Below are 226442 nucleotides of genomic sequence, written 5' to 3' on the forward strand. Positions count from 1 at the left end.
CACCCGAGCGGCGCGTCGCCATGCAGTGGGCCGCGCGCGCCAACGAAGCCTACCGCCAGCTGCGCGACCCGCTGCTGCGCGCCCGCTATCTTTGCGAACAGGCCGGCATCGACCTGCAGACCGAGAGCAATACCGCCATGGACGCCGCATTTCTGATGCAGCAGATGGAGTGGCGCGAGATGCTCGACGATGCGCGTCACGATCCCAAGGTCGCGGCGGCGCTCGAAGCCGAACTGAGCGAGGCCCGCGCGCAGATGCGCGCCACGCTCACCGACCTGCTCGACGAGAAGCGCGACTACGCGGCTGCCGGTGTGCGGGTGCGTGAATGGATGTTCATCGAGAAAATCGCCCAGGAGCTGGCTGCCGCGCGCCCGCTCGCTTGAGGCACGTGCCCGTCCGGATGCGTGCCGCCAGCGCGGCGGCCGATCCGGGCCGGCCTCAACCTTTTGCACAGAACCATGGCTTTATTGCAGATTTCAGAACCGGGTGAGTCGCCCGCGCCGCATCAGCGCAAGCTGGCGGTGGGCATCGACCTGGGTACGACCAATTCGCTCGTGGCGTCGGTGCGCAGCAGCGTGGCCGAAGTGCTCCTGGACGAAGCCGGCCACGCGCTGCTGCCGTCCGCCGTGCACTACCGCGAGGATGGCGGTGCGACGACCGGCCGCGCCGCGTTGCCGCAACAAACTCAGGATCCGCAGAACACGATCGTCTCGGTCAAGCGCTTCATGGGCCGCTCGGCGGCCGACGCGCGCGCCAGCGGCGCGCCGTACGAGTTTGTCGACGCGCCGGGCATGGTGCGCCTGCGGACGCGCCAGGGCGACCTGAGCCCGGTGGAAGTGTCGGCACAGATTCTGGCGGTGCTGCGTCAGCGCGCCGAAGACGTGCTGGGCGATGACCTCGTGGGCGCCGTGATCACGGTGCCAGCCTATTTCGACGATGCCCAGCGGCAGGCCACGCGCGACGCCGCGCGGCTGGCCGGTCTGAACGTGCTGCGCCTGCTCAACGAACCCACGGCGGCCGCGATCGCCTACGGCCTGGATCAGGCGGCCGAGGGTGTCTACGCCGTTTACGATCTTGGCGGTGGCACGTTCGACATTTCGATTCTGCGTCTCACCAAGGGCGTGTTCGAGGTGATCGCCACCGGCGGTGACACGGCGCTGGGCGGGGACGATTTCGATTCGCTGATCGCGGCGCAGGTGGTCCAGACGCAATCGCTGGGCGAGCTGTCGCTGGGTGAGCGCCGCGCGCTGCTCGTGGCGGCACGCCAGGCCCGCGAAGCCCTGACCGACAGCGAGGAGGCCACGCTCGCGTTCAACCGCGCGGATGGCACCTCCGTCACGCAGGTTCTGTCGCGCGGGCAGTTCGACGCCTGGGCGCAGCCCCTGGTTGCCCGCACGCTCGACGCCGCGCGCCGCGCGCTGCGCGATGCGAATCTCTCGGTGAGCGATGTGCAGGGCGTGGTCATGGTGGGCGGCGCGACGCGCATGCCCGTGATCCGTCAGGCTGTCGGTGCGTTGTTCGGCACCCAACCGCTCGTCAACCTGGATCCCGATCAGGTCGTGGCGCTGGGCGCCGCGCTGCAGGCCAACCTTCTGGCGGGCAACCGCGCGCCCGGCGAAGACTGGCTGCTGCTTGACGTGACGCCGCTGTCGCTGGGTCTCGAGACCATGGGCGGGCTGGTGGAGCGGGTGATCCCGCGCAACAGCACGATCCCGGTGGCACGCGCGCAGGAGTTCACGACGTTCAAGGACGGCCAGAGCGCGATGAGCGTGCACGTGGTGCAGGGCGAGCGCGACCTGGTGTCCGATTGCCGTTCGCTGGCGCGCTTCGAACTGCGCGGCATTCCGCCGATGGTGGCGGGCGCGGCGCGTATCCGTGTGACCTTCCAGGTGGATGCCGACGGGTTGCTGAGCGTCACCGCTCGCGAGCAGAGCACGGGTATCGAGGCCGCCGTGACGGTGAAGCCCTCTTATGGTCTCTCGGATGACGAGATCACCCGCATGCTGTCCGAAGGCGTGTCGCAGGCGGACGCCGATGCGCGCGCACGCATGCTGCGCGAACAGCAGGTCGAAGCCCGCCAGCTGGTCGAGTCCGTTGGCGCGGCGCTGGCCGCCGACGGCGATCTGCTGGACGCCGACGAACGTGCGCGGGTGGACGCCGCCCTCGCCGACGCCGCCGCCGCGCGCGATGCCCCCGACGTGGACGCCGTGCGCGCCGCGGTACAAGCCCTTTCCGATGCGACCGAGGATTTCGCCGCCCGCCGTATGGATCGCAGCATCCGTAACGCGCTCGCCGGCCGCAAACTCGACGAACTCGCCTGATATCCGTTATGCCTAAACTGACCGTATTGCCCCATCCCGAGATTTGCCCCGCAGGCGCCGTCATCGATGACGCGCCGGTGGGCGCGTCGATCTGTCGCGTGCTGCTGGATCACGATATCGACATCGATCACGCGTGCGAGCTCTCTTGTGCCTGCACCACGTGTCACGTCATCGTGCGCCAGGGCTTCAGCTCGCTCGAAGACGCGACCGATTCCGAAGAGGATCTGCTGGACAAGGCCTGGGGCCTGACCTCGACCTCGCGTCTGTCGTGCCAGGCCCTCATCGCCGATGCCGATCTGACCGTGGAGATCCCGAAGTACACGATCAATCACGCCAAGGAAGATCACTGACATGAAGTGGGTCGACACTTACGAGATTGCCACGGCGCTGGCCGATACCTATCCCGACGTGGATCCCACGACGGTGCGCTTCACGCAGCTGCGCGCGTGGGTGCTCGAGCTGCCGGGTTTCGACGATGATCCCGCCCACAGCGGCGAGAAGATCCTCGAAGCCATTCAGCAGGCCTGGATCGACGAAGCCGACTGAGTGCAGGCTGTTTGACCCCGAACCCCGCTACATGCGGGGTTTCTTGTATGCGACGCGTGCGTGCGGGCTGCGCCTTCCCGCATTGCGGGAGCGGCGCGCCTGCGCACACTGTCATCGGCCAAGCGGTATCATCGGCAGGCACGCAATCGCGCGTGCAACCGTGCGGCCCGGCGCTGGCCCCTTGATATCGTGCACTGTCCATGACCGCTCCCCGACTGCGCTTTGGCCTCGCGGCCAACCGACTCCACCATGAAACGCCCGACGCGGCGCTTTTCACCTGGCTGCGCGCGTCTTCGGCCACCATCCGCGAAATGGGCATCCAGCTCCACACGGTCGGCCGCACGCACGATGCCATCGTGCGCGAGGGCATGCTGCAGGGTTACAACGGCCTGATCCGTTACCCCTACGGCCGCGAGGGCGGACTGATGAAGCTGGTGGCCCGCGTGACCGAAGGGCGCGACGGCGAAGCGCCCTTCGACGGTGCGATCTATCTGATCGACCCGGTCGACCCGTCGTCGATCTTTCCCGAGGCGCTTGCGCTCAAGCGCCAGTGCATCACGCATGGTCGTCCGTTCATCTCGACACTGGCCGGCGCCATCGAATGGATCGAGGTCGAGCGCGTGCTCGCGGGGCTCGCGCCGGATCCGGCCTTGTCACGCAATTTCGATTTCACCGGCCAGACGCTCGCGCTGATCGCGCACGATGCGCTCAAAGACGAGATGGTTGCGTTCGCGGACGAGTACTTCGACGTGCTGTCGCAGTTCTCGCGGCGTGTGGCGACCGGCACGACGGGCGGCCGATTGAACGAGCTGGCGTGGTCGCGCGGCTGGCCGCAGGACAAGCCCTGGGTGCACCGCTACCTGAGCGGCCCGCTGGGCGGGGATGCGCAGATTGCCGAGCTCGTGCTCGAACACCAGTGCCAGCGCGTGATCTTTTTCGAGGATCCGCACGTGGCGCGTCAGCACGAAGCGGACATCCAGCTGCTGGAGCGTGCGGTGCGCGTGGTGACGGGCTCCGCCGCGTGCGCCACCTCGCCTACGGTGGCGCGCCGCTGGGCCGGCGCCGTGCGCGCCCGCGCGGCGGCCTGATGCCTCGCTTGCGCGGCCTGCCGGCCGCGCGCGCCTTTACTGCCCCGTAAAACGCGCGGGCCTTTTTTCGCGGAACGCACGCACGCCTTCCGCGAAGTCCGCGCTGCCCGCATTGGCCAGAAAGCATGCCGATTCATCGCCGAGCTGGGTTTCGAGCGGCGTGAGCGCGGCCTGACGCAATAGGCGCTTGAGCCCGGCGATGCTGGCCGGCGCGTGCAATGCCAGCGTGCGGGCGTAGTCGCCCACGGGATCGCCGTCGGTGGCATCGTAGACCTGGTTGATCAGCCCGGATTGCAGGGCGCGACTGGCGTCGATCGGTTCGGTGCGCAGCAACAACTCCATCGCGCGCCGCCGGCCGACCAGGCGTACCAGCGCGTGCGTCATGCCGGCGTCGGGCGTGGCGCCGAGTTTCAGATAGGCGGTCGCGAAGCGCGCATCTTCGGTGGCCCACGCGAGATCGCAGCCCAGCGCGAGCGACAGCCCCGCGCCCGCGGCCACGCCATGCACGTCGGCCAGCCAGATCTTGTCCATGCGCGCGATGTGGGCGACGAAATCATTGAGCGGAACGAATAACGCCTGCAGCGTGGCGCGGATGCGTGCTGCGTCGCCCTCGAACATGCCGATGTCGCCACCGGCGCAGAACACCTTGCCCGCGCCGCGCAGGATCACGACGCGGATGCGAGGCTGCGCGGCGATCTGATCCGCGGCGCGCTGCAGCTCGCGGCCCATTTCGACGTCGATGGCGTTGAGCGCGGCGGCCCGGTCGAGCGTGAGCGTGGCGCACGCGTCGTCGGTATCGAGCCGCAGGGTCTGGAACTGCGTATCAGCATGGTCCATGAAGGTCTCCGTTTCGGGTAAGTACCTACTGTTCGAGCCAAAAACCGGAATGCTATGTTCGCAACCAAGCGCTTGCTCGGTCCTACGCCGGGTTAGCGTACCGCATCCCCGCTCGTCGCGGACAGGCGCAGCGACATCGCCGCGCAGGTCTCAGGGGGATTCGCCACGCAGCACTTCGCAGTACCGCAGTCGCAGTACATAAAAAAGCGAGGAGACAGCAGGTGGATCGTATCGAGCCAGACCCGTTGCTGCGGGTCGAAGGGGTGACGCTCGCCTTCGGCGGCGTGAAGGCACTGTCCGGCGTGGGCTTCGACGTGCGGGCGGGCACCATCACCACGGTCATCGGGCCCAATGGCGCGGGCAAGACCTCGCTGTTCAACACCATTTCCGGCTTCTATCGCCCGAGCGTCGGGCGCATTCACTTCGCTGGACAGGACATCTCCCGTGTGAGCGCGCCGGTGCGCGCACGCCTGGGTCTGGCGCGCACGTTCCAGAACATCGCGTTGTTCCGCGGCATGACGGTGCTGGACAACATCAAGCTCGGCCGTCATGCGCACCTGCGCACCAATGTGCTCGATGCCCTGATCTATGCCGGACGCGCGCGCCGCGAAGAGCTGGCGCTGCGGGCCGAGATCGAGTCGCGCATCATCGACTTTCTGGAGATCGACCACATCCGCAATCTCCCGGTGGCGTCGCTTCCCTATGGCCTGCAAAAGCGCGTGGAGCTGGCGCGGGCCCTGGCCATGCAGCCGCGCATCCTGATGCTGGACGAGCCGGTGGCCGGCATGAATCGCGAAGAGACCGAGGACATGGCGCGCTTCATTCTCGACGCGCGCGCCGAGTGGGGGCTGACGGTGCTCATGGTCGAGCACGACATGGGCATGGTCATGGACCTCTCGGACCACGTGGTGGTGCTCAACTTCGGCCAGGTGATCGCGAGCGGTGCGCCGCAGGCCGTGCAGGCCGATCCGGACGTGATCAAGGCGTATCTCGGCACCGGCGACGTTGGCGACCTGCGTGCCCGGTTGCGCGCGGAGGCGGCCTGATGGATGCGCTGTTTCTCTTAGAGGTGAGTCTTGCCGGTCTGGGCGCAGGCGGCCTGTACGCGCTGGCCGGCCTCGCATTCGTGATCGTCTACAAGGCGACGCGGGTGGTGAACATCGCGATCGGCGAGTTCCTCATGATGGGCGCGTATCTCTTCTACGCCTTCGCGGCCGATCTGCAATGGCCCATCTGGGCGGCGGTGACCGCGGCCTTGCTGGCTTCCGGCCTGCTGGGTGCGCTGGTCGAGCGCGTCGCGATCCGGCCGATGCTGGGCGAGTCGCCGATCTCGATCTTCATGATCACGGTGGGGCTGGCGTCGATCCTGGTGGGCGTGGTGGAGCTGGTCTGGACAGCGGATCAGCGCCGGCTGCCGGAGTTCATGCCGCGCGCGCCCGTGATGATCGGTGAAGCCTTCGTGGCGTCCAAGGTGTTCTACGGCTTCCTGGTCGCGGTGGTGCTGTCGGCGCTGGCCCTGGCCGTGTTCCGCTACTGGCGCGGGGGCGTGGCGCTGCGCGCGACCGCCTCGGATCAGGGGGCGGCGTATGCGATGGGCATCAACGTGCCGCGCGTCTTTTCCCTGGCGTGGGCGGCGGCGGGTGTGCTGGCCGCCGTGGCCGGGATCGTGGTGGGCGCCATCGGTGGTATCTCTTCCTCGATGGGCACGTTCGGGCTGTCGGTGCTCGTCGTGGTGATCGTGGGCGGGCTGGACAGCGTGGCCGGGGCGCTGCTGGCCGGAGTGTTCGTCGGCCTGCTCGAATCCTGGGCAGGCGCCTACCTCGGCGGCGAGTACAAGCTGCTCGCGACCTTTGTCGTGCTCGTGGTGGCGCTGATGATCCGGCCATACGGGCTGTTCGGCACCCGCGACATCGAGAGGCTCTAGCATGCGCATCGCCACGGCCAAGACCAGCTACGCCGCCGACCAGGCGCTCTTCGACAGCCGCACGCAGCACGTCTGGCTGTGTCTGCTCGCGCTCGCCCTGATCGGCTTTCCGTTCTTCGCCAATGCCTATTGGCTCTATCTGGCCTGCCTGGTCGCGATCCACATCATCAGCGCGATGGGCCTGAACCTGTTGACGGGCTACACCGGCCTGGTGAGTCTGGGGCAGGCGGCGTTCATGGGCCTGGGCGCCTACACCGTCGCCGTGTTGCAGACTCGGTTCGGACTGCCATTCTGGATCACGCTGCCCGCGGCCGGCGTGGTGGCCATGCTGGGCGGCGTGCTGGTCGGCATTCCCTCGCTGCGGGTCAAGGGCCTGTATCTCGCCATCGTGACCATCGCGGCGTCCTTCATCGCGCACTTTTTGTTCGCCAACCTGAGTTTCACGGGCGGGACGGCCGGCCTGCAGGTCGCGCCGGCGCGTGCGCTGGGCATCGATCTGGACACCTCGTTTCGCATCTATTGGCTCATCGTGCCGATCATGGTGCTGATGCTGCTGGGCGCCGCGAATCTGTTCCGCACGCGCATCGGCCGTGCGTTCATCGCGATCCGCGACCGCGACATTTCGGCCGAGGTGCTGGGCATCGACCTGCTGCGCTACAAGCTGCTGTCTTTCGGGCTGTCCTCGTTCTACGCCGGCGTGGCGGGCGGGCTGTGGGCGTACTTCTTTCGCGTGGTCACGCCGGAGAGCTTTCCGCTCATCCTGTCGATCTTCTACCTGGCGGCGATCATCGTCGGCGGCATGGGCTCGGTGCTCGGAACCATCCTGGGCGCGGCCTTCATGGCCATGGTGCCCGAAGTGCTCAAGCTGATCGTGGGCTGGCTGCCGTTGGGCGGCGATGCGCTGAGCCTGCTGTCGCCGGTGCGCACCATCGTGTTCGGTGCCCTCATCGTCGGCTTCCTGATTTTCGAACCGCACGGGCTCGCCGAGATGTGGCGGCGCGTACGGCGCTTCTTCCATTTGTGGCCGTTCAGGACCTGAGCCGGCGCCAAGCCGGCCAGATGACAACACCCAAGAGGAGACACACCATGAAGCACGGGATGATGCAGGGATGGCGACGCTGGCTGGCGCCGCTGGCCATGGCCGCCGCGCTGGGCCCGGCGGGCGCGGCGCATGCCGCCGAGGACATCGTGATCGGCGGCTCGATCCCGCTGAGCGGGGTGTTCGCGTTCGCGGGGCAGGGCATTCACGCGGGCATCGGCGACTACGTGAAGATGATCAACGAGCAGGGCGGGGTGAAGGGCCGCAAGGTGGTCTATGTGCCCGAGGACACGGCGTACAAGGTCGATGCCTCGGTGGCCGCGTTCAAGAAGATCACCAGTCAGAACAAGGTGAACTTCTACTACGGTGACTCGACCGGCTTCTCGAAGACGATCAACGCCGAGCTGGATCGCGCCGGCACGATGATCATGAGTGGCGCCTCGTTCGCGACCGAATTGAACGATCCGAAGAAGTATCCCAATCAGTTCATGCTGGGCCCGGACTACACCGAAATGTTCGGCATCCTGCTGCGCTACATCGCCAAGGAAAAGCCCGGCGCCAAGGTGGCGTTCGTGTACTCGGATACCGAGTTCGGCCGCGATCCGATCGCCAGTTCGCGCGGCGTGGCCGAAAAGCTCGGGCTCAAGGTGGCCACCGAGATCATGACGCCGCCGGGCAGCGTGGATGTGTCGACCGAGGTGATCAAGCTGCGACGCGCCGACCCCGACTTCACGATCTTTCATGGCTACGTGCTGGCGCCGATTCCCGAGTTCGTGGGGCAAGGCAAGCGCATGGGCCTGAAGACGCGCTACATGGGCACGTTCTGGACCATGGACAACTCCACCGTGATGCAGATGGGCGAGGACGCGGAGGGATTCATGGGCGTGATGCCTTACCGCTACTACTACGATGACTCGGAGAAGGCGCCGATGCTCGAGAAGATCCGCGCCATGCGGCCGCAGTATCAGAGCACCGGCTATATGCAGGGCTTCCTGGCTGCGATGCTGTTCACCGAGACGGCCAAGCGCACGCTGGACGCGGGCAAGGACCTGACCGCCGCCAACATGAAAGCCACGCTCGACGGCATCAAGGACTTCGACACCGGCGGCATCATCGGCGTGCCCATCACCATCAAGGGCAACTCGATCCCCGTCGGGCGCATCTATCGTGCCGATACCAAGCAGAAGAAGATGGTGCCGGCCTCCGACTGGATCGTGTTGAACTGAAGGCCGGCCATGTCTGAAACCGTGCTCGAGGTGCGCAACGTCGAAGTGGTCTACAACAAGGCCGTGCAGGTGTTGCGCGGCCTTTCGCTGGCGGTGCCGCGCGGCCAGATCGTGGCGCTGCTGGGCAGCAATGGCGCGGGCAAGTCGACCACGCTGAAGGCGGTGTCCGGTCTGCTGGCGCTCGAAGACGGTGAGCGCGTGCAGGGCGAGATCCGCTTTCTGGGGCAGGAGACCGCGCGGCTGGCGCCACAGTCGCTGGTGCGCGCGGGTCTGGCGCATGTGATGGAGGGGCGCCGGGTGTTCGAAGACCTCACGGTCGAGGAGAACCTCGTCGCGGCGACCTACGCGCTGACGGGCCGGGGGCAGCGCCCCGACTTCGACCTCGTGTACGGCTACTTCCCGCGGCTGCACGAGCGCCGGCGCGGACTGGCCGGTTATTTGTCCGGCGGCGAGCAGCAGATGCTCGCCATCGGCAGGGCGCTCCTGGCCAAGCCGTCGCTGATGCTGCTGGACGAGCCCTCGCTGGGTCTGTCGCCGATGTTGGTGGAGAGCCTTTTCGGCATCATCGCGCGCATTAACGCGGAGCAGGGCGTGTCGATGTTGCTGGTGGAACAGAACGCCTCGGTCGCGCTGGCGGTCGCCCATTACGGCTACATCATGGAGACCGGCAAGATCGTGATCGACGGCAGCGCCGAGCGTCTCGCCGGCGACGCCGATGTGCGGGAGTTCTATCTGGGTGTGGGCGGGGGCGGGGAGCGCCGCGGCTTTCGCGATCTGAAGCACTACAAGCGCCGCAAGCGCTGGTTGTCGTGAAGGAGCTGGCCGTGGCCGATACACCGACGCCTCTCACCCTGCCCGCCCTGACCCTGCCGCAGATGCTGCGCGAGCAGGCCCGCGCCATGCCGCAGCGCGTGGCGTTGCGCCAGAAGGAGTTCGGCATCTGGTGGCCCCTCACCTGGCGCGCCTACTGGGAAGCCAGCGTCGAGGTCGCGCTGGGATTGCAATCGCTGGGACTGGGGCCGGGCGCCCACGTCGCCGTGATGTCGGAAAACCGCCAGGAGTGGTTGCTGGCGCAACTGGGCGCGGGTGTCCTCGGCGCCGTGACCGTGGGCGTGTACGCGACGAGCCCGGCCGCGGAAGTGGGGTTCGTGCTGGAGCACGCGGATGTCGATCTGGTCGTCTGCGAGGATCAGGAGCAGGTCGACAAGGTGCTCGAGGTGCGGGCCCGGCTGCCGCGCCTGCGCGCGATCATCATGATCGAGACCAAGGGTCTGGGCAGCTATCCCGACGAGGTCCGCGCCGGCATCGTGCCCTTTACGGAGCTGCGGGCGCGCGGCGCTCAGGCCGCGCCCCAGGCCCGCATCGATCTGGAGGCGGCGCTCGAACGGCAGTCGCTCGAAGACGTGGGGCTGATGATCTACACCTCGGGCTCCACCGGCAAACCCAAGGGCGCGATGATCCGCTACGCCAATATGCGCGGCGTGGCGCCGGGCATCGCGGAGCGCCTCGGCATGAGTGCCGCGAGCGTGCATCTTTCGTATCTGCCCCTGTGCCACGTGGCCGAGCAGATGCTCTCGAGCTTCGTGCCCATCTACCTGGGCTCGCAGGTGAACTTCGGCGAGTCGATCCGTACGGTGCAGGAGGACCTGCGCGAGGTCGCGCCCACGGTGTTTCTGGGCGTGCCACGGATCTGGGAGAAGCTCCATGCCGCGATCAGCATCAAGACCCAGGAATCGGGCCGGCTGCGGCGGGCGCTCTTGCGTCATGCGCTCGCGGCCTGCATGCCGTTTCATGAGAAGGCCGCGCATCAGCGCAGCCTGCGCGAGCGTCTGGTGCACGGATTCTGGTACTGGCTCGTGCTGCGTGCCCTGCAGAACTTCATCGGGCTTCGGCGGGTGCGCGTCGCGCTGACGGGCGCGGCGCCGATCTCGCCGCAGGTCGTGCGGTTTTTCCGGGCCCTGGGCGTGCCGCTCATCGAGGTCTACGGCCTGACCGAATCCACCGGCATGGTCCTGGGCCAGCGGCCCGACGCGGTGCGCGTGGGCACCGTCGGCGAGGCCACGCAGGGCGTGCGATGGCGGCTGGGCGAGCACGACGAGCTGCAGCTGCACGGCGAGATGGTGTTCGCGGGCTACTACCGCAATCCCGAGGCCACGGCGCAGACGCTGCGCGAGGGCTGGCTGCATACCGGCGACGTGGCGCGAGTGGACGGCGACCAACTGCGTATCGTCGATCGCCTGAAGGACATCATGATCACCGCGGGCGGGAAGAATCTCACGCCGACGGAGATCGAGGGCGCGGTCAAGGGCAGCCCGTATGTGAAAGAGTGCATCGCGATCGGCGACGGGCGGCGTTATGTGTGCGCACTGATCCAGATCGAGTTCGACACCGTGGCGAAATGGGCCGAATTGCGGGGGCTGTCGTTCACGCATTTCCGCTCGCTGGCCGAGCATCCGGAGGTCCGGCGCATGGTGCAGCAGGAGATCGATGCGGCCAACGAGGGGCTGGCGCCCGTGGCGCAGATCAAGCGCTTTCATCTGCTGGTGAAAGAACTCGATCATGACGACGACGAAGTGACGGCCACCATGAAGGTGCGCCGCGCCAATATTCACCGCGCCTACGCCAGCGAGATCGAGGCGCTCTATCGTGAGCAGGAGGCGGCATGATGACCGAACCGGTGATCCTGGAGGCCTTGCGTACGCCATTCGGGCGGCCGGCCGGGCAGTGGGCGCAGCACCGCCCCGATGCGCTGCTGGCCGGCGTGCTGCGCGACGTGACGGCCAGCGCGGGCGTGCCCACGGAGGCGATCGACGACGTCATCTGCGGTTGCGTCAGCCAGGCCGGCGAGCAAGGCGCGAACATCGCGCGGCAGGCCGCGCTGCTCGCGGGCCTGCCCGAGTCGGTGCCCGGCGTGACGCTCAACCGCATGTGCGGATCGAGCCAGCAGGCGCTGCATTTCGCGGCGCAGGCGGTGGCGGCGGGCGATGCCCGTTATGTGCTGGCCTGCGGGGTGGAGAGCATGACGCGCGTGCCCATGTTCCTCGACGTGACGCTGGGCGCGCGGCCTTTTACCGGCTTCGACGGTCTGCATCCCGATCTGCTCGTCCGCTACCCGATTCCGCATCAGATCGAGAGCGCGGAGCGCATCGCGGCGCAATGGCAGCTATCCCGCGAGGCGCTGGATGCGTGGTCGGCACAGAGCCATGCGCGGGCCTGGCACGCGAGCGCTCAGGGTTGGCACGATGAGCTGACGGCGGGCGCCTCAGGCGAGCGCACGCCGCGAGACGAAGGCATACGCGAGCACGTCGACCCTGCCCGGATGGCGGCCATGCGTCCCGTGCTGGATCCCGCGGGCCCCGGGCGGGTCACGGCGGCCAATGCGAGCCAGCTCGCGGACGGCGCGGCCGCCATTCTCGTCGGAGACCGGCAGCAGGCATTGGCCGACGGCATCCGGCCACGGGCACGCTTCCTGGCGCGCGTCGTGGTGGGCTCCGATCCGCTGCTGCAACTCACCGGTGTGATTCCGGCGACCGAGCGCGCGCTGCGTCAGGCGGGCCTGGCGCTGGCCGATCTGGACTGGATCGAGATCAACGAAGCGTTCGCGTCGGTGGTGCTGGCGTGGCTGCGCGAGTTCGATGCCGATCCGCGCCGCGTGAATCCCTGGGGTGGGGCGATCGCGCACGGGCATCCGCTCGGCGCGACCGGCGCCGGTCTGATGGCCAAGATGCTGAGCGGACTCGAGCGCACGGACGGTACTCTCGGCCTTCAGGTGATGTGCATCGGGCATGGAATGGCCACCGCGACGGTGGTGGAGCGCCTGTGAACACGCCGACGGCCGGCGACGCGGCGCCAGCGCAGGCGGACACGACCCGCCGTCAGGAGCTGATCCGCGCGGCGGGCCGGCTGTTCCGCCAGCAGGGCTACGAGCGCACGACCGTGCGCGATCTGGGACGCGCCGTGGGCTTGCAGTCCGGCAGCCTGTTTCATCATTTCCGCAGCAAGGAAGAGATCCTGGTGGCGGTGATGTGCAATGGCATCCAGGAAGTGATCGACGGTGGCCGCGCGGCGATGGCCCGGTTCGAGGCGCCCGGCGATCGGCTTGCCGCGCTGTTCCGCGTGCACATGTGGAGCATGTTGCGCGGTGACGGCGGCGACGCGATGAATGCGCTGGTGTACGAGTGGCGCAGTCTGTCGGCGGAGAACAAGGCGGGTGTGAAGCGCCTGAGCGACGCGTACGAAGCGATCTGGCAGCACGCGGTCGAGGCGGCCGTGGCGGACGGCACGCTGCGCGGCGATCCCGCGATCATCAAGCGCAGCATCCTGGGCGCGATGAATCTCACGGTGCAGTGGTATCGCCCGCAAGGCCGGCTGGCGCCGGCGGAGTTCGTGGATGCCTTGCTGGTGGCGACCCTGCCGACCCTGCGGGCCGGAGCGGGCAATCCGCACTAGGAATTGCCGGACCACGGCGCTCGGCGACCGTCCGAAGGCGGTGGCCGGGGCGCGCGTGGCACGCCGCAGGTGTTATTTCACGCGCTTCATCATGGCGCCGACCGCGCAGCCCAGGCTGATCACCAGCAGCAGGCCGGAGAGGCCGAGCAGCGCGTCGCCACCGCCGCCGTGGCTGTCGGTCGGGCCGGCATTGGTGCCGAGCCACAGCACCAGCGTGATCAGCGAGCCGGTGAGGGCGCCGACGCTGCCGGCGCATAGCGCGATGAAGAGGCGCCGCGCCCGATCGACGGGCTGGTTGGCGCCGCGCCGCGGCAGGACCACGTACATGACCAGCACCAGGAACGCGATGATGAGCAGGAATTTGACGATCATGCGCGGTCCTGGTGAGGGTCAGTCTTCACGGCGCAGGTGCGGGAAGAGGATGACGTCGCGGATGCTGGGGCTATCGGTGAGCAGCATGACGAGACGGTCGATGCCGATGCCGCAGCCGCCCGTGGGAGGCATGCCGTATTCGAGCGCGCGGATGTAGTCGGCGTCGAAATACATGGCTTCTTCGTCGCCCGCATCCTTGGCCTCGACCTGCGAGCGGAAACGCTCGGCCTGGTCTTCGGGATCGTTGAGCTCGGAGAAGCCGTTGGCGATCTCGCGGCCGGTGATGAACAGCTCGAAGCGTTCGGTGATGCCTTCACGCGTGTCGGAGGCGCGGGCGAGCGGCGAAACCTCGATCGGGTAGTCGATGATGTAGGTCGGGTTCCAGAGCTGCGATTCGGCCGTTTCTTCGAACAGGGCGAGTTGCAGCGCGCCCAGACCGGCGCGCGACAGCACGGGGCCCTTGACGTCGGCGCCGAACTTCTTGAGCTCGCCTCGCACGAACTCGATGTCATCGAGCTGGTCCTGGGTGTATTGCGGCGCGTACTTCAGGATGGCTTCGCAGATCGTGAGGCGGTCGAACGGCTTGGCCAGGTCGAGTTCGCGCTCGCCATACGTGAGCACGGCGCTGCCGGTGGCGTCGATGGCCGCCTGACGGATCAGGTTTTCGGTGTAGTCCATGAGCCAGCGGTAATCCGCGTAGGCCGCATAGAACTCCATCATGGTGAACTCGGGGTTGTGGCGCGGGCTCACCCCTTCGTTGCGGAAGTTGCGGTTGATCTCGAACACGCGATCGAAGCCGCCGACCACCAGACGCTTGAGATAGAGCTCCGGCGCAATGCGCAGGTACATCTCCATGTCGAGGGCGTTGTGGTGGGTGACGAACGGCTTGGCCGCCGCGCCGCCGGGAATCGGGTGCAGCATCGGCGTTTCGACTTCGAGGAAGCCGGCGTCCTGCATCAGGCGGCGAATGCTGCCGACGGCCTTGCTGCGCGCTTCGAAGGTCTTGCGCGTGGCATCGGTCATGATGAGGTCGACGTAGCGCTGGCGGTAGCGCAGCTCCTGGTCGGACACGCCGTGGAACTTGTCGGGCAGCGGACGCAGCGACTTGGACAGCAGGCGCGCGCTGGTGGCATGCACCGAGAGCTCGCCCTTGTTCGTCTTGAACATCGTGCCTTCGATCGCGATGATGTCGCCGATGTCCCATTGCTTGAACGAAGCGTAGACCTCTTCGCCCAGCGTGCCGCGCTCGAGGTAGAGCTGGATGCGGCCGGTGCCGTCCTGGAGCGTGGCGAAGCTGGCTTTGCCCATCACACGCTTGAGCATCATGCGCCCGGCCACCTTGACGTGCACGGCGGCGTCGACCAGGGACTGTTGCTCCTGGTCGTCGTATTTGGCGTGCAGCTGCGCGGCCTGCGCGTCCGGCACGAAATCGTTGGGGAACGCGACGCCGCTTTCGCGCAGCTTGGCCAGCTTGGCGCGCCGCTCGGCGATCAAGCGGTTTTCATCCTGGGCGACGGGCGCGGGCGAGTGATCAGTCATGGTGGGTCAGTTGTAATTGCGGATGTCGTCGATTTCGGTCTTGCCGAAATCGTCGCGATCGAGATAAGCGAGGATGCGCGCGGCCACGTCGGCGGGCGCCGACAGCTTGCCGGTGGCGTGGAATTCCTGGAAGCGCGCGAGCGCCGGAAAACTGGCTTCGTCGCTGGAACGGATGGTGGCCTGCATGTCGGTGTCGACGATGCCGGGGGCGAGCGAGACGGCGCGCACGCCTTGCGCGGCGTGTTCGGCGTTGAGCACGCGGGTGTACATGTCGAGCGCCGCCTTGGTGGCGCAATACACACCCCAGCCGGCGTTGGGATTGCGGCCCGCGCCCGACGAGATGTTGATGATGCGCACGTCGGCGCCCTGGCCGCGCAGGGCCGACAGGAACCGCGCGGTCAGCAGCATGACGGCCGTGACGTTGAGGTTGAAGGCCGACGCGATGGCGCTGGCGTCGGTGAGCTCGGCGGTATTGGCCACCGGATTGACCGTGCCGGCGTTGTTGATGAGCACATAACGGCGGGCCTGCGGCAGCGCCGCAGCCAGCCGCTCGGCCGTGGCGCCGGCCACGGCCAGATCCGACAGATCGACAGGCAGCTGCTCGAGCTCGACGCCCTCGGCGTTGGCCTGGGCGGCGAGGTCGGGATCGGTACGGCGCGCCAGCGTGACGAGGCGGGTACCGGGTTTGAGCAGGCCCCGCGCCAGGGCAGCGCCCAGGCCGCGCGAGGCGCCGGTCAGGATGGCAAGCGTGTCGATCATGTCGGATGGCTCCGGAGAGGTTGCGGTCAGACGCCTTGCTTCAGGCTGGCCTGGATGAAGGGATCCAGGTCGCCGTCCAGCACTTTCTGGGTGTTGGAGATTTCAACGTTGGTGCGCAGATCCTTGATGCGGCTCTGGTCGAGCACGTACGAACGGATCTGATGGCCCCAACCCACGTCGGTCTTGGAGTCTTCGAGCTTCTGCTGCTCGGCCATGCGCTTGCGCATCTCGAGCTCGTACAGCTTGGACTTCAGCATCTGCATCGCTTCGGCGCGGTTGCGGTGCTGCGACCGGTCGTTTTGGCACTGGACCACGATGCCGCTGGGCATGTGCGTGATCCGGACGGCGGAGTCGGTCTTGTTGATGTGCTGACCGCCCGCGCCGCTGGCCCGGTAGGTGTCGACACGCAGATCGGCCGGATTGACCTCGACCTCGAAGGACTCGTCGACCTCGGGGTAGACGAATACGCTGGCGAACGAGGTGTGGCGGCCACCGGAGGAGTCGAACGGGCTCTTGCGCACGAGGCGGTGCACGCCGGTTTCGGTGCGCAGGTAGCCGAAGGCATATTCGCCTTCCATCTTGATGGTGGCGGACTTGATGCCGGCGACTTCGCCTTCGGACTCTTCGAGCACTTCGACCTTGAAGCCCTTGCGTTCGGCGTACTTCAGGTACTGGCGCAGCAGCATGGAGGCCCAGTCTTGGGCCTCGGTGCCGCCCGCGCCGGCCTGGATGTCGACGAAGCAGTTGAGCGGGTCGGCCGCGTTCGAGAACATGCGGCGGAATTCCAGCGTCTCGAGCTTTTCCTGGAAGCCGTTGGCATCGACCTCGATGGCTTCGAGCGTGGCGTCGTCTTCGTCGGCGGCGGCCAGTTCGAACAGCTCACGTGCGTCGGCCAGCCCCGAGCCGAGCTCGGTGAGCGTGCCCACGACGTCTTCGAGGGATTTCTTCTCACGGCCCAGGTCCTGGGCGTGCTTGGGGTCGTTCCAGACCGAGGCGTCTTCGAGCTCGGCGTTTACGACATGCAGGCGTTCGGATTTGGCATCGTAGTCAAAGATACCTCCGTAGAGCCTGTTCGCGCTCCGCGTAGTCGGCAAGGCGGGCGGCGATCTGGTTCTGACGTTCGGCTTCCATGATTGATCCTGGTGACTTTTATGCGAAACCTGGCATTTTAGCGTGCCTGAGCCCGTCTTGCTGCGGCAGGCGCCCGGTGCCCCCGCGGCCGGTGCTGCGCCGGCCGGTGCAGCGGCGGCCGATGCCGCGGCGGCCGATGCCGCGCCGGCGCTGGCCGGACTGTCCCGCTGGCCGGCGTCAACCGGCGTGTTCGATCACCAGCTGCACGGAGACCATGCCGTTCCAGACGTTCTGCTCCAGGCGGTAGGCCGCCTGGATCTGGGCGGGCAGGGATTGGTCGTGGCCGAACCAGATGGCGTCGAAGCGCTGCGCACCGCGCTCGAGTGAGAGCTTGAGGTGCTTTTCGCCGACCAGCCGCTGGCTGCGCACGGTGAATTCGTCGAGGAACAGCGGTGCCGCGAAACCCGCGCCCCAGACCTGTTGCTGCAGCAGGCCCGCGACTTCGGCATTGGCATAGCCCGTCTCGAGCGACCCGTCGGTTTCGATGAGGGGCTCGAACTGGTCGCGTCCGGTGAGTTCGCGCACGGCGGCCTCGAAGGCCGGCGCGAACTGCGCGAAACCGTCGCGTCCGAGCGTGAGGCCGGCCGCCATGGCGTGGCCGCCGAACTTGCGGATGAGCCCGGGGTGGCGCTTGGACACGAGGTCGAGCACGTCGCGCAGGTGCACGTCCGGAATCGAGCGGCCCGAGCCGCGGATTTCGTCGTCGCCGGCGGGCGCGAAGGCCAGCGTGGGCCGCCAGAATTTTTCTTTCAGGCGCGAGGCGACCAGTCCCACCACGCCCTGGTGCCAGCCCGGATCGTAGACGCAGACGGTGGCGCCGGCCGTGGCCTGGGGCGCTTCCATCGCCGCCATGGCCTGCTCGCGCATTTCGGCTTCGATCGTGCGGCGCTCGCGGTTGATGTTGTCGAGCTCGCGCGCCATGTTGAGCGCCTGGGCCTCATCGTCGGTGGTGAGGCAGGCGATGCCCAGGCTCATGTCGGCCAGGCGGCCGGCGGCGTTGATGCGCGGGCCGAGCGCGAAGCCCAGGTCGAAGCTGTTGGCATTGCGCGGCTCGCGGCCGGCCACGGCAAACAGCGCCCGCAGGCCCGGCTGCATACGGCCCGAGCGCATGCGCGCGAGGCCCTGTGTGACGAGCAGGCGGTTGTTGGCGTCCAGCCGCACGACGTCGGCGACCGTGCCGAGCGCCACCAGATCGGCCAGCGCATCGAGGCGGGGCCCGCCGTCGGCGGCGTACACCCCACGGCGGCGCAGCTCGGCGCGCAGCGCCAGCATCATGTAGAAGATCACGCCCACACCGGCGAGGTTCTTCGATGGGAAGCCGCAGCCCGGCTGATTGGGATTGACGATGGCCAGCGCCGCCGGCAGCGTGTCGCCCGGCAGGTGATGGTCGGTCACGACCACGCCGATGCCGGCGGCATTCGCCGCGTCCACGCCCTCGACGCTGGCGATGCCGTTGTCCACCGTGATGATGATGTCGGGCTTGCCGTTGCGATGACGGCAGGCGAGTTCGATGACGGCGGGCGAGAGGCCATAGCCGGTCTCGAAGCGATTGGGCACCAGGAAATCGACATCGGCGCCCATGGCCGACAGCGCGCGCAGGCCGACCGCGCAGGCCGTGGCGCCGTCGCAGTCGTAGTCGGCCACGATCAACAGGCGCTTGTTGGCCTGGATCGCGTCCGCCAGCACGGATGCCGCGTGAGCGGAGTGCGTGAGGTGGGCCGGCGGCAGCAGCGCGGGCCAATTGAGACGGGTCTGGTCCGGGTGCGTGACGCCGCGGGCGGCCCACAGGCGCGCCAGCAAAGGATGGATGCCGGCGGCTTCGAGCGTTTGGCACGCGTCGAAGGCGGCGGAGCGGACGGTTAGACGGGGTGTGACCACCAGGCGTTCCAGTTGTGCTTGGGCGCGGGCAGCCATTTGGCCAGGCCCGAGCGCGGTTTGAGGGTGAGGCGGGCGCGGCGGTCGGCGCCCAGCAGCAGCAAGGTCAGCGGCTGGCGCGGCGCGTGACGCGCGTCGGCCAGCGGCGCGAGATGCTCGGCATCCAGGCGGGCCAGCGCCTCGAGCCAGCGGCCCCAGTCGCCTTCGCGATGCGAGCGCTCGAGCTCGGACAGGACCTGGGCCGGTTCGCCGGGCGTGAGCGTCCAGGGCAGGGCGCCGCCATAAAGCCAGAGACCATTGATGGGGGCGACGCCGCGCGCGGCGCGAGCCTCATTGACGGGCTGCTCGTGCCAGGCCATCTGAATCTCGTTGAGCAGACGCCGCCACGGCCGCGTGGCGGCGTCGTGCTGCCACCAGGCGTCGAGCCGCTGGCCGGCCACGGCCGCGGGACTGGCGCTCCGCGGCGCGAGGCCGTCGGGCAGCCGCACGCGCCATCGGCCCGGGGCGAGACGCTCCACGCCGAAGCCCTGTTCGCTGAATAGGGGCGCGGCCAGCGCGTAGAGCGCGGCGTCTTCGTCCGCCCGCAGATCGAGTTGATCGGGCGGCATCAGCGTGGCCTGGTCGGTGCCGAGCGCAAGGTGGACCAGCTCGGCAAGCCAGACGGGCTCGCCGGGCCTGGCCTCGGGGGCGCGCAGCGGTCCGAGGCCGGCGCCGAGCGCCTGATCCGGGCCGGGCGCGAACCCGGCCTGGCCGAGCTGCCACGCCTCGAACGGCGTGCAGCCCTGGGCGCGCACATCGAACGATTCGGACTCGGCACGGCCGGCCTGCAACCAGGCATGCAGTACCGGCGCGCGTTGCGGCAGGTGCCGGGCGAGTTCGCCGGCCACGGAGAGGTCGGGCAGGGCGCCCGGGATCACGATCAGCATGGCGGCATTGTAGTGCCGCCGCCGGACCGGCCGCCGGGCGGAACAAATCGGCCCTGCCACGCTCTGATGGAACAGGTAGCGACGGGTGCCGGGGCGGCACGCCGGGCGACTGCCGTTAATGCCATAATGCGCTGTGCTGAAAATACCTTACGAACTCTGGATTGGCGCCCGCTACGCGGGCATGGCGCGCCTCGGTCGGCGCAGCGGTCGCCGTGACCGCTTCATTTCCTTTATTGCCGCCACGTCGATGGCCGGGATCGGGCTGGGCGTTGCCGCCCTGATCGTGGTCCTGTCGGTGATGAACGGCTTCCAGAAGGAAGTGCGCGACCGCATGCTCTCGGTGCTGCCCCACATCGAACTCTACGTCCCGGGGGCCTTGCCGGACCGGGTGCTGGCGCAATGGGACCAGTTCGGCTCCGCGGCCAAACAGAATCCCGAGGTCCGGGGCGAGGCGCCCTTCGTCGCCGCCCAGGGCATGCTCGTGCGCGGCCAGGCGCTGCGCGGCGTGCAGGTGCGGGGCATCGATCCCGAGCGCGAGGGCAATGTCTCCGATCTGCCCAAGCAGATGGTGACCGGCAAACTCACCGACCTGAAGCCGGGCGGCTTCGGCGCCGTGCTCGGCAGCGACCTCGCCACCGACATGGACGTGAAGGTGGGCGACACCGTGATGATGCTCGCGCCGCAGGGGTCCATCAGCCCCGCCGGCTTCGCGCCCCGCATGCGCCAGTTCACGGTGGTGGGCATTTTCTCGTCCGGCCATTATGAGTACGACTCGTCGCTCGTGTTCGTGGACGACGACGATGCCGCCCGCGTGTTCCGCGACAGCGGCACCGCCGGCGTGCGTCTGCGCATCGCCGACATGCAGCGCGCACCGCAGGTGGCCACCGAGCTGGCCAAGGTGCTGCCGCCCTACGTGATGGCATCGGATTGGTCGCGCAACAACCGCACCTGGTTCGCGGCCGTGCAAACCGAAAAGCGCATGATGTTCCTGATCCTCGCGCTGATCGTGGCGGTGGCGGCGTTCAACCTGCTGTCGTCGCTCGTCATGGCCGTCAAAGACAAGCAGTCCGACATCGCGATCCTGCGCACCCTGGGCGCAGGCCCGGGCGAAGTCGCGCGGATATTCCTCGTGCAGGGCGCCCTGATCGGCGTGGTGGGCACCATCGCGGGCGTGGCCGGCGGCATGCTGATCGCGTACAACGTCGACGTGATCGTGCCTTTCATCGAAGGCCTGTTCGGCGTGCATTTCCTGCCGCGCGAGATCTATTTCATCAGCGCGCTGCCCTCAGATCCGCAAGTCAACGACATCGCCATCATCGGCGTGACCTCGCTGGTGCTGTCGCTGCTGGCCACCCTTTACCCCAGCTGGCGCGCGTCGCGCCTGCAACCGGCACAGGTGCTGCGCCATGACTGATACTTCCCGCGAACTGACGCCGCCGCCGGCGCTGCTGGCCGAGCACCTGACCAAGGTCTACGACGAAGGCCCCGAGCGCATCCTGGTGCTCGACGATGTGTCGCTCGCCGTCGAGCGCGGCGAGATGGTGGCCATCGTCGGCGCCTCCGGCTCCGGCAAGAGCACGCTGCTGCACATCCTGGGCCTGCTCGACGTGCCGTCCGAAGGTACGGTGCATGTCGACGGCGTGGATTCCCATGGTCTGTCGGAGGCGCGCAAGAGCGCGCTGCGCAACCGCAGCCTCGGCTTTGTCTATCAGTTCCACCATCTGCTGCCGGAGTTCTCGGCGCTGGATAACGTCGCGATGCCGCTGATCGTGCGCCGGGTCGATCGCGAGACGGCGCGCAAAGAGGCGCGCGAGGTCATCAAGCTGGTCGGTCTGGCGGCGCGCGAGGGGCATTTCCCCGGGCAGTTATCGGGCGGCGAGCGGCAGCGCGTGGCCCTGGCGCGCGCGCTCGTGACGCGGCCGGCCTGCGTGCTGGCCGACGAGCCCACCGGTAACCTCGATCGCCACACCGCGCAGGCCATGTTCGAGCTGCTCACCCGCGTCAATCAGGAATCGGGTACGGCCTTTGCTATCGTGACCCATGACCCGGAGCTGGCGGCGCGTGCCGATCGCCAGCTGCACATGGAAAACGGGCGCCTGCTGGCCGGTTGAACCGGGCAGGCGTCCTGCCAGCGGAGCCGTGCGTGTTCATCGATACCCATTGCCATCTCGACGCCGCCGAGTTCGATCCGGACCGGCTGGACGTCGCGCACGCCGCACAGGATGCGGGGGTGGGCGCGATCGTGATTCCGGCCATCGAGGCGGCCAACTTCGAGACCGTGGCCACGCTGGCCGGCCAGTTCGAAGGCGGGACCTACGCACTCGGTATCCATCCGCTGTATGTGGCCCGGGCCCACGACGCCGACCTGGACGTGCTCCGGCGCGCCATCGAGGCGGCCTTGCCCGATCCGCGCTTTGTCGCGATCGGCGAGATCGGCCTGGACTTCTTCGTCAAGGACATCGCCAGCGGCGCGCCGCGCGAACGCCAGGAGCGTTTCTACGCCGCCCAGCTCGGGCTGGCCGCCGAGTACGGCCTGCCCGTGCTGCTGCATGTGCGCCGCTCGCAGGACATTCTGCTCAAGTATCTGCGCCGCCAGCGTGATCTGGTGGGCGGCATCGCCCATGCCTTCAATGGCAGCGCCCAGCAGGCGCAGGCCTTCGTCGAACACGGCTTCGCGTTGGGCATGGGCGGCGCGATGACGTTCGAGCGCGCGCTGCAGATCCGCCGGCACGCGACGGACATCCCGCTCGAGCATCTCGTGCTCGAAACCGATTCGCCCGATATCCCGCCCGCCTGGCTGCACGAGCCGGATCGGCGCAACACGCCCGCGCATCTGCCGCGCATCGGCGCGGTGCTGGCCGAACTGCGTGGCGCCGATGTGGCCGAGATCGAGGCAGGCACGACCGCGGCCGCGCGCCGCGTGCTGCCCCGGCTGGACGCCTGGCTGGCCGGGCGCGACGCGCACTGACCGATGTGCATGGGGCTTCCGTCCCCGCGCGCGGACGGCGATAATCCTGCGTATTGCCGCCGCATGCCGGCCCTTGACCTCCAGGAGATGTTGTCATGAAGAAGCTCAGCACCGAAGATCTGCAGGCCGCTGTTGAGATCCTGCGCCGGGTGCAGCAGCGTCTGGCGCGCGCGGGCGAGTTGCCGCTCGAGCCGACGCTGTATCAATGCGCCAAGGGCTACAAACGGTCGCTGGCCAAGTATCTCTGGACCTGGCTCTCGGGGCTGCTCGCGCCGCAAAAGAGCCTGGCGCTCTGGCTCGACGTGCACCAGACCGGCTGGCGCCAGGGCAAGACGCCCGCGGCCGCGGTCTATGCGCGTGCCGAACATCAATGGTTCGAATGGTTGATCGCCGAGCTCCAGCGCGAGATCGACGATCCGCACGAGCGCGCGCGCCGCGCCTGAACCCTTGCGGGCTGACCGGCCAGCGGGGCCTGGATTGTCGTCATGAATACGCGTTTCGTCGAAGCTTTTTTGTGGTCCGCGCGGCTGGGCAGTTTCCGCGCGGCCAGTGATCGCCTGCACATCACGCAGGCCGCGGTGGCCAACCGCATTGCCTCACTCGAAGAAGACATCGGCGCACGGCTGTTCGACCGGGACGCCAAGGAGCTGCGCCTGACCGCGGTGGGCACGCGCCTGCTCGACTACGGCGAGCGGCTGCTCGAGTTGCGCCAGCAGATCCTGTCGCTGGGCCGCAGCGCCGACGAGGTTTCGGGCCTGGTGCGTATCGGCGTGATCGAGACGGTGGTGCATACCTGGCTCATCGGTTTTCTCACGAACCTGCGCTCCACCTATCCGGGCATCGAGGTGCAGCTGACTTCGGAGACCACCCGCGCGCTGCATCGCGGCCTGCGCGAGGGCTCGCTGGATATCGCGCTGCAGACCGATGCGGTCACCGAGGCGGGCATCGTGAATGTGCCGTGCCTGCCCATGGAGATGGGGTGGGTCGGTCCGGCGGGCAGCGACGAGAGCGTTCGTGTCGAAGACCTGCTGCGCGAGCCGGTGCTGACCATGAGCCCGGGATCGCAGCCGCACGAAGCACTGAAGGCCTTGTATCGCGACGCCGGCATCCCGTTGGGCAAGGTGCATTGCGTGAGCTCGATCGCGGCGCTCGCCAAACTGGTGCGCAGCCATTTCGGCCGGGCGCTGGTGCCGCTGCCGCCGATCTATGAGTATGTGGGCCGCGGCGAGGTGCAGATCCTGCGCACCGATCTGCCGGTGCCGCCGCAGCGGCTGGTGGTGAGCTACCTCGAGGGCGCGGCCTCCGATGCCATCCGGCTGGTCGCCGAGCTGGCCTGCCTGGCCTCGGATCAGTTCACCACCTCGGTGAAGGCCCCGCGTTTGGGTAGCACGCAATAGGGCTTACCCTGAGTTCGCGCGTATAAATTTTATTGCGCGCTCAACAAAATAACTCGTTTGTCCGGGTCGGGGCCCCGGCGGGAAGATAACGGCTTCCGTCATCAAGGAAGGCGTTACCTGCCATGAACTCCAAGTCCGAACTCTCTCCCCCGAACGGCATGCTCTTCGTCGCCACCGACGTGGACGCCGCCGAGGAACTCGATTTCAACCGCTGGTACGACCGTGAACACGTCGAAGAGCGGGTGCGTATTCCCGGCTTCGTGTCCGGTGCGCGTTACTCGAGCGTGGAGGGCGGCCGCAAGTATCTGGGCCTGTACCGCACCGAATCGCTCGGCGCGTTTACCACCGACGCCTATCGCGCGGCCTTTGGCCAGCAGACGCCCTGGTCGGTGACCAACCTGGATCGCATGCGCAATCCGATGCGCCGCGTGTGCGCCGTCGAGGGCGCCGTGGGCTTTGGCAGCGGCGCACACATCGTGGTGCTGCCGCTGGATGGCGCGGTGCAGGCCGAGTCCGCCGCGCGCCTGGGCGAAACGCTCGCCGGGCAGGACGGCTTCGTGCACTCGTACCTGCTGACGCCCGACACCACGCTGAGCTCGCCGCTGCCGCGCGAGTCGACCGAGAACCGTCAGCTGTTGCCGATCTTCTTGGTGGAGGCCAGCACGGCCGTGGCCGCGCGTGCGTTGCGCGAGCAGGCCGCCAAGGCCCTCGGGGTGCCGGCCGCACAGGGTTGGCTGCTCGAACTCGGCTGGAAACTCACGACCGCCGACCTGGGCTGAGCACCGAAGAACTCTCGACCGCGCCATCTGTGAGCGCGCGCGCAACATGCAAGGGACACTGCCATGGCAGAACACACACTGAACGCACCGGCTGAACACGCCGAAGGCGACAAGCACAAGATGCGTCGACTGGCGCTGGCCAGCTCGGTGGGCACCACGCTCGAATGGTATGACTTCACCGTCTACAACCTGATGGCCGCGCTGGTATTCAACGCGATCTTCTTCCCGTCGTTCGATCCGCTCACGGGCACCATCCTGGCCTTCTCGACCTACGCGGTGGGCTATATCTCGCGGCCGCTGGGCGGTTTCGTGTTCGGTCACCTGGGCGACCGTCTGGGCCGCAAGTTCGTGCTGGTGGCCACGCTCGTCATCATGGGCGTGTCGACCGGCCTGATGGGCCTGTTGCCCACTTACGCCACCTGGGGCCTGTGGGCGCCGGTGGCGCTGGTGGCGCTGCGTTTCGTGCAGGGCGTCGCGCTGGGTGGTGAATGGGCCGGCGCGGTGCTGCTGTCGATGGAGCATGGCAAGCCGAATCAACGTGGCCGCAACGCCTCGTTCACCCAGGTGGGTCCGTCGTGCGGCACGCTGATCGGCACCGGTTTCATCGCCGTGATCTCGGCCCTGCTGTCGCCGGAAGAGTTCCAGGCCTGGGGCTGGCGCATTCCGTTCATCTCGAGCGTGGCGCTGGTGCTGTTCGGCCTGTGGCTGCGCCGCGGCGTGGAAGAAACGCCGGTGTTCCGCGAGATGGAAGAGAAGCGCGAGACCGCCAAGACGCCGATCAAGGAGGTGCTGGTCACGTACTGGCGCCAGTTGCTGATCGCGGGTGGCTCGCGCATCGGCAGCGACGTGCTGTACGCGCTGGTCGTGGTGTTCACGCTGACCTACGTGACGACGGTGCTGAACCTGTCGCGTCCGCTGGCCCTGACGGCCACGATGATCGGCGCGGGCGTCAATGCCGTGACCGTGCCGCTCTTCGGTGCGCTGTCCGACAAGATCGGCCGTCGTCCGGTGTACCTGGCCGGTGCCGTGCTGGGCATGGCCTGGGCGTTCGTGTTCTTCTTCCTGATGGACCAGGCCAGCCCGTTTCTGATCTGCATCGCCGTGGTCGGCGGGCTGCTGATCCACGCCATGATGTACGGCCCGCAAGCCGCGTTCGTGACCGAGCAGTTCCCGGGACGCGTGCGCTATGCCGGTTCGTCGCTGGCTTACACGCTGGCCGGTATCGTCGGCGGCGGCTTTGCTCCGCTGATCATCGCGAGCCTGTTCAAGTCGTGGGGATCGACCCTGGCCGTGTCGCTGTACGTCGTGTTCGCGCTGGCGCTGACCGCCGTGTCGCTGCTCGCGGCGCGCGAGACCGCCAAGCGGCCGCTGCAGCAGTAAGGCAGCAGGTCGGCATGAACGCCCGCCGGATCGAGAGGTCCGGCGGGCGTTGTCCATTCTGAGTCGTGTGGGACTCGATCTCCGGCAGGCCGATCAAGCCAGCAGTCCTTTCGCGATGGTGTTGCGCTGGATCTCGCTGGTACCGGTGACGATGCGGTAGAGCCGCAGCCGCCGGAAGATGAACTCGACGGGGTGGTTCTTGGTGACGCCGACGTTGCCGTGGATCTGCATGGCCTTGTCTGCGATCTCGAAGCAGCGCTCCGAGACGAACAGTTTGCACATGGCGGCGAGCTCCCTGACGTCCTCGCCCGCGTCCGCGCGCTCGGCCGCTGCCAGGACCATCTGCTCGCAGGCATACAGCGCCGTCGCCATGTCGGCCAGCATGTGCTGGATGGCCTGGAACCGACTGATGGGCCCGCCGAACTGCTGGCGTGTCTTGGCGTAGTCCAGGGCCATGCGAAACGCCTGGCGCGCCAGGCCGATCATCGTGGGGCAGTGCAGCAGCCGATTCACACTGATACGGTTCATGGCGATGCGAAAGCCCCCACCGGCCGTGCCGATCAGGTTCTTCCTGGGCACCCGCACCTGGTCGAGCACAATGTCGGCATCGACATACTGGCCGGTCATCGGGACGCAGTCGAAGGTTAGCCGCACGCCGGGTGCGTCGAGATCGATCAGCAGGGCCGAGATGCCATCGACGCCTTTGTCCGGGTCTGTCACGCACAGGGTGACGGCGAAATCAGCGAAGGTCGATGCGGAGATGTAGTGTTTGACGCCCGTGACGATGTAGTCGTCGCCGTCTTCCACAGCCAGCGTGTGCAGATTGGTGGCGTCCGATCCGGACTGCGGCTCCGTCATGGCAAAGCACGCACCACGTTCGGCGCGGATCACCGGCATGATGTATCGCTCGAGCTGGTAGGGCGTGGCGTGGGCGACGAGATTGCCGATCCGCGACGGCCCGCCCCAGTCGCCCAGCACATGGGGAAACAGGATGGCGCCGGACGCCGCGACATCGTCTTTCAGCACGCACAGATCGCGGTAGGGCAGGTCCTGACCGCCCAGATCGCGGGGCAACTGCAGGCCATACAGATCCAGTTCGCGGGAGCGCCGCCAAACGGACCTGACCAGTTCGCGGGAGAATTTATCCTCATAGCCAAGCCCGAGCGAGCGTTCGAGGGGGATCAGCTCGTCGTGCAGGTAGTGATGCAGGCGCTCACGTAGCGCGGCAAGGGGCGGGGCAGGCTGGATCATCATGTCTCCTTGGGATAGTGCCAGCTTGACAGCGTTCCTAGCGTTCGCAATTATCGTCTTCTGTTTCTTGATAACCAGGCGGAATCATGCGGCTCGAGGATCTGGACTACTTTCTGGCGGTCGCGCGGGCGGGCCATGTGGGACGCGCCGCCGATGGCATGGGTATCAGTCAGCCCGCGCTGACCAAGGGCATACGTCGCCTGGAAGAGGCGCTGCAACTGCAGCTGTTCGTGCGCACGCCCAAGGGGATGGAGCTCACCATGCCGGGCAAGGTGTTCTATCAGCGCAGCCTGCAGGCGCGCCGCGATCTGGACGACGCGCTGCGGGAGGCGGGCGATCTGCATCGCGGCAGCATCGGGCTCGTCAGGGTGGGCGTGACGCCCTTGCTGGTCGACCCCGTCTTTAATGGCGCCTGCGTGGATCTGATGGCACAACGGCCAGCGGCCAAGATCAATGTGACAGTCTCGCTCAACGACGCGCTGATCCCCGCGCTGCGGCAGGGGCAGCTCGACTTCTCGATCAGCTCGCTACACGATTCCGCGGCGCCCGCGGAGTTCGATCGAATTCCCCTGTTTCGCGACAGCCTGTTCGTTGCCGCGCGGGCGGGGCATCCGCTGTTCGACCGAGCAAAGATTCGTTTCGATCATCTGATCGGGTTTGGCTGGATGTTGCCTGGCCTGCAGGTGGCTTCGCGGCGCTGGCTCGAAACGCGTTTCGAGCAGCGGGGAGCCGCGCCTCCCGAGATCGTGATCGAGTCGAATTCGTCGGTATCGAGCCTGGTGAGTGTGCTGCACGGCACGGATCTGCTGACCGTGATCAGCGAGATTACGCTGCGCTCCGAGGCAGGCAAGGGACTCTCGGCGGTACCGCTGGAGGATGTGACCTGGCATCGCGAGATCGGCATCATGACGCGACGCGGCGGTTATCTGTCGCCGCTGGCGCAACGGTTCATCGAAATTCTGCGCGAGCGCGCGGCAAAGCGCGCCGCGCGCTGACGCGGCCGCTCAGTTTGCCTGCAGCCCCAGCTTCTGGATCAACGGGCCGTATCGGTTCGACTCGTCGGCGATCATTTTGCGAAAGTCGTCCGGCGTGCCCGCGATGGGCGTGAACGACTGAGATTGCAGGGCCTCCTTGATGGCCTCCTGAGCCACCGCATTGTTCAGCGCAAGATTGAGTCGATCGATGATGGCCTGGGGCGTTCCCTTGGGAACGGCGATGCCGCCCCAACTGCCGCTCTCGAAGCCTGCATAGCCCGCCTCCGCGACCGTGGGCACCTTGGGCAGGGAAATGGCCCGCTGCGCGCTCGTCACCGCGATAGGCCGCACCTTGTCGCCCTGGATGAAGGGCAGGGCAGGCGCAACCGCGATGATGCCCACGCCGACCTGCCCGCCCACCAGGTCATTGAGCATGTTGCTGCCGCCCCGGTACGGCACATGCACGGCGTCGATGCCGAAGTGCTGCTTCACCGCTTCGAAGGTGAGATGCATCGACGAGCCGACGCCGGGACTGCCGTAGCTGAGCTTGCCCGGGTTCGCCTTGGCATACGCGGCGAGTTCGGCCAGGTTGTGAATCGGCAGGCTGCTGTTGACCAGGATCACGTGCGGCGACACGCTGATGCCGCCGACGGGGACGAGGTCGGTAATCGGGTCGAACGGCAACTTGGGGCTCAAGTGCTTGGCGATCGCGAAGTTGCCGCCGTATTCCAGTAGCGTGTAGCCGTCGGGCGCCGCGCTGGCGGCCTTGGCGCCGCCGATGTTGCCCCCGCCTCCACCCACGTTTTCCACGATGATGTTTTGACCGAGCTCGCGGCCGAGCGGCTCGGCGACCAGCCGGGCGATGTAGTCGAACTGGCCGCCGGCGGTGAATGGAACGATCAGCCGGATGGGCCGGCTGGGGTAGTCCGCCGCACGCGCCAGCGCGGGCTGCAAGAGGGTCAGCGCCGCGGCGAACATGACGAGGATCGCGCGCAGCAGGGGCCTCGGACGGGAGTCGGGTAGGTACACAGTTGTCTCCTGATTTGGAATGTCACGCCAGGCTGTCGTATGCGCCTGTTGCCACCTATTTGACGCGCCCGATTCCGCCTCGCGATGCCGCAATGGCTGATTTCGATAATCAGCGGGCATCGAGTCGGCCGATAACGCTGCGGTATCGGAAACGCATGCGGCGTTATGCCATGGCCCGACCGCTTGCCTCACGATGCCGCTACACATCGACGGAGGCTTTCCATGAATCAAGGACGATATACCACCCGCAACGCGGCGTACTGGCGCGACCGTCCCGCCATCATCCACGGTGATCGGACGGTGAGTTTCGGCCAGTTGGAAACCCGCTCCAATCGCCTGGCCAACTCCCTGTTGGGCCTGGGTCTGGTCAAGGGGGACCGCGTGGCCATTCAGGCCTGGAACTGCGCGGAAATCATCGAGCTCGAGTGCGCGCTGTACAAGGCCGGATTGGTGAAAGTGGCGCTGAACGCACGGCTCTCTCTGCGCGAGGTCGTCGAGACAGTGAACAATGCGCAGGCTGGCGTATTCATCGTCGACCCTGCACACGGGGATGGCGTGGCCGAGATCGCGGGCGAGTTGACGGCGGTCCGGCACATGATCGTGACTGGGGGCGCATCGATGCACGGATGGACGTCGTACGAATCGTTCATCGAAGCCGGTGCCGATCGCAACCCGGATGTCGACATGGCGGCCGACGATCTGGCGGTACTGCACTTTACGTCCGGCTCCACCGGCAAGCTCAAGGCGGCCATGCAGACCGTGGGCAACCGTATGGCATCGCTGCGCAAGGTGGTGATGGGTCGCATGCGGGCCAACCCCGGCGAGGTGCTGGCGCTTGCGGGACCGATCACACATGCAAGCGGCATGTTCATGCAGCCGTTTCTATTCCAGGGCGGCACGATCCTGCTGCACGACCGATTCGATCCCGAGACATTCCTGGCGTCGGCGGCGCGGCATCGCGCTGCCTTCAGTTTCATGGTGCCCACCATGGTCAACATGCTGATCGCCGAACCCAGTCTGCACCGGCACGATCTGAGCGCGTTGCGGCAGATTTCATATGGCGGCGCGCCCATGGCGCCGGCGCGCATCCGCGAGGCCTGGGACGCGCTGGGGCCGAAGCTCAGCCAGGGCTACGGCACCGGTGAAACCACCGGCGGCCTGGCGCTGTTGAGCACGCTCGACCATGCGCATGCGCTCGCGTCATGCCCGGAGCGGCTGTCGTCTTGCGGCCGCCTTTTTGGCGAGGGGGAGCTTGTGCTGGCGGGCGAGGCGGGCAGGCCGGTGGCACAGGGCGAGGTGGGCGAAATCACCGTGCGCGGCCCGGACGTGTTCGCGGGGTATTGGGGCGAGCCGGAACTGTCTGCCCAGGCGCTGCGCGACGGCTGGCTGCACACGGGCGACCTCGCCCGAATGGACGATGAAGGATTCGTCTACATCGTGGATCGCAAGAAAGACATGATCATCACCGGCGGGTTCAACGTGTATCCCACCGAAGTGGAGCAGGTGCTGTATCAGCATCCCGATGTGTACGAGGCCTGCGTGTTCGGCATCCCGGATGATAAGTGGGGCGAGGCGATCAAGGCGGTGCTCGTGCTCAAGCCCGGTGCACGAACCGGCGAGGCCGAGCTGATGGCGCACTGCCGCGCGCATCTGGCGGATTTCAAGAAACCGCGCAGTATCGACATCGTGGCAGAGCTGCCCAAGAACGCGAACGGCAAGCTCGCGCGCAAGCCGTTGCGCGACGCCTACTGGGAGGGGCAGGAACGCAAGGTGGGGTGAAATGGCTGTCGTGTGAACCGCAGGCCGCCTGTGCGGCCGGGTCCGCTCCGGCGCCGGAACACGCGGTCATAGATGCCGATGACTGCATCCCATCGGCACACCCAGCATCTCGCCGATCGCGTGCGCCAGGTTTCTCGCGCTGGCTTCGTCCAGTCCGTCGGTGCGGATCATGCGGTAGCCGAACGCGAAGCTGTATTGCCAGTCGAGCTCGAGGATGGTGTACGCGCGGCCGTCGGGGGCGTGCCACTGGACGGTCGGGTCGGCGTAGGCCGCGCCGATGAAGTCGAGATAGCTGCCGTAGGGCGGCAAGTCGTCGAGGGGCTCGGTGCTGCCGGGCAGCGTGGGTACGCTGAGGTTCTCACCCACGTGGACCGCGGGATCGGGGCCCTCATAGGCGAGCAGCAGCAGCCCGAACTGGCGCGGGTCCGCGTCGTAGGCCTGCGCGGCATCCGGGCTCATGAGGGCGCGGGCGGCGGGGCCCATGCGGTAGTACGGGCTGCGCCAATCGCTGCCTTCGTTGTCGGCGAAGGTATTGTCGAAGGCGATGCCGCGGGAGATGAGCAGCGCCAGCGTGTCGGCCATGCCCGCGTTGGCATGCAGCGGCAGATCCGCGGGCAGGGCGCCCGCGCGCATGTAGAGCGCCAGCACGTCGGCCGGCGTGCGCGTGCGGGCGTCGTATTGGTAGTCACAATCGAGCGCGCGGGAGAGCCGCAAGCTCAGGTTGTCCAATTCCCGCGGCGGAACACCGTCTCCTTCGGGCTTGAGCACATAACCCTGTTCGCGCAGGCGCGCCTCGAGGGCGCGCCAGTCGGGGGCCGGCAGGTGCGGATGCAACGGGAAGAGAAACTGATGGTGTTCGGACATCGCGGCGTCGGCCTCCTCGTGAGGGCCTCATCGTAAACGAAGTGCGCGTGCGCGCTGCGCGTTCAGAGCGTCATCACCATCTCGTGCCACGCCATGCCGCCGTGGTCGGAGGCCGACGGCCGCACATAGGTATAGCCGAGCTTCTCGTACAGCGGCACGTGGCGGTCTTTGCACATGAGGTGGATGGTGGCCTTGCCCATCGCGCGATTGCGGGCGATGAACTCTTGCATCAGGCGCGCGGCGTGGCCCTTGCCCTGTTCGGCGGGATCGACCACGACCGACATGATGACGACGTTGGGCGCGGCCGGATCGTGGCCGACCAGTTCCTTGAACGCCTCGTCGGACATCACCACCTCGGGCGCGCAGCCCGAGTTGATGAAGCCGATGACGCGGCCGTCCTGCTCCAGGATCAGGAAACCTTCGGGATACTGGGCGATGCGGGTGACGATCTTGGCGTGCGTGGCGGCTTCGTCGCCTTCGTAGGCGGAGATTTCGATGTCGTAGCAGCGGTCGGCGTCGGCGGGGCGGGCGGGGCGAAAAAGCAGGTTGCTCATGATGCGGGCGTGATTTGAATGGCGGCGGACATGGTACAGCGGCGCGCGTATCCCAAAGAAAAACGGGCCTTGCCCGAAGGCAAGACCCGTCAGTGTCGAGCAGCGGCCTGAGCGATCAGACGCCAACCACCGACACCGCCTTGGTGACGAGGTAGGGCTCGAGGGCTTCGAAACCGCCTTCGGTGCCGTAACCGGAGTCTTTCACGCCGCCGAACGGCAGTTCGGCCGAGGGCGTGGCGGGCTGGTTGATCCAGACCATGCCGACTTCCAGGCGACGCGACAGTTCGGTGACGTTCTTGAACGACTTGGTGAACGCGTAAGCGGCCAGGCCGAACGGCAGGCGGTTGGCTTCGTTGATGGCCTCGTCGAGCGACTCGAAGCTGCGCACGGCGGCGACCGGGCCGAAGGGCTCTTCATTGAAGATGTCGGCGTCCAGGGGCACGTCGGTCAGGACGGTGGGCGCGAAGAAGTTGCCGGCGGTGCCGATGCGTTGGCCACCGGTGGCTACGCGGGCGCCCTTTTCGGCGGCGTTTTTCACGATCTTGTCCATGGCGGCCAGACGGCGGTCGTTGGCCAGGGGGCCGAGCGTCGTGCCGTCAGCCAGGCCGTCGCCGAGCTTGAGCTTCTCGGCCTGGGCGATGAAGGCCTGCTCGAAGGCGGACTTCACGTCTTTGTGGACGAGGAAGCGAGTGGGCGAAATGCAGACCTGGCCGGCGTTGCGGAACTTGGCGCCACCGGCTGCCTTGACGGCGAGCTCGACGTCGGCGTCTTGAGCCACGATCACCGGCGCGTGACCGCCCAGCTCCATCGTGACGCGCTTCATGTGCTGGCCGGCCAGGGCGGCGAGCTGCTTGCCGACCGGGGTCGAGCCCGTGAAGGTGATCTTGCGGATGACCGGGTGAGCGATCAGGTAGCTCGAGATCTCGGCGGGCGAGCCGAACACCAGGCCCACGACACCCTTGGGGATGCCGGCATCGACGAAGCACTGCAGCAGGGCGGCAGGCGAGGCGGGGGTTTCTTCAGGGGCCTTGACCAGGAACGAGCAGCCCGAGGCCAGCGCGGCGCCGATCTTGCGCACGATCTGGTTGACCGGGAAGTTCCAGGGGGTGAAGGCGGCGACGGGGCCCACGGGCTCCTTCAGCACCATCTGCGTGGCGGCGGCGTTGCGCGCCGGAACCAGGCGGCCGTAGATGCGCAGCGCTTCGTTGGCGAACCAGTCGATGATCTCGACGCCGGCCAGGATTTCACCGCGGGCTTCGACCAGCGGCTTGCCTTGTTCTTGCGTGAGCAGGCGGGCGATGTCGTCGGCGCGTTCGCGCAGCAGCACGGCGGCCTTGCGCATGATGGCGCAACGCTCGTGGGCCGACATGGCGCGCCAGGTTTCAAACCCGCGCTGCGTGGCTTCGACAGCCAGGTCCAGATCTTCGCGGCTGGCGCTGGCGACCTGACCGATCTTGCCACCCGTGGCAGGGTTGACGACGTCGATGCGCTTGTTGCCCTTGGCTTCGCGCCACTCGTTGTCGATCAACAAGAGGGTGTCGGGGTAACTGCTCATGGGTGCTCCTAAGTTGAATGGGGAACTACGGTGCAGGTCGTCGGGCAATGCGCAGCACTGCGGCGGCCACAAACGTCTAGTGTAAACAGGGCAGGGGCCTGGAGGCGAGGGGCAGCGCGATTGGCCCCGGAGACCATGGAGCCAAGGTCATGAGGCGGCGGTGCCCGCAGGACGCGCTAAGTCTTGGAAAACGTTGGATTTTGTCGCGTTGCGGCGAGTCGATGGGGGCGGATCACGCCGCGGGGCGGCGTGCCGCGAGACTTCATATTCTGTTACGGGGGGCGGGAAAACTGGCCCAGGAGCCGGGCCGGCGGCGCGCTCAGGGCGATCCCGCGGGTCTGGTCACGCCACGCGCCAGCGGCAGCCCGGCATGCGGCGCCTGGGCGGTCAGGATCGCGCCAGTCGTGGAGTCGGTGCAGTACACCGTGCGGCCGTCGGCGCCGCCGAACGCGAGGTTGGTGGTGGACTGGCCCGCCGGGCTGCGCCAGATGATGCGCGGCTCGGCGCGGTGGTCGAGCAGCCACACGTAGCCCAGTCCCGGGTTGCAGACCAGCAGGTTGCCCTCGGTGTCCACGGCCAGTCCGTCGGGCCCGCTCGGGCCGTGCGAAGTGAAGAACTGGCTCACCTTGCTCACGCTGCCGTCCGGCAGCAGCGGCACGCGCCAGACGCAATTGCCGCGCGTGACGGCAAGATAGAGCACGCGGCCGTCGGGCGAGAGCGCCACGCCGTTGGGGCTGGGCACGTTCGCAAGCAGCAGGTCGAGCTGGCCATCGGGGCGCAGCCGGTAGAGGCGGCCGCTGGGATCGTGCAGCCCGCTCTGGCCCTGGTCCGTGAAGTACAGATTGCCCTGCGCGTCGAAGATCAGATCGTTCACGCCCTTGAAGCGCTCGCTGTTGCGCCGCTGCAGGAACGGCGTGACCTCGCCGGTGCGGACATCCAGCTTCATCAGGCCGTTTTTGTAGTCGGTGATGAGCAGGTGCGTGTCGTCGATGAACTTCATGCCGTTGGGCTCGCCGTCGTACTCGGCGACGACCGACCATTCACCCGCGGGAGAGACGCGGAAGACGCGGCCCCACGGGATGTCGGTTACGTAGAGATTGCCGGCGCGATCGAACACCGGGCCTTCGAGAAACGAGTCCGCGGGCACGCCGCCGCGATTGGCGTCGGCCCAGTCGCTGCGGCGCGCGCGGCGCAGCGACTCGGGAAGCGAGGTCCAGATCTCGAACTCGATGAGTTCGGGAGGGTTCAGATAGAACATGCGGTTTCCTTGGGCGGTGGGCGATCGCGCGGGATCACTTGGCGTCGAAGCCGATGGTGCGGGCGACGTTGCCCCACATCGTATTGCTGTCGGCCAGGATGCGGGTGAACTCGGTGGTGTCGGCCGCGCGCGGCTCGGCGCCCATCTTGGTGGCGAACGCCTTCATCTCGGGCGACGCCATGGCTTTGGCCACTTCGCGCTGCAGCCGGGCGGACACTTCGGCGGGCGTGCCCTTCGGCACCCAGAGTCCGGTCCAGTTCACCACGCCGAAATCCTTGACGCCGGCCTCGGCGAAGGTGGGGACGCCGGGCAGCACGGCCAGGCGCTTGTCGCCGCTGACGGCCAGCAGCCGGAGCTGTCCGCCCTGCACCGGGCCCATGATGCCGGTGGTGGAGGCGAACTGGAAATCGATGGTCTTGCCCATCACCGCCTGCGTGGCCTCGGCGGCGCCCTTGAAGGGTACGTGCATGAACTTCGCGCCGGTCGCCGCGGCCAGCCCTTCGGCGGCGAAGTGCGGCGTGGTGCCCGGTCCGCCCGAACCATAGGTGACGAGGCCGGGCTTGGCCTTGCCCTGCGCGATCAGGTCGCCCAGCGTGCGATAAGGGCTGTCGGCGGAGACGGCCAGACCCATGGGTGCGAATACGAACGCCGAGACGGGTTGCAGGTCCTGCGCCGGATCGAACGGCAGCTTCTTGAAGATATGCGGCAGCAGCGAATAGGTGGTGTCGTTGGCCACCAGCGTGTAGCCGTCGGGCGTGGCGCGGGCCACCTGGCTGACGCCGATGGTGCCGGTGGCGCCGGGCTTGTTCTCGACGACGAAGGTCTGGCCGGTCTGCGTGGACAGCATCTGCGCCATCTTGCGCGTGGCGACATCGACCGCGCCGCCGGGACCGTAGGGCACGACGATACGCACGGGACGCTCAGGCCAGGTGTCGGCGGCCTGCGCGGCCGGCAGCCACGGCGCGGTGAAGGGAAGGACGGCGAGCGCCAAGACGGCGCCGGTGCGGGAAAAGCGGATCATGGTTGTCATCCTCGCTATTCGTGGCTCAGTCGGCTTTCAGGCCGAGCTCGTTCGCCAGCTTTTGGTAAGTATCGATCTCTTGCGACAGCTGTGTGGTGAATGCGTCGCCGCAGGTCTGACGCGGCTGCACGCCGAGCGCATCGAGGCTTGCCCGCGTGGCAGGCGCCTGGGCGAAGTCCCGCGCGACCTTTTCAAGCGTGGCGCGCACGTCCTGCGGCAGGCCGGCGGGGGCGAGCACGCCGTACCAGGCGTCGGCCGAGTAGCCCGGCACGCCGGCCTCGGCGAAGGTCGGCACCTGCGGCAGTTGAGGCAGACGCTGCGGCGCGGCGACGGCCAGGGCGGTGAGCTTGCCGGCCGTCACCTGCGGCAGCACCGAGCCCAGCGTCGCGAACGAGCTGTCGACCTGGCCGCCCATCAGGTCCGAGATCGCCTGCGCGGCACCCTTGTAGGGGATGTGGTTCATCTGCGTCTGGGTCAGGCGCTGAAACTGTTCGGTGGCGAAATGGCCAGAGCTGCCGGTGCCGGGCGTGGCGTAGGTAATGCGGCCCGGCGCCTCGCGCACCTTGGCCAGAAACGCATCGAGTGAGTTCACGCCCATCGCGGGGCTGGTGACCAGCACGGTGGGGCTCACGGCAAAGGCGCAGAGCGGCGTGAAGGATTTGAGCGCGTCGAACTTTACCCGGTTGCTGTAGAGCGCCGGAATCATGGTGTGATTGGTCGCGCCGACCAGCAGCGTGTAGCCGTCGGGCGCGGCCTTCGACACCGCCTCGGCGGCCAGGATCGTGTTGGCGCCGGGTTTATTCTCGACGACGAAGGTCTGGCCGAGCGCCTGGCCGGCGTACGACGCGAACGCGCGCGCCACCACGTCGGTCGGGCCACCGGGCGAGAAGCCGACCACGACGCGCACGGGGCGCTCGGGATAGGCCGCATGCGCGGTCGCGCCGCAGGTGGCGGCAATGGCCAGGCTCAGCGCGAGCAGGGGTTTGTTCATGTTTGTCTCCTGATGCGGATGGATCGCATGAGGCGGCTCGCGCCGCGTCATTCTTTGGTGATGCCGGCGCGTGCCAGGATGCCGGCCGAGCGCTGCATCTGGTCGTCGATAAAGGCCTTGAATTCGGTGGCGCTGGAGCCGACCGGCTCGGCGCCGAGATCCTGCAGGCTCTTGCGCACGGCCGGGTCCCGCAGCACGGCGCGCAGCTCGGTCTCGATGCGTGACGCCACGTCGGCGGGCAGGCCCGCGGGAGCAAGCACGCCATTCCACTCGTACACCGCGTAGTCGGGCACGCCGCTCTCGGCGACCGTGGGCACGTCGGGCAGCGCCTCGACCCGTTTGGGCGAGCTCACGGCCAGCGCGCGCAGCTTGCCGCTTTTCACCAGCGGATACGACGCGGCCATGTTGCTGAACATCATGTCGGTCTGGCCGCCCATCAGATCGGTGAGCGCGGGCGCGCCGCCCTTGTAGGGAATGTGCGTGAGCGCGATGCGGTTGCCCTGCGCGAACCAGGCGGCAGCGATGTGCTGCGCGGTGCCCTGGCCCGGCGTGGCGAAGGTGAGGTGGCCGGCCCTGGCCGCCGCCGTCAGGTCCGCCACCTTCTGGTACGGCGCTTTAGCGGCGACGACGAGCAGGTTGGGCGTGAGGCTGACGAGCGAGATCGGCTGGAAATCCCGCTTGCTGTCGTAGCTGAGCGACTTGTACAGCGAGGGATTGATGGCGAACGCGGTGGCATCGTAGAGCAGCGTGTAGCCGTCGGCCGCGGCGTGCGCCACATTGGCGGCGCCGATGGTGCCGCTTGCGCCGGGACGGTTTTCGACCACGACGGTCTGTTGCAGGCGGGTGCCCAGGGCCATGGCGACCAGGCGGGCCTGGGCGTCGGCCGCGCCACCGGCCGAGTAGGGCACTACCAGCTTGATGGGGCGCTCGGGATACTGCGCCAGGGCGCCGCCGGCGGACAGGGCCAGCACCGCTGCCAGGAAAGGACGGATAAAAGACATGGTGTCTCCTCGTGAGAGGGCGGTCGCGCGGCCTGTGCCGGCCGCTGCGCCGCGGGGCGTAAGGTTTCGGGTTGGCGGACTCAGACGGTGGCGATAGGCGTGGCCGGGGAGCCGATGGCGCCGGGCAGGCGCAGCGGCGGTGCGGTCAACAGAAAGCGATGGCGGCCATGTTCGCGCAGCCAGCGGGCCAGCGGCGTGAGCCACCACAGTTCGCCCAGGTGGATACCGTTCTTGAACAGGCAGTGTTCGTGCAGCGGCAGGCGCGGCCGGCGCAGCGGCGAGCCCCCTCCTGCGAGATTGAGCGGCTGCGGCAGCTCGACCGCCGGGTTGTCCGCGATCAGGCAGGCCAGGCGCACGTCCACGATCCACCGCAGCAGACGCGCGTCATTGCCGTCGAGGCCACTGCCGGTCGCGTGCAGGTGCGCGACATCGGGCTGGCGGTTCATCGACATCAAGGTCTCGCCGAAGCCGGTGTGCAGGCACACCATGTCGCCGGACTCGATCTCGACGCCGTCGGCTTCGAGGATGCGCATGAGCGCGTCGTAGCCCACGGCGGTACGCGTGCGGCCCACGTGCGCTTCCAGGTCGATCATCACCGCGCGACCCTGCGCGCCGTGCTCGGCCAGGTGCTCGATGCCGAGCGCATCGGCGCGCGGACCCGGGAAGCGGGCCCAGTCGGCGGGTGCCCGCGGATCTTCGGTGGCCGCGTGCACGTGTTCGCCGGCGCGGTAGCCGTTGTAGAACACGGCTTCGTCATGGCCATCGCCGTCGGCATCGAAGCGGCTGCCCATGTGGGCGAGGCTGTCCCACTGTGTGGAGTACTGCGTGTTCATGAGCAGCACGTCGTCGCAGACCACATCGGTGAGCTGCGGATCTTCGGACGCATACGACCAGCAGTAGCCCTGCACGCCGGCGCTCTTGCCGTCGCGCAGCGTGGCATAGCGTTGCGGCGGCAGACGCCGGGGGTTGAGCGCCATGCCGCCCGGCACGTCGAGCGGGAGTGACAGGCAGAACGTCAGCCCCTCCCGCGCCTCGGCGATGCCTTGCAGCACCTTGGCGCGGTCCACCAGATTCATGCGGCCGCGCTGATCATCGGGGCCGAATTCGCCCCAATGACTGTCGGGCGGCGCGTGTTTCCAACGTTGCGACATGGCGCTTTCCTTTATGCGTGCGTGGGCTGGCGGGCCAGCACCTCGAGGGCGTTGCGGGCCGCCGCGACGCCCATGTTCACGTAGGCCGCGCTGGTGACGCCACCGATGTGCGGGCTCAGCAGGATGCGGGCCTCCTGCTGGAACGGATGGCCGGCGGCCATGGGCTCGGTGGCGAAGCTGTCCAGCCCCGCGCCGTGCACGTGACCCGAGCGCACGGCGGCCAGGAGCGCGTCTTCGTCGATCAGGCCGCCACGGGCGGTGTTCACCACGATCACGCCGGGGTGGCAGGCCGCCAGCGTGGCGGCGTTGAGCATGCCGCGGTTGTCATCGGTGAGCGGGCAATGGAACGAGACGGCATGCGATTCGCGCCAGATGGCGTCGAGCGCCACGGGCTCGATGTAGGCGGGCAGGTTTTTGGCGTAGGGGTCGTAGCCGATCACGCGCATGCCGAGGCTCTGGCCCATGGCGGCCATGCGCATGCCGATCGCGCCCAGGCCCACCAGCCCCAGCGTCTTGCCGTCGAGCTCGATGCTCTTGTGGGTGGCCTTGTCCCAGTGACCGCCGCGCATGCGGGCGTCCAGCGTCACCACCGATTTGGCGCAGGCCATCAGCAGGGCCAGCGCCTGCTCGGCGACGGCCGCGGCGTTCACGCCGATCGCGGCGACGACCTCGATGCCGCGCGCCTTCGCGGCCACTTTGTCGATGGTGTCGGTGCCGCTGCCGTGCTTGGAAATCACGCGCAGCGCGGGGGCCGCGTCCATCGCGGGCGCGCCGACCTTGCTGTAGCGCACGATGATGGCCACCGGGTTGTGCTGACGGCACAGGGCGACGATGTCGTCCTCGGACGGCGTCTTGCCGGCGAACACGACCTGGAAATCGTCGAGCAGCGCGAGAGCCTCGGGCGCCAGGTCGGCCGCCGTCACGAGAAGCGCGGGCTTTGCGACGGCATTCACAGCGATTCTCCTTCTTTGAGGACGCCGGCCGCGCGCAGGGCGGCATTGAGCCACTTGGCCTCAGTGTCGCCGCCCTGAATGGCGGCGATGCGGGCGGCTTCGTCGCGCACCTTCTTTTCGGCGGCGGGCAGCAGGCCTTCGAGCTTTTCGCGTTCGACCACGACCACGCCGTCGGCGTCGCCGATCACGAAGTCACCCGGGTGCACCGTCACGCCACCCAGCGAAATCGGATGGCCGATGCGGCCCGGGACGTTCTTGGTCGGGCCGTTGGGATTCGTGCCGGCAGCAAACACCGGGTAGTCCATTTCGATGATCTCGGTGGCGTCGCGGGCGGCGCCGTCCATCACCACGCCGGCGATGCCGAGCTGGCGGCAGGCGTTCATCATGATGGTGCCCATGAGCGCCGCGCTCAGGTCGCCCTTGCCGTCGATCACGAGCACGTCGCCCGGCTTGGCCAGCGAGAGGGCGGCGTGGATCATCAGGTTGTCGCCGGGACGCACCTCGACGGTGAACGCCGTGCCGGCGAGCTTCATGCCCGGGTGCAGCGGCCGGATGCGGCCGTGCAGCGCGCCACGGCGGCCGGCCACGTCGGCCAGGATGGCGGGTTGCAGATCCGCGGCACGGCGCACGAGGTCGGCGCTGACGCGGGGGAAGTCTTTAATGATGTCCGGGTTTGCCATGAGAAATTCCAGGGTAGAGAAAGGTAGGGGCGGCCAGCGGCCGGCGCCACGCGCGGGCGCCGACTGCAAATCGAAGGGAAGGTGGGGGATTACTCGACGCGGGCGCCCGAGTCCTTGACGATCTTTCCCCAGCGGATGCGGTCGTCATGGATGAGTCGGGCGAACTCCTCGGGCGTGCTGGTCAGCACGCGCGCGCCTTGCTCCTGATACTTTTTGGCCAGATCCGGCGTCTTCAGCGCCTTGTTGAACTCAGCGTTCAGGCGCTTCACGATCTCCGGCGGCACGCCGTCCGGCGCGGCGAGGCCGAACCAGGTGACGGCCTCGAAGCCCGGATAGCCGCGCTCGGCGATGGTGGGCACGTCGGGCATGTCGGGCACGCGCTGCGCGGAGGTCACCGCGAGCGCACGCATCTTGCCGTTGCGCACATGGCCGATCAGCGTGGGCACCGAAGACAGGTACATGTCGATCTGCCCGCCGATCAGATCGTTGGATGCCTGGGCCGCGCCTTTGTACGGCACGTGCATGAGCTTGATGCCGGCGGCGTTCTGCAGCTGCACGGCAGCCAGATGCGAGACGGTGCCGTTGCCGGAGCTGGCGTAGCTCAGCATGTCGGGCTTGGCCTTGGCGGCCGCGATCATGTCGTCGAGCGACTTGAGCGGCGAGTTGGCCGGCACGACGATGACGAGCGGCGCGTCGGCGATCAGGCCGATCGCGGTGAGGTCCTTTTCCGGGTCGTACGGCAGCTTGGGATACAGCGTGGGATTGATGGCCAGGTTGCTGGTCTGGCCGAGCACCAGGGTGTAGCCGTCCGGGTCGGCCTTCGCCACGGCGTCCACGCCGATGTTGCCGCCGGAGCCGGGGCGGTTCTCGGCCACGATGTTCCAGCCCGTGTTGCGTGCCACACCGAGCGCGGCCTCGCGGGCCAGCACGTCGGTGCCGCCGCCCGGCGGGAACGGAACGATCAGGCGGATGGGCTTGTTCGGAAAGTCCTGCGCCAGGCTGAGCCCGGTGGCGCAGAGCAAGGTGAGGCCCGACAACAGGCGCACGATCCTCTTCATGATTTGTCTCCGATGAATTTGTTTTTGGTGAAAGGGATTGTGGTCGCGTGTTCCACCCAATACAATCCATGTTCGTATAGCGAAACATGTCTCGTACAATGAACACTGATCCAAGCCAAGATCCGGATGCCGATCCGGCCGAAGAGGGCGTGGTCGCGGTGCGCCGCGCCATGCGCATCCTCGAAGCTTTCGGCGTCGAAGACACGCATCTGTCGCTGGCCGAGCTGAGCCGCCGCACCCAATGCCACCGATCCACGGTGCTGCGCCTGGCGCGCACGCTGGCGCTCGACGATTACCTGGCGCAGCGTGCCGACGGCACGTGGCGTCTGGGCCGCGCGGCGGGCTGGCTGGGCGCCTGTTATCAGGCCACGTTCAATGTGGTCGATGTCGTGCAGCCGGTATTGCGCGAGCTGTCGGCGGCCACGGGCGAGAGCGCCACGTTCTATGTGCGCGAAGGCAATCAGCGCATCTGCATGGCGCGGGTGGAAGGGCCACGGTCCATCCGGCATCACGTGCGCGTCGGCGCCGCGCTGCCGCTGGTCCAGGGGAGCCCCGGACGAGTGCTGCTGGCGTTCGCGGGCGAGGCCGGCGAGCCCTACGAATCGATTCGACGCGCGGGCTACATGATTTCGCTGGGCGAGCGCGACGCCGAGGTGTCGAGCATCTCGGCGCCGGTGTACGGCATCAACTGGACGCTGCTGGGCGCGATCTGCATTTCCGGGCCGCTCTCCCGCCTGACCGAATCCGTGCTGCTCGAGCACAAGGAGTCGATCCTCGGCGCTGCCAGCCAGTTATCGCGTTCGATGATGGGCGTGCGGCAGGGCGAGGGCCGGTAGGCGCGGGTCGCCCAGGCTCGCGCTGCCGCGGTTCCACCGCTGCCGTGCCGCCGGCGGCCGAACAGGCGTCGGGTACACTTGCGCAGGCTTTTTTTCTCTTCCGAAGGTCGCATGCCCCTCATCGAATTTACGCTTGCCGAAGGCAGCCCCTACATCGAAGTCAACCAGCTGCTCAAGGCCACTGGCGTGTGCGATAGCGGTGGCGCGGGCAAGGCGCTCGTGGCCGAGGGCTACGTCAGCGTGGGCGGCGTGATCGAGACCCGCAAGACCGCCAAGATCCGCGACGGCCAGATCGTCGACTGCGGCGATGTGCGCATCGTGGTGCGGGCGGCATCATGAAATTGAAGATGGCGAAAAACTCCATCTTTGCGGTGCTGCTGCGCTCATCGTGGTGGATGAGCGCGGGGGTGGCTCTGCTGCTCTGCGTTGGTGGTTTCGCCGTATTGCCGCGCGATTTCGCGGCCATGGGCGTGTTTGCCGCCGTGCCGTTCGCCGTGATCGCGATCATCGCGGGCTACAAGCAGGCGAAGCGTCCGTCCGAGGCACGCATCGAGGTGGTGGTCAAAGCGGTGGCGACCCTGCACTGGGACCGGTTCCGCCCGCTGGTCGAGGCCGGGTTCATGCGCGACGGCTGCGAGGTGCGGCATCTCACTACCCCCGGCGCCGACTTCGCCCTCACCAAGGACGGCAACGTCGCGCTGGTCAGCGCCAGGCGCTGGAAAATCGCACGCGTGGGCGTGGAGCATCTGCGCGAGCTGCAGGCGCTACGCGAACAGCAGGGTGCGCGCGAAGCGATCTTCATCACGCTGGGCGATGTTTCCGATAATGCCTGGCAATACGCGAGGCAGCACGACGTGGCAATCATGCGGGCGCCCGAGCTGGCCCAGCTGCTGCGCCACCACAAGTTCTAGCCTCCAGGGCCCCCGGGCCGCCGGTATTCCTGAGGCCCCGGCGCCTGACGCCACCGGTATTTCTTCCTGCACGCCCGCGCCCGCCGCGGGCGTTTGCCTTCCGGGCCGGGCCTGGCCTGTCGTTAACGATCTGTTAAATGTCGCTTCGTATAGTGCCGCCGGTCGGCGCGTGCTGAGCGTGCGCCGACCCCGCAAATCGGCCGGCACGAGCGGCGCGGATCGCAGCATGCGCGCATTGCCGGGCATCCAGACAGACAGGCTAAATATGAATCTTGCAGCGATGAAAGTGAGGTCGCGCCTCGCATTGGGTTTCCTGACGTTGGTCATGGCATTGACGTTCCTCGGCGTGTTGTCGATCTACGCCCTGCGTACGCTGGACGCCGCCATTCACGAGATCGCTTTCGTGAACAACCAGCAGATGAAGCTGGCGCTGACCATGACGGATCGGATTCAGGATCGCGCCATCGCGGTGCGTAACGTGGTGCTGTCGACCGACGCGCAGGTGGTGGATCGCGAGGCCAAGCGCGCGGCCACCGCTGCCAGCGCCTACAACGAGGCCAGCGATCGGCTGGCGCAGCTGTTCGCGGCAGATAGCGGCACCACCGAGGAGGAGCATCGCCTGTTCCGCGCCGTGCGGCAGGCGCAGCAGGAAGCGTTGCCGATCTTCAATCGGGCGATGGATGCCGGCATCCGCAACGACGCCGCCGAGGCCGCGCGCATCCTGCGCGATGAGCTCCGCGCCAAGCAGGATGCGTGGCTGGGGCACCTGAACGCGTTGAGCGAGCTCGAAACCAAGCTGAGCGACGAGGCCGCCAATCTTGCGGCAGGCACGGTGACGACCTTGCAGTCGACCATCGTCGTCACCATGGTGATCGCGCTATTGCTGGGCGTGGCGGCCGCCATGCTGATCACGCGCAGCATTCTCAAGCAGCTGGGCGGCGAGCCCGCCGACGCGCAGCGCCTGGCCGGTGCCATCGCCGCGGGCGATCTCACCACCTCGCTGCAGCTGGACCCCAAAGACCGCAGCAGCCTGATGCATTCGCTCGAGGCGATGCGCGGTCAACTGGCGCAAACCGTGGGCACCATCGTGGTCGCCGCCGAGGCGATCTCGACCGCGTCGGCGCAGATCGCGGAAGGCAACGCCGACCTGTCGCAGCGCACCGAAGAGCAGGCCGCCTCTCTTGAAGAAACCGCCGCCAGCATCGAAGAGCTCACCTCGACGGTCCGCATGAACCAGGACAACGCGGTCAGCGGCAGCAGCCTGGCGCTGGACTGCACCAGCCTGACCGAGGCCGCCGGCCAGGTGGTCCAGGAGGTGGTCGCCTCGATGGGCGCCATTTCGGGTGATGCCGAACGCGTGGGCGAGATCGTCGCGGTGATCGACAGCATCGCGTTCCAGACCAACATCCTGGCGCTGAACGCCGCGGTCGAGGCGGCCCGCGCGGGCGAGCAGGGCCGCGGGTTCGCGGTCGTGGCCACCGAAGTGCGCGCCCTGGCGCAGCGCAGTGCCACGGCGGCGAAGGAGATCAAGGTTCTGATCGAGAACTCCAAGCAGGCCGTGAACAGCGGCGCCGGCCTGGCCGGGCGTGCGGGTGACCAGATGGAAAAGGTGCTCACCGCCGTCGCGGGGCTGAAGGAAGTGACGGCGGAAATCGCGACCGCCTCGACCGAACAGACGGGCGGGATCGAGCAGGTCAATGTGGCGGTGGCGCAGATGGACGCCATGACGCAGCAGAACGCGGCCCTGGTCGAAGAGTCCGCCGCGGCGGCGAGCGCGATGGCCACGCAGGCGCGCGAGCTCCTGAACGCGGTGGCCCGCTTCAAGACGCACGCACAGGCGGGGCGCATGCAGCCGCCTCGCGCCGCCGCAAGCGGTGCCACGGCCCGCCTCGCGCTCGCGCATTCCGCGCTTTAAGCGCGATGACGCCACGGCCGGCGCGGGATGCGTCCGCCGTGGCAGGAACACCCGCCGCGCCCCGGCGGGCGCGGCGCGGCTATGATGCCGGCACAATAAAAGGAGAAAGGAATTGATGCGAGTCCTGCTGGTCGAGGACGACGCCATGCTTGCCGATGCGTTGACACTGGCCCTGGAAGAACAGGGCTTTGTCGCGACCATCGTGCAGGACGTGCAGGCCGCCAAGGTGATGCTGCTCGCGCACGACTTCGTCGTGGTGTTGCTGGACATCGCGTTGGTGCGCGGCTCGGGGCTGGACGTGCTGCGGTTCGTGCGAAACCGCGGCGACTGTGTACCGGTGATCCTGATCACGGCCCGCGACGCGCTGAGCGATCGCATCAAGGGCCTGGACCTGGGCGCCGATGATTACCTGACCAAGCCGTTCGAGCCCTCCGAACTGTTCGCGCGGATGCGGGCGCTGCTGCGCCGGAGCAACACGGGATCGGATCAGGTGCTGGTGTGGCAGCACCTGCGGCTCGATCTCGCCCGCCATTGCCTGCATGTCGATGGCATCGAGCTGCGCCTCTCCGAGCAGGAGTACCGCACGCTGGCGGTGTTGCTGCGCAATCCGAACCGGCTGGTGCCCAAAGAAGAACTGGAGGCGGGCATCTATGGGCAGGAGTACACGGGCGCGAGCAACACGGTCGCGGTCTTCATCCATGCCTTGCGGCGCAAACTCGGCAACGACCTGATCGAGACCGTCCACGGTCAGGGCTATCGCATGCGCAGGGGTATGTGATGAGGATCGCGGTGCAGCGCTCGCTGCGCGTGCAGGTGCTGGTGGGCATCCTCGGCGCGATGCTGGTGTCATGGCTGGTGCAGTTCGGTTTTTACTGGAGCAGCCATACGCGCGAGCAATCCGGCGTCCGAGACCACGAGCTGCGCACCGCGGCGCGCAGCATCGGGTTTCTGCTTGCCACGGTGCCGCCGGGGCAGGCGCTTCAATGGGGCACGCCCGCGCCCGGCCGCCATCCCTTGCAGAGCATCGGGCCGGCCGAGTTCCAGATCTGGGATCTGGTGGCGGACAAGCTCGTCCTGTCGTCGCAGCGCGCGCCCGCCGTGCGGATGGCACCGGAGCAATCGGGGGGCTTCGTCACCCATGACGTGGCGGGTGAGTCCTGGCGCGTCTACACCTCGCTCGACGCATCCGCGCGCTACGAGATCATGGCAGGCGCGCCGACCCGACGGTTCTACGAACAGCTGGTCTCGCGGTTCTGGCTGGGCTCGTTCGTGACGCTGGTGATGTTTCTTGCGATCGGCAGCATCGCGGTGCTGATCGTGTGGCGCTCGCTGCGCGAGTTGAACCGCGTGGGCGCCGACCTGAGCGCGCGCGACCCGGCCGATGGCATCGAGCTCGACGAGCGCGCGGTACCGACCGAGACCCGCCCGCTGATCCGTGCAATCAATCAGCGGCAGCGCCGGGTGCTCGAGCTGATCGCCAACGAGCGCCGCTTCATCGGCGACGCCGCGCACGAGCTCCGCACGCCGCTGGCCGTACTGGCCGTCTACGCCGACACCGCGTATCGCACGGGCGATCCCGAGAAGGCAAAGCTCCTGATGCAGAAGATCTCGGACACGACGCGGCGCAGCACGCGCATCGTGGAACAGCTGCTGGATATGGCGCGCATGGACTCGCAGGGCAGCACGATGCGCTTCGAGGCGGTCGACCTGGCGGAAGTCGCTCGCCTGGTGATATCCGACATGCAATCGGCGATCGACGAGCGCGAGCAGACGCTGCGCCCGGAGCTGCCGTCGCTGCGGGTGTGGGGGCAGGTCGACGCGTTGGGCACCCTGATGCGCAATCTGCTGGACAATGCCAGCCGCTACAGCGGCGAGGGCAGCGAGCTGGGTCTGTGCATCCGGCAGGAAGGCGACGAGACTCTGCTGGTCGTGTGCGACACCGGCCCGGGCATCCCCGCGGCGGAGCGCACGCGTGTCTTCAACCCGTTCTACCGCCTGCCGGGCGCACCCAGCCATGGCAGCGGCATCGGCCTCGCGCTGGTGGCCCGCATCGCGGCGTTGCACCGGGCGACGGTGACCGTGACGGACACGCGCGACGGTCGCGGGGCGTGCTTTGTCGTGCGGTTTCCGGTATTGCCCTGAGCCGGGGCCGCGCCGACGACCGCTGTCGTCAGGCCGCTGATCGGGGACCCCAATGGCCGTTGCCCGCCTTGCGCTCCACGGTGTAGCGCAGCCAGACAATGCCGCCGCGTCGCACCTCCGAGTCGGTCAGTCTGAGCCGGCGGCCAAGGGCGGGCAGCAAGCCGGGCTGCGTGGCAGGACACTCGAACACGCTGGGTACGCCGGATAGTCCATCGATGCCCGGAAAGACCAGCAGGCTGATGGCATCGATCAGATCGTGCTGCAGAAAGATGCCGTTGGTGATGCCCCCGCCCTGCAGCATGAGCGAGTCGGCATTGAAGTCGCGCCGCAGCGAGAGCAGGGCGGCGTGCATATCGTGGCCATCGCCGCCGGCGAATACGTAGGAGATGCCGCGCTCGCGCAGGCGCAGCAGATAGCGGTCGTCGATCCGTTCGGCGAGCACGACGACCAGGTGCTCTTCACCGATTCGAGGCGAAGGGTAATCCAGCTTGCCCGCCGGATCGAGCACGATGGCCAGTTTGCGCATGCCTCTTTCGCCAACATGCGCGCGGCGTGGCAGCGCGCGGATGTCCGGCGCATCGGGCCGTGTCATTGCCGCGGACGCGTCGTCTCGGCCGGGAGGCAGCAGATCGGCCATGGTGGCGCGTCCCACGATCCAGCCATCGCCGCCGATGGAAGCGGCGGTCTCGTCATAAACCGAGAGGATGAGGTTCGGTTCGCCGCTCTCGGCCGCGGGGGTCCAACGGTCCGGCAGCAGGCGGCCGTCGATGGACGAGATCATGTGGCAGGTGAGGGTGGGGCGCATGGCGATCCTTGGCTGATAATGGGTATGGGTTCAGGGCTTGGCCGAAGGGCGTAAGGCGAACCCGGCGATCGCGGCCGAGCACAGGGTGCAGATCGCGCTCACGAGAAAGACCTGGCGCAGGCTGGTCCAGCCTGCGAACAGACCGAGGATCGGCGTCGCAATCCCCAGCGCCAGATCCAGAAAGGCAGTGTAGGCGCCCATTGCCATGCCCCGGCTCTGGCTGGGTACACGGGCCACGGCTACGATGCCGAGGCCGGGGTATACGAGCGAGTAGCCGAGGCCGGTAAGTACGGCGCCGCTGAGGGCCATGCCAGGCCCGTTCGCCAGCCACAGCAGCAGTTGCCCCGCCCCTTCGACCAGGACGAAGTAAAACGCCACGCGTGCGCCGCCCAGGCGGTCGGGCAGATGCCCGAGTAACACGCGTGCGGCGATGAAGGCGCACGCGAAGGCGGTGAACGCGAGCCAGACGGGTGTCCACCCCTGCGTGGAGAAGTGCAGGGCGATGAATGCGGTGATCGCGCCGAAGCCGATGCTGCTGAACGCCAGCCCCACGCCGGGCAGCCATACCCCGCGCAGCACCGGCGCGGCGCGCGGCTGGCCCGCGCTCGCCGCAACGGAAACGCCGGGACGCCGTGCGACGAGCGCGAGGGCCAACAGCGGCACCACGGTGGTGGCGATGCCGATCGACACGAAGCCGAGCGCGCCGAAGAGCGCGGAGCCCACTGGCGCACCCGCGGCGAACGCCGCATACATGGCGGTGCCGATCCAGGAAATCACCTTGCCGGAATGCGTGCTGTGCACCGCGGCGAGACCCCAACTCAGCGCGCCCGTGATGATGAAACTCTCCGCGGCACCCAGCACGCCGCGCCCGCCGAGCAGCACGGCCAGGGACAGCATCGGCGCGTCGGTGCACGCCAGCGAGACCAGGTACAACACGCCCGAGCTCGACGCCATCACGAAGCCGATCTGCATCGCTGTCTTAGCGCCGCGAGTATCGGAGAGGCGGCCGGCGGCCACGCGCGAAAGCAGCGAGGCCGCGAACTGGGCGCCGGTGACCAGGCCGACGAAGAAGGTGCCGAGGCCGAGATCATCGTGCACATGCAATGGCAGCACGGGCAGGGCCAGGCCGATGACGCTGAAGGCGAGGAAGACGGCCGTCATCAGTGGCAGCAGGTCGACAAACAGGGATTCCGAGACCGCGGTCGTGGACGAGGGGCGTGGCATGGTCAGGAGCGGGTGTAAGCGTTGATTCGGTGGGGCATTTTGCGTATTGTCCTCACACAGGCACTGTTCGATAAGACGGTGTATTCCGAAAGCACGCATGAGATGAATTCATCAATGGCCCGAGACAACAACTACACCGGATTGCTGGCCTTCGTGGCCGTGGTGCGCGAGGGCAGCTTTACGCGGGCGGCCGCGGGGATGGGGGTGTCGCAGTCGGCCCTCAGCCACACGATCCGCACGCTCGAGACGCGGCTCGGCGTGCGCCTCCTGACCCGCACCACGCGCAATGTGTCGCCCACCGAGGCGGGCCAGGCACTGTACGAGAGCGTGGCCGGCCCGCTCGATCACATCGACGAACAGGTCGAAACGCTCAGCCGGTTTCGCGACAAGCCCGCCGGTACCATCCGGATCACGGCCACCGATTACGCGATCCGATCCATTCTGTGGCCCAAGCTCACGCCTTTCCTCAGCAAGTATCCGGACATCAAGGTCGAGATCGTCTGTGACTACGGCCTAGCCGATATTGCCGCGCAGCGCTACGACGCCGGCGTGCGCTTCGGCGAACAACTGGCGCAGGACATGATCGCGGTGCGCATCGGACCCGACGAGCGCTTTGCGCTGGTCGGCACAAAAGGCTATTTCGCCAGGCACCCCGCACCTCGCACGCCCGCTGACCTGGTCGATCACCGCTGCATCAATCTGAGGCTGCCGACGCACGGCGGGCTATACGCCTGGGAGTTCGCCAAGAAAGGTGGCCGCGAGGTGAACGTGCGGGTGGATGGCCAACTCACATTCAATGGCATCTACGAGGTGCTCGAGGCATCGCTCGCCGGCTTCGGACTTTGCTATGTGCCCGAAGCCATGGTGGCGGGCCACCTCGCTCGCGGCAAACTCGTGCGCGTGATGGAAGACTGGTGCCCGCGCTGGTCGGGCTACCACCTTTACTATCCGAGCCGCCGCCAGCCTTCGCATGCGATGAGCCTGCTGATCGAAACGCTGCGCTATCCGGCTTGACGCTCGGAAGCGCGACCGATCAACGCGGGCCGTACTGCGCGTCCGAGACGGGATCCAGCCAGGTCACATTCTTGCCGTCCTGCACAGGGGTGATGGCGATATGGCTCATCGAGGTTTTGTCGGTGGCACCGTGCCAGTATTTGACGTTTGCGGGGATCCAGACGGCGTCGCCCGGCTTTATCTCACGCGCGGCACGGCCCTCCTCCTGCACCCAGCCCTTGCCGCTCGTCACGAAGAACCACTGACCGGCGGGATGCGTGTGCCAGGCCGTGCGTGCCCCCGGCGCGAAGGTGACGATGCCGGATCCCGCGAACTTGGCGCTGTCGGCGGTGGTGAGTCCGTCGATCAGCACTTGGCCAGTGAACTGCTCCGCATTGCCCGCACGCGTGGGTGTCGCCCCGTTCGGTGCGATCTGGATGGTATCCGAGGCGGCGAGCGACGGGCCGGCAACGGCCAGGGCAAGGGTGGCGACGAAGGTCTTCATGATTGGACTCCTTGTGAGCAAGCTGCCGCGCATGGCGAAGCTTGTGGGGGGGTGAAGCGGGTCTGTTGGAATGCCGGACCCGGAGATCGAGGGTGGACGCGCTGGTTGGACGGGGCGGAGCGGAACGCGGGTGACACGACTTCAGTAAGCCAGGAATCGGCCGGCGAAGACCACGCCTGTCCAACACGCCATCGAGAGCAGACCAGCCAGGCGGGCTCGTGCGGGCGTCGGGACGCCGATGTCCCATCGCTCGACATGCCGGTAAATGCCGCGATGAAACACTGCGATGTTCAAGCCCGCGAGGACGATCAGCCCGAGCTTCCAGGGGGCTGCCGCGCTGGCGCCGACGGCCGCGGCAATGGCGATGAACATCGTGGCTCCGGTGCACGCGACAAGAACAAAGCCGATATGCGCGAGAGGAAGCAGGTGGCGCGTCGCCGTGCTCACACGCACCGCATCGCGGGCAACGCCGAGCAGACGCAGGTCGACGGCGACCGTCGGCCCGAGCAGCAGGGCAATGCCGAGCACGTGCAGGCTCATGAGAATCGGATAGAGGAAGGGCGTGCCGCGGACGAGTTCGGCGAGGCCCGTGCGCTCCAGCGCCAGCAGGGCAGTGTGCAGGGTGTCGTAGGCGGAGGTCATGGGCGAAGCGATGAGGGCAGACAGACGCGCGGTCCCGACGATGGGGCCGCCCGGCAAGTATCAGCGCGTTGCGGGCGCGGGCTCAGGCTGTCGGGGCAGCGAGGTCAACTGCTGCCAGACGCCCTGACCGTTGGCGAGCCAGAACATCATCGGGCGCAGTTCGACGTCTTCCTCGGAATTGAGATAGCCGACCACTTCGATCTTCTCGCCGACCTCGAGCGGGCGTTCGAGACCCCAACGGCTCATCCAGCTGGGCCCGGCCAGGACGATGCGCAGTTCCTTTTGTTCGCCAGCGTAAGCGCGGGCGGACGCAAGGGTGGCTTTGCCGCTGTCTTCATTGGCGCCCGGGGGCAACGGCCGGCTACGAAAGCCGGCGGGCAAAGCGGTGCTGTCGATCCGCAGCCGGACCTCGCTGTGCGGATTGCCCCAGCGAACCTGTGTGATGGTTCCGGACACGAAGTAGGCGTGACGCGTGTCGAACGAGCTCCAGCCGTGATGAGCGTGGGCCGTGCCGGTGAGGAAAAGGCCGATTAAGCCGGGCAAGGTCGCGGCGAGCGCCAACCAGGCGCGGGCGCGGGCGCGCCAGGTGAAAGTAAAGTGCATGGTGTGCTCCGTTCAAGGTCTCGCGTTCGGCCCGAGGCTCGCGCCCCGGTTACGCTGACAGGGACCTTAAGGGAAGCCGCGCGCGGTGAGTACCCGGCACAATCGGATAGCACACATGAATTGAACTCATGAGTCGGCGGCGATGCAGCGCAGCTCGCGCGGCCCCGCGGTGCCGGCCGATCAATAGCGCCAGCGGACGTTCACCGGACGCCATGTCCGCCGTGGTACCTTTTCCCTGCATCGATTTCAGTGGAGAGGGAACATGGCGTGGCGTGGGCTGTTGGCAATCGGAACCGCACTCGGACTGGCCTGCGGCGGCCCGGCAGCGGCGGCGCCCGCAGGCGTGCCCGCCTGGGAGGTGACCGCGCCTTCGGGCGCCACCAGCATCGTGCTGGGTGGCCTGCAACGTCCGGCCGCCGGGCTGCTGATGCCGGCGCCCGCCGTGGTCCAGGGCAAGTCGCGCCTGGTGTTGATGCTCGACAGGGCCGCCGAAGCGGAGCCCTTCGAGCCGGGGCCCGCGTTTGTCGACCCGGCGGCGATGGCGGAGACCGGCCGCACCGGCGGGTTGGGCCGGGCGCCCTGGGCCAGCAAGCTGACGGATGCACAGATCGACCAGATGCGCACCAACGCGCGCTGCTTCATGCGGCAAGCCGCCGAGGAGGAGGGCGAGCCCGTCGATCCCGCGCTGGACGCGAGCGATGCCGAGTACTGGCTGCGCATCGCGGTGGGTGGGCGTGATCCATATTTCGCGCTGGCGCTGGCCGCCGCGCACTGCATGCCGCCGGGCACGCATTCGCGCGAGTCCGTTCTGCGTGAGGCGGCCGCCGCGGCGGACGTGCCGGTGGTGGCGGTGGACAGCACCACGCAGCTCTATGCCCGCTACTGGTCCACGCCGGTTGCGCTGCTCCGGACCCTGCTTTATCAAAACGCCCTGACACCGCTGGCGCGCCAGGATCTGCAGCGCCTCGTCGACGCGCTCAATGCCGGCGATCTGGATGCGCTGGCGCAAGCCTCGAAGCCGAGCGGACTGTCAGCGTCCGAGCAGAAGCGGTTCGATCGGCTGATGGTGTTCGATGCGGTGGACGCGATACTGCCCAAGCTCGAGGTTCATCTCGGTCAGGGCAACGCGCTGGTGGTGTTCGATGCCGGCAAGCTGAGCGGCGAGTATGGCCTGCTGCCGAAGCTCACGCAGGCGGGCTACACGGTCAAGCCCATCGCGCTGCCGGCGGACGGGGCGCCCGTGCCGCCGCGCCAGGGCGGGTGAGGCAGGGAAGGGTAGCTGCTACGCGGCCAGGGTGGCCTGCGCGGTCTATGCGGCCCGGCGCGCCCCGCCCCTCTCGCGAGGGGTTAAGTCAGCGCAGCGGCTGGCGCTCGGGCCAATGGATCGCGGGCACGCGGTTGAGCGCGGGGCGGGCGAACAGATATCCCTGGAATCGCTCCACGCCCGCCGCCTGAAGCCAGCACCACTCCTCGACCTCTTCCACGCCTTCGGCCACCGGGGTGATGCCCATCGCGGCGCAGGCCTGCAGAATGGCGCGCACGATGGCCTGACGCGGTCCGTCGGTGTGGATGCCCTGGATCAGCTTGCGGTCGATCTTGAGCTTGTCGGGCTGGAATTCGGCCAGGAGCGACAGCCCTGCGAAACCCGCGCCGAAATCGTCGATGGCGACGCCGATGCCCGCCTTGCGCAGTTGCATGATGGAAGCGCCGAACGTGCTCAGGCAGGAGATGGCCTCCTGCTCCGTCACTTCCACGATGACCTGTCGCGGCGACAATCCGCTCTCCGCGATCTGTGCCAGCAGACAGTCCACCGCATCGGGCACGGTGATCAACGACATGGGAAACAGATTGACCGAGATTTTGGTGCTCTGGATGCCCAGCTGCTTTGCCGCGTCGAAGGCCACGCCCTTGGACTGCAGGTCGGCCATGTAGCGCGCTTCGTGCGGAACCGACGCGAAATACTCGTCCGGCGAGCCGCCCGTGTCGCTGCGGATCAATAGCTCGTAAGAAGTGACCTTGCGTCGCAGCGGTTCGACGATGGGCTGCAGCGCGAATTGGCAGGGCTGGCCGGGCAGAAGTCGTCCGGGCCCCGACGCGGGCTGACCCGCCGTGGTGAACTGCCACTCGCGCGCATCGTCGCCTTCGACGATGTGATCGGTCCAGCGTGCCTTGGCATAGACGTGCAGGATATTGACCACGCGGTCATCGCGGCTCGGGCTCTTGGTCATCTTGTCGAGCACGGCGGACAGCACGTCGTCGGGACGGCTGTCGCGCAGGTCGAGCATCGCCATCTCATCGCCGTCGAAGCGCCGCGTCGGCGCATTGTCGCGCAGCAGCTGCACCACGTTGCAATGCCGATCATCGCGCTTGATCGAGTCGTACAACGACGTCACCGCGGCTTCCGGCCCCTCGAGCAGCTGCACGAAATGCACGCCATCGAAGAGCAGGATGCCGGTGACACCCAGCGCCGCATTGCGCTGCCGGGCCGCATCGAGCAGCCGATCGAACTCTTCCAGCGGCAGTGGCGCGCTGAGGCGACTGCGGTAGATCAACGTGCAAAGCATGGCATCCTCTGTGAGTGCGCTGCAGGCGGAGAGGTCGCCGGGGTACGGGACTAGCATATCAGCAGGATGGCATCCGATATGCATGAAATGAGGGGGAGATACGGGGCACTTCATGAATTGCAGGGCTTTATGCGAACGTTTTCTGCATACTTCATGCAAAATACTTGCCTGTCTTCTTTTTTGTTCCGGTTTATTGCGGAACGTGTCGTCCAGGAGTGTGTGTTGAAGCCGATTTACTACCTTGCGGGCATCGTGCCCGCCGTGATCGTCGTGGGTGTACTGCTGGCCGTGAAGCCCGATGCACTGACGCTGCCGATCTATATCGGAATCGGCGTCGGCGCGGGTGCCATCGTTGCGATCGTGTCGCAGATCTACGGCAAGAAAGACTGAGCCATGCAGGATCTTGCTTTGCCACAGCGCCTGTTTCTCACGGGCGGCAGCGGCTATGTCGGCCGCAATCTGATCCGGCATTTCGTCGCGCTCGGTGTCGAAGTGGTTGCGCTCGCACGCAACGATCGCGCCTGCGAAACGGTCGAAGCGCTCGGCGCCCAAGCCGTGCAGGGCGATCTGCTTGCCGAAGGAATGAGCGAGGCAATGCAAGGCTGCCAGGCCTTGATCCATGCCGCGGCGCATACGGGCCATGGTCTGCCCACGCCCGCGCAACGACGTGTCAATGTCGAAGGCACTCAGCACATCCTCGCCGCCGCGCGCGAGGCCGGCATCCGACGCGTGGTGCATCTCAGCACCGAGTCGGTCCTGCTCGACGGCCGGCCTTTGATCCGCGCCAACGAATCGCAGCCCTATCCGCGCCGGCCCGCCGGCGGATACTCGGTCACGAAAGCCGAGGCCGAGCGCATCGCGCTGGCCCACAACGATGCGCGGATGGAAGTCATCGTGCTGCGACCGCGTTTCGTGTGGGGCCGCGACGACACCACGGCCTTGCCGCAGTTGCTCAAGGCGGTCGAGAAAAAGAGATTCGCCTGGGTCGATGGCGGGCGTTATCTGACGTCCACCACGCACATCGGCAATCTGATGCACGGGGTGGAGCGCGCGCTGCGGGCGGGCAAAGCGGGCGAGGTCTACTTCATCACGGATGGCGAGCCCGTCGAGTTTCGCGGTTTCATCACCGCGCTGCTGGCCACGCAGGGGCACACGGCGCCGGACAAGAGCGTGCCGCGCTGGTTGCTGCGTGCGATCGCCACCTTGAGTACCTGGGCCGCCACCACCAGCCGGGGCAATCGTCCGCCGCCCGTCACGTTGCAGCAGTTCGCGACGTCGGCGGTCGAAGTCACGCTCGATATTTCCAAGGCGCGGCGCGAGCTGGATTACGCGCCGCCCATCGATCGCGAGCAGGGCCTGCAGGAATTGCGCGATCGACGGCAGGCGGACACCGGCGTGCCGGCATCCGCGGGCTAAGGTAAGGTCCTTCTCATCCGGCGTCGCGGCACCGGCGTATGCCGCGCCGCTCGACGCCGGATGCTCTCGCCGTACTCAGTGGACCTGCCGACGGCGGCTGGCAGCGGGAGCGCTGTTGGACGCACTGCGATGGCGCGGCCGCCTTCTTCGGCCACGCCGGTCATGATGAGCTCGTGGCGCTCGGCCCTCATTTTGCCGCCGCGGGCGTCACCCGCAGCAGCCGCGCATCCACGCCGTCGGTCAGCACATAGATCGCGCCGTCGGGTGCCACCTTGACGTCACGCATGCGCTCGCCGAGCTCCGATAGCAGCAATTGCTCGCCCGTGATGCGCTGACCGTCGCGCATCACGCGGCGTACCGCGCGTTCCTTCAACGCTGGGACCAGCAGATCGCCGCGCCATGCGGGGAACAGCGCGCCGCGGTAGATCGCCAGCCCGGCCGGCGCGATCGAGGGCGTCCAGTCGAGGATCGGGTCTTCGTAACCGGCCAGCGTCTGGAATGGCGTGATCCGGGCAAACGGGTAGTCGATCCCGCCGGTGATCAGCGGCCAGCCGTAGTTGCCGCCCGCGACCACGCGATTGACCTCGTCGCCGCCGCGCGCACCGTGTTCGGTCACGAGCAGTTCGCCGTTTTCGGGGTCAACGGCGATGCCTTGCGCGTTGCGATGGCCGAGGCTGTAGATCTCGCGCGCGGCGCCGGCTCGTTGTGCGTAGGGATTGTCGTGAGGCACCTGTCCGTAATGCGTCAGCCGCACGACGGTACCGAGATGGTTGGCCCGGTTCTGCGCTTCTTCGCGCTGCGCATTGCCGTCGCCCACCGTGAGCACGAGCGTGCCGTCGCCGAGAAACGCCAGCCGGCCGCCGTTGTTGCCCGCCGTGGATTTCGAGGTGGCGCTGAACAGCACGCGCACGTCCTCGAGCCGGTCGTGCACGAGTCGCGCACTGACCAGACGCGTGCCATTGGCCCGCGGCTCGCCGTAGCCCATCGTGAGATAGATGCGGGCATTGCTGGCGAAGTCGGGGTCGAGCGCCACCTCCATCAGGCCGCTCACGCCGCCCTGATGAAAAATCGGCGGCAATCCGGTGAGCGCGATGTCGCCGGTCGAGCCGTCGCGCGCGATCGTGCGCAGCCGTCCCGCCATCTCGGTGACGAGCACGCGGCCGTCAGGCAGGAACGCCACCGACCAAGGGCGATTCAGTCCGCTCGCCACCGTCTGCACCGCATAGCTCGCCGGATCCACGGGCTCGGGCTTCGCCCCCGCGCGAGGGGCCGCGATCGCAAAGAGCGCTGCAGGTATGAGCGCCAGCACGCCCGCTGCCGCGCCTTCGCGCCACGCCGACAGTCCGCGCTGCGCGCGGGCGGCGAGCCGCACGGGCGAGGTCATCTGGGCATACAGCAAGCCCGCCGGCAGCGCGCAGAGCGACATCAGCGCGTAGCCGGGCATCCCCCGCGTACCGGGAAGCGCGGGCATCGGAATCACCCAGCGCATCAAGGCGAATGCCGTTGCCAGGCCGGCCACGGCCGCCAGACTCAACAACGCGGTGCGGGCCTGGATCCGCGTGAGGCGCAAGAGCAGGTGCGCCACGGTAAACGCGAGCAGCAGCGCCACCAGGGCGATGCCCGTCATCACGGGCCCGAAGGTCGCCACGTCCTGCAGCGTGGTGATCAGCCAGAGCGGCGTCGTCAGCGGCGCGCCGAGCGCAAGCAGGGCGCTCAGGCTCACCTGCGTCTGCACGGCACTGGCGAGAGCGCCTGTCAGAAGGGCGGCGGCGAGGAGGGCGGTGAGGTGGCGGAGTTTGGTGACCATTGCAGGGCGTGGGCAAATGCGGGAATAGGGGCGTGGCGGGTCAATCGTGCGCGCAGGGCCGGACTCGCATCCGCACACGTGCGACACCGTGCACGCGGGCGGACGAGCCCGCGCGTACGCCTGGCGCCTCGGCGCGACACGACGGGGATCTCGGCATCGGCGTCTTTCACCGGCGCTTTCGCGACGACTGCGAGCCCGTATTCTTGCGCCGCCGGCCGTAGGCTACCCGCAGTGTGCCTGGAGCCTGCCACCGCCGGTGGGGATCTCTGTACCGTAGCAGCCCGCTCGAGCTACGGCCGGCCCTTCCCCGCAGGGATGGTTAAAGAAGTATAAATAGCCCTAGTGCGCCATTAATGATGCATTGTGGGGAAGCGGCAGCGGCGGGGATGAAGGTCGGTGCGGCGAGCGTGGGGCCCACATTGCCCCCTCGTAACCTCGGGGTGCGACCGGCGAGACAAGCCACATTTGCCACCATTTGGCCTGTTAATTGTTCATTAAGTTGATTTATGTGCTATTAATGAGTCATGAAAAAGAAGCTCAAGCCATCTTTCGCCACCGAGCTCACGCTTCAGCAGATCGGGCAGAACATCCGCACGGCGCGTCTGCGCCGCGGCGAGACGGAATCCGCGCTGGCCGACAGCCTGGGTGTGGCACGCGCGACGATCGCGCGGCTCGAGCGCGGCGACGGCGGCGTCTCGGCCGCGCTCTTGCTCGAAGCCCTGGGCCATTACGGCTTCGGTGCGCAGACCGAGGGGCTCGGTGATCCCGACACCGACGGCGTCGGCAAACGGCTCGAAGCGCAGCGCCGCCCCGAGCGCGGTTCGCGCCGCGCGGCGGGCACGCGCCAGCCCGTCGATCCGCGGCTGCTGTAGGCGGCACCCATGGCAAGCCGCAAGGACAAGCCCGTCGAGAGTCCGCTCTTCGTCTACGTGGATATCGCGGGCGAGGCAGTGCTTGCCGGAGTCCTGAGCCTCGATGATTCCGACGAGGAGAGCTTCTACGCGGAGTTCACCTATGTCGAATCCTATGTGCGAGACCCGCGCGGCTTTTCGCTCGACCCCATCAATCTGCCGCTCGCCGACTCGCGCACCACGTTTCGCACCACCAGCCGCTACGAGATCCTGGGCGCGATCTTCGACGCCGCGCCCGACGCCTGGGGGCGCAACGTCATGGCGGTCGACACGGGCGCGCGCGTGTCCGAGGATCAGGTGCTGCTGAAGGGGCGGGGCATGGGCGTGGGCGCGCTGTTCTTCAGCGCGGTCCAGCTCACACCCAACATGCGCAAGACCTACCGCCTGCCCGAAATGACCGAGCTCGAGACGCTTGGCAGCCTGCTGGCCGATGTCGATCAGGGCATCAAGCCCAAGAAGCTGTATCGCGATCTGCTCGGCAGCTCGTGGGATATCGGCGGCGCGCGGCCCAAGACCATCGTGCGCGACGCGGAGGGCGAGATGTGGATCGCCAAGTTTCCGCGCCGCGGCGACAGCTACGACCGGCAGCGGGTGGAGTTCGCCAACCTCCGGATGGCGAGCGCGATCGGTCTCACGGTGCCTGAAATCAGGCTCGAAGAAACGCCTTTGGGCGCCGTGCTGCTGACGCACCGGTTCGACCGCTACCGCGTGCGACCCGACGTGGCGGGCGCGCCGGTCGTGGCACGGCGGCACTTCCTGAGCGGCGCGTCGCTCATCAGTCCGTCGGTCTCGATCGGCAAGCGCGAACTCGACGGCACTCGCGGACGCGCCACCTTCTCGTATGGCCGCCTGGCCGATGTCGTGCGCCGCATCTCCTCGAATCCGGTCCGCGACCTCAAGGAGCTGTATGCGCGCATGGCGCTCAACGTGGCCGTCCACAACACCGACGACCATCTGAAGAACTTCGGCTTCGTCAAAGACGACGGCGCGGAAACCTACCGACTCTCGCCGCTCTTCGACGTCGTCACGCAGGAGGGCTCGGCAAAGCACTACCTGCACGTGGGCACGCTGGGACGCGAGAGCACCTTCGATAACGTGCTGAGCGACTACCGCCGCTTCGGCCTGCGCTCGGAGGCGGCCGCGGCCTCGATCGTGGACCGCGTGCGCGCCGTGGTGGCCGAGCGCCGCACGTATTACGAGGCGGCGGGCCTATCGCCGATCGAGATCGAGCGCCTGGAAGCAACGCTGACCGCCTGGCATTGAAACTGATGCAGCCCCACATGGAAGGTGGCCGCTTCGTACCGTCGTCGGTCGGCGGCCGCCCAGCCCGACGCCTTACGCGTGCGCCGGCACGATCGTGGCCTGCGAGCTCAGGATCCCGAGGAACCGATCGAGGATCAGCGCGTGATCCTCGAACAGCTGGTCGACCATGCCGGGCAGTTCCGATACCGGCACCCAGCGCGCCTCCTTCGCGTCGTCCGCGCCCTTCACCTCGGGCAGGCGCTCGCTCTTCAACGCAAAGTAAAACGCCTGCGTGATGAGGCGGCCGCGCGGACTGCGGCCGGGGTTGTCGAAGATCGCCTGGTCCTTGAGCGCGTGCTCCATCACGGACGAGGGCAGCTCAAAAAGGGTTTCTTCGCCGAGCTCGCGCACCGCGCCGTCGAACCAGCGCTCGTCCTTGTCCAGAAAGCCGCCGGGCAGGGCCCACTGGCCGCGGCCGATGATGTTGGCCCGTTTGATGAGCAGCACGTGGTCGGCGGCCCGCACCACCGCGTCCGCCGTGAGGTACACGGGGGCGGTGTACCTCAGGCGGTAGGCCTTCACGGCCAGATGCTCGTCGCGGCAGGCGGCATAGACGGGCAGCTCGGCCCAGGCACGCAGGTAGTCGAGCACGCCTTCGTGCAGATAGGGGCGCAACACATCCAGCGATGCCGCCACAGACGCGTCGCTGAAGTACACGTCGCGCAGACCGGTCGCGTCCACGTCGCGCGTGCTGCCCGCGTCCACGAAGGTCCAAGACTTGAACTGCGGCAGAGTCAGGTAATAGCTGGAAGGGTCCTTCTGGTAGCCGACCAGGCAGACCGGCGTCTGGCCATGGATCTCGATGACGGCGGCCTGCACCGCATCGGCCCAGCGCTTGTCATTGCCGTAGTCCTGCACCATCACGAAGCTCACGCGCTGGCGCTGCTCGGTGCTCAGCATGCTTTCCAGCATGGCCTGGCGCTCGCCTTCGGTGAACGGATTCTTGGGATTGCGCGAGCGGTGCGCGGAGCCGATCACGATGCTCACGCGTTGCGCCACCGCCAGCGCGCGCTGGATCAGGTCGAAATGCGCCAGGTGGGGAAGCTGCCAACGGCCGATCACGACGGCGGCGGCGTACTGCGGGGTGTCGGGGGTCATTCGGATCTCCGTGGATTCAGTATTGCCGCGCGGTAATCGGCACTTGCCGGCCGGTGCCGAAGGCGCGAGCGCGCACGCGGATGATGGGCGGGGCCTGGCGCCGCTTGTATTCGCTGCGAGCGATCAGATGCTTGACCCTGGCGATCGTCGCGCGGCCCTCGGCAGTCCCGCCGAGCGCCTGCACGACGGCATGGGCGTGATCGTGCTCGTCGGCCTCGAGCAGGGAGCCTTCGATGAGCACCTTGAGGATCTCATCGAGCACCTCGTACGGCGGCAACGAGTCAGAGTCTTTCTGGTCGGGCGCCAGCTCGGCCGAGGGCGCCTTGTCGATGATGGCCTGCGGGATCAGTTCACGACCCGCGGTGCTGTTGATGTGGCGCGACAGGGCGAAGACCTCGGTCTTGTACAGATCGCCCAGCAAGCCCAGACCGCCGTTCGTGTCGCCATAGAGCGTGCAGTAGCCCACCGACAGCTCCGACTTGTTGCCGGTCGTGAGCACCAGCGGACCGAATTGGTTGGAGTAGGTCATGAGCAGCGTGCCGCGCACCCGCGCCTGCAGGTTTTCCAGTGCCAGCCCGGCGGGCTCGGCGCCGACGCTGCTTTGCCCCAGCGTGCCTGCGAACGCCGATACGATGGATTTGATGGCGACCTCGTGCAGCGTGACGCCGAGGTTGCGGCACAACGCCACCGAGTCGGCCACGCTACCCGCGCTGGAATAGACCGACGGCATGGTGATCGCGGTCACGTTGGCCGGACCGAGCGCCTCGGCGGCCAGCGCCAGCGTCAGGGCGGAGTCGATCCCGCCCGACGAGCCGACCACCACCTGCGTGAAGCCGCAGCGGCGGGCGTAATCGCGCAGGCCCAGCACGATCTGTTGGCGATAGAACTCCATGTCCGTCAGCCCTGCGGCGGGCACCCCGCTCAATGCTGCGCCGCGTGCATTGCGAAAGCTGCGCGAGCCCCGGTCGAAGATCAGCGTGCTCGTGTCTTCGGCGAAGCGCTTGCCCTCGAACACGATGGCGCCCGTGGCATCGGCCGCAAACGAAGCGCCATCGAACACGAGCTGATCCTGCCCGCCGACCTGCGCCACATACAGCAGCGGCAGCGCGTGGCGCGCGCAGGCCTTGGCCATGACGTCGTGGCGCCGCCGGCGCTTCCCTTTGTCGCTCGGGCTGGCGTTGATCGAGATCACCAGATCGGGGGCGGCGTCGGCCAGACGCTGAAACGGATTTACCGGGTAGTCCTGCCCGTCGTCGTTCCAGGCGTCTTCGCAGATCAGGAACCCGACCGACACCCCCTGCACCCGCAGCACCCTGGCCGTGTCGGCGCCGGGTTCGAAGTGGCGGTGTTCGTTGAACACGCCATAGGTGGGCAGCAACTGCTTGTGATAGGTAAGCAGCGCCTCGCCGTTGCGCAACACCTGCAGCGCGTTGAAGTAGCGTCGCTCGCTGGCGGGCAGCGGCAGGCCGACCACCCAGTGCAGGCCGGGCGTCTGGCGGCTGGCGGCGATGAGCGTACCGTGCGCGGTGCGCAGGCGCTCCTGGAAGGCGGGGTCGTCGAGCAGATCGCCGGGCGAGTAGCCCGTCAGCGAGAGCTCCGGAAATACGACCAGGTGCGCGCTGGCGGCCTCGGCCTTGCGGGCGGCCGCCAGCATCAGGGCGATGTTGCCATCGAGATCCCCGGCGGTAGGATTGATCTGGCCTAACGTGACGGTGAGAGAGTTCTGCATACAACGGCTCTGCTGAAAAGGGGCTCAGTCTTCGGTGCGGTTGAAGACACTGCGCAGGTACGCCAGGAAGGTCGGGTCGTCGCACAGCGTCTTGCCCGGTGTGTCGGCAAGCTTCGCCACCGGCTGGTCATTGCAGCGCACCAGCTTCATCACGATGTTCAGCGGCTTCGGGCCCACATCGTTGGTCAGGTTGGTGCCGATGCCGAAACCCAGCTGCACGCGGTCGCCAAACTGCCGATAGAGTTCCAGCGCCTTCGGGATGTCCAGACCATCGGAGAAGGTGAGGCGCTTGTTGTGCGCATCGATGCGCAGCTTGGCGTAGTGCGCCAGGGCCTTTTCGCCCCAGACTCCGGGGTCGCCGGAATCGTGGCGCAGGCCATCGAACAGCTTGGCGAAGTACAGGTCGAAATCCGCCAGAAATGCGTCCATGCCGACCACGTCGGTGAGGGCGGTGCCCAGATCGCCGCGGTACTCCTGCACCCAGGCCTCGAGCGCGGCCTTCTGCGACAGCTTGAGTTGCACGCCCACGGCCTGGAAGGTCTGCAGGTATTCGTGCGCCATGGTGCCGATCGGCACGAGACCGTACTTCTTGGCCAGGTAGACATTCGAGGTGCCCTTGAAGAACTGCGGCACGCGCGCCTTCAACGTGGACACCACCTCGTCGTGCCAGGCGCCGCTGTAGCGGCGGCGCACGCCGAAGTCGAAGAACTCGAAGGGGTGCCGCAGCGCCGGCTGGCACGAGGCGTCGACGAGCATGCCGATCTTCGCCTCGAGCCGCGCCCGGCCCTCGGCGAGATCGACCTCGCCCAGCGTGCGGAAATACAGCTCGTTGACGATCGCCAGCACGTAGATCTCGAACGGCATCACGTGAATCTGCGGCCCCTCCGCCTCGATGACGAGCTCGTCGCCCTCGGCGCGCGCCGAGATGAAGCCGCGGTTGAGCTGGAAGATGCGCAGAAACTGGATGAAATCCGGCTTGATGAAGCGCAGGCTGCCCACGTAGTCGAGCTCATCGGGCGAGAAGCGCAGGTTGCACAGCCAGTCGAGCTGGCGATTCACCTCGTCGGCCAGGGTGGCGAGCGGGTAGGCCGTTACGCTGCGGCAGACGAACCGGTACCTGGCCGTGTTCGTCGGAAAGCGGTGCAGCAGCGCCTGCCACATCGTGAATTTGTACAGATCGGTCTCGAGCAGCGAGTTGATGATGGGACGAAAGGTGGTCATGGTCGGCACTCCCGATTCAGTTGGCGCGCAGGCGTTGCAAGGCTTGCGCGGCGGTGAGCGTTTCGCAGCCGGCGGCGCGCGCACGGGCCAGGAACGCATCGGCCTGCGCGCCGAAGCCGGCGACCGGGCTCATGCAGTCGGTGATGAGCACGATGCCCTTGCCGGAATTGCGATAGCGGATGAGCTGATCGACGCTGGCCGAGACGCAGTGGCTCGAGGCTTCGCCGGCCACGTAGAGTGTGTCCACGCCCTCGGTCAGGCCCTGCGCCAGCGCCGTATCGAACTGCGTCGACGGCACTTCGTCCAGCGGCGTTTCGGCTTCGAACGCGCCGTAGTGCTCGGTAAGGAAGTACTCGCCCTTGTGCGCCTTGATGACGGGCGCGTCGGCGCCGCGTTCCCATTGGGCCAGCGCGTCGGCCACCGAACGGTGAATGTTGGCGCCCCAGGTGCCGGCCACGCAGTGCACCGGCCAGACCATCAGCGTGTAGCGGCCCGCCGCTTCGAGCCGGCCAAGCAGCTCGATCACGCGCGCCGACAGCGGCTTGCCGCTCAGGGGCTCGATCCGTTCGCCATTGACGGGCAGGTACTTGCCGGCCGCCACGTCGGCCGCGGTGATCGGGGTGAACGGCGCCACCTCCTTGCCCGCGGCGTCTTGCCAGAAGGTGGTGCGCTCGATGGCGACGAAGGGGTGCCAGTCGAGGGTGACGGTGATGCCGGCCAGCGCGCGGCCCGCCTGCGTAATGAAATCCGCCGTGCGCAGCATATCGGCGTGGGCGCCGCTCACGGGCAGCGCCGGCGTCTCGGTGACCTCGCCGGCCTGACCGCCCAGGGTGGGCAGCAGCTCCGCGGGAATATCGCAGAAGTCGTTCTGCGGGTCGATGACGAGGAGTTTGGCGGTGCGGGTCATGATGCGGTCTCCGATATGTTGCGTGCTGGTTCCCACTATACGCCGGCTTAAGGCAAAAACGCCGTAAGTAATTGATGCTGGATGTTGCCGGAACCGCTGAAGACATTGGCAGGCGGGGAGATACTTACGGCGATTTCGCTATAATGGCGCATGGCCCATGAAAACCCCCGCCCGCTTCTGATGGTCGACGTGGTCCTCCTGACGCTGCTCGAGGAGGCGCTGCATGTCGGCCTGGTGCGGCGCACGCAAGAGAGCGAACCTTACTTCGGGGCGTGGGGATTGCCGGGCGGGTTCATCCGTGCGGAGCAGGATCTCGACGCGATGGACACCGCCCGCCGCGTGCTCGCCACCAAGGCGGCGGTAAAGAGCCCGTATCTCGAGCAGCTGGCCACCTTCACCGGCGCGTCGCGCGATCCGCGCGGCTGGTCGGCGTCGATCGCCTACTACGCGCTGGTGCCGTCGCACGTCGCGCCCGACAACAACGCGCATTTCGCCTGGACGCGCGTGGATGAGGCGCTGTCGCGCACCTTGCCGTTCGACCACACCACGATTCTGCGCGCCGCGGTCGAACGCGTGCGCTCCAAGACCAGCTACTCCGCGCTGCCGGTGCACCTGATGCCGGATACCTTCACGATGTCGGAGCTGCGGGCGGTCTACGAGCAGCTGTTGGGCGGCCGTCTGGAGCCCCGCGGCTTCATTCGCCGCATCGACGAGCTCGACATCCTCGAAGAAACCGGCGACACCAAGACCGAAGGCCATCGGCCCGCCCGGGTATACCGCGTGCGCTCCGGCAAGGAAGCGGTTCAGCTCGAGCCGTCGCTGGCACCTCGGCCCAAACGCTAGGGCGCTACCCCGGCAGGTGCCGCCGCGCCGCGTGCCGCATTCACTCGGATGAGCCGCGCCGCCGCGGGCGCGTCACGCGACGCCACACGGCGCGTGCCGCGCACCGCAACACCACCGCCGCCAGCGCAATGGGCACCACCATGTCCAGTTGCGCGAGGAGCAATTCCCGCGTCGCTTCGCCCGGCGCCCAGGTATTGCCGAACACCTGGGGCGAGGGTGGTGCGAGATACAGCGCGAGCAGCGCCGCGATGAAAAACGCCGCGGCACGCAGCGATTCGGATGCGCGCACCCGTGCTAACCGCTCCAACGCCAGCAGCGCCAACAGGCCGCCCGTGCCCGCGAGTGCCGCGTCCGCATAGAAGTCGCTGGCCTCGTACATATACGGCGCGACGGGGACGGCCCAGCCGTAGGCACCGGTCGTCAGCACGGACGTCAGGCAGGCGCCGAACAGCGCCGCCGACGCGGCGAGGATGAGAAGGTCGAGGATGCGGGCGAGCAGCACGGGCATGGGTCGGTCGGCGTAGGGCTGGCGGCGAAGCATGCCACATGCGCTCGATCTTGGCTGTTGCGGGTGCCGAGGGCGGCGGGGCTTGCCCGCAGCCGGTCGCCCGCCGCCGGTCGCCCGCAGCCGGTCGCCCGCAGCCGGTCGCCCGCAGCCGGTCTCGCCCGCCGCCGGTCGCCCGCCGCCAGCCGCTGCCCCCGCGCGCGATGTGCGGGGGGCGCTGCGCTGGCGCGCGCACATCCGTGCGCGCCGCGCCTCTTATTTCACGAACGGTTCCGGACGCGGCGTGTCGTCTTCCGACGGCGGCAGCACCGGATACTGGATAACGGGTTGATCGCCCGTGAGGGTTTTCAGGAACGCCACGATCTGCCCGTTTTCTTCGTCGGTGAACGTGCGCCCCAATTGCAGGCGTCCCATCACGTCGACGGCCTGCGTGAGCGTGGCTGCCTCGCCGTCATGGAAGTACGGGTAGGTCAGGGCTACGTTGCGCAGTGTCGGCACCTTGAAGTTGAAGCGGTCGGCGTCCTGACCCGTCACGCCGGCTCGACCCTCCGCCTTGTTGTCGGTGACATACGGCGAAACCAGGCCCATTTTCTGGAACGAGTTGCCGCCGACCGCGGCACCGTTGTGACAGGCCACGCAACCGCTGTTCTTGAACAGCTGATAGCCGGCGAGCTCGCGCACGGTAAGCGCGTTCTTGTCACCCTTGAGCCACTTGTCGAAGCGGGAGTTCGGCGTGACCAGCGTTTCCTCGAACGCGGCCAACGCGCTGGTCACCTCGTCGATCGTGATGCCATCCTTGCCGAACACGCGCTTGAACTCCGACCGGTAGCCCGGTATGGAGTTGAGCACCTGCACCGCCACCTCATGAGAGGAGGCCATCTCCGCCGGATTCGCGATCGGGCCGCCGGCTTGCTCGCGCAGATCCTTGGCGCGCCCATCCCAGAACTGCGCGATGTTCATGCTCGAGTTGAGCACGGTGGGTGAATTGATGCCGCCCATCTGCCACTGGTGGCCGATCGACGCCTTGAGGTTATCGGAGCCGCCCATGGCCAGGTTGTGGCAGGAATTACAGGAGATCGCGCCGGACCGCGACAGACGGGGATCGAAGAACAGCATTTTGCCCAGCTCGACCTTCTCGGGCTCTTTGATCACGACGGGCTCGATCGGCTGGATGGGCTCCTGCGATGCGCTCATGGCCTGACCCGCCCACAAGGCCAATACGATGCCCACACCCCACGACACACTGTGCTTTCTCATCGACTTCTCCTCTGAATACCTTGACGGCACAGGGTCATTACAGCGAGTGCGGCGCGCCGACCGCTTGCGCCGCATCAAGGCATTCGAGTCCAGGACGCACGCGCGAGCGGATCCTTGACGATGCGCAAAGGGGAGGGCAGATCGCCTCGTACAGGGCCACTATCGGACGAGTGCGTTCCGGCGGCGCGGGCGGTCGGCAGCGTGCCGCGGCGTTCGTCGCCAAGCCGTCTTCATGGCCTCACTACAATCACGGGCGCCTGCACGGCAAAGCGCGAGCCGGATCATCCGGCCGAACCCTGTCAGGCCGCCGTTGAAACGCAAGACCCGACGCCCGTGGCGTTCGCAACACCAAGGAAAAAAATGGGCAATCGCGCCTGGCTGTATCTGCAATCCGACTCGACCGAGGACACGCCGCCCACGGAAGTCGCCAGCGCGAACGGGAACCTGCCCACGCTCTGGCAGGTCCTGCTGGCGAGCGGTGCTGAGGCCGTGCCTGTCGATGCCCAGGACATCATGGACGAGGGCGGCGCGGCCGGTGTCGCCAGCGATGCGCGCGCCGCGTACGATCGCCTGGGCGAGCTGGCCGCGTTTCTGTCGCGGCACGCGGGCCGCGAGGACGCGCCGCTGTGCTTGCAACTCGACGCCGCCGTCCGGTATCTGGCGGGTTTGATCGACGAGCACGACGAGACCGAGGCGCTGCGGTTCAGCGCAAACCTGAACGAGCTCTCATGGCTGCATGGCGATGGCGCCCACGCCTATGCGGCGCATGTAAACCGCACGAGCAATGCGCTCTGGGCTGCCTTGCAGCGGGGGATGGGTGCAGACGACGTGGCCGGCGTGTGCGCGTTGCTGTGCGTCCAGGATGCCGACGACGACGCGGGCTGGGCCTGGACCTTCGGCTTCGGCGGACTCTCGCATCCTTACTTTCACGAGCAGGAGCCGGTGCGTAGCGTCAGCTTCGAGGACTTCGACGCGGAGGACGGGCAGGAAGAGGGCGAGTGGCTGGGCGGCGGGCGCTACACCTTTTGCGTGGACGGGCGCTGGGGGCTGCGCGCGCTCGACGACGACGCCGATGCCGAATCCGAGGACGAATGCTGGCGCATCCTGATGCAACCGGAATGGGACGCCATCTGGTCCGGTGACGCGACGGATAAAGGTGTGCTGTGGATGCGCCGCGAGGGGCTGATCGGGCTGCTGCACGCCGACGACCAGCGCGGGCGCGTGCTCATCGAGCCGCGTTTCGACGCCGTGTGGGATTTCTCGGAAGACATCGCGAGCGTCGAGTCCGGCGGCAAGGTCGGGCTGGTCGCGGCGGATGGCCGGGTGGTGATGGAGCCCGTGTTGGACGAGGCCTGGCGCTGCGCCCAGGGTCTCGTGATCGCGCTCGTCGGCGACCTGATGGGCTATGTCGGCAAGGACGGACAATGGGCCATCACGCCGCGCTTCGAGGACGTGGGGTCGTTCCAGCCCGGCGGACTGGCGCCCGCTTACGAGAACGAGGCGTGGGGGCTCATCGATCGCCAGGGCGCGTGGGTGGTCGCGCCCACCTGGCAAGAGATCTTCTGGGAAGAAGAGCTGCACGCGTATGTGGTGCAACGCGACGCGCTGAACGGCGTGGTCGACGCGGCGGGACGCCTGGTGCTCGACGCCTGCCACGTCGGTGTGTCGGCCCTGGACACCGAGACCGATCTGGCCGAACAATGGGATCGTGGCGTGATGCGGATCAACGTGCTGACCACCGACGAGCGCCGCGGCGTCGTCGATGGCGCGGGCAAGGTGTTGGTACCCCTGGTATACGCCGACGTCGGCGAGGTGACCTGGTTGCCCTCTCGTCTGCCCGGCGTTCCCGAGCCCGCGCCGTCGGGCCAGGCGGCCCGCTACGTGCGCGTGCTCGCCGCCGCCGCAGGCGACGACATGGCCGGGTCCGAGGGCGTCTACGACTGCACGCAGGGCCGCGAAGTGCTGCCCTGCGCGTACGTCCTTACGTTCGGGCTGGCCTGGAACGACGGCTACGGCTGGCTCGTGCTTCAGGCGCCCGACGACGCATGCGCGCACAGCGAGGACGGCCTGCTGGTCGGTCTCGCGCATCCGGACGGCACGTGGCTGCACGCGCCGGTCTATGCCTGGATCGGCGCGCCCGCATCGCTGCAGACGGCCGCGGGGATCTACAACGGCCCGCCCGCGCTGGTGCGGCGTTGGAACGAAGGCCTGCCGGTCGCCGCCGTGCGCGGCGACACGGGCGAGCAGGTGCTGCTGCATCCGGACGGCCGGGAGACGGCTGCCTGAAGACGTGTGGCCCAACGTCTGGCGCCAGGCCTGGCGCCTATTCGAGCACCTGCCCTGGCGCGTGCAGCCTCCGTGGCCCGCGTCGGGCCGGGCCCGTGGCGCGACCAGAGTAAAATCCGCTCCCCATGCGCTTCTCCGATCTCGACCAACGCCTCACCGCCCTCGGCGCCCGGCCCGTTCATCGCGGCCGGGTCGTGCGCGTCTGGCTGAACGGTCAGGCGCTCGACACGGGCACCCGGCGCAGACATTCCGATGATTTCCTCCCGCTCTCGCTGCGTGAGGGCCTGCCCGGCGTGACCGCCGAACTCGACGGCCTGGCCCGCATCCGCTCCGAACACGCCGGCGACGACGGCTCGCGCCTGCTGGTGGAGCTGGCCGACGGCCAGATGGTGGAAAGCGTGCTGCTGCCGCGCGACGGCCTCTGTGTGTCGACCCAGGTCGGCTGTGCGGTCGGCTGTCGTTTCTGCATGACCGGCAAGAGCGGCCTGCTGCGTCAGGTGTCGAGCATGGAGATCCTGGCGCAGGTGGTGCTCGCGCGCCGCCAGCGCGCCGTGAAGAAGGTCGTCTTCATGGGCATGGGCGAGCCCGCGCACAACCTGGAAAACGTGCTCGAGGCCATCGATCTGCTCGGCACCGAGGGCGGCATCGGCCACAAGAACCTCGTGTTCTCCACCGTGGGCGATCACCGCGTGTTCGATGCCCTGCCGCAGCAGCGCATCAAGCCCGCGCTCGCGCTCTCGCTGCACACGACCAAGGCCGAGCTGCGCGAACACCTGCTCCCGCGCGCACCCCGGATCCCGCCCGACGAGCTCATCGCGCTCGGCGAGAAGTACGCGCGCGACACCGGCTACCCGATCCAGTATCAGTGGACGCTGCTCAAGGGCATCAACGACGGCAACGACGAGCTCGACGCCGTCCTGCGCCTGCTCAAGGGCAAGTACGGCGTGCTCAACGTCATCCCGTTCAACAGCCTCGAGGGCGACGACTACCAGCGCCCCGATCCCGAACGCATCCGCGAAATCGTGCGATACCTGCACCAGGGCGGCGTGTTGGCCAAGGTGCGAAACAGCGCGGGCCAGGACGTGGATGCCGGCTGTGGTCAGCTGCGCGCGCGCGCGGTCGGGGCGGAGCAGGTAGTCGCGGTGCGCCGTCAGCGCACCGTGCGCGTGAACGCGGCGTAAGCCGGCTTTCTACCGTATCGATGGCGCATGCCGGCCGGCACGCGACGGCTGATCGGCGCGCATCAACAGGGCGACGTTAGGTTATAAAATGACGACCGGAATTGATCCGGGGGCCTGTGCCGCCATGTCCAAAGTCAACCACACCGATACCGTCAGGGAAACGCTGATCGCCAAACTCACGTATGGCGAGTACATGCCTGGCCACACGTTCAAGCTGCGCGAGCTGCTCGAAGACCCGGCGTTCCAGGGCATGAGCCAAACCCCGATCCGCGAGGCGCTGCTGCAGCTGGTGGCCAAGGATATCCTGATCGGTCAACGCGGCTTCAGCGTGCGCGTCCCGATTCCGTCCGTCGAGCACCTGACCGAAGTACGTGCGATCCGCACCAAGCTGGAAGTGATGGCGGCGCTGCAGACGCTCGACGCCTGGACGCCCCGGCAGATCGCGCAGCTCGAGAGCCTGCACGTGGCGCTGGTAAAGGCCAAGGCGCGCGGCGATGCGCGGAGCCAGCTCAAGCAGAATGCCCTGTTCCATATGGCCTTGTGCCGTGTGGAAGAGAAGTCGTACCTCAAGACCATGATCCAGACGCTCTGGGCCATCACGGGGCCGAGCGTGGGGTTTCTCTACGAGAAGGGCTCGCCGGCCATCTTCAGCGGCACGCATCCGCACGAGGATATGCTCGAGGCCCTGCGAACCCGCGACGCGGCGCTGCTCGAGAGCGCGCTGATCCGGGACCTGTCCGGATCGGGCACGAAGATCATCGAGGTACTGCACCAGAAGCTCAGCCCCGAGGCGCTGACGGTGCAGCCTTTCAAGAAGATGGAGCTGGTGCGTGCGCGCCAGCGCGCCGGGCGTCAGTTGCAGCAACTGGGCTAGCCCGGCCTGACGCCGGCGGCAGGGTTCAGAGGTTGGTGGGAATGTTGGCGGCCTTGATCGCCTGGCCCATGAACTCGCGGCCGTCGACCAGCATCTTGTGATACTCGGCGCCATCGACGGCCACGGGCTCCATGCCGCCCAGCACAAAGACCTTCGTGGTTTCCGGCGACTTCAGCGCCTGGATGGCGACGCGCTCGAGCTTGTCGCGCACGGCCGGATCCACGCCTTTGGGAAAGGCCAGGCCCAGCCACGAGTCCACCTCGACGTCATAGCCCTGTTCCTTCATCGTCGGGATATCGGGCAGCTCGGTCCAGCGCATCGGGCTCGCGCTCGCCAGCATACGCATCTTGCCTGCATTGACGTGCGGCATGATGTCGGAGGGGTTCTGCACGATGACATCGACCTGGCGGCTCAGCAGCGCGGACACCGTTTCGGCACCCGACTTGTAGCTGACCTGTTCGAAAGTGCCGCCCGTTTTACGACCTAGCTCGTACATCGCGATGTTGTTCGGCGCCGACGGAGCGCCGAAGAAGACGCCTTTGCCTTTCTTGCTGGCCTCGACCAGATCGTCCAGGGTCTTGTACGGCGAATCGGCGAGCACCGCCACGCCATACTTGAATCGCCCGACCCCCGCCACGAAGTCGAAGCTGTCGGCCGTGTAGTCGACCTTCATCAGATGCGGCGTGATGGAAATGGTCGAGTACGTCACGATGCCGAACGTGTAGCCATCGGGCTTTTGCCGCGCCAGCTGCGATACGCCCAGCGTGCCCTGTGCGCCGGCGCGATTCTGGATCACGACCGGCTTGTCCAGGATGGCCTCCATGCCCCGGGCCAGCCCGCGGGCGGCGACGTCGGTGTTGCCGCCCGCGCCGTAGTTCACGTACATGTTCAGCTCACGGGCGGGGTAGTTGGCGGCTTGCTGGGCGCCGGCCGCGAACGATGCCAGCGTGGCGCCGATCGCGGTCGCCAACGCCACGATGATTCTTTTTGTCGTCATGATTGTCTCCTTGGTGGGTGGTGGCGTCAGGACATGAAGACGCCACCGTTGATGTCCAGGCATGCGCCGGTCGTGAAGGCCGCGGCCTCGGCGCACAGCATGGCAACCGCGTAGGCAACCTCTTCAGGTTGTCCGATGCGGCCGACAGGGATGGCGCTGGCGAGGCGCGCGTTGAGCTCCGCGCCGCCCTGCATCGCCATGTCGGTCTGCACGCGGCCGGGTGCGATCGCGTTGCAGGTGATGCCGTAGGGCGCCATCTCGAGCGCGACAGCACGGGTCCAGGCAAGCAGCGCCGCCTTGCTCATCATGTAGGTCGGACCCGAGACCGCGCTTTTGCTGCGTCCGGCCAGCGAGGCGATGTTGACGATGCGGCCCCAGCGACGCTCCCGCATGCGAGGCAGAACGTGTTGCGCGAGCAACATGGGCGCCAGTGCATTGACACGCATGGTGTCGTCGAACTCGGCGGCCGTCGCCGTCAGCACGCCGTTGGAGAGGCCGCGCGCGTTCTTCAGGCTGACGCCGGCGTTGTTCACCAGGATGTCGATATCGCCGAGATCGCTGGCCAGCTTGTTTACGAAGGGGCCGAACGTATCGGGTTGCGTCATGTCGAGCGACATCACATGAGCCCGGCTCGACAGGGCCTCGGGGATGTCGCCATGCACGCGGCCGGAGCGGCCGGTCAGCACGACGGTATGACCCTGGCGCAGCAGTTCGATGCCGCTGGCCAGCCCGATGCCGCGGGTGCCGCCGGTGATGAGCGCCAGCTTGCCTGAGGAATGCATGTTGCGTGTCTCCGCGGTGAAGTAGGGTGCGGCGGCAGGCTTGCCGCCGCTGGCTGCCGTGACGCCGGTTCAGTTCAGCATCGGGATGTTCATTTCCTTGATGAACACGCCCATGTTCACGTAACCGTCGCGCAGCTTCTGCGCGAAGGCCGGGCCGTCGACCTGATTGACGTACATGTGCTGGGTTTTCATGAACTCCACGTATTGCGGATTGGCCAGGATCTTCAGCGTGGCGGCCTGCAGCTTTCTGCCGACGTCCGCCGGAATTCCTTTGGGCGCTGCGAGGCCCAGGCTGCTGTAGACCTGCACGTCATAGCCCTGTTCGCGCGCCGTAGGCACGCTCTCCTGGCCTGCGATGCGCTGTTCTGTCATGGAGGCGATCAGGCGCAACTGGCCGGACTGCACCAGCGGCAGAAGGTCTTGCGGGTTTTGCAGCGCGGACTCCACATGGCCGCCCGCGGCCGCCGTCGCGGCCTCGAGGCCGGACTTGTAGTTCACCTCCTCGAAGGTGCCGCCGGTGGTCCTTTTCAGCGTGGCATACGGGATGTTGTTCGGCGCACCCGTCACGCCATAGGTGATGCCCTTCGGCTTCTTGCTGGCGGCGATGTAGTCGTCCATGTTCTTGATGGGCGAGGAGCTGGGCACCACCAGCCCATAGGAAAACGTGCCGATCTCGCCGAAGTAGGTGAAGTCGTCCACCGTAAAGGGAGGCTTGGACATGCGCTGCGCGGTATAGGTCAGGGCGTTGTAGCCGGCTACACCGAGCGAGTAGCCATCGGGTTTGGCCTTGGCCAGGTGGCTCATTTGCAGCGTGCCCTGCGCGCCGGGGCGGTTGACCACCACAATGGGCTGACCCAGCTCTTTTTCGAGAAAGGTCGCGAACTTGCGTGCCATGACGTCGGTGGCGCCGCCCGCGCCATACGGCACGCTGAGTTCGATGGAGCGGATGGGATACGCGGTTTGCGCCTGCGCCGACACGCTGAAGCCGCCAAGGATGGCGATCGCTGCGATCGGGCCGATGGCTTTGTGTTTCATGTTTGTCTCCTTTTTTATGGTGCTGCGGGTGGTACCGCCCTGTGCTACTGCATGAACAAACCTCCATTGACGTCGAGTACGGCGCCGGAGATGAAATCACCCGACGGCGCGCAGAAGAAGGCAATGGCTTTGGCGACCTCTTCGGGTGTGCCCATGCGGCGCAGCGGTGTGCTGCTGTTCAGGCGTGCCGTGACTTCCGCGCCCGCGGAGGCCGTCATGGGCGAGGCGATGCGGCCCGGCGTCACCGCGTTGCACGTGATGCCATAGGGGCCGAGCTCTTCGGCGGCGTAGCGCGTCAGGCCGAGCACGGCGGTCTTGGTGCAGACGTACGCCACGCCAGGCACGGTTGAGCGGGTGCGCGCGGCCTGCGAAGACAGATTGACGATCCTGCCCCATTCCTGGCCCATCATGTCCGGGGCGGTCTTCTGGATCAGCGTGAGCAGCGACGTGAGGTTGATGTCCACCACGCTTTTCCACTCCTGCGCCGAGACGTCCAGGATTCCGCGGCCCTTGCCATCCGGTGTTTTCGGCGAGATGCCGGCATTGTTGATGAGGACGGAAATCCCGCCCCATCTGTCGCGCACCTCGGCCAGCGCCGCGTCGATCCGGCTCGCGTCGGTGACATCCACGGTCTGAGTCATGACGCGCTCTTTGTCGTTCTCGAGCTCCGCCGGAAATTGTCCGGCGACATCCCACATCACCACCCTGAAGCCGCTGGCATGCAGCTCCCTGGCCGTCGCCGCGCCGATCCCGCCGGCGGCGCCGGTGACCAGCGCGACCTTGAACTTGTCGTGGCCCATCATTGCTCCTGGAAATAGCGATTGCGCATCGCGCGAGGGCGAGGCAGCCGGGCGCGCGTCGACGCCATCCGGCTGCCCGCCTCATCAGCTCATGAAGAATCCGCCGTTGATGTCGATGACCGCGCCGTTGGTAAAGCCGGCATGCTCGCTGCAGAGGTAGGCGATGCCGGCTGCGATCTCGACGGGCTGGCCAATGCGGCGCACAGGAATCTGCTCCGCATAGCCCTCGTTGACGCCGGGCGCGGCGTTCTCGGTCATCGCCGACAGAACACGGCCGGGGGCCACCGCATTGCAGGTGATGCCGTGCGGGCCCATCTCGGCGGCGGTCGCGCGAGTCAGGCCCAGGACGGCCGACTTGCTCATCATGTACAGCGGGCCAGACACGATGGATTTGCTTCGGCCGGCCAACGAGGCGACGTTCACAATGCGACCCCAGCGCTTGTGCATCATGCCGGGCAGGACCCGCTGGGTCATTTGCATCAGCGCCAGGGTATTGATGCGCATCATGTCGAAAAACTGCGCCTCGGTGGCATCGAGCAGGCTTTGCGGCTGTCCGTTGGCGCCTCGGATCGAGATGCCGGCGTTGTTGACCAGGATGTCGATGGCGCCATGGCGGGCCAGCACGTCCGAGGTCACCTTTTGCTGCTCGTCCGGATGTTGCAGGTCGAGCGTCACGGCACGGGCGCGTTCGCGTAGCGACGCGTCGATCCTGTCGAGATCCGTGGCGTTGCGGTCGGTGAAGTACACCGTGTGCCCCGCCTCGAGCAGCGCCACGCCGGTGGCGAATCCGATGCCACTGGCGGCGCCAGTGACCAGTGCGACTTTATTCATATGGGGTCTCTGATGGCGGTTGGCGGGTCAGACCTGGGCATCGGGCGTGTAGAACGTGATGGGCGGGTAGGCCTGATCCGTGCACATCACTTCGATCAGCGTGCCTGTGTCATGCCGCGCCGCGGTCGCGATAGCGTCGCGAAGCTGCGCGGGGTCGGTGATCCGCACGCCGTTCAGCCCCGCCGCGCGAGCGATGGCCGCGTGATCCACCGAGGCGAAGTGCACCGCCGACGTGTGCGAGCCGTACTTGAGGCATTCGGCGTGCTTCTGATACCCGAGGATGCCGTTGTTGATCAGGATGGTGACCACCTTGATGCCCATCCGCGCGGCGGTTTCCATTTCCGACCACACGTGGCCGAAGCCGCCGTCGCCGACGAGGCAGTACGTGGTGCCGGCTTCGTTCGCCACGCGCGCACCCATGGCCATCGGCATGCCCCAGCCCAGCCCCGCGAGGCCGCGCGGCGTGAGGAAACGCTGGCCGCACTTGCGCACCTTGAGGTAGTTGGTGACCCACAGCGTGGAGTAGCTGGCATCCGCCACCACCGTGTCGTCGGCGCCCAGCAGCGCGTCGAGCTCGGCCATGATGCGTTCCGGCCGAATCGGCACGTCGTTGCTCTGCAGCAGGGGCGCCACTTCACTTTGGTGCCGGTCGCGGCCGCGCGCGATGGCGGTGACGACATCCTTGCGCGCGGCCGTACGCTCGCGCAGATCGGCTTTGGTGGCCAATTGCAGCATGGCCTGCAGCGTCGCCTTCGCGTCGCCAACCAGCCGCACCTGGGCTTCGTAGTTGCGCCCGATCTCCTGGGGGTCGATGTCCAGGTGGATATAGGTTGCGTTCTTCGGATACAACGCCCAGCTGTCGGTGCCGTTCTGGTTGGTGCGATTGCCCACCAGCAGCACGACATCGGCGTCGCTGATGAAGGGCTTGAGGTAGCGGCCCGAGCCGTTCGGGCCGAGGCAGTTGGCGATCACGCCGAGCGCCAGTTCATGGCTGTCGGGTATGGCACCTTTGCCCATGTTGGTGGTGGCCAAGGGCACGCTCATCGCCTCGGCGAAATCCGTAAGCTCCTGCGCCGCCTGGGACACATGCACGCCGCCGCCGCTCACGATCACTGGCCGCTTGGCCGAGGCGAGCAGCGCGATCGCCTTCTCCATGGCCTGCGGGTTGGCGCAAGGGCGATCAAGCGGAAAGCGGCCGAGCGAGAGGGTGCGGGCGAAAGGGGCCGGGACGGCCTGCTCCTGCAGCAGATCCGCGGGCAGCAGCAGTGCGACGGGCCCCGGACGCCCCGACGTGGCTGCCACGAAGGCTTGGTCGATGTAGTCCTCGACGCGGGTGGCCAGATCGATCCGGCGCACCCATTTGCAGACCGATCCCAGCATCGCGATGTGATCGAGATCCTGGAACGCGTTTTTGTCGTGCTGGTCCCGGTTCACGTCTTGCACCAGGGCGATCACCGGAATCGAGACCTTCTGTGCCTCGGCCAGCGGAGCCACCAGAAGCGCGGCAGCCGGGCCATTCTGGGCGGTGACGATGGCGGGGGTGTTGCTCATGCGGGCATAGCCATCGGCCATATAGCCCCCCGCGTTTTCCGTGCGGTAAGACACCTGTTTGATGCCGATCTGCTCGGCCGCGAGCACGAACATGCTGGGCAGGCTCTGGCCGAAGAAGTGCGTCACGCCATGCTTCTTCAGCGCCGCGGCGAGCAGGTGCGCCACGGTGTCCTGCTTGGTGAATCCCGTCTTCGTCAATGGGCTGGTCATGCGTCGTCTCCGCTTTTTGGGTCGAGGTATCGAACGCAGTTTAGGTGAATTATTTTATAAATTAATTCTGGTTAGCCCTAGGTTGGCAATGGGAGCCAGGGGAGGTGGGCAGCGATCCATGCGAAGCGGGCACGTGCTCGCCGAGGCTGGCGCAACGACGAAGGCATCGAGTGCGTGGCCGACGCCAGCCGCGCTGGTTATCCATGACATGGCATGGATATTGCTTTTTTCCCGAGTGATTTTTCGTAGTTCACTCAGGAGTTTCGAATGCCCAGGATGCAGACTGTTCTAGGCGGCGCTGCCGTTGCCGCCGCCGCTTTTTCATCGCACGCCGCACCCTTCAAGATCGAAGAGGCGACGATAGAGGGCGTCCATCGAGCCTTCAGCGCGAAGACGTTGACGTGCGAGAAGCTTGTCCAGGGCTACCTGGCACGCATCGAGGCATACAACCTGCAAGGGCCCGCGCTGCGCGCCATCATCAGCGTCAACGCCAAGGCGCTCGACGAGGCGCGGCAGATGGATCGTCAGTTCGCGGCGAATCCCAAAGCCGTCGGCAGCCTGCACTGCGTGCCCATCGTCCTGAAAGACAACTTCGACACCGCGGACATGCCCACCTCCAGCGGGAATGTGGCGATGAAAGACTCGCGGCCCCAACGTGATGCATTTACGGTGGCGAAGATGCGCCAAGCTGGTGCGCTGATCCTGGCCAAGTCGAATCTGCAAGAGTTCGCGCGTGGCGGCGTATCCGTGAGCAGCCTGGGTGGTCAGGTGCTGAACCCTTATGACCTCGGCCGCAATCCGGGGGGCTCGAGTGGCGGCACGGGCGCGGCGTTGGCAGCAAACATGGCGCTGGTCGGCACGGGCAGCGATACGGGGCAGTCGATCCGTTCGCCGGCCTCGGCCAACAGCCTAGTCGGAGTTAGGCCCACGCGGGGTTTGGTCAGCCGCGGCGGCGTCATGCCCAACAGCTACACCCAGGATGAGATCGGACCGATCGCACGCACCGTCGGCGACGCCGCGCGGCTGCTAGACGTGATGGTGGGGTTCGACGCGAATGACCCGATCACGGCGCTGGGCGTGGACCAGCATCCGCGCTCGTATGTCGAGGCCCTCGATACGAAGGCGCTCAAGGGCGCGAGGATCGGACTGCTGACCACGCTGATGGGCAAGGAAGAGCGCCACGCCGACGTCAACAAGGCGATCAAGTCGGCCGCCGCGGCGATGCAGAAGCAGGGCGCGACCGTTGTCGAATTCGACATGAAGGATCTTCGCGCGTTGACGAGCGAGGTCGCGACCGATTCGTTCGAAGCCAAGGCCGCTTTCGACAGCTACTTCGCCACCTTGCCCGCGAACGCGCCGATCACGTCGTTCGCCCAGCTGATCGAAACCAAAAGCGCTTCCCCCGCAATCCAGGCGACGCTGGAGAAGGAGTTCGCAATCGAGGCGGGCATGCAGAGCGACGCGTACAAGACGCGCATGCTGAATCGCGAGAAGCTCAAGATTGCGCTGCTGGCGAAGATGGCCGAGCTGGACCTGGATGCGATCATGTATCCGATGCAGAGCATCCTGGTCACGGAGGCCGGTCGTCAGGATCAACCCGAGCGCAACGGCGTGCTGTCCAACGGCACAGGTATGCCGGCGGTCACGTTCCAGGCCGGCTTCTCGTCGCCGACCGATCGCGCACCGCTCGGCGTGCCGATCGGCGGCGAGCTGCTCGGGCGGGACTTTTCGGAAGGCAAGCTGCTCGGGTACGCCTACGCCCTCGAGCAGGCGACATCGGTGCGCAAACCGCCGCAAAGCACGCCGCCGCTGAAGTAGGTTGATGGTGTCTGACTACTTTTTTTAAGGTGTCAGACTGCATTTTTGCGGGCGCTCGACTGAGCGCCCGCTCTACCATCACACCCCGATCACACCCGCTTCACCACGCATATTCCATCGTGGCGTACAGGGTCCTGCCCTGGCCGTACTGGCATCCCATCATGCTGTAGCAAGACGCCACGTACTTCTTGTCGAACAGGTTCGACGCATTCAGCGAGAGCGCCAGTCCGCGTCCCGGCGTGAATTCGTAGCGCACCATGGCGTCCATGACCGTGTACGACGACACCTTGAAAGAGTTCTCGCGGTCGCCGTAGCTGTCGCCGACATATCGCACGCCGCCACCGACGCGCAGTCCGGCCAACGGTCCCGAGGCCGGCAGGCGGTAATCGACCCACACCGACGCCATGTGCTCGGGCACGCGGATCGGCCGGTTGCCCTGAATCTCAGGCTCGGTGGAGCGCTTCACCTTGACGTCGTTCCACGTGTAGCTCGCCAGCAGATCCACGTTGCGCGTCAGGCCGACCTTGGCCTCCAGCTCCACGCCGCGCGAGCGTGTCTCGCCTTCCTGAATGTTGAACCCCGGATTCGCCGGATCGGGCGTGCTGACGTTGCGTTTGGTCAGGTCGAACAGCGCCAGCGTGTACATCGCGTTGGACTGCGGCGGCTCGTACTTCACACCGATCTCGTACTGCCGGCCCATCTCCGGTTTGAAGACGCGGTTATCGAACGTGCGGCCCGTGGCCGGCAGGAACGATTCGGAGTAGCTGATGTAAGGGGCCAGGCCGCTATCGCTCAGATAGACCAGCCCCGCGCGCCCGGTGAACTTCTCGTCGTTCTGCACCGGTGCCGAGGCCCAGGTGGCGGAGTTTTCGTTGCGCACCCAGTCATAACGGCCGCCCAGCAACAGCACCCATTTCTTGTCGAACTTCAGCTGGTCCTGCAGGTAGAGGCCGGTCTGCTGCACCGTCTGGCGGTAGTCGCTGCCCGGAAACATCATCATGTCGGTATTGCCGTAAACCGGGCGGAACAGGTCCAGCGGCGCCGCCATGCCCAATTGCTGCCATTGCGAATACTGGATGCGGCTGTAGTCCAGGCCGGTCAGCAGCGTGTGATCGATGGGGCCCGTGCTGAACTTCGATTGCAGCTGGTTGTCCATGGCCAGCACGTCGCCACTGCCGCGCCGCGAGTCCGCGAAACGGTTGGCCACCCGCTGGTCCGCATCCGCCCAACCGAGCAGGAACAACTCATCGCTGCTGTGGCGCACATGCGAGTAGCGCAGGTTCTGCCGTACGGTGAAGGTGTCGTTGAACTTGTGCTCGAACAGATAGCCGATCGAGGTCTTCTCGTTGACCGAACGGTCGAAGTCCGGCTCGCCGATATAGCGATGCCGCGGGATGGTGCCATTCGGGTTGCTCAGCACCGTGCCCTGGGCGGGCAGGGCATTGGCGAAGTTGCCGGTCTGTTTCTGGTACTCGGTCAGCACCGTGAACTCGGTCGCCGCGCTGGGCCGCCAGGTGAACGTGGGCGCAACGAACGTGCGCTCGTTGTGGATCTTGTCGACCTGCACGTCATTGCTGCGCACCAGCCCGGTCAGACGGTACGACCAGACCCCTTCGGCGTCGAGCGGCGCGCCGATGTCGAACGCCGCATGCGAATAGCCGTTGCTGCCGCCTTGCACCTGCACTTGATACAAGGGCGTGCGCGGCGCACGCTTGGTCACGAGGTTGATCTGTCCGCCGGGATCCGACGCACCGTAGAGCACCGAGCTGGCGCCCCGCAGCACTTCGATTCGTTCCAGTCCATACGGCTCCGGCGCGTCCCATCCCAGATAGTCGCTCGGAAAACCGCGTAATCCGTCGCGCAACAATCGGCCGGTGCCCTGTTGGAAGCCCCGGATGATGAGTTGGTCGGCGATGATCTGGCCGCCGGCCACTTCGCTGGTCACGCCCGGCGTGTACCGCAAGGCTTGCGTGACAGTCTTGGGTTGCTGGGCTTCGATCTGCTCGGCCGTGATCACCGACACCGACGCCGGCACCTCGATCAACGGCGTGTCGGTTTTGGTCGCCGTCGCGCTGCGATAGGCGATATAGCCATCCGCCGGGCCATAGGCCGTCGATGCGCCGCCTTCGACCAGCACCGGCGCCAGCTGCGTGGTGCTGTCCGAGCCCCGGGGCAGTGGCCGGATCGTCACCACGTTGCCGGAGATGTCATGGGTGAAGCCGCTGCCGGCGAGCATCTCGTTCAGCGCGCGCGAGGCGGACATCTGCCCCTGCACCCCGCTGGCGCGGGCTGCGCGAATCAGCGCGCCGTCGACCGTCACCTGATAGCCCGACTGCGCACCGAAGATCACCAGGGCGTCGGCGAGCGGTTGCGCCGGGATGTTGAACGAGACCCCCTGCGCGGCGCGCGGCTGCGCTATTGCCTGGGCGGGCACGCCGATGGTCAGCCCGGCGATGGCGATGGTGCTCGTTGCGACGCCATACGCCAGGCGCATCCCCACTTTTTTCTTCATTCTCATTGACTCCGATTGTGCGAAATCCCGCGGCTCGGATCAGGTGTTCCGAGCGGGGTCTATCCACACAACGAAGCAGCTCACGGTTTTTTCGGTATTTCCCTACGATGCGTAGGGGAAAGGGCTCAGGAGGCCTGGCCGTCCAGCGACACAATCAGCAGCCACGGGGTGACCTGACGTACCCGGCCACCGTGCGGCCGCACGATCAGCTCGGCCGCGGCGGCCGCGTCGCGAGTGTCGAAGACGCCCGTCACGCTCAGATCCTGCGGCGCGTCGCCCAGCAGCACGATCCGGCCGGCATAGCGCCGGTCCAGATCCTCGATGACGTCGGGCAACGGACGGTCGACGGCCACCAGCCGCGTGCCCGACCAGCTTCCCACGACATCCGGCGAGACATCGCCCCGGACGGCCGCGCCCTTCGCCGACATGCGCACCCACTGGCCGCCGGTCAGCACCTCGGCCGGGGCCGGAGGCGAGGTGTGTTCGACCTGCACGCGGCCGTGCTTGACCGCGACATCGGTGTCGCGCTCGCCGATCCGCACATTGAAGCCGGTGCCCAGGACCCGCACCTGTGTGCCATTGGCCTCGACCTTGAACGGGCGGGCAGGGTCGGGGCTGACCTCGAAGAACGCTTCTCCCGCATACAGCGTGACCTCCCGTCCGGCGGCGGAAATGTTGGCGCGAAATGCGCTGCCGGGCGCCAGACGCACCAGGCTGCCGTCCTCCAGACGAATCTCCGCCTGGCTCTTGGAGTCGGTGATGACATCGGCCTGGGCCTGCAGCCAGACGATCGGCGCGACCCACCAGGCCAGGGCCGCCAGACAGACGCCGGCGGCGATGTGCCGCACGCGCGGCCGCGTCGGCGTGCGAGGTGGAGCGGGCGCAACGGACGCCGATACGGGCGTGGGCTGGGGCGCGGAGTGTGGCACGGAGCTGGCCGCGTGCGATTGGCGGATCAGGCCGTCGACGTGAGCCGTTTGCCGCCAGGCGCCATCGTGCAGCGGGTCGGCCATGCGCCACGCCTCGAAGCGCGCGCGCAGATCGGGATCGTCGGGGTCGTCGTCGAGCAGGATGCTCCAATCCACCGCGGCGCGCAGCGCGGCATCCCAGGCGGTGTCGTGATCTTCGTGCTTCACAGGCGGCGCGACAAACGTTGGATGCAATGCATCTTCGCTTCGGCGATCAGCTGATGCGTGAAGGTCACCGAGAGACCCAGTTGCTGGGCGATTTCTCGCAATTTCAGTCCGTCGACGGTATGCAAAGTGAGGGCGAGGCGGGAACGCTCGGGCAATTCGTTGAGGCTTTCAAGAACCATGCTGAGGTCCTTGCGTGCCGAGACGGTCGCTTCCGGCGAGGGAGATTGGTCTTGAAGCGTGGCGGCCAGCTCGCTGGGATCGCTGTCGGCTTCGGCGCCATCGCGCTTGCGCGCGCGCAGCCAATCCAGCGCCAGATTGCGCACCGTGCGGTAGAAATACCCCAACGGCTCAGCCAGCGAGCGCCCTTGCTCGACCGCCTGCACGCGTTCCCAGGCGTCTTGCACGATGTCTTCGGCGCAGGCGCGGTCCCGCACGAAACTGTCGGCGTAGCTTATCAGATCGCTCCGGTGCAGCTTGTAGAAGCGCACGGACTCAAGTTCGGAACTCACGTGACGGAAGCGGTCGGAAGGCCAACAGGCGGGAAGGGTGGAAATTGTAAATGACAATGATTTCAATTTCCACAAATCGCCGTGCAGCGTGCGTGGCCCCGCGTTGGCGATCGGCAGCGCGAGATGCCCCGTCAGCCACCAAGCCAGATGCTGGTGCGATCGAAGTCGACGCTTGGTTCGAAGAACCGAAACATAAGGTGATGAGCGCGAGGGCGGCAATGATGTCGGGCGTGAGCGTTTGTGGGCGACACTTTGATAGTCGCCCCGACCACGCCTGACGGCTTATTTCATTCGACGGCCGAGGTAGTCATCGTCTAGCCCCGTCGCGCGCCCCGGTGGGGCAGGCGAGGCACAGCGACGCATGCGAGGAAACCTGCATGTCACCTTCCTCTGGCCAGCGCGATGGCAGGGCAGCTTTAAGCGCTGCGTCGTACGTGAACCACGGCTTCGAGCTCGACGGCACCTTTGCGAGCGATCTCCGTCACGCCGACAACGGTGCGTGCGGGCAGGTGGTCCCCGAAAAAGTCGAGGTACATCTCATTGAGACGCGCACGGTTGCGCATGTCGGAGAGGAACAGGTTGATCTTGGCAATATTCTGCAGGCCGAGCGAGTTGTCCTCGAGCATTGCTTTCAGGCGCTCGAGCACGCACGTGAACTCGGCTTCGAAGCCGCCGGGTACAAGGGTCTCACCGCGCCGGCCTGTAATGCCGGAGATGAAACCGTAGTCTCCGGCGATGTAGAAAGGAGTGTTTACAGGCTTGCTGATTTGAACAGGGGTATTCACGCTCGTTTACTCTCTAGTAAGGGTTGTTCGACGGACCCGGCAAGATCTTCCACCGTGGCCGTTACGTGGTCGTTCATCAACTTCGCGGCGAGCTCTTCCTTGCCGGAAGAGACCGCGTTGTAGATGGCACGGTGGTGGGCCTGCTTGATCTTCAAGCGTTCCAGGTAGATCTCCGCGTCTTCGGCCGAGGCTTGTGCCTTGGCGAGGGCGTTACCGCGGTAAAACTTGATCATTCGTTGCAGCGAGCCCAGCATGTCCTTGATGAACTCGTTTTCACATGCTTCCAGGATCATGTGATGGAACTGCGTGTTCAGTTCGAAGCCGCGCGACAGGTCGGCTTGCTCGATCGCCTTGTCGGTGTCGTCCACCACCTTTTTCAAAGCTTCGAAAACCGGCTGTTTGCCCGACTTCGCCACCTCGCGCACGGCGGCTGACTCCAGCGCGGCGCGGCAGCGATAAAGCGCGCCAATTTCCTGATGCGACAGGCGGCGGATCTGATAACCGCCGGTTGGAAGGGCAATCAGTAGTCCATCCTGATTCAGCTTGCGGATGGCTTCGCGCACCGGCGTCCGGCTCACGCCCAATTTCGTTGCCCACTCGCCGTCTTTGATGCGCTCCCCCGGCTTGATCTGTCCGGAAGAAATGAGGTCAAGCATGTGTTCGTACACGCGATCGAACATGTGCTGTTTGGGCAGAGGAAACAGTTGGCTTTCAGACATGGAAACTCCAGTGATCGAAGGGTCGACGGTGCCGCCGATGCGGGTTGCGTCGATGTTATCACTCGCATCCAGTATTCCGGATTCCAAAGCGTTCACTGTGTGGCTGCGCTCCGACGCAACACCGCGGGATCGGACTTCAAAGGAGTCGTTGTGCTTAGGATCACAACCGTGGAACTAGCGTCCAGCTGTCCTTTTGCCACGGCGCCGTGCAGTGCCGCGAGGGCCGAACCGGTTTCAATTCCGACGAGAATGCCGTCTTCCTTCGCCAAGAGTCGCGCGGCGTGCACGGCATCGGACGGCTCGCAGGCGGACGCGCCTCCCAGGGCAACGGCGTCGAGCACCTCGGTGCCGCGACGTGGATTCGGGGTGCGCATGCCGCCGCGCGGGGTGTCTATGGCTCCCCAGGGCGCGATCAGGCGGCTCCCTTCTTTGAAAGCCTTGGCAATCGGCGCGCATCCCGCGAACTGGCTGGCGAACAAGCGGGGAGGCTTACCGAGTGTCTGGTCGTTCGCGGCCAGCCACTCGAATGCTCGCCGCACAGCAAGAAGTGCGATGCCTCCGCCGGTAGGGCAGAAGAAGGCATCGGGAAAGCGACCGAGCTGTTCCACGATCTCGAGGCCTACGGTCTGCTTTGCTTGTTCGCGCGTCGGCGTGCAGTCAGCGGACACATCGGTGAGGCCGCGTTCCGTCGCCAGCGCCTTGGTTCGCTCTCGCGCTCTGGACCAATCGTCCAGGACATGTACCTCCGCCCCGGCAAGGTGCATCTGCAGCAGGTTTTCGGTCAGAACGTCGGCCGGCACGATCGCAACGCAAGACATGCCGGCGCGAGCTGCGTACACGGCGAAGGCAGCGGATGCATTGCCGGTGCTGTTGAGCACCACGCCTGTGCAACCTCGCTCTTTCAGCCAGGAGATCGTGTATGCGGCGCTCCGATCCTTGAACGTACCGGTAGGATTCTGCGACTCGTCTTTGATCCACACCTCCCGGCAGCCGACAGCACGTGCATATCGTTCGGCGGGCAACAGCGGCGTCCAGCCTTCACCCAGCGAAACGCGAGCAGCCGGGTTGTCCAGCGGGAGGTGAGAGGCATAGCGCCACATTGACGTTTCGTTGTGCGGGTCTGTCATTGCTTTTGCCTGTGGATCGGGTGAGGCAGCGGTGGTCTTCAACGTGCGATGAGCGTCAGTTGGCGGTGATGTGCGTCGTCTTGACGACGTCGGCCCACTTCTTGGCGTCTCGTTGAATGATCTGGCCAAATTGTTCGGGGCTAATCGCCAGTGGCGTGGCCATTTGAGCGGCCAGGCTCTCAACGACATTCGGCTTGGCGAGCGCGGCGTTGACGTGTTCGTTGAGCTTATTGACGATAGCGGGGTCCGTTTTTGCGGGCACGACCAGGCCGAACCAGTTGTCCGTCGTGAGCGCGGGGTACCCGAGCTCGGCGAACGTGGGCGTGTCGGGAAGCAAATCCGAGCGCTTGGCAGTCGTCACGGCGAGCGCCTTCAGTCGCTTGTCCTTCAAATGGCCGACCACTGTGGGTGCGGATGCAACCATCAGGTCCGCCTGACCTGCGATGACATCGAGCGCTGCGGGGCCCATGCCCCGATAGGGGACGTGCGTCCACTCTGCGCCCATGGCGTGGGCGATCTGCGCGCCCTGCAAATGGGCCACACTGCCCGCGCCTCCCGATGCCATGTTCAGGGCGCCCGGCTGCTTCTTCGAAAGGGCGATCAGGTCGGCCATCGAGTTAACCGGCAGCTTGTTGTTGGTCACGACGATCGCGGGGACGTTGGCGATCGTCGCCACAGGGGCAAACTGATCGATCCTGTAGGAAGGGTTTGGATAGACCGCCAAATTGGAGGTGAAGGGGACGTCCGCTAGGAGGAGCGTGTAGCCATCGGGCGCGGACGAGGCGACATAAGCGGTCGCGATCATGCCCGCCGCTCCAGGCTTGTTTTCGACGATGACGGACTGGCCGAGGGTCTTGCCCAGCTCTACGCCGATAAGTCTTGCCAACACATCCGAGCCGCCGCCGGGCGGGAACGGCACCACGATACGGATCGCTTTGGTCGGATAAGCGTCGGCCCACGCCGTCGCAGTCGTGCAGGCGATGACGCCGGCCAGGAGACCTTTAAGAAGCGCTTTCATAGTTCACCCTTGATCTGTGCATTTTATGTATCCAGGATTCTGGATTCGAAAAGTTTAGCGCGTTCTGCGGGTGTCTAGGACGCATTTCAGACTAGGGTTGTCCCTAGCTCTCTCTCGAATTGAAGGATAAAAGCTTATAAAACAATGAGCTATGGCTTGCGACATGCCGCGGCGCTTCTACGCTTAATGAATCCCGTATCCAAGAATCCAAGATATGATGCGCCCTGGAGCGCAACATCCTGAGGAGGCAACCATGAGCGATCTTCATTCCATTCGAGCCACAATGTTCCGCGGCGGGACGTCGAAAGGCCCCTTGTTCCTGGCCAAAGATCTGCCCCGCGATAAAACCACCCTGGACGCGGTTTTGCTCGCTGCAATGGGTTCCCCGCATCGTCGCCAGGTCGACGGGATCGGCGGCGCCGAATCGCTGACCAGCAAGGTGGTCATCGTGTCCGAATCGACTCGTAGCGACGCAGACGTGGACTACCTGTTTGCGCAGGTGAACCCGGATTCTCCCGTGGTCGACTACTCGTCGAACTGCGGGAATATGTTGAGCGCAATCGGGCCCTTCGCTCTGGAGAATGGGCTCGTGCAGCCTCGCGGCGAGGTGACGGACGTGCGGATCTACAACGCGAACACGGATTCGATCATCGTGGCCACGGTTCAGACACCCGGCGGGCGTGTCGTGTATGAAGGGTCCAGTGCGATAGATGGCGTGCCGGGGACGGCTGCTCCTGTAATCGAGAACTTCGCCGGCACTGTGGGCAGCAAGACAAAAAAGCTTTTGCCGACCGGCAAGGTCGTCGAGATCATTGATGGTGTTGAAGTCACGTGCATCGACGTCGCCGTGCCCGCCGTTCTGATTCACGCCGAGTCGCTGGGGCTGCGCGGAGATGAGTCCAAGGCCGAGCTCGACGTCCGAGCAGACCTGATCAAACGCCTGGACGATATCCGCGTGGAAGCCGGCCGCCGAATGGGGCTGGGCGAATGCGGGCAACTCGTTATCCCTAAGCCGCTCGTTCTGAGCCATGCTCGCCGAGGGGGGACAATCACTTCACGGGATTTCGTGCCCTACAATTGCCACGCCACGCACTCGGTCACGGGTGCCACGGCGCTTTCCGCTGCGTGTGTGCTGCGCGGATCAGTGGCTCAGAAGATCACTGGTATGGCGCTCGGTGAGAAGTACGCCGTCACGATAGAGCAGCCTAGCGGCTTCATGGTGATGGACGTTCAGGGCATGGAACAGGCGGGTGCGATGGTGCTGATGGAGGCGAACTTGCTCAGAACCGCGCGTCGACTATTTACTGGCGAGGTTGCGATTCCCGCGCGGATCTGGTCTGGAGATGGCAAAGCGCAAAGCGTTGCCGACATCTCCGAAGGCATCACGTTTTGACGAGATCCCCGCCTGCTCAGTGCGGGCAGGCGGGGCGCACACAGATGCAAGGTCCGCAACTATCAGCCGACGAGCACTTCGCCCTGCATGATGCGTCGCGCTGTACGCACGGTCGATGTGGCAACGACTCGGTCACCATCTCCCAACTCGACAGCTACCTCCACGGTGCCGGACGGATGTTCGATGGTGATAGATCCGCGCGGGGGCGTGAGCAACAGCCTTGCCGCTACGGTTCCAGGGATGCGAGACGCCGCGGCCAACGCCATCGACGAGGTGACCGGCGCTGCCCGATGAGGGCGGTCGCACGATACGAATCGAGCAGTGAGGTGCCCTCTCGCAGTGCGGGGAGCTGACACGACAACAACATCCGGAACGTTGAGCAGCGTCGTTCGAGCTTCCTGGGCGGTACCGCAAAGGCCCATGGCGAGTGCGCCCGCGACGCGAATTTCGGTCATCAACGCCACGAAGTCCTTGTTCTCGGACAGCGCGGCATAGGTTTCATCGCCAACGATGCCGACATCTTCCGCGAGCACGAGCGCGCACGGCACGTTGACGTCGATAAGCGTTGCCTGCACGCTGCCTCCGTTGCAGAGCTCGAGTTTCTGGGCCCGGGCGCCCGATGGAAATCCGCCTCTACCGGCGGAGCCCTCCGGATCTTCGAAACGAAGCATGATCGGCGCCGCTCGGCCAGAGACGCCGGCTATAGCGATCCGCGCTTCGGGCTCGTCACGCAGCGAGAACTGCGAAACGATGATCTTGCCCGTGTTTTCGTTATAGATCCTGACCACCGCATCGCCGTGGGCATCAGGTTTAACCCAGCCCTCATCTACCGCGAATGGGCCGACGACGGAGGATATGTTGCCGCAGTTCGCATCCAGCAGCATCTCTCCGTTCGTAGGCTCTATCTGCACGAAAAGGTAGTCTACATCCGCGTCAGATCGGCTCGAGGGGCTCAAGACCGCAATCTTGGAAAGGGATGTGATGCCGCCGCCCATTCCATCGAGCTGCTTGCTCTCTGGGTCGGGGCTGCCCAACACGCTCTGGAAGATCGCCTTCCATTGATCTTGATCCGCGGGCAGTGCCGATCTTTGGAAAATGACTGCACGGCTTGTTCCGCCTCGCGCGTACACGGCGGGTATCGGGCGCTGATTGGATTGCATGCGAGTAACTCTTGGAAAAGGGGCTGCGGATGGAAGAATTCGATGCATCAGGTCGGCAGACCGACGATGTTGGTGTAAGCCAGGCCCGCAATCGCGATGTCTTGCAGGCCGATGCCCACCGATTTGTAGATCGTGATATCTCCGCGCGACTGCGCGGATGTCGGTCCTGACAGCACTGCTGCCAACTCGACGACTTTCGCGTCTGGCAGGCACTCCGGATCGGCCAACACCAAATCACCGGCTTCTTGAATGGCTTGGTGTTTCCAGTCCACGACAACCCGGCCCGCGCGTCTGAGGGCTTCGTCATCGAGCTCCCGGGTGTGAGGCAAGCTGGAGCCGATCGCGGCAATGAACGTGCCTGTGCGAACGAGGCTGCCGGGAAACAGTGGATGAGCCGAACGAGAGGCCGTGACGATCATCCCTGCGCTCGCCACCGCGTCTTCTGCGTGGGTGAGCGTCACGGGGCGTCCGCACTCCCGTGCCAACGCCGACGCCTTGGTGGGCAGTGCGTAGGGATCTACAAGGAGAACGCGGTCGATGTCGAAGGCGGCGCAGAGCTGGTGGACATGTTCAGTTCCCTGCTGCCCAGCACCGAAAACCGCCAGGGTCTGAGGACCTCGCGGCGCCAGGGCCTGTGCAGCCAGCACCGTCGTTGCCGCTGTCCGAAGTCGTGTAATCGCAGCCGCATCCAGTGTGGCCAGTGGACGCCCGTCGTTAGCTGAGAACAGCAATATCACGAACTGAAATTGGCCATTGATCGTCGTGTACACCTTGGCGCCCACGAATCCCTGTTCAGGGAGTACGGCGCCCAGAGTCGACAGCTTTACGTCATTGGCCTGAGTGCGGACGCGCTCCTGCAGGGCAGCCGTGCCGCGCCCAAAGCTAAGGAAGGCTGCGCGTAACGCTTGTTGCACCTCCGTTGCCGACGTATGGGCGGCGACGAGTTCGTCTGTGATGTGAATCATCGGTATTGCGGTTCCGAAGGAGTGGCCTGGCGCACCGTTCTGCGCTTAATGGCAAGAAGCCTACCACAGGATTCGGGATACAGGATTCTGAAATGTGCGAGTCGCGCCTCTTGCTGAGGTGAAAGCCAGGTGTCACTCCAGTGCGGCTAGCGTAAACCCGAATGACGCACACAAAATTTTTATCTTATGCTGCGCCCAAGAATCCTGTATCCCGAATCCAAGAATCCCCAAAGGAGATAGCGATGTGTGGACATTTCTTGAAGCGCGGCGTTCTCGTTGCGGCCTTTGCCGCATGCACGGCCGCTCCTGCGCATGCCAACGAAACGCTGACGCTTGCGTGGCAAGGCGGGTCGCGTGAACAGTTGATGCGCGAGCACGTGATCCCGATGTTCGAGGCGAAGCATCCCGTCAAGATCAGCTATGTGGCGATGGTGTCGACAAAGCTGCTGGCTCGTCTGCGCGCGCAGAAGTCCAATCAGGACATTGATGTGGCTCTGATGGATGACGGCCCGCTTTATCAAGCGGGTGCAGAGGGGGTTTGCTCCTCGAGCACGCCCAAGTATTCGAGTGATCTCTACAGCGTCGCCAATATGGATTCCGCAAACGCCGTTGGCGTGGGCGTGGTGGCGACCGGCATCGAATACAACACCAAGACTTTCGAGAGCCGTGGCTGGGCCGCGCCCACCTCCTGGAAGGACCTTGAAGATCCGAAGTTCAAGGGCCAGCTGGGTCTGCTTTCCATCTCGAACACGTTCGGCCTGCACACGTTGATGATGATGTCGGCGGCGAACGGCGGCAGCGCGCCGGGCTACGACGCGGGCTTCAAGGCGCTATCTGAGCGCGTGACGCCGAACGTTCAAGCTTTCGTCGAGAGCTCGGGCACGCTCTCTGCCGCCTTTCAGTCCGGCGAGATTGCTATCGGTGTGAACTCCAACGGACGCACCCAGGCGCTGGCCGCCACGGGATTCCCGGTCGCATTCGTTTACCCGAAGGAAGGGGCGGTCGCCACTGTCGTGGGTGCCTGCGTGGTTGAAAAACCGAAACCAAGCAAGTACGCCGTGGAGTTCGTCAAGTTTTTGCTGGCGCCCGAAATCCAAGCGTTGATGGCCGAAAAAGAAGGTCTTTCGCCTGTGAACAAGGCCACCCAGCTGTCGGCGAAAACCAAAGAAATGATTCCCGCCGGTGAGACAGCAATGGCTGCGCTGGTTGTGCCGAACTGGGTCGAGCTGAACAAAGAGAGAAATAACCTCGCGCGCCGCTGGGCCCGCGAAGTGGAACGGAAAAGGTAATCCGCATGAACCAAGCATTTCTTCAGATCCAGCGTCTTCGAAAGGAGTTCGGCAAGACGCCCGTCGTCAACGGTCTGGATCTCGATATCAAACAGGGCGAGTTCGTGTCGTTGCTCGGTGCCTCCGGTTGTGGCAAGACCACGACGCTGCAAATGATCGCCGGCTTCGAGATGCCGACCAGCGGCTCGATCCGCCTGAATGGCAGAGATATCACCGACATGCCGCCGAGCAAGCGTGAGATCGGTATCGTGTTTCAGAACTACGCGCTGTTCCCCCATATGACCGTGGAGGAGAACGTGGTATTCGGCCTTTCCTTGCGTAAGGTCGACAAAACGGCCAAGCGCAAGCGCCTGTTGGAGCTGCTCGAATTGGTCCATCTGCAGGGGCTGGAAGCACGCTATCCGCGCGAGCTCTCGGGCGGCCAGCAGCAGCGCGTCGCCATTGCACGAGCGCTTGCCATCGAGCCAAACGTGCTGCTATTGGACGAGCCGTTCTCTAATCTCGACGCGCGATTGCGGGCAGATATGCAGAACGAAGTGAAGCGCTTGCAGCTTGAGACAGGCATCACGACGATTCTCGTTACTCACGATCAGTCCGAAGCCATGGGCCTGAGCGACCGTCTGGCCATCATGCACAAAGGTGTCGCGCTGCAGGTCGATACCCCGCAGGCTGTGTACGACAATCCAGCCACGCGGTATGTCGGCAACTTTCTAGGCAACATCAACATTCTGGAGGCGCGGCTTCACGCCCGGGGCGACGCCCAGTTGGGGTTTTCTGCGGGGCAGAATGACTATCTGGTTGAAAACCGATTGAATCTCGACCCAGAAAAGTGCTGCGTTTCGATCAGACCGGAGCGCGTCCGCATCCAGCCGCAGCCCAGCGACTGCGAGATCCGCGTGCCCGGCATGGTGGTGTCCAAAAGCTACAACGGGAACTCCTGGGATATCGGGACCGAAACCGAGCTTGGCGTCATTGGCATAAATGTGCCCCACCGCGGCGGCGCGACGCCCGGCCGTGGTGAGCGCGTCGTGTTGGGATGGAATGCCGACGACATGAAGGTGGTCCATGGCGATTAACCGAAACGCAGTTGGCTCGGCCCGGCTGCTGGTGTCCTGCGTCCCGGCACTGGTCACGTTTGCCATCGCATTCGCGGTGCCCATGCTTTTGATCTTCAAGCTGGGTATCTCGGACACCGACGGCTCGATCTCATTCGCGAACTTTGGCGCGATCGCTACGGACGAGTACTACCAGGAAATCTTTATTCGGACCTTCAAGCTGGCAGGTGTGGTCACGATTTTTTCGGTTGTCATCGGGACGTTCGAAGCCTACTACCTCAATGCTTTGAGCGGCCGCGCTCGCATGCTGACATTGATGGCCATACTCGGGCCGCTGTTCATCTCGGTCGTGGTGCGCACGTTGGGTTGGCAGATCGTCCTGGGAAATAGCGGACCAGTATCCGAGTTACTTCAGGCGACGGGACTGGCGCAAGGGCCGCCCAATCTGCTCTTCGGTGAGTTTGCGATTTTCATCGGGCTTCTGCACATGGTGTTGCCTTACATGGTCCTCAATGTTTGGACGGCGCTCATGCGGTACGACGAAAAGACGGAGAAGGCCGCCCGGTCTTTGGGCGCTCGATCAGGCACAGTCTTCTTCAAGGTCGTCCTCCCGCAAATCATGCCGGGCGTGCTGTCGGGCGGCCTGACCGTGTTTGCGTTGTCGATGAGCGCGTTCGCCACGCCTGCGCTGTTGGGAGGACGTACGACGAAAGTGGTAGCCACCGCCGTCTACGACGAGTTCCTTTCTACCTTTAACTGGAACCTTGGCGCCACGATCGCTGTCATCCTGCTTGTGCTCAATATTCTGATTGCGTACTCCTTGAACCGATGGGTGGAGCGCAGGTTCAAGGGAGTGTTCGCATGAAGAAGATTGTTCAGACATCTCTGCATCTTTGCATACTGGTATTTCTGCTCGCGCCGCTGGTCGTGGTGTTGCTCGTGTCATTCACGCCCACGCTGTATATGGACATTCCAGTTCGCGAGTTCTCGCTTAGATGGTATTCATCGCTGGCGTCGAACAGCGAGTTTTTGGCTGCGATCCGCAACAGCGCAATCTTTGCGGCCGTGTCGAGCCTGCTGGCGGTCGCCATCTCGGTGCCCGCTGCAATCGCACTGGCTCGCCAACGCTTTCCAGGGAGCGGCGGGATCCGGTCATTTCTGTTGTCACCCATGATGGTGCCCTCGGTCGTTCTGGGTATCGCGTTTCTCAAGTACCTGTCGACGATCGGTTTGGCCAGCACGATGACCGGCTTAGTGATCTGCCATTGCATCATCGTGACACCGTACGTGCTCCGTCTCACGATGGCCGCGGTAGGCGGCATCAACCGCAACGCGGAGCTCGCCGCCACATCGCTTGGTGCGTCGAACTTCACGGTGTTCCGCCGCGTTACCTTGCCTTTAGTGCTCCCAGGGGTGGTGAGCGGCGCGGTCATCGCCTTTGTCACGAGCTTCGACGAGGTTACCGTCACGGTGTTCGTGGCGTCGCCGGGGACAATGACGATTCCCGTCAAGCTGCTCAATCACATCACCGAGACCACCGACCCCTTGGCCGCATCGGCCTCGGCATTGCTTATTTTCCTGGCAGCGGCGGTGATGCTGCTCGTCGAACGTTACTTCGGCTTGCAGAACATCTTCTCCGGCAAGGTGAAGTAAATCCTACGAGATGACGGGGCGTGCGTGAGCCAGTTCTACACCGATTACTTGGCGCATTGCGCCGATCGCCGGGCGCTGAATCTGCCGCCCCTGGCGCTGGATCCAAGTCAGGTCAAGGCGCTTATCGAGTCGTTTGACTCCGATAGCGAGTTGCCTCCCGGTACAGCGCGCGCCCTGCTGATGAATGGTGTCCGTCCGGGACTGGACCCGGGGGCGGCGGTCAAAGCAAAGTTTCTCAAGGAGATCGCTGCGGGAGAGCGGGTGATTCGAGAGTTCACCCCTCAAGCGGCAGTATTCGCGCTCGGATCGATGATCAGCGGGCATTGCGTGGACTACCTGGTCGAGTTGCTACCTCATCCAGAGGTTGGCGATGCGGCGGCACTGGCGATGAGCAAGCTTGTCCACGTTTATGGGCAGTTCGATCGGATCACACAGTTCGCCGATCAAGGTGTGGAATCGGCGAAGTCTTTGCTGGCCTGGTGGGAGCACGAGTCATGGTTCTTTGCACGTGCCTCGCTGCCCACCGAATTCACGCTCACGCTTTTTCGGGTGGCGGGCGAGGTCACGACCGATGATCTTTCGCCGGCGGGTGATGTGTCGACGCGCGTCGACGTTCCGTTGCATGCGCGCGCCATGCTGAAGTTTGGCAAAGGGACGGTGGCGCCAGACCTTCACGGCGTGACGGGGCCAATGACCCTGTTAGAAAGAATGAGATCGCGGGGAGACCGGCTCGGCTTTTGCACAGATATCGTCGGTACTGGCTCGTCGCGCGCATCTGCCACTAATTCGCTCATGTGGCATTTTGGAGAAGATCTGCCCGGCCAACCCAATCGCAGAACGCGCGCGGTCTGCATCGCTCGGCAATTCGCCCCGATCTTTCTGAACACTCAGCGAGACTATGGTGCCCTGCCGATAATCGCTGACGTCAGCGCGCTGGAGATGGGGCAGGTAATCACGATTCACACTCAGCGTAGAACGATAACCGCAATGGGGAAGGCCGACATCCGGTTTGCGTTTGGTGCGGACGACACGCTGATGGAAGCTCGCGCGGGCGGGCGTATTAATCTGGTTCTCGGCCGCAAGCTGACCGAAAGAGCTCGAGCGTTCCTTGCAAAGGGGCGCGACAGCGTGGTCTCACTGCCAGCCCGTCAGGCGCCGTCCGCCTATAGTCAGGCGCAGAAAATCGTGGGGAAAGCGGTCGGCCGGATGGGTGTCGGGCCAGGCGACTATTGTGAACCGAGGATGAGCGCAATCGCTCTCCCCGACGACGCCGGCCCCAGCACAGCCGACGAGCTCAGCGACCTGGGGTGCCAACGTTTCGAGTCGGATTTAGTCCTACAGTCTTTCTGCCACACTTCGGCGTATCCCGGACCCAGTGATCTCCAGGTTCAGCGCACGCTGCCTGCTCACATCAGAAACCGAGGCGGCGTCGTGCTCCGGCCCGGTGATGGAATCATCCACTCCTGGCTGAACAAGTTTCTGATTCCCGATCAGATGGGAACGGGCGCAGATTCTCATACTCGGTTTCCTTTAGGTTTGAGCATTCCAGCGGCGTCGAACCTGGTGGCTTTTGCTGCTGCGACTGGTTATATGCCGCTGACAATGCCTGAGTCCGTGCTCGTGCGGTTCAGAGGTACGCTGAAGCCTTACCTCACGGTGAGGGACATGGTGCACGCGATACCGCTCGTCGCGCGCCGGTTGGGCCTGTTGGATCTGTCCAAAACAAAGCGAAAGAACGTTTTCTCAGGACGACTTATCGAGGTGGAAGGCGTAGAGTGGCTTTCGGTCGAGAGCGCCTTCGAGATCTGTGATGCGACTGCCGAGCGTGGAGCACTCGGGGCGACGGTAGCGTTGTCGGAGGCCCGGGTGATTGAGCATGTCAGCGCCGGCATTGAGCTCATCGATTCCATGCTGGCGGCTGGCTACGGCGACCGCGGCGCGCTCGTTGGACGACGTCGGGCTCTCGAACAATGGCTGAAAGAGCCGACGCTTCTGCGCGCGGACCCGGGTGCTTCTTACGCGGCCGAGATCGATATCGATCTGGATGAGATCGGCGAGCCAATTTTGTGCTGCCCGAACGACCCGGACGACGCCAGGCTGCTATCCGACATACAGCAGATCGCGGTGGACGAAGTTTTCATAGGCTCGTGCATGACGCGCGCGAATCACTTTTCCGATGCGCGGACTATTTTCGAAGGTAGGCATTCGGTGCCGGTCAAGTTCTGGGTCGCGCCGCCGACGCGCATGGCTAAGCATGAGCTTATAGAGGACGGGACACTCCAAACGCTCGGCGCTGCGGGGGCTCGCCTTGAGCCGCCGGGATGTTCGCTGTGTATGGGAAACCAGGCGCGTACCGCAGAGAACGCTGTGGTGGTTTCTACCAGTACGCGTAACTATCCCAATCGGATGGGTAATGGCGCTCAGGTTTATCTGGCGTCTGGTCGGGTCGCGGCTCTGGCCGCCCGAAGCGGCCGTCTTCCAAGCATGGCGGATTACTTGACGGTGTTCGGATAGCTGGATGCGCGGGCTGGTTACGCGAGCCCGCGCGCTCGTTTTCAGTCCATTCTTACACCGGTTTCGGCGACGACGTCCTTCCATTGCTGGACCTCGGGGCCGAGAAATCGAGCGAACGCGGTGGGGCCCGTGGGCATCGGGTCTAGAAAGGCGCCCGAGAACTTTTCCTGAATGTCGGGCATTTGCATCACGCGCTCCAGATGCTGAGATAGGGTGGCCGTGAAGATATCGGGAGTTCCGGCCGGCGCCAGGATGCCATACCAATTGGTCGCCACAATGCCGGGTGCGCTTTCCCCGAACGTCTGCACGTCGGGCAAACGCGGATGGCGCTTTGACGTGGCAATGGCGAGCGGCTTCAGACGCCCGGCCTGTAAATGCGGCATCAAGGCGGGCACGGAATTAATAATCAGCGGTACCTGTCCGCCCAGCGCGTCATTGATGGCCGGGCCGCCGCCCTTGTACGGGACGTGGATCAGATGCAACCCCGTGCGCGCGCTGAGCATTTCATAGGTCAGATGGGCGCCGCTACCTTGACCCGTTGTCGCAACACCCCAGTCTTTGACCTTGTCTGGAGGGAGCGCAAGCAGCTCCGCCAGAGAGTTCACCGGGACGCTGGGATTCGCTGCGAGCAACTGAGGCGACGAAGCTACCAACGTGACCGGGCTGAAATCACGGATAGGGTCGTATCTCGCATTGGGATGAATGGCGGCATTCACGCTATGACCCGCGTCAGCAAACAACAGCACTTGCCCGTTAGCAGGAGACCTGGCCACCTGTTCCGTGCCGATCATCCCGGAGGCGCCGGGGCGGTTCTCCACAACGACGTTCCATCCGACCGTTTCCTGCAGCTTTGCCGCGAGCAGGCGGGCGACATAGTCGGCGCCGCCCCCGGGCGAGTAGGGAACCACCAGTCGATAGGGGCCGCTAGGCACGGTGCCCTGCGCGGCCATCACTTTGCGGGACAGGGGCAGGAAAGCGGCCGAAGCCGAACACAAGAGCAGTTTGCGGCGTGAGATGTTCATTGGGTGGCTGCCATGGAAGAGGGACGGAGAGTCGAAAGATGCGGCTGATAGGGCAGGTACTGCCGGGGCACTGCGGGGCCAAGCGGGATGACGAGATCGGTGACGCGGGGCACGCCTGTGTGAGCCATAACCTCGTCAGGGCTAATGAGCGCATCGTCCTGTCCGCCGACGATGGTGACCTCATCGCCGATCTGTGCGCTGGGCACGCTGGTCAGATCGATCCGGGTGTACTCGACGGAAAGAGGCGTGATGACGCGGGCGCGCCGGCCATGCACCAACACGTCGCCGGCATGCAGTCGTGTGAGCCCGTCGCCGTATCCGATTGGAATGATCCCTATGCGGCTGCCGGCTGTCGTGGGGACCAGGCTCTGCGCAACGAACTCGCTGCGCTTTACCTCATACACGTGGATAAGCTTGCTAGTCAGCGAATGAAACGGTGTGGGCGGGCGGTCCACTGGCGCCAACGACGCTGGCAATCGAAACAGCGCCTGCCCAGGATCGATGCCGGTCAACATCATGTCCGGGCGCATGGAAAGGGCCTTCGTTCCTGCGAATACAGCGATGGGGACTGCTCCTGGAGTTTGGCTGGCGACGGCCTTCCAAGCCCGCTCAAAGCGGTCAAATTGCCACTGAAGGTGACTTGCGTCTCCTTCCACATGCGGATGCGTATGGACGACTTTGATGCGGAGCTTTCCGGTGGCAAGCATCGCCGCGCTGAAAGTCTCTGCTTCTTCCGCCTGCACACCGAGGCGCTCCTGGCCGCACTCGATTTTTAGTGCGCAATCGATGGGCCTTGTCAGGTAGCGGTCGAGCGCCTCGAGCGCATGGCGGTGATGCACGGCCGGCCAGAGGTCGTACGCTTCGATCGCTCCGACCTGCTCAGGCCCAAGCACTTGGCCGGCGTACAGAAGGATCGGACAGCGGATGCCGGCTTCGCGTAAGGCGGCGGCATCCTCGAGCCGCACGACCGAGAGTGCGTCGGCACCTGCAGCAAGCACGGTTCTGGCGACGGGGATCAAGCCGAACCCGTACGCGTCCGCCTTGATCGTGGCGAAAAATTTGACGCGGGGGGGGGCGAGTTTGCGCAGCGCCAGCGCGTTCTCACCGATGACTTGCAGGTCGATGACGAAGCGATTGGGCCTGAGTAGGGAGATGTTTTCCATGGCCCAGGATATGGGCGTCGTCCGGCGCGTGACAAACGAGTTTGCTCATGGCTATGCTTGAGGAAAATTCAACCGTAGAGGCAGGTAATGCGACGGCTCCTTCCCCCGCTTCTCGCCCTTCGCGCCTTTGAAGCTGCTGGCCGCTCCATGAGCTTCTCCAAGGCGGCCGAGGAACTATGCGTGTCCACGGGTGCTGTGAGTCGCCACATCAGCGCACTGGAAGACTTCCTGGGACAGAAATTGTTTGAACGTCTGACTCGGAAAGTGGAGTTCACACCGTTTGGCGCCACTTACTTTGCGGCCGCCAAATCGAGCTTCGAGCTGATGGAGACGGCGACACGGCAGGCGTTGCAAGGTCATGATCGGCTAACTGTGGATGCGATGCCCACGACCGCTAACCTGTGCTTGCTTCCTTGGATGCTCTCCTTCACGGAGGAGAGTCAGATCGACGTGCATGTGCTGTCATCGATGGCGCCGGTCGACTTCTCTAGTAGCTCCGCTGATTTGGCCATCCGAGTCGGAGAGCTGCCCGGAGAGGATGAGGCTCGTGCTCTGGGACGTATTCCGCATTCGATGGTCACGAGCTGGACGGCGGTGCGGGCGGAGCACCTCTGGGACGAAATCCTCGTGCCGGTTTGCAGTAAGCAGTACTTGAAGGGCCATCCCGCAGCCAGGGATCCTGCCAAGTGGACAGGTGAAGATCTGATTCGGACCGTGTCCAGAGCAGGTCTGTGGGATGAGTGGTTTCAGGAGCAAGGCCTGGATCGCGCGCCTAACGGATCAGGATCCCAGGTTGCGCACTTCTATGTCGCGCTGCAAATGGCGAGAAAGCATCGGGGCATTGCGCTTGTGCCCACGGTGCATCTAAATGCGTTGGAGTGGCGAGGGGAACTGGTCTGCCCGTGCTCAGGCGCTTTGAAGAGCGTTGGAGGCTTCTACGTTCTGTACAGGGAGTCGGACCGCAATGCGGAACGGATACGTGCCTTTCTGGCATGGATCCGGAATCAGGGCGATTGCTCGATCCCTCATGTCGTTGGCGGGCGCACTGGTCGCGGTGCCAAAGCAGGCGCGGCACCGCGAAGAGGAGCAAATGCAAGGCGGGGGTAAATCGGGCAGAAAATGCACCGTCATTCCGCGTTGATCTGCTGAATGGCAAAACGCCGAGGCGGACCACCCTCGGCATCCCCCACCGGCCAACAACCTCCCACCATAAAACGCCGTGCTGTGTGCGTGGCCCCGCGTTGGCGATCGGCAGCGCGAGATGCCCCGTCAGCCACCAAGCCAGATGCTGGTGCGATCGAAGTCGACGCTCGCTTCGAAGAACCGGAAGAGTTCCTGCAAGAGCGGGCGGTGGTCGTCGCGTCGGGATAGGAAAAAATACTGCAGTGGCATCGGTCCGTTGGGCGTGCGCAGTCTGTGGACCTTGCCGCGCTTCTCCAAGGCCACGGCCCAACCCATCGGCAGAATGCCGAATCCCATGCCGTCAGCGATCAGCGAGGCGACCACCGGCCAGCTGTTGCACAGCAGCCGTGAAGCGGGTTCCAGCCCGTTGGCCTCGAGGCAGGCATCCACGATCGCGGCGGTGCCGCTTCCCACGGGCAAGGTGATGAGCGGGAGACCGGCAATGATGTCGGGCGTGAGGGTTTTGGGCGACACGGTGGTAGACGCCCCGACCACCCAGCAGAGCTGGGCCTCGCCGACCGGCCGCAAGCGAATTTTTTCGCGCGGTGCGCGACTCGCCACGATGGCGAAGTCGAGCGCGCCATCGCTCACTCGTTGTGCCAGCCCGCCCAGCGAGCTGCCTGCCTCGACGGCGGGCTCCAGCCGCAGCGCGGGATGCGCCAGACGCACATTCGAGATCAGTGCTGGCAGCCAGGTCAAAGCCGTCAGTTCGCCCACGCCGAATCGGCAAACGCCCCGCAGACCCTGAGCTTGCTTGAGCTGCTGCTCGATGTCGTCGGCCTCGCGGATCAGGTTTTGCGCCCTGGGCAGCAGGAGCTCTCCCGCGCTGGTCAGGACGGCTTTGTGTCCGCTGCGGTCGAAGAGCTCGACCCCAAGTGCCGATTCGAGTTCGGATATGCGCTTGGACAAAGACGATAGCGACAGGTGGAGGCGGTCCGCAGCCACCAGAAAACTGGAGCACGTGGCCGCCCAGTAAAACGCCTCCAGCTGCTTCAAGGTCATCTACTTCGCCTAAATCGAATCAGATGCTCCGATTTTACTCGCTTTTAGAAAATTAGCGCCGGGCCTAGAGTTCGTCCTGTCGCCAGGCAATGTCGTTCCTGCGCTCGGAGGGCACAGCGCCTCTTCGTGATCGCATGCACGAGATCTCCCGCTCTGGCCTCCCAAAAAAGCTCCCATAGAGTCGTGCTTTCGAACGACCGAGCATCCGCAAACCGAGGAGACACAATGAAGCGGCTTTTGACGAGCATGGCTCTTGCAGCCTTTCTTCCCTGCGTGGTTCAGGCTCGGGACTTTCCCACCAAGCCCGTCACGGCTGTGGTGCAGATGGCGCCCGGCGGCCCGACCGATCTCATCGTGCGTGCGATTCAGGCGCAGATGGGCGCGGCCCTTGGGGAGTCGCTGGTCGTCGAGAATCGGTCGGGGGCGAGCGGCCTGATCGGCCTGCGCTATGTGCTCAGCGCGCCGCCCAACGGTTATACGGTCGGCATTGCAACGGGGACGTCGCATGGCGTTGCCGTCAATTACTACAACAACCTCCCTTACGATCCGCTCAAGGATTTCAAGTCGGTCGGCGGCATAGCGCTGGCGCCCGGCGTTGTGCTGACCAGAAAGGACCTGGTGCCGGACTGCAAATTCGAAACGCTGGTCACCAAGCTCAGGGAGAGGCCCGGCGACTATAAGTTTGGCTCGCCCGGCGCCGGGACGTTGGGGCACATGTCGGCCGAGGCGTTCATGAATGAAGTCGGCGTGAAGATGATGCATGTGCCGTATCGCGGCCTGGCCCCTGCGATTACCGATCTGTATGGCGGGGTCATCGACGTCGTATTCGACAACATCAGCTCGTCGCAAGCCCACCTGAAGAGCGGCAAGATTTGCGCGGTCGCGATCCAGGCTCCCAAGCGGCTCGACGCGTTTCCGGACATCCCCACGTATGAAGAGTTGGGCCACCCGGGCCTGAATCGCCCCGCCTGGTATGGAATGATCGTGCGTAGCGACACGCCTGACGACGTGGTCAAAAGCTTGAACGCCGCACTGAATCAGGCGCTCGAGACCGACGCGGTCAAGAAGACCTTCCAGGGGCTGGGCATCTCGGCGATGCCCGGCGGGCCGGAGCCTTTCCGGTTGCGCATGCAAGACGAAATTGAGTATTGGCGAGATGTGGTCAAGCGCGTCGGGATCGCCAAGGAAACACTTTGATCTGCCCTGCGCTGAAAGCGAGCGTTCCTACTTATCGATCGTTGGGGTGGGCGCGACTCCACGCTGATCCGGCCGGTAGGGGCCTCCATCTCTCGTGCGGCGAAGGGCAGCCGCTTTAACTTTGCATCCTGTATCTGTCTGACGATGAGCACCAACGAACTGATTCGACTCACGGCCACGCAAGCGGTCGAAGCGCTGCGGCGAGGCGACGTCTCGCCTCTCGACCTGATCGATGCCGCACAGGCCCGCATCGCTGAGGTGGAGCCTCTGGTGAATGCGCTGCCGACCTTGTGTTTCGATCGGGCAAGGGCGCATGCGACCGAACTGATGCGTGGCGCGGCTACAACCGCAGACCCGAGCGCCGGCTGGCTGGCGGGTTTGCCGATCACGATCAAGGACATGACGGATGTCGCGGGGGTGCGTACGACATACGGATCGCCGATCTTCAAAGACCACGTTCCCGGCGTCTCTCATCCGCTGGTTACGCGTCTCGAGAGACAGGGCGGCATTGTCATCGCCAAGTCCAACACGCCGGAGTTCGCGGCCGGAGCCTCGACATTCAACACGGTATTCGGGCAGACGCGAAACCCCTGGAACACGGCGCTGACCTGCGGCGGAAGCTCGGGTGGAGCCGCGGTGTCCGTCGCGACCGGGGAAGCCTGGCTGTCTCATGGCAACGATATGAACGGCAGTCTGCGCCGTCCCGCAACCTACTGCGCGGTGGTCGGGCTGCGCCCCTCGCCCGGCAGGGTCACGAGGGGGGCGGTGGACGATCTGTTCTCTCCATTAATGGTCGAAGGGCCGATCGCGCGCAACGTTCCCGATCTAGCGCTGTTTCTCGATGCCATGGCAGGGCGCTGTCTGTATGACCCGCTCACTCATGATGCGCCCCGTCGATCGTATGTCGATGCCGTTGCGTCGGCCGAACAGGCGCCGCCGCGGCGCGTTGCCTACTGCCCTGACTTCGGCGGCAAAGTGCCGGTCGATAAAGAGACGCGCGACCTGTGCGCCCGCGCGGTGCGGGCGTTCGAAGCATTGGGTTGCGAGATCGATGAAGTCAGCCCGGACATCGGCGAGCTGGCCGAGGCGGCGTTGATTCTGCGCAGCCAGGCCTTTGTCGTTGATCGTGAGCTGCTGATCGATGCGCACGCAGACCAGATCAAGGCCGACATTATCTGGAATACGGAAATAGGTTTGAAGACCACCCCGTCGCGGATCGCCTGGGCGCAGAGACAGCGCGCGGCGTTCTTCCGACAGATGATGAGCCTGTTCGAGCGCTACGACCTGTTCGTCACGCCGGGCGCGTCGACGCCAGCTTTCGACGTCAACCTGCGCCATCCGGCCACGATCGCGGGTACCAAGCTCGACAACTACCTCGCGGGGTCAATGCTCAATGGCGCGATCACGCTCACCGGATGTCCTGCCTTGTCGATTCCGTGCGGTTTCGACCGGTTCGGCCGACCGCTCGGCCTGCAGCTCGTTTCACCGCCGCATCGTGAAGACCGCTTGCTTCAGGCCGCGGCATTGTTCGAGCGCATCGCACGTGTCAGCGACGGCGTCCCGATTGATCCTCGATCCGGTGATGTCCCCCCGAATGAGTGAATAGGGCCTTAGATGGCCTCAACGCCGGTACTCGGCCAAGATGTTCGTGAAAAGCGAACATAAGAATTGAGAAACGATCGCTTTTGATCGACAAGAGCGGCTCCTGGAGTGAATTGATGAATCGTTCGACCGCAACACCCTCGCTACCGCTGCACCCGTTTCGCGTACTCGATCTGACGAGAGTGCGCGCAGGTCCGACGGCCGTCCGTCAGCTGGCCGATTGGGGCGCCGATGTGATCAAAATCGAGGAGCCCATCGACGAAGGCAATGAGACCGAAATGGGCGGCATCCGACTTGGGCCCGACTACCAGAACCTGCATCGCAACAAGCGCAGCCTGACGCTCAACCTCAAGTCCCCGGAGGGTGTGCGCATCCTGAAAGCGCTGGCGGCGAACGCGGATGTGGTGGTCGAAAACTATCGGCCGGACGTCAAGAAGCGCCTGGGCATCGATTACGACACGCTGAGCGCCATCAATCCCCGGCTGGTCTACGCAAGCATTTCCGGGTTCGGACAGGATGGCCCCTATGCGCGGCGGCCAGGCTACGACCAGATCATTCAGGGCATGACGGGGATGATGTCGGTGACCGGCATTCCGGGTCACGGACTGGTCCGCGCGGGCATCGCCATCGCCGACACGACCGCCGGCATGTATGCGGCGATGGGCATCCTGATGGCGCTGCTGGATCGCGAGCGCAGCGGAAAAGGCCAGTGGATTCAAACCTCGCTGCTCGAGTCGCTGCTCTCCGTGATGGACTTTCAGTGCGCGCGCTGGCTGGTGGCGGGCGAGGTGCCCACGCAGGCGGGCAACGATCATCCCACGATCATTCCCACTGGCAACTTCGCCACCCGTGACGGCATGATCTGCATCTGCGTATCCGGCCGGGTCATGTGGACCCGTCTGTGCAAAACGCTGGGCCGCGAAGACTGGCTGACCGATCCGCGATTCGAGACGAACATCGCGCGCTCGACGCATCGAGACCAGTTGAACACCGAGCTTTCGGAGATTTTCTCGGGTGACACGACGGCCCATTGGATCGCGCTTCTCAATGAGGCCGGCCTGGCCTGCGGTGCGGTTAACCGCATCGACCAGGCCTTCGATGATCCGCAGGTGAAGCATCTGGGTGTGAGATGGCCCGTGAATCACCCCCAGCTCGGGGACATCGGGCTGGTGGGGCAGCCGTATCGCACGAGCCGTCACGTCGCCGCGCTGGCGCGCGTGGCGCCCATGCCGGGCGAACACACCAAAGAGATCCTGTCCGAGGCTGGGCTGACCGAAGAACACATCCGCCAATTAAAGGAAAACCATGTCATCTGATGTTTTGATGCGGCGTGACGCTGTGCCGACGATCCATGCTCGCATCGATGGCGCTATCGGCCGACTGGTGATCGATAACCAGCCCAAAAAGAACGCGCTGACCTTCGACATGTGGTCGAGCCTGCCAGCGCAAATCGACCGACTCGACGCCGATCCGAAGGTTCGGGTCATCGTCGTCGAAGGTGCGGGTCGCACCGCCTTTGCGTCGGGGTCTGACATTTCTCAGTTCGGCGAGAAGCGCGACACCCCCGATAAGGTGAAGCTGTACAACGACAACGTCGACCGGGCGATCGCCGCGCTGGCTGCGGCGCGGACGCCGACCGTGGCACGGGTGCGTGGCTATTGTTTCGGTGGGGGGGTCGCCCTCGCGCTGCACTGCGACATGCGCTACAGCACTGAGGAGTCGACGTTCTGCATTCCGGCGGGGAAGGTCGGCGTGGGCTACAACGAGCTCTGGCTGCAGCGGCTGGGCTGGATGGTCGGTCCCGCCAATGCCAAAGAGATCATGTTCACCGCGCGCCGCTACGACAGCGCCGAGGCCTTTCGAATGGGGCTCGTGACGCGAATTCTTGCCGATGCCGATTTTGAACAGCTCGTCGCCGAGATCGCCGGGCTGGCACCGCTCACGCATGAGGCGAGCAAGATCGCCATCGACGCCGGCGCCCGCGGGTTCGATCAGGGTCGTCAGGCGAGCCAGGAGGCGATCATGCGCTGCTTCACGAGCAACGACTATGTCGAGGGCCGTAATGCGTTTACGGCCAAGCGCGCGCCCCAGTTCACCGGACGTTAGACCTCGAGCGCTCACGTGCTCGACTTGCTCGAGGATGTGGGCGCCGATCCACGGCGCGCTTCCCGGTGTGCCGTTGAACAAGACCCACAACAATCAGGGGGAGACCATGACCATTTCAATAACGCGACGCCAATGCATGACATTGCTCGCCATGGCGCCGTTCGCGACCCGCGACGTGTTTGCCGCGGCCAAACAGGTCAGATTCGTGCTGCCTTATCCCGCGGGCGGCGGCGCGGACAATCTTGGCCGCATTCTGCTCGCTCGGGCGAGCGCCGAGCTCGGCGAAGTTTTCGTCATCGAGAATAGGCCTGGCGCCGGAGGCACGATCGGCGCCGCCGTCGTGGCGAACGCGGCGCCGGACGGTCAGACCTTTCTCTACGATGCCACCGGCCACGCGATCAACCCGTTTCTGTACCCCAAACTGCCTTACACGACGACAGATTTCGTGCCTGTCTTTCTGGCTGCGCGGTTGCCGAACATCCTTGTCACCCATCCCTCGGTCGAGGCGAATACGGTGGCGGAGATCATTGCCCTGGCGAAATCGACGCCAGGCGGCCTCGATTTCGCGTCGTCGGGCAATGGCACTGTCCAGCACCTGGGGCTGGAAATGTTCCAGCGGCAGGCTGGAATCAAGCTGAACCACATCGCGTATAAGGGCGGCTCCCAGGCATTGGCCGATGTCGCGGGCGGCCACGTCAAGTTTTACTTCAGCAATGCAGCCGCCTGCACCTCCTACATTCAGAGCGGAGCGGTGAAGGCCATTGCCCATACCGCTGAAGGGCGCCTGTCACAGTTTCCGTCGCTGCCGGCGGTTGAAGAGGTGCTGCCGGGATTCGTTGTGTACGAGTGGAACGGCGTCTTCGCACCGAAGGGCACGCCGCAGAACCTTGTGCTGGCGTTGAACGGCGCGCTTAATACCACCATCGCCGACCTCGAGATTCGTAAGCGCACCGATTTCTTCAGCGCGCTCACGTCTAAAAATACGCCAGAAGAGTTCGGCCGGTTCCTGGCTGACGAAAGGGAACGGTGGGGCCGGCTTATAAAAAGCGCGGGTATCAAACTGGGTTAACTAAGATGAACGACACAAAAGACCAAGGCCAGACAGCGGCGCACACGAACACCTCGCACTCCGCCGAGCCGCCGCCGATCGCGGGGCCGCTTGAACATCCTCGACGGCCGGGATGGAGGCCGCCCCCCGGTGCGTGCGATAGTCACGCCCATCTCTTCGGCCCCATCGATCGCTTTCCCTACACGGAGGGGCGTGGCTACACACCGCCCGAGGCGCCGCTGGAGCGCTATCTGTCGCTGCTCGATCACCTTGGTCTGGATCGCGGTGTCATCGTGCAGGGAAACTCTCATGGCTACGATAACCGCGTAGTGATCGACGCCGTCGAGCGCGAACCTCGCCGGCTGCGCGGTGTCTGCATCACCGATACCCGCGTGGGTCCGGCGGAACTCAAGCGCTGGGATGCTGCCGGCATACGCGGTCTGCGCTTTCATCTGTTTGCGAAGTCGAATCAGCCCACCTATCTGCGGGGCGTTGGGTGGGATGTGTTGCAAACGTTCCTGCCGACGATGCGCGACCTGGGCTGGGTCGTGCAATTGTGGATCGACTGGCGGCTGCTGCCCGACATCGTCGACGAGGTCGCCGCACTGGGACGACAGGCGCCGGTTGTGGTCGATCATGTCCTGAGCCTGCCCGCATCGCGGGGCGCATCCGATCCCGCGTTCCAGGCGCTGCTCCGGCTAGTAGGTGAGGGGCTCGTGTACGCCAAGCTCTCCGCGCAGAACCGTCAATCGGATGACCGCGACCGCTACGACGACGTGCGGCCCATGCACGAACAGCTGGTGGCCAGCAATCCCGAACGCCTGCTATGGGGTAGCGACTGGCCTCACACGTCGAGTCCTGCCGACCTCATGCCCGACGACGGGGCGCTGGTCGATCTCCTCGAGCAGTGGGTGCCATGCGCAGCAACACGGGAGACCATCCTGGTGCATACGCCGCAGCGGCTGTTCTGGCATCGCTGATCGTGCCGAATGCGGCGGCAGGCGCAGCTCTGCCGCTGGCCAAACTCCGCCCCTGAGAGACAAACTTGAATTTGCCAACGGATCCGGTCGGCGGGGCAGGCCTCGCTGCCTATGGCAGGCGTCTGCGCGCCGGCCAGACTACCGTCGTCGATACGGTGCAAGCGTACCTGGAGCGTATCGGGCAACTGGACGATCAGTTACGCGCCTACACCCACGTCGACGCGGATTCGGCGCTGCGTGCGGCTGCGGGACTGGACGCGCTTCTGGCCGGTGGCATCGATCTTGGGCCGCTCATGGGCGTGCCGGTGGCGGTGAAGGACGTTCTGGCCGTGACGGGCATGCCCACCCGGGTCGGCTCCGATGTCGAGGTCGACGATCTCGTCGGTGTGGAGGGCGGCTTCGTCGGCCGCTTACGGCGTGCCGGCTGTGTCATCCTCGGCAAGACGCAGACCGTCGAATTTGCGCTGGGGTCGGCCGGCACCAACTACCGGCGTGGCACGCCGCGCAATCCCATGGATTCACTTCACTATCGCGTTCCAGGCGGCTCGTCGAGCGGCTCGGCCGTCGCCGTCGCGGCGGGGCTGTGCGCGATGGCAGTCGGCACCGACACCGGAGGATCGGTGCGGGGACCCGCGGCGTTCTGCGGCATCTTCGGCATGAAGTTCGGCCGCCACATGATGCCGCATGACGGCGGCATGTTCTCCATGAGCCGAAGCTTCGACTCGCTGGGTCTGATCGCGCCGCGCGCGACCGACGTCGCGCTTGCGTGGGGAGCCCTATCCGGCCAGGTCGTGCCGAGCGTCGACTTGGGCACACTGAAACTGGGCTTGCCTCAAGACTATTTCTTCGACGGGATCGACCCGAGGATGGCTGCGTGCCTACAGTCCGGGCTGGACGCCCTGGTTGCGGGCGGCGTGCGGATGGTGCCATTCGATATACCCGCACTTCGCGAAACGGACGCGATCTACTCTGTTGTGGCACGCCATGAAGCGATTGCCATGCTGGGCAGGGAGCGGTTCACGGAAATGCGGGCGCAACTGAATCCCGACGTTGCGCATCGACTGGCCGCCGGGCTGGAAGTGTCGGCAGCGCGCTACGAGGCCGCACAACGCCGGCGTCAGACGCTGCTTGCTCAAGTGCATGCGGCATTCCACGACATCGCCGCGTGGATCGCACCTGCCAAGCAGCATTTTCCGCCGATCTACCCCGGCGATTGGCCGAGTGGCGAGGCCGAAGAGGCGATGGAGCGCAGCTGCCTGGGGCCTACGCGGCCGGCGAACGTGTTCGATCTCTGTGCAAGTGCGGTGCCGCTCGGCCACCACCATGCGCCGCTCCCGGCCGCCTTGCAATTGTTGGTGCCGGCTGGGCAGGAGGCGCGCTTATTGGGAATGTCGGTGGCCTGCGAGGCTGAGCTCGGGCCGCGGGGGTTGCCAGATATGTCCCGGTGGCTGCGGTCGGTCTAGGAGGGGGCGGAGGCGCTGGCGGCGGCGCCCGCCGGACCACCCTCGGCATCCCCCACCGGCCAACAACCTCCCACCGCACCCCCAAACCCCACCCGCCCCGCTAGCCTCGACCTCCTGACAAAGGAGGCGCCGATGCGGGGCAGGGCGGTGATGGTGGGGCTGGTGGCGGGCGCCGGGATCGTGCAGGTGCAGGCGTCGCTCTGGCATGCCGGGGCACTCGCCGCCGGGGCGCTGGGCGCTGCCGCGTTGCTGGCGTGCCTGCGCACGAGGCCGCGCGTGAGCCGGCACGGCGCCATCTTGGGGCTCGTCATCGCGTGCTGCCTGGGTATCGCGCTCGGCACGCTCAACGCCATCGCTCAGGCGCTCCCGCGCCTCGCGCAATCTGTGCCGGCGCATCTGGAGCAGCAGATCGTCGTCGCCTCCGCCCGCATTCTCACGCTTACGCAAGGCGATGATCGGTCGCGCCGCTTCATGGCGGAGATCGATGCGCCGCGGCATCCCGGCTTGTCGCGCCAGGCGCTCGTGACGTGGCGTGCGCTGCCGGGTGATACCCGGCCGGTGCCGACGCCCGCGCCCGGGGAACGTTGGAACATGACGCTGGTGGTGCGGCAGCCCTATGCCGCGCTCAATCCTTTCCTGCCGGACCAGGAGGGGCGTTGGTTCGCGGCGGGGGTGCGGATGCTGGCGTCGGTGCGTGGTAATCCGGCGCGCGTGGACGACATGCCGTGGGCGAGTTTTTCGATTGCGGTGGAGCGGCTGCGGCACGTCGCGCGCGAGCGCATGCAGGCGGTGCTGGGCGAGATGCGGCAGGGGCCGCTGCTGGTGGCGCTGGCGCTGGGCGATGGCTCGGGGATTTCGCTGTTGCCGACCAAAATAGACCTGAACTAGCTCCTTATGCAAACCTTTGATTCCGAAGAAAAAGCAAAGTCAGGGCAATTTCATCTGAACAATTAGTTCATGAACCGGTGGAGTTGCCAAGGTGCTACGGCATAGACAATTTGAGCTTGAACTGGCTAGACCGTCGCGCCAGGACAGGCAGCGCAAAAGGCATCCCTATGCCGGCAAGCAAAGCTCGTTGGGTGCAGATGGCATGTTGGAAGGCACGAGCCACATGGCGGCGGTTGGGCCGAGAAAGCGGGAGCTTCTGACACAACCCTTGAGAAATCCCGACTGAAGACGCGAAATCAAGTTGGTCGCTCGGAATATCACGCTCGTCCTGCATATCGCACCCTGCATTAGCGCGGGGCCGCGTCACGCATCGCTGAGTAGAGGAGGACGCGTTCCGGCAATGATATTTCGACGGCCTGCTAGTCGGAGGCATGGTTCTCGCATCCGCTTGGATTTCTTTGGCAACCGTGGGCGTCCCTTCGGCCATAGCTCAGCGGCAAGCACAGGTTCGCTCAAAAAGTTGACACTTTTGTCAGTATTTCCAGGGATAACCCGATGCTATCGCAAAAAGTGTTGACACTTTGTGTGAGGCAGCCCAACATGACGCCATGGACACTGAATTTCTTTCCGAATCTGGCGCGGGCGGCGAGAGAGGCCTGAGTAATCGAGTTTTCGACGACTTGCTGCAGGCTATTTACTCTGGTCGTATCGGCCCGGGCGAGGCTATTAACGAGGCCGTGGAAGCCAAGCGCTTGAATGTGAGTCGTGGGCCTGTGCGTGAGGCCGTGAACCGCTTGCAGGGAATCGGTCTACTGACACGCGTGCCCTACGTGAAAGCGCGGGTCATCACGCTAGACAGTGCCACGGTCCTCGAACTGTTCGAGTTTCGAATGGCGCTAGAAGGCATGGCCTGTCGTCTCGCTACTGAACGGATCTCCGAGACGGAATTAGAAGAGCTTGAACACCAGTTGGACGCCTATCGGCGAAATCCGATTGCGATGGGAGAACGCTTCGATTTTCATGCACGCATTGCGCAGGCCTGCCGCAACACGCGACTGAGTGCGGCTCTCAATGATGACACCTTCGTGCTCCTCAAGCTTTATAGGTCAAGTTCAGGCTCCGTTCCCGAGAGGAAGGACACGGCATACGACGAGCATCGCCAGATCCTGATGGCGATGAAGAGCCGCAATAAGGAACTGGCCGAGTCGCTGATGCGTTCGCACATCGGCCGTGCTGCGGAGCACGTGCGTAGCCAAATGACAACCAGGCAAGGATAGAAATGGGCTTACTCAAAGATCTGATCAACGCAGATGACATCTTGGTCACCCCCGGGGTGTACGACGGATTTAGCGCGCGCATCGTCGAGCGCATGGGATTTAAGACCGCCACGATCTCGGGCGCGGGAGTTTCCGAAAGCCGCCTAGGGCTGGCGGATCGTGGCATTTTGGGCCTGGCTGATAACGTAGACACCTGCTCCAAGCTGGCAAATTGCACGAGCTTGCTACTCCAGGCGGACGCGGACACTGGTTACGGCAATGAGCTCAACGTGTATTACACCATCCGCGAATTTGAGAAAGCCGGCGCCGCGGCAATCATGATCGAAGATCAAGTGTTCCCGAAGCGTTGTGGACACATGGCCGGCAAGGCAGTGATTCCGGCAGACGATATGGTGAGGAAGGTTCGTGCAGCAGTGGCGGCTCGTACCAATCCAGATCTTGTCATCAAGGCGCGCACCGACGCAGCGGGGCCAGTTGGACTCGAAGAGGCAATACGCCGGCTCAACATGTATGCGGAGGCAGGGGCGGATTGCTTGTTCGCCGATGCATTGGGTAGTGAAGCCGATATCGAGCGAGTAGCTCGCAACGTGCCCAAGCCCCTATCCGTCAACATGGGTTTGGGCTTGAGATCCCGCCGCACGACACCATTAATCACGCCCGCACAACTGCGGAACCTGGGAGTGGCCCAAGTGTCGTACCCGCGCCTGTTAAGCGCTGCGTCACTGCGAGGCATGCTCAATGCTATGCAGGTTTTCAAAAGCGATGTGCTCGAAGAAGCGCGGGTAGTGAATCGCGAAGATCTGCAGGTCAGTTTCGAAGAAATCTGCGAATTGATGGGATTGAACGATCTCGAGGAACTCGAAGCATCCTTTCAGTAAGTCATTACACAAGCCCTGTCAGGGCTGGAGCGAGGCAAAAATGAACGTAGGAAAATGGCAGCGGACCCTGGGGGGCGCTGGGGTGACGCTCGCCTTGTTGGCGACTGGTCAAGTGACGATGGCAGAAGAATATCCGGGCAGCCAGCCCGTCCGGCTGATCGTGGGTTCGACGCCGGGAGGCGGCGGAGATTCGGTGGCTCGGCTCGTGGCGGAGAGCTTTGGCAAACACTTGGGGGCGAGCGTCACGGTGGAAAATCGCCCCGGAGCTGGCGGCAATATCGCCACAACGATGGTCGCCCGTTCGAATCCAGATGGCCACACTCTCTATTTCGCCTATCCCAGCCTGGTGATCAATCCGGCCATCATGCCATCCATGCCTTTCGACACCAAGAAGGAGTTGCGCAGCATTGGCAAAATTGGCAACAACCAGTCCGTGCTCTTGGCGCGTCCCGGATTGCCGATTCAGAACTTCAAGGAGTTCCTCAAGGAAACGAAGGCAAATCCGGGCAAGTACTCGTTCGCAGGCCTCCAGAGCTCGTCGCAATACATAGCGGGTCTCTTGCTGGCTCAGCAATTCGGCCTCGACCTGCTAAACGTTCCTTACAAGGGGAATGCAGGCGCCATGAATGATCTGATTGGCGGACAAGTGGATTTCATCTTCAACACTGTCGGTGTGTCACAGCCCTTTGTCGAAAAGGGTACGCTGAAGGCGCTAGCTGTCGCAGGAAAGAATCGTACCGCGCTGTTTCCCGACGTACCAACCATCTCCGAAGCGAGTGGGCAGGATTTCGTCGCCGAGGGATGGTACGCCATCGTCGTGCCGGTCGGAACACCCGACGCCATTGTCGACAAGGCGTCTGAGGCACTTAAAGCTGCGCTAGTCGAGCCCACTGTAGTGCAAAAGCTTACGGCGCTAGGGGTAGACGTGGATTACCAGACGCCAAAGCAGTTCGATGCATTCGTGGCGACGGAGGTTGATCGCTGGAGCGAGGTGGCCCAGCGTGTGAACCTGTCTGGTCAGGGAGCGGCAAAATGAGAGAAGCCGTATTGAAGGTCGGAACTGACCGTGAGCGTGTCGACTTCCTCGCGATTTATCCCTGGATCGATGAGATCGCGGATCGTGACATGGCCGCATCCGTATTGGCCGTCCTCGACGAATTGTGGGGCCAGTCGCGTTTCGCGACCTTTGACAAAATTCCGACGTCCGGCAAGATTGCATATCCGAACTTACCGCATACGCAATGTGTGGTGGAGATGTCTCTGGCCATCGCGGATGCGTTTACTCGCTACCACGGCACTGTGGTGGATCGCGACGTCCTCATTGCCGCCGCAGTGTTGCAGGACGCTAGCAAAATGGTGGAGTACGAGCCGACAGACGATGGCGTGCGCCATACCGAAATCGGCAAGTCATATACCCACGCATTCTGGTGTGCTCACGTTGCGCTTAACCACGGTCTTTCAGCCAAGGTGGTGCATATAATTTTGACGCATAGCCCACAGGCTCCGCGCTTTCCGGAATCGCTCGAAGGCAAGATCCTGTATTACGCAGACCAGTTGGACGTGATCGCCATTCATGGTGATCGCTGGATCAAGCAACTGATGATCTCAAAATGACGCGATCGCCACACCATGCCCGCTCTAGCAGCCCCGCCACGCCACCAGTCGTGCAGAGCAAGGCACTTCTCAAGCTGACGAACGGCAAAGTGGCAACGTGTATGTCGGTCAAGTTGGTGCCGTCGCCAGATGTGGCGCGCATCGCAGCGCACGCGGGTGTCGATGCCCTTTACGTGGATCTTGAACATGGGCTGATAGATCCGTTTGTTTGCGGGCAAATTTGCCTCGCCGCTTTCGACGCGGGCATTACACCGCTGGTCCGGATCCCTGCTGGTGACCTCAGTTTGGCCGCCAGACTTTTGGACAATGGTGCGATGGGCATCATCGTGCCGCACGTCGAGACGGCGGAAGATGTGCGGCGTGCTGTCCGGGCGTGTCGGTATCCGCCGCTGGGCCAGCGCGGCTCGGTCAATCGGCTACCCCATTGGGGTTACTCAACTTTCCCCGCCGATCGGCTGCAAGCATGGCTTGAGTCGCGGACGCTGCTCGTTGCGATGATCGAATCGTTGGATGCGATTGACCGGCTCGACGAAATTGCTGCAGAGCCAGGCTTGGATTTGATCTGGATCGGGATGAATGACCTGAGTTCAAGCGCGGGCGTGCCCGGCGACTACGACCATGCATCGATCATTAAGGCGGTGACTCGCATACGCAAGGTTTGCGCTAAGTACGGTCGAAAATGGGGCGTCGCGGGGTTGGGCGACAACGCTGGTTTGTACCAGCGCTACATCGATAATGGTGCCCAGTTTGTCTCCTTGGGATCCGACGCCCTACTACTAGGGCGTGCGGTGCGGGCTGCAGTCCTTCGCATGGCGGACACGGTTAACGGGCCATGAACTGCCCCGGGACAGCGTCGCGTTTGGCGGCACTGTCCCTGAGGACTTCGTTGCCGTGCGGATAGTCTCGCCATTGAGATGGGTGGCTGCGGCGGCTCCCAAGTACCTGAACCGACGTGCGCCCATTACGAAGCCTGAGAACCTGAAGGACCATAACTGCATCCAAATTCGCACCGGAGAGGGGGTGATCTACCGCTGGGAATTTGAGAAAAACGGCGAGCGACTGTCCGTAGAGGTGCCGGGCCAACTCTGCGTAAACGAAACCATGTTTGGTGTCGAGATGGCGACCTCGGGGGCTGGGATCACCTACTGTCTGGAGCAACGTATTGAAGATCAGCTGGCTCGTGGCGAGCTTCAGGTCGTACTATCGGACTGGGCTCCAGTTGAGCCCGCCTTTTACATCTACTATCCGGGGCACCGGCAGACCCCAACAGGCCTAAGAGAGCTCATCGACATGTTGAGAGAGCAACCCCCGACTTAAGCACTTGGTGGCGAGAAAGGCGCAACCGAGCGCGTGCGCAAGCGTTGAATTGAGGTTATCTGTCGCGACTTGCTGGCTCAATGGCGGACTCGCTAGTATGCAAAGGCGTCGATCGCGCCGATCTCTTCAACTTCCTCTGCGGAGAGCACAAGGCATATGGCCTTTACGTTCTCTTCTAGATGGGAGGGGCGAGTCGTGCCAGGAATCGGAACGAGGATAGGACTTTGGTGGAGCAGCCAAGCCAACGATAGTTGTGCTGGTGTGGCTCCGTGGCGTTTGGCGATTTTCTTTAGCCTGGCGATCTCGACCGAGTTAGACGAGATCGCCGAGGGCGAGAAGCGTGGCAAAAGTCGGCGCCTGTCTTCCAACGGGAACTCGACTCCTGCCGAAATCTTCCCAGTAAGAAATCCCTTACCTAGAGGACTAAAGGGAACCAGGCCGATGCCAAGCTGTTCTAGGAGAGGGAGTACCTCTTCCTCGCTTGAACGGCTCCATAAAGAGTACTCGTTCTGGACAGCTGTCACCGGATGGACTGCGTGCGCGCGTTTGATCGATGCCGCGTCAACACCAGAGAGTCCAAAGAATCGCACTTTTCCCGCCACTATCAGGTCTTGTACTGCTCCCGCGACGTCTTCGATAGGGACAGCAGGGTCGAGACGATGTTGATACAGCAGGTCAATGTAATCTGTCTTCAATCGGCGTAGGGAGCCTTCGACAGACCGCCGAATATGATCAGGTCTGCTGTCCCTCAATGGAATTCGGCTCGCACCCTCGTATGTGAAGCCGAACTTGGTGGCAAGAGTGATCTTGTCGCGTGCATACGCTACCGCTGCTCCCACTACTTCTTCGTTCAGGTGAGGGCCGTAGAGCTCAGCCGTATCGAAGAAATTTACGCCTAGGTCGATAGCTTGCCGAATTAGAGCGATTGCCTGGCTGCGTTCCACGGGCGGGCCAAGCCCATAGCTCAGGCCCATGCAGCCAAACCCTATGGCTGACACCATCAACTCGCTGTTTCCAAGCTTGCGCTGTTTCATCGTTCTAAAGATAGGGGGGTATTTCCCCGCGGAGCAACTGTGCAGAAATTTGCTCGGGCGCCACTAGTTGAACAGCTTTGTTGCCTTGGCGTGCCGCTGTGCTTTAACCGGCTCCGAAAGAAGTCGATTCTCGATTGCACTACGCAAAGTCGATTCGTCGCCGCTCACGACATGATCGAGTTCGCCCATCAATGCTTCGTAGCCCATCTTGCCCACGATCGCCTTGTCGAATTTCTCTCGCTTGCCGATGGGGCTATTGGCCAAGCCTGCGTTTTCATGAAACTTTGTGTTGGTAGCGCCCGGCAGCAATGCGGTGACGGATACGCCGGTACCGCGCAGCTCCTCCCGGATGGTTTCAGCAAAGGAGAAGCCAAAGGCCTTCGAAGGACCGTACACGGATTCGTAGGGTGTAGGGGTGGTGGCGGATACCGAAGAGACGATCAGAATTTTGCCCTTGCCATTCCGGACCATATGTTGCACGACGCGCTTTGCCATGTGGACCGTCCCGGTCACGTTGATGGCGACGACCCGCAGGTCGTCCTCAAGACTATTCTCGGCGAACGGTCCACCGATTGCGATCCCAACGTTCAATACGGCCGCTTCTACCGGGCGGCTGAGCTCGGAGACGAACTGCCAGAACCCTTCGACACCTTCAAAGGTGGCGGCATCCGCTTTGTAGGGATAGGCATTAGCGCCAAGCTGCTTCAACTCCTCAGCTGCGTTAAAGATTTGGTCACTCGACCCCGATATAGCAACGTCGTATCCGTGTGAGGCGCACTGCTTCGCGAGCTCAAGGCCAATACCTGACGAGCTGCCTGTCACTAAAGCTAAGGGGCGTTGGACATTCATCATGCACTCCATCGAATTTCAAGGAACTTTCAACTTCGCAAGTCGTTGGTCGATGGTAAGCCTTCAGCTCAACCTCAGTGTTGACCACCTTCGGATGCTCCGTTAAGAAAAATTCACAAGTCTTAAGCGGCGGAATGGACTCATGCCTCCATTTCAAGCGACGGGGCATCCGCCAGGCTTGGATGTGAGCTTGTCGAAATTGGCCGAATCTCGGGCTTGTAGGGCAGCGCCAAGGGAAGAGGGTTGATTGATGAATAAAAATGGATAAAGCTTTGAACGAAGCTAACTAATCCCTGAACGCCGTGCGCATATGATCGAGCGGTCCCGGCGACCGACCCGCTCGTCTACTTGCCCCATATCCACGTGTTCCACACTACGTTTTCGCTCGCTTTCCTGTATCTGTTGTGGCGCTTCGTCCTGCCACTACCTATCGCCCGCGTCTGGGCGGCCCTCATTGCCATCGCGCTGCTCGTTGTCTCTAAGATGCATTGGATCAACGATGCTCTATACGGGAACATGTGGTCCTTCGAAGTGCCGTATCGGGTCGCACTTCTCATGGGTTGGCTGTTTTGCGCTTTCGTCCTCTTGTTCGTCTTCATGCTTGCCGGAGACCTTGCGCTCCTGGTCACCTGGGTCGTTCGGGGCAAGAACGCACGTACTCGCCTTGGCATGTGGGTATCGCCAGCGGCGCTGTTCTTGGCCGCCGTAATCTCTGCGATTGGCGTGGCCAACGCGATACGAGTACCGGAGGTAAGGCATATCGACTTACCGATCGCCGATCTTCCCGAATCGCTTGATGGTTTCAAGTTGGTGCAACTCTCCGACACCCATATCAGTCGCCTGTTCCCTGAAGCGTGGGTGCGCCAAGTCGTGGAGCGAACCAACAACTTGTCGCCCGACTTGATTCTCTTCACTGGTGACTTCATTGACGGAACGGTCGAGGACCGCAGATCTGATGTCGCGCCCTTGGCGGATCTGCGTGCAAAGTACGGTGTGCTCGGCATTCCAGGCAACCATGAGTACTACTTCGACTATGTGAAATGGCGTCAGCAGATCGAGGAAGTCGGAATCAAGCTTCTCGAGAACGCCCACGTCGAGTTACCTATTGGGAAGGCAGGACTCACGATCGTTGGCGTGACCGACGCGGCTGCCACCAACTACGGATTTGTTGGTCCCGACATGGAAGAGGCTATGCGTGGCGCGCCTACTACCTGGCCTGTCATTCTTATGAGTCATCGTCCCGAAGGCGCTAACGAAAGCGCTCGGGCAGGCGTTGATCTCCAACTGTCTGGTCACACACACGGCGGCATGATTGTCGGCCTGAATCAAATCGGCAAGTACGCCAACCAAGGCTTTGTCTCGGGAATGTACGAGGTTGGCCCGATGAAACTTTACGTCAGCAATGGCATCGCGCTGTGGATGGGGTTCCCGATTCGGCTGGGGGTGCCGGCGGAGATCACGGAGTTCACGCTGCGCGCCGCAAAGCCCAAATAACGGAACCAGCTCTTTGCCAACGGCGCACACGAGCCTACTCATTGGGTTCACTCTGTGTCTATGGATTTTTTTCTGGCGACCTGTCGCCCCGCGATTTGAATAAGGATTGATATATGAAGCTCCGACTAAAAGCAGCGACGGCAATCGTGCTCGCCACTCTTTCAGCCCAATCCTATGCGCAGGAACGCCCTTCATCCTTTTACGTGGACGTGACCGCAACAAATGTTCCGCTGGCCCCGAATATGCACGGGATCGATGCGGCGATGATCGACGTGGATGGGGATGGGGATCTCGACGTGATTGTCGCAGTGGAGCATGGTCCCAATGCGCTGTATCTCAACGATGGGAAGGGGAAACTGACCTGGAAGCCGAACGTTTTTGAGGCGACGCCACGTGATACTGAACACGTAGAGGTGGGAGACTTCAATCAGGATGGACACATGGACGTCATCTTCGTCGCCGAGGCGGATGAGATGCACGCGCTCTACTTTGGTGATGGCAAAGGCGGGTTCGTGAATCGAACCAATCGCTTGCCTCGAATGAGTCAGGGAAATGCCGTAGCGGTCGGCGACGTAAATGGCGATGGACTGCCCGATATCGTGGTGGGGAACACGTCAGAAGACAAGCCGGAACCGGCCTACAACTTCCTGTGGCTCAACGATCCGAAACGACCAGGACATTTCATCGATGTGAGTGACTCGAACTTGCCTCGAGTGGCTTCGCATACGCAAGATATTGCGTTGGTAGACATGAACGGTGACGGCCATCTCGATATGGTTCTCGCCAATCAAGAGCCGCCGAACCGCCTATTTATCAATGATGGAACGGGCAAGTTCATGGATGCAACGGACAGGCTTGATCTCAAGGTTCCGCTGGAGACCAGAGAGGTTCACGTCTTCGATGCCAACCGAGATGGCCTGCCCGATATCATGTTCTTCAACCTTACCAGCAATAACCATGGCTGGGATAAGGACCCGCAAACGCGTCTGTTGATCAACGATGGCAAGGGTAGCTTCCGTGACGAGACGGAGCAGCGGCTGCCGGCCCACACGTTCTCGAGTTGGGGCGGGATGGTCGTTGACTACAACGAAGACGGTGCCCCTGACGTGTTGGTTAGCGCGATTCAAGTTCCCGGCTTTGTACCTCTTCAAGTGCGCGCGTGGACGAACGATGGTACGGGAAAGTTCACTGACGATACGCTAGCAGTCGTCCCCGGATATACCGTTGGGCGAAGCTGGAGCATGGCCAAGGGCGATCTGGATGGCGATAAGAAGGATGACATCTTTATCGGGGGCTGGCGTTCACAAGCCCGATTGCTATTGACCAACACCTCGGTCGCCAAGCCTACGCCGCTGCAGCCGACACCTTACATCGTCCAGGGCCGCTGACCGAAGTATCGACCGCGCTCCGCTGCCGCGGGCGCGCGGTCGATCAAGCCCTGGTTACGGCGCGCCTTGATCGCTGCGCGCGCCGTCCTTTCTCACCCGACTCTGAGCTTCGTAGGACACCGCCTTTTGGCGTTCTGACTGCGAAGGCCTCGTTGCGCCCGTCGAACCTACGAAGCTTTGAGTCGCTTGTCTTCATCCGAGGTGCCTAATGCGCTTTCCTTACGAACAAATCTCGCGAATCTCCTGGTCTCTTGTGGCCGCGATGATTCTCGCCGGATGTGAGAAGTCAGATCCGATCGTTCTTACCCCTGTCGTCGAGGTGGGGGTCATGGACGTCGCAACTGCGCCGGTGCCGGTGCACAGCAGCCTGAGTGGACGAACCTCCCCATTTCTTGTTGCTCAGGTTCGCGCTCGCGTAGACGGGATTGTCTTGCGCCGGGAGTTTGTGGAGGGATCGGAGGTCAAGTCTGGCCAACTGCTATACAAGATCGACCCAGCTCCATACGTCGCTGCGCTCAACAGCGCGAAGGCTAGCCTTGCCCGCGCACAAGCAAACCTTGTTGCTCTAAACGAAAAGGCGCGACGCCTGCGTAACCTGGTAGGAAGTAACGCCGTTAGTCGTCAAAGCTATGACGACGCCGTCGCGGCGCGGGGGCAGGCCGCCGCAGACGTGGCAGCAGCTAAGGCGGAGGTCGATTTAGCAGAAATTAATCTTGGGTACACCGACGTTCGTTCACCGATCGACGGACGTATTGGCATGTCGGAGGTGACGGCAGGTGCATACGTCAGATCGAACGATGCGACGCTGATGGCGACGGTGCAGCAGCTGCAACCCATGTATGTAGACCTGACACAGTCGACCGCTGAACGACTGCAGATGAATGTCGACCGTGATGCGGGCCTCATTCGCTCGAAGAACGGACACTCCGCGGCGGTGAGGCTCACGCTCGAGAACGGTCAAGCGTTCCAAGAGCTGGGCGAACTTGAGGTGTCCGACTTCACCGTGGACCAAAGCACAGGTTCCGTAACGGTTCGGGCAGTGTTCGCCAATGAAAGTCGGACATTGCTGCCTGGGATGTTCGTTCGCGCTCAAGTGCTCGAGGGCATAAACGAATCTGCCATGCTGATCCCGCAGACGGCGATCACGCATGACCAAGCAGGCCGTCCGATCGCGCTGGTCGTCGGTCAAGACGAGCGGGTGTCGCAAGCGATCCTGACCACCGCGGGTACGCATGGGGGAAGTTGGATCGTCACCTCGGGCGTGAAGCCGGGCGACCGAGTGGTAGTTCAGGGCATAAGCAAAGTTCGGCCGGGTGAAAAGGTTGTTACCGTTCCGGCGCAGAGCAATGACAGGACGCCGGTTCCTAGCGTGGCTGGCAACGAACGGCCCACCACCAACTCCCGTTCGTAAGCCACGAATCTTTCAGGCGTTCCTACATGGCAAATTTCTTCATTGATCGCCCCATTTTCGCGTGGGTCCTTGCAATTGTTTTGATGCTCACCGGGATCGGAGCGATCTTTTCCCTACCCGTGTCGCAGTATCCAACCATCGCTCCGCCAACAATCCAGATTCAAGCGAACTATGCAGGCGCTTCGGCCAGCACAGTCGAGAACACAGTGACTCAAGTTATCGAGCAGCAAATGCGCGGCATTGATAACTTGCTCTATGTGTCGTCTACCAGCGATGACTTTGGCACTTCTTCGATCACGTTAACGTTCGCTCCTGGAACTAACGCAGACATCGCGCAAGTGCAAGTGCAGAACAAGCTTCAGCTTGCTACTCCCCAACTCCCTGCTACCGTTCAGCAGTCAGGCATTGAAGTCACCAAGTCGAACAACAACATGTTGCTTGCGATCGGATTTGTGTCCGAAGACGCAAGCATGGATCGCGATGCGCTAGCCAATTACTTGGCTGCGCACATGCAGGATCCGCTCAGTCGGCTGGACGGTGTCGGAACCGTAACGCTGTTCGGCACTCAATTTGCAATGCGTGTTTGGCTCGACGCAGCGAAGCTGAGCAACTACAAGCTGAATGCCACCGATGTCACGGCAGCTATCGCCGAACAGAATGTGCAGATCGCCGGCGGGTCGCTCGGTGGAACCCCGTCTTCGCCGGGACAGATGTTCCAAGCCACGATCACCGAGGCTACGCTTCTACGCACTCCTCAAGAGTTCGAGAATATTCTGCTGAAGGTTAACCCTGACGGCTCGCAGGTTAGGATCCGAGACGTGGCTCGAGTCGGGCTCGGAGCAGAAAACTATAACTACTTGACCGAGTACAACGGGCGCCCGGCGGCGGCGATTGGGATTCAGCTTGCCACAGGGGCAAACGCGTTAGAAGTTGCCGAACGCGTGCGCGCGCTCGTGACCGAGATGCAGCCGTTCTTCCCCGCTGGCATGGTGGCACAGTATCCCTATGACACTACGCCTTTTGTGAATGCTTCGATTGAGGGCGTGATCAAGACGCTAGCCGAAGGCATCGTCCTGGTTTTCCTGGTGATGTATCTCTTCCTGCAAAACTTGCGCGCGACGTTGATTCCAACTATTGCCGTGCCTGTGGTTCTTCTTGGAACTTTTGCAGCGATGGCAGTAGCAGGGTTCTCGATCAACACGCTTTCCATGTTCGGTCTGGTCCTTGCCATCGGTTTGTTGGTGGACGACGCGATCGTCGTCGTGGAGAACGTTGAACGAGTCATGGCAGAGGAAGGCTTAGGGCCGAAGGAGGCTACGCGAAAGGCCATGGGTCAGATTACTGGAGCTCTGGTCGGGGTGGCACTCGTGCTGGCCGCCGTCTTTGTGCCAGTGGCGTTCGCAAGCGGTTCAGTAGGCGCGATCTATCGACAGTTTTCCCTCACTATTGTCGTGGCTATGCTCCTGTCTGTGGCGGTCGCCGTCATCTTGACCCCAGCACTGTGTGCGACGCTGCTCAAGCCGATTCAGCCGGGGCACGCTAAGAAGACGGGCTTCTTCGGTTGGTTCAACCGCACCTTTGACATGGGCCAACGGCACTATCAACGTGGCGTTTCGAGCGTTATCAAGCGCTCAAAGGAATGGCTCCTGCTATACGTCTTGCTGTTGGGCGTGATCGCTGTCATGTTCATGCGTATCCCCACCGCGTTCCTACCCGAGGAAGATCAGGGGACGATGTTTGTACTTGTGCAGACGCCCTCGGGCGCGACGCAGGAACGAACTGCTCAAGTCCTCAAGGACATCAGCAACTATCTTCGCAACGAGGAGAACGACATCGTTCAATCCACTTGGGAAGTCAACGGATTTAGCTTTGCTGGGCGCGGGCAGAGTTCCGGCATCATCTTTGCCCAAATGAAGGATTACGATGCCCGGCCCGGTGATGACCAAAAGATCCAGGCGCTGGCGCGACGCGTCAATGCTAAGTTCGCTTCCTACAAGGATGCTGTGATCTCCGCTGGCACGCCGCCCTCGATCCCCGAGCTCGGCACCGCTTCAGGCTTTGACCTGCAATTGGTTGATCGAGCCGGGCTGGGACACGATGCCCTCATTCAGGCGCGAGATCAACTCTTGCGTGCTGCCAATCAAAGCTCAGTGCTGCAACAGGTAAGGCCTAATGGCTTGGAAGACACTCCAAAGTTCAAAGTCAATATTGACCGTGAGCGAGCGAGCACCTTGGGGCTTACGGCATCGGCAATCGACCTGGCCTTCGCAGTGGCCTGGGGTTCGGCTTACGTCAACAACTTCCTCGATAGGGATAACCGGGTCAAAAGAGTCTACGTGCAGGCGGATCCGCAGTGGCGGATGACACCGGAGAATCTGAATGACTGGAATCTGCGCAATAGTTCAGGTGACATGGTTCCGTTCAGTGCATTTGGCACGGGAGAATGGATCTATGGTTCGCCTAAACTCGAACGCTACAACGGCGTCTCGTCTGTGCAGATCCAAGGAAGTTCGGCGCCAGGTCGCTCTACCGGTGAGGCCATGGCGGAGATGGAGGCCCTCATGGAGCAGCTCCCGGCCGGCATAGGTTATGAGTGGACGGGCATCTCCTATCAGGAGCGCCAGTCCGGCTCGCAGGCTCCCGTCCTCTATGCCATTTCCATCTTGTTCGTTTTTCTTTGCTTGGCCGCGCTTTATGAGAGCTGGTCAATTCCTGTTTCAGTCATGATGGTCGTTCCGCTCGGTGTGGTGGGAGCAATCGGCGCCGCGTTGATGAGAGGACTGGAGAACGACGTTTTTTTTCAAGTCGCCTTGCTTACAACCGTGGGCTTGTCAGCGAAAAATGCCATCCTCATCGTTGAGTTCGCTAGAGATCTGGAGCAAAGCGGCATGGGGATTGTCGAGGCGGCGATCGAGGCGTCTCGACAACGTCTGCGCCCCATTTTGATGACCTCGCTCGCGTTTATTCTCGGGGTGGTCCCTTTGGTTCTTAGCAATGGCGCCGGATCGGTTAGTCAGAACTCCATTGGTACGGGAGTGATCGGCGGCATGTTGACTGCGACGTTTCTCGCAATTTTTATGACGCCGATGTTTTTCGTGGTGATTGGCAAGTTGACCCTACGACGGAAAGCGACGCGCGCGGGCGATGCTCAAGCCGCGTCCAGTCTGCCGTGATACCGCCTGGACTCACTCGGGCCGTTTCAGGAACTCAATCAGTTCGGTGAGGCCCGGTGGAACCATGCGATGCCCTGGGAAATAGATGTAGAACGCGGGTTCAATAGGGGACCAGTCGGGCAGCACAACTTGCAGCTCGCCGGTCTGCAGCCACGGGGTCACGCGCTCTTCGAGGCAGTAGAAGATGCCTACATGGTTCAAAGCCAGCTCCACGCCCAGCGTCGTTTCGTTGACACAAAGCTGGCCAGGCACTTCTACAGCTACGCGCTCTTGACCTTGCTCGAATTCCCACCGATAGACTACGCCGTTGCCGGTTCGGATCTGGATGCATTCTTGGCTCTTCAGATCGGCTGGCGTAGATACTGGGGGGTGCTGGTTGATGTAGCGAGGAGACGCGACGGCGACCCATCTGAGAGGTCGACCAAGTCTAATCGCAACAAAATCCTCGGGTACGGTACCTCCGAAACGAATGCCCGCGTCGAAGCCCGCAGCAACGATGTCGATCATTTGGTCGTTGACCGCTATCTCCACGTCAACCTCAGGATAAGCCTTCAGAAACTGAGGCATGTGCTTGGCGATCAGAAGCCTCGCGCCATCACTGAGAACGTTGATCCGAATCCGTCCGGCTGGGCGATCGCGATGTTGGTTCACCTCGTCGAGCGCCCCACCGATCTCTTCGAACCCGATCTCGAGACGTTTAGCTAACGAGCTACCGGCATCGGTTGGAGCTACCGTCCGTGTCGTTCTGTGGAGCAGGCGAATGCCGAGCCGCGTCTCGAGATTGCGGATGGCATGGCTCAGCGCCGATGTAGAAATTCCTAGCTCGACGGCAGCCTTCGAAAAACTGCGAAGCTTGTAGACGGCGAGAAAGGTGTTCAATTCAGCGAGGTCCGCACGAGATAGGCGGGTTGTAGGTCGTGCTGGCATAATGGACCGAAATTGTTGAAAAAAAACGAATGATTATGCCATTGTGGCCCCGCTGATTCGGTAAATAGTCAAGATTTGTGCAATTTCACTCATGAGTGCGCTCGCGGCATTCCTGCTTACCTTGGTCATGCCCCCCCGCTGGAGGAAGCGTTAAGTACGTGTCCAAGGTTGGTAAATTGATCAACATCGGCTTGCACGGTGGCCCTTCACAACCCCTGCGTTGGAGGTCTTGTATCAGGCGGCATGGCCCGGCCAGTAGGAGGCTGGAGCAGCGACGAATTTGCATGTTTGAATGTATGCACTCTTGCCGTCGAAGAAACCTCTTCGCTCAGTGGCTTCGCGGAGCGGCGTTGGCCAGCGGTGACCTGCTCCCCGTGATTAGTAGTAAATCGATGTAGAGTCCGTTCCCAAAACGTCCTCGCCGCCAGCCTCGCGCTGAAAACAGACATATTGCGGCCGTGCCCGCGCACCCTCGGCATCCCCCACAGGCCAACAACCTCCCACCGCACCCCCAAACCCCACCCACCCCGCTAGCCTCGACCTCCTGACAAAGGAGGCGCCGATGCGGGGCAGGGCTGTGATGGTGGGGCTGGTGGCGGGCGCCGGGATCGTGCAGGTGCAGGCGTCGCTCTGGCATGCCGGGGCACTCGCCGCCGGGGCGCTGGTCGCGGCCGCGTTGCTGGCGTGCCTGCGCACGAGGCCGCGCGTGAGCCGGCACGGCGCCATCTTGGGGCTCGTCATCGCGTGCTGCCTGGGTATCGCGCTCGGCACGCTCAACGCCATTGCGCAGGCGCTCCCGCGCCTCGCGCAATCTGTGCCGGCGCATCTGGAGCAGCAGATCGTCGTCGCCTCCGCCCGCATTCTCACGCTCACGCAAGGCGACGAACGGTCGCGCCGCTTCATAGCGGAGATTGATGCGCCGCGGCATCCCGGCTTGCCGCGCCAGGCGCTCGTGACGTGGCGTGCACTGCCGGGTGATACCCGGCCGGTGCCGACGCCCGCGCCCGGGGAACGTTGGAACATGACGCTGGTGGTGCGGCAGCCTTATGCCGCGCTCAATCCTTTCCTGCCGGACCAGGAGGGTCGTTGGTTCGCGGCGGGGGTGCGGATGCTGGCGTCGGTGCGCGGTAATCCGGCGCGCGTGGACGACATGCCGTGGGCGAGTTTTTCGATTGCGGTGGAGCGGCTGCGGCACGTCGCGCGCGAGCGCATGCAGGCGGTGCTGGGCGAGATGCGGCAGGGGCCGCTGCTGGTGGCGCTGGCGCTGGGCGATGGCGCGGGGATTTCGCGGTCCGACTGGGATCTGTTCAATCGCACGGGCATCACGCATCTCGTGAGCATCAGCGGCTTGCATGTGAGCCTGGTGGCGGGCGTGGCGGGGTGGCTGGCGAGCCGGGTGTGGCGGCGGCTGCGGTGGCGCGGCCGGGCGTGTTGTGTGTGGCAGCCGGCCAGCGTGGTCGGCATGGTGGTGACGGTGCTGGTGGCCGGCGCGTACTCGCTGCTGGCGGGCTGGAGCGTGCCGACGCGGCGCACGTTCTTCATGCTGGCGGCGTTCGGGGTGGCGGTGTGTTTGCGCTGGCCCTTGTCGCGCGGACGCGGGCTGGCGCTGGCGGCGGCCGTGGTGGTGGTGCTCGACCCGTGGGCGCCGCTGTCGCCGGGCTTCTGGCTGTCGTTCGGCGCGGTGGCGGTGCTGATGGCGGTGTGGCAAGAGCCGCTGTCCCAGGGCCGCCTGGCGCGGGCGTGGCGTGGGGTGCGCATGTTCGGCCGGACGCAGGCGGTCATTACCTTGGGGATGGTGCCGCTGTTGGCGTGGTGGACGCAGCAATTGTCGCTGGTGTCGCCCGTGGCCAATGCGATCGCGATTCCGGTGGTGAGCATGCTGGTGACGCCGCTGGCCCTGGGTGTGGCGATGTTCGCCGCCGTAGGCGCTGTCTGGCCGTGGGCCGACGCGGTCGCGTGGGGGCTGGCGTGGCCGGCCGACGGGCTGGCGAGGGTGGTCATGGCCTTGATGGAATGGATGGCGGGATACGAGCATGCGAGCCTGGCCGTGGCATCGGCGCCGTGGCCGTGGGTATTGGCGGCATGCGCGGGCGTCGTGTGGGCCCTGCAGGCGCCGGGGTGGCCCGGCCGCGCGTGGGGCTGGACGGCGCTGGCGCCGCTGGTGCTGTGGCGCGCGCCGGCGCCCGCGCCTGGCGACTGGACGCTGCATGCGCTCGATATCGGTCAAGGCACGGCCGTGATCGTGCGCACCGCGCGTCACGTCATGGTCTACGACACGGGACCGCTATCGCCCGATGGCTGGGACGCCGGCGAGCGCATGGTGGTGCCGGTGTTGCGGGCGTTGGGCGTGCGGGCGCTGGACACCCTGGTGCTGTCGCATGCCGACATGGACCATGTGGGCGGCGCGATGGCGTTGCTGCAAGCCATGCCGGTCCGCACGGCCTATGCGTCGTTCGACCTGACCCGCTGGCGCGACCAGCAACTGCGTCAACGTGCCGAGTCGTTCGGCGACCTCGAGCCGCCGTTACCGGAGACGGTATCGCCATGCATGGCCGGTCAGGCCTGGATGGTGGACGACGTGCGCTTCACATTTCTGCATCCGCCTGCGGGGCTCGGTCCCGCGTCGACCAACGCGCGCAGTTGTGTGCTGCGCGTGGAGGGCGCCCATCATTCGGTGCTGCTGCCGGGTGATATTCCGCGCGAGTACGAAGCGCGGCTGGCGGCTGCGCTGCCCGCTACCGATCTGGTGCTGGCCGCGCATCACGGCTCCAACACCTCGTCCGGTCCGGAGCTGGTGCGCGCGGCCAGTGCCGCACATGTGGTGTTCCAGGCCGGCTACCGCAACCGCTATGGCCATCCGACGGCCGCGGTGGTCGCGCGCTGGCGCGCGCAGGAAACGCACGCCTGGCGCACGGATCGCGATGGCGCGATCACGGTGCGCTCCGCCGGCGCGGGCCTGGCGGTGGAGGCGCAGCGCGAGGCGGGGCGGCGCTACTGGCATCGCGACCCGGCCGGATGAGCGCGCGATGTGGCTACACTTGCGCTTTCGTCAATCATGCAGGATGCCGTCATGAGCGCAGATTCGTCCAGCCACGCCGTGTTGATCCCGACCGGCGCGATGTCCAACCCGGTGGCCGGCAAGCCGCGCCGCCCGCTCACCGGCGACGCGGCGTTTCTGTCGCAGACCGCGTTCGAGGCGCGCGAAGGCAAGGTCGAGTCGGGAATTTGGGAGAGCTCCGCCGGCACGTTCCAGTCGAACACGACCGGCTATGTCGAGTTTGGCTACATCCTGGAGGGCGCGGCGCGCCTCGTGGACCCCGATGGCACCGTGCACGCGCTCACGCCGGGCACCGCGTTCGTCATGCCGGAGGGCTACACGGGCCACTGGGAAGTGGACGAGCGCGTGAAGAAGGTTTACTTCATCACGCGTTTTTAAGCCCGGCACGCTGCGGCGCCTTACTCGCCTTGCGCCGCGGCGTCGGTTTTTCGGGGGCGGCCTTCAGCATCGGCGCGACCCCGGCGACCCCGGTCACGCCGGCCACACCGGCGATCCCGGCGACCCCGGCCGCATCGCTCATCACCACCATTACCTCCGCGGGCGTCCTGCTGCGCGTGAGGTACATGTGACCGATGCCGCTATCGAAGTAGGCCGTCTCGTTGCGGGCCAGAATCAGCGATTCGCCTGTCTCGAAGCGGATCTCCAGCTCGCCCGACAGCACCATCAAAAACTCCTGCCCCGCGTGGCGCACGAAGCCGTCGAACGCCTCCGGACCGCGGGCCAGGATACGGCCGTACATGGGTGTCATGGTGCGAGCGGGGTACTGCGCGGCCAGAAGCTTGTAGTCGTACGGGCCCGTGTGATAACCGGGCGCGTCGTCGATCGTGGTGCGCAGCGGCCCGGGCGCCTCGGTGGTGCGCTGGGCCGGCCCGAACAATTGACCGATGTCGACCTCGAGCGCGCGGGCTACCGCCGCGAATTTCTCGTAGCTGATCGAGACCTGGCCCAGCTCCATCTTGGACAGCGTGGACAAGGCCACGCCAGTCCGGTCGGACAGCTCGCGCAGCGTGAGGCCGGCCGTCTTGCGCAAGGCGCGCAGGCGCATGCCGAGGCTTTTGCGGTCGGCGAGGATGTCGGGGGAAAGCGGGGCGGGCGAGGAGGCGCGCATCGTTTCGTTGGGGACAGGGTCTCGGGACTTTCCCTTAAACCCGTGCAAAACCTGGGATTTAGCCATTGTGACCATTGACGGCCATTTTGTCATATTTGAGAATTCTCATATCCGAGAAATTAGGCAATACGAGGCCGACGATGCGTGCGCAGGATTTTGATGTGGTGATTGTGGGGGCGGGGATCGCGGGTGCGTCGCTGGCGTACCGGCTGGCCGGCCACCGGCGCGTGCTGATGCTCGAGCGCGAAAGTCAGCCGGGCTATCACTCCACCGGCCGGTCGGCCGCGATGTTCATGGAAACGTACGGCACCGCGCAGATTCAGGCCCTCACGCGCGCTAGCCGCGCCTTTTACGAGCGTCCGCCCACGGGGTTCACCGAGGCCGAGCTGCTGCACGAACGCGGCTGCCTCTACATCGCCAATGAGGAGCAGCGTGACGAGCTCGACGCGGCAATCGTCGCTGCATCCGCGCGGGCAGCCAATGTGCGGCGCCTCACGCCCACCGAGGCGCTCGAGCGTGTGCCCTGTCTGCGCCCCAAGGCGGTTGCCGCCGGGGCGATGTTCGAACCCGAGGCGCGCGATCTCGACGTGCACGCTCTGCATCAGGGCTTTCTGCGCGGTGCCCGACGAGCCGGTGCCGAGCTGCGCTGCAACGCCGAGCTGCGCGAAGCCCTCTGGGCCGACAGTGGCTGGGTGCTGCGCCTGAGCGACGGCTCGACCGCGAGCGCGCCGCTGCTGGTCAACGCGGCGGGTGCGTGGGCCGACGAGGTGGCGGCGCTCTGCGGCGTTCAGCCCGTGGGTCTGCAGCCGTGCCGCCGCAGCGCGTTCACGTTCGCCGCGCCCGAGGGCGCCGAGATCGCGGCCTGGCCGGCGGTCGTCGGCATCGACGAGAGCTTTTACTTCAAGCCCGACGCGGGTCAGCTGCTGGGTTCGCCGGCCAATGCCGACCCGGTGGCGCCTCACGATGTGGTGGCCGAGGAGCTCGACGTGGCCACCGGCATTTACCACATCGAGACCGCCACCACCCTGGCCATCCGCCGTCCCTCGCACGTGTGGGCGGGGTTGCGCTCGTTCGTGGCCGACGGCGATCTGGTCATCGGCTACGACGACGTACAGCCCGGCTTCTTCTGGCTGGCGGCGCAGGGCGGTTACGGCATTCAGTCGGCCGCCGGGGTGTCCGAACTGGCGAGCGGCCTGGTGCTGGGCGATGGCCTGTCCGACGCGCTGGCTCGCGAAGGGGTGAACCCCGATCTGCTGCGACCCGCCCGGTTGCGCGCCGGTCACTGAGCCACGTCGGCCGGCCGCGTCGCGGCACTGCCCACCACTTCTGCAGCATCCATGAACAACAAGGGGAACACCATGTTCAAGCAACGCAGCAAGTTCATCGCGGCCAGCGCCGCGATCGGCCTGGTCATGGCGGGGGGCGCCGCGCAGGCCGCCGGTTACCCCGAGCGGCCGATCCAGCTGGTCGTGCCGTATCCGCCGGGCGGCGCGGGCGACGTGCTGGGCCGCATCCTCGCAAAACGGCTGGGACAGGAGCTCAATCAGACCATCATCGTGGAAAACCGCGCGGGCGCGGGCACGATCCTCGGCGCGCAGTATGTGGCCAAGGCCCCTCGCGACGGGTACACGCTGCTGATGAGCTCCGGCACCACGTTCACGGTCAATCCCGCCGTCTACGACAAGCTGCCTTACGATCCCGCCAAGGATTTCCAGCCGGTGGGCATGGTGGGCCGCGCGGCGCTCGTCCTGGTAGCCAACGCCAACGAGCCGTACTCCGACGTCAAAGGACTGGTTGCGGCCGCAAACAAGGTTGGCGACAAGTTTTCCTATGGCTCGTTCGGCATCGGCACGGTCTCGCACTTCGCCGGCGAGATGTTCCAGGAAGCCGCCGGTACGCGCATGACGCACATTCCGTACAAGGGCAGCTCGCCCGCCATGACCGACCTCATCGGCGGACAGATTCCGATCCTATTCGACACTGTCGTGGCGGCACTGCCGCAGATCAAGTCGGGCAAGATCAAGGCGCTCGCGGTCACGACCGCGCAGCGTTCCAGCTTCCTGCCCGATGTGCCCACGGTGGCCGAATCCGGCTATCCCGATGTGGCCATGGATACCTGGATCGCGATCTTCACGCCCCGCTGCACGCCGCCCGAGGTGGTGAGCAAGCTGGACCGCGCGATCGCCGCCGCGCTGGCCGACAAGGACACGCGCGCGCAGTTGCAGGCCACGGGTTTCGAAGCCACGCCCATGGATGGCGCCGGCGTCGCATCGGTGATCGCTCAAGAAACGCCGCGCTTCGCCGAGATCGCCAGGCGCGCCGGCATCAAGGCGCAATAAAGCACGCGGGCGGACGTCGGGGTGTCCGGTATCCGCCGGCGCCCACTCCGCAAGCCTGGCCGCGGCGGTAAGATGCCTGCGGTATGCCGCCCGCGCCGCCACTTCCGGTGGCGCGTGCCGCGCGCACAGGAGCCCCCATGTCGCTGGATCCCCGCCTGGAAGTCGTCACCTGCGTAAGCCCCATGGGCTTTCATCGGATGGCTTATTGGGAGTGGGGCGATCCGTCCAACCGCGACGTGCTGCTGTGCGTGCACGGCCTCACGCGCAACGGGCGCGACTTCGACCGCCTGGCCCGCCGGCTGGCGGATCGCTTTCGGGTGATCTGCCCCGACGTCGCGGGCCGCGGCCAATCCGACTGGCTGGCAAGTCCGGCGCTCTACAACGTGCCGCAATACGTGTCCGACATGATGACGCTGATCGCGCGACTCAACCCCGCGCGCCTGTCGTGGGTCGGCACATCGATGGGCGGCCTGATCGGGCTGGGGCTGACCGGCGCGCTGGCGTTTGCCCGCGCCGCCCACGCGGCGCATCCGCACGCCGGTGCGTTGCCGGCCGAGCGCGACATCCGCATCGACCGCATGGTGCTCAACGACGTGGGCCCGCGCCTCGCGCTGCCGGCCCTCGACCGCATCATCGGCGGCGTGGGTATGTCGGCGTCGTTCGCCACCTTCGACGAAGCCGTCGCCGCCACCCGCATCGCGTGCGCCGCCTACGGGCCGCACACCGACGACGAGTGGCGCGAGCTCGCAGAGCATGGCTATGTGCGCGATGGCGAAGGGCGCTGGGTCCGGGCCTACGATCCCGCCATTTCGGCCACCCTGGCTTTACAGGCGGGGTCTCAGGCCGGCGCGCAGGCCTATGCAGAGGGCGAGCGCTTGTTGTGGCACGCCTACGACGCGCTGGATTGCCCGGTGCTGATCCTGCGCGGCCAGCACTCCGACCTGCTCACCTCCGACACCGCCCAGGAGATGCTGGCGCGCAACCCGCGCGCCCGTCTGCTCGAGGTGCCCGAGGCCGGGCATGCGCCCACGCTCATGAGCGACGCGCAGATCGCGCCGGTCGAGGCGTTCCTGCGGGGCTGAGAGGGGCCGGCGAGCGGCCCGGGGGACGGGGCCAGCGGCCGCACGGCCGCCGCGCTCGCCTCCCGCCGCGCAGGCTCCTACAATAGGTGCATGACTGCTGCCCAACTCAACATCGATCTGCATTGCCATTCCACGGTTTCCGACGGCGCCATGGCGCCGGCCGACGTGGCCAGGCGTGCGCGCGCCAACGGCGTCGATGTCTGGGCCCTCACGGATCACGACGAAGTCGGCGGCATTGCCGAGGCGCGCCGCGCGGCCGAGGCGCTGGGCCTGCGCTATCTCACGGGGGCCGAGATTTCGGTCACCTGGAGCAAGGTTACGGTGCATATCGTCGGCCTCAATTTCGACGAAACCAACCCCGGCCTGGTCGAGGGCCTGCGCCACACGCGCGCGGGCCGGGCGGGCCGCGCCAAGCAGATCGGCGAGCGGCTGGCCGCGATGGGCATGCCGGGCGCCTACGAGGGCGCGTTGCCGTATGCCGGCAACCCCGAACTGATCAGCCGAACGCACTTTGCGCGCTATCTGGTGGACGCCGGCTTCTGCCCCGACGTGCAAACCGTCTTCAACAAGTATCTCGGCGACGACTGCGCGGGCCATGTGCCCATGCAGTGGGCAACGCTGGCCGAGGCGGTGGGCTGGATCCGGGGCGCGGGCGGCCGCGCCGTAATCGCGCATCCCGGCCGCTACAAGTACACGCCGGTGCAGTTTGCGGCGCTGTTCGACGAATTCCTGCAGCTGGGCGGCGAGGGCATCGAGGTGGTCACCGGCAGCCATACCGCCGATGAAGCCCGCCAGTATGCGCAGGTCGCGCGTCACTATGGCTTTCTGGCCTCGCGCGGCTCCGATTTTCACCGGTTGGGCGAGAGCAAGGCCGATCTCGGCAGCCTGCCCAACCTGCCTCCCGATCTCAAGCCGGTCTGGCACGACTGGCTCTGAACGAACCCCGGCCGGCGCGCGCATGCGATCCGGCCACGTCACATTCAATCGCGTATGAACAAGGCTTTTGTCAAAGAGTCGGACAACGACGACGACGATGATCTGCCCGAGGCCCAGGCACTGCCCAAGGGCACGCGCAACTACATGACGCCCGAGGGCTATCACCGGCTGCGCGACGAGCTCGCGCACCTGATGAACGTGGAGCGTCCGTCGGTGGTGCAGATCGTGTCCTGGGCGGCGTCCAACGGCGACCGCTCGGAAAACGGCGATTATCTGTATGGCAAGAAGCGCCTGCGCGAGATCGATCGTCGCATGCGCTTTCTGACCAAACGGCTCGATGTGGCCGAGGTGGTCGACGCGGCCTCGCAGCCCAACCGCGATCAGGTGTTTTTCGGCGCCACCGTGCACTACTCCGACCAGGATGGCGAGGAGTACACCGTCACCATCGTGGGGGTCGACGAGGCGGAGCCGCTGGCGGGCAAGATCAGCTGGATCTCGCCCGTGGCGCGCGCCCTCACCAAGGCCCGCGAGGGCGAGACCGTGGTGCTGCGCACGCCGGGCGGCGTGCAGGAGCTCGATATTCTCGAGGTGCGCTACCCCGAGCCCAAAGACTGAGCGGCCCACGCGCGCGGCGTCTCATCCGGGTCGCCCAGTGGGTTGCCGCGGCCACGGGGGCGCGGTTCGCAATGCCGGCGTCCGGCAAAAAAACGGGCGCCAGCTTGTGACTGGCGCCCGCGGCGTTGGCAGGGTTTACGCCCCTTCCTTGCGTTGGCGGCTCTTGCGCAACGCGCCGGCCGCCGTTCCCCTTGGGCTGCTGCTTATTTCTTGCGTGCGGCGATGGACTTCTCGGCCATCGTGACCAGGTCTTCGCCGATGGTCTTCTTCCACTTGTCGTAAACGGGCTTGGTGGCGGCGACGAAGGCGGCATGCTGGCCCGCGTCGAGCGAGGTCACGGTCACGCCAAAGCCGGAAATCTCTTTCAGCAGCGAGGGATCCTCGGGCGTCACGCCTTTGCGGGCGATCTGGATTTCCTGCTTGCCCGCGTCCAGCGCGGCCTGGCGCACGATCTCGCGATCTTTCTCGCTCCACGAGTTCCACACGTCGCGGTTGACCACGAAGATGAGCGGGTCGGCCACGTAGTTCCAGAGCGTCAGGTACTTCTGGCCCACGGTGTAGAGCTTGGAGCCGGTGTAGATCGACAGCGGATTTTCCTGGCCGTCGACGGCGCCGCTGGCGAGCGCGGGTTGCGCATCGGCCCAGCTCATCTGGGTGGGGTTGGCGCCCAGCGCGGTGAAGGTGTCGATGTACAGCGGCGAGCCCACCACGCGCAGCTTCATGCCCTTCATGTCGGAAGGCTGCTTGATCTCACGCTTGGAGTTGCTCAGCTGGCGATAGCCGTTTTCGCCCCAGGCCAGCGGCACGACGCCGGCCTTCTCGATGTGCTTGAACATCTCCTTGCCCACCTCGCCCTGCACCAGCGCGTCGATCGCGGCGTAGTCGGGCATCAGGAAGGGCAGCGAGAAGAGGTTGAGCTGTTTGACCTGCGGCGACCAATTGATCGTCGAACCCACGGCCATGTCGATCACGCCCTGGCGAATGGCGGTGAACTCGCGCGTCTGGTCGCCCTGGACCAGCGAGGTGCCCGGATAGACCTTGATGTTGATGCGGCCATCGGTGCGCTCGCGCACCAGTTTGGACCAGATCTCGGCGCCCTGGCCCCACGGGAACGAGGTGCCCACCACGATGGAGAGCTTGTATTCGGCCTTGTAGTTTTGCGCATGCGCCGGCGCGGTGAGGGCGGCGGCGCCGCAGGCCAGCGCGGCGAGCAACAGACGGATCTTCATGATGGGTTCTCCTCCAGTTATCGACTCTTTGGGGCCGGCCCGGGCCGCCCGCGGTCTTTCATAGATGAATCAGTAGCCCAGGCGATGCGGCAGCCAGAGCGCGAGTTGCGGAAACGCCAGCACGGCCAACAGCACCATGAACATTCCCGCCAGCAACCACACCACATAGCGCACGGTGGTTTCCATCGGCACCTGGGCAATGCGGCACGACACCATCAGGTTTACGGCCAGCGGCGGGGTGAACTGGCCCAGCGCCACCTTCAGTGTGAGGATCACGCCGAACCACACCGGATCCCAGCCATAGGCGTTGGCGATCGGCAGCAGCAGCGGCACGAAAATCAGGAAGATCGAGATGCCGTCGAGGAACATGCCCACGGTCATCAGCAGCGCGATCAGCAAGGCCAGCACGCCGTACTCGCCCAGGCCGGAGTTCACGATGGCATGGGTGATCGGGTCGATCACCGACAGGGTGGACAGCGACCACGCGAAAATGCCGGCCAGCGTCACCACCATCATGATCACGGCCGACAGCTCGGCCGCTTCGCGCAGGATCGGGAACAGGTCGCGCACCGAGATCGTGCGGTGGATGCACATGCCGACGAACAGGCCGTAGAACACCGCCACCACCGCCGCTTCCGTCGGCGTGAACCAGCCCATGCGCATGCCGCCCAGGATCAGCACCGGCGCGGCCAGACCCCACAGGGCTTCGCGCAGGCTGGCCCAGAAAGGCGGGCGCGGCAGGTGGGCCTCGAGCTTGCCCATGCCGTGGCGGCGCGCCAGCCACACGGCCGGCACGATCAGCGCCACGCCGGCCAGGATGCCGGGAATCATGCCGGCGGCGAACAGCGCCGGCACCGACGCGCCCGGCACCAGCACCGAGTAGATGATGAACGCCACGGACGGCGGAATCAGGATGTCGGTGGCGGCGCCCGCCGCCACGACCGAAGCGGAGTAGGGGCGCGGATAGCCGGCGCGCGACATGGCGCTGATCATCACCGCGCCTACGGCCGCCGCGCAGGCGGGGCCCGAGCCGGAGATCCCGCCCAGGAACATCGCCACCAGGATCGACACCAGCGGCAGCATGCCAGGGCCGCGTCCGACGATGGCGATCGCGAAGTTCACCAGCCGCTTGGCCACGCCGGAGCGATCGAAGATCGAGCCCACCAGCACGAACATCGGAATGGCCAGCAGCGGATACTTGGCCAGCCCGGCGTAGAAGTTCTGCGGCACGGCCAGCAGGCCGAACCACGGCACGTCCTGGTTGGCCAGCGCGATGGCCACGGTGCCGGCCAGGCCCAGCGCCACGCCGACCGGCACGCCGATCACCATCAGCGCGATGAAGATCACGAACAGCAGCGTGACGATCATTTGGCCTGTCCTCGCGCCAGCCGGATCACGATGCCGAGCACCCGCAGCGTGATCACCGCGGCCATCAGCGGCAGCCAGATCGAATACCACCACGTCGGCAGGCCGATCGCGGGCGAGGTTTCTTCGAAGCGGTACTCATCCCATACCAGCCGGGCGGACAGCACGGTGAGCAGGGCGAAGAAGGCCAGCACGCAGCCGTTGGCGATCAGGCCCATCACGCGCTGACGCCGGGCCGAGCCGTTGTCGGCCAGGATCTCGATGCGGATGTGATGGTTGCGGACGAAAGCAATACTGCCGCCGGCCATCGTCAGCACGATCAGCAGAAACACGGAAATCTCTTCGGTCCAGGCGAATGACTGATCGGTGAAGTAGCGCACCAGCACATTGCCGAAGGTGATCAGGGCGAGCAGCGCCAGCAGGATCACGGCGAGCCAGTCCTCGAAGGCCAGCGGCACCTTCACGGCGGGGTCGGGCTCGGGGGCGATGATGGGTTCGACGGGTTCGTCGGGAGCGTCGGAGCGTTGCATCGCAAACAGCGTATGGGACGGCTGGTAAAGAAGGGACGGTGCATCCTACCGCCGGCCCGGACGGGCGATAGCTCGTGTTTTCCCGCGGGTGGGGCGCGCTGCAACATGCTGCGTGGCAGCAAGAAAACCCGGTCCCGCGCCGACTTTCGGACATTGCCCGCGGCGGCGGGGCGGCGCGCTTCGCTCGTTGTCATGGGAGAACTTCACGGGGCGCAGCGAAGCGCCGGGATTGCGGCAACGCAACAACAACCGGGGCGCCCGCCGGCCACAATTTTGTAACGTCGGCCCCATCCCAGGGACAACCCGGGTCGAGCAGCCCGGGGGTTTACCCCATAAGAAGGTAAAATCCCGTTTTGATCTCCACCTCCCCAACGGCGCCCGCATCGTGTCCCTAGTCCAGCATCTGCCCGGTTCCTCGGTTCTTTCCCCGTTTCGTCGCGAGCGCCTGCTTGCACAACTGAAAAAGGCCGGTCTGCCGGTAGCCGACGTCTCCGCCAGCTACGAGCATTTCGTCCACACCGACAGCGAGCTGTCGGCCGAGGCTCAGCAACACCTCGTGCAACTGCTCGATTACGGCACGCCGTACAGCGCCGAACCCGCCGCCAAGCAGCTCGAGCTGCTGGTGATCCCGCGTCTGGGCACGATTTCGCCGTGGGCCTCCAAAGCCACCGACATCGCCCGCAACTGCGGCCTGGCCGCGGTGCGCCGCGTCGAGCGCGGCGTGCGCTACGTGATCACGCCCGAGCGCGGGCTTCTGGGTGCGAAGAGCATCGATGCCGACATGCTGGCGCGCGCCGCCGACTGTCTGCACGATCGCATGACCGAAACCGTGGTGCAGGGCGATTTCGACGGCCAGACGCTGTTCACGCCGCTGGCCGGCAAGCCCATGCGCACCGTGGCCGTCAAGGCCGAGGGCCGTGGCGCCCTCGAACAGGCCAACGTGAGCCTGGGCCTCGCGCTCTCCGACGATGAGATCGATTACCTGACCACCTCGTTCACCGAGCTGGGCCGCGATCCGACCGACGTCGAGCTGATGATGTTCGCGCAGGCCAACAGCGAACACTGCCGCCACAAGATTTTCAACGCCCAATGGGTGATCGACGGCACGGAGCAGCCCAACACGCTGTTCGGCATGATCCGCGCCACGCACAAGGCCCAGCCCGCCGGCACGGTGGTGGCCTACTCCGACAACTCCGCCATCATGGAAGGCGGCCAGGCGCAGCGCTTCCAGGCCGGCGTGCCCGGCATCGCGGGCGAGGGCGCCGACGCCGCGCGCTACGTGCGCCGCGACGCGCTCGTGCACACGCTGATGAAGGTCGAGACCCACAACCACCCCACCGCGATCGCGCCGTTCCCCGGCGCGGCCACCGGCGCGGGCGGCGAGATCCGCGACGAAGGCGCCACCGGCCGTGGCTCCAAGCCCAAGGCCGGCCTCACGGGCTTCACCGTGTCGCACCTGCGTTTCGACGACGCCCTCAATCCCTGGGAGGCCGACCACCACGGCCTGCCCGACCGCATCGCCAGCCCCCTGTCGATCATGATCGACGGCCCGCTGGGCGGCGCCGCGTTCAACAACGAATTCGGCCGTCCCAACCTGCTGGGCTACTTCCGCACCTTCGAACAAACCGCCGGCGGCACGCGCTGGGGCTACCACAAGCCCATCATGATCGCGGGCGGCCTGGGCAGCATCGACGCGGGCCTCACGCACAAAGATCCGCTGCCGCCGGGCGCGCTGCTGGTGCAGTTGGGCGGCCCGGGCTTCCGTATCGGCATGGGCGGAAGCGCCGCCTCGAGCATGAGCGTGGGCAGCAACTCGGCCGAGCTCGATTTCGACTCGGTCCAGCGTGGCAACCCCGAGCTCGAGCGTCGTGTGCAGGAAGTGATCGACCGCTGCTGGCAGCTGGGCGAGTCCAACCCGATCCTGGCGATCCACGACGTGGGCGCGGGCGGTCTGTCCAACGCGTTCCCCGAGCTGGTCAACGACGCCGGCCGTGGCGCCACGTTCGACCTCAAGCGTGTCCCGCTCGAAGAGTCGGGCATGTCGCCCGCCGAGATCTGGAGCAACGAATCGCAAGAGCGCTACGTGCTCGCGATCCAGCCGCACGACCTCGACCGCTTCGACGCGATTGCCAAGCGCGAGCGCTGCCCCTACGCGGTGGTGGGCGTCGCGACCGAAGAGCGCCAGTTGCGCGTGGTCGACGGCGAAGGCCTGCCGGGCCTGGACACCATCCGTCCGCAGGGCGCCGACGAAGTTCGTCCGGTGGACGTGCCGATCGACGTGATCCTGGGCAAGCCCCCGCGCATGACGCGCGACGTGCAGCGCCAGCCCGGCGTGAGCGCGCCGCTGGATCTGGCCGGCATCGACCTCACCGAGGCCGCCTATCGCGTGCTGCGCCACCCCACGGTGGCCAACAAGACCTTCCTCATCACCATCGGTGACCGCACGGTGGGTGGCCTGTCGAGCCGTGACCAGATGGTCGGCCCGTGGCAGGTGCCGGTGGCCGACGCCGCCGTCACGCTCGCCGATTACGAGGGTGTGCGCGGCGAAGCCATGGCCATGGGCGAGCGTACCCCGATCGCCATGCTCGACGCGCCCGCATCGGGCCGCATGGCGGTGGCCGAAGCCCTGACCAACCTGGTCTCGGCCGATGTGGCACGCCTCGAAGACATCAAGCTGTCGGCCAACTGGATGGCGGCCTGCGGCGTGGCGGGGCAGGATGCCGCGCTGTACGACACCGTGTCGGCCGTCAGCGAGATCTGCCAGGCCGTGGGCCTGTCGATCCCGGTCGGCAAAGACTCGCTGTCGATGAAAACCACCTGGACCGAAGACGGCGAGAAGCGTGACGTGGTCGCGCCGGTGTCGCTCGTGGTCACCGCGTTCGCGCCGGTCACCGACGTGCGCGCCAGCCTCACGCCGCAGCTGCGCACCGACGCGGGCGACAGCGTGCTGATCCTGATCGACCTCGGCCGTGGCCAGCATCGCATGGGCGGCTCGATCCTCGCACAGACCTACAACCAGGTCGGCGAGACCGTGCCCGACATCGATGTGGCACAGGATCTGCGCACGTTCTTCGTCACGATCCGTACGCTGGCCGAAGCCGGCACGATCCTGGCCTACCACGACCGTTCCGATGGCGGCCTGTTCGCCACGCTGACCGAGATGGCCTTCGCCGGCCGTACCGGTATCTCGGTCAACCTCGACATGCTCACCTTCGATCCGAATTCGGCCGATTGGGGTGACTACAAGATCCGTCCCGAGCAGGTGGCCGTGCAGCGCGACGAGCTCACGCTCAAGGCGCTCTTCTCCGAAGAAGCCGGCGCCGTGATTCAGGTGCCGGCCGCGCAGCGCGACGCTGTCATGCAGGTGCTGCGTGGCGCCGGTCTGTCGGCCCACTCGCATGTGATCGGCGGCCTGAACGCCGCCGACGAGGTCGAGTTCTATCGCGATGGCAAAAAGATCTGGAGCCAGCCGCGCGCCGATCTCGGTCGCGCCTGGAGCGAGGTCAGCCACCGCATCATGGCCCGCCGCGACAATCCCGCCTGCGCGCAGGCCGAGTTCGATACCTGGAACGACACCCAGGATCCGGGCCTGTCGCCGCGTGTGGCGTTCGACCCGCAAGAGGACGTGGCCGCGCCGTTCATCGCCACCGGCAAGCGTCCGCGCGTGGCCATCCTGCGCGAGCAGGGTTGCAACAGCCAGGTCGAAATGGCCTGGGCTTTCGACACGTCGGGCTTTGAAGCGGTCGACGTCCACATGACCGATCTGCTGTCGGGCCGCATCGACCTGAACGGCATGCAGGGGCTCGTGGCCGTGGGCGGCTTCTCGTACGGCGACGTGCTGGGCGCCGGCGAAGGCTGGGCCCGCACGATCCGCTTCAACAGCAAGCTGTCGGATCAGTTCGCCGCGTACTTCGCGCGTCCCGACACTTTCGCGCTGGGCGTGTGCAATGGCTGCCAGATGATGGCGGCCCTGGCGCCGATGATCCCGGGCGCCGAGTTCTGGCCGCGCTTCACGCGCAACCAGTCCGAGAAGTACGAAGCCCGCCTGTCGCTGGTCGAGGTGCAGTCGTCGCCGTCGATCTTCTTCGCCGGCATGGAAGGCGCGCGTATCCCGGTGGCCGTGGCGCACGGCGAGGGCTATGCCGACTTCTCGCAGCAGGGCGACGCCAGCCGCGTGCTGGCCGCCGCTCGCTACATCGACAACCACGGCAAGGTCACCGAGGCCTATCCGTTCAATCCCAACGGCAGCCCGCAGGGCCTGACCTCGGTCACGACCCAGGACGGCCGCTTCACGGTGCTGATGCCGCATCCGGAGCGCGTCACGCGCAACGTGATGATGTCGTGGGCGCCCGAGCAGTGGGGCGAGCGCGATGCCGGCGGTGTGTACACGCCCTGGATGCGCTTCTTCCGCAACGCGCGCGTCTGGCTCGGTTGATCCGGGGCACGCGCCTGTGCCGGTGGTTCACGGCGCGGGCCTGAACGACAAAGCGGCTCCTTCGGGAGCCGCTTTCTTTTTGGCCGAGCGATCGCTCAGAAGGCGTAGAGCCGGGCCGGATTGTCCACCAGCACCTCACGGCGGACGGCGTCGTCGGGAAGCCAGGCGGCCACTTCGCCCAGCAAGTGATCGGTGCCGATCTCCCGATAGGGGCTGACCGTGGTGGCTGCCGCGCCGGGCGTGCGGTTGGTATGTGGCCAGTCGCTCGCCCACAGCATGCGATCTGGCCGCAGCGCCACCAGCCGCTGCGCGAGGGTGGCGATGGCCTCGGCGTCGGTGCCGATGCGGTACGCCGCCGACAGCTTGACGTAGGCCGCGCCGGAGGCGATCAGGTCCAGGATGGGCCGGACCGATTCGAGCGCCACGTCGGGCGGCAGCATGGCGAAGTGATCCAGCACCACCGGCACGCCCAGCGCGCCCAGCGCGGGCGCCGCCTGCGCGATCGCGCCATGCGAGGCATACACCTGCAGGTGCCAGCCCTGACCGCGCAGGCGCGTGCCCCACTGCGACAGCGCCCGCGTGACGCGGGCCGGATCGCTGGCGCCCACGCTCTCGAGATTGATCCGCAGGCCGCGCACGCCCGCGTCGTGCAGATGCACGAGCGTGTCGTCGTCGGCGTCGTCGTCCAGCACGGCCACGCCTCGGGCGTCTTCGCCCAACGCCGCCAGACTGTCGAGCAGCAGGCGATTGTCAGTGCCGTAGACGCTGGGTTGCACGATGACGGCGCGGCTGGCGCCCAGCGCACTCAGATGCGCGCGCAGCTGATCCAGGCGCGCTTCAGGCGGGGTGTAGTGCCGGTCGGGCAGCATGGCGTAGTCGGCCTGCGGCCCGATGATATGGACGTGGCAGTCGCAGGCCAGCGCGGGCAGGGGGGCCGCGTTCATCAGCGCGCCGTCAGACGCTTGAGGAATGCCGCGCCGGCTTCCCGGGTGCCCAGCGTGCCGCCCACGTCGCGCGTGCACTCGTGCGCGGCGATGGTGTCGGCCAGCGTGGCTTCGATCGCGGCGGCGGCCTGCTGGAAGCGCGCGTCGCCACGCTTGTTGCCGTGCCAGTTGAGCAGCATGGCGGCCGACAGGATCAGCGAGGCCGGGTTGGCGATGTTCTGACCCGCGATGTCGGGCGCGGAGCCGTGCGCGGCCTGGCCCATGGCATAGTCGCGGCCGGCATTGAGCGAGCCGCCCAGACCCAGGCTGCCGGAAAGTTCGGCGGTGAGGTCGGAGAGGATGTCGCCGAACATATTGGTGGTCACGATCACGTCGTAGCGCTGCGGCGCGCGCACCACATGCGCCATCATCGCGTCGACGATCACGTCGTCGATGGTCACCTCCGGGAACGCCTTGCCGACCTCGCGGCAGGTGTCGATGAACATGCCATCGCCCAGCTTCAGCACGTTGGCCTTGTGCACGATGGTGACATGCTTCTTGCGCGTCATGGCCAGCTCGAAGGCCGAGCGCGCGATCCGCTCGCAGCACAGTCGCGTGATCCGGCGCAGCGACACCACCACGTCGGGGGTGATGAGCATTTCGCTGCCGCCCGATTCGACGTTGCGATCGGCATAGAAGCCTTCGGTGTTCTCGCGCACGACCACCAGATCGAACTCGCCCAGGCGCGCCTGCATGCCGGGGTAGGTGCGGGCGGGGCGGATGTTGGCGTGCAGGTCCAGATGCTTGCGGAACCACATCGACGGATTGATCTCGCCGCGCGACGCATCCTTGAATTCAAAGGTCGCCATCGGGCCGAGCATCAGGCCGTCGGCCGCCTTGACCTTGTCGAGCAGGGCGGGCGTGACGGTCGCGCCATGCTGCTTGAGGCTGTCGTGGCCGGCCACGTCGAAGTCGAGCTGCAGGCCCAGGCCAAAGCGCTCGGAGGCGGCTTGCAGTACGTCCACGGCGACCGCCATGGTTTCAGGGCCGATGCCGTCGCCGGGCAGAACGATGATTTTCATGAGGGGCTTCCGGTAGGGGGAGGGAGGTCAATCGATCTTCACGCCGGTGGCTTGCACCAGGCGCTGGTATTTCAGGGCTTCGGCTTGCACGAAGCGCGCGAACTCGGGCCGGTCGTTCGGCCGCACCGCGGCGCCGTCGCTCTCCAGGCGCGACTTGATGGCCGGATCGGCCAGTATGGCATTGAGGCTGCGGTTGAGGTCGTCGAGGATGGCGGCCGGGGTGGCCGCGGGCGCAAACACGCCGCCCCACAGACTGAACTGGAAGTCAGGCACGGTCGCCTCGGCCACGGTGGGAATCTGCGGCAGGATGGCGAGCCGCTCGCGCGAGGACACCGCCAGCACGCGCAGGCGGCCCGCGTTGACGTGCGGCATGGCGGCCGATGCGCTCGAGAAGAAGCAGTCCACGTGCCCGCCGAGCAGGTCGGTCATGGCCTGACCCGCGCCCTTGTACGGCGCGTGGATCAGACGCGTCTGCGTCGCCAGCGCCAGCGCGGCGGCCGCCAGGTGGCCGGGCGTGGCCGTGCCCGACGACGCATAGACGATCTTGTCGGGTTGGGCGCGCGCGGCAGCGAGCAGCGCGGGCAGGTCGGCATAGGGCGACTGCTGCGGCACGGCCAGCACCAGCGGCGAGTCGCCCACCAGAATCACCGGCGCGAATTCCTTCAGCGGGTCGTAGCCCGGCGCTTTCATGGCGTACGGATTGACCGCGATCTCGCCGGTCTGCCCGAGCATGAGCGTATAGCCGTCGGCCGCTGCGCGCAGCACCAGGCGTGCGCCGAGCGCGCCCGATGCGCCGGGACGGTTCTCCACGATGAAGCTCTGGCCGTAACGCTTGCCCAGCTGCTCGGCGAGAATGCGGGCGAACACGTCGCCCTGGCCGCCGGGGGCGTACGGCACGATGAGCGTCACAGGTTTGGCGGGCCAGGCCGACTGCGCGTGCAGCCGTGGCGCCAGCGCGAGCAGGGCGCTGGCCGCGCCGGCGCGCAGCAGTTGCCGGCGTGAGCAGGTGAAGTGCGTCATGGCGTGTCTCCTTGTGCTGTCGCTCAGTTCAGTTGCATGCCGGACTTGCGCACCACCTCGCGCCAGAGCGTGAGCTCTTCGCCCAGCGCCTTTCCGAAGTCATCCGGCGTGCCGCGCAGCGTCTGCGCGCCTTCGTGCGTCAGGCGGTCCTTCACGCGCGGGTCCGCGGCGGCCTCGTTGATGGCGTTGTTCAGCGTTGCCACGACCTGCTTCGGCGTGTCGGCCGGCGCCAGCACGCCCCACCAGGTCGTGATGTCGAAGCCGGGCACGCCGGCCTCGTCCAGCGTGGGCGTGTCCGGAAACAGGGGCGAACGGGTCTTGCCGGTCACGGCCAGCAGGTCGACCCGGTTCTCCTTCACCTGCGACAGCATCGTGGGCACCGTGGCGAAGAACACCTGCACCCGGCCCGCGAGCAGATCCACGGTGGCGGGACCGCTGCCCTTGTAGGGCACATGGGTCATCTCGACCTTGGCCTGCTGCGTGAAGAGTTCGCCCGTGAGGTGGTTGATGCTGCCGTTGCCGGCCGAGCAGTAGTTCAGGCTTTCTTTCGCGGCGCGCGCCCGCAGGTCGGCCACGCTCTTGAGACCCAGGTCTTTGCTGGTCACGACCAGCAGCGGGCCGCGGCCCAGCATGGCCACGGGCGCGAAGGAGCGCTGCACGTCGTAGCTGGTGGCGATGCCAGCGGCCGCGTTGGTGACGAAGGTGGAGGTCGCGAACAGCAGCGTGTGGCCGTCGGGGCGGGCATTCGCGACCAGCGCCGCGCCGATGGAGCCGCCGCCACCGCCGCGGTTCTCCACGACCACCGGTTGGCCCAGGCGCTCGGCGAGCGTGCGGGCCAGATCGCGCGCAATGCTGTCGGTGCCGCCGCCCGGGGCGAACGGCACGACCAGCGTGATGGGCTGAGTGGGAAACGCGCCGGCGGCGGGGGCGCCGACACAAATCGCGGGCAAAACAAGGCCCAGGCCCGCCGCCAGGCGGGCTCGCAGGTGCTTCCACATTTTTTTGTCTCCGTGATGCCGGGCTTTATCCCTGGCGCAGCATCTTCAGTCGTTCCAGCAGGGCCTGGTTGATGTGGTGCTGTGCGGCGGCCTCGGCGCGCACGGGATCGCGCGCGCGGATCGCGGCCACGATGGCGTTGTGCTCTTCGTTGGACTGGCCCACGCGCTCGGGCGAGCTCAGCGTGCTGCGTCCCAGCAGATAGGTGGTGTCGGTGAGCGACTGCAGCGATCGGATCAGGTAGCGGTTGTGCGCGGCGCTGTAGATGGCCTGGTGAAAGTCCAGGTTCTGCGCCACCGCGTCGCCGGCATCGCCGTCGTCGAGGATGGTCTGCATGTGCAGGATCTCGGCGTCGGAGGCATGGCGCGCGGCCAGCGCGGCGGCCGCGCCTTCGAGCACCTGCCGCATCGCATACAGCTCGCCCACTTCCTGCTGGCTCATGGTCGTGACCACCAGGCCGCGGCCGGGTTCGTGCGTGATCAGGCCTTCATCCTGGATGCGCTTGAGCGCCTCGCGCACCGGCGTGCGGCCCATTTCCAGCAACTGCGCGACCTCGATCTCGCGCAGGCGGTCGGTCGGCGTGAACAGGCCGGCCAGGATGCGGCGCTTGATCTCGGTGTAGGCCGCATAGGCCTGCGAATTGACCTTGGAAATGGGCATGGCGTCTCGTCCGTGTTTTTGTATATTTTTGCATACATAAAATCCACGGCCAAGCAGAGAAATCGGGGCCGGGTATCTGCGGGCGGGCGCCGCCGGGCTTAAAATGGCGGCTTCGCCCTCCTGCCGAGACGCCAACATGAATGCGCGCATCCCCGACGACGCCCTGCCGCCCACCCTCGATCCCAAGGCCCTGCAGGCCTTCGTCGACGAAAAGTGGGACAACGAAATCATTCCCGCGCTGACCGACTACATCGCGATTCCCGCCAAGAGCCCGGCCTTCGACGCCGACTGGGAAAAGAACGCGTTCATCGAGCGTGTGGTGCGCGACGCGGCCCAGTGGGTCGAGGCGCAAAAGGTCTCCGGCCTGAAGCTCGAAGTGATCCGCCTGCCCGGTCGCACGCCGGTAATCTTTTTCGAGGCGCCCGCCACCCGCAGCGACAACGGCGACACCGTGCTGCTCTACGGTCACCTCGACAAGCAGCCCGAATTCTCCGGCTGGCGTTCCGATCTGGGCCCCTGGACGCCCAAGTACGAGAACGGCAAGCTGTACGGTCGAGGCGGTGCCGACGACGGTTACGCCGTGTATGCCTCGCTCACCGCGATCATGGCGCTCGATAAGCAGGGCATTCCGCGTCCGCGTTGCGTCGGCATCGTCGAGACCTGTGAAGAGTCGGGCAGCTACGATCTGCTGCCCTATATCGATGCCTTGCGCGAACGCATGGGCAATGTGGCGCTGGTGGTCTGTCTGGATTCCGGCGCGGGCAACTACGATCAGCTCTGGATGACCACGTCGCTGCGCGGCATGGTCGCCGGCACGCTCGAGGTGCAGGTGCTCGACGAAGGCGTGCACTCGGGTGACTCCAGCGGCGTGGTGCCGTCGTCGTTCCGCATCCTGCGCCATCTGCTCGACCGTCTCGAAGACAGCGCCAACGGCCGTCTGCTGCCGCAGAGCCTGCATTGCGAGATTCCGGCCGACCGCATCGAGCAGGTCAAGGCCACCGCGCAGATTCTTGGCGACGAAGTCTGGCGCCGTTTCCCCTGGAGCTGCGGCGGCGACGGCAGCTTCGTGCTGCCCATGACGACGGCGCCCGAAGAAGCGCTGCTCAACCGCACCTGGCGTCCGACGCTGTCCGTCACGGGCGCCGAAGGTCTGCCGCCGCTGTCCAGCGCCGGCAATGTGCTGCGCCCGCGCACCGCATTCAAGCTCTCGCTGCGTCTGCCGCCGCTGGTCGACGCCGTGGCCGCCGCGCAAGAGATCAAAGAGCTGCTCGAAAGCGATGCGCCGTACAACGCCAAGGTCACGTTCAATCCCCGCGAAGGCTCGGCCACCGGCTGGAACGCGCCCACCTCGGCCGAGTGGCTGTCGCAGGCGCTCGACGCGGCGTCGCAGCAGTACTACGGCGCGCCGTGCGGCTACATCGGCCAGGGCGGCACGATCCCGCTGATGAGCATGCTGCAGAAGGGCTTCCCGAAGGCGCAGTTCATGGTGTGCGGCGTGCTGGGCCCGAAGTCCAACGCGCATGGTCCCAACGAGTTCCTGCACGTGCCCTACGGCAAGAAGCTCACCGCCGCCGTGGCGCAGACCATGGCCGCGATGCCCGCCGCCTGAGCGCATCGCGCTGCCTGACTCAAGCCGGCCCTCGCGGGCCGGCGCTTTTTTCTCTTCAAGGCGGCCTCGACGCCGCGACACCATGATCATCAATACCCCCGCCGCCCAAGCCGTGGCCGACGAAGTCCGCACGTGGGTCGACCGCGCGGTGATTGGACTCAACCTCTGTCCGTTCGCCAAGGCGGTGCAGATCAAAGGCCAGGTCCGCTATGCCGTGAGCGACGCGCAGGACGCCGAAGGCGTGCTGACCGACCTCGAAGACGAGCTGATGCTGATTTCCGAAGCCGATCCGGAAGCCATCGACACCACGCTGCTGATCCTGCCCGAGGCGCTGCACGACTTCTACGATTTCAACGACTTCGAAGAGTTGTCGGAGCGCCTGCTCAAGCGCATGCGTCTGGTGGGCGACCTGCAGGTGGCCACGTTCCACCCGCAGTTTCAGTTCGCCGAGACCGAACCCGACGACATCGAGAACTACACGAATCGCTCGCCGTACCCGATCCTGCATCTGCTGCGCGAAGACAGCATCGATCGTGCGGTCGAGGCGTTTCCGGATGCCGCCGAGATCTACGAGAAGAACATCGAGACGCTCAAGAGCCTTGGCCACGATGGTTTCCAGCAGGTGCTGGACGGCAAGACCAACTGAGGCAGCCTCAGATCGAGGCCAGCACCTGTCGGAACGCGGCCACGGCCGCATCGATGTCGGCGTCGGTGGTGTGCCGGTGCGTGACGCAGCGCAGGCGGGTATTGGCCCAGGGCCGGGTGCGCAGGCCGGCGGCCTCGAGCGCCGCCACCCATTCTTTGTTGCTCATCTTCGTGGCGCCGACCTCGATCTGCACGATGTTGGTCTGCGGCGAGGTGGCGCGAATCGGGCCGCCCAGCGCATTGATGCCATCGCTCAGCCGGCGGGCGCGCACGTGATCCTCGCTCAGTCTGTCTCCCATGGTGCGCACGCCCTCGAGTGCGGCGGCGGCCATGAGCCCGGACTGGCGCTGCGTGCCACCCAGCATGCGGCGCAACGTGCGGGCACGGTCCAGCACGGAGCGGGGGCCCGCCAGCACCGCGCCGACGGGCGCGCTCAGCCCTTTCGACAGGCATAGCGACACGGTGTCGGTGTGCCGCGTGATCTCGGCGGGCGGCAGGCCCAGCGCGGCCGCGGCGTTGAACAGACGGGCGCCGTCCAGATGCACGGCGATACCGCGTTCCTGCCCCATGGCGTGCACGGCCTGCATGTGATCGAGGGGCAGCACCGTGCCGCCCGCGTTGTTGTGCGTCGTTTCCATCGCGATCAACGCGGTCGGGAGTTTGTGCCCGCCGGACTGCACCGAATCTGCGAGACGATTCAAGTCCATCGCGCCGTCCTGCCCGGGCACCCCCACATAGAACAGATTGGTGAAGGTGGCCGCGCCACGTTCGGAGGTGTACATGTGCGAGGTGCCTTCCAGCACGACCTGTTCGCCGCGATTCGATTGCGCCAGCACGGCGACCAGGTTGGCCATGGTGCAGCTCGGCATGAACAGCCCGCACTCCTTGCCGAGACGCGCGGCCACGTCCTGTTCGAGTTCGGCCACGCTGGGATCGCCATCGAGGCCGTCGTCGCCAATCGGCGCCTCGAGCATGCGCTCGTACATCGCGGGCGTGGGACGCGTGACGGTGTCGCTGCGCAGATCGACGGGGTGGCTGGGCAGTTGGGAGTAGAGCGGCGCGTTCATCATGTTCAGTGCTGCAGAATCTTGGAAAGGAATTGGCGCGTGCGGGGCGCGCGCGCGTCGGCGTTGCCGAAGAACTCGTCCTTGGGGCAATCCTCGACGATGTGACCGGCGTCCATGAAGATCACGCGGTGCGCGACCCGGCGGGCAAATCCCATTTCGTGCGTGACGACCATCATCGTCATGCCCTCGGCCGCCAGATCGGTCATTACGTCGAGCACTTCATTGACCATCTCGGGATCGAGCGCGGACGTCGGCTCGTCGAACAGCATGACCACCGGATCCATCGAGAGCGCCCGCGCGATGGCGACGCGCTGCTGCTGACCGCCCGACAACTCGCCGGGGTGCTTGTCCTTGTGCGCCGACAGGCCGACGCGGTCGAGCAGGGCGTGGGCGCGCTGGCGCGCCTCGTCGCGGCCGCGCTTGAGCACCTTGACCTGTCCGAGGCAGAGGTTGTCGGTAACGGTGAGGTGCGGAAACAGCTCAAAGTGCTGAAACACCATGCCGGCCTCGGCGCGCAGACGCGGCAGGTTGGTGCGCGGGTCGGCCAGCGAGGTGCCATTGACCAGGATGTCGCCTTTTTGAAAGGGCTCGAGCGCGTTGACGGTCTTGATCAGCGTGGACTTGCCGGAGCCCGAGGGGCCGCATACGACCACCACTTCGCCGCGGGCGACCTGGGTGGAGCATTCGCTGAGCACCTGGAAGTCGCCGTACCACTTGCTGACCTGCCGGATGTCGATCATCGGAGAATGTTGCGTCATGAGTATTCCTTAGGGGCGATCAGCGCAGCACGCGGGTGCGCCGCTCCAGCCGTTTGACCAATCGGGAGGCGGTGAAGCAGATGACGAAATACACCACCGCCACAAAGAGATAGAGCTCGACGAGCCGGCCGTCGCGCTGGCCGATCTTGGATGCGGCGCCCAGGAAGTCGGTGAGCGAGAGCACATATACGAGCGAGGTGTCCTGGAACAGGATGATCACCCGCGTGAGCAGGGCCGGCGTCATGTTGCGCAACGCCTGCGGCAGCACGACGTGACGCATCCCCTGCCAGGGCGTCAGGCCGATGGCGAGACTCGCGGACACCTGACCGCGCGAGATCGACTGGATGCCGGCCCGCATGATTTCGCAGAAGTACGCGGCCTCGAACAGCGTGAACGTGATGACCGCGGAATTCAGCGCGCCGACCCGCAGCGGCGTGGGCGAACCGATCACCCAGGCCGCCATGTAGGGAACGAGGAAATAGAACCAGAAGATCACCAGCAGCAACGGGATCGACCGCATCACGTTGACGTAGATGCCCGCGGGCACCGATAGCCATTTGAAGCGCGACAGCCGCATCATGGCCAGCAAGGTGCCCAGGGCCAGGCCGGCGATGGCGGCGATCACGGTGAGCGTGAGCGTGAAGCTCATGCCGGTCTTGAACAGGTAGGGGGCCGCGTCCAGGATGACGTCGAAATCGAATTTATCCATGACGTCCTCCTACTTCTTGCTCGCGGCGCTGATCAGCCCGGGCACGGCGACCCGGTGTTCGAGCAGCCGCATGCCCATGACCACGATGCCGTTGAGGATCAGGTAGATCACGGTTGCCGCGCTGAAGGCTTCGAAGATGTGGAAGCTGAACTCCTGCATCGAGCGCGCCTGCCCGGTGAGTTCGAGCAGACCGATCGTCAGCGCGACCGAGGAATACTTGATCGTGCCCATGAATTCCGACGTGAGCGGCGGCAGCACGATGCGATACGCCTCGGGCAGGATGATGTAGCGATACACCTGGGCCTCGGTCAGCCCGAGCGCCGTGCCGGCCTGAAACTGGCCGCGCGGCAGAGACTGGATGCCGGCGCGCAGCTGCTCGGCAACGCGGGCCGAGCCGTAAAAGCCGAGGCACAGCACCGCGGGGACGAACTGCCCCCAGGGCTGCTGCATCTGTTTCATGGCCGTGCCCCAGGCGTGGGGCAGCAGCTCGGGCAGAACGAAATACCAGAGGAACATCTGCACCAGCAGCGGGATGTTGCGGAACAGCTCGACGTAGCAGGCGCCCAGCACATTGAGGGTGCGAGAGCGGGCCGTGCGCATGACGCCCAGCACCGAACCCAGCAGAAGCGAGAAGATCCACGCGGTCAGCGCCAGCGCGAGCGTCCAGCCGGTGCCGATCAGCAACGTTTCCAGGAACGTGTGCACACCGTCGGGCGACATCTCCAGAAAGATGCCCCAACTCCAGTCGTAATTCATGTGATGCCTTGATGATTGCGCGACGGCACGCGGCCGCTCAGGGCCGCGCCGTGCCCGCCAGACGCGGCGCGGGCCGCCCGCTTCGATCGGGATGCACGGGCGAACGGCACGGGTGCCGTGCGCCCGCGACCTTTACTCGTAGACCTTGGGGTCGCCCGAATCCGTGGGATTGGCGAGTGCGCGCTTGAGCGCGTCGCTCATGGGGTACTTGAGGTTGATCTGCTTGGGCGGAATCGGCGAATTGAAGTACTTGTCGTAGATCGCCGCCACCTTGCCGGTCTTCATCAGATCCTTGACGGCGTCGTCCACGACCTTCTTGAAGGCGGGATCGTCCTTGGGTTGCAGGATGCCGTAGGGGGCCAGTTGCAGACCCTTCTTGCCGATCACGAACGCGTCGGGATTCTTTGACGCCGCGACCGAGCCGTAAGCAATGCCGTCATCGTTGGCGGAGCCGGCCGCGCGGCCCGATTCGACCATCAGCAGGGTCTCTGCGGTGTCCTTGGCAGGCGCCATGGTGATGCCGTATTTGTGCTGGGCATTGAGCTGCGAGACCAGCTTGAACGTCTGGCCGCCCGCCTGAGCCGCGATCGACTTGCCGCGGAACGACGCGAGGTCGTCCGGATCGACGCCGCCATCCTTGCGCGCCACCAGCACCACTTGGGCCACGAAGGTCGTGGGGGCGAAGGCGACGAACTTGTGGCGCTCGACGAGATTGGTCGTGTTGCCGCACTCGAGATCGATGGTGCCGTTGGCCAGCAGCGGAATGCGTGTGGCCGACGTGGTGGGGTTGTAGCGAATCTCGAGCTTGGGCAGCTTCAGTGCGGCCTTCACGTATTGGGCCACCTCCTGGCAGATCTCGACCGTGTAGCCGATCGGCTTCTGGTTGCCGTCGAGGTAAGCGAACGGCACGGAGGTTTCGGGGTGGCCGAGCGTGATCACGCCGGTTTCACGGATCTTGTCGAGGCGGCTGGGGCCGTCGGCAAAGGCGGACGTGGCGAGGCCGGCCAGGCTGGCGGCGGCAATGAGCGCTGCAATGGCTTTCATCTGTTTTCCCTTGGCGCCGGACGGACCGGCGTTTTTTGCGTGTTCACGATCGGTTCCCGCCGATCGTCGGCGGGGCCCGCGTTGCGCGGTGTCTCCCGCGACTGGCAAAAAGTATCGGCCAGCGCTATGGTTTTATCCAATTCCAATTCGATATTGCTCTATACGGATCTGATATGGCCACACAGCGCATGGGATTGCGTCACATCGAAGCCTTTCGGGCGGTGATGATGACCGGCTCGATGACCGCCGCCGCCCGCAGCGTGCACACCTCGCAACCTCACATCAGCCGCCTGATCGCGCAGCTCGAGGCCATTACGCAGTTCGCGCTGTTCGATCGCAACGGCAGCCGCCTCACGCCCACGCTCGACGGGGCACGCTTCTTTCAGGAGGTGGAGAAGACATTTCTGGGGCTGGCGGGCCTGGAGTCGGCGGCGGCCGGCATTCGCTCGTTCAGCGCGAGCCGGCTGAGCGTGGCCGCGATGCCGCGGCTGGCCGGCGGGCTGCTGGCGCGCATCGTGGCCCAGTTCAAGCTCGAATACCCCGACGTGATGGTGTCCATCCATTCGGGCAACGCCAGCACCGTGCACAACTGGATCAGCTCCGGGTTCTGCGATCTGGGCCTGGCCATGCTGTCGGGCGATGCGCCGGGCATTCAGGTGGAGCCGGTGCTGGCCATGAATTGCGTGGCCGTGATGCCGCGCGGCCATCGCCTCGCGCGGCTGGCGCGGATCAAGCCGGCGGATTTCGCAGGGGAGCCGTTCGTGGCGTTCACGAGCACGACGCCGCTGCGCGAGCGCATCGATGCGGTGTTCGCCAAGGCGCGCGTCGAGCGGCAGGTGGTCGCCGAGGCCGGTCTGGGGGCGTCGATCTGCGCGCTGGTCGGGGCAGGGCTGGGCGTGTCGCTCATCAACCCGCTGGCGGCGCGTGAAGAGTACGAGGTCAATGGCGTGGAAATGCGGCCGTTCAGTCCTGCCGTGCCGGTGTCGGTGGCGCTGCTCTATCCGCCGGCGCACACGCGCACGCGGCTGGTGACCGTGTTCTCGCGCCATGCCCGCGCGCTGATGCTCGAGGAAATGGCCGATCTTCGTGCGCGGCCCCCGGCGGCGCGACGGGCTCGGGCACGACACGACCGGGATATCCCTAGATAGCCCCCCCTACCGATTGCATACAACATACCGTACGTGTGACCGCCCGCGGTTCCGCGGCCGGCCTGTGCCGCCTTCCTTTCGTCAACGTCCGTGCGCGCCGACCCGGCGCGCAAGATCTTTGTCTGTCCGGAGAACCGTATGCGATACACCCGCCGCCAGGCCCTGGGCGCGCTTGCCGCGCTGCCGCTGGTCGCTCGTCCCTCATGGGCCCAGAGTGCCTTTCCCAATCGGCCGGTGCGGCTGCTCGTGGGCTTCGCGCCCGGCGGCCTGACCGACATCGCCGCGCGCGCTCTGGCCGAGCGCATGAGTCAGGTCCTGAAGCAAAACGTCGTGGTCGAGAATCGTCCCGGCGGTCAGGCCATCATCGCCACGGTGGCGGTGGCGCGTGCCGAGCCCGATGGCTACACGCTGGGTTTCGCCGGCACCAACGGCATGATCCTCAACCCGCTGCTGTACAACAATCTTCCGTATCAGCAATCCGACTTCAAACAGCTGGGCTCGATGGGCAAGTCGCCCATGCTGCTGATCGTGAACGGCGAGCTGGGCGTGGACAACGTGAAGGACTTCATTGCCCTGGCCAAGAAAAAGCCGGGCGAGATCACCTGCGCCCACGCGGGCCGCGGCGTCATCAATCATCTGGCGCTGCTGCATTTCCAGTCCAAGACGGGCACGCAGTTCCAGGACGTCCCGTACAAGGGCAGCGCGCCGGCGCTGATCGATCTGATGGCGGGCACGGTGCAGAGCACCTTCGACTTCCCGACCTCGGCGCTCGGTCACATCAAGACCGGCAAGCTCAAGGTGCTGGCGGTGACCGCCGACAAGCGGCTGTCCAGCCTGCCCGACGTGCCCACCATGAAAGAGGCCGGGGTGGACGACTTCGAGCTGTACACCCGCATGATGATCTCGGGCCCGGCGGCGATGCCGGCGCCGGTGGTCAAGGTGCTCGAAGACGCCGTGCGGCAAGGCGCCAACGATCCGGGGCTGATCAAGCAGTTTGCCGAGCAGGGCGTGCAGGTGGAGTTCACCTCGTCCGCCGATCTCGACAAGGTGATCGCCGAAGAGTCCGCCATGTGGGCGGGCGTGATCAAGGCCAACAACGTACCCAAGACCGACCTGAAGAGCTGAGGACCGCCGTGACCGACCGCGCCGCCATTATCGTCAACCCCGAAGTCGCGCTCATCGACGTGGCGCGGGAGATCCGCATCGACGGCTTCGCGCCGTATGCGTTCATCACCGTGACCGCCTCGATGACGATGTGCGGCGCGCCCTGGCGCTCGCAGGCCGTGTTCATGGCGGGCCACGAAGGCAGCCTCGACCTCGCGCGTGATTGCCCGGTGTCGGGTAGCTACAACGAGCCCTCGGCCATGGGCCTGGTGTGGTCGATGGTGTGCGAAGACATGGGCAAGGTGGTGTTTCCGCCCGACCGCACCGATCCGCTCGTGATCCGGCTCGAGGCCACCGATGGCACGCGCAGCGCGCAGGCCACGCTCATCCAGGACTTCGTCGACGAGGGCGTGACCCACCGCGCGATCCGCGCGGACCTGGGCGGCATGACGCTGTCGGGCGAGCTCTATACGCCCGCCGGCCCGGGTCCGCACCCGCTGGTGATCTACATGAACGGCTCGTCGGGCGGCGTGAACGCGCCGCGTGCCGCGCTGTTTGCCGCGCGCGGCTATCAGTGTCTGGCACTGGCCATCTTCAACTACGAAGGGCGGCCCAAGTACCTGAACGACATGCCGCTCGAGTATTTCGAGCGCGCCTTGCGCTGGGCTCGCGCCGAGCTCAAGCCGCGCGACGGTTTCGTGGCGGTATCGGGCATCAGCCGGGGTGGCGAGACCTCGCTGCTCGTGGCCTCGCACTTCCCCGACCTCGTGAGCGCCGTGGTCGCCTATGTGCCGTCGCCCGTCACGCACGGCGTGGTGAGCGCCGGGTCGCCGGGCACGGGCCGCGACGCGCAGGTCTGGACGCTCGACGGCCAGCCTCTGCCGCATCTGTGGCAGAACAACGCCAGCGCCAACTGGGACGCGGCCTATGCCACCGACCCGCCGTACCGCCAGACGCATGCGTTCCTGAGCGCCTCGCGCGATGCGGCGGCGTTCGAGCGGGCGCGTATTCCAGTCGAGCGTTTTCCGGGCCCCGTGTTGCTGGTGAGCGCGTCCGACGACGGGTTCTGGCCGAGCACGGCGTACTCCGAAGTGGTGATGCGGCAGCGCCAGCAACACGGCCTGCCGACCTTTCATCATGTTTGCATGGGCGCGGGCCACCACGTGCATTACCCGTATCTACCCGGCACGCTCATCGCCAAACCCCACGCGATGTCGGGCCTGCTGCTCGACGCGGGCGGGACCCCGTCGGCCAACGCGGCGGGCAACGAGGGCTCGTATCTGGCGGTGCTCGAGTTTCTGGGCCGCGCGTCGGGCACGAGCGCGGCCGGAGGCTGAAGCGCCGCGCAACACGCGGCGCGGCGTCGAGCCGAACGGCGCGCGGCGGCCGGCCTGGCCGCGCTCAGGCCGCGGCGGGCACGAAAAAGCGGTCTTTGAGCTCCTGCAGCCCGATGCGCTCCAGCATCTCGGTCAGGCGTTCCGAGGGTTTGCGGCGCGGGGCGTCCTTGTACTGCGCGATGATGAGCTCGTTCTTCATCGAGTGCTCCCAGCCCACCAGCTCGGTCACGCTGACCTGATAGCCATGCGCCTCGAGCTGCAGGCAGCGCAGCACATTGGTGATCTGGCTGCCAAACTCGCGGGTGTGCAGCGGATGGCGCCAGATCTCCGCCAGCGGGTCGGCCAGCGCGCGTTGCTTGTTTTTGCGCAGCACCGACGCGACCTCCGCCTGGCAGCAGGGCACGACCACGATGTGGCGCGCCTTCTTTTCGAGGGCGAAACGGATCGCGTCGTCGGTGGCGGTGTTGCAGGCGTGCAGCGCGGTGACGATATCGACCGTGGGGGGCAGCTTGTCGGACGTGATCGAATCGGCGACCGACAGGTTCAGGAACGACATCCCGCCAAAACCCAGCTTCGAGGCGAGCGCCTCGGAGGTCTGCACCAGCTCCTGGCGCGTTTCGATACCGTAGATGTGCGAGCTGTCTTTCAGCTCCTTGACGAACAGGTCGTAGAGTATGAACCCCAGATACGACTTGCCCGCGCCGTGGTCGACCAGCGTGACGCTGCCCTTGTCCGTTTTCACGTCCTGCATGAGCGGCTCGATGAACTGAAACAGGTGATAGACCTGCTTGAGCTTGCGGCGGCTGTCCTGGTTCATCTTGCCGTCGCGGGTCAGGATGTGCAGGGCCTTGAGCAGCTCGATCGACTGGCCGGGGCGGATTTCGTGGGTATTGGACATCGGAAGCGCGGGAGGGCGGCGCGCAGGGCGCGGCCCGAGAGAGGCGAAAGCGCTATTTTACCGAATGGGCGCGCCCGAGCCCGCGAGGGGCCGGGCGCGCGTGGCCGAGGGCGTGGCGCCGCTCAGGCCTGCGGGAAGACCGGCTCGCCCAGGTTCAGCATGAGCCGGTTGGCCCAGGCGAAGATGGCGTCCGAATGCAGCAGGTCCAGGATCTCGCCCTGATTCAGTCCCACGTCTTTCAGGGCCTGGATGTCGGCCGGGCCGATCGCCGCGGGCGACTCGGTGATCTTGATCGAGAACGCCGAAATCGCGCGCTCGCGTTCGGTGGTGCCGGCCGTGGCCGGATCCTCGAACACCTCGGTGATGACATCGTTGCGCTTGGCGAGCTGCTCGAAGCGTTGCGCATGGACCGACGCGCAGTACACGCAACCGTTCACACGCGACACCACGGTCGCGCCCAGCTCGCGCTCCGCACGCGACAGGCCGCCGGGGGCGTACATGATGGCGTTGAACGCGGTGGAGCGCTGGCGCAGGATCTCGGGCTGGTGCACCAGGAAGAGGTAGTAATCCGAGACCTTGGCCTTCGGATGGCTCTCTTCGAGCACGGCGATCTGCTCGGGCGTGGCGGAGTCGAGCTTGACCGTATCGAGCCAGGCCTTCCAGCCCAGCGTTTCGTTGGTGAAGCCGTGGGCTTTGATCAGCGTGCTGATGACATTGGGGTTTTGCGTGCTCATGCGGCTTGCTCCAGCGCTTTCATGGCCTTCAGACCGGCCAGCAGGCGGGTCTGATACGAAAGAAAGGCGATCAGTTGCGACAGCGTGACCACGGCCGGCGTGCTCAGCCCGGCGGCGGGCAGCGTGTCGAGCGCGGCGCGGTCGCCTTCGACGGGGTTTTCGATCAGCGTGCGCGTGTAGGCCAGGATGGCGGCGATGCGGGCATCCTTCGCTGCCTCGGGCGCGCCGCCATCGGCGAGCGCCAGCAGGTCGGCGCTGGCGCCGGCTTGCACGAGCCGCTCGCGATAGTGCGCGGCCAGCTCGCTCGCGTCGCTGATGCGGCAGGCGTACTGCGCCACCAGCAGCCGGTCCGTCAGGGCCAGGCCCGGCAGGTCGGGGTCGAACAGCGCGTCGTAGCTGCCTTGCGTGGCGGCCGCGACCTTGTCGCGCTGGTGCCGAACGGCGTAAAGCGGATCGGCGGCGTTCAGGCCCAGCAGACGATCGATCAGATCGTTGGCCGGGTCATAGGCGGGAAGCGTTTGCGAGGCCATCAGGCTTGCTCCTTGGTGCGGGCGGCGCGGGCCGCCACGGCGTCTTTCAGGAAGCGCAGCACGCCGGACCAGGATTCGGCGTCGGCGCGGGCGTTGTCGTGCGGCGTGCCGCCACTGGTGCTGATCTTGCCCGAGACGGGGTGGGCATAGACGTGCTGCGTGGTCGGCACATAGGGGAAGAGGATCAAGTGTCCGCCATCCTGGTAGTCGAGCCACTCCACCGGATAGGGATGGCGCGTCTCGGCCAGCTTGTCGCGCACCATGCGCGAGTACAGGCTCGAGGGCCAGGAGCCGTCGTCGGTGGCGGACAGCAGGATCACCGGACCCTGGATGCGCTCGACCGGGATGCGGGCGCGCGCGACGGCGTCGGGATCCTCGAGCGCGGTCAGGATCGCGCGTTCGTGGCGGTGGGGCGCCGGGCCTTCGTCGAAGGGCTTCCAAGTGGCGGTGCGGTTGTTCTCCCACACGTGCGGTACCGGCTTGCCGCCGAGCAGCCAGGCCGGGCCTTCGCGGCCGACGGCCGGGTCGGCGGCGTTCTGGCCGCTGTGCACCACCGCGCCCGGCACGTAGGCCACGACGGCGGACACGTCTTCGGGGTAGGTGGCGCCCAGCAGCAGCACCAGCTCGCCGCCGCGCGACTGGCCGCTGATCGCGACGAAGTCGTGCAGCGGGCGCACCGTGCGGCGCAGCCAGTCCATGCCCTGCTTGAACATCTCCAGCGGGGTGTTGGAGATGTAGTCGGACAGGCCCGGAGCCTTGAAATAGCCCTGCGCGAAGGCGGCGTAGCCGCGCGAGGCATAGAGCGCCGCGCGCGGTTCGTTGATGCCGCCACCCGAGCCGTTCAGGATAAGCACGGCGGGGTGCGGGCCGGGGCCGGGCGGCAGGTAAAGCGTGCCGACCAGACCGTCTTCGCGCACCTCGGTGCGGGTGACGCCCTCGGCGGCAAGGCGCTGCACCAGTGTGGCTTCGGCCACGCCCGCGCCGGTGCCGCCACCCACTTCGGCGCTCACGGTGGTCACGAGCGGCTCGGTCACGTTCTGGTTGAACAGCTCGCGCTTGCCCGCCACCTCGGGCACCTGGGACCAGATGAGGCCCATGGGCGCCACGCCGGCATAGCTGCCGGACACAGGCGCGTCACGCGACAGGTCGACCGTGCCGGTGGCGTCGGCCACGAAGGTGGCCGCGCTGGTCCAGGTCACGCCCGCGCGCGCGGTGCGGGTGCGCAGGGTCACGCCCTGGCCCGGCACGGCGCCGCTCACGCGCACCTGGCGCGGCACGTCGATCAGATCGTCGGCCGGTTCGAGGGTCAGCGTGATCATGGCTTACTTCGCCACTTTGGTGACCATCTGCGCCGCGGTGCGGTCGCTGGTCATCGGAGTGACCTTCAGGCCTTTCTTGGTCGCCCAGATGTTCTTGTAGTGGAACAGCGGCAGAATGCCGGCGTCTTCGCTCACGACCTTGGCCGATTCACGCAGGATGGCTTCGCGCTTGGGCACGTCGAATTCCGAGGTGGACTGGTCCAGCGCCTGGTCGACCTTGGCATTGCTGTAGCGGCCCCAGTTGGACGCGCCCAGGCCCTTGGACGGATCGACCGTGGCCAGGATGTTGACCAGCGCGTAGCTGGCTTCGCCGGTGCCGTTGCCCCAGGCCAGCATGCTCATCGCGAATTCGTTCTTGTTGGCGCGGCCCGAGTACACGGCCCACGGCACGACTTCCACGTTGGTCTTCACGCCGATGCGGGTCCAGAACTGCGCGACCGCCTGGGCCGTTTCCGGGCCCTGCGGGTAGCGGTCGTTGGGCACGTGCATGGTCAGCTGGAAGCCGTCGGGGTAGCCGGCTTCGGCCAGCAGCTTCTTGGCCTGCGCGGCGTCGAACGGAATGTTCTTGATGTCCGGGTTGTAGCCGAAGGTGCCTTCGGGCATCCACTGGTTCGCTTCGGTGGCGGCATCCTGCAGCACGCGGTCGACGATGGCCTTGCGGTTGATCGCGAGGTTCAGCGCCTGGCGCACGCGCACGTCGAGCAGCGGGTTCTTGTCGAGCGGCTTGCCGTTCTTGTCGGTGATGTATTGCGAAGGCTTGTCGCTGAAGCTGGGTTGCAGCAGCATCACGCGCAGGCCGGCGTAGGGATACACCGAGATGTTCGGCGCCTTGGACAGGCGCTCGAGGTCGGACACCGACACCTTGTCGATCACGTCGACGTCACCGGCCAGCAGCGCGGCCGTGCGCGAGGCGGCGTTGTTGATGTAGCGGTAGTTGACCTTCTCCCAGATCTGCTTGTCGCCCCAGTAGGCGTCGTTGCGTTCCATCAGGACGCGGTCGCCGGGGGTGTACGAGACGAACTTGTACGGGCCCGTGCCGATCATGGCCTTGCCCGAGTTGTAGTCTTCGGTGCTCGATTTCTCGCCCACGTGCTTGCTCACGACGTGCACCGACGCGAGGTTCAGCGGCAGGTCGGGGTTCGGCGCCTTGGTCTTGACGACGAAGGTCAGCGGATCGGGCGCGCTCATCGATTCGATCGTGCGCAGGTAGCCGGCGTAGGTGGCGACGCTGCCCGGCACGGCCTTGGCACGGGTGTACGAGTAGATCAGATCGTCGGCGGTGAAGGGCTGGCCATCCTGCCACTTCACGTTGGGGCGCAGCTTGAATTCCCAGGTCTTGTCGTCCAGCGGCTTCCACGAGAGGGCCAGACCGGGCTGCAGCTTGTTCCACTTGTTTTCGACCAGCAGGTCCCAGAAGTGCAGGGCCACGGAGCGGTCGCCGGCGTGGTTGTTGAGCTGCGGGTCGAGGGAGGACAGCGGGTCGGCGAAGCCGATCGACAGCGATTCGGCGTGCACGCCGGCCGAGGCGGAGGCCGCCAGCAGCGCGGCGGCCAGGGTATTCAGAAGACGGTGTTTCATGGTCAGGATCCTCTCGAGGGACAGCGGTTCGTATACATAGGTGGGCGCGGCAATGCCGCGTCACGGGGTTCTTACTGATCGTTGAGGTGACAGGCGCTCAGGTGGTTGATCGCGATTCCCTTGAGCTGCGGCACCTCGGTCTTGCAGCGCGGCATCGCGTGCGGACATCGCGGATGGAAATGGCATCCCGACGGCGGGGCAAGCGGACTCGGGATCTCGCCCTTGATCGCGGTAAACGTCTTGTGGCGCGCGTCCATGCGCGGAATCTCGGCCAGCAGCGCCTGCGTGTAGGGATGGTTGGCGTGGCGGAACACCTCGTCGACCGGCGCGGACTCGACCACCCGGCCCAGGTACATGATGACCACGCGGTCCGACACATGCTCGACCACGCCCAGGTCGTGGCTGATGAAGAGATAGGTGAGGTTGAGCTCCTCGCGCAGATCCATGAACAGATTCAGGATCTGGGCCTGGATCGACACGTCGAGCGCGGCCACGGCCTCGTCGCACACCAGCATGTCGGGCTGCACCGCGAGCGCGCGGGCGATGCCGATACGCTGGCGCTGGCCGCCGCTGAACTGATGCGGATAGCGCTGGCGCAGCGCGGGGTCGAGCCCCGCGCGCTGCATCTGCTCGCTCACGTAGTCGTCGAAGCCGGCGCGGCCCACGAGGCCATGGATACGGGCCGCCTCGCCCACGATCTCGTCCACGCGCAGACGCGGATTGAGGCTGGCGTACGGATCCTGGAAGATCATCTGCACCTTGAGGCGCGCGCGGTGCGCGGCCTCGGGGCTCATCTCGGCGGCCGTCTGGCCGTTGACCAGCACCTGGCCCTCGGTAGGCGAGAGCAGGCCGGCGGCGATGCGTCCGAGCGTGGACTTGCCGCAGCCGGATTCGCCGACCAGGCCGACCACCTCGCCGGGGCGCACGATCAGATCGACGCCATCGACCGCGCGCGTCACGGCGGGCGGCTTGGCAAGACCGGCGCGCGACAGCAGGCGCTCGACGTGGCCGACCGGCCGTTCGCCGAAACGCTTGCTGACCTGCTTGAGTTCGATCAGGGGCGTGCTCATGCCGACACCTCCACCACCGGCGTCACGGCCGGATGGAAGCAACGCACCAGGCGTTGCGGCAGGGGCTCGGTAAGCGCGGGTCGGGCGTCACAGGCAGCCGTGGCGCGGTCGCAGCGCGACTTGAAGGCACAGCCGGCGGGCAGGGTCAGAAGGTTGGGCGTCATGCCTGGAATCTGGCGCAGCCGCTGGCCGCGCTGGTTGTTGCTGGGCAGGCTGCCGATCAGGCCCGTGGTGTAAGGATGCAGCGGGGCGTCGAGCACCGGGTCGACAGCGCCATACTCGACGATGCGGCCGGCATACATCACGGCCACTTCGTCGGCGAGGCCTGCCACCACCGACAGATCATGGGTGATCCAGATCAGGCTGGTGCCGTGCTGGCGCGCGAGCTTCTGCACTTCCGACAGGATCTGCGCCTGGATGGTGACGTCCAGCGCCGTGGTCGGCTCGTCGGCGATGATGAGGTCGGGGCGATGCAGCATGGCAATCGCGATCGCGACCCGCTGGCGCATGCCGCCCGAGAGCTGATGCGGGTACGCCAGCAGCCGCTCTTCCGGACTCGGAATGCCCATCATGCCCAGCGTGTCGCGGGCGCGCTCGCGTGCCTCGGCGCGGCTCACGCGCTCGTGCGCGCGCACCGCCTCGATCATCTGGGCATCGATGCGCAACACCGGGTTCAGCGTCATCATCGGATCCTGGAAGATCATCGCGATGCGGTTGCCCTGCAGCTTGCGCAGCTCGCGCGGCGGCAGCGTGGTGAGATCGCGGCCCTGGAACAGGATGCTGCTGCCGGCCTCGATGCGGCCCGGCGCGTCCACCAAGCCCATGATCGAGAAACCGGTCACGGACTTACCCGAGCCGGACTCACCGACCAGACCCAGGATCTTGCCGCGCTCGAGCGTGAACGACACGTCGTCGACGGCCGGCAGCACGCCGGCGCGGGTGTGGAAATACGTGCGCAGATTGCGCACCTCCAGCGTGACCGCCGGGGAATGCTGACCGGCGCTCATTTGTGGGTCCTCGGATTGAGCACGTCGCGCAGGCGGTCGCCGACCAGATTGATGGCGACGAGCGTGACGAGCAGGGCGATGCCCGGGTAGAAGCTGATCCAGTACTGGCCCGACAGCATCGTCTGGTAGCCGTTGGAGATCAGCAGGCCGAGCGACGGTTCGGTCACCGGCACGCCCAGGCCCAGGAAGCTCAGCGTGGCTTCGAGCGTGATGGCGCGGGCGATCTGCAGCGTGCCGATCACGATCAGCGGCGGCAGGCAGTTGGGCAGGATGTGGCGCAACACGATGCGCCAGTTCGGGATGTCGAGACAGCGGGCGGCTTCCACGTACTCGCGGCGACGCTCCACCAGCGCCTGGCCGCGCGCCGTGCGGGCGTAGTAGGCCCATTCGAGCAACACCAGTGTCAGCACCACATTGCCCACGCCCTTGCCCAGATAGGCGAGGATCATCATCGCCACGAGGATCGACGGGAACGACAGGATCAGGTCGACCACGCGCATGATGAGCGCGTCGACCCGGCCGCCGGCGTACGCGGCGATCAGGCCCAGCAGCGTGCCCACGAGGCCGGCGATCACGGCCGAGCCCACGCCCACCATCAGGCTGATGCGCAGACCATACAGGATGCTGGAGTACAGATCGCGGCCCTGACCGTCGGTGCCGAGCCAGTATTTGAACGTGGCCAGGCCATTCTCGGTGCCGGGCGGCAGGCGCGCGTCGAGCACGTCGAGCTGGTTCAGGTCGTAGGGGTTCTGCGGCGTGATCCAGGGCGCGAGCAGCGCCGCCAGGATCAGCAGCACCGCCACGATCAGGCCGAACACCGCCGTGCGCGAGCTCATGAACTCGGCCACATTGCGGCGCCAGGGAGATTCGCGCTTGAGCGCGGCCGGCGCGGTCGCCGGCGTCGTTGCGGAGCCGCTCATGCCGTGCCCTCCAGCCGTACCCGCGGGTCCAGCACTTTATAAAGAATGTCGACGATCAGATTGAGCGTGACGAACAGGCACACCACCACGACCAGGTACGACACGATGACCGGGCGATCGAGGGCATTGATACTGTCGAGGATCAGCTTGCCGGCACCGGGCCAGGCGAAGATGCTCTCGGTCACGACCGCAAACGCGATGGTGGAGCCGAGCTCCAGACCCAGCACCGTGACGAGCGGAATCAGCGTGTTGCGCAGCACGTGCACGCCGATCACGCGCACGGGCGAGAGCCCCTTGGCGCGCGCAAACTTCACATAGTCGAGCGGCAGCACCTCGCGCACGCCGGCGCGCGTCAGGCGGATCACGAGCGAGATCTTGAAGAGCGACAGGTTGATGGCGGGCAGCAGCATGTGGCGCCAGCCGTCGAGCGTGAGGAACGACCACTTCGCGCCCAGCCACTCGACCGTTTCGCCGCGGCCGCTGGCCGGCAGCCAGCCCAGCGACACCGAGAACGCCATGATGAGCATCAGGCCGACCCAGAACGTGGGCAAGGAAAAGCCCACGATGCTGCCGGTCATGATGATGCGCGACACCGGGTTCTCCGGATAGAGCCCGGCAAACAGGCCGAGCGGCAGGCCGATCAGCACGGCCAGCATCAGCGCGGCCACGGCCAGTTCGAGCGTCGCGGGCAGGCGCTGCAGGATCAGCTCCACGGCCGGGATGTTGTAGACGAAGCTGTTGCCGAGGTTGCCGTGCAACGCGCCATTCAGAAAGCCGATGTACTGGCGCCAGAGCGGCTGGTCCAGGCCGAGCTCGGCGATGATGCGGGCGCGGTCGACCTGATCGACATCCTGACCGATCAGGATGTCGACCGGGTTGCCGATCGCATGGAGCCCGGCGAAGACGATCACCGTCATGAGCAGCACGACGACGACGGCCTGGGCCAGACGGCGCAAGAGCCAGAGTGTCATGCGCGCTCCTCGGGGGGCGGAGCCGGCACCCACTCGTCGCCGAAGACTTCGGGTTCGCCGAAGGCCTGCATGTTGGCGAAGTGCACGTCGGCGTCTTCCTGGTAGAGCAGGGCGGCGATGCCCTGGGCGAGTCGCCGCGCGCCTTCGCTCACGGCGGGGATATCACCCGACACCGTGCCGTGCGTCAGCGCGGCCGGGTAGCTGAAGCAATGCACGCGCGTGAGCCCCGGACAGGTGCCCGGCGTGCGTTCCTGAAATTCGAAGGCCGGGCCCAGGTCGGGCGAATCGTGCAGCTCCTGGTCTTCGTCGCCCGCGGCCGGCACGTAGCGGTCGCCCCAGATGCGGGTCGCTTCGGCAAAGGGGGCGAACTCGGGACGCGCCTTCCAGTCGATGCGAAAGCCGGTCGAGAAGATCAGAAAGTCCAGCCGGAACACGCCCTTGGGCGTGGTGACCTTGATCTCGTCGCCGTCCATGCGTGCATCCAGCACGGCCGCACCGAGATTGAAGCGGGCGTTCGGATGGCGCGATACACGCAGCGTGCTGCCACGGGGCGGCGGCACCTGCTGCACGTTGATGTAGTGGCGGATCTTCCATTTCCACGCGTCGGGCAGCGTCAGGTGGCCGTGCGTGAGGCCCGGGTTGCCAGCGCCTTTTCCCTTGTTGATGCGGGGGATGTCCGCGCGGCGGATCAGCAGATCGACGCTGGCCGCGCCCGCCTCGAGCGCGGTGGCGGCGCTATCCATGGCCGACGCACCCGCGCCCACCACGCCCACGCGCTTGCCGGCCAAGGTGCCGTAATCGTACGCGTCGGAGGAGTGCGCCCAGCGATCGCGCGGCAGCGCGTCGGCCATCGGGGGCACGTAGGCGCCGCCGAGTCCGTCGCGGCCCGTGGCCAGCACGACGCGGCGCGCGAGCACCGTCTGCGCGCCGGCGGGCGTATCCAGATCGAGCTGCACCAGCCCGCCGGCACGCGGACGCACTGCGCGCACGCTGTGATCGTTGCGCACATCGATGGCCAGCACCTGGCGGTACCAGCGCAGATAGTCCATCCATTGCAGCCGCGGAATCTTGTCCAGCGCTTCCCACTCGGCGGCGCCGAACTGCGCCTCGAACCAGGCGCGGAACGTCAACGCGGGCAGGCCGAGCGCGGGGCCGGTGAGCTGCTTGGGCGAACGCAGGGTCTCCATGCGCGCGGTCGTGGCCCATGGACCCTCGAAGCCCGCGGGCGCGCGATCGAAGATGACGGCGCGAATGCCGAGATGCTTGAGCGAGGCCGCGGCCGCGAGGCCCGCCATGCCGCCGCCGATCACGGCCACTTCGAGCACGTCCTGGCCGTCGTGCGTGCGCGCGGGCACCCAGGGTTTTGCGGGCAATTCGAGCCAGGCGAGATCCTGGCGCAGCCGCGCTTCGAGCGCGGGCAGGCCGGCGGGCGGCGTGAGGTCAGTCATGATGCTGCGGATTCCAACGGTAAGAGGTCATCGCCATGGATCTGGTTGAGCAGGCTCGCGTGCGCGCCTGCCTCGTGCATCACCAGGTCGGGCAGCAGTGCGCGCGCGCTGTCCGCGAGCGCCTGCGCCAGCACGGGCATGTCGGCGCCGAGCTGGCAGGCCTGCGGCGTGATGACCCCGAAGAAAAAGGGAATGGAGGTATCGATAGGACGGATCGCCACGCCCGCGAGCGGCGTGCCGTAGGCGGACACGGGCTCGAGAATGGCCACGCCCAGACCATGGCGCACGGCGGTCAGCGCATTGACAGAGGCGTTGGTCTCGATCAAGGCTTCGCTGCTCACGTCCGCGGCCTGCAAGGCCTGGTCCAGACGATGACGCAAGCGATACGGGTTGGCCATCGTGATCACGCGGCGGCCCGCCAGCCGGGCGAGCGGCACCACCGGCAACGCGGCCAGCGGATCCTCTTGCGGCACGGCCAGCACGCAACGCGATTCGCCGATCCAGTGCACGGTCAGGCCGCGGTGCTCGAGGGGCAGGCTGGTCACGCCCAGCTGTGCCGAGCCGTTGAGCACGGCCTGCATCACGCGCTCGGGCGATGCGCTGCGCACGTGCGTCGGACGCACGCCAAACCTGGCCTCGGCCTGCGCGAGCGCCTGCGGCAACAAACCCGCGGCCAGTGCCGGCGTGGCGGCCAGCTGCAGGGCACGAGGGGTGCCCGCGCCGATTTCCTGCGCGCGGCGCTGAAGTTGCTTGAGGTTGGCCAGGGTTTGCTCGACATCTTCGTAGAGCAGGAAACCCTGTTCGCTGGGCATGACGCGCGGGCCGCTGCGGGCGAACAACGCATAGCCAAGCTCCGCCTCCAGCTCCTGAATGAGCCGGGTGATCGCGGGTTGTGACCGTCCGAGAAGTCGCCCGGCGGCGGTCACGCTACCGGTGGACATGACGGCCGCGAAGGCCTCGAGTTGGCGTAATTCCATCTGATACTTTTAATGCTCAGAATGAATTCTTGCCGATGCAGTATGCGCCTCACAAATAATTAAAGCGCATAAGCAAATACCCTATGAGCAGCTCACAGCGGCGAGGGTGGGCGGGTGATGGGGGCGCCTCTACGGTGGCAGTCGGGCGGACCCGATGCCGATGCCGACGCCCGAGCTCCGACGCCCAATGCCCCGACGCCCAACGCCCACCTTTCGCGCATGGACGCAATGCTTGCACCCTTCGCGCGTAATCGGCTATAAATGACAAACTACTCACTCATTCATCGCCATGGCCCGCCCGTTAAGCGATCTCAAGCGCGAAGCAATCCTCGATGCCGCCGCCCGCCTCGTGGCGGAGCAGGGCGTCGGTGCTTCCACCGCCCAGATCGCGCGCGCCGCCAAAGTTGCCGAAGGTACGCTGTTTATTTATTTCGACAACAAGGACGCGCTGCTCAATGCGCTGTTCGTGAAGCTCGAGACGCGGCTTTCTCAGACCATTGCCGAGGGCTATCCGGCCGATGGCGACGCCCGGAGCCAGTTGCTCCACATCTGGAACACGCTGATCGCGTGGGGCGCGGCCCAGCCGCTGGAGCGCAAGGCGCTCAAGCAGCTCAAGGTGTCGCAGCGCATCGCTTCCTGCACCCGGGACCAATGTTCGGCGCTGTTTGCCGATGTGCTGTCGCGCCTGCAAGCCAGCCTGCAAGCCTACGTGGCGCCCGACCGCTTGAGCTTCTATATGGAACACGTCTTCATCGGCCTGTTCGAGACCACGCTGGACGCCATTGCCGCCCAACCCGCCCGGCGCGACGAGTTCGGTCAGGCCGCGTTCGATCTGTTCTGGCGCGGTATCCAGCGATGACGCGGCCACATTTTTTAGCTGATTAATGATCGATCAATCACTCATTTATAGCTTTGACCTTACCTTGAACTCATGTCCCGCCGCGCGCGTTACTCACTCATCCTTCTTATCGCTGGAGCCCTGATCATGACGTCCTGCCTGCTGACTCGTACGCCCATTGCCGCCTATCCGACGTCGCCGCAATCCGTCGGAACCGGCTTCGCCAATCCCGTGCCCAAGCCCAACGATTCGCTCGGCAAGACACTGCGCATCATCTGGGACGTGTTGCTGCATAAGCCCGCAGGCACCCGTCCGGCCGGTGCGGTGCCCGTGCAGGCGCTCAGCGCCGAAGCGCTCGCCGCGGCGCCGCTGCACAGCCTGTACCGCCTGGGCCATTCGACCTTGCTCATCAAGCTGGCCAACGGCTGGTGGCTGACCGACCCGGTGTTCTCCGAACGCGCCTCGCCCGTGCAATGGGCGGGTCCCAAGCGATTCCATGCGCCGCCCATCGCGCTCGAGGACCTGCCGCCGCTACGGGGTGTGCTGTTGTCGCATGACCACTACGACCACCTCGATCACGCCACCATCCAGTATCTGGCCGAGCGCGCCCAGGTATTCCTCACGCCGTTGGGGGTGGGCGACCGGCTGATCGCGTGGGGCGTGGCATCCGAGCGCGTCCGTCAGTTCGACTGGTGGCAGGAAGCGGAGATCGACGGCGTACGCTTTGCCGCCACCCCCGCGCAGCACTTCTCGGGCCGTGGCCTGCGCGACGGCAATCGCACGTTGTGGGCCTCGTGGGCCGTGCTCGACCAGGGCCTGCGTCTCTTCTTCAGCGGCGACACGGGCTATCACGCCGGCTTTCGCGAGATCGGCGAGCGTTATGGGCCATTCGATGTCACGTTTCTGGAGACCGGCGCGTACAACGCGCAGTGGGCCTACGTCCACATGCAGCCCGAGGAAACCGTGCAGGCACATCGAGACCTGCAGGGGCGCTGGCTCATGCCGATCCATAACGGCACCTTCGACCTGGCCATGCATACCTGGGACGAACCGTTCGAGCGCGTGGCTGTGCTCGCGTCGCAGGCCGGCATCCCGCTGGCGACGCCTCAGATGGGCGAGCGCCTGGATCTGCGCGCGCCACACCCGGGCCGCGCCTGGTGGCGCGAGGCCGCTCGGTGATGCTGGGGGAGCAGCGGGGCGGCGGCAGGCGTGTGCCGCCGGGCGCCCGACCCGTATTCCGGGCGTCGGCCGATGAATCGGGGTCGGTTCAGGCGCGGCCGGGGATACGCCGGGGGATGTGCCGCGCGTGCCACTTCCTCTCCGCTTTCCTGCCAAAAACCTAGGGTCAACACCTAGTAAAAACACACGCACGGCGTATAATCTTGCTTTGCGCCCGGAGTTCCCCATGCGTCTCGTCCAAAAAGCGCTCACCTTCGACGACGTGTTGTTGGTGCCTGCGTACTCCGAGGTGTTGCCGCGCGACACCTCGCTGACCACCCGCCTCACCCGCAATATCACCCTGAACATCCCGCTCGTGTCCGCTGCCATGGACACCGTGACGGAGTCGCGTCTGGCCATCGCCATGGCGCAAGAGGGTGGTATCGGCATCATCCACAAAAATCTGTCCGCTGATGAGCAGGCCCGTGAAGTGGCCCGCGTCAAGCGTCATGAATTCGGCATCGTGATCGACCCGGTCACCGTCACGCCGGACATGAAGGTGCGCGACGCGATCGCCCTGCAGCGCCAGCACGGCATTTCGGGCCTGCCCGTTGTCGAGAATGGCAAGCTGGTCGGCATCGTCACCAACCGCGACCTGCGCTTCGAAGACCGCCTCGACGTCCCGCTGACCAACGTCATGACGCCGAAGGACCGCCTGGTCACGATGCGCGAGGGCGCCACCCTCGAAGAAGCCCAGACCCTGATGCACAAGCATCGCCTGGAGCGCGTGCTCATCGTCAACGACGCATTCGAGCTGCGCGGCCTGGCCACGGTCAAGGACATCGTCAAGAACACCGAACACCCCTTCGCCTGCAAGGATGCCTTCGGCCAGCTGCGCGTGGGCGCGGCGGTCGGCGTGGGCGCCGGCACCGAAGAGCGTGTCGAGAAGCTGGTGGCCGCCGGCGTCGACGTCATCATCGTCGACACCGCGCACGGCCACTCGGCCGGCGTGATCGAGCGCGTGCGCTGGGTCAAGCAAAACTACCCCAAGGTCGAAGTGATCGGCGGCAACATCGCCACCGCCGCCGCCGCGCTGGCGCTGGTCGAAGCGGGCGCCGACGGCGTCAAGGTCGGTATCGGCCCGGGCTCGATCTGCACCACCCGTATCGTGGCTGGCGTGGGCGTGCCGCAGGTCACCGCCATCTCCGACGTGGCCCAGGCCCTCGAAGGCACGGGCGTGCCTCTGATCGCCGACGGCGGTATCCGCTACTCGGGCGACGTCGCCAAGGCCCTGTCGGCCGGCGCCTTCGCCTGCATGATGGGCGGCATGTTCGCCGGCACCGAAGAGGCGCCGGGCGAAGTCGTGCTGTTCCAGGGCCGTTCGTACAAGTCGTATCGCGGCATGGGCAGCCTGGGCGCGATGGCCGATGGTTCGGCCGACCGCTACTTCCAGGATCCCGCCAACAACGCCGACAAGCTGGTGCCCGAAGGCATCGAAGGCCGCGTGCCCTACAAGGGCAGCGTCCTCGCCATCATCTATCAGCTGGTGGGCGGCATCCGCGCCTCGATGGGTTACTGCGGCTGCGCCACGATCGACGACATGCGCACCAAAACGCAATTCGTCGAGATCACTTCGGCGGGCGTGCGCGAGTCCCACGTCCATGATGTGCAGATCACCAAGGAGGCGCCGAACTATCGCGCCGACTGATCCTCCGATCACGTCATACCAGCAATGCATCGCGCACCGGCAGAGCCCGCAAGGTTCTGGCCGGTGCGCTTTTATTTCCAACCGGCAGAGTCACTATGCACCAACGCATCCTCATCCTCGACTACGGTTCGCAAGTCACGCAACTGATCGCACGCCGTGTGCGCGAGGCTGGCGTCTATTCCGAAATCCATGCGGGCGACGTCGACGACGCCTTCATCCGTGAGCAAGCCGCTCAGGGCCTGAAGGGCATCATCTTGTCGGGCAGCCACGCCTCGGCCTACGAAGAAGGCTCGATGCGCGTGCCGCACGCCGTATTCGAACTGGGCCTGCCGGTGCTGGGCATCTGCTACGGCATGCAAGCCATGGCGCAGCAGCTCGGCGGCGTCGTGAGCTTCTCCGACCACCGCGAATTCGGCTACGCCGAAGTGCGCGCCCACGGCCACACCAAGCTGCTCAACGGCCTGTCGGACTTCACCACCGAAGAAAGCCACGGCATGCTCAAGGTCTGGATGAGCCACGGCGACAAGGTCACCGAACTGCCGCCCGGCTTTGTGCTGATGGCCTCCACGCCGTCCTGCCCAATCGCCGGCATGGCCGACGAAGCCCGCGGCTTCTACGCCGTGCAGTTCCACCCCGAAGTCACGCACACCGTGCAGGGCAAGGCCATGCTGTCGCGCTTCGTGCGCGAGATCTGCGGCTGCGAGGGCGACTGGAACATGCCCGACTACATCTCCGAAGCCGTGGCGCGCATCCGCGAGCAGGTGGGCGACGATGAAGTCATCCTGGGCCTTTCCGGCGGCGTCGATAGCTCGGTTGCAGCCGCGCTGATCCACCGCGCCATCGGCGACAAGCTCACCTGCGTGTTCGTCGACCACGGCCTGCTGCGCCTGAACGAAGGCGTGCAGGTCATGGAGACCTTCGCCGAAAACATGGGCGTGAAGATCATTCACGTCGATGCCACCGACCAGTTCATGGGCAAGCTCGCGGGCCAGTCGGACCCCGAGGCCAAGCGCAAGATCATCGGCCGCGAGTTCGTCGAAGTCTTCCAGGAACAAGCCGGCAAGCTCAAGACCGCCAAGTGGCTGGCCCAGGGCACGATCTACCCCGACGTGATCGAATCGGCCGGCGCCAAGACCGGCAAGGCCACCTCGATCAAGTCGCACCACAACGTGGGCGGCCTGCCCGACACGCTCAACCTGAGCCTGCTCGAGCCGCTGCGCGAACTGTTCAAGGACGAAGTCCGCGAACTCGGCGTCGCCCTCGGCCTGCCGCCGCAGATGGTCTACCGCCACCCGTTCCCCGGCCCCGGCCTGGGCGTGCGCATCCTCGGCGAAGTGAAGCACGAATACGCCGAGCTCCTGCGCCGCGCCGACGCGATCTTCATCGAAGAGCTGCGCAACACCAAGGACAGCGCCTCGGGCCTGAGCTGGTACGAGCTCACCTCCCAAGCCTTCGCCGTCTTCCTGCCGGTCAAGTCCGTGGGGGTGATGGGCGACGGCCGCACCTACGAATACGTCGTGGCCCTGCGCGCCGTGCAAACCTTCGACTTCATGACGGCCGATTGGGCCCCGCTGCCGCACCCGCTGCTGGCGCGTGTGTCTTCGCGCATCATCAACGAAGTGCGCGGGATCAACCGGGTCGTGTACGACGTCTCGAGCAAGCCGCCGGCGACGATTGAGTGGGAGTGATCTCGCTTGAGGTAGTTGGGTAAAACAAAAGGCGCTTCGGCGCCTTTTGTTTTTGGTGGTGGTTGGGTGAACGTGCGCTCCCGACTTGTCGTTGCCGTTGAGGCAGCATGAGGGCCGGGCGATCCGGAGAGGTCCGCCTTAAGAAATGCGCCGCCCGCCGGGCCTTTACAAAGAATCAGAAGGCCGCGCCGGAATTTAGATAAATTACTATTGTCGTAGTATGGCTACGATTATAAAAATAATACTAAATTGACGTGTCTTTGAAAAGGTTGTAGAAATCGTAGTATGGCTACGACTGAAACCACCAAACTAAAAGCCCTTTACACCCGATTGGTGCCGGGTGCGCCCCTGGTTTCAGAGGACTTGGCGTCGCTGGGCATTTCGGCAGACCTGGCCGTTCATTACGTCAGGGCAGGATGGCTCACTCGTTTGGCGCGCGGCGTCTACGCCCGCCCAAGCGATGCCCTGGCTCTGGCTCCTTGCCTGTCGCTGTTGGAGCGCAGGTTTGAAGGCTTGCATGTCGGTGGCAAGTCGGCGCTCGACTGGTATGGCGTGCGCCAGTACGTTTCGCAGCAGCCCGTGCTGCAGCTGTACGGCTGGACTGCAGCCCGCCTGCCGGAGTGGTTTACCCAACGCTTTCCGGCCGAGTACCATCGCAAGCGCCTGTTCGACGAGACGCCAGATGCATTACTGCAGGTCAGCCTGTTCGAGAAGCGCAGCGGGGCGCCGCAAGTCTCCACGCCGGAGCGCGCCCTGCTGGAGCTTTTGAGCGAGGTCGGTGTGCGTCAGCCCCTGCAAGAGGCCCGCGAACTCGTGGAGAACGCCTACGGCCTTCGTGCTGACGTTTTGCGCGAACTGCTGCAACGCTGTACCAGCGTCAAGACAGTACGGCTGTGCCTGCAGCTCGGCCGAGAGGGCGCATTGCCTTGGGCAGAAAAGCTCGACCCGGACAAGCTGCCAACGGGCAGCGACCGGCCGTGGGTGTCCAGATCGCCTGACGGCCTGTTGGTGCTCAAGGCATGAACCCGCTTTATCTCGACACCGCGCGCCTGCTGACGCAACTCGCTCCGCTGGTGTTCGTGGACGACACCTTCGCATTGAAGGGCGGTACGGCAATCAACCTGTTCGTGCGCGACATGCCGCGCTTGTCGGTGGACCTCGATCTGGTTTTCCCCGATCACACGCTCTCCCGCGACACGGCGCTGGGCCGCATCAACACCGCTATTAGAGAGGCTGCCGAGCGCCTGAAAAAGCGAGGATTCCAAACGCATGCTCCGGCGGCGGCATCGGGCGAGACCAAGTTGCTAGTGCGCCGCGGCTCGATACAGGTCAAGATCGAAGTCAACTTCGTGATGCGAGGCACCGTGCAACCGGTGCGTCGTGCTCCACTCACGCCGACCGCTCGCGACCTGCTGATGGCCGATCTTGAGATCCCCGTGGTGTCGCTGGAAGATATGTACGGTGGCAAGCTGGTGGCGGCGCTGGATCGGCAGCATCCGCGGGACTTGTTCGACGTGATGCAACTTTTTGCGCACGAGGGAATTACGTCTGCCATCCGGCGCGCCTTCGTGGTCTACCTGTGCAGCAGCAACCGGCCGATCCATGAGGTGCTGTTCCCGCCCCTCCGGGACATCCGGCACGACTACACGCATAACTTCCAAGGCATGACGGCGGAGCCGGTACCCCTTGGCGCGCTACTTGCCGCACGAGAACGCATGGTGGGCGAGATCCAGCAGGGTCTCGATGACAACGAGCGACGCTTCCTGCTGTCGCTGGTCGCCGGCGCGCCGGAATGGTCGCTGCTAGGCATCGCACACCTCGAGCAGCTGCCGGGCATCCGTTGGAAGGTCCATCACCTTGCGCAGTTGCAGAAGATGGATGCGAAGAAATTTGCCGTCCAGGCCGACATGCTCGCAACTCGGATGTCCGCATCCCCCTGATCGCCGTTTGGTGATAGGCGCATGACCCGAAAACCCGCGCAAGGCTAAAGGCTGGACTCAATCCGAGTTGGCCAGTCGCGTCGGTCTTAGCCAATCGCGCATCTCTCATCTGGAGCTCAACGCACACGAGTTGAGCGTGGAGCAGCTGCTCGCCTGGTGTGGCGCGTTGGGTCTGGAAGTCGTCATCGGCAATCGCGCCGCCGTGGCGCGCGCCGACTCCGCCACGGACTGGTGACGTGGGACGTCGATCGCACAGCCGCAGTCTGTCTCTCTGGACCAATGGGGTTCGCGTCGGGCGCTGGACGATTCCCGCGCGTGGCGAGATGGAGCTGCAGTACGACTCGGGATGGTTTCAAGCGGATGTGGGACGGCCGCTGTCTTTGTCGTTGCCATTTAATCTTCAGAATCTTCCAGTTAAGGGAGCGGCGGTCGCAACCGCAGGCACTTCAACAGCACGGCAAAGACGGTGGGCTATGGCTCGACCGCGGAACCCATCATCGAAGATATCCTCGCCCGAACCCCCGCCGCCATCGCGGAGGTGCAGGCAGACCTGCCGCAAGACATCTCGCCGTTTGTCGTCGACTCGATTCTGGGTGGGCTCGAGCAAGCGGCCAAGAATCTCGGTGAGATGCCCGCGTAAACAAGCAAAACAAAAGGCGCCGAGGCGCCTTTTGTTTTTTGCATCAGCCTTACGGCTTTACACCGAAATCAACCCGCGATTTCCTTGCGCACGATCTCCGCACCGGCCGCCAGCGCGTTGAGCTTGCCGTTCGCGACGCGGCGCGAGAGGGGGGCCATGCCGCAGTTGGTGCAGGGGTAGAGCTTGTCGGCGTCGACGAACTTGAGCGCCTTGCGCAGGGTGGCGGCGACTTCTTCGGGGGTTTCGATTTTGTCGGTGGCCACGTCGATGGCGCCGACCATCACCTTCTTGCCGCGGATGAGTTCGATCAGGTCGATCGGCACATGCGAGTTGTGGCATTCGAGCGAGACGATGTCGATGCTGGATTGCTGGAGCTTGGGGAAGGATTCCTCGTACTGGCGCCATTCGGAGCCCAGCGTCTTTTTCCAGTCGGTGTTGGCCTTGATGCCGTAGCCGTAGCAGATGTGCACGGCGGTTTCGCACTTGAGGCCTTCGATGGCGCGCTCGAGGGTGGCGATGCCCCAGTCGTTGACTTCGTCGAAGAAGACGTTGAAGGCGGGCTCGTCGAACTGGATGATGTCGACGCCGGCGGCTTCGAGTTCGCGGGCTTCCTGGTTCAGGATCTTGGCGAATTCCCAGGCCAGCTTTTCGCGGCTCTTGTAGTGCGCGTCGTACAGCGTGTCGATCATCGTCATGGGGCCAGGCAGCGCCCATTTGATGGGCTGCTTGGTCTGTTGACGCAGGAACTTCGCGTCTTCGACGAACACGGGCTTCTGGCGGCTGACGGCGCTGACGACGGTCGGGACGCTCGCGTCGTAGCGATCACGGATGCGCACGGTTTCGCGCTTTTCGAAATCGACGCCGCTCAGGTGTTCGATGAACGTGGTGACGAAGTGCTGGCGGGTCTGTTCGCCGTCGCTGACGATATCGATGCCGGCGTGTTGTTGTTCTTGCAGGGCCAGGCGCAGCGCATCTTGTTTGCCTTCGACGAGTTCTTCGTCTTGCAGCTTCCAGGGCGACCAGAGTTTCTCGGGCTGGGCCAGCCAGGAGGGCTTGGGCAGGCTACCGGCGGTCGACGTGGGCAATAGTTTTTTCATTGTGAATGATCTCGAGTGTGGCTTGAGTAATTAGTGAGAGACGCTGGCAGCCCAGCTGTCGAGCTTGTTCTTGTAGGGCTTGATGAAATGCTCTTCCGTGAACTTCCCTTGTTTCACGGCGAGCTGGCTGCGTTCTTCGCGGTCGTAGACGATCTGCGTGAGCGAGTAGTCCTGATTCTTCAGGCTCGGGCGGTAGAGTCGGCCGGCCGCGGAGTTGGCGTTGTAGATCTCGGGGCGGTAGATCTTCTGGAACGTTTCCATCGTGGCGATCAGGCTGATCAGTTCCAGATTCGTGTATTGGCCGAGCAGGTCGCCCTGGAAATAAAAGGCGAAGGGGGCGGCGCTGCCGGGCGGCATGAAGTAGCGCACTTCCAGGCCCATCTTCTCGAAGTATTGGTCCGTCGAGGAGAGCTCGTTCTGCTGGTATTCGACGCCCAGGATCGGGTGGTGATTCTCGGTGCGGTGATAGGTCTTGCTGCTCGACGCACTGATGCAGATCACCGGGGGCTTGGCGAAGTGCGCCTTGTAAGCGCTCGAATTCAGGAAGTGCTTGAAGAGCTTGCCATGCAGATCGCCGAAGTTCTCCGGCGTGCTGAACGTGGGCTTGTCGTTGTTGAATTCCGGCAGCACCACGCTGAAGTCGTAGTCGCGCACGTACGACGAGAAGTTGTTCCCGACGATACCCTCGATGCGCTGATTGGTTTTCCGGTCGACGATGTTCGTCTGCAGGATCTCGATCAGCGGAAAGACGTTGCTGCCGGCTTCTGCGTTGATCGTCATCTCGACGGTGATGATGTCGAGCTCGACGGCGTAACGGTCGCCGGTCGGGTTGTCCCAGTGCGCCAGGTTGTTGAAGCGGCTGTCGATCATCTTCAACGTGTTGCGCAGATTCTGTTCGCGGCTGTCCCCCCGCGCCAGATTGGCGAAGTTGGTCGTGATGCGCGTGTTGTCCGACGGGCGATAGTTTTCATCGAAGCGAAGGCGCTTGATGTCGAAGGTGAAGTCGTTGCTCATGGTCTTGGGTGCGCTGGTGATGAGGTAAAGATGGGTGGCGGGTGGGCGCCGGTTCGTTTTATCTGTTTGCGTCGCGAGACGCTGGGTATTCATAAGGCCGGGCAGAGCGGACTTCAGTGCCATCCGGCCCGTAGCCTTCAATCGGGTCAGGCCTCGAGACAGGCGCGCCGCTCGGCGTATTCATAAGGCAGTGCAGGGCAACCATGCATCGGGACGCTCGCGACCCTCCGCGGTCGAATTTCTGCCTCAGGCTGCGATCGCTTCCTCTGCGTGGGCTGCCCGCAGCGCGTAGGTCAGTTCGATCAAGGGCAAGGCGCGCTCGACGGCCAGGCGGGCGCGCTCGATCAGCGCGGCGTCCTGCAGGCGGTAGTCGACGAAGTCCTTGTCGGTGGCGTAGACGCCCAACGGCAGCGTGCGCGCCTGAAAGAAGCTGAACAGAGGCCGCAGCTGGTGATCGATCATCAGGGCGTGACGCTCGCTGCCGCCGGTGGCGGCGAGCAGGATGGGCGTGTCGACCAGCGCGTCCTGGTGGAGGAAGTCGAAGAAATGCTTGAAGAGCCCGGTATAGGAGCCGCGATAGACCGGCGTCGTCACGACCAGGATGTCGGCCTGCTCCACCGCGGCGAGCTCGCGCTCCACCGATTCGGGCAGCTGCGAGCGCCAGACCGCGCCGGCGAGTTGCGGCGCGAGCTGGCCGAGTTCGACCAGGCGTTGCTCGCACGGGACGACATCCGCGATCAGCTCCATCAGGTGCTCCGCCAGGGCGGCGGATTTCGAGGGGCGTTGCAGTCCGCCGGAAACGGCGACGAGACGGAGTGGACGGGTCATGTTGGACTTCACCGGTATTGATTTGCACGTTGCCGAGGCCTTGCCGCGTGCACAAGCGTGGCGGCGGGGCTTCGACGACTGGGTCGGGGTTCGTTCGCATCGGTGGCGATCCGCTGCTGAGCAGGGCTGACAGCCGACTCGGGGGCAAGCCATCGAGCTCCGGCGCTGGCCGCTGGGGGCGGCGGAGCCTCACCCGAGCTTCGACGTGCGTGTCGTGCGGGCCCGGGCGAAGGGCGGCAGGCGGGGCCTGCCCGGCCCGTTGGCACGAGCCGCCGACTGGCGCGGTGCAACTTTTTGCCTCTGACAGCAGCGGCGCCAGGGACACCTGCGAACGAACAATAGGGACAGATACTAGAGAACGGTACCGATGAAGTAAAATGGTTTTATTTCACGAATCCATGAGCGGAAATCATCTGAATGCTTGAGCGCATCCATCTCAGCATCGTCCAGCAGGTCGAAAAGCAGGGGTCGCTGACGGCGGCTGCCGGCGTGTTGAACCTCACCCAATCAGCCCTGAGCCACAGCATGAAGAAGCTGGAGCAGCAGTTGGGCACCGACGTCTGGCTGCGCGAGGGCCGCAGCCTGCGGCTGACGCAGGCGGGCCAATACTTGCTGGCGGTGGCGAATCGCGTGCTGCCGCAGCTGGACCTGGCCGAGGAGCGTCTGGGCCAGTTCGCGCAGGGCGAGCGCGGCGCGCTGCGCATCGGGATGGAATGCCACCCTTGCTACCAGTGGCTGCTCAAGGTGGTGTCGCCATATCTGGCCGCCTGGCCGGATGTGGACGTGGACGTCAAACAGAAGTTTCAGTTCGGCGGGATCGGCGCGCTGTTCGGGTATGAGATCGACCTGCTGGTCACGCCCGATCCGCTCTTCAAGCCGGGATTGAAGTTCGAGCCGGTGTTCGATTACGAACAGGTTCTGGTCGTGCCCAAGGGGCATCCGCTGGCCTCGGTGGCGTATGTGAAGCCGCAGCAGCTGAACCAGGAAGTGCTGATCAGCTACCCCGTGGATATCGAGCGCCTGGATATCTATAACCAGTTTCTGCTTCCGGCCGGTGTCACGCCCAAGCGCCACAAGGCCATTGAAACCACCGACATCATGCTGCAGATGGTCGCGAGCGGACGCGGCGTGGCGGCGCTCCCGCGCTGGCTGGTCGAGGAATACGCGGTCCGCATGGACGTGGTGCCGGTGCGGCTGGGCCAGCGCGGCATTGCCAAGCAGATTTTTCTGGGGGCGCGCGAGGCGGAGACGGCGATCGATTATGTGCGCGCGTTCATCGAGCTGGCGCGCCACTCCGAGGCCGTCGCGAGCGTGGCGCCCAAAACACTTGCTTGATTTCGCAATGTTGAGCCCGGATCGCGGGCCTCGGTCGTTTGTTTTTTTACGATGCTATTGAATCAAGTCGATATGCGCACGTCCGTGCGCGACATCACCGAAGCCTGTTCGTTGGAAGTCAGTGCGAAAGACATTCCGGCGCTGACCGCTGCGGCGGATCGAATCTTGCCGGGGACGACGCTGTCGATTCCCTACCTGCCGGGTCAGGACGATGCCACGCGGTTGGCCGCGGCGCGCGCCGTGCGGGATCTGGGCTTTACCCCGATGCCGCACCTCTCTGCCCGCCGTATCGGCTCTGCCGCGGAACTCGAGTCCTTTGTTGCGCTTGCGGCCGCACGCGCCGGCGCGGAGCGTTGCTTCGTGGTCGCCGGCGACCCGGCGACGCCGTTGGGCCCGTTCGCCGACAGCACCTCGTTGATCGAGACGGGCGTGCTCGAGCGTTCGGGCATTCGGGTGGTCGGGGTGGCCGGGCATCCGGAGGGCCATGCGTTCATGAGCGAGACCGAACGATGGGCGGTGCTCGAGCGCAAATGCCGTGCTATTGCACGACGCGGTATGCGGCCCGAGATCGTCACCCAGTTTGGATTCGATGCCGACATCGTGTTGGCGTGGCTGGTGACGCTGCGCGCGCGTGGCATCGATTTTCCCGTGCGGGTGGGCGTGCCGGGTCCGGCCGGGATCGCCGTGCTGGCGCGCTATGCCGCGCTCTGTGGCGTCAGTGCCTGCGCCTCGATGTGGTCCAAATACGGAATCTCGCTCGGCAAGCTGTTCGGCACGGCGGGACCCGACGTTTTCGTGGATCGCCTGGCGGCCGGCCTGACGCAGGCGCACGGCGAGGTGAGCCTGCATTTCTTCCCGTTCGGCGGGATTGCGCAGTCTTTGAAATGGATCGCGCAATATCGCGGTCGCGCCGAGTCGATGCGCGCCGCCGCGTCTTCGCGCTGAGTAGTGCGCGAGCGCGTCATGGCCGCGGGCGGGGGATCGTCGCCAGCTGGAAGGATCGCCGCTGGGCAGAAGGGGGATCTGCCCGTCAATCCCCCAGGAGGAGTAGGGGCATTTCAGAGGGCGCCGTTGCTTGTCCACGCACTCAGATCGCGCGGAACTGCGACAATGCAGCATGCGTAAAAATCAGCCGATGACGGCCACTCAATTGACCAGTCCTTCCGTTGTTCAGCAGACCCTCGCGAATGGGGTGCGCCTTCTTGTGATCCCGATGCCGCATGTGCAGAGCGCGAGCGTCGGTGTGTTCCTGCGTGTCGGCTCTCGCGACGAGACGCCGGCCACCAATGGCATCAGCCATGTGCTCGAACACATGGCGTTCAAGGGCACCGAAACGCGCTCGGTCCAGGAGATCAACCTGGATGCCGAGCGTCTGGGCGCGGAGGTGAACGCCTTCACCGGCAAGGACATGACCGGGTATTTCATGACGGGCCTGGGTCGGCATGCGCCCGCGCTTCTGCGCATGACGGCGGATATCGTGCTGAACAGCACGTTTCCCGAGCACGAGCTGCAGCGCGAGCTGGAAGTGATCCGCCAGGAAGCGATCGAGTATGACGAGGATCCGGGCGACAGCGCCAGCGATCTGCTCGACCGGGCGCTGTGGGGCGAGGATCCCATGGGCATGCCGGTGATCGGCACCGTGGCCAATATCGAGGGCTTCAGCCGGCAGGACGTTATCGACCACGTGCAGCGACATTATGTCGCCGAGAAGACCATCGTCGTGGCGGCAGGTAACTTCGACGTGGACGCGTGGATGAGCCTGGCTGCGGCGTTGTTCGACGGGATGCGCACGTCGGCAGACGAGGATGTGGTCGCGCAGCCGGTCCCGGCGAAGTACGTGAGCCAGGCGCTCGCGCGGCGTTTCACGCAGGTCTCGCAGGTGTTCGTGAACATCGCCTACCCGCTGTTTCCCGAGGGCGAGAGCGAGACCGCCGGGCCGCGTGCGCGGCTGGCGGCATCGTTGGCGGCATATGTGTTCGGCGAAGGCATGTCGTCGCCGCTGAGCGATACGGTCCGCGAGCAGCTTGGACTGGCCTATACGACCTACGCGGCGATGGAAGGGGGCGACGTCTGGGCCAACTTCATCGTCCACGCCGTCACCACCCCGGACAAGCTCGATGCCTTGTTCGCAGCGACCGGGCGTCTGTTGCGCGAGCACGCGGCGGGTATCGACCCGGTGCACCTCGAGCGCGCCAAGAACCAGCTCACCGTGTCGCGCGTTCGCTCGGGCGAGCGGCCCTACGCGACGATGGAGCAGGCCGTCGAAGAGCTTTTCGCGCGCGGCACGGTCACGCCCGCAGCCGACACGCTGGCCATGATCGAGGACATCACGGCCGAGGAAGTGCGCGGGGTGTTCGAGCGGATGCTGGCCAAGCCACCGGCGTTGGCCGTGACGGGCAAGGGTGTCAGCGCGAAGGCGGCGCGGCAACTGGTGGCGGGTTTGAATGCGTGAGTGGCGGGTGCCGACGCATGGCTCCCTGCGACGCTGAACGGTATGGATAAAGGCGCTTCGGCGCCTTTCTCTTTGGATCACCACGCCGTCAGCGTCCAGCCGCTCGCCGTGGCAAGCAGCCGCTCGGTCAGGCCCAGATTGCCCAGGAATACGTCGTCGTGCGACACGACGATCAACGCACCCGGGTAGCTCCGCAGCATGGCTTCGAGGGCTTCGGTGGACGCGAGGTCCAGGTGATTGCCGGGTTCATCGAGCAAGAGCAGTGGCGGGGGCGGATCGGCATAGAGCGCGCAGGCCAAGGCGGCTTTGAGTCGTTCGCCGCCGCTCAATGCACCGCTCGGCGCCACGATTTTGTGCGCGTCGAGGTCGAGATGGGCCAGGCGCGTGCGCAGATCGCTTTCGCTCGCGGCGGGATTGGCCGTCTGGAGTTGCGCCAGTACCGTGCGCTGCGGATCCAGCGCGGCGAGGCGCTGGTCGAGGTAGACCGTGCCCGGGATGGTCTTGCGCGTGCCCACCCGCGGCGCGACGAGGCCGGCGATGACCTTGAGCAGCGTGGACTTGCCGCAGCCGTTCGGGCCCAGGACGCCCAGGCGCTGATGGCCCTGGAGGGTGAGATCGATGCGGCGCGCGGTCGGAGGAACGTGCGGGAGTTCGACGCCGTCGAGCTCGACGACGCGCCGCTGCTTGCGCTGCTCGACCGGAATCGCATGCAGGCTGACGGCAGCATCGCGTTGCACGTGCTGTGCGGCCTGATGGACCCGTTGATTGAGCGTTCGTTGCGCGTCGCACTGTTGTTGGCGCAACTTGCCGGCCGAGGCTTCGCTGCGCTCCTTCTGACGGCCGAGCAGGATCCTGGCCTGGTTGGATTCCTTGCCCTCTCGATGGCCTTGAGCCTGTCTGCGTGCCTGCCGTTCACGCTGGTCCCGCATGGCGTGTTCTTCGCGACGGCGCTCGAGTTTGCGTTGTTCGAGTTCGTGCAGGGCATGTTGATGCTCTCGTGCCTTGGCGGTGGCATAAAACCCGTAGTTGCCGCCGTAGTTGCGCAGGCCCAGCGAAGAGAGCTCCACGATGTGCGCCATGCTGTCGAGCAGCTGGCGGTCGTGGCTGACGACGATCAGTCCGCGCCGCCAGTGTCGGAGTTGCTCGATCAATGCCTGTCGATGGTTGCGATCGAGGTGGTTGCTGGGCTCATCGAGAATCAGGAAGTCGGCGTCGCTCAGCATGGCGCCGGCCAGGGCCACGCGCATGGCTTCGCCTCCACTGAGTCGGGTGGCCGGCGTTTGCGCCTTCAGGTGGCCGAGGCCGTGACGCTCGAGCTCGTTGCGCAGCCGCTGCCGGATATCCCAGCGATCTGCCAGGGCGTCGAAGTCGGCGGGGTCGGTGCTGCCGGTTTCGATGTGCGTCAGCGCGTCGAGTGTGAGCTGGGCACCGGCAAGCGAGGCAACGGTCGCGTCGGGTGCCGGGCTGACCTGCTGGGGCAGGTAGAACGCCGTGCCGCTGCGGGTGCAACGGCCGTTGGTCGGGGCGAGCTGCCCCGCCAGGATACGCGCGAGCACGGACTTGCCCGCGCCATTGCGGCCGACCAGGCCGGTCGGGCGCGCGTCGATGGTGGCGTTCAGGTCGGAGAATAGCGTTCGGCCATCGGGCAGAACATGGGTCACGCTGTCGAGCGTGATCGATGGATTCGTCATGCGGGATTCCAGGGATGCCAAGAACTCCCCCTGCGAGTGGGGGCGGGTGGAGACTGGCCGTCGGGGAGACGGCGGCATCAACGGCGCATGGGACGAATACCTCTGTGTGGTGTGGCGAAGCGCCATTGTAGAAGCCAAGGGCGCTGCAAGCCAGATAAGGGCGTTGTTTCGCAGATGCGATCCGTGCTCGGCATCAGCGGGCCGCCGTTGCATGTGCCGGCCGCAGGGAGCAGATGGCGCACGCGACGGCCGTCGGGAAAGCGCGCTTCATCGTGAGCCCGGCGACCCCGCGCCAAGCGCTTTTTTTGCGATGTTTCGCACATTGGGTACCATTCATGCGGTTAGCGAGGGTATCGGCGCGGTCGCGCTTCGGTGATATCTCCCGTGCGCGCCATCGACAGGCGCGCGCTCGGGAGGTGAAACGCCGCGGCATCATGACGCGCAGACGCAACCTATCCCTGTCTTTGCGGCATATCCGATGCGTCGGATGACCGCCGTCAGGGAACCACTTTGAAAAACGGAGAGAACCGATGCGCGTAAAGGCTTTGGCACTGTGTTTGATGGCGGGGTTTGGTACCGGCGCTTATGCGCAGGACAGTACCCAGACGTTGCAGCAGGCCTTGCAGCGGATTCCTCAAATGGTGCTGACGGTCCCTGAGGCGATGCAGGTTTCGTTCATGGACGTACAGGCCTGGCGGTCGCTCGAGAAGGCCGGTCCCACGCCGGACGGCATGCGGCGCCTCTCGCTGGCGCAATCGATCCGTCCGCTGCAGTCGATCGGATATGGGCTGGACACCTGGTCGCAAAATGCGAAGATCGCGTTCGACGAGGTTTCTTATTTCGCCGCGTTCGGGCAGGGGCCGGCCAATCTCACGTACTGGGGCTTGAAAGATAAACAGGCGGTCGAGACCTTGGTCGGCAAGCTGAAGCAGGTCGACTTCGTGCCGGTGCAAGCCGAGGTGCCGGGCGTGCTCGCCAATGGCGAGGCCAACAAGATGGATCTGAAGAAAGCCAACGCCCGGGATCCCTGGCGCGGGCAGATGGGCACCACGAGCTTCGTCTTCCCGCTGGAGTCGGCGCTGGTGCAGACGCCGACGGCCGAGGGCATCAAGTTTTTGGCGCAGCCCAAGCCGTCGGTTGCAGATAGCGCGGGCGTTGCCGCTACGTTGGCCGGTTTGAAAGAGGCTGTGCCCGCGAAAGACGGCCGGATCGTGCAGGCGGCGGTCATCTCGCCGGTGATCGGCCTGCAAGCGGTCGATCCGATGTCGATCCTGCCCGGCCCGTCCGGCAATTTGGAGACGGCGAAGCGCAATCTCGAGGCGGCCGCCGCTGCGGCGGGGCGCGGCGTTCCGCCCTACTCGGCGGGCATCATTGCGGATGCGCAGATCAATAACGTGCCGGCGCTCGTGGTGTCGCTGGCATACGCGGATTGCGCCAGCGCCAAGACGGCGGTGGACGGCATCGGCGCGACCTGGAAAGAAACGATGCCGAACGCGGCGAACGCCAAGTTCGACGGGCGCACCGTGCAGACGGGGCAGCAGTGCGCGGCAGTGGTCAGCCTGACCGCCGCCAAGGCCGAGAATGCGGGTAACCCGATCATGACCGAGCTGGTGAATCGATACATACAGCGTCAGCCGACCTTGCTGCAGATCGGGACGTCGAAGTAAAAGTGGGCAGCGTCGCCATCGCACGGCGCAGTCAATGGAAAGGGCGCCACGGCGCCCTTTCTGCGTGAATGAGACGGCATCGGCCAAGAAAGTATTTCCGAGCGGCGATGCCGCGCGAGGGCGGCATCGCCGTCCGCCAGCGCGAGCCTCAAAACCATGGGTTTCCGGATGAACGATCTGACACAGAAGACTTCAGGTGCTGACCCGGCCTCGCGCATGGGCGAGTACTACATACTCAATTCCAGCCATTGGGCCGATGGCATCGGTCCGGGGCTGCGCATCCACAACGAAGACAGGCTCATTCCGCCGGGGCAATATGTGGTTCCCCTTCCGACGGGCGAGCCCGGCCAATATCCCGAGCGGCCGCATCTGCTGCATGTGCCCATCGAGGGCGGCATGCTTCGCGATTTTGAAATTTGGTCCGGCATCTGGATCATCTCCGAGCGGTTCAAGCGTGTGCTCGAATCCGTGGACGCCGCGGGCTTCGCATTCGTCGAGTGCGATTTCAGCCTGGCGGATGGTTCGCGCGGCCCGCAATACTATTTCTGCAGCGTCGTACGAGCGCTGGACGCGATCGACGAGAGCGCCTCGCGCATGAAGATCAAGTACGACCGGGATTTCATCACCGGCGAGAGCGTCAAGCTCTACAGCGCGCTCGGTGGCGCGAGCCTCGTGTTTCGCCCGGAGGTGGTCGGCGCCGCGCACATCTTCACGCAGCCACGGCTTGGCGTGGAGTCGATCTGTGATCGGGTGATGTACGAGGCCCTGGTGGCCGCGGATCTGGAGGGGATCGACTTGCGGGATGCGGCGGATTCTTGATTCGGGGAATCGCTGCCGCGAATCAGACGGAAGGATGCGCTCGTTGTCGAGGGCCGGCACAGATGCGCTAGCGGAAGGACCAGCGCTTGCGCTAGGCTAAGGCGTTCTTCCTCGGGAGCTCGGAATGCCTACCACCACGCTGACGTCGAAAGGTCGGGTCACCATCCCCGTCGATGTGCGCAAGCGCCTTGGATTGCAGGCGGGCGACCGCATCGCGTTTTATCTTAATGCAGCCAGCGGACGTTACGAGGTGGTGCCGGCGAAGCCGTCGGTGACCGACCCGAAAGGCATTCTGTGTAAGCCGACGGAAGCCATCAGTGGCGTCTGTCGTTAGTCCACCGCGCGTAACGGTGCTCGGGTCGTGAGCTGGCATGATCTCGTAACGCCCTGCAGGTGCCTACGCATTCCCCCGCAACCACGCCAGTAACGCCTCCGGCACGCTTCCCGCCTCCGGCTCGCGCGCGGACAGCAGGCAGTAGCGCGTGCCATCTTCCACGAAGCCCAACGGCGCCGCGAGGACGCCGCTTGCGATGTCGTCGCGCACCAGTTGCCAAGGGCCGATCGCGACCCCCAGGCCCGCGACGGCGGCCTGGAGGCTGAAGTAGAAGTGATCGAAGGTCTGGTCGGAGGCGCGGGCCGCGCGCGCGGCCGCGGGTGCTTGTGTGCTGGCGGCCGCCCATTCCTGCCACGCGGTTGGGCGGGTACGGGTGTGCAGGCGGGGCGCACTGGGCTTCAGTGCGGCGTTCCGTTTGCGGCCGCTGAACCAGGCCTCGACCTTGTCCGGCCGGCATACCGGGCCGACCTGTTCGTCGAAGAGCGGTTCGGCGTGATAGCTGTCCGGCCGGGGGAAGTCGTCGCGGCGGATCGCGAGGTCGATGCCGTTGGCGAACGAGAAGGGGCCGCCGCCCGCGACGAGGTGGACGTCGAGGCTCGGGTGGCGCGCCTGGAAGTCGGGCCAGCGCGGGATCAGCCACCGCATCAACAGCGTGGGCTCGCACGAGAGCACCCAGCGACGCTGCTGCCGGGCGCTGGCTCGCAGCTCGCTCACGGCCTGGCGCATCAGGTCCAGTCCGCCGCCGACTGCGCGGGCGAGGGTGTGGCCGGCGTCGGTGAGGAACACCCGGCGATTGCGGCGCTCGAAGAGCGCCAGGCCGAGTTCGTCTTCGAGCAGGCGCACGGCGCGGCTGATGGCGCCGTGGGTAAGGTGCAACTCGGCCGCGGCGCGGCTGAAGTTTTCGGTGCGGGCCGCGGCCTCGAAGCAGCGCAAGGCCAGTAGGGAGGGCAGACGGGTCTCGTCCGCAAGCGATGCGCGCGAGGGCATGTCACGGGCTTGCCGCGAGGCTGCACCTTCCGGGGCTCGATCCGCGTCAAAAGGTGAATCTAGCTCACCGATCATGTCAGAAATCATCGTTATTCATAGAAAGGGATGCGCCTTACGATGCTGCCGAATCGTTGATGCCGACAGGATACGCCATGACTGAACTGATAGCTGTGATCACCATTACCATGCTGGCCGTGATCAGCCCCGGGCCGGACTTTGCGATGGTGACGCGCAATAGCCTGTTGCTGTCGCGCCGCGCGGGCGTGCTGACGGCGCTGGGCATCGGGATGGGATGTTTCGTGCATGTGGCCTACACCCTGGTGGGCGTGGGGCTGCTGATTCAGCAGTCGCTCTGGCTCTTCAATGCCATCAAGCTGGTGGGTGCCGTGTATCTGGTTTATCTCGGCGTGACGATGCTGCGCGCGAAGCCGGGTGGCGCGTCGGCGCAACGGGCCGTAGCGCCGCTGTCGGATGCGGCGGCGCTGCGGGTGGGGTTTCTGACCAATGTCTTGAATCCCAAGACCACGGTGTTCATCGTGAGCCTGTTCATGCAGGTGGTCCGGCCCGAGACGCCCTTGTCGGTGCAGATCGCCTACGGCGTGTTCATCGCGGGGGCGCACGTGACGTGGTTCAGTCTGGTGGCGATCTGTTTTTCGGCCGGCCGGGTGCGCGAGCGGCTGCTGGCCGTGCGGCACCTGATCGATCGCGTCTTCGGTGGCCTGCTGGTGACGTTCGGGGTGCTGCTGGCGGTGGATCGCGGGGCACGCTGACTCGTGCTGGCCGGCCCAGCGCCAGGAACGGGCCAGTGAGTGGCGGGCCGTCTGCACATGGGGTGCAATCGAGCGCCGCTTGGTGTCCTCGTACTTGGTTCAGCCGGCCTGGGGGGCGCGAGACCGAGGGCGTTCCGTCGACGTATCCGCCTTGCGTGCGCGGTGTCTACTTGCGCCGCGCCCGGCGTCGCGCGTTCCACACCAGCAATCCGGTCGCGCACAGCATCGCCACCACGAGTCCGCTGACCGCGACGAGCGCCTGGCCGGCCCAGCCCAGGATGCGGCCGGTATGCAGCGGGTATTGCCAGATCAGAAAACGGTCTCCCGCCGTACCACTGTCGTAGCCGGTCATGCCGCGCAGGGCGCCCGTCTGGTCGTCGATGAAGACCTGTTCGTAACGCAGACGCAGCGCGCGTTCGCGCATGCCGTCTTCCTTGAATGCGATGCGGTAGACGCCTTTGTCAGGCAGGTGGCTCGCGTACCAGGGCAGAAAGTCTCGTGCCGGCGCGGGCAGATGGCCGCGGGCGCGAGCGATCGCCGTGTCGATGCCGTAGGCCGGCGCGCGTGCGGGGGCGGCCTGCCGGGGGAGACTTTGCACCGGGTGGGGCGTTACGGGCGAGAACAGCCTGACGGCGGGGCGGAACAGCTCGTTGCCGAGATTGAAATACACGCCCGTGCCGGCAAGCATGATCGCCATGAGCAGCGTCCAGAGGCCTCCGGCGCGATGCAGGTCGAACGTCAGCCGCTGCCGGGAGGCGCCGCGCTTGATCTGCCAGGCGGGCGTCCATTTGTGCCAGATCGCGCGCAGGCCGCCCGCGAGCCGCGGCAGGGTGAGCCAGGCTCCGATGATCGATGCCAGCAACCACGCCAGGGCGAGGCCGCCCACGAGCCACATGCCCCACGGTGCGGGCAAGTGTAGGGTGCGGTGCAGTTGGTTCATCCAGCCCATGAAGTGCGGGCGGTCGAGCTTGAAGGCGGCCCACTGCCTCTGGCCGAGCACGGCGCCGGTGGCGGGATCGACGAACAGGCGGTCGAAGCCGAGCGGCGTGCGCGCGCCGGCGTCGGCTGCGGGACGCGCGGCGACGCGCAGTTCGATGGCGTCGCCCGGCCGTGGGTCGAGCGGCAGCAGGGTGACGCGCAGGCGCGGATTGGCCGCTTCGACGCGGGCGATCAGCGCCTCGGGCGAGAGGGGCGGGCCGGGCTGCTCGAGGATGAACAGGCGGGGGTTGAGCCAGCGATCCAGCTCGTGCTGGAACGCCAGCACGCTGCCGGTCAGGGCATTGACCAGCAGCAGTACCAGGGTGGTGAGGCCCACGTAGCGGTGGACCGCCACCCAGCCCTTACGCGTCACGCTGTTTTACCAGCGGTGCGTGTAGGTGACGCTCGCGACGGCGCCCGCCGCCGGCAGGCGGCTGTTGTTGTTGCCGCTGCGCAGCAGCTGGCTGTAGAGCGGCAGATACTGGCGATTGAACAGGTTCTGCACGCTGAAGGTGAAGGCGTTCTGCTTGTCGAGATCGTAGCGAGCCATCAGGTCGACGGTGAGGTAGCTCTTGACATCGGCGCGTGCGAATTGCGTGCGGCCATCGGAGAGACGATAGTCGCGGGCACCGAACCACGTGAGCTCGGCGCGGGTGCGCCAGCGCTCGTTGGGCCGATACTGCGTGTAGGCGGTGAGCTTGAGCGGCGGGATGCGGTAGCCGGTCATGATGCGTTCGCTGCTTGCGCCGGGTGCCTTCTCCTTGCCGTACATCCAGGTGAACGTGCCGCCGACGGCCCAGATGTCGTCATCGAAGTAATGATCGACCGTAGCTTCGACGCCGTGAATGCGTTCGCGAGTGCGGGTGAGGGTGAGGCCGTTGTTGAAGGATTGCACGGCGCCCAGCTTCGAGTCGGACCGGAACACCGCCACCGTTGCCGCGGTGCTGGCGAAGCGACCGCGCCAGCCCAACTCGTAGTTGTTGGTCTTGACCGCCTGCAGGTCCGACGAGTTGATGTCGAAGCCGGCGCGCGCGTTGCGCAGTTGCAGGCCGACGTCGGGCAGGTCGAAGCCCTGGCTGAACGAGCCGTAGAACTCGTGGTTGTCGGTGGGCTTGAACAGCAGGCCGGCGTTGTACATGAACGCGTCGTAACTGACGCGGCCGCCGTCCACGGTGGCCGGATTGGCCAGGCGCGATTGCGAGAGCGGCTGGAAGTCGTCGAACCAGGCGCTGGAGCGCTCGTAGCGTACGCCGGCCTCGGCCGACCAGCGCTCGTTGAAGCGGTGTTGCAGCTGCGTGAAGATGCCGATGCTGCGCGTGGTGGTCCACGGAAGATACGTGTTGGTGCCGGTGCGGCGGAATTGCAGGCCGCCGCTCTGGTCGTAGATCACCGGGTCGAACACGTCCAGGGGCATTTCGCTGCGCTCCTGGATGAAGTCCGCGCCCCAGGTCAGCGCCGTGTCGCGCGAGGCGGTCAGCGGCGTGTCGATGGTGAGCCGGCCGCCGAACACCTTGTTGTTCTGCATGACCTGATCGACGTTGTTGCCGCGGTTCACGTTGCTGCGCGAATCCGAGGGGGCGAAGCGCGTGCTGCTGTCGCGCGCGTAGGTCAGGGCCGAGAGGCTGCTGCCCCAGAGGTCTTTGTGCTCGTAGCTCAGGCTGACGAGCGTGTTCTCGACCTCGTTCTGGCGCGCGAGGTCCAGGCCCTTGATGGCGCGCGCATTGGTCGAGCCGAGCGGCGTGCGCGACACTGCGGGATCGCTGGCGTAATCGGTGTCCTGGCGCGCGCGCAGGTAGCTGGCGGCCAGCTGCACGCGCTGGTTGGCGTCGATGCGAAAGCCCAGCTTGCCGCCGAGGCTGTAGGTGTTCGAATCGAACAGATCGCCCTGGCTGGCATCGGGCGCGATGCGGTCGCCATGCGCGTCGTACGAGCCGCCGATGCGGCGGTACGAGACGTCCAGCTCGTAGTCGAGGCGGTCTTTGCTGCCCGAGAAAAAGTGCTGCACATCACCGCCCATGCCCTTGGCGCCCGGGTTCGACAGCGACATGTCCATGCCGACTTTCGTTTCGGAGATGGGTTCGCCGCCGGGCTGGCGCGTGGTGATCGAGATGATGCCGCCGGTGGCGCCGCTGCCGTAGATGGCGTTGCTGCCGCGCACGACCTCGATGCGCTCGATGCGGCCCGGATCGATGTTGACGAGGTTGCGCGACGAATCGCGATTGGTGTTCAGCGGAATGCCGTCCACCAGGATCAGCGCGTTGCGCCCGCGCAGCGTCTGACCGAAATCGGTCAGGTTGCGGCTCGAGTCGGACATGCCCGGAACGGCCTTGGTCAGCATCGTGGCCAGGTTGGGCGAGCTGTCGCGCAGGTCCTCGAGCGTTTCGCCGTCGATCACCGTGACCGAGCGCGTCGGCGCCATCAGATCGCTCGCCAGGCGGTCGGTGCTTACCGACACGGCGGGCATGGTCTGCACTTCGGGCGCGGCGGCGCTGGGGCCGCCGGGCATGCGCTGGATCGTGATCGCGCCGCCGGCCACGCCCACCGGGCGCAGGTCGGAGCCGGCCAGCGCGCGTTGCACGGCCTCGAATGCGGTCATGCGGCCCGTGATGGCCGGGGCCTGACGGCCCGCGACGAGCGCGGGATCGGCCGCGATGCTGCGTCCGCCCAGTTGGCCGATGCGGGTCAGGCTCGTGGCCAGCGGCCCCGCGGGCAGGTCGAGATCGAGTTGGGCATCGGCGGCTTCGGCCGCGACGGCAGGGACGGGCAGCGCCAGCGGCGTGGCGGCGCAGGCCAGCCAGCCCGCGACGGCGAGGCCGCGCAGGGGCGGGGCAAATCGGTAAGGCATGAAAGCTTCTCCTCTTGGTTTCGTTTCACCCTTCTTGTGGAGCGAAAACGAAAAACCCCTCACCAATTCATGAATTTTTTTCGGGGAGGTCGAGCGAGATGAGCCAGCCCAGGCGACGTGTGCGCAGCCCCAGGCTGGCGGCCAGGACCTGGATCGCCTGCTCGGGATCGTCGAGCGCAAAGACGCCGAACACGGGCAGGCGCCGCGCCTCGGGCGCGACACGCAGAATGCCCACGTAATACGCTTGCAGCGCCTGCACCACGTCTTCGAGCGGCGCATTCTCCACGGCGAGCATGCCGGTTTCCCAGCTGGCGAGCGCGCGGGCGTCGCCCGGCAGGGTCTGCAGGCCGCGGCGGGAGAGCTGCAGCCCCCGGCTTGGCTGCAACGTGGTCTGCCCGCCATCCTCTGCCTGCACGCTGAGCGGGCCGGCGAGCGCCACCACGCGGACGGACTCGCCGTGATAGGCCACCATGAAGCGTCCGCCGGCCGAGCGCAACGTGCCGTACGGGGTGTCGACCATGACATCGGGCGCCGATTGCGCCTGCACCTCGGCGATCATGCCGCCCGCGCGCAGCGCCACGCGACGGCGCGAGCGGCTGAAATCCAGGTCGATGGCCGAGCGGGCGTCGAGCAACGCATGGCTGCCGTCGGGCAGGTCGAACGCGCGCCGTTCGCCCGTGCCGGTGCGCAGGTCGGCCAGCAGCTGCCCCATCGGACGCACGCGGTCGAGCGCCAGCAATGCGGCGCCCGCCGTGCCCGCGAGGACCAGCGCGCCCTGCAGCAGCCGCCGGCGGCGCGTCTGCAGGAGCGTTTTGCGCGCGGCGACCAGCTGCCCATGCGACGGTCCGTCGAGCTCCCGCATCACGGAGAGGGGCTGTTGCAGCACGCCGGTCACGCGGCGCCAGGCCTGGGCGTGGCGCGGGTCGGCATCATGCCAACGCTGAAACTCGGCGCGGTCGGCTTCCGTCATGCGCCCGGCCTCGAGGCGGACCTGCCAGTTCACCGCCGCTTCCATGATGGCCGCGTCGGGGAGCGCCGGTTCGTCGTTCAGGGCTCGCATGCCAGACACTGCAGGAGGGCGCGCTTCATGTATCGCTCTACGGTAGCGAGCGACACGCCGAGCGCCTGCGCGATTTCGGGGTAGGTCATGCCGTCGAGCCGGCTGTACAGAAACGCGGTCTTGACCGGAACAGGCAGCTGTTCGAGCGCGTGATCGATGCGCGCGATGGCTTCCAGCAGCAGCGCGCGCTGCTCCGACGAGAGCGCCACGGCCTCGGGCACCGCCATCAGCGATTGCAGATACGCGCGCTCCAGGTCCTGCCGCCGCCACAGGTGAAAAAGCACGCGCTTGGCGATCGTGGTCAGAAAGGCGCGCGGCTCGCGCAGATGCGGCGCGTCGCCCGATTCGGCCAGCTGGGTGAAGGTCTCGGAAGCCACGTCCTCCGCGTCGGCCCGGTTGCCCAGCCGTGCGCACAGACGACCCAGCAGCCAGGGCTGGTGGTCTCGGTACAGGGACTCGAGGGGCGGACCGAGCGGGCCAGCCAGGCGGGTGGGGGCGGGGGACGTCATGGGAGCGGACGGGGTCAGGCGAGGCGGGGTCGGGCGCGATCCGCGAAGATCGAAATGTAAATAAGAGCCATTCTTGATAAATCTTAACCTGAAGTCGGCTCGCAGGCCACGGGCAGGCCCGCTGTGGCCGCATTCATGAAGCAAATCGTTGTGTTCTGAACCAAAACGGTGACGTGTGGCGCGCTAGAGTGCGGGCAGCGTGCGTACAGCCAGGGCGCCAGGCGGCTGCCCGTTGTCATGGAGAAGCAATGCACAGTGCATGGGTTCGGGTGTTGTCAGGCCTGGTGGTTGTCGCGGCGGCAGGAAGTGCCGGCGCGGCCACCACGGCGTCCGACGAATGGGTGCCGCACGCGTTCGATTTCGGCGTGCCGAGCCTGAATTTCAAGGCCGCCGTGCCGCCAGGCGCCAAGGTCGAGACGGTGCCGATGTCGGCCGCGGAGCCCGACACGCTCGGGCGCGTGAAGATCGTGGGCAAGATTCCGCCGGTCGAGGGCGGTCCGCAGGTCGAGGCCACCATCGTGGGCTACGACCTGCGCACCCCCGCGTCGGCGCTGCGCATCTGCCGTTACGAGTCGGAGGCGGCGGGCTATATCGAGCGCATTTCGCAGGCGACGCCCGACCAGACCGAGGCGCAGCTCTATGGCAACCAGGCCGACGACGGCAAACCGCGCAGCGCCTTGTTCAGCTATTGCTTCGCACGCGGCAATCAGGCCTTGGCCGTGCACTTCGGGGTGGATGTGAGGCAGACCACCACGCTCAAGGCGGCGAAGGCGCGCGTGGACGAAGCCGACGAGTATGCGCAGCAATTCATGGCGGCGCTGCGCTTCGAAGACGACAAGCAGGCCAACTTCGGCGATGCCACGCAGCGGGTGCCGATCGCGCTGGACGGCACGACGTTGCGCCCCGAGGTGCCCGGCGGTTGGGAAATCCCCATCAACGATTTCAAGGGCAAGTTGCCCGCCGAGCTGCACCTGTTGCGGCGCAGTCAGGGCAAGGACGTGGGCCTGATCTGGTTGTGGGTGCAGCCCATGAAGGCGCGCCCCGATCTCGATACGGCCGGTGCGCAGGCGGTGCGGCAGTACTTCATGCTGCAGACGCCCGACACCCGGCCGCCTGAACTGCGCACCAGCGAAGACGAAGCCGATCTGGCGCAGCAGGGGGTCAAGGCCCGGGTCCTGCACTTTGACGTGACCCGCAAGAGCGGCGAGGACGCCGGCGAGATCGAGGCCACGGTGACGTGGCAGAACGGCAATCTGGTGGTGCTCAGCCTGTGGTCGACCTGGCGCGCTCCTGTCGAGAACAAGGCGAGCGCGGAAGGCCGCAATCTTTTCTTCTCGCGTTTGCCGGGACTGACGACCTATGACGTGCTGCGAGAGGCCGTGATGGTCGGGCGGCGCTGGCCATCGAGCGGCGGGTGATGCGTCGATGGAACGGCGCTATGCCCGCGGCGCCGACTCGCACGGTGCGGGGCCGGCTCGGCTAGCCGCTTCAGCCGCTCGCTAGGCCGTTCACTCAGCCCTTCACCCGGCGCTCACGCGGTCGGATGCAGGCTGCGCTCGTGCGCGCGCTGCAACGCCAGTGCGAAGGTCTCGACCGGCTGCGCGCCGCTCACGATTTCGCCGCCGATGTCGAAGAACGGCACGCCGCGGATGCCGCGAGCGAGGCCCTCGCGCTCGATGGCGCGGACCTCGTCCTTGCCTTCGTCGCCCTGCAGAAACGCGGCCACTTCCTCACGCGGCAGGCCCGCGCGCGCGCCGAGGCCGGCGAGGGTGGCCGGGTCGCCGATGTCCAGGCCTTGCTCGAAGTACGCCGCGAACAGGGTGCGCGCCATCGGCGTGGCCAGGCCTTCGCGCTGCGCCAGCCACAACAGTCGGTGCGCCAGAAAGGTGTTCGGCGTCTTGCGCATGGCGTCGTAATTGAACGCGATGTTGTCATCGCGCGCGGCGTCGATGGTCTGCGCATCGCGCAAGCGGCTTTGCGCCAGGCTGCCGAACTTCTGCGCGCGATAGGCTTCGCGTTCCACGCCTTCGGCCGGCATGTCGGGGTTGAGCTCGAACGGCTGCCAGCGCAGCGTGACGAGGGTGTCGGCGGGCAACAGCGCGAGCGCGCGGGCGAGGCGGCGTTCGCCGATGAAGCACCACGGGCAGATGAAGTCCGAGGTGATGGAAATATCGATGGGCATGAGCACGGCTCCTGGGCAATGTCGGATGCGCCGCTCGGGGCGCGCATCGTTCCTATGGTATCCGCGCATGCGCCGCCGGCAAAAGCCGGGTGCCGCGGCCCGGGAGGCCGCCTGTTATGCGGCAGGCACCAGCGCCTCGATCAGGGCGGCGATGGTGTCTTCGCGGATCTGCGCCGCGAGGGTGGCGTCGGCCACGCCACGTGCCAGCGTCAGGGCCCCAACCAGTGCCGACAGACACATCCAGGTTTGCTGGCGCCGTTGCGCCTCGCCGGCACCCGGCATGGCGGCGCGCACCGTCTCCTCGATGCGCCGCAGGCCCGCTTCGAATACGCCGCGCGTCGCGTCGTCTTCGCGGCCCATGTCGCTACCGAGGGCCGCCAGCGTGCAACCCGCGGCGCGCGCCTCCTGATGGCGCTCGGACAGATAGCGGGCGATGAACGCCCGCAGGCGCGCCGGCCCGTCCTCGCCCGTCAGCGTTTCCCAGTTGGCGAGGTTTTGCGCCATGGCCTGAGCGAGCGCCAGGCGCACGAGATCCTGCTTGGACTCGAACTGGCCATAAAAGCCGCCACGGGTCAGCCCGGCGGCCTGCATCAATTCGTTCAGGCCCACATCGGCAAAGCCGCGTTCGCGAAACAGGCGCGATGAGGACTCCACCACGCGTTCGCGGTTGGCGGCGGCCTGGGCGCGGCTGACTTTCATGGCGAGCTCCAAAAAACGATTGACGAATTTTACATGATGAACGACATTTATAAATAGATGTCGATCGACATTTAAAGAGTGCCCGGCTTCGGTCCGCACTTCCGCTCTGCTACTGGACTCCCCATGAACGTTCGAATCGCGGGCCGCCCGACGGCCTCCTGCTGTGTCAGCCCCCCGGGTATCCGGCGCCCGCCGGGCGTGTTTCGGCTAATCGGGGGCCTGGCATGAGCGAGAGCGCTTCCCTCGAGCTGCGCGCGGCAGGCGAGGCACGGCCCGCGAGCCCGTGGCCGGTGTTTGCCGTGACGAGCGTCGCGGTGTTTCTGGTGTCGCTCGACGGCACGATGCTGTATTCGATCTTCGAGGCGGTCTGGGCCAGCTTCGCGGGCGCCACGGCCTCCGAGATGTCGTGGGTGTTGAACGCCTACACGATCGTCTACGCGGCCATGCTGATCCCGGCGGGCGGACTCGCCGATGCCTATGGCCGCCGCCGCGTGTTCGTGGCGGGGGTGATCCTGTTTGCGCTGGCCTCCGCCCTGTGCGGACTCGCGGACAGCGTGAGCCTGCTGGTGGGCGCGCGGGCGGTGCAGGCGCTGGGTGCCGCCTTGCTCACGCCGGCGTCGCTCTCCATCGTGCTCGACGTGTTTCCGCGCGAACGCCGTGCGCTGGCCGTCAGCGCCTGGGGTGCGGTCGGCGGCTTCGCGGCGGCGATCGGCCCGAGCCTGGGCTCGTATCTGGAACAGGCCCTGGGTTGGCACTGGGCCTTCCTGATCAATGTGCCGATCGCGGCCGTGGCACTGCTGGCCGGCTATCGCCGTCTGCCCGCCGCGCCCGCGAGCCGGCGCCAGGTTCGGCTCGACCTGATCGGCATGGCGCTTCTGATGGTGTCGCTCGGCGCGCTGGCGCTGGCCATCGTCGACCTCGAAGGGCCACAGGCCACGGTGGCGCATTTCGTGGCAACGCTGGCGGTGAGCGTGGCGGCCGGGGTGGCGTTCGTGTTCTGGGCGCGCCAGGCGCCCGCGCCGCTGGTGGATCTGAATCTGTTTCGCATCCCCGGATACAGCCGCGTCAACCTCGCGACGCTGAGTTTCGGGACGGCCTTCGCGATCATGTTCTTCACGTTTTTCTTCTTCATGGAACACGTGTGGCACTACGACCGGGTGCGCGCGGGGCTGGCGATCATGCCGGGTCCGCTGACCGTCGTGCCGGTGGCAATCCTGACCGGGCGGCTGGCGGGGCGGCTGGGTTATCGCCGTTTTCTGGTCGGCGGTTCTCTGGTATACGCCGCGGCCGGTCTGTGGTTTTTGCTGATGCCGACGACCGAGCCCGCCTACCTCACGCATTGGTTGCCGGGGCTGCTGCTCAGCGGCATGGGCGTGGGCCTCGTGATGCCTTCGCTGTCCGGCGCGGCCGTGAGCCAGCTTCCGCCCGAGCGTTACGCGGTGGGCAGCGCGGTGAACCAGGCCACGCGTCAGATGGGCGCGGTGATCGGCGTCGCGCTCACGGTCATGCTGCTGGGCCATGGCGCGCTCGTGCGCGCTGATTTCGACGTGGTTTACGGTCTGCACGTGGTGCTTGCGCTTGTTACCGCCGCCCTCTGTTCGCGGGTGGGGCGCCCGCAGTAAAACGGCAGGTGCGGCGGGCGCGCTCCGACAGGGGACCGCGCCTGCGCCGCGTGTGTCGTCCCTTCCAGAAAGGACACCGAAATGAACTACACACTCTTGGGTGGCACCGGCGTGAAGGTGTCGCAGATCGCGCTGGGCACCGCCAACTTCGGCACGGGCTGGGGCCATGGCGCCGTCGAGGGCGACAGCCGCGACATGCTGGACCACTATGCCGAGCAGGGCGGCAACTTCATCGACACCGCCGACATCTACCAGTTCGGGCAGTCCGAAGAGATCATCGGCCGGTGGCTGACGGGACGCCGGCACGACTTCGTTCTGGCCACGAAGTTCGGCAACGGCGCCGCGCCGGATGCCGGCCGGCTGGTGCTGGGCAACAGCCGCAAGGCGATGGCGTCCTCGCTCGAGGCCAGCCTGCGCCGATTGCAGACCGATCACGTCGACCTCTACTGGGTGCACCATCCCGACGGGGTGACGCCCAGCGACGAGATCCTGCGCGGGCTCGAAGACCTGATCCGGGCCGGCAAGATCCACTATGCGGGCCTGTCGAATTTCCCGGCATGGCGCGTGGCGCACGCGGCCACGCTGGCGCAGTGCCGCGGCCTCTCGCCTTTGGCGGCGGTGCAGTTCGAATACAGCCTGGTGCGGCGCGAGCCGGAGGCGGACCTGCTGCCGGCGGCGGCCGCGCTGGGTCTGGCCGCGGTCACCTGGTCTCCGCTGGGCGGCGGCCTGCTGACCGGCAAGTATCGCCGCGGCGAACAGGGGCGGGCCGAGGCGCTCGGCGGCAAGGTGTTCCAGGCCGAAAATTCTCCGCGCCGCACCGCCACGGTGGATGCGGTGCTTGACGTGGCCGACGCGATCGGCGCGCAGCCCGATCAAGTGGCCATCGCGTGGGCCATGGCGCGCGGCGCGATTCCGCTGATCGGTCCGCGCTCGATGGCGCAGCTGCGCAGCAACCTGGGTGCACAGTCGCTCCGGCTCGATGAGGCACACCTCGCGCGGCTCGACGCGGCCAGCGCGCTCGAGGATACCGCCATGGAGCAGGGCGCCGCCGCGCGGCATCCCGTTCTACCGCGTGGAGCGGCGCCGGTCGCCTGATGCGCGAGGGCGGCGATGCTTGATTAATCGGCGTGCCGCCCTCATCTGCTCCTGTCACACAAGGAGCCCCGCATGTCGCTAAGCCCGCGCGAAATCACCCTGGCCACCGGCAGGCTGTTGCTGCGCCCCTTCGAGGCCGCCGATTTCCAGGCGTATGCGGCCTATCATGCATTGCCCGAGGTGTACCGCTACCTCTATGCGCCGGCACCCACCGGAGAGGCCTTGCGGGCGCAGTTCGATGCCTTGCTCGACGCGCCGTTCGAGAACGATGGCGATACGTTGCGGCTGGCCGTTGTTCGCGCGGAAGATGGCGTGCTGCTGGGCGAGGTGCTGCTCAAGCACGCGCAACGCGCGGCCTTGCAGGGCGAGGTGGGATACATCTTCGACCCACGCCATGCGGGCCGTGGCTACGCAACGGAGGCCGTTGCGGCGATGCTGGGTCTGGGTTTCGACAAGGTGGGACTGCACCGGATCTTCGCGCGGCTGGACGCGGCAAATGCCGGCTCCGTGGGCGTGGTGGAGCGGCTGGGCCTGCGGCGCGAAGCGCACCTCATCCAGAATGATCGCTATTACGGCGTCTGGGGCGACGAGTTCGTGTATGCCGTGCTGGCGCGGGAATGGGCGGCGCGGCGGGTCGCGCGCTGACGCGTACGACGCGGGAGGCCCGCGCCCCTGCGCGCTACGCCGCCACGGCGCAGGTCCCGTCGACCAGCGCGTCGAACAGGTGCTCGCCGCCCATCTGCCCGCCCTTGAGCATCAGCTCGATGCCGTTGGTGGCGGGGTCGTCGCCATGGCCCACGCTCACGGCCACGCCCGGCGCCAGGACCGAATGGAACGAAAGTCCCCACAGCCCCAATGCAAGCACGGCCTGACTCGAGGTGTCGCCGCCCGCGATGCCGATGCGGGTGAGGCCGTGGCCCGCGGCCGCACAGGCGCGCACGATGGCGGCCAGGAGGCCGGCCGTGGCCTGAGCCGTGGCGGCGGTCTGCTCGGCCGACGGAGGCTGTGCCGGCGCCAGCGTGTGGACCAGCGCGTGATGGCCGGCCGCGAGGAGGGCCGTGGCATCCATCGCGCATTGCCGCGCGTAGGCTGAATCCCGGGCGAGGCGCTCGGCGTCCACCGCGAGCCGCTGGTAGTGGCGCGCGGCCTCGATCTGTCGTGCGGTAACGGGCGACAGGCTGCCCGCCAGCATCAGCACCGGGCCCGCTGCCGGGCGCAGCGCACTGCCCTCGCCGCGCGGCCGGGGCGGGGCAGGGATCAGATCGGGGTCGGCCGCGATCGCGCGCGCCAGGGCCTGTTGCACGCTGCTCGCGCCCACGGCCAGCAACGGAGCGTGGCGCGCGGCCCGCCACATCAGACGGCCCAGCGGCGCGAGGTGGTGTTCGTCGGTCACATCCAGCAGCAGCGGACCCGAGGCCTCGCCGAGCAGTCGGTCGATCCACGGGTCGAGTCCGGCCGCTTCACCCGGGCCGCGCGGCGCGGGGTAGCGGGTGTGCGGCAGCGACATCACCCCGTGCAGCCCCTGGGCCTCGAGATGGCGCCGCAGGTCGGGCTCGTGCATCGGCGTCACGGGATGGCGGCTCATGACCGGATGCCGGTCGATCCGGTGAATCTCGGGCGCCGCGCCGGCTCGCGCGAAGAGGTGCGCGAAGCTGCAGTAGCGGCCGATGCTGGGTTGGCCCCCCACGATGGGCACGAGCGGATGCGGCGCGTACTGGCGCAGCACCTCTACCGCCTTGCCGATGCTGCCCACGTGAGGCGCGCTGTCGAAGGTCGAGCAGCATTTGTAGTGCAGGATGCGCGCGCCGGTGCCCGCCAGAAAGCGCCCGACCTCGTGCAGCTCCGTCTCCATGAGCGCGGGTGTCATGCCGCGCGCGGCGCCCGCGATGCCGATGGCGTCCAGCGGCCCCACGGCGGCAAGCCGTGCGGGTGTCGGCACGCTCATGAACAGCAGGCTGCGCCAGCCCGCGCGCGCCACTTCGGCCAGCGTGTCGGTCGCGCCGGTGAAGTCGTCGCCGTACCAGGCCAGACGCGGGGGCATGCTCATGCCGCGCCGCCGAAGTGCGCCAGCGCGCGTTGCAGCGCGGGCGCCTGGGCGGCGTACTCGGCCAGCGTTTTGCCGGCGCGTACCGCATCCCAGGCGTCGCGGATGCTCTGCACGCCCGCGGCCGGGCCGTCGGGATGGGCGAGGATGCCGCCGCCCGACATGAACATCAGATCGTCGGTGTGCAAGGCATCCCAGGTGGCGGGCACCGTGCCGGCCCACTGGCCCGACGAGAAGGCGGGCATGACGGCGTCGTCCAGGCCGGATGCGAGCGGCGCCAGGCAGTCGCGCGCCGATTCGACCACCTCGTCGTCGGTCTGCGAAAACTTACCCTGCAGGCCGTGTACGTGCATGTGGTCCACGCCGGCCAGACGCCACAGCACCTGATACGCCTGAAAGCCGATGCCGAGCAAGGGGTGCCGCGCCAGCGCGCCGTAGCCGTTGCGATGGCCGTGCAAGGCAAGCGGGGTGTGGCGTCGCAGCGTCTGGATCGCCGAATAGCCGCACCAGTTCAGGCTCGCCATTACGCATGAGCCGCCCGCGCGTTCGATCAGATCGGCATGCCGCAGCATGGCGTCGGTCTCATCGCTGATGTTGAAGGCCACCATCACGTCGCGCCCGGTGCGGTCGCGGTGCGCGCGCACGACCGCCATCACGGCCTCGACGCGCTGCGCCAGTGGCGCGTGCGCGGGATTGGCGCAGACCTCGTCGTCCTTGATGAAGTCCACGCCGGCCGCGCACAGCTGCGCGACCAGATGCGCGGTCTGCTCGGGCGACAGGCCGACGTTGGGTTTGATGATGGTGCCGACCAGCGGACCGCGGGCCACGCCGGTGGCGCGGCGCGTGCCGGCGATCCCGAGGCGTGGCATGTCGAACTGCGCACGGTAGTTCGACGGCAGACTCAGGCGCTCGAGCCGCAGCCCGGTCACCTCGCCCAGATCGTACAGATTGCCGCTGACCGTGGCCGCGAGCGTGGGCAGGTTCGCGCCGATATTGGCGGTCGGAAATGCGATGCGCACGCGCGCCCGCTGGTAGCGCGCCGCGTCCGGATGCTGGCGTTCGAGCCAGGCATTGGGCAGCGCGGGCCGGTCCGCGGCGTCGAGCAGCGTGATGTCTTCGACCACCGCGCGGGCGCGTGCCCGCAGCTCGTCGGTCTCGCCCTGCACGCGGGTGAACGTGCCGCACGACTGTTCGCCCGCCATCACTTCGGCGACGCGCGCCGGGTCCAGCGGGGTCTCGATCAGATACGTGGCGCGAATCATCTGGGAGTTCATGCGGCGGCGCTCACAGGGTTTTCAGGTCGGGGAACGCGCGCACCGGATCGCGGCCGTCCCAGCCCTGGGCGCTCGAGCGGATCAGGTCGAACAGCTTGCCCTTGGGGCCCGCCACTTCGGAAAGCTCGATCACGGTGCCGGGGTGGTATTCGGTATCGAAGTAGATGAAGCGGCCATTGGCGCCGACTTCGCCGCTCATCTTGGGCTTGAAGCCCTGCGCCAGCAGGCGCTCGAGGTCGGCGTCGTAGCTCTCGGTCCAGTAGGCCACGTGCTGCAGCCCGGTGCGGCCGGCGCGCAGGAAGTCGCGGTACATCGACGGCACGTCGTTGCGGGTCTGGATCAGCTCCACCTGCACGAAGCCCGAATTGGCCAGCGCGACGGAGTTGTGCGGCTCGTGACGTTCGCCATCGTATTGATAGTTTTCGATCGGCACGCGCGGGTTGTAGTACCAGGGGCCCACGCCGAGCGTCTCGCTCCAGTAATGCATGGCGGCCTCGATATCGGGCACCACATAACCGAGTTGACGGATTTCACCCAGGAAACGGCTCATGTTGTCTGTTCTGCAAGAAGAGGGCGTCCGGACGGACGCCCGTTGATCATTTGAGGAAACCGATGGAGAACCAGGGGAAAGCGGCCACGATCAGCAGGCCCACCAGCAGCGCGCCGATGTAGCCCCAGATCGGGCGGATGCCTTCGTTGGGATCCACGCGGCTGATGGCGCAGGCGCCGTAGTAGCCGACGCCGAAGGGCGGTGCGAACAGACCGATGCCCATCGCGAAGATCACGACCATCGCGTAATGCACCTCGTGCACGCCGGCCTGCACCGCGATCGGGAACAGCAGCGGCCCGAACAGCACGATGGCGGGGATGCCTTCGAGCACGCTGCCCAGGATGATGAAGGCCACGATCGAGACGGCCAGGAAGCCGTAGGCGCCGCCGGGCATGTCGGCCATCAGCCTGGCCAGGTCGCCCGAGAAGCCCGACTGGGTGAGACCCCAGGCCATCGCCGTGGCGCAACCCACGATCAGCATGATGGCGCCCGACAGCGAGGCCGTCTCCACCAGCATGGGCTTCACGCGGCCCCAGTTGAACTGGCGATACACCAGCAGGCCCACCACCACCGAATACACCACCCCGATGGTCGAGACCTCCGTGGCGGTGGCCACGCCTTCCACCACGGCTGCGCGGATCACGAAGGGCAGGGCCACGGCGGGCAGCGCCACGATGAAGAGCTTGCCGATCTCGCGGGCGGCGTAGCGCTTGACCTGCGAGAGGTCTTCTTTGCGGTAGCGCCACCACACCACGGCGGCCAGCGCCAGGCCCAGCACCACGGCCGGCATCAGGCCGCCCGTGAAGAGCGCGGCGATCGAGACCCCGGTCACCGAGCCGATGGTGATCAGCACGATGGACGGGGGAATGGTCTCCGTTTGCGCGCCGGTGGCCGACAGCAGGGCGACGAGGTCGCCCGGTTTGGCGCCGCGTTTGCGCATCTCGGGGAACAGCACCGGCGCGATTGCGGCCATGTCGGCGATCTTGGAGCCCGAGATGCCGGACACCAGATACATCGCTCCGATCAGCACGTACGACAGCCCGCCGCGCACGTGGCCGAGCAGGCTGGCGAGAAACTGGATCATGGCGCGCGCCATGCCGGTCATCTCGATCAGCGAGCCCAGGAAGATGAACAGCGGCACGGCCAGCAGCATCAGGTGCGACATGCCTTCATCGAGCCGGCCGACCATCACCACCATGGGCGTGTTGGTCGTGAGCGCCAGGTACGAGAAAGTGGCCAGTGCGAACGAGAAGGCGATGGGCACGCCGGTGAACACGGTGGCGGCCACGATGCCCACGAAGAAGATCACGAGATTGAGCTTGCCCAGCGGGGCGAACAGCGGCTGCGCCAGCCAGAACAGCGCGACGACGGCGGCGGCCAGGCCGAGGGCCAGCCCGACCTGGGACAAGCGTTGCGTGCGCACCAGCTTGAGCAGCGCCACGATCGCCATCAGGCCCATGCCGACCGGCAGCGCCGCGGCGCGCCAGGCGTTGCTCAGCTCGAGCGCGGGCGTGATGATGAAGTGTTCTTCGTGGGCGTATTCGATGGCGGGGCCCAGCACCAGCACCAGGAACGCGAGCGACGCCGCGAGGGCCGCGACTTCGAGCCGCGCCCGCACCGCCGGGCGCACGTTGTTCACGAGGGCCGTCATGCGCATGTGCTCGCCGCGTCGCAGCGCCACCACCGCGCCCAGCATCGACAGCCACAGGAACAGGATGGACGCGAGCTCGTCGGACCACACCAGCGGGCTGTGCAGCGCGTAGCGCGCCACCACGCCGGCGAACAGCACGATGATCTCGATCAGGACGATGGCCGCGGCGACGTGCTCGACCACGGTGCCGAGCACGCTTTCGATACGGCCGGCCACGCGCGCGAGCGGGCCGTCGGGGGCGCCGGCGAGCGGTGCGCCGGGGGCGGCATGGCCGCCCGGCAGGGTGGTCATGGGCGTGCTCATCGCTCGCCCTTATGCCAGCTTGCCGACGGACTGCTCGAGCAGGCCCCAGGCTTCCTTGCCGAAGCGTTCCTGCCATTCCTTGTAGAACCCGGCGGTGCGCAGCTGCTCGCGGAAGCTGTCGGCCGACGGCTGGTTGAATGTCAGGCCCTTGCCTTCGAGGTCGGACTGCACCGAGGCGTTGAGTTTCTTGATGTCTTCGCGCTGGGCCAGGCCCGCTTCGTTGATCCCGCGCGCCACCACCGTCTTGAGGTCGGCGGGCAGGCCTTCCCACATGCGGCCGTTGGCGATGAACCAGTAGCCGTCCCAGATGTGATTGGTCAGCGAGCAGTACTTCTGCACTTCGTAGAGCTTGGCCACCTGGATGATGGGCAGCGGGTTCTCCTGGGCGTCGACCACGCGGGTCTGCAGCGACGAATAGACCTCGCTGAACTGCAGGCTGGCGGGCGCGGCGCCCAGGCCCTTGAACATCGAGATCGGCAGCGAGCTCACTGGCACGCGGATCTTCAGGCCGGCCATGTCGGCCGCGCTCTGTACCGGCGCCTTGCTGCTGGTGGTCTGGCGAAAGCCGTTGTCCCACATCTTCTCGAACGCATAGAGGCGGCGCTGAGCGATGGCCGCGCGCACGTGGGCGCCGAGTGCGCCGTCCATCGCGCCCCAGACCTGGTCGTAGTCCTTGAAGGCGAAGCCGACGGCGTTGATCGCGGCCACCGGCACCAGCGTGGCGATCACCAGCGCAGAGGGCGTGAAGAAGTCGATGCCACCCGAGCGCACCTGCGCCAGCATATCGGTGTCGCCGCCGAGCTGGTTGTTCGGGAAGATCTTGATGTCGACGCGGCCGTTGCTTTCCTTCAGGATGCGGTCGGCGGCTTCCTGGGCGCGAACGTTTAGCGGATGCGTGACCGGCAGGTTGTTGCCGTACTTCAGGTTGAATTCGGCCCCCTTGGCGATGAAGGGGAAACCGCCGGCCAGGGCGGCGGCGGGCACGGCGCACAGACGGCGCAAGGCGCTGCGACGGGTGATCAGCTTCATGTTGTCTCCAGATTTTTGATGTAATTTGATGTGCTTCTATGAGCCATCGCCCGATGCTTCTCGCAGGCTGTGTGCACAATAGGTGAGCCGCTACCGCAACGTCAAATCGGAAAAATGATGGATTCTGATGTGAAATCCAAGCCTTTACGCAGCCTCGCACGCCTGTCGGATGTAGCCGCGCTCGCCGGTGTTTCCACAGCCACCGCCGATCGGGTGCTGAACCGCCGGCCCGGCGTGCGCCAGGTCACGGCGCAGAAGGTGCTGCAGGCGGCGGCCGAGCTCGACTACCTCCCGGCCGAGGCCGATGTGTCGCCGGTGCGCGAGCCGATGCGGCTGGTGTTTCTGCTGCCGCGCGGCAGCAATCGCTTCTTGCGCATGCTGGGCGATAGGGTGGGCTATGCCGCCGAACACGTCGCGCCGCTCAACGCGCGCTGCCACGTGGAGTATGTGGAGAGCTTCAATCCCGATGCGCTCGCGCGTGCGCTGCTCAAGCGCGGACGCCGCGCCGATGGCATCGCGTTCATGGCGCTCGAGCATCCCGCCGTGCGCGAGGCAGTCGATACGCTGGCGCAACGCGGCGTGCCGACAGTGACGCTGATCTCCGATATCGCCAACTGCGCGCGCGCGGCCTATGTGGGGCTGGACAACCGCGCGGCGGGGCGCACCGCCGGCTATCTGATCGGCCGCTTCATCGGGCCCCGCGCGGCCCAGGTGGCCCTGATCGCCGGCTCGCGCCATTACCGTGGCCACGAAGAGCGCGAGGCCGGATTCCTGCAGCTGTATGCCGAGCGCTTCCAGGCCATGCAGGTGGTGGGACTGCGCGAAGGCTACGACGACGAACAGCGCAATTACGAGCAGACGCGGCAGCTCATCGAACAGTACCCGCAGCTTGCGGGCATCTACAACATCGGGGGCGCGTCCGATGGCGTGGCCCGTGCGCTCAAAGAGGCGGGCCTGCAGCATCGCGTGGTCTTCATCGGCCATGGGCTCACGCCCGATACGCGTGCGTTGCTGATCGATGGCACGATGGACGCCGTCATCACGCAGAGCCCGCTCGAGGCCTTGATGAATTGCGTGCGCATCTTCACCAACCTGCGCGATCGCCGCAGCCCCATGACCGGCGTCGAGTTCGCCCGCAGTCAGGTGATCTTTCGCGAAAACCTGCCCTGACGCGAGGGTCGGGCTAGGCGCTTGCCGGGCTCACCCGGCCCACGTGCCCGGCGGGCAGGCGGCCTTGCTCCAGCCATGTCAGCGTGAGCGGCCAGAGCGACGCGGCATGGCGCTCGTGAAACAGCGCAAAATGGCCGATCGCCGGTGCGCCGATGTCGGCCGGCGCGATGCGCAGCTGCGTGCGCGCGCACTGCCCGTAATGGGCGAGCAGCCGGTCGAGGGCCGCCTCCGTGCCGAACGGATCGTCTTCGAGACCGATCGCCAGCATGCGGGCGCGCAGATGCGAGAACGCCACGGCGGGCGGCGAGGTCCGCATGCTGGGCCGCTGGCGATAATCCGGCCGCGCGCTGCTCCAGTCGCGCACCACGCCAGCCGGCGTGTCTTCGAGCCAGCCCAGCCGTTTGCCCGGGAAATAGCCGCACAGCCGCGTGAGCAGCGGCATCAGGACATGCCAGCGCCACCACATTGCGTGGCGTTGACGCGGCGCGTAGTCGCGCCAGTAGGCGTATTGGGCGGCGACCGTCACCACGTGCCTGACACGGGCGGCATTCGCCGCCAGGCCGAGCGCGCAGCCGCCGAAGCTATGCGCGACCACGTCGACCGGCACGTCATCGTGGCGATGCGCGACCTGGCGCAGCACCGCGTCGCAATCGAGCGCGCCCCAATCCGTCCAGCTCGCGTCCAGACCGCGCAGGCCCGTGGCCGGTCGCGACAGGCCGATGCCGCGATAGTCGTAGGTGTAGACGTCGCGGCCGCGCGCGTGCAGCCATGCTGCGTAGCGCGCGTAGTAGCGGCTGTGTACCGACGTGGCGGCATTGATCACCACTACGGGCGCGCGTTCGCTGCGGGGATGGAGCCAGCGCGTGCCGTGGATCACGTAGCCGTCGCGCGCGGGCGCGGTGAAGGATTCGGGTGAGGGGCGGGCAGTCATGGTCGTGGCGGGCGGGGCCGTCATCAGGATGAGAAAGACGAATGCGTAAGGCCATTACATCCGGCTATAAATGCATTCTCAACTGAGAAATCGGGGCACTCGCATGCGTAACGGGAATGTGAACGACGCGGCGCGTATGGCACGACTGCCGTCGCTGGACCTGTTGCGTGGCTTCGTCGCCGTGGGACGGCGCATGAGCATCACGCTCGCGGCCCAGGATCTCTTTCTGACCCAGTCTGCGGTCAGCAGGCAGGTGGCGGCGCTGGAAGCGGCACTGGGCGTGGCGCTGCTGGTGCGTCGGCATCGCGCCGTGGAATTTACGCCGGCCGGGCGGCAGCTGTTCGAGGTCGCCGACGCGGCCCTGGACGATGTCGGGCGCTGCGTGCGTGCGCTGAGGCAGAGGGAGGCGCAGCGGCCCGTGACGATCACCGCGAGCGTGGGCGTGACCGGGCTCTGGCTGTTGCCACGCTTGAGTACCCTGCAGGTGGCGCTACCCGACATCGACGTGCGGCTGTCGGCGGATAACCGTCTCAATGATCTGCGCGCGGAAGACATCGATCTGGCGATCCGATATTGCCGCGCGGAGGACGCGCCGCCGGGCGCGGTCCGGCTGTTCGGCGAGACGATCGCGCCGGTGGCGCATCCGGCGCTGGGCCTGCGCAAGCTGGGGTCGGCGCGCGCGCTGCGCGAGCTACGGTTGCTCGATCTGGACGACGCGATTCATCCGCAGCTGCGCTGGCAGGCGTGGCTGGACGCGCGCGGCTGGTCCGCGGCCGCGCACGCCGGGTTTTCGCGTTTCAATCAGTACGATCAGGCGATTCAGGCGGCCCTGGCCGGGCAGGGCGTGGCGCTGGGCCGGCTGGAGTTGCTGCGTGCGCAGCTGGAGGGCGGCCTGTTACGGGTCGTGGAGGCGCCCGCCAGCCCCGCCCCGTTGTCGCATGCCTATTGGCTTTTGCAGGCCAGCGACCCGCCCGCGCAGGCGCGGCCCGCGGTGCGGCGCGTGGCCGACTGGATCCGGTCGCAGGCGGCCGGCTAGACGTGGTCCGGCTTGCCCTTGCGCTTGGTCGAGGCGAAGTCCTCGAGCTCCTTCTTGGACATGGATTCGTACATCTGCTTGGACGCGCCCTTCAGCTCGCCCTTGGGACGCTCACCTTTCTTGGCCGAGAGCGCCGCTCCGGCGGCCATCTGCTGAGCCTTGGATTTCGCTGGCATATCGTGCTCCTGGAGTGATGCCGCACGTCGCTGTGCGGTGTCCGGAAGGGCAGCATGCCGCGTGCCTGCCCGCAGGCGCACCCGGGGCGGTTCAGTCGCGCCGCAGGTGCAGCAGGGGATATGGCCGACCCGCCGCATCGACGGCCGATCGACCGATCTGCCTGAAGCCGTAATGAAGGTAGAAGCCCAGCGCGCGGGGATTCTGCTCGTTCACATCGACATCCAGTCCGCCGTGCCGCGCGCGGGCGTGATCGAGCAGGGCGGTGCCGGCGCCACGACCCTGCGCCGCAGGATCGATGAACAGCATTTCGACCTTGGCGTAGCCCGGCGGGGGCGCGTCGGCGCCGGGCAGGCCAAGCCCCGAGAAGCCCAGCAACGCGCCATGTTCGTCGTGCGCCAGCCAGACCTGCACCGCGGGCAGGTAGACGTCGCGCACGAGGGGATGGAGTTCGGCGATGGCCGCCGAGTCGAGAAAATCATGCGTGGCCAACACGGACCGCAGCCAGAGCTGCGCCAGCACGGTGGCGGGCGGGGCCGCTTCCTGGCCGGCCTGCCACGGGGTAATCGTGATCATTCGTTCAGCTCAGCAGGGCCGCGACCAGATCGCCGTCGCGGTCGCCGGGCTCGGCGAAGTCCAGCGCGGCCTGCGTGTGGTGCAGGTGCTCGTGCATCAGCGCGCAGGCGCGTTCCACCTCTCCGGCCTCGGCCGCCAGCAAAAAGGCCTCATGCTCCTGCGACGAGCAGTTGGCGTCGTGCTGCGTCTGGTAGAGCGCGGTAATGACCGCGCTGCGGGCCAGCAGCTCGCGCAGCATGTCGGTCAGTACCGAATTGCCCGCGATGTCGGCGAGCAGCAGATGGAAGTCCGACAGCAGCTGGTTGCGCAGCGGCACGGTGCCCGACTCGATGGCCGCACGCTCGCGCTTGAGATGCTCGCGCAGGCGGCGGTAATCGGCGGGACGGGCCCGCGACACGAACTCGCGCGCCACGGCGGCTTCGAGAATCGCGCGCACCGCGTAGACCTCGCGCGCCTCGTTGGCGTCGGGCTTGCTCACGAAGGCGCCCTTGTCCGGCACGATGTTGATCAGCTTGTCCTTGGACAGCATCAACAGGGCGGCGCGGATCTTGGTGCGGCTGACCGCGTAAACGCGGGCGAGTGCCTCTTCGCGCAAGCGGGTGCCGGGCGGCAGGCGGTGCGAGACGATGGCTTCGGCCAGGGCGCGCGCAATGTCTTCGGCGCTGGGATCGGGGGTGGACGACATCGGATGCTGCAAAAACGCGGCCGGCAGGCCGCAGGGCAGGCCAGTCTAGCAAAAAGCGCGCAAAGATTGGGCACAGGTTTGGGTTGTCATTAATTGCATACAAAACTTGAATACGATAGAGTGGCTGCAACTTTGACCGGTGGCCCGCCGTTCCTGCTTTCGACTCGATCGCCGATCCGCGCCGATCCAGGCTTGCAGCCCGGCACCGGGGGCCGCCGCCCGTCCCGTCGCTTCGCAACCCACCCCTCGGAGCCGCCATGTCCGCGCCAGCCTCTCCTTCCACGGCCCCATCGCCGGCCACGCGCATCCGTGCGTTCATCGACCAGGAACACGCCGCGCAGGTGGATTTTCTGCGTGAGCTCGTGCGGGTGCCGTCCGACAACCCGGGGGGCGACTGCGCGCCCCACGCGGCCCGCGCGCAGGCCTTGCTGCAGGCCCTGGGATTCGAGGTCGAGGCGCACGCCGTGCCCGAGAATCTGGTGCGCGACAACGGCATGATCTCGGCCACCAACCTCATCGTCCGCGTCGTGCTCGGCGAGGGCGGTCCCACCATTGCACTGAACGCCCACGGCGATGTGGTGCCGCCCGGCGCGGGCTGGAGCCACGATCCCTATGGCGGCGACATCGTGCAGGATGCGGTGCACGGCCCAACCATGATCGGCCGCGGCGTGGCGGTGTCGAAGTCGGACTTCGCCACCTACACCTGGGCGCTGCTCGCGCTGCTGGCCGCGCGCGAGGCGGGCGCGAGCTACCGGGGCACGGTCGAGCTGCACTTCACGTACGACGAGGAGGCGGGCGGGGCGATCGGTCCGGGCTGGCTGCTCGCCCAGGGCCTGACCCGTCCGGATTACGCCATTTCCGCGGGCTTCTCGTACGGCATCACCTCCGCGCACAACGGCTGCCTGCATGCCGAGATCACGGTGCGCGGCCGGCAGGCCCACGCCGCCATGCCGCACACCGGGGCCGACGCCCTCGAGGCCGCGACCGCGGTGCTCAATGCGCTGTATGCGCACCGGCGCGTGCTGGCGCAGAAGCATTCGGCCGTGCCGGGCATCGACACGCCCGGACTTACGGTGGGGCTGATCGAAGGGGGGATCAACACCAACGTGGTGCCCGACGAAGTCCGCATGCGGGTCGACCGCCGCATGATTCCCGAAGAACGGGGTGTGGATGCCGAAGGCGAGCTGCGCGCGCTGGCGCAGGACGCCGTCGCCGGACGCGAGGGCATCCAGGTGCAGGTGCGCCGCATCATGCAGGCCGAGCCGCTGGCCGAGCTGCCCGGCGCCAAGGGCCTGATCGAGGCGTTAGGCGCCCATGCGCGCGCCGAGTTCGACAGCGAGATCCCGGTGCACGGCGTGCCGCTGTACACCGACGCCCGGCATTACACCGAGTACGGCGTGCCGACCGTGCTGTACGGCTCCGGGCCGCGCACGCTGATCGAAGCGCGGGGCCACAATACCGACGAGAACCTGCGTCTCGAAGACCTGCGCCGCGCGACCCGCGTGGTGGCGCTGGCGCTGCACGATCTGTTGCGCGCGCAACGATAGGGGTCTGCCCAGGCGCTGCGCCTGGCGCTGCATCTGGCGGTGCATCTGGCGCCGCGCGAGCGCGTGCAGCGCGCTCGCGCGGGCGGTCCGGGCTCAGTCCTGCGCGAGCCTGTGCAGAAAGCCGGTTACCGCGCGGGCGGCCAGCGCGGCGTCCTCGGCGGTCATCGTTTCGAGGGGGTTGTGGCTGATGCCGCCGTTGCCGCAACGCACGAAGAGCATGCTGGTGGGCACGGCGCGACCCATGAGCATCGCGTCGTGACCGGCGCCCGACGGCAGCTCGAACACCGGGGCATGCAGCGATTCGAGCACGGCGCGCCAGTGGGCGCGATGCGCGGGCGTGCAGGGTGTGGCCGCGGCGCGCATGAGCTCTTCGCTGTGCCATTCGATGGCGCGGCGCGCGCAGATCGCCGCGATCTCGCGTTCGATGTCCGCCAGCGCCTGATCGCGCACCGCATCATCGCCGGCGCGGACGTCCAGCGTGAGCACGCAGGCGCCCGGGATCACATTGATCGAGCCGCCCGGGACATCGAGCACGCCCACGGTGCCGACCAGTCCGTCCTCGCTGCGGCAGCGGTTTTCGACCATCAACACAATCTCGGCCGCCGCGCACGCGGCATCCCGCCGCATGCCCATGGGGGTGGTGCCCGCATGGCCGGCCTGGCCGGTAAGCACCAGCCGGCGCCGCACGCAGCCGGCGATGGCGCTCACGATGCCCAGCGGCAGCTCACGTTGCAACAGCACCGGCCCCTGTTCGATATGCACTTCGAAGAAGTGCGCGAGGCGGGTCCGGTCGGCGGCCGTCTGGGCGATGGCGTCGGGGTCCAGCCCGGCCGTGCGCAGCGCATCGCGCATGGGGATGCCCTTGGCGTCCGCCTGATCCAGCAGCGCCATGTCGAACTGACCCAGGTAGGCCGACGAACCGAGGAAGGTGCTGCCGTAGCGCACGCCTTCTTCCTCGGCAAACCCGATCACTTCCAGGTCATACGGCAGACGCTCCCCGGCGGCGTGCAGCGCCGCCACGACGGCGACAGGCAGCAGGATTCCGAGCCGGCCGTCGTAGCGGCCGCCGTTGCGCACGGTGTCGTAGTGGCTGCCGGTTGCGACGAGGCGCGGCTCGGCGACCCGCGCGTCGGCGCGGTAGCGGCCGATGACGTTGCCCACGGCGTCGACGCGGACCGTGTCGAAGCCCGCCTCGCGCATCCACCGCGCCAGCTGGTCAGCCGTGGCGCGATGCGCTTCGGTCAGGTAAGTGCACGTGAGCTGGCCGGGCACGTCGGTATGCTGCGCGAGCGTGTCGGCCCATTCCATAACGCTGGCGCCCGCGGGATGTTGCGCGGGGAGGGAACCGGAATCGCGAAAATCGTCAGGGGGCATGGCGGCGAGGGTGGAAGAGTGGACCTGCTTCCATTTAATCTCAATACACAAAAATTGTGTACAAAACGCACTCATCGATTTCCCGGGTGCAAGCCGCTACCATCGGGGAGTGCGCCGGGTGGGCGCGAGATGAGGAACGCCGCATGAACGTCGTGATGTTGCTGTATCCACGCCTGACCCAACTCGACCTGACCGGCCCGTTCGAGGTCTTCACGCGCGTCAAGGAAATGCAGCTGACGCTGGTGTCGAGCCAGGCCGGCCTGGTGACGGACGGCGGCGGACTGCGCCTGTTTGCCGAGCACGGCTACGACGACTGTCCTCCCGCCGATCTGCTTTTCGTGCCGGGCGGGCCGGGCCAGCTCGAGTTGATGCAGGACGCCGCCACCCTCGACTTCCTGCGCCGCCAGGCCGCGGGCGCGCAGTACGTCACGTCGGTCTGTACCGGCTCGCTCGTGCTGGCGGCCGCCGGTTTGCTGCGCGGCTACCGTGCCACCTCGCACTGGCTGTCGTTGCCGCAGTTGGCGCTGCTCGGCGCCGAGCCCGTGGCCGAGCGCGTGGTCTGGGACCGCAATCGCATCACGGGCGCCGGTGTCACGTCGGGCATCGATTTCGCGCTCACGCTGGTGGCGGGTCTGTATGGCCAGGAGCGGGCCGAACGGATCCAGCTGTCGATGGAGTACGACCCTCAGCCGCCGTTTGCGAGCGGATCGCCGCGCACGGCCGGCGCGCCGGTGATCGATGCCGTCATGGCGGCCAGCGCGGCGTTCCAGGCGCGGCGCGAAGACGTGGCGCGCGCGGTCGGCGAGGCGCAGACGGGATCGTGACGCCGCGCGCCGCACCATGACCACGCCCGCCACCTTCCAGATGAACAAGGCGTTGCTGCTGCTCGACCGGGGCCCCGTGCCCTGTGCGCAGGCGGCGCTGCGCCGTGCCATCGATATGGCGCGTGCCGACGGACCCGCCGCGGTGCTGGTGCAGGCCCAGGTGGTGCTCGGCGAATGCCTGATCGACGCCGGTGAGCGCGAGGAGGCGCGCCGCTTGCTGGAGAGTGCGCTCGCCGTCGAGCTGGGCGACCGCGCTGAGCTGCTTGCCTATGAGCTGGAGCGGGCCCGCGGCCTGCTCGCCGGCCTGACCGGCGCCGTCCCGCGGCCCTGAGCGCGCGCGCGAAGGAAGGCGAGGTGCGGCGGGCTAGGTGCGGCCGGCTAGGTGCGGCCGGCTAGGTGCGGCCGGCTAGGCGCAGCCGGCGACTCTATCTCAACCATAGGTGGAATCTTCTTGGGCGCGCTGCGCGCCTCTGGCAAGATGATTGCGTTCCCTGTTCAAAGCCGGTCCATGAATACGAGTTCCCTCGCCGCCGCCGATCTTTTTTCCGCCTGGAAGCAACAGGCCCGCCAGCATCCCTGGATTGCAGCGAGCCTCGTGGCGGCCGTCGCCGCGGTGGTGCTGCTGCTCCTGTCCAGCGGCTACGATGCGCTCACCGGCGACAAGCGCGCCCATGTGGGCTATGCCGTGCTGGGCGGGCTGGCGGGATTCGCCGCCACCGCGTTCGGCGCGGTGCTGGCCGGGGTGCTCGGCGATGTGCGGCAGCGCACGCAGGATGTGATGTTGGGGCTGGCCGCCGGCATGATGCTGGCGGCGAGCGCGTTCTCGCTGATCTTGCCGGGACTGGCCGCGGCTGCCGAGCAGGTTGGCGAAGGCCCGCTCGCGGCCGGCGTCGTGGTGCTCGGGCTGGGGCTCGGCGTGCTGCTGATGCTCGGCCTGGATTACTTCACGCCGCACGTGCACGAGCAGACCGGTCAGAGAGGCCCCGAGAGTGCCCGGGTGGGCGGCGTGTGGTTGTTCGTGCTGACCATCGTGCTGCACAACTTGCCCGAGGGCATGGCCATCGGCGTCAGTTTGTCGAACGGCGATCTGAGCGTGGGCCTGCCGCTCACCACGGCGATCGCGATCCAGGATATTCCCGAAGGGCTGGCCGTGGCGCTGGCGCTGCGCGCCGTGGGCATGAGCCGCATGGGCGCGGTGATGGTCGCCGTGGCGTCAGGGCTGATGGAGCCCATCGGTGCGCTCGTTGGCGTGGGCATGTCCACCGGCTTTCCGCTCGCCTATCCGGTGAGCATGGGTCTGGCGGCAGGTGCGATGATTTTCGTGGTGTCGCACGAAGTGATCCCCGAGACGCACCGCAACGGTCACCAGACCGCCGCCACCGTGGGGCTGATGGCGGGGTTTGCCGTGATGATGTTTCTGGACACGGCGCTGAGCTGAACGCCGCTCAGCCCGGACCGCGCTGGCAGCTCTGCAGATAGCGCTGGTAGGTGTCGACCATGACCTGGGTGGTCCAGGCAGAGCGGATCGACGGGTCGTAGCCGCTCTGGTTGACCGCATAGCGCTGGCAGTCGGCGCGTGCCGTGCTTTGCACGGGCGGCGCCTCCGGCACCGGAATCGCGGCGGGCGATCCCGCGGCGGGCGACCCCGCGGCGGGCAGCCCCGCTCCGGGCGACCCCTGGCCGTACTGCGGCATCGGATAACCCTGCGGTGTCTCGTAGGTGGGCGCGGCGGTCAGGTTGTTGCCCGAATAAACGGGCGGGTTGCCATACACCGGCGCGCTTTCGTAGGGGGCCACGTAGGTGCCGCCATAGCCGGCGTCGCCGTATCCCGGGTCATAGACGCCGCCCGGCGTGGTGTACGTAACGCCACCGCCGCCGATCTGCGCGCCCGACGAGGCATAGGCCTGGTCATTGGCATTGGCCACCAGCAAGGCGCCGACGGCGGCCAGCGCGATCGCGCCGCCGATCCACCAGCCATCCGACGAGGATCCGCCACCACGGTGGTGGTTGTACCCGCTGCCGTAATAGCCGTGGCGGCCATGCCCGTAATAACCGTGACTGCCCCAGCCGGGGCCGGCGAAGGCGGGGGCGGTGATCGCCGCCAGCAGCACGGCCGCGCCCGCTCGCCGCAAAAAGTGCGACTTCATGATTGCTCTCCGGAACCGAAAAGCCCGGTTCCCACCATTACTGTACTGCGCCGGCGCGGCCGGCACAGTGCTCGGCGGTGTGTCCAGAGGTTAAGCCGGTTTCGGTCGATTTCAAGCCGCATCCCGCGCGCGGCCCAGGCGGGCGGCCCACAGCACCAGCGGCACGGCGCAGAGCGCGAACACGGCCATCATGCCGAAGCCGCCCCAGCTCACTTGCGGATACACCAGACGGGCCGCGTTCACGCTGAAAAACATCAGCACCCCGCCCGAGAGCATGGCGTACAGCGCGATCGCCGAGGTCTGGCAGCCGGCCGGCACCCGGCGGGCGATGTAGGTCATCACGGCGGAGTTGTTGCCCGCGAGCGTGAACGCCTGCAGCAGTTGCAAGGCCAGGAGCGGCGCCAGCGAGGTGCAGAAGGCCAGCCCGAGCCAGCGGACGGCGCTCATCACGGCCGAGAGCCAGATGAGCCGTTCGGCGCCGACCCGCGGCACGATGCGGGCGGCGAAGTAGAAGAACACCACCTCGGCGGTCACGCCCACGGTCCAGAGCAGGCCGATGTCGGAGGTCGACAGGCCGCGGTCCGTCCAGAACAGCGAGGCGTACGAGTACAGGAATCCGTTGCTGGCCTGGATCAGCGAGGCGGCCAGGATCGTCAGCACCGCGGCGTTGTCGCGCAGCACTTGCAACAGGGGCCAGCGCGTGGCCGGCAACGCGGCGCGCGGCCCGGCGTCGGTGGGCGCGGGCGCCGGGCTTGCCGCCGTGGCCGCCGTGGCCGCCGGGGTCGACGGCGTCGCCGGGGCGGAGCGGGGCGGGACGACGCCCATGCCGGGCAGCGCACGCACGCAGATTGCGCAGGTGAGCGTGAGCAGCGCACTCATGATGACAATGGCCAGCGGGTCCGTCGCGCGGATGACGTACCCGCCCGCGAGCGTGGTCGCGGCGAACCCGATCGATCCCCACACGCGTACCGTGGTGTAGACCGGGCGGCCGCCCACCACGTGGGACAGCGCGATCCGGTCCAGCACGGGCTGCACCGCCGGAAACAGCATGTTGATGCCCAGCGTGGCCCAGAAGACCCAGGCCGGTGCGTCCAGCCACGGATAGCAGGCGAACAGCAGGGCGGTGGTGGCCAGCGGGGCCGCGATCAGGATTTTGAGCCGGCCCGTGACATCGGCCACATGCGCAAGCAGCGGCGCGGACAGAATCTTCGGCAGGAAGGCCGTCGCCACGATCAGGCCGATCAGGTCGGTGTCCAGCCCGCGGCTCGCGAACCAGAGCGGCAGGAACGGAATGCTGATGCCCTGCAGACCATAGAACAGAAAATAAAACGCGCGCAGCCAACGCAGGTTGTTGCCCACCAGAATGCTCCGCCATCGACGCGCCGCCGGTTGAAAAAAAGGGAATGCGGGCGCGGCGGGGCGAGAGCATACTCCAGCACATCGGTCGCCGCATCCGCCGCATCCGGAGCGTGGGCTGCCGCCTCACGCGCCACCGCGTCCTGCTTGATAAGATAGCGCCCCCTTCGTCCGCCGTTTCTCGAATTCTTCGTCGATCATGACCCTCGTCAATCCTGTGAGCACCCATCCGCGCATCCGGCTCCAGGTGCCGTCCGAGACCGACGTGCCGTATCTGCTCGCGCTACGCCGCAGCACGATGGACGCGCACCTCGACGCGCAGGGCATCCCGGCCGACGAAGCCGCGCACATGGCCCGCATCCTGTATCACTGGGAAGACGCGCGCCTGCTGCGCATCGATGGCGAGCCGGCCGGTCTGCTGAAGGCCTATCGCGGCTTGATCGACGACGAAGACCGCTGGCACGTGGTGCAGATCCAGCTGGCGCCGGGGTTTCAGGGCAAGGGCTGGGGCGAGCAGGTGCTGCGCCTGGTGCTGGACCCGGCCGACGCGCAGGGCCTGGCGGTCACGCTGGACGTGCTCAAGGTCAATCCGGCGCGCCGCCTCTACGAGCGCTGCGGATTCGTGATCGACCACGAAAGCGAGCATGAGTACCACATGCGCCGCCCTGGCCGCGCATCGGTGTAAACCCCGCTACCTGGCATAAGCAAACTGCCATTAAATCGTGGCCGCGCCATTTCTTCTTGGCGTAGAGTCGCACGCCGGCTCGCGGCGAGGTCTGCCCTCGTCGTTTCATTCCTGATGCCGGGTTCCCGGTATCCACGCGCAGCCAGCGCCGATCGTTCCACGCCGCCGGAATGATCAGCGGGCGGCCGCGCGAGCTGTTGGTCGTCTCCTCCATTCCAATCTCCGCGCCGCCTACCCGGCGGCCGTTCCACGAACGAGAACCATGAAATCCTGCCTGTCGTACGCTGTATCCGCCGCTTCGGCCTCCCTTGTCGCGCTCGCCCTGGGCGGGACCGCGCACGCCGCCGACCGCGTCGTGCGCGTCGTCGTGCCGTTCGGCACCGGCGCCGTCCAGGACACCATCGCCCGCGCCATCAGCGAAGAGCTGGGCCGCAATCTCGGCGCCACGGTGGTGGTCGAGAACCGCGCCGGCGCGGGTGGCACGGTCGGCACCGCCGCCGTCGCCAAGGCCGCGCCGGACGGCAACACGCTCGTGCTGGCCGCGGCCAGCCACAACATCGCCGGCTACATGTACAAGAGCCTGAGCTATCGCCCGTACGAAGACTTCACGGGCGTCGGCTACCTGGGCAACTTCGGCTACATCATCATGGCCTCGACCGGGCTGGGCGCCCAAAACACCGCCGAGTTCATCCAGGCCGTGAAGGCCAAGCCGGGCGGTTACGACTATGCGTCGGCCGGCAACGGCAGCGCCTCGCACCTGGGCATGGCCTCGTTCCTCGCGGCCGCCGGCCTGGAGATGCAGCACATTCCGATGAAATCGACCGGCGACGCCGTGAACGAGCTGCTCGCCGGCCGCGTGCAGGGCGTGACCTCGGCCACGATCGGTGCGATGCCGTACCGCAACGATCCGCGCATCAAGCTGATCGCCTACACCGGCGCCCAGCGTTCGCGTTTCGTGCCCGACCTGCCCACCGTGGCAGAGAGTGGCGTCCCCGGCTACACCTTCAACTCGTGGATCGGCCTGCTGGCGCCGGCCGCGTTGCCGGCCGACAAGCGCGCCGAGCTGAACGCCGCCGTCAACAAGACCCTGGCCGATCCCAAGGTGCAGGAACGTCTCGCCACGCTGGGCGTGGAGTCGGCCGCCAAGTCGGCCGACGAGTTCCAGCAGATCCTGGCGGCCGACTGGAAAGCCTCGGAGAAGCTGGTGAAGGATTCGGGCGCGAAGGTCGAGTAAGGCCGAACCGGGCACATCGCCCGCACGACGCCACGGGCCGCGAGCGATCGCGGCCCGTTTTGTTTCGGTCGCGCCGCGGCGCCGCGGCGCCGCGGTGGCGCGGGACGGCGCTGCCGGCGGTGGCATGCGGCACGCGGCTTGCGCGCTAGGCAGCGGGGAGAGCGCCATGTCACCATGGGGCTTCGACCACGACACGAAGGAGACCTCGCATGCCATCCGACGATCGCCGTGACGCGCCCGCCACGTCACCCTCCGCCACCCCCGACGTGCACGTGCTCTGTGTCACGATCGCTCGCGCGGCCGACGCCGTGTATGAGTTTCTGGCCGAGCCGCGCAACTTTCCGCGCTGGGCGAGCGGCCTCTCGGACGGCCTGGCTCCCGATGGCGAATGGTGGAGCGCGGACGGCCCGGCGGGCCCGATCCGCGTGCGGTTCTCGCCGCGCAACGACTATGGCGTGGCCGACCACGAAGTCAGGCTCGATAGCGGCGAAACCGTGCGCGTGCCGCTGCGCGTGGTGCCGCATGGCGAGGGCAGTCTGGTGATGTTCACGCTGTTTCGCCAGCCCGCGCACACCGACGCGAGCTTCGAGGCGGATCGCCAGTGGGTGGAACGCGATCTTCAGCGGCTGCGCGCGTTGCTGCAGCCCACGGGCCCGGCGAACTGATCGATGCCGTGCGCCTAGCGGTGCACCAGCGTGTTGAAGCCGCCGCAGGCCATGCGGGCGCAGTCGAAGATGTCCTTGGCCGCGTCGCAGTCGAGCCGCGGGTCGGCCATCACGGCCGCATTGATCCGGTCGCGCTCGGCTTTGCTTTCGTAGACGATCCAGGCAAACACGACGACCTCGCCTTCGCGTGCATTGCTGGCGGTGCGAAAGCTCGCGAGCCCGGGGATCTCCAGGTCATCGCCCACGCATTCCCGGTAGTCGAGCGCGCCATGCTCCTTCCAGATCTCTCCGGCTTTGCTGGCGATGGCGCGATAGGCCTCGACTTTGTCGGCCGGCACCGACAGCAGAAAGCCGTCCACATATTGTTGCTGGGTCGTCTGGGTCATGGTCGTCTCCGTGAGCGCGCCGCACACGGGCGCGTTATGGAAATACTGTAGCGGCGCGGGGCCCCGGCGGCGATGGGCGATCGCGACAATCTTGCAGGTGGATTGCGACACACTTAGGCGCTATGCTCGGTCAATGAAACATATCGCCATGCTGTTGCCTGCGCGCGCCAATGTCGCCACGCTGGAAATCGCCCGTCAGGGCTTTCTGGCTGCCAACGAATATCTGGCCGCGCAGGGGCGTCCACCCGGCTTCGCGGTCAGGCTCGTGGCGGATACGCCCACGGTCGCGATGGACGGCGGCCGCTACACGGTCCGCGCCGATGCGCTGCTGCGCGACGCGCCCCAGGCCGATGTCTGCATGGTGCCGCCGCTGCAGGGCGACGTGCCCGAGGCCGTGCAGGCCAATGGCGCCTTGATCGGCTGGCTGGCGGAGCGCTATCGGGCGGGCGGCGAAGTCGCCAGCCTGTGCGTGGGGGCTGCGTTACCCGCGGCGGGCGGGCTGCTCGACGGGCAGCGTGCCGTGGTGCATTGGGTCGCCCGCAACCAATACGAGTCGATGTTCCCGCGCGTGTCGTGGGTGAGCGACCGCATCCTGTGGTCCGAACGCGGGCTATATACCAGCGGCGGCGCCTTTTCGGCGGCGCATCTGGTGCTGCATCTGGTCGAGAAGTACACCGACCGCGACACCGCGATCTGGTGCGCCAAATACTTCCAGCTCGACTGGAGCCGCAGCAGCCAACTGCCGTTTGCCGTCTTTGCCGGGCAAAAGGCGCATGCCGATGGCGCGGTGCGCGCCGTGCAGGACGACATCGAGAGCCGCTACGCCGAGCGACTCACGGTCGAGGCGCTGGCCGACCGGCATGCCTTGGGGCGGCGCACGCTGGAGCGCCGGTTTCGCCAGGCCACCGGCGCCAGCGTCGTGGAGTATCTGCAGCGCGTGCGGGTCGAAGTGGCCAAGAAGCAGCTCGAGACCACCCGCAAGAGCGTGGCCGAGGTGATGTACGAGGTGGGCTATAGCGACACCAAGGCGTTCCGGGACACGTTCAACAAATACAGCGGCATGTCGCCGGTCGACTACCGGGAACGCTACGTCTGAGCCGTGGCGCTGCCGCCACGCCGGCTTGTCCGAAGTCAAGCAAGCTGTAAATGTTGCAAAGCCCGCCGCGGGGCCGCGCTACATTCTGTGCCGGCCCCGCTGTCCGGCGCGGCCGGTTTCCACCCGAGTCATCATGTTCGTGCGTTTTCATGCGGGGCGCCGCCCCGTGACAGGCCGGCCGGCATTCGCCCGGATGGCGGCCCTGGCCCGCATCACGCGGGCATCCCCCTCATCTGTGGTGCTGATCGCGGCGAGTCTGGGCATTGCCACCGCCGACGCGTCGGCCTTCGAGCCCTACGTGACTCAGGCGCCGCTGCAGGTCGAGCTGCGCGTGCTCACGCTATGCAGTATCGAGAGCGGATCGCCCGCCTACGACGAGGCGATTCCCGTGGTGCTGTGCCGCCATCCCATGCCTGTTCGGGTCGAGGCGGTGCGCAACCGCGACGCGCGCTTTCTAGCCGCGCCGTTGCCGCCCGCCGATGACGGCGCGCCGCCTGCCTGGCAGGTCACCTTCTGATCAGAATTCGATGGTGGCGGTGACGGTGTCAGAATAGCTGCCCGGCACCGGGGCGGGCTGCGCGGGCACCCGCCCGTACACGGTCACGGTCTGGATGTTGCCCGTGCCGGTCGCCGTGAAGAAGTTCGTGCCGCCCGTGCCGTCGCCCCACAGCGTGGTGCGCGTGCTGTTGGTGTAGAGCGCATAGGGGATGCGCTGC

At 66.0% G+C, this 226442-nt stretch carries 207 protein-coding genes and 3 pseudogenes (2 of these 210 only partly in view); 107 read left to right on the top strand and 103 right to left on the bottom strand.

Features of this window, described 5'->3' with window-relative positions; all coding sequences use genetic code 11:
- The 5 genes from hscB to CAL25_RS06065 form a co-directional block, all read left to right on the top strand.
- Positions 1-383, top strand: partial view of a Fe-S protein assembly co-chaperone HscB gene (gene hscB / locus CAL25_RS06045; RefSeq protein WP_094799056.1) — the 3' portion only. It extends 130 nt beyond the left edge of the window; only the last 383 of its 513 coding nucleotides appear in the window; its start codon lies beyond the left edge, outside the window; the stop codon is at positions 381-383.
- Between the two features lie 75 nt (positions 384-458).
- Positions 459-2321, top strand: coding sequence for a Fe-S protein assembly chaperone HscA (hscA, locus tag CAL25_RS06050; RefSeq protein ID WP_094799057.1), 1863 nt, complete (start codon positions 459-461; stop codon positions 2319-2321).
- Between the two features lie 8 nt (positions 2322-2329).
- On the top strand, positions 2330-2671 hold the full coding sequence (fdx, locus tag CAL25_RS06055) for an ISC system 2Fe-2S type ferredoxin (RefSeq protein ID WP_094799058.1): 342 nt from the start codon (positions 2330-2332) through the stop codon (positions 2669-2671).
- Between the two features lies 1 nt (position 2672).
- Positions 2673-2867 (top strand): Fe-S cluster assembly protein IscX, encoded by a 195-nt coding sequence (iscX, locus tag CAL25_RS06060; protein WP_094799059.1) that lies wholly within the window; start codon positions 2673-2675, stop codon positions 2865-2867.
- A 200-nt stretch (positions 2868-3067) separates the two neighbouring features.
- Complete coding sequence (locus tag CAL25_RS06065; protein ID WP_094799060.1) at positions 3068-3955, top strand: methylglyoxal synthase; 888 nt, start codon at positions 3068-3070, stop codon at positions 3953-3955.
- A 36-nt stretch (positions 3956-3991) separates the two neighbouring features.
- Here the strand turns inward: CAL25_RS06065 and CAL25_RS06070 are convergent, their stop codons facing one another.
- Positions 3992-4792, bottom strand: a complete 801-nt coding sequence (locus CAL25_RS06070; protein WP_094799061.1) for an enoyl-CoA hydratase/isomerase family protein — start codon at positions 4790-4792, stop codon at positions 3992-3994.
- Positions 4793-5037: 245 nt separating this feature from the next.
- Here CAL25_RS06070 and CAL25_RS06075 point away from each other — a divergent pair, with 245 nt between their 5' ends.
- The 8 genes from CAL25_RS06075 (at position 5038) to CAL25_RS06110 (ending at position 13430) form a co-directional block, all read left to right on the top strand.
- A complete protein-coding gene (locus CAL25_RS06075) occupies positions 5038-5838 on the top strand; it encodes an ABC transporter ATP-binding protein (protein ID WP_170948433.1) in 801 nt (266 codons plus the stop codon).
- Positions 5838-6716: a branched-chain amino acid ABC transporter permease gene (locus CAL25_RS06080; RefSeq protein ID WP_094799063.1), complete on the top strand. Its 879-nt coding sequence runs from the start codon at positions 5838-5840 to the stop codon at positions 6714-6716. The genes CAL25_RS06075 and CAL25_RS06080 overlap by 1 nt, the downstream gene beginning before the upstream one ends.
- Before the next feature lies 1 nt (position 6717).
- Positions 6718-7755, top strand: coding sequence for a branched-chain amino acid ABC transporter permease (locus tag CAL25_RS06085; protein ID WP_094799064.1), 1038 nt, complete (start codon positions 6718-6720; stop codon positions 7753-7755).
- 59 nt (positions 7756-7814) lie between these two features.
- The gene (locus CAL25_RS06090; RefSeq protein ID WP_432759229.1) at positions 7815-8981 is read left to right on the top strand and encodes an ABC transporter substrate-binding protein; all 1167 of its coding nucleotides are present in this window, start codon (positions 7815-7817) and stop codon (positions 8979-8981) included.
- A gap of 9 nt (positions 8982-8990) precedes the next feature.
- On the top strand, positions 8991-9794 hold the full coding sequence (locus CAL25_RS06095; RefSeq protein WP_094799065.1) for an ABC transporter ATP-binding protein: 804 nt from the start codon (positions 8991-8993) through the stop codon (positions 9792-9794).
- Positions 9795-9856: 62 nt separating this feature from the next.
- Positions 9857-11647 carry an AMP-dependent synthetase/ligase gene (locus CAL25_RS06100; protein WP_094799451.1) on the top strand — a complete coding sequence of 597 codons (1791 nt, stop codon included), beginning with the start codon at positions 9857-9859 and terminating at the stop codon, positions 11645-11647.
- The gene (locus CAL25_RS06105) at positions 11647-12804 is read left to right on the top strand and encodes a thiolase family protein (protein WP_094799452.1); all 1158 of its coding nucleotides are present in this window, start codon (positions 11647-11649) and stop codon (positions 12802-12804) included. The genes CAL25_RS06100 and CAL25_RS06105 overlap by 1 nt, the downstream gene beginning before the upstream one ends.
- Positions 12801-13430, top strand: coding sequence for a TetR/AcrR family transcriptional regulator (locus CAL25_RS06110; protein WP_094799066.1), 630 nt, complete (start codon positions 12801-12803; stop codon positions 13428-13430). The genes CAL25_RS06105 and CAL25_RS06110 overlap by 4 nt, the downstream gene beginning before the upstream one ends.
- A 72-nt stretch (positions 13431-13502) precedes the next feature.
- Here the strand turns inward: CAL25_RS06110 and CAL25_RS06115 are convergent, their stop codons facing one another.
- The 6 genes from CAL25_RS06115 to CAL25_RS06140 all read right to left on the bottom strand — a co-directional run bounded on the left by CAL25_RS06115 (position 13503) and on the right by CAL25_RS06140 (position 20032).
- On the bottom strand, positions 13503-13802 hold the full coding sequence (locus CAL25_RS06115) for a hypothetical protein (protein ID WP_094799067.1): 300 nt from the start codon (positions 13800-13802) through the stop codon (positions 13503-13505).
- Positions 13803-13820: 18 nt separating this feature from the next.
- Complete coding sequence (lysS, locus tag CAL25_RS06120) at positions 13821-15341, bottom strand: lysine--tRNA ligase (RefSeq protein WP_094799068.1); 1521 nt, start codon at positions 15339-15341, stop codon at positions 13821-13823.
- A 6-nt stretch (positions 15342-15347) separates the two neighbouring features.
- Entirely contained in the window at positions 15348-16100 is a 753-nt protein-coding gene (locus tag CAL25_RS06125; protein WP_094799069.1) for an SDR family oxidoreductase, read from the bottom strand.
- Positions 16101-16126: 26 nt separating this feature from the next.
- Positions 16127-17231 (bottom strand): peptide chain release factor 2 gene (gene prfB / locus CAL25_RS06130; protein ID WP_141217894.1). Its coding sequence is split into 2 segments (ribosomal slippage): positions 16127-17149 and positions 17151-17231, totalling 1104 coding nucleotides; the frame shifts between segments, so codons are not numbered across the junction.
- Positions 17232-17408: 177 nt separating this feature from the next.
- On the bottom strand, positions 17409-19109 hold the full coding sequence (gene recJ, locus CAL25_RS06135; protein ID WP_094799070.1) for a single-stranded-DNA-specific exonuclease RecJ: 1701 nt from the start codon (positions 19107-19109) through the stop codon (positions 17409-17411).
- Positions 19091-20032, bottom strand: a complete 942-nt coding sequence (locus CAL25_RS06140; RefSeq protein ID WP_094799071.1) for a hypothetical protein — start codon at positions 20030-20032, stop codon at positions 19091-19093. The genes recJ and CAL25_RS06140 overlap by 19 nt, the downstream gene beginning before the upstream one ends.
- A gap of 181 nt (positions 20033-20213) precedes the next feature.
- On the opposite strand from CAL25_RS06140, the gene CAL25_RS06145 reads away from it, so the two are divergent.
- The 7 genes from CAL25_RS06145 (at position 20214) to CAL25_RS06175 (ending at position 26556) form a co-directional block, all read left to right on the top strand.
- On the top strand, positions 20214-21446 hold the full coding sequence (locus CAL25_RS06145) for a lipoprotein-releasing ABC transporter permease subunit (protein WP_249278990.1): 1233 nt from the start codon (positions 20214-20216) through the stop codon (positions 21444-21446).
- Positions 21439-22143 (top strand): ABC transporter ATP-binding protein, encoded by a 705-nt coding sequence (locus CAL25_RS06150; protein WP_094799073.1) that lies wholly within the window; start codon positions 21439-21441, stop codon positions 22141-22143. Before CAL25_RS06145 ends, CAL25_RS06150 begins: the two co-directional genes overlap by 8 nt.
- A 32-nt stretch (positions 22144-22175) precedes the next feature.
- On the top strand, positions 22176-23000 hold the full coding sequence (locus CAL25_RS06155; RefSeq protein ID WP_094799074.1) for a TatD family hydrolase: 825 nt from the start codon (positions 22176-22178) through the stop codon (positions 22998-23000).
- 95 nt (positions 23001-23095) lie between these two features.
- Entirely contained in the window at positions 23096-23443 is a 348-nt protein-coding gene (locus tag CAL25_RS06160; RefSeq protein WP_094799075.1) for a hypothetical protein, read from the top strand.
- Between the two features lie 42 nt (positions 23444-23485).
- A complete protein-coding gene (locus CAL25_RS06165; RefSeq protein WP_094799076.1) occupies positions 23486-24397 on the top strand; it encodes a LysR family transcriptional regulator in 912 nt (303 codons plus the stop codon).
- Positions 24398-24519: 122 nt separating this feature from the next.
- Entirely contained in the window at positions 24520-25176 is a 657-nt protein-coding gene (locus CAL25_RS06170; protein WP_094799077.1) for a DUF4286 family protein, read from the top strand.
- Between the two features lie 63 nt (positions 25177-25239).
- The gene (locus CAL25_RS06175; protein ID WP_094799078.1) at positions 25240-26556 is read left to right on the top strand and encodes an MFS transporter; all 1317 of its coding nucleotides are present in this window, start codon (positions 25240-25242) and stop codon (positions 26554-26556) included.
- Positions 26557-26649: 93 nt separating this feature from the next.
- Here the strand turns inward: CAL25_RS06175 and CAL25_RS06180 are convergent, their stop codons facing one another.
- Positions 26650-27810: an acyl-CoA dehydrogenase family protein gene (locus CAL25_RS06180; RefSeq protein WP_094799079.1), complete on the bottom strand. Its 1161-nt coding sequence runs from the start codon at positions 27808-27810 to the stop codon at positions 26650-26652.
- An 83-nt stretch (positions 27811-27893) separates the two neighbouring features.
- On the opposite strand from CAL25_RS06180, the gene CAL25_RS06185 reads away from it, so the two are divergent.
- A complete protein-coding gene (locus CAL25_RS06185; RefSeq protein ID WP_094799080.1) occupies positions 27894-28802 on the top strand; it encodes a LysR family transcriptional regulator in 909 nt (302 codons plus the stop codon).
- A 9-nt stretch (positions 28803-28811) separates the two neighbouring features.
- Here the strand turns inward: CAL25_RS06185 and CAL25_RS06190 are convergent, their stop codons facing one another.
- On the bottom strand, positions 28812-29759 hold the full coding sequence (locus CAL25_RS06190) for a Bug family tripartite tricarboxylate transporter substrate binding protein (protein ID WP_170948401.1): 948 nt from the start codon (positions 29757-29759) through the stop codon (positions 28812-28814).
- 273 nt (positions 29760-30032) lie between these two features.
- Between CAL25_RS06190 and CAL25_RS06195 the strand changes: the two genes are divergently transcribed.
- Positions 30033-31589, top strand: a complete 1557-nt coding sequence (locus CAL25_RS06195; RefSeq protein WP_094799082.1) for an AMP-binding protein — start codon at positions 30033-30035, stop codon at positions 31587-31589.
- A gap of 66 nt (positions 31590-31655) precedes the next feature.
- On the opposite strand, the gene CAL25_RS06200 is transcribed toward CAL25_RS06195, so the two are convergent.
- The 11 genes from CAL25_RS06200 to CAL25_RS06250 all read right to left on the bottom strand — a co-directional run bounded on the left by CAL25_RS06200 (position 31656) and on the right by CAL25_RS06250 (position 42675).
- The gene (locus CAL25_RS06200; RefSeq protein ID WP_094799083.1) at positions 31656-32453 is read right to left on the bottom strand and encodes a hypothetical protein; all 798 of its coding nucleotides are present in this window, start codon (positions 32451-32453) and stop codon (positions 31656-31658) included.
- Between the two features lie 62 nt (positions 32454-32515).
- A complete protein-coding gene (locus CAL25_RS06205; RefSeq protein WP_094799084.1) occupies positions 32516-33007 on the bottom strand; it encodes a GNAT family N-acetyltransferase in 492 nt (163 codons plus the stop codon).
- A gap of 115 nt (positions 33008-33122) precedes the next feature.
- Complete coding sequence (locus CAL25_RS06210; protein WP_094799085.1) at positions 33123-34562, bottom strand: NAD-dependent succinate-semialdehyde dehydrogenase; 1440 nt, start codon at positions 34560-34562, stop codon at positions 33123-33125.
- Positions 34563-34881: 319 nt separating this feature from the next.
- The gene (locus CAL25_RS06215; protein ID WP_094799086.1) at positions 34882-35820 is read right to left on the bottom strand and encodes an SMP-30/gluconolactonase/LRE family protein; all 939 of its coding nucleotides are present in this window, start codon (positions 35818-35820) and stop codon (positions 34882-34884) included.
- 34 nt (positions 35821-35854) lie between these two features.
- Complete coding sequence (locus tag CAL25_RS06220; RefSeq protein WP_094799087.1) at positions 35855-36841, bottom strand: Bug family tripartite tricarboxylate transporter substrate binding protein; 987 nt, start codon at positions 36839-36841, stop codon at positions 35855-35857.
- 25 nt (positions 36842-36866) lie between these two features.
- Positions 36867-37832, bottom strand: a complete 966-nt coding sequence (locus tag CAL25_RS06225) for a Bug family tripartite tricarboxylate transporter substrate binding protein (RefSeq protein WP_094799088.1) — start codon at positions 37830-37832, stop codon at positions 36867-36869.
- Positions 37833-37879: 47 nt separating this feature from the next.
- Entirely contained in the window at positions 37880-38833 is a 954-nt protein-coding gene (locus CAL25_RS06230) for a Bug family tripartite tricarboxylate transporter substrate binding protein (protein ID WP_094799089.1), read from the bottom strand.
- A gap of 80 nt (positions 38834-38913) precedes the next feature.
- On the bottom strand, positions 38914-39984 hold the full coding sequence (locus CAL25_RS06235) for a cyclase family protein (RefSeq protein ID WP_094799090.1): 1071 nt from the start codon (positions 39982-39984) through the stop codon (positions 38914-38916).
- 11 nt (positions 39985-39995) lie between these two features.
- Complete coding sequence (locus CAL25_RS06240) at positions 39996-40937, bottom strand: NAD(P)-dependent oxidoreductase (RefSeq protein WP_094799091.1); 942 nt, start codon at positions 40935-40937, stop codon at positions 39996-39998.
- The gene (locus CAL25_RS06245) at positions 40934-41617 is read right to left on the bottom strand and encodes an RraA family protein (RefSeq protein ID WP_094799092.1); all 684 of its coding nucleotides are present in this window, start codon (positions 41615-41617) and stop codon (positions 40934-40936) included. Before CAL25_RS06245 ends, CAL25_RS06240 begins: the two co-directional genes overlap by 4 nt.
- A gap of 89 nt (positions 41618-41706) precedes the next feature.
- A complete protein-coding gene (locus CAL25_RS06250) occupies positions 41707-42675 on the bottom strand; it encodes a Bug family tripartite tricarboxylate transporter substrate binding protein (RefSeq protein WP_094799093.1) in 969 nt (322 codons plus the stop codon).
- Between the two features lie 98 nt (positions 42676-42773).
- Here CAL25_RS06250 and CAL25_RS06255 point away from each other — a divergent pair, with 98 nt between their 5' ends.
- The 6 genes from CAL25_RS06255 to CAL25_RS06280 all read left to right on the top strand — a co-directional run bounded on the left by CAL25_RS06255 (position 42774) and on the right by CAL25_RS06280 (position 48479).
- Positions 42774-43511 (top strand): IclR family transcriptional regulator, encoded by a 738-nt coding sequence (locus CAL25_RS06255; protein ID WP_094799094.1) that lies wholly within the window; start codon positions 42774-42776, stop codon positions 43509-43511.
- A gap of 111 nt (positions 43512-43622) precedes the next feature.
- Positions 43623-43850: an RNA-binding S4 domain-containing protein gene (locus tag CAL25_RS06260; RefSeq protein ID WP_094799095.1), complete on the top strand. Its 228-nt coding sequence runs from the start codon at positions 43623-43625 to the stop codon at positions 43848-43850.
- Positions 43847-44422, top strand: a complete 576-nt coding sequence (locus CAL25_RS06265) for a restriction endonuclease (RefSeq protein WP_094799453.1) — start codon at positions 43847-43849, stop codon at positions 44420-44422. The genes CAL25_RS06260 and CAL25_RS06265 overlap by 4 nt, the downstream gene beginning before the upstream one ends.
- Before the next feature lie 280 nt (positions 44423-44702).
- Positions 44703-46337 carry a methyl-accepting chemotaxis protein gene (locus tag CAL25_RS06270; protein ID WP_170948402.1) on the top strand — a complete coding sequence of 545 codons (1635 nt, stop codon included), beginning with the start codon at positions 44703-44705 and terminating at the stop codon, positions 46335-46337.
- A gap of 115 nt (positions 46338-46452) precedes the next feature.
- Positions 46453-47115: a response regulator transcription factor gene (locus tag CAL25_RS06275; protein ID WP_094799454.1), complete on the top strand. Its 663-nt coding sequence runs from the start codon at positions 46453-46455 to the stop codon at positions 47113-47115.
- Complete coding sequence (locus tag CAL25_RS06280) at positions 47115-48479, top strand: sensor histidine kinase (protein WP_094799097.1); 1365 nt, start codon at positions 47115-47117, stop codon at positions 48477-48479. The genes CAL25_RS06275 and CAL25_RS06280 overlap by 1 nt, the downstream gene beginning before the upstream one ends.
- Before the next feature lie 28 nt (positions 48480-48507).
- On the opposite strand, the gene CAL25_RS06285 is transcribed toward CAL25_RS06280, so the two are convergent.
- Positions 48508-49284 carry a dihydrofolate reductase family protein gene (locus CAL25_RS06285; RefSeq protein WP_094799098.1) on the bottom strand — a complete coding sequence of 259 codons (777 nt, stop codon included), beginning with the start codon at positions 49282-49284 and terminating at the stop codon, positions 48508-48510.
- A gap of 30 nt (positions 49285-49314) precedes the next feature.
- A complete protein-coding gene (locus tag CAL25_RS06290) occupies positions 49315-50607 on the bottom strand; it encodes an arabinose transporter (protein ID WP_249278969.1) in 1293 nt (430 codons plus the stop codon).
- Positions 50608-50622: 15 nt separating this feature from the next.
- Between CAL25_RS06290 and CAL25_RS06295 the strand changes: the two genes are divergently transcribed.
- Positions 50623-51522 carry a LysR family transcriptional regulator gene (locus tag CAL25_RS06295; RefSeq protein ID WP_094799100.1) on the top strand — a complete coding sequence of 300 codons (900 nt, stop codon included), beginning with the start codon at positions 50623-50625 and terminating at the stop codon, positions 51520-51522.
- A gap of 19 nt (positions 51523-51541) precedes the next feature.
- Here the strand turns inward: CAL25_RS06295 and CAL25_RS06300 are convergent, their stop codons facing one another.
- From CAL25_RS06300 to CAL25_RS06310, 3 genes are all read right to left on the bottom strand, one after another.
- Entirely contained in the window at positions 51542-52006 is a 465-nt protein-coding gene (locus tag CAL25_RS06300; protein WP_094799101.1) for a (R)-mandelonitrile lyase, read from the bottom strand.
- A 141-nt stretch (positions 52007-52147) separates the two neighbouring features.
- The gene (locus tag CAL25_RS06305) at positions 52148-52648 is read right to left on the bottom strand and encodes a hypothetical protein (protein WP_094799455.1); all 501 of its coding nucleotides are present in this window, start codon (positions 52646-52648) and stop codon (positions 52148-52150) included.
- 60 nt (positions 52649-52708) lie between these two features.
- Positions 52709-53251: a DUF6152 family protein gene (locus CAL25_RS06310; RefSeq protein ID WP_094799102.1), complete on the bottom strand. Its 543-nt coding sequence runs from the start codon at positions 53249-53251 to the stop codon at positions 52709-52711.
- Positions 53252-53531: 280 nt separating this feature from the next.
- Between CAL25_RS06310 and CAL25_RS23995 the strand changes: the two genes are divergently transcribed.
- On the top strand, positions 53532-54515 hold the full coding sequence (locus CAL25_RS23995; RefSeq protein WP_170948403.1) for a TraB/GumN family protein: 984 nt from the start codon (positions 53532-53534) through the stop codon (positions 54513-54515).
- 88 nt (positions 54516-54603) lie between these two features.
- Here CAL25_RS23995 and CAL25_RS06320 read toward each other — a convergent pair whose 3' ends face one another.
- Positions 54604-55815, bottom strand: coding sequence for a diguanylate phosphodiesterase (locus tag CAL25_RS06320; RefSeq protein ID WP_094799104.1), 1212 nt, complete (start codon positions 55813-55815; stop codon positions 54604-54606).
- Positions 55816-56037: 222 nt separating this feature from the next.
- On the opposite strand from CAL25_RS06320, the gene CAL25_RS24185 reads away from it, so the two are divergent.
- Together CAL25_RS24185 and CAL25_RS06325 are read left to right on the top strand one after the other, a co-directional pair.
- Entirely contained in the window at positions 56038-56205 is a 168-nt protein-coding gene (locus CAL25_RS24185) for a hypothetical protein (protein ID WP_170948404.1), read from the top strand.
- A gap of 3 nt (positions 56206-56208) precedes the next feature.
- Positions 56209-57231, top strand: coding sequence for an NAD-dependent epimerase/dehydratase family protein (locus CAL25_RS06325; protein ID WP_094799105.1), 1023 nt, complete (start codon positions 56209-56211; stop codon positions 57229-57231).
- A gap of 187 nt (positions 57232-57418) precedes the next feature.
- On the opposite strand, the gene CAL25_RS06330 is transcribed toward CAL25_RS06325, so the two are convergent.
- Positions 57419-59038: a PQQ-dependent sugar dehydrogenase gene (locus CAL25_RS06330; RefSeq protein ID WP_094799106.1), complete on the bottom strand. Its 1620-nt coding sequence runs from the start codon at positions 59036-59038 to the stop codon at positions 57419-57421.
- A 524-nt stretch (positions 59039-59562) separates the two neighbouring features.
- Here CAL25_RS06330 and CAL25_RS06335 point away from each other — a divergent pair.
- Both CAL25_RS06335 and CAL25_RS06340 read left to right on the top strand, forming a co-directional pair.
- Positions 59563-59910: a helix-turn-helix domain-containing protein gene (locus tag CAL25_RS06335; protein ID WP_094799107.1), complete on the top strand. Its 348-nt coding sequence runs from the start codon at positions 59563-59565 to the stop codon at positions 59908-59910.
- A 9-nt stretch (positions 59911-59919) separates the two neighbouring features.
- Entirely contained in the window at positions 59920-61212 is a 1293-nt protein-coding gene (locus CAL25_RS06340; protein ID WP_094799108.1) for a type II toxin-antitoxin system HipA family toxin, read from the top strand.
- Positions 61213-61284: 72 nt separating this feature from the next.
- On the opposite strand, the gene CAL25_RS06345 is transcribed toward CAL25_RS06340, so the two are convergent.
- From CAL25_RS06345 to CAL25_RS06360, 4 genes are read right to left on the bottom strand one after another with little or no spacing between them, the layout of a single operon-like run.
- Positions 61285-62349 (bottom strand): NUDIX domain-containing protein, encoded by a 1065-nt coding sequence (locus tag CAL25_RS06345; RefSeq protein WP_094799109.1) that lies wholly within the window; start codon positions 62347-62349, stop codon positions 61285-61287.
- A gap of 16 nt (positions 62350-62365) precedes the next feature.
- A complete protein-coding gene (locus CAL25_RS06350; RefSeq protein WP_094799110.1) occupies positions 62366-64078 on the bottom strand; it encodes an NAD+ synthase in 1713 nt (570 codons plus the stop codon).
- Positions 64079-64102: 24 nt separating this feature from the next.
- Positions 64103-65299, bottom strand: coding sequence for a nicotinate phosphoribosyltransferase (pncB, locus tag CAL25_RS06355; protein ID WP_094799111.1), 1197 nt, complete (start codon positions 65297-65299; stop codon positions 64103-64105).
- Positions 65300-65315: 16 nt separating this feature from the next.
- Positions 65316-66206 carry an isochorismatase family protein gene (locus CAL25_RS06360; RefSeq protein ID WP_094799112.1) on the bottom strand — a complete coding sequence of 297 codons (891 nt, stop codon included), beginning with the start codon at positions 66204-66206 and terminating at the stop codon, positions 65316-65318.
- A 150-nt stretch (positions 66207-66356) separates the two neighbouring features.
- On the opposite strand from CAL25_RS06360, the gene CAL25_RS06365 reads away from it, so the two are divergent.
- Positions 66357-67049, top strand: a complete 693-nt coding sequence (locus CAL25_RS06365; protein ID WP_094799113.1) for an NUDIX hydrolase — start codon at positions 66357-66359, stop codon at positions 67047-67049.
- Positions 67050-67089: 40 nt separating this feature from the next.
- Here the strand turns inward: CAL25_RS06365 and CAL25_RS06370 are convergent, their stop codons facing one another.
- Together CAL25_RS06370 and CAL25_RS06375 are read right to left on the bottom strand one after the other, a co-directional pair.
- Positions 67090-67557 carry a hypothetical protein gene (locus CAL25_RS06370; protein WP_094799456.1) on the bottom strand — a complete coding sequence of 156 codons (468 nt, stop codon included), beginning with the start codon at positions 67555-67557 and terminating at the stop codon, positions 67090-67092.
- Positions 67558-67809: 252 nt separating this feature from the next.
- Positions 67810-68811, bottom strand: a complete 1002-nt coding sequence (locus tag CAL25_RS06375) for a cytochrome-c peroxidase (protein WP_094799114.1) — start codon at positions 68809-68811, stop codon at positions 67810-67812.
- A gap of 360 nt (positions 68812-69171) precedes the next feature.
- Between CAL25_RS06375 and CAL25_RS06380 the strand changes: the two genes are divergently transcribed.
- The 3 genes from CAL25_RS06380 (at position 69172) to CAL25_RS06390 (ending at position 73152) form a co-directional block, all read left to right on the top strand.
- Positions 69172-71097: a WG repeat-containing protein gene (locus tag CAL25_RS06380; RefSeq protein WP_141217896.1), complete on the top strand. Its 1926-nt coding sequence runs from the start codon at positions 69172-69174 to the stop codon at positions 71095-71097.
- A gap of 125 nt (positions 71098-71222) precedes the next feature.
- On the top strand, positions 71223-72278 hold the full coding sequence (locus CAL25_RS06385; RefSeq protein ID WP_094799116.1) for an RNA methyltransferase: 1056 nt from the start codon (positions 71223-71225) through the stop codon (positions 72276-72278).
- A 124-nt stretch (positions 72279-72402) separates the two neighbouring features.
- Positions 72403-73152: a GntR family transcriptional regulator gene (locus CAL25_RS06390; protein WP_170948405.1), complete on the top strand. Its 750-nt coding sequence runs from the start codon at positions 72403-72405 to the stop codon at positions 73150-73152.
- 25 nt (positions 73153-73177) lie between these two features.
- On the opposite strand, the gene CAL25_RS06395 is transcribed toward CAL25_RS06390, so the two are convergent.
- The 6 genes from CAL25_RS06395 to CAL25_RS06420 all read right to left on the bottom strand — a co-directional run bounded on the left by CAL25_RS06395 (position 73178) and on the right by CAL25_RS06420 (position 79358).
- Complete coding sequence (locus CAL25_RS06395; RefSeq protein WP_094799118.1) at positions 73178-74149, bottom strand: Bug family tripartite tricarboxylate transporter substrate binding protein; 972 nt, start codon at positions 74147-74149, stop codon at positions 73178-73180.
- Positions 74150-74175: 26 nt separating this feature from the next.
- Positions 74176-74931 (bottom strand): SDR family oxidoreductase, encoded by a 756-nt coding sequence (locus tag CAL25_RS06400; protein WP_094799119.1) that lies wholly within the window; start codon positions 74929-74931, stop codon positions 74176-74178.
- Between the two features lie 69 nt (positions 74932-75000).
- A complete protein-coding gene (locus tag CAL25_RS06405) occupies positions 75001-75966 on the bottom strand; it encodes a tripartite tricarboxylate transporter substrate binding protein (protein ID WP_094799120.1) in 966 nt (321 codons plus the stop codon).
- A 44-nt stretch (positions 75967-76010) separates the two neighbouring features.
- The gene (locus tag CAL25_RS06410) at positions 76011-76766 is read right to left on the bottom strand and encodes an SDR family NAD(P)-dependent oxidoreductase (protein WP_249278970.1); all 756 of its coding nucleotides are present in this window, start codon (positions 76764-76766) and stop codon (positions 76011-76013) included.
- 84 nt (positions 76767-76850) lie between these two features.
- The gene (locus tag CAL25_RS06415; RefSeq protein WP_170948406.1) at positions 76851-77597 is read right to left on the bottom strand and encodes an SDR family oxidoreductase; all 747 of its coding nucleotides are present in this window, start codon (positions 77595-77597) and stop codon (positions 76851-76853) included.
- A 27-nt stretch (positions 77598-77624) separates the two neighbouring features.
- Complete coding sequence (locus CAL25_RS06420) at positions 77625-79358, bottom strand: acetolactate synthase catalytic subunit (protein WP_094799122.1); 1734 nt, start codon at positions 79356-79358, stop codon at positions 77625-77627.
- 276 nt (positions 79359-79634) lie between these two features.
- On the opposite strand from CAL25_RS06420, the gene CAL25_RS06425 reads away from it, so the two are divergent.
- The gene (locus CAL25_RS06425; protein ID WP_170948407.1) at positions 79635-81176 is read left to right on the top strand and encodes an amidase; all 1542 of its coding nucleotides are present in this window, start codon (positions 79635-79637) and stop codon (positions 81174-81176) included.
- Between the two features lie 100 nt (positions 81177-81276).
- Here the strand turns inward: CAL25_RS06425 and CAL25_RS06430 are convergent, their stop codons facing one another.
- From CAL25_RS06430 to CAL25_RS06460, 7 genes are all read right to left on the bottom strand, one after another.
- Complete coding sequence (locus tag CAL25_RS06430) at positions 81277-83688, bottom strand: TonB-dependent siderophore receptor (RefSeq protein WP_249278971.1); 2412 nt, start codon at positions 83686-83688, stop codon at positions 81277-81279.
- Between the two features lie 125 nt (positions 83689-83813).
- On the bottom strand, positions 83814-84824 hold the full coding sequence (locus CAL25_RS06435; protein WP_141217897.1) for a FecR family protein: 1011 nt from the start codon (positions 84822-84824) through the stop codon (positions 83814-83816).
- Positions 84821-85312, bottom strand: a complete 492-nt coding sequence (locus tag CAL25_RS06440) for an RNA polymerase sigma factor (protein ID WP_170948408.1) — start codon at positions 85310-85312, stop codon at positions 84821-84823. Before CAL25_RS06440 ends, CAL25_RS06435 begins: the two co-directional genes overlap by 4 nt.
- Before the next feature lie 437 nt (positions 85313-85749).
- Entirely contained in the window at positions 85750-86118 is a 369-nt protein-coding gene (locus CAL25_RS06445) for a RidA family protein (protein WP_094799126.1), read from the bottom strand.
- Positions 86115-86933: a GntR family transcriptional regulator gene (locus CAL25_RS06450; RefSeq protein ID WP_141217898.1), complete on the bottom strand. Its 819-nt coding sequence runs from the start codon at positions 86931-86933 to the stop codon at positions 86115-86117. The genes CAL25_RS06445 and CAL25_RS06450 overlap by 4 nt, the downstream gene beginning before the upstream one ends.
- Positions 86930-87964 carry a pyridoxal-phosphate dependent enzyme gene (locus CAL25_RS06455; RefSeq protein ID WP_094799128.1) on the bottom strand — a complete coding sequence of 345 codons (1035 nt, stop codon included), beginning with the start codon at positions 87962-87964 and terminating at the stop codon, positions 86930-86932. The genes CAL25_RS06450 and CAL25_RS06455 overlap by 4 nt, the downstream gene beginning before the upstream one ends.
- A 55-nt stretch (positions 87965-88019) precedes the next feature.
- Positions 88020-88982 carry a Bug family tripartite tricarboxylate transporter substrate binding protein gene (locus tag CAL25_RS06460; protein WP_094799129.1) on the bottom strand — a complete coding sequence of 321 codons (963 nt, stop codon included), beginning with the start codon at positions 88980-88982 and terminating at the stop codon, positions 88020-88022.
- A 253-nt stretch (positions 88983-89235) separates the two neighbouring features.
- Here CAL25_RS06460 and CAL25_RS06465 point away from each other — a divergent pair, with 253 nt between their 5' ends.
- Positions 89236-90375 carry a 4-oxalomesaconate tautomerase gene (locus tag CAL25_RS06465; protein WP_094799130.1) on the top strand — a complete coding sequence of 380 codons (1140 nt, stop codon included), beginning with the start codon at positions 89236-89238 and terminating at the stop codon, positions 90373-90375.
- 62 nt (positions 90376-90437) lie between these two features.
- On the opposite strand, the gene CAL25_RS06470 is transcribed toward CAL25_RS06465, so the two are convergent.
- Together CAL25_RS06470 and CAL25_RS06475 are read right to left on the bottom strand one after the other, a co-directional pair.
- The gene (locus CAL25_RS06470) at positions 90438-91535 is read right to left on the bottom strand and encodes a PrpF domain-containing protein (protein WP_170948409.1); all 1098 of its coding nucleotides are present in this window, start codon (positions 91533-91535) and stop codon (positions 90438-90440) included.
- A gap of 47 nt (positions 91536-91582) precedes the next feature.
- Positions 91583-92500 carry an ornithine cyclodeaminase family protein gene (locus CAL25_RS06475; protein WP_094799132.1) on the bottom strand — a complete coding sequence of 306 codons (918 nt, stop codon included), beginning with the start codon at positions 92498-92500 and terminating at the stop codon, positions 91583-91585.
- A gap of 257 nt (positions 92501-92757) precedes the next feature.
- Here CAL25_RS06475 and CAL25_RS06480 point away from each other — a divergent pair, with 257 nt between their 5' ends.
- Genes CAL25_RS06480 through CAL25_RS06500 form a run of 5 tightly spaced genes read left to right on the top strand, consistent with a single transcriptional unit; the run spans position 92758 to position 99011 of the window.
- Positions 92758-93789 carry an ABC transporter substrate-binding protein gene (locus CAL25_RS06480; RefSeq protein WP_170948410.1) on the top strand — a complete coding sequence of 344 codons (1032 nt, stop codon included), beginning with the start codon at positions 92758-92760 and terminating at the stop codon, positions 93787-93789.
- Positions 93790-93794: 5 nt separating this feature from the next.
- The gene (locus CAL25_RS06485; protein ID WP_094799134.1) at positions 93795-94865 is read left to right on the top strand and encodes an ABC transporter ATP-binding protein; all 1071 of its coding nucleotides are present in this window, start codon (positions 93795-93797) and stop codon (positions 94863-94865) included.
- Positions 94855-95709, top strand: coding sequence for an ABC transporter permease (locus tag CAL25_RS06490; RefSeq protein WP_094799135.1), 855 nt, complete (start codon positions 94855-94857; stop codon positions 95707-95709). Before CAL25_RS06485 ends, CAL25_RS06490 begins: the two co-directional genes overlap by 11 nt.
- On the top strand, positions 95706-96497 hold the full coding sequence (locus CAL25_RS06495) for an ABC transporter permease (RefSeq protein WP_094799136.1): 792 nt from the start codon (positions 95706-95708) through the stop codon (positions 96495-96497). The genes CAL25_RS06490 and CAL25_RS06495 overlap by 4 nt, the downstream gene beginning before the upstream one ends.
- Positions 96498-96521: 24 nt before the next feature.
- Positions 96522-99011 (top strand): bifunctional aconitate hydratase 2/2-methylisocitrate dehydratase, encoded by a 2490-nt coding sequence (locus CAL25_RS06500; protein ID WP_170948411.1) that lies wholly within the window; start codon positions 96522-96524, stop codon positions 99009-99011.
- Between the two features lie 41 nt (positions 99012-99052).
- Here CAL25_RS06500 and CAL25_RS06505 read toward each other — a convergent pair whose 3' ends face one another.
- Both CAL25_RS06505 and alr read right to left on the bottom strand, forming a co-directional pair.
- Positions 99053-100033, bottom strand: a complete 981-nt coding sequence (locus CAL25_RS06505; RefSeq protein ID WP_094799138.1) for a Bug family tripartite tricarboxylate transporter substrate binding protein — start codon at positions 100031-100033, stop codon at positions 99053-99055.
- Positions 100030-101196 (bottom strand): alanine racemase, encoded by a 1167-nt coding sequence (gene alr, locus CAL25_RS06510; RefSeq protein WP_094799139.1) that lies wholly within the window; start codon positions 101194-101196, stop codon positions 100030-100032. The genes CAL25_RS06505 and alr overlap by 4 nt, the downstream gene beginning before the upstream one ends.
- Positions 101197-101283: 87 nt before the next feature.
- Here alr and CAL25_RS06515 point away from each other — a divergent pair, with 87 nt between their 5' ends.
- Positions 101284-102303, top strand: a complete 1020-nt coding sequence (locus CAL25_RS06515) for a LysR substrate-binding domain-containing protein (protein ID WP_094799140.1) — start codon at positions 101284-101286, stop codon at positions 102301-102303.
- A 162-nt stretch (positions 102304-102465) separates the two neighbouring features.
- Here CAL25_RS06515 and CAL25_RS06520 read toward each other — a convergent pair whose 3' ends face one another.
- The gene (locus tag CAL25_RS06520) at positions 102466-103380 is read right to left on the bottom strand and encodes a LysR family transcriptional regulator (protein WP_094799141.1); all 915 of its coding nucleotides are present in this window, start codon (positions 103378-103380) and stop codon (positions 102466-102468) included.
- A 225-nt stretch (positions 103381-103605) separates the two neighbouring features.
- On the opposite strand from CAL25_RS06520, the gene CAL25_RS06525 reads away from it, so the two are divergent.
- The 14 genes from CAL25_RS06525 to CAL25_RS06590 all read left to right on the top strand — a co-directional run bounded on the left by CAL25_RS06525 (position 103606) and on the right by CAL25_RS06590 (position 117750).
- Positions 103606-104577, top strand: a complete 972-nt coding sequence (locus CAL25_RS06525) for a Bug family tripartite tricarboxylate transporter substrate binding protein (protein ID WP_094799142.1) — start codon at positions 103606-103608, stop codon at positions 104575-104577.
- 144 nt (positions 104578-104721) lie between these two features.
- Positions 104722-106179, top strand: a complete 1458-nt coding sequence (locus CAL25_RS06530) for an amidase (RefSeq protein ID WP_094799143.1) — start codon at positions 104722-104724, stop codon at positions 106177-106179.
- Positions 106180-106295: 116 nt separating this feature from the next.
- Positions 106296-107495 carry a CaiB/BaiF CoA transferase family protein gene (locus CAL25_RS06535; RefSeq protein ID WP_094799144.1) on the top strand — a complete coding sequence of 400 codons (1200 nt, stop codon included), beginning with the start codon at positions 106296-106298 and terminating at the stop codon, positions 107493-107495.
- On the top strand, positions 107485-108285 hold the full coding sequence (locus CAL25_RS06540; protein ID WP_094799145.1) for an enoyl-CoA hydratase-related protein: 801 nt from the start codon (positions 107485-107487) through the stop codon (positions 108283-108285). The genes CAL25_RS06535 and CAL25_RS06540 overlap by 11 nt, the downstream gene beginning before the upstream one ends.
- Positions 108286-108358: 73 nt before the next feature.
- On the top strand, positions 108359-109354 hold the full coding sequence (locus tag CAL25_RS06545; protein WP_170948413.1) for a Bug family tripartite tricarboxylate transporter substrate binding protein: 996 nt from the start codon (positions 108359-108361) through the stop codon (positions 109352-109354).
- Between the two features lie 5 nt (positions 109355-109359).
- The gene (locus CAL25_RS06550; RefSeq protein WP_094799147.1) at positions 109360-110313 is read left to right on the top strand and encodes an amidohydrolase family protein; all 954 of its coding nucleotides are present in this window, start codon (positions 109360-109362) and stop codon (positions 110311-110313) included.
- A 65-nt stretch (positions 110314-110378) separates the two neighbouring features.
- Positions 110379-111776, top strand: a complete 1398-nt coding sequence (locus CAL25_RS06555; protein ID WP_094799148.1) for an amidase — start codon at positions 110379-110381, stop codon at positions 111774-111776.
- A 132-nt stretch (positions 111777-111908) separates the two neighbouring features.
- Entirely contained in the window at positions 111909-112664 is a 756-nt protein-coding gene (locus CAL25_RS06560) for a DUF4131 domain-containing protein (RefSeq protein ID WP_094799149.1), read from the top strand.
- Positions 112665-113272: 608 nt separating this feature from the next.
- On the top strand, positions 113273-113941 hold the full coding sequence (locus CAL25_RS06565; RefSeq protein WP_094799150.1) for a GntR family transcriptional regulator: 669 nt from the start codon (positions 113273-113275) through the stop codon (positions 113939-113941).
- Positions 113942-113943: 2 nt separating this feature from the next.
- Positions 113944-114819 carry an isocitrate lyase/PEP mutase family protein gene (locus CAL25_RS06570; protein WP_094799151.1) on the top strand — a complete coding sequence of 292 codons (876 nt, stop codon included), beginning with the start codon at positions 113944-113946 and terminating at the stop codon, positions 114817-114819.
- 40 nt (positions 114820-114859) lie between these two features.
- On the top strand, positions 114860-115855 hold the full coding sequence (locus CAL25_RS06575) for a Bug family tripartite tricarboxylate transporter substrate binding protein (protein WP_094799152.1): 996 nt from the start codon (positions 114860-114862) through the stop codon (positions 115853-115855).
- The gene (locus CAL25_RS06580) at positions 115852-116433 is read left to right on the top strand and encodes a hypothetical protein (RefSeq protein WP_094799153.1); all 582 of its coding nucleotides are present in this window, start codon (positions 115852-115854) and stop codon (positions 116431-116433) included. The genes CAL25_RS06575 and CAL25_RS06580 overlap by 4 nt, the downstream gene beginning before the upstream one ends.
- A gap of 101 nt (positions 116434-116534) precedes the next feature.
- Positions 116535-117269 (top strand): HpcH/HpaI aldolase family protein, encoded by a 735-nt coding sequence (locus CAL25_RS06585; RefSeq protein ID WP_170948414.1) that lies wholly within the window; start codon positions 116535-116537, stop codon positions 117267-117269.
- Positions 117217-117750 (top strand): LysR substrate-binding domain-containing protein, encoded by a 534-nt coding sequence (locus CAL25_RS06590; protein WP_094799155.1) that lies wholly within the window; start codon positions 117217-117219, stop codon positions 117748-117750. Before CAL25_RS06585 ends, CAL25_RS06590 begins: the two co-directional genes overlap by 53 nt.
- Positions 117751-117842: 92 nt before the next feature.
- On the opposite strand, the gene CAL25_RS06595 is transcribed toward CAL25_RS06590, so the two are convergent.
- Complete coding sequence (locus CAL25_RS06595; RefSeq protein WP_094799156.1) at positions 117843-118784, bottom strand: aldo/keto reductase; 942 nt, start codon at positions 118782-118784, stop codon at positions 117843-117845.
- A gap of 63 nt (positions 118785-118847) precedes the next feature.
- A complete protein-coding gene (locus CAL25_RS06600) occupies positions 118848-119636 on the bottom strand; it encodes an SDR family NAD(P)-dependent oxidoreductase (protein WP_212590876.1) in 789 nt (262 codons plus the stop codon).
- A gap of 360 nt (positions 119637-119996) precedes the next feature.
- Between CAL25_RS06600 and CAL25_RS06605 the strand changes: the two genes are divergently transcribed.
- The 4 genes from CAL25_RS06605 (at position 119997) to CAL25_RS06620 (ending at position 127099) form a co-directional block, all read left to right on the top strand.
- Positions 119997-121127, top strand: a complete 1131-nt coding sequence (locus tag CAL25_RS06605; protein ID WP_094799460.1) for a metallophosphoesterase — start codon at positions 119997-119999, stop codon at positions 121125-121127.
- A gap of 113 nt (positions 121128-121240) precedes the next feature.
- The gene (locus CAL25_RS06610) at positions 121241-122515 is read left to right on the top strand and encodes an FG-GAP repeat domain-containing protein (protein ID WP_094799157.1); all 1275 of its coding nucleotides are present in this window, start codon (positions 121241-121243) and stop codon (positions 122513-122515) included.
- A gap of 208 nt (positions 122516-122723) precedes the next feature.
- Positions 122724-123926: an efflux RND transporter periplasmic adaptor subunit gene (locus tag CAL25_RS06615; RefSeq protein ID WP_249278972.1), complete on the top strand. Its 1203-nt coding sequence runs from the start codon at positions 122724-122726 to the stop codon at positions 123924-123926.
- Positions 123927-123952: 26 nt separating this feature from the next.
- Complete coding sequence (locus CAL25_RS06620; RefSeq protein ID WP_094799158.1) at positions 123953-127099, top strand: efflux RND transporter permease subunit; 3147 nt, start codon at positions 123953-123955, stop codon at positions 127097-127099.
- A 12-nt stretch (positions 127100-127111) separates the two neighbouring features.
- On the opposite strand, the gene CAL25_RS06625 is transcribed toward CAL25_RS06620, so the two are convergent.
- Positions 127112-127978 (bottom strand): LysR family transcriptional regulator, encoded by an 867-nt coding sequence (locus CAL25_RS06625; RefSeq protein WP_212590877.1) that lies wholly within the window; start codon positions 127976-127978, stop codon positions 127112-127114.
- A 610-nt stretch (positions 127979-128588) separates the two neighbouring features.
- On the opposite strand from CAL25_RS06625, the gene CAL25_RS06630 reads away from it, so the two are divergent.
- A complete protein-coding gene (locus CAL25_RS06630) occupies positions 128589-131045 on the top strand; it encodes a DNA internalization-related competence protein ComEC/Rec2 (protein ID WP_094799160.1) in 2457 nt (818 codons plus the stop codon).
- A 51-nt stretch (positions 131046-131096) separates the two neighbouring features.
- Positions 131097-131462: a cupin domain-containing protein gene (locus CAL25_RS06635; protein WP_094799462.1), complete on the top strand. Its 366-nt coding sequence runs from the start codon at positions 131097-131099 to the stop codon at positions 131460-131462.
- On the opposite strand, the gene CAL25_RS06640 is transcribed toward CAL25_RS06635, so the two are convergent.
- The gene (locus tag CAL25_RS06640; protein ID WP_249278973.1) at positions 131449-132258 is read right to left on the bottom strand and encodes a helix-turn-helix domain-containing protein; all 810 of its coding nucleotides are present in this window, start codon (positions 132256-132258) and stop codon (positions 131449-131451) included. The genes CAL25_RS06635 and CAL25_RS06640 overlap by 14 nt on opposite strands.
- A gap of 74 nt (positions 132259-132332) precedes the next feature.
- On the opposite strand from CAL25_RS06640, the gene CAL25_RS06645 reads away from it, so the two are divergent.
- From CAL25_RS06645 to greB, 5 genes are all read left to right on the top strand, one after another.
- On the top strand, positions 132333-133478 hold the full coding sequence (locus tag CAL25_RS06645; protein ID WP_094799162.1) for an NAD(P)/FAD-dependent oxidoreductase: 1146 nt from the start codon (positions 132333-132335) through the stop codon (positions 133476-133478).
- A gap of 51 nt (positions 133479-133529) precedes the next feature.
- Complete coding sequence (locus CAL25_RS06650) at positions 133530-134531, top strand: Bug family tripartite tricarboxylate transporter substrate binding protein (RefSeq protein ID WP_249278974.1); 1002 nt, start codon at positions 133530-133532, stop codon at positions 134529-134531.
- Positions 134532-134668: 137 nt separating this feature from the next.
- Complete coding sequence (locus CAL25_RS06655; RefSeq protein WP_094799163.1) at positions 134669-135613, top strand: alpha/beta fold hydrolase; 945 nt, start codon at positions 134669-134671, stop codon at positions 135611-135613.
- 90 nt (positions 135614-135703) lie between these two features.
- The gene (locus CAL25_RS06660; RefSeq protein ID WP_094799164.1) at positions 135704-136549 is read left to right on the top strand and encodes a 3',5'-nucleoside bisphosphate phosphatase; all 846 of its coding nucleotides are present in this window, start codon (positions 135704-135706) and stop codon (positions 136547-136549) included.
- A gap of 54 nt (positions 136550-136603) precedes the next feature.
- Positions 136604-137164, top strand: coding sequence for a transcription elongation factor GreB (gene greB, locus CAL25_RS06665; protein ID WP_094799165.1), 561 nt, complete (start codon positions 136604-136606; stop codon positions 137162-137164).
- A 203-nt stretch (positions 137165-137367) separates the two neighbouring features.
- On the opposite strand, the gene CAL25_RS06670 is transcribed toward greB, so the two are convergent.
- From CAL25_RS06670 to CAL25_RS06680, 3 genes are all read right to left on the bottom strand, one after another.
- On the bottom strand, positions 137368-138393 hold the full coding sequence (locus tag CAL25_RS06670; protein WP_094799166.1) for a DctP family TRAP transporter solute-binding subunit: 1026 nt from the start codon (positions 138391-138393) through the stop codon (positions 137368-137370).
- Between the two features lie 69 nt (positions 138394-138462).
- The gene (locus CAL25_RS06675) at positions 138463-139761 is read right to left on the bottom strand and encodes a TRAP transporter large permease (protein WP_094799167.1); all 1299 of its coding nucleotides are present in this window, start codon (positions 139759-139761) and stop codon (positions 138463-138465) included.
- Complete coding sequence (locus tag CAL25_RS06680) at positions 139758-140288, bottom strand: TRAP transporter small permease (RefSeq protein WP_094799168.1); 531 nt, start codon at positions 140286-140288, stop codon at positions 139758-139760. Before CAL25_RS06680 ends, CAL25_RS06675 begins: the two co-directional genes overlap by 4 nt.
- A 385-nt stretch (positions 140289-140673) precedes the next feature.
- Between CAL25_RS06680 and purL the strand changes: the two genes are divergently transcribed.
- The gene (gene purL, locus CAL25_RS06685) at positions 140674-144723 is read left to right on the top strand and encodes a phosphoribosylformylglycinamidine synthase (RefSeq protein WP_094799169.1); all 4050 of its coding nucleotides are present in this window, start codon (positions 140674-140676) and stop codon (positions 144721-144723) included.
- Positions 144724-144818: 95 nt separating this feature from the next.
- Here purL and CAL25_RS06690 read toward each other — a convergent pair whose 3' ends face one another.
- From CAL25_RS06690 to CAL25_RS06710, 5 genes are read right to left on the bottom strand one after another with little or no spacing between them, the layout of a single operon-like run.
- Positions 144819-145667, bottom strand: coding sequence for an amidohydrolase family protein (locus CAL25_RS06690; protein WP_249278975.1), 849 nt, complete (start codon positions 145665-145667; stop codon positions 144819-144821).
- On the bottom strand, positions 145667-146728 hold the full coding sequence (locus tag CAL25_RS06695; RefSeq protein WP_094799170.1) for an isocitrate/isopropylmalate dehydrogenase family protein: 1062 nt from the start codon (positions 146726-146728) through the stop codon (positions 145667-145669). The genes CAL25_RS06690 and CAL25_RS06695 overlap by 1 nt, the downstream gene beginning before the upstream one ends.
- 27 nt (positions 146729-146755) lie before the next feature.
- Entirely contained in the window at positions 146756-147748 is a 993-nt protein-coding gene (locus tag CAL25_RS06700) for a Bug family tripartite tricarboxylate transporter substrate binding protein (RefSeq protein ID WP_094799171.1), read from the bottom strand.
- A 23-nt stretch (positions 147749-147771) separates the two neighbouring features.
- Positions 147772-148746: a Bug family tripartite tricarboxylate transporter substrate binding protein gene (locus CAL25_RS06705; RefSeq protein ID WP_094799172.1), complete on the bottom strand. Its 975-nt coding sequence runs from the start codon at positions 148744-148746 to the stop codon at positions 147772-147774.
- Between the two features lie 25 nt (positions 148747-148771).
- Positions 148772-149404, bottom strand: a complete 633-nt coding sequence (locus CAL25_RS06710; protein ID WP_094799173.1) for a GntR family transcriptional regulator — start codon at positions 149402-149404, stop codon at positions 148772-148774.
- A gap of 136 nt (positions 149405-149540) precedes the next feature.
- Here CAL25_RS06710 and CAL25_RS06715 point away from each other — a divergent pair, with 136 nt between their 5' ends.
- Complete coding sequence (locus tag CAL25_RS06715; RefSeq protein WP_094799174.1) at positions 149541-151013, top strand: M20 family metallopeptidase; 1473 nt, start codon at positions 149541-149543, stop codon at positions 151011-151013.
- Positions 151014-151095: 82 nt separating this feature from the next.
- Positions 151096-151659, top strand: a complete 564-nt coding sequence (locus CAL25_RS06720) for a DUF1415 domain-containing protein (RefSeq protein WP_094799175.1) — start codon at positions 151096-151098, stop codon at positions 151657-151659.
- Positions 151660-151666: 7 nt separating this feature from the next.
- On the opposite strand, the gene CAL25_RS06725 is transcribed toward CAL25_RS06720, so the two are convergent.
- The 5 genes from CAL25_RS06725 to CAL25_RS06745 form a co-directional block, all read right to left on the bottom strand.
- Positions 151667-152725: a threonine aldolase family protein gene (locus tag CAL25_RS06725; RefSeq protein WP_094799465.1), complete on the bottom strand. Its 1059-nt coding sequence runs from the start codon at positions 152723-152725 to the stop codon at positions 151667-151669.
- A gap of 5 nt (positions 152726-152730) precedes the next feature.
- A complete protein-coding gene (locus CAL25_RS06730; RefSeq protein WP_094799466.1) occupies positions 152731-153465 on the bottom strand; it encodes an amino acid ABC transporter ATP-binding protein in 735 nt (244 codons plus the stop codon).
- 37 nt (positions 153466-153502) lie between these two features.
- Positions 153503-154192 (bottom strand): amino acid ABC transporter permease, encoded by a 690-nt coding sequence (locus CAL25_RS06735; protein ID WP_094799176.1) that lies wholly within the window; start codon positions 154190-154192, stop codon positions 153503-153505.
- 9 nt (positions 154193-154201) lie between these two features.
- Positions 154202-154948: an amino acid ABC transporter permease gene (locus CAL25_RS06740; protein ID WP_094799177.1), complete on the bottom strand. Its 747-nt coding sequence runs from the start codon at positions 154946-154948 to the stop codon at positions 154202-154204.
- Positions 154949-155080: 132 nt separating this feature from the next.
- Complete coding sequence (locus tag CAL25_RS06745; protein ID WP_094799178.1) at positions 155081-155992, bottom strand: amino acid ABC transporter substrate-binding protein; 912 nt, start codon at positions 155990-155992, stop codon at positions 155081-155083.
- Positions 155993-156165: 173 nt separating this feature from the next.
- Between CAL25_RS06745 and CAL25_RS06750 the strand changes: the two genes are divergently transcribed.
- The 3 genes from CAL25_RS06750 (at position 156166) to CAL25_RS06760 (ending at position 159581) form a co-directional block, all read left to right on the top strand.
- The gene (locus CAL25_RS06750; protein WP_094799179.1) at positions 156166-157140 is read left to right on the top strand and encodes a LysR substrate-binding domain-containing protein; all 975 of its coding nucleotides are present in this window, start codon (positions 156166-156168) and stop codon (positions 157138-157140) included.
- A gap of 138 nt (positions 157141-157278) precedes the next feature.
- Positions 157279-158265: a Bug family tripartite tricarboxylate transporter substrate binding protein gene (locus tag CAL25_RS06755; RefSeq protein WP_094799180.1), complete on the top strand. Its 987-nt coding sequence runs from the start codon at positions 157279-157281 to the stop codon at positions 158263-158265.
- An 8-nt stretch (positions 158266-158273) separates the two neighbouring features.
- Entirely contained in the window at positions 158274-159581 is a 1308-nt protein-coding gene (locus CAL25_RS06760; protein WP_094799181.1) for an acyl-CoA thioesterase/bile acid-CoA:amino acid N-acyltransferase family protein, read from the top strand.
- 64 nt (positions 159582-159645) lie between these two features.
- Here the strand turns inward: CAL25_RS06760 and CAL25_RS06765 are convergent, their stop codons facing one another.
- The 10 genes and pseudogenes from CAL25_RS06765 to CAL25_RS06815 all read right to left on the bottom strand — a co-directional run bounded on the left by CAL25_RS06765 (position 159646) and on the right by CAL25_RS06815 (position 171033).
- Complete coding sequence (locus CAL25_RS06765) at positions 159646-160479, bottom strand: class I SAM-dependent methyltransferase (protein ID WP_094799182.1); 834 nt, start codon at positions 160477-160479, stop codon at positions 159646-159648.
- A 122-nt stretch (positions 160480-160601) separates the two neighbouring features.
- Positions 160602-161743, bottom strand: a pseudogene (locus CAL25_RS24575) (CMD domain-containing protein).
- Positions 161743-163062 (bottom strand): acyl-CoA thioesterase/bile acid-CoA:amino acid N-acyltransferase family protein, encoded by a 1320-nt coding sequence (locus CAL25_RS06780; RefSeq protein ID WP_094799184.1) that lies wholly within the window; start codon positions 163060-163062, stop codon positions 161743-161745. The pseudogene CAL25_RS24575 and the gene CAL25_RS06780 overlap by 1 nt, the downstream one beginning before the upstream one ends.
- A gap of 3 nt (positions 163063-163065) precedes the next feature.
- Positions 163066-164640, bottom strand: coding sequence for an ABC transporter substrate-binding protein (locus CAL25_RS06785; RefSeq protein WP_094799185.1), 1575 nt, complete (start codon positions 164638-164640; stop codon positions 163066-163068).
- Positions 164641-164711: 71 nt separating this feature from the next.
- Positions 164712-165710 (bottom strand): ABC transporter ATP-binding protein, encoded by a 999-nt coding sequence (locus CAL25_RS06790; protein ID WP_094799186.1) that lies wholly within the window; start codon positions 165708-165710, stop codon positions 164712-164714.
- Positions 165707-166717: an ABC transporter ATP-binding protein gene (locus tag CAL25_RS06795; RefSeq protein WP_094799187.1), complete on the bottom strand. Its 1011-nt coding sequence runs from the start codon at positions 166715-166717 to the stop codon at positions 165707-165709. Before CAL25_RS06795 ends, CAL25_RS06790 begins: the two co-directional genes overlap by 4 nt.
- Positions 166714-167637 carry an ABC transporter permease gene (locus tag CAL25_RS06800; RefSeq protein ID WP_094799188.1) on the bottom strand — a complete coding sequence of 308 codons (924 nt, stop codon included), beginning with the start codon at positions 167635-167637 and terminating at the stop codon, positions 166714-166716. The genes CAL25_RS06795 and CAL25_RS06800 overlap by 4 nt, the downstream gene beginning before the upstream one ends.
- Entirely contained in the window at positions 167634-168608 is a 975-nt protein-coding gene (locus CAL25_RS06805) for an ABC transporter permease (RefSeq protein ID WP_094799189.1), read from the bottom strand. Before CAL25_RS06805 ends, CAL25_RS06800 begins: the two co-directional genes overlap by 4 nt.
- Entirely contained in the window at positions 168605-170056 is a 1452-nt protein-coding gene (locus CAL25_RS06810; protein WP_094799190.1) for a flavin-containing monooxygenase, read from the bottom strand. The genes CAL25_RS06805 and CAL25_RS06810 overlap by 4 nt, the downstream gene beginning before the upstream one ends.
- Positions 170053-171033: a LysR family transcriptional regulator gene (locus CAL25_RS06815; protein WP_094799191.1), complete on the bottom strand. Its 981-nt coding sequence runs from the start codon at positions 171031-171033 to the stop codon at positions 170053-170055. Before CAL25_RS06815 ends, CAL25_RS06810 begins: the two co-directional genes overlap by 4 nt.
- A 289-nt stretch (positions 171034-171322) precedes the next feature.
- On the opposite strand from CAL25_RS06815, the gene CAL25_RS06820 reads away from it, so the two are divergent.
- The 8 genes and pseudogenes from CAL25_RS06820 to CAL25_RS24360 all read left to right on the top strand — a co-directional run.
- Positions 171323-171892, top strand: a complete 570-nt coding sequence (locus CAL25_RS06820) for a TetR/AcrR family transcriptional regulator (RefSeq protein ID WP_094799192.1) — start codon at positions 171323-171325, stop codon at positions 171890-171892.
- Positions 171893-172018: 126 nt separating this feature from the next.
- Positions 172019-173050, top strand: coding sequence for an MBL fold metallo-hydrolase (locus CAL25_RS06825; protein WP_094799193.1), 1032 nt, complete (start codon positions 172019-172021; stop codon positions 173048-173050).
- Between the two features lie 226 nt (positions 173051-173276).
- Positions 173277-174737, top strand: coding sequence for an IMP dehydrogenase (gene guaB / locus CAL25_RS06830; protein WP_094799194.1), 1461 nt, complete (start codon positions 173277-173279; stop codon positions 174735-174737).
- Positions 174738-174832: 95 nt separating this feature from the next.
- Positions 174833-176425 carry a glutamine-hydrolyzing GMP synthase gene (gene guaA, locus CAL25_RS06835; RefSeq protein WP_094799195.1) on the top strand — a complete coding sequence of 531 codons (1593 nt, stop codon included), beginning with the start codon at positions 174833-174835 and terminating at the stop codon, positions 176423-176425.
- A gap of 285 nt (positions 176426-176710) precedes the next feature.
- On the top strand, positions 176711-177448 hold the full coding sequence (locus CAL25_RS06840) for a type IV toxin-antitoxin system AbiEi family antitoxin domain-containing protein (protein ID WP_094799196.1): 738 nt from the start codon (positions 176711-176713) through the stop codon (positions 177446-177448).
- Positions 177445-178365: a nucleotidyl transferase AbiEii/AbiGii toxin family protein gene (locus tag CAL25_RS06845; protein WP_094799197.1), complete on the top strand. Its 921-nt coding sequence runs from the start codon at positions 177445-177447 to the stop codon at positions 178363-178365. The genes CAL25_RS06840 and CAL25_RS06845 overlap by 4 nt, the downstream gene beginning before the upstream one ends.
- A 49-nt stretch (positions 178366-178414) precedes the next feature.
- Positions 178415-178600: pseudogene (locus CAL25_RS24580) on the top strand (helix-turn-helix domain-containing protein); the annotation flags it as partial.
- A gap of 1 nt (position 178601) precedes the next feature.
- A pseudogene (locus CAL25_RS24360) lies at positions 178602-178799 on the top strand (HipA N-terminal domain-containing protein); the annotation flags it as partial.
- Positions 178800-179073: 274 nt separating this feature from the next.
- Here the strand turns inward: CAL25_RS24360 and CAL25_RS06865 are convergent.
- The 3 genes from CAL25_RS06865 to msuE form a co-directional block, all read right to left on the bottom strand.
- Positions 179074-180102, bottom strand: coding sequence for a methionine synthase (locus CAL25_RS06865; protein WP_094799199.1), 1029 nt, complete (start codon positions 180100-180102; stop codon positions 179074-179076).
- A 30-nt stretch (positions 180103-180132) separates the two neighbouring features.
- Positions 180133-181116: a DUF1852 domain-containing protein gene (locus tag CAL25_RS06870; RefSeq protein WP_094799200.1), complete on the bottom strand. Its 984-nt coding sequence runs from the start codon at positions 181114-181116 to the stop codon at positions 180133-180135.
- Between the two features lie 246 nt (positions 181117-181362).
- On the bottom strand, positions 181363-181944 hold the full coding sequence (gene msuE, locus CAL25_RS06875) for an FMN reductase (protein WP_094799201.1): 582 nt from the start codon (positions 181942-181944) through the stop codon (positions 181363-181365).
- Between the two features lie 417 nt (positions 181945-182361).
- On the opposite strand from msuE, the gene CAL25_RS06880 reads away from it, so the two are divergent.
- The 3 genes from CAL25_RS06880 to CAL25_RS06890 all read left to right on the top strand — a co-directional run bounded on the left by CAL25_RS06880 (position 182362) and on the right by CAL25_RS06890 (position 185731).
- Positions 182362-183279, top strand: coding sequence for a LysR family transcriptional regulator (locus tag CAL25_RS06880; protein WP_094799202.1), 918 nt, complete (start codon positions 182362-182364; stop codon positions 183277-183279).
- An 84-nt stretch (positions 183280-183363) separates the two neighbouring features.
- On the top strand, positions 183364-184224 hold the full coding sequence (locus CAL25_RS06885; RefSeq protein WP_249278977.1) for a methylenetetrahydrofolate reductase: 861 nt from the start codon (positions 183364-183366) through the stop codon (positions 184222-184224).
- A gap of 172 nt (positions 184225-184396) precedes the next feature.
- The gene (locus CAL25_RS06890) at positions 184397-185731 is read left to right on the top strand and encodes a M16 family metallopeptidase (RefSeq protein ID WP_094799204.1); all 1335 of its coding nucleotides are present in this window, start codon (positions 184397-184399) and stop codon (positions 185729-185731) included.
- A 77-nt stretch (positions 185732-185808) separates the two neighbouring features.
- Here CAL25_RS06890 and CAL25_RS06895 read toward each other — a convergent pair whose 3' ends face one another.
- A complete protein-coding gene (locus CAL25_RS06895) occupies positions 185809-187422 on the bottom strand; it encodes an ABC-F family ATP-binding cassette domain-containing protein (RefSeq protein WP_094799205.1) in 1614 nt (537 codons plus the stop codon).
- A 530-nt stretch (positions 187423-187952) separates the two neighbouring features.
- Here CAL25_RS06895 and CAL25_RS06900 point away from each other — a divergent pair.
- The 3 genes from CAL25_RS06900 to CAL25_RS06910 all read left to right on the top strand — a co-directional run bounded on the left by CAL25_RS06900 (position 187953) and on the right by CAL25_RS06910 (position 190242).
- Positions 187953-189089 carry a hypothetical protein gene (locus CAL25_RS06900; protein ID WP_094799206.1) on the top strand — a complete coding sequence of 379 codons (1137 nt, stop codon included), beginning with the start codon at positions 187953-187955 and terminating at the stop codon, positions 189087-189089.
- Between the two features lie 168 nt (positions 189090-189257).
- Positions 189258-189908: an imm11 family protein gene (locus CAL25_RS06905; protein WP_212590878.1), complete on the top strand. Its 651-nt coding sequence runs from the start codon at positions 189258-189260 to the stop codon at positions 189906-189908.
- Between the two features lie 124 nt (positions 189909-190032).
- Positions 190033-190242, top strand: coding sequence for an AbrB/MazE/SpoVT family DNA-binding domain-containing protein (locus CAL25_RS06910; RefSeq protein ID WP_094799208.1), 210 nt, complete (start codon positions 190033-190035; stop codon positions 190240-190242).
- A gap of 63 nt (positions 190243-190305) precedes the next feature.
- Here the strand turns inward: CAL25_RS06910 and CAL25_RS06915 are convergent, their stop codons facing one another.
- Positions 190306-191229, bottom strand: a complete 924-nt coding sequence (locus CAL25_RS06915; RefSeq protein WP_094799209.1) for a LysR family transcriptional regulator — start codon at positions 191227-191229, stop codon at positions 190306-190308.
- A 152-nt stretch (positions 191230-191381) separates the two neighbouring features.
- Between CAL25_RS06915 and CAL25_RS06920 the strand changes: the two genes are divergently transcribed.
- The gene (locus CAL25_RS06920; protein ID WP_094799210.1) at positions 191382-191999 is read left to right on the top strand and encodes a LysE family translocator; all 618 of its coding nucleotides are present in this window, start codon (positions 191382-191384) and stop codon (positions 191997-191999) included.
- A 166-nt stretch (positions 192000-192165) separates the two neighbouring features.
- Here CAL25_RS06920 and CAL25_RS06925 read toward each other — a convergent pair whose 3' ends face one another.
- The 4 genes from CAL25_RS06925 to CAL25_RS06940 form a co-directional block, all read right to left on the bottom strand.
- Positions 192166-193350 carry a PepSY-associated TM helix domain-containing protein gene (locus CAL25_RS06925; RefSeq protein ID WP_094799211.1) on the bottom strand — a complete coding sequence of 395 codons (1185 nt, stop codon included), beginning with the start codon at positions 193348-193350 and terminating at the stop codon, positions 192166-192168.
- A gap of 6 nt (positions 193351-193356) precedes the next feature.
- Positions 193357-195822 carry a TonB-dependent siderophore receptor gene (locus tag CAL25_RS06930; RefSeq protein WP_094799212.1) on the bottom strand — a complete coding sequence of 822 codons (2466 nt, stop codon included), beginning with the start codon at positions 195820-195822 and terminating at the stop codon, positions 193357-193359.
- 67 nt (positions 195823-195889) lie between these two features.
- Positions 195890-196882, bottom strand: a complete 993-nt coding sequence (locus tag CAL25_RS06935) for a FecR family protein (protein WP_094799213.1) — start codon at positions 196880-196882, stop codon at positions 195890-195892.
- Positions 196870-197391, bottom strand: a complete 522-nt coding sequence (locus tag CAL25_RS06940) for a sigma-70 family RNA polymerase sigma factor (protein ID WP_094799214.1) — start codon at positions 197389-197391, stop codon at positions 196870-196872. Before CAL25_RS06940 ends, CAL25_RS06935 begins: the two co-directional genes overlap by 13 nt.
- A gap of 248 nt (positions 197392-197639) precedes the next feature.
- Between CAL25_RS06940 and CAL25_RS06945 the strand changes: the two genes are divergently transcribed.
- On the top strand, positions 197640-198809 hold the full coding sequence (locus CAL25_RS06945; RefSeq protein WP_141217900.1) for a hypothetical protein: 1170 nt from the start codon (positions 197640-197642) through the stop codon (positions 198807-198809).
- A gap of 113 nt (positions 198810-198922) precedes the next feature.
- Here the strand turns inward: CAL25_RS06945 and CAL25_RS06950 are convergent, their stop codons facing one another.
- Complete coding sequence (locus CAL25_RS06950) at positions 198923-199573, bottom strand: DsbA family oxidoreductase (protein ID WP_094799216.1); 651 nt, start codon at positions 199571-199573, stop codon at positions 198923-198925.
- A gap of 114 nt (positions 199574-199687) precedes the next feature.
- Positions 199688-200272 carry a TetR/AcrR family transcriptional regulator gene (locus CAL25_RS06955; protein WP_094799217.1) on the bottom strand — a complete coding sequence of 195 codons (585 nt, stop codon included), beginning with the start codon at positions 200270-200272 and terminating at the stop codon, positions 199688-199690.
- Between the two features lie 224 nt (positions 200273-200496).
- Here CAL25_RS06955 and CAL25_RS06960 point away from each other — a divergent pair, with 224 nt between their 5' ends.
- The 3 genes from CAL25_RS06960 (at position 200497) to CAL25_RS06970 (ending at position 203634) form a co-directional block, all read left to right on the top strand.
- On the top strand, positions 200497-201894 hold the full coding sequence (locus CAL25_RS06960; RefSeq protein WP_094799218.1) for a DHA2 family efflux MFS transporter permease subunit: 1398 nt from the start codon (positions 200497-200499) through the stop codon (positions 201892-201894).
- Between the two features lie 81 nt (positions 201895-201975).
- The gene (locus tag CAL25_RS06965; protein ID WP_094799219.1) at positions 201976-202989 is read left to right on the top strand and encodes an aldo/keto reductase; all 1014 of its coding nucleotides are present in this window, start codon (positions 201976-201978) and stop codon (positions 202987-202989) included.
- A gap of 72 nt (positions 202990-203061) precedes the next feature.
- Entirely contained in the window at positions 203062-203634 is a 573-nt protein-coding gene (locus CAL25_RS06970; RefSeq protein WP_094799220.1) for a GNAT family N-acetyltransferase, read from the top strand.
- 34 nt (positions 203635-203668) lie between these two features.
- Here CAL25_RS06970 and CAL25_RS06975 read toward each other — a convergent pair whose 3' ends face one another.
- The 5 genes from CAL25_RS06975 to CAL25_RS06995 are packed head-to-tail and all read right to left on the bottom strand — an operon-like array spanning position 203669 to position 209840.
- Positions 203669-205036 (bottom strand): four-carbon acid sugar kinase family protein, encoded by a 1368-nt coding sequence (locus tag CAL25_RS06975; RefSeq protein WP_094799221.1) that lies wholly within the window; start codon positions 205034-205036, stop codon positions 203669-203671.
- Positions 205033-206307 carry a ribulose-bisphosphate carboxylase large subunit family protein gene (locus CAL25_RS06980; RefSeq protein WP_094799222.1) on the bottom strand — a complete coding sequence of 425 codons (1275 nt, stop codon included), beginning with the start codon at positions 206305-206307 and terminating at the stop codon, positions 205033-205035. The genes CAL25_RS06975 and CAL25_RS06980 overlap by 4 nt, the downstream gene beginning before the upstream one ends.
- Before the next feature lie 10 nt (positions 206308-206317).
- The gene (locus tag CAL25_RS06985; protein ID WP_094799223.1) at positions 206318-206857 is read right to left on the bottom strand and encodes a VOC family protein; all 540 of its coding nucleotides are present in this window, start codon (positions 206855-206857) and stop codon (positions 206318-206320) included.
- Positions 206858-206903: 46 nt separating this feature from the next.
- Positions 206904-208799, bottom strand: coding sequence for a TRAP transporter large permease subunit (locus CAL25_RS06990; protein WP_094799224.1), 1896 nt, complete (start codon positions 208797-208799; stop codon positions 206904-206906).
- A gap of 21 nt (positions 208800-208820) precedes the next feature.
- The gene (locus tag CAL25_RS06995) at positions 208821-209840 is read right to left on the bottom strand and encodes a TRAP transporter substrate-binding protein (RefSeq protein ID WP_094799225.1); all 1020 of its coding nucleotides are present in this window, start codon (positions 209838-209840) and stop codon (positions 208821-208823) included.
- A 114-nt stretch (positions 209841-209954) separates the two neighbouring features.
- Between CAL25_RS06995 and CAL25_RS07000 the strand changes: the two genes are divergently transcribed.
- Positions 209955-211010: a LacI family DNA-binding transcriptional regulator gene (locus tag CAL25_RS07000; RefSeq protein ID WP_094799226.1), complete on the top strand. Its 1056-nt coding sequence runs from the start codon at positions 209955-209957 to the stop codon at positions 211008-211010.
- Positions 211011-211023: 13 nt separating this feature from the next.
- Here the strand turns inward: CAL25_RS07000 and CAL25_RS07005 are convergent, their stop codons facing one another.
- Positions 211024-211941: an alpha/beta hydrolase family protein gene (locus CAL25_RS07005; RefSeq protein ID WP_094799468.1), complete on the bottom strand. Its 918-nt coding sequence runs from the start codon at positions 211939-211941 to the stop codon at positions 211024-211026.
- 136 nt (positions 211942-212077) lie between these two features.
- On the opposite strand from CAL25_RS07005, the gene CAL25_RS07010 reads away from it, so the two are divergent.
- Complete coding sequence (locus CAL25_RS07010; RefSeq protein WP_094799227.1) at positions 212078-212977, top strand: LysR substrate-binding domain-containing protein; 900 nt, start codon at positions 212078-212080, stop codon at positions 212975-212977.
- Here CAL25_RS07010 and CAL25_RS07015 read toward each other — a convergent pair.
- The 3 genes from CAL25_RS07015 to CAL25_RS07025 form a co-directional block, all read right to left on the bottom strand.
- Complete coding sequence (locus tag CAL25_RS07015) at positions 212974-213153, bottom strand: DUF3008 family protein (RefSeq protein ID WP_094799228.1); 180 nt, start codon at positions 213151-213153, stop codon at positions 212974-212976. The genes CAL25_RS07010 and CAL25_RS07015 overlap by 4 nt on opposite strands.
- 91 nt (positions 213154-213244) lie before the next feature.
- On the bottom strand, positions 213245-213727 hold the full coding sequence (locus tag CAL25_RS07020; protein ID WP_094799229.1) for a GNAT family N-acetyltransferase: 483 nt from the start codon (positions 213725-213727) through the stop codon (positions 213245-213247).
- Between the two features lie 4 nt (positions 213728-213731).
- The gene (locus CAL25_RS07025) at positions 213732-214412 is read right to left on the bottom strand and encodes a GntR family transcriptional regulator (RefSeq protein WP_094799230.1); all 681 of its coding nucleotides are present in this window, start codon (positions 214410-214412) and stop codon (positions 213732-213734) included.
- 257 nt (positions 214413-214669) lie between these two features.
- Between CAL25_RS07025 and CAL25_RS07030 the strand changes: the two genes are divergently transcribed.
- Complete coding sequence (locus tag CAL25_RS07030) at positions 214670-215959, top strand: M20/M25/M40 family metallo-hydrolase (protein WP_094799231.1); 1290 nt, start codon at positions 214670-214672, stop codon at positions 215957-215959.
- A 93-nt stretch (positions 215960-216052) separates the two neighbouring features.
- Here CAL25_RS07030 and CAL25_RS07035 read toward each other — a convergent pair whose 3' ends face one another.
- A complete protein-coding gene (locus CAL25_RS07035; RefSeq protein WP_283162757.1) occupies positions 216053-217333 on the bottom strand; it encodes an allantoate amidohydrolase in 1281 nt (426 codons plus the stop codon).
- Positions 217334-217476: 143 nt separating this feature from the next.
- On the opposite strand from CAL25_RS07035, the gene CAL25_RS07040 reads away from it, so the two are divergent.
- The 3 genes from CAL25_RS07040 to CAL25_RS07050 all read left to right on the top strand — a co-directional run bounded on the left by CAL25_RS07040 (position 217477) and on the right by CAL25_RS07050 (position 219595).
- Positions 217477-218157 (top strand): DJ-1/PfpI family protein, encoded by a 681-nt coding sequence (locus CAL25_RS07040; protein WP_094799233.1) that lies wholly within the window; start codon positions 217477-217479, stop codon positions 218155-218157.
- A 16-nt stretch (positions 218158-218173) separates the two neighbouring features.
- A complete protein-coding gene (locus CAL25_RS07045; RefSeq protein WP_094799234.1) occupies positions 218174-218488 on the top strand; it encodes a hypothetical protein in 315 nt (104 codons plus the stop codon).
- A 177-nt stretch (positions 218489-218665) separates the two neighbouring features.
- The gene (locus CAL25_RS07050; protein ID WP_094799235.1) at positions 218666-219595 is read left to right on the top strand and encodes a ZIP family metal transporter; all 930 of its coding nucleotides are present in this window, start codon (positions 218666-218668) and stop codon (positions 219593-219595) included.
- A gap of 7 nt (positions 219596-219602) precedes the next feature.
- On the opposite strand, the gene CAL25_RS07055 is transcribed toward CAL25_RS07050, so the two are convergent.
- The gene (locus CAL25_RS07055; RefSeq protein WP_094799236.1) at positions 219603-220304 is read right to left on the bottom strand and encodes a hypothetical protein; all 702 of its coding nucleotides are present in this window, start codon (positions 220302-220304) and stop codon (positions 219603-219605) included.
- A 111-nt stretch (positions 220305-220415) separates the two neighbouring features.
- Positions 220416-221663: an MFS transporter gene (locus CAL25_RS07060; RefSeq protein ID WP_094799237.1), complete on the bottom strand. Its 1248-nt coding sequence runs from the start codon at positions 221661-221663 to the stop codon at positions 220416-220418.
- Positions 221664-221859: 196 nt separating this feature from the next.
- On the opposite strand from CAL25_RS07060, the gene CAL25_RS07065 reads away from it, so the two are divergent.
- The 3 genes from CAL25_RS07065 to CAL25_RS07075 all read left to right on the top strand — a co-directional run bounded on the left by CAL25_RS07065 (position 221860) and on the right by CAL25_RS07075 (position 224244).
- Positions 221860-222345: a GNAT family N-acetyltransferase gene (locus CAL25_RS07065; protein WP_094799238.1), complete on the top strand. Its 486-nt coding sequence runs from the start codon at positions 221860-221862 to the stop codon at positions 222343-222345.
- Between the two features lie 262 nt (positions 222346-222607).
- The gene (locus CAL25_RS07070) at positions 222608-223579 is read left to right on the top strand and encodes a tripartite tricarboxylate transporter substrate-binding protein (protein WP_094799239.1); all 972 of its coding nucleotides are present in this window, start codon (positions 222608-222610) and stop codon (positions 223577-223579) included.
- A gap of 209 nt (positions 223580-223788) precedes the next feature.
- The gene (locus tag CAL25_RS07075; protein ID WP_249278979.1) at positions 223789-224244 is read left to right on the top strand and encodes an SRPBCC family protein; all 456 of its coding nucleotides are present in this window, start codon (positions 223789-223791) and stop codon (positions 224242-224244) included.
- A 14-nt stretch (positions 224245-224258) separates the two neighbouring features.
- On the opposite strand, the gene CAL25_RS07080 is transcribed toward CAL25_RS07075, so the two are convergent.
- A complete protein-coding gene (locus CAL25_RS07080) occupies positions 224259-224630 on the bottom strand; it encodes a DUF1428 domain-containing protein (protein WP_094799240.1) in 372 nt (123 codons plus the stop codon).
- 133 nt (positions 224631-224763) lie between these two features.
- Here CAL25_RS07080 and CAL25_RS07085 point away from each other — a divergent pair, with 133 nt between their 5' ends.
- Both CAL25_RS07085 and CAL25_RS07090 read left to right on the top strand, forming a co-directional pair.
- A complete protein-coding gene (locus tag CAL25_RS07085) occupies positions 224764-225726 on the top strand; it encodes a GlxA family transcriptional regulator (protein ID WP_094799241.1) in 963 nt (320 codons plus the stop codon).
- 133 nt (positions 225727-225859) lie between these two features.
- Positions 225860-226243: a hypothetical protein gene (locus CAL25_RS07090; protein ID WP_141217901.1), complete on the top strand. Its 384-nt coding sequence runs from the start codon at positions 225860-225862 to the stop codon at positions 226241-226243.
- Here CAL25_RS07090 and CAL25_RS07095 read toward each other — a convergent pair whose 3' ends face one another.
- A protein-coding gene (locus CAL25_RS07095) for a Csu type fimbrial protein (RefSeq protein WP_141217902.1) crosses the window boundary here: on the bottom strand, positions 226244-226442 show its final stretch. 821 nt of this gene lie beyond the right edge of the window; the window shows 199 of its 1020 coding nt (coding positions 822-1020); its start codon lies beyond the right edge, outside the window; the stop codon is at positions 226244-226246.

The organism is Bordetella genomosp. 5 (genome assembly GCF_002261315.1).
Classification (GTDB): domain Bacteria; phylum Pseudomonadota; class Gammaproteobacteria; order Burkholderiales; family Burkholderiaceae_B; genus Bordetella.

Bases quoted from the DNA above. Each gene is read 5' to 3' on its own strand.
- CAL25_RS06630 (WP_094799160.1), top strand. From the start codon at position 128,589: ATGCGGGGCAGGGCTGTGATGGTGGGGCTGGTGGCGGGCGCCGGGATC.
- CAL25_RS07015 (WP_094799228.1), bottom strand. From the start codon at position 213,153: ATGCCAGCGAAATCCAAGGCTCAGCAGATGGCCGCCGGAGCGGCGCTC.
- CAL25_RS06890 (WP_094799204.1), top strand. From the start codon at position 184,397: ATGCGTAAAAATCAGCCGATGACGGCCACTCAATTGACCAGTCCTTCC.
- CAL25_RS06090 (WP_432759229.1), top strand. From the start codon at position 7,815: ATGATGCAGGGATGGCGACGCTGGCTGGCGCCGCTGGCCATGGCCGCC.
- CAL25_RS06550 (WP_094799147.1), top strand. From the start codon at position 109,360: ATGAACGACACAAAAGACCAAGGCCAGACAGCGGCGCACACGAACACC.
- CAL25_RS06310 (WP_094799102.1), bottom strand. From the start codon at position 53,251: ATGCACTTTACTTTCACCTGGCGCGCCCGCGCCCGCGCCTGGTTGGCG.
- CAL25_RS06790 (WP_094799186.1), bottom strand. From the start codon at position 165,710: ATGAGCACGCCCCTGATCGAACTCAAGCAGGTCAGCAAGCGTTTCGGC.
- CAL25_RS06395 (WP_094799118.1), bottom strand. From the start codon at position 74,149: ATGACGACAAAAAGAATCATCGTGGCGTTGGCGACCGCGATCGGCGCC.
- CAL25_RS06570 (WP_094799151.1), top strand. From the start codon at position 113,944: ATGGGCTTACTCAAAGATCTGATCAACGCAGATGACATCTTGGTCACC.
- CAL25_RS07080 (WP_094799240.1), bottom strand. From the start codon at position 224,630: ATGACCCAGACGACCCAGCAACAATATGTGGACGGCTTTCTGCTGTCG.
- CAL25_RS07010 (WP_094799227.1), top strand. From the start codon at position 212,078: ATGGCACGACTGCCGTCGCTGGACCTGTTGCGTGGCTTCGTCGCCGTG.
- CAL25_RS06575 (WP_094799152.1), top strand. From the start codon at position 114,860: ATGAACGTAGGAAAATGGCAGCGGACCCTGGGGGGCGCTGGGGTGACG.
- CAL25_RS06690 (WP_249278975.1), bottom strand. From the start codon at position 145,667: ATGAACGCGGCCCCCCTGCCCGCGCTGGCCTGCGACTGCCACGTCCAT.
- CAL25_RS07090 (WP_141217901.1), top strand. From the start codon at position 225,860: ATGTTCGTGCGTTTTCATGCGGGGCGCCGCCCCGTGACAGGCCGGCCG.
- CAL25_RS06800 (WP_094799188.1), bottom strand. From the start codon at position 167,637: ATGAGCGGCTCCGCAACGACGCCGGCGACCGCGCCGGCCGCGCTCAAG.
- CAL25_RS07055 (WP_094799236.1), bottom strand. From the start codon at position 220,304: ATGAAGTCGCACTTTTTGCGGCGAGCGGGCGCGGCCGTGCTGCTGGCG.
- CAL25_RS06470 (WP_170948409.1), bottom strand. From the start codon at position 91,535: ATGCAATCCAATCAGCGCCCGATACCCGCCGTGTACGCGCGAGGCGGA.
- CAL25_RS06520 (WP_094799141.1), bottom strand. From the start codon at position 103,380: ATGACCTTGAAGCAGCTGGAGGCGTTTTACTGGGCGGCCACGTGCTCC.
- CAL25_RS06935 (WP_094799213.1), bottom strand. From the start codon at position 196,882: ATGCGAGCCCTGAACGACGAACCGGCGCTCCCCGACGCGGCCATCATG.
- CAL25_RS06185 (WP_094799080.1), top strand. From the start codon at position 27,894: ATGCGGCTCGAGGATCTGGACTACTTTCTGGCGGTCGCGCGGGCGGGC.
- CAL25_RS06915 (WP_094799209.1), bottom strand. From the start codon at position 191,229: ATGCCCTCGCGCGCATCGCTTGCGGACGAGACCCGTCTGCCCTCCCTA.
- CAL25_RS06980 (WP_094799222.1), bottom strand. From the start codon at position 206,307: ATGAACTCCCAGATGATTCGCGCCACGTATCTGATCGAGACCCCGCTG.
- fdx (WP_094799058.1), top strand. From the start codon at position 2,330: ATGCCTAAACTGACCGTATTGCCCCATCCCGAGATTTGCCCCGCAGGC.
- CAL25_RS06540 (WP_094799145.1), top strand. From the start codon at position 107,485: ATGTCATCTGATGTTTTGATGCGGCGTGACGCTGTGCCGACGATCCAT.
- CAL25_RS06300 (WP_094799101.1), bottom strand. From the start codon at position 52,006: ATGAAGACCTTCGTCGCCACCCTTGCCCTGGCCGTTGCCGGCCCGTCG.
- CAL25_RS06955 (WP_094799217.1), bottom strand. From the start codon at position 200,272: ATGAAAGTCAGCCGCGCCCAGGCCGCCGCCAACCGCGAACGCGTGGTG.
- iscX (WP_094799059.1), top strand. From the start codon at position 2,673: ATGAAGTGGGTCGACACTTACGAGATTGCCACGGCGCTGGCCGATACC.
- CAL25_RS06670 (WP_094799166.1), bottom strand. From the start codon at position 138,393: ATGAAGATCCGTCTGTTGCTCGCCGCGCTGGCCTGCGGCGCCGCCGCC.
- CAL25_RS06465 (WP_094799130.1), top strand. From the start codon at position 89,236: ATGAGCGATCTTCATTCCATTCGAGCCACAATGTTCCGCGGCGGGACG.
- CAL25_RS06360 (WP_094799112.1), bottom strand. From the start codon at position 66,206: ATGACCCGCACCGCCAAACTCCTCGTCATCGACCCGCAGAACGACTTC.
- guaA (WP_094799195.1), top strand. From the start codon at position 174,833: ATGCACCAACGCATCCTCATCCTCGACTACGGTTCGCAAGTCACGCAA.
- CAL25_RS06305 (WP_094799455.1), bottom strand. From the start codon at position 52,648: ATGACCTCCGCCTACGACACCCTGCACACTGCCCTGCTGGCGCTGGAG.
- CAL25_RS06735 (WP_094799176.1), bottom strand. From the start codon at position 154,192: ATGGATAAATTCGATTTCGACGTCATCCTGGACGCGGCCCCCTACCTG.
- CAL25_RS07070 (WP_094799239.1), top strand. From the start codon at position 222,608: ATGAAATCCTGCCTGTCGTACGCTGTATCCGCCGCTTCGGCCTCCCTT.
- CAL25_RS06140 (WP_094799071.1), bottom strand. From the start codon at position 20,032: ATGCTGATCGTGATCCCGGGCGCCCTGCCCGACCTCTCCGTGGCCGGC.
- CAL25_RS06700 (WP_094799171.1), bottom strand. From the start codon at position 147,748: ATGACGCACTTCACCTGCTCACGCCGGCAACTGCTGCGCGCCGGCGCG.
- CAL25_RS07065 (WP_094799238.1), top strand. From the start codon at position 221,860: ATGACCCTCGTCAATCCTGTGAGCACCCATCCGCGCATCCGGCTCCAG.
- CAL25_RS06345 (WP_094799109.1), bottom strand. From the start codon at position 62,349: ATGACCCCCGACACCCCGCAGTACGCCGCCGCCGTCGTGATCGGCCGT.
- CAL25_RS06910 (WP_094799208.1), top strand. From the start codon at position 190,033: ATGCCTACCACCACGCTGACGTCGAAAGGTCGGGTCACCATCCCCGTC.
- CAL25_RS07085 (WP_094799241.1), top strand. From the start codon at position 224,764: ATGAAACATATCGCCATGCTGTTGCCTGCGCGCGCCAATGTCGCCACG.
- CAL25_RS06200 (WP_094799083.1), bottom strand. From the start codon at position 32,453: ATGTCCGAACACCATCAGTTTCTCTTCCCGTTGCATCCGCACCTGCCG.
- CAL25_RS06535 (WP_094799144.1), top strand. From the start codon at position 106,296: ATGAATCGTTCGACCGCAACACCCTCGCTACCGCTGCACCCGTTTCGC.
- CAL25_RS07000 (WP_094799226.1), top strand. From the start codon at position 209,955: ATGATGGATTCTGATGTGAAATCCAAGCCTTTACGCAGCCTCGCACGC.
- CAL25_RS06730 (WP_094799466.1), bottom strand. From the start codon at position 153,465: ATGATCGACATCCGGCAGGTCAGCAAGTGGTACGGCGACTTCCAGGTG.
- CAL25_RS06165 (WP_094799076.1), top strand. From the start codon at position 23,486: ATGAATACGCGTTTCGTCGAAGCTTTTTTGTGGTCCGCGCGGCTGGGC.
- CAL25_RS06920 (WP_094799210.1), top strand. From the start codon at position 191,382: ATGACTGAACTGATAGCTGTGATCACCATTACCATGCTGGCCGTGATC.
- CAL25_RS06430 (WP_249278971.1), bottom strand. From the start codon at position 83,688: ATGAAGAAAAAAGTGGGGATGCGCCTGGCGTATGGCGTCGCAACGAGC.
- CAL25_RS06160 (WP_094799075.1), top strand. From the start codon at position 23,096: ATGAAGAAGCTCAGCACCGAAGATCTGCAGGCCGCTGTTGAGATCCTG.
- CAL25_RS06900 (WP_094799206.1), top strand. From the start codon at position 187,953: ATGCGCGTAAAGGCTTTGGCACTGTGTTTGATGGCGGGGTTTGGTACC.
- CAL25_RS06675 (WP_094799167.1), bottom strand. From the start codon at position 139,761: ATGATCGTCACGCTGCTGTTCGTGATCTTCATCGCGCTGATGGTGATC.
- CAL25_RS06640 (WP_249278973.1), bottom strand. From the start codon at position 132,258: ATGGCTAAATCCCAGGTTTTGCACGGGTTTAAGGGAAAGTCCCGAGAC.
- CAL25_RS06485 (WP_094799134.1), top strand. From the start codon at position 93,795: ATGAACCAAGCATTTCTTCAGATCCAGCGTCTTCGAAAGGAGTTCGGC.
- CAL25_RS06620 (WP_094799158.1), top strand. From the start codon at position 123,953: ATGGCAAATTTCTTCATTGATCGCCCCATTTTCGCGTGGGTCCTTGCA.
- CAL25_RS06115 (WP_094799067.1), bottom strand. From the start codon at position 13,802: ATGATCGTCAAATTCCTGCTCATCATCGCGTTCCTGGTGCTGGTCATG.
- CAL25_RS06080 (WP_094799063.1), top strand. From the start codon at position 5,838: ATGGATGCGCTGTTTCTCTTAGAGGTGAGTCTTGCCGGTCTGGGCGCA.
- CAL25_RS06525 (WP_094799142.1), top strand. From the start codon at position 103,606: ATGAAGCGGCTTTTGACGAGCATGGCTCTTGCAGCCTTTCTTCCCTGC.
- CAL25_RS06930 (WP_094799212.1), bottom strand. From the start codon at position 195,822: ATGCCTTACCGATTTGCCCCGCCCCTGCGCGGCCTCGCCGTCGCGGGC.
- CAL25_RS06350 (WP_094799110.1), bottom strand. From the start codon at position 64,078: ATGCAGAACTCTCTCACCGTCACGTTAGGCCAGATCAATCCTACCGCC.
- CAL25_RS06290 (WP_249278969.1), bottom strand. From the start codon at position 50,607: ATGCGTGCTTTCGGAATACACCGTCTTATCGAACAGTGCCTGTGTGAG.
- CAL25_RS06230 (WP_094799089.1), bottom strand. From the start codon at position 38,833: ATGTCTTTTATCCGTCCTTTCCTGGCAGCGGTGCTGGCCCTGTCCGCC.
- CAL25_RS06285 (WP_094799098.1), bottom strand. From the start codon at position 49,284: ATGCGCCCCACCCTCACCTGCCACATGATCTCGTCCATCGACGGCCGC.
- CAL25_RS06490 (WP_094799135.1), top strand. From the start codon at position 94,855: ATGGCGATTAACCGAAACGCAGTTGGCTCGGCCCGGCTGCTGGTGTCC.
- CAL25_RS06370 (WP_094799456.1), bottom strand. From the start codon at position 67,557: ATGCCCGTGCTGCTCGCCCGCATCCTCGACCTTCTCATCCTCGCCGCG.
- CAL25_RS06805 (WP_094799189.1), bottom strand. From the start codon at position 168,608: ATGACACTCTGGCTCTTGCGCCGTCTGGCCCAGGCCGTCGTCGTCGTG.
- CAL25_RS06260 (WP_094799095.1), top strand. From the start codon at position 43,623: ATGCCCCTCATCGAATTTACGCTTGCCGAAGGCAGCCCCTACATCGAA.
- CAL25_RS06990 (WP_094799224.1), bottom strand. From the start codon at position 208,799: ATGACCACCCTGCCGGGCGGCCATGCCGCCCCCGGCGCACCGCTCGCC.
- CAL25_RS06400 (WP_094799119.1), bottom strand. From the start codon at position 74,931: ATGCATTCCTCAGGCAAGCTGGCGCTCATCACCGGCGGCACCCGCGGC.
- CAL25_RS06375 (WP_094799114.1), bottom strand. From the start codon at position 68,811: ATGAGAAAGCACAGTGTGTCGTGGGGTGTGGGCATCGTATTGGCCTTG.
- CAL25_RS06415 (WP_170948406.1), bottom strand. From the start codon at position 77,597: ATGAATAAAGTCGCACTGGTCACTGGCGCCGCCAGTGGCATCGGATTC.
- CAL25_RS07075 (WP_249278979.1), top strand. From the start codon at position 223,789: ATGCCATCCGACGATCGCCGTGACGCGCCCGCCACGTCACCCTCCGCC.
- CAL25_RS06820 (WP_094799192.1), top strand. From the start codon at position 171,323: ATGGCCCGCCCGTTAAGCGATCTCAAGCGCGAAGCAATCCTCGATGCC.
- CAL25_RS06705 (WP_094799172.1), bottom strand. From the start codon at position 148,746: ATGTGGAAGCACCTGCGAGCCCGCCTGGCGGCGGGCCTGGGCCTTGTT.
- CAL25_RS06880 (WP_094799202.1), top strand. From the start codon at position 182,362: ATGCTTGAGCGCATCCATCTCAGCATCGTCCAGCAGGTCGAAAAGCAG.
- CAL25_RS06870 (WP_094799200.1), bottom strand. From the start codon at position 181,116: ATGAGCAACGACTTCACCTTCGACATCAAGCGCCTTCGCTTCGATGAA.
- CAL25_RS06325 (WP_094799105.1), top strand. From the start codon at position 56,209: ATGCAGGATCTTGCTTTGCCACAGCGCCTGTTTCTCACGGGCGGCAGC.
- CAL25_RS06330 (WP_094799106.1), bottom strand. From the start codon at position 59,038: ATGGTCACCAAACTCCGCCACCTCACCGCCCTCCTCGCCGCCGCCCTT.
- CAL25_RS06615 (WP_249278972.1), top strand. From the start codon at position 122,724: ATGCGCTTTCCTTACGAACAAATCTCGCGAATCTCCTGGTCTCTTGTG.
- CAL25_RS06220 (WP_094799087.1), bottom strand. From the start codon at position 36,841: ATGATCCGCTTTTCCCGCACCGGCGCCGTCTTGGCGCTCGCCGTCCTT.
- CAL25_RS06275 (WP_094799454.1), top strand. From the start codon at position 46,453: ATGCGAGTCCTGCTGGTCGAGGACGACGCCATGCTTGCCGATGCGTTG.
- CAL25_RS06680 (WP_094799168.1), bottom strand. From the start codon at position 140,288: ATGCAACGCTCCGACGCTCCCGACGAACCCGTCGAACCCATCATCGCC.
- alr (WP_094799139.1), bottom strand. From the start codon at position 101,196: ATGGAAAACATCTCCCTACTCAGGCCCAATCGCTTCGTCATCGACCTG.
- CAL25_RS06340 (WP_094799108.1), top strand. From the start codon at position 59,920: ATGGCAAGCCGCAAGGACAAGCCCGTCGAGAGTCCGCTCTTCGTCTAC.
- CAL25_RS07025 (WP_094799230.1), bottom strand. From the start codon at position 214,412: ATGTCGTCCACCCCCGATCCCAGCGCCGAAGACATTGCGCGCGCCCTG.
- CAL25_RS06840 (WP_094799196.1), top strand. From the start codon at position 176,711: ATGGCTACGACTGAAACCACCAAACTAAAAGCCCTTTACACCCGATTG.
- CAL25_RS06985 (WP_094799223.1), bottom strand. From the start codon at position 206,857: ATGAGCCGTTTCCTGGGTGAAATCCGTCAACTCGGTTATGTGGTGCCC.
- CAL25_RS06280 (WP_094799097.1), top strand. From the start codon at position 47,115: ATGAGGATCGCGGTGCAGCGCTCGCTGCGCGTGCAGGTGCTGGTGGGC.
- CAL25_RS06295 (WP_094799100.1), top strand. From the start codon at position 50,623: ATGGCCCGAGACAACAACTACACCGGATTGCTGGCCTTCGTGGCCGTG.
- msuE (WP_094799201.1), bottom strand. From the start codon at position 181,944: ATGACCCGTCCACTCCGTCTCGTCGCCGTTTCCGGCGGACTGCAACGC.
- CAL25_RS06785 (WP_094799185.1), bottom strand. From the start codon at position 164,640: ATGAAACACCGTCTTCTGAATACCCTGGCCGCCGCGCTGCTGGCGGCC.
- CAL25_RS06125 (WP_094799069.1), bottom strand. From the start codon at position 16,100: ATGATCGACACGCTTGCCATCCTGACCGGCGCCTCGCGCGGCCTGGGC.
- CAL25_RS06695 (WP_094799170.1), bottom strand. From the start codon at position 146,728: ATGAAAATCATCGTTCTGCCCGGCGACGGCATCGGCCCTGAAACCATG.
- CAL25_RS06170 (WP_094799077.1), top strand. From the start codon at position 24,520: ATGAACTCCAAGTCCGAACTCTCTCCCCCGAACGGCATGCTCTTCGTC.
- pncB (WP_094799111.1), bottom strand. From the start codon at position 65,299: ATGACCACCTTTCGTCCCATCATCAACTCGCTGCTCGAGACCGATCTG.
- CAL25_RS06810 (WP_094799190.1), bottom strand. From the start codon at position 170,056: ATGACTGACCTCACGCCGCCCGCCGGCCTGCCCGCGCTCGAAGCGCGG.
- CAL25_RS06610 (WP_094799157.1), top strand. From the start codon at position 121,241: ATGAAGCTCCGACTAAAAGCAGCGACGGCAATCGTGCTCGCCACTCTT.
- CAL25_RS06150 (WP_094799073.1), top strand. From the start codon at position 21,439: ATGACTGATACTTCCCGCGAACTGACGCCGCCGCCGGCGCTGCTGGCC.
- CAL25_RS06940 (WP_094799214.1), bottom strand. From the start codon at position 197,391: ATGACGTCCCCCGCCCCCACCCGCCTGGCTGGCCCGCTCGGTCCGCCC.
- CAL25_RS06650 (WP_249278974.1), top strand. From the start codon at position 133,530: ATGAACAACAAGGGGAACACCATGTTCAAGCAACGCAGCAAGTTCATC.
- CAL25_RS06145 (WP_249278990.1), top strand. From the start codon at position 20,214: ATGGCGCGCCTCGGTCGGCGCAGCGGTCGCCGTGACCGCTTCATTTCC.
- CAL25_RS06780 (WP_094799184.1), bottom strand. From the start codon at position 163,062: ATGATCACGCTGACCCTCGAACCGGCCGACGATCTGATCGACGTGCCG.
- CAL25_RS06945 (WP_141217900.1), top strand. From the start codon at position 197,640: ATGCACAGTGCATGGGTTCGGGTGTTGTCAGGCCTGGTGGTTGTCGCG.
- CAL25_RS06995 (WP_094799225.1), bottom strand. From the start codon at position 209,840: ATGAAGCTGATCACCCGTCGCAGCGCCTTGCGCCGTCTGTGCGCCGTG.
- CAL25_RS06070 (WP_094799061.1), bottom strand. From the start codon at position 4,792: ATGGACCATGCTGATACGCAGTTCCAGACCCTGCGGCTCGATACCGAC.
- CAL25_RS06460 (WP_094799129.1), bottom strand. From the start codon at position 88,982: ATGAAAGCGCTTCTTAAAGGTCTCCTGGCCGGCGTCATCGCCTGCACG.
- CAL25_RS06795 (WP_094799187.1), bottom strand. From the start codon at position 166,717: ATGAGCGCCGGTCAGCATTCCCCGGCGGTCACGCTGGAGGTGCGCAAT.
- CAL25_RS06180 (WP_094799079.1), bottom strand. From the start codon at position 27,810: ATGATGATCCAGCCTGCCCCGCCCCTTGCCGCGCTACGTGAGCGCCTG.
- CAL25_RS06720 (WP_094799175.1), top strand. From the start codon at position 151,096: ATGATCATCAATACCCCCGCCGCCCAAGCCGTGGCCGACGAAGTCCGC.
- CAL25_RS06825 (WP_094799193.1), top strand. From the start codon at position 172,019: ATGACGTCCTGCCTGCTGACTCGTACGCCCATTGCCGCCTATCCGACG.
- CAL25_RS06975 (WP_094799221.1), bottom strand. From the start codon at position 205,036: ATGAGCATGCCCCCGCGTCTGGCCTGGTACGGCGACGACTTCACCGGC.
- CAL25_RS06635 (WP_094799462.1), top strand. From the start codon at position 131,097: ATGAGCGCAGATTCGTCCAGCCACGCCGTGTTGATCCCGACCGGCGCG.
- CAL25_RS06740 (WP_094799177.1), bottom strand. From the start codon at position 154,948: ATGAATTACGACTGGAGTTGGGGCATCTTTCTGGAGATGTCGCCCGAC.
- CAL25_RS06755 (WP_094799180.1), top strand. From the start codon at position 157,279: ATGCGATACACCCGCCGCCAGGCCCTGGGCGCGCTTGCCGCGCTGCCG.
- CAL25_RS06380 (WP_141217896.1), top strand. From the start codon at position 69,172: ATGGGCAATCGCGCCTGGCTGTATCTGCAATCCGACTCGACCGAGGAC.
- CAL25_RS07005 (WP_094799468.1), bottom strand. From the start codon at position 211,941: ATGACTGCCCGCCCCTCACCCGAATCCTTCACCGCGCCCGCGCGCGAC.
- CAL25_RS06175 (WP_094799078.1), top strand. From the start codon at position 25,240: ATGGCAGAACACACACTGAACGCACCGGCTGAACACGCCGAAGGCGAC.
- CAL25_RS06195 (WP_094799082.1), top strand. From the start codon at position 30,033: ATGAATCAAGGACGATATACCACCCGCAACGCGGCGTACTGGCGCGAC.
- CAL25_RS06505 (WP_094799138.1), bottom strand. From the start codon at position 100,033: ATGAACATCTCACGCCGCAAACTGCTCTTGTGTTCGGCTTCGGCCGCT.
- CAL25_RS06725 (WP_094799465.1), bottom strand. From the start codon at position 152,725: ATGAACGCGCCGCTCTACTCCCAACTGCCCAGCCACCCCGTCGATCTG.
- CAL25_RS06865 (WP_094799199.1), bottom strand. From the start codon at position 180,102: ATGAAAAAACTATTGCCCACGTCGACCGCCGGTAGCCTGCCCAAGCCC.
- CAL25_RS06205 (WP_094799084.1), bottom strand. From the start codon at position 33,007: ATGAGCAACCTGCTTTTTCGCCCCGCCCGCCCCGCCGACGCCGACCGC.
- CAL25_RS06410 (WP_249278970.1), bottom strand. From the start codon at position 76,766: ATGGGCCACGACAAGTTCAAGGTCGCGCTGGTCACCGGCGCCGCCGGC.
- CAL25_RS06560 (WP_094799149.1), top strand. From the start codon at position 111,909: ATGCGGGGCAGGGCGGTGATGGTGGGGCTGGTGGCGGGCGCCGGGATC.
- CAL25_RS06250 (WP_094799093.1), bottom strand. From the start codon at position 42,675: ATGAAGAGGATCGTGCGCCTGTTGTCGGGCCTCACCTTGCTCTGCGCC.
- CAL25_RS06425 (WP_170948407.1), top strand. From the start codon at position 79,635: ATGCAGACTGTTCTAGGCGGCGCTGCCGTTGCCGCCGCCGCTTTTTCA.
- CAL25_RS06065 (WP_094799060.1), top strand. From the start codon at position 3,068: ATGACCGCTCCCCGACTGCGCTTTGGCCTCGCGGCCAACCGACTCCAC.
- CAL25_RS06365 (WP_094799113.1), top strand. From the start codon at position 66,357: ATGGCCCATGAAAACCCCCGCCCGCTTCTGATGGTCGACGTGGTCCTC.
- CAL25_RS06895 (WP_094799205.1), bottom strand. From the start codon at position 187,422: ATGACGAATCCATCGATCACGCTCGACAGCGTGACCCATGTTCTGCCC.
- CAL25_RS06580 (WP_094799153.1), top strand. From the start codon at position 115,852: ATGAGAGAAGCCGTATTGAAGGTCGGAACTGACCGTGAGCGTGTCGAC.
- CAL25_RS06655 (WP_094799163.1), top strand. From the start codon at position 134,669: ATGTCGCTGGATCCCCGCCTGGAAGTCGTCACCTGCGTAAGCCCCATG.
- CAL25_RS06660 (WP_094799164.1), top strand. From the start codon at position 135,704: ATGACTGCTGCCCAACTCAACATCGATCTGCATTGCCATTCCACGGTT.
- CAL25_RS07040 (WP_094799233.1), top strand. From the start codon at position 217,477: ATGAACGTCGTGATGTTGCTGTATCCACGCCTGACCCAACTCGACCTG.
- CAL25_RS06515 (WP_094799140.1), top strand. From the start codon at position 101,284: ATGCGACGGCTCCTTCCCCCGCTTCTCGCCCTTCGCGCCTTTGAAGCT.
- CAL25_RS06210 (WP_094799085.1), bottom strand. From the start codon at position 34,562: ATGAGCAGTTACCCCGACACCCTCTTGTTGATCGACAACGAGTGGCGC.
- CAL25_RS06530 (WP_094799143.1), top strand. From the start codon at position 104,722: ATGAGCACCAACGAACTGATTCGACTCACGGCCACGCAAGCGGTCGAA.
- CAL25_RS06320 (WP_094799104.1), bottom strand. From the start codon at position 55,815: ATGCTTTGCACGTTGATCTACCGCAGTCGCCTCAGCGCGCCACTGCCG.
- CAL25_RS06905 (WP_212590878.1), top strand. From the start codon at position 189,258: ATGAACGATCTGACACAGAAGACTTCAGGTGCTGACCCGGCCTCGCGC.
- greB (WP_094799165.1), top strand. From the start codon at position 136,604: ATGAACAAGGCTTTTGTCAAAGAGTCGGACAACGACGACGACGATGAT.
- CAL25_RS06745 (WP_094799178.1), bottom strand. From the start codon at position 155,992: ATGAAAGCCATTGCAGCGCTCATTGCCGCCGCCAGCCTGGCCGGCCTC.
- CAL25_RS06390 (WP_170948405.1), top strand. From the start codon at position 72,403: ATGTCCAAAGTCAACCACACCGATACCGTCAGGGAAACGCTGATCGCC.
- CAL25_RS06585 (WP_170948414.1), top strand. From the start codon at position 116,535: ATGTCGGTCAAGTTGGTGCCGTCGCCAGATGTGGCGCGCATCGCAGCG.
- CAL25_RS06645 (WP_094799162.1), top strand. From the start codon at position 132,333: ATGCGTGCGCAGGATTTTGATGTGGTGATTGTGGGGGCGGGGATCGCG.
- CAL25_RS06815 (WP_094799191.1), bottom strand. From the start codon at position 171,033: ATGGAATTACGCCAACTCGAGGCCTTCGCGGCCGTCATGTCCACCGGT.
- CAL25_RS07035 (WP_283162757.1), bottom strand. From the start codon at position 217,333: ATGCCCCCTGACGATTTTCGCGATTCCGGTTCCCTCCCCGCGCAACAT.
- CAL25_RS06710 (WP_094799173.1), bottom strand. From the start codon at position 149,404: ATGCCCATTTCCAAGGTCAATTCGCAGGCCTATGCGGCCTACACCGAG.
- CAL25_RS06455 (WP_094799128.1), bottom strand. From the start codon at position 87,964: ATGACAGACCCGCACAACGAAACGTCAATGTGGCGCTATGCCTCTCAC.
- CAL25_RS06265 (WP_094799453.1), top strand. From the start codon at position 43,847: ATGAAATTGAAGATGGCGAAAAACTCCATCTTTGCGGTGCTGCTGCGC.
- CAL25_RS06095 (WP_094799065.1), top strand. From the start codon at position 8,991: ATGTCTGAAACCGTGCTCGAGGTGCGCAACGTCGAAGTGGTCTACAAC.
- CAL25_RS06970 (WP_094799220.1), top strand. From the start codon at position 203,062: ATGTCGCTAAGCCCGCGCGAAATCACCCTGGCCACCGGCAGGCTGTTG.
- CAL25_RS07030 (WP_094799231.1), top strand. From the start codon at position 214,670: ATGTCCGCGCCAGCCTCTCCTTCCACGGCCCCATCGCCGGCCACGCGC.
- CAL25_RS06385 (WP_094799116.1), top strand. From the start codon at position 71,223: ATGCGCTTCTCCGATCTCGACCAACGCCTCACCGCCCTCGGCGCCCGG.
- CAL25_RS06225 (WP_094799088.1), bottom strand. From the start codon at position 37,832: ATGAACAAACCCCTGCTCGCGCTGAGCCTGGCCATTGCCGCCACCTGC.
- CAL25_RS06600 (WP_212590876.1), bottom strand. From the start codon at position 119,636: ATGATGAATGTCCAACGCCCCTTAGCTTTAGTGACAGGCAGCTCGTCA.
- CAL25_RS07020 (WP_094799229.1), bottom strand. From the start codon at position 213,727: ATGATCACGATTACCCCGTGGCAGGCCGGCCAGGAAGCGGCCCCGCCC.
- CAL25_RS06845 (WP_094799197.1), top strand. From the start codon at position 177,445: ATGAACCCGCTTTATCTCGACACCGCGCGCCTGCTGACGCAACTCGCT.
- CAL25_RS06405 (WP_094799120.1), bottom strand. From the start codon at position 75,966: ATGAAACACAAAGCCATCGGCCCGATCGCAGCGATCGCCATCCTTGGC.
- CAL25_RS06750 (WP_094799179.1), top strand. From the start codon at position 156,166: ATGGCCACACAGCGCATGGGATTGCGTCACATCGAAGCCTTTCGGGCG.
- CAL25_RS06255 (WP_094799094.1), top strand. From the start codon at position 42,774: ATGAACACTGATCCAAGCCAAGATCCGGATGCCGATCCGGCCGAAGAG.
- CAL25_RS06715 (WP_094799174.1), top strand. From the start codon at position 149,541: ATGAATGCGCGCATCCCCGACGACGCCCTGCCGCCCACCCTCGATCCC.
- CAL25_RS06085 (WP_094799064.1), top strand. From the start codon at position 6,718: ATGCGCATCGCCACGGCCAAGACCAGCTACGCCGCCGACCAGGCGCTC.
- CAL25_RS06270 (WP_170948402.1), top strand. From the start codon at position 44,703: ATGAAAGTGAGGTCGCGCCTCGCATTGGGTTTCCTGACGTTGGTCATG.
- CAL25_RS06765 (WP_094799182.1), bottom strand. From the start codon at position 160,479: ATGTCCAATACCCACGAAATCCGCCCCGGCCAGTCGATCGAGCTGCTC.
- hscA (WP_094799057.1), top strand. From the start codon at position 459: ATGGCTTTATTGCAGATTTCAGAACCGGGTGAGTCGCCCGCGCCGCAT.
- CAL25_RS06420 (WP_094799122.1), bottom strand. From the start codon at position 79,358: ATGACCAGCCCATTGACGAAGACGGGATTCACCAAGCAGGACACCGTG.
- CAL25_RS07050 (WP_094799235.1), top strand. From the start codon at position 218,666: ATGAATACGAGTTCCCTCGCCGCCGCCGATCTTTTTTCCGCCTGGAAG.
- CAL25_RS06495 (WP_094799136.1), top strand. From the start codon at position 95,706: ATGAAGAAGATTGTTCAGACATCTCTGCATCTTTGCATACTGGTATTT.
- CAL25_RS06960 (WP_094799218.1), top strand. From the start codon at position 200,497: ATGAGCGAGAGCGCTTCCCTCGAGCTGCGCGCGGCAGGCGAGGCACGG.
- CAL25_RS06235 (WP_094799090.1), bottom strand. From the start codon at position 39,984: ATGTCGCAACGTTGGAAACACGCGCCGCCCGACAGTCATTGGGGCGAA.
- CAL25_RS06565 (WP_094799150.1), top strand. From the start codon at position 113,273: ATGGACACTGAATTTCTTTCCGAATCTGGCGCGGGCGGCGAGAGAGGC.
- CAL25_RS06595 (WP_094799156.1), bottom strand. From the start codon at position 118,784: ATGAAACAGCGCAAGCTTGGAAACAGCGAGTTGATGGTGTCAGCCATA.
- CAL25_RS06245 (WP_094799092.1), bottom strand. From the start codon at position 41,617: ATGGCAAACCCGGACATCATTAAAGACTTCCCCCGCGTCAGCGCCGAC.
- CAL25_RS06190 (WP_170948401.1), bottom strand. From the start codon at position 29,759: ATGTTCGCCGCGGCGCTGACCCTCTTGCAGCCCGCGCTGGCGCGTGCG.
- CAL25_RS06950 (WP_094799216.1), bottom strand. From the start codon at position 199,573: ATGCCCATCGATATTTCCATCACCTCGGACTTCATCTGCCCGTGGTGC.
- CAL25_RS06215 (WP_094799086.1), bottom strand. From the start codon at position 35,820: ATGTTCTATCTGAACCCTCCCGAACTCATCGAGTTCGAGATCTGGACC.
- CAL25_RS07045 (WP_094799234.1), top strand. From the start codon at position 218,174: ATGACCACGCCCGCCACCTTCCAGATGAACAAGGCGTTGCTGCTGCTC.
- CAL25_RS06100 (WP_094799451.1), top strand. From the start codon at position 9,857: ATGCTGCGCGAGCAGGCCCGCGCCATGCCGCAGCGCGTGGCGTTGCGC.
- CAL25_RS06335 (WP_094799107.1), top strand. From the start codon at position 59,563: ATGAAAAAGAAGCTCAAGCCATCTTTCGCCACCGAGCTCACGCTTCAG.
- CAL25_RS06475 (WP_094799132.1), bottom strand. From the start codon at position 92,500: ATGATTCACATCACAGACGAACTCGTCGCCGCCCATACGTCGGCAACG.
- lysS (WP_094799068.1), bottom strand. From the start codon at position 15,341: ATGACTGATCACTCGCCCGCGCCCGTCGCCCAGGATGAAAACCGCTTG.
- guaB (WP_094799194.1), top strand. From the start codon at position 173,277: ATGCGTCTCGTCCAAAAAGCGCTCACCTTCGACGACGTGTTGTTGGTG.
- CAL25_RS06965 (WP_094799219.1), top strand. From the start codon at position 201,976: ATGAACTACACACTCTTGGGTGGCACCGGCGTGAAGGTGTCGCAGATC.
- CAL25_RS06105 (WP_094799452.1), top strand. From the start codon at position 11,647: ATGACCGAACCGGTGATCCTGGAGGCCTTGCGTACGCCATTCGGGCGG.